This window comes from Lentzea alba, assembly GCF_011067745.1.
Classification (GTDB): Bacteria; Actinomycetota; Actinomycetes; order Mycobacteriales; family Pseudonocardiaceae; genus Lentzea; species Lentzea alba.
This window is the reverse complement of sequence record NZ_JAAMPJ010000004.1, coordinates 57672-287446: the sequence shown is the minus strand read 5'-3', so window position 1 is coordinate 287446 and position 229775 is coordinate 57672. Positions and strand designations below refer to the sequence as shown.

217 protein-coding genes (1 of these 217 only partly in view) are annotated in these 229775 nt (G+C 69.0%); 118 read left to right on the top strand and 99 right to left on the bottom strand.

Features of this window, described 5'->3' with window-relative positions; genetic code table 11:
- Positions 1-137 precede the first annotated feature (137 nt).
- On the top strand, positions 138-1007 hold the full coding sequence (locus G7043_RS17005) for a hypothetical protein (protein WP_166046639.1): 870 nt from the start codon (positions 138-140) through the stop codon (positions 1005-1007).
- The gene (locus tag G7043_RS17000) at positions 986-2314 is read left to right on the top strand and encodes an O-antigen ligase family protein (protein ID WP_166046638.1); all 1329 of its coding nucleotides are present in this window, start codon (positions 986-988) and stop codon (positions 2312-2314) included. The genes G7043_RS17005 and G7043_RS17000 overlap by 22 nt, the downstream gene beginning before the upstream one ends.
- On the opposite strand, the gene G7043_RS16995 is transcribed toward G7043_RS17000, so the two are convergent.
- The gene (locus G7043_RS16995; protein WP_166046637.1) at positions 2298-2474 is read right to left on the bottom strand and encodes a DUF397 domain-containing protein; all 177 of its coding nucleotides are present in this window, start codon (positions 2472-2474) and stop codon (positions 2298-2300) included. The genes G7043_RS17000 and G7043_RS16995 overlap by 17 nt on opposite strands.
- Positions 2449-3300 (bottom strand): helix-turn-helix domain-containing protein, encoded by an 852-nt coding sequence (locus G7043_RS16990; protein ID WP_166046636.1) that lies wholly within the window; start codon positions 3298-3300, stop codon positions 2449-2451. The genes G7043_RS16995 and G7043_RS16990 overlap by 26 nt, the downstream gene beginning before the upstream one ends.
- Before the next feature lie 49 nt (positions 3301-3349).
- Here G7043_RS16990 and G7043_RS16985 point away from each other — a divergent pair, with 49 nt between their 5' ends.
- On the top strand, positions 3350-3664 hold the full coding sequence (locus G7043_RS16985; RefSeq protein ID WP_166046635.1) for a hypothetical protein: 315 nt from the start codon (positions 3350-3352) through the stop codon (positions 3662-3664).
- Between the two features lie 372 nt (positions 3665-4036).
- Here G7043_RS16985 and G7043_RS16980 read toward each other — a convergent pair whose 3' ends face one another.
- Together G7043_RS16980 and G7043_RS16975 are read right to left on the bottom strand one after the other, a co-directional pair.
- Positions 4037-5161, bottom strand: coding sequence for an HAAS signaling domain-containing protein (locus tag G7043_RS16980; protein ID WP_166046634.1), 1125 nt, complete (start codon positions 5159-5161; stop codon positions 4037-4039).
- Entirely contained in the window at positions 5158-5496 is a 339-nt protein-coding gene (locus tag G7043_RS16975; RefSeq protein WP_313887922.1) for a PadR family transcriptional regulator, read from the bottom strand. The genes G7043_RS16980 and G7043_RS16975 overlap by 4 nt, the downstream gene beginning before the upstream one ends.
- Positions 5497-5582: 86 nt before the next feature.
- Between G7043_RS16975 and G7043_RS16970 the strand changes: the two genes are divergently transcribed.
- Together G7043_RS16970 and G7043_RS16965 are read left to right on the top strand one after the other, a co-directional pair.
- Complete coding sequence (locus G7043_RS16970; RefSeq protein ID WP_313887921.1) at positions 5583-6440, top strand: phosphotransferase family protein; 858 nt, start codon at positions 5583-5585, stop codon at positions 6438-6440.
- Positions 6441-6610: 170 nt separating this feature from the next.
- Positions 6611-8932 carry a hypothetical protein gene (locus G7043_RS16965; protein ID WP_166046633.1) on the top strand — a complete coding sequence of 774 codons (2322 nt, stop codon included), beginning with the start codon at positions 6611-6613 and terminating at the stop codon, positions 8930-8932.
- Between the two features lie 28 nt (positions 8933-8960).
- Here the strand turns inward: G7043_RS16965 and G7043_RS16960 are convergent, their stop codons facing one another.
- From G7043_RS16960 to G7043_RS16920, 9 genes are all read right to left on the bottom strand, one after another.
- On the bottom strand, positions 8961-9521 hold the full coding sequence (locus G7043_RS16960; protein ID WP_166046632.1) for an acyltransferase: 561 nt from the start codon (positions 9519-9521) through the stop codon (positions 8961-8963).
- Positions 9518-10600 (bottom strand): DegT/DnrJ/EryC1/StrS family aminotransferase, encoded by a 1083-nt coding sequence (locus G7043_RS16955; protein ID WP_166046631.1) that lies wholly within the window; start codon positions 10598-10600, stop codon positions 9518-9520. Before G7043_RS16955 ends, G7043_RS16960 begins: the two co-directional genes overlap by 4 nt.
- Positions 10597-11244 carry a NeuD/PglB/VioB family sugar acetyltransferase gene (locus G7043_RS16950; RefSeq protein ID WP_166046630.1) on the bottom strand — a complete coding sequence of 216 codons (648 nt, stop codon included), beginning with the start codon at positions 11242-11244 and terminating at the stop codon, positions 10597-10599. The genes G7043_RS16955 and G7043_RS16950 overlap by 4 nt, the downstream gene beginning before the upstream one ends.
- Before the next feature lie 16 nt (positions 11245-11260).
- Complete coding sequence (locus tag G7043_RS16945) at positions 11261-16042, bottom strand: DUF4082 domain-containing protein (protein WP_166046629.1); 4782 nt, start codon at positions 16040-16042, stop codon at positions 11261-11263.
- A 149-nt stretch (positions 16043-16191) separates the two neighbouring features.
- Positions 16192-17334 (bottom strand): DegT/DnrJ/EryC1/StrS family aminotransferase, encoded by a 1143-nt coding sequence (locus G7043_RS16940; RefSeq protein ID WP_313887920.1) that lies wholly within the window; start codon positions 17332-17334, stop codon positions 16192-16194.
- 228 nt (positions 17335-17562) lie between these two features.
- Entirely contained in the window at positions 17563-18561 is a 999-nt protein-coding gene (locus G7043_RS16935; protein ID WP_166046628.1) for an NAD-dependent epimerase/dehydratase family protein, read from the bottom strand.
- The gene (locus G7043_RS16930) at positions 18561-19583 is read right to left on the bottom strand and encodes a Gfo/Idh/MocA family protein (protein WP_313887919.1); all 1023 of its coding nucleotides are present in this window, start codon (positions 19581-19583) and stop codon (positions 18561-18563) included. Before G7043_RS16930 ends, G7043_RS16935 begins: the two co-directional genes overlap by 1 nt.
- Before the next feature lie 14 nt (positions 19584-19597).
- On the bottom strand, positions 19598-21091 hold the full coding sequence (locus tag G7043_RS16925) for a sugar transferase (RefSeq protein ID WP_166046626.1): 1494 nt from the start codon (positions 21089-21091) through the stop codon (positions 19598-19600).
- Positions 21092-21458: 367 nt separating this feature from the next.
- The gene (locus tag G7043_RS16920) at positions 21459-21674 is read right to left on the bottom strand and encodes an RNA-binding S4 domain-containing protein (RefSeq protein WP_086665009.1); all 216 of its coding nucleotides are present in this window, start codon (positions 21672-21674) and stop codon (positions 21459-21461) included.
- A 90-nt stretch (positions 21675-21764) separates the two neighbouring features.
- Here G7043_RS16920 and G7043_RS16915 point away from each other — a divergent pair, with 90 nt between their 5' ends.
- Entirely contained in the window at positions 21765-22448 is a 684-nt protein-coding gene (locus G7043_RS16915; protein ID WP_166046625.1) for a DUF2306 domain-containing protein, read from the top strand.
- A gap of 291 nt (positions 22449-22739) precedes the next feature.
- On the opposite strand, the gene G7043_RS16910 is transcribed toward G7043_RS16915, so the two are convergent.
- From G7043_RS16910 to G7043_RS16895, 4 genes are read right to left on the bottom strand one after another with little or no spacing between them, the layout of a single operon-like run.
- Positions 22740-23237, bottom strand: coding sequence for an SLATT domain-containing protein (locus G7043_RS16910; protein WP_166046624.1), 498 nt, complete (start codon positions 23235-23237; stop codon positions 22740-22742).
- A complete protein-coding gene (locus G7043_RS16905; protein WP_166046623.1) occupies positions 23234-24436 on the bottom strand; it encodes a hypothetical protein in 1203 nt (400 codons plus the stop codon). Before G7043_RS16905 ends, G7043_RS16910 begins: the two co-directional genes overlap by 4 nt.
- A 43-nt stretch (positions 24437-24479) precedes the next feature.
- Positions 24480-24638 (bottom strand): hypothetical protein, encoded by a 159-nt coding sequence (locus G7043_RS16900; RefSeq protein WP_166046622.1) that lies wholly within the window; start codon positions 24636-24638, stop codon positions 24480-24482.
- Positions 24635-25354 (bottom strand): HAD family hydrolase, encoded by a 720-nt coding sequence (locus tag G7043_RS16895; protein ID WP_166046621.1) that lies wholly within the window; start codon positions 25352-25354, stop codon positions 24635-24637. Before G7043_RS16895 ends, G7043_RS16900 begins: the two co-directional genes overlap by 4 nt.
- A 36-nt stretch (positions 25355-25390) precedes the next feature.
- On the opposite strand from G7043_RS16895, the gene G7043_RS16890 reads away from it, so the two are divergent.
- The 4 genes from G7043_RS16890 to G7043_RS16875 all read left to right on the top strand — a co-directional run bounded on the left by G7043_RS16890 (position 25391) and on the right by G7043_RS16875 (position 31268).
- Entirely contained in the window at positions 25391-26776 is a 1386-nt protein-coding gene (locus G7043_RS16890; protein ID WP_166046620.1) for an SDR family oxidoreductase, read from the top strand.
- Positions 26777-26870: 94 nt separating this feature from the next.
- Positions 26871-27533, top strand: coding sequence for a non-homologous end joining protein Ku (gene ku, locus G7043_RS16885; protein ID WP_166046619.1), 663 nt, complete (start codon positions 26871-26873; stop codon positions 27531-27533).
- Positions 27534-27622: 89 nt separating this feature from the next.
- A complete protein-coding gene (locus G7043_RS16880) occupies positions 27623-30490 on the top strand; it encodes a bifunctional RecB family nuclease/DEAD/DEAH box helicase (protein WP_166046618.1) in 2868 nt (955 codons plus the stop codon).
- 133 nt (positions 30491-30623) lie between these two features.
- Entirely contained in the window at positions 30624-31268 is a 645-nt protein-coding gene (locus G7043_RS16875; protein ID WP_166046617.1) for an LPXTG cell wall anchor domain-containing protein, read from the top strand.
- Between the two features lie 65 nt (positions 31269-31333).
- Here G7043_RS16875 and G7043_RS16870 read toward each other — a convergent pair whose 3' ends face one another.
- Complete coding sequence (locus tag G7043_RS16870) at positions 31334-32083, bottom strand: PIG-L family deacetylase (RefSeq protein ID WP_166046616.1); 750 nt, start codon at positions 32081-32083, stop codon at positions 31334-31336.
- 115 nt (positions 32084-32198) lie between these two features.
- Positions 32199-33989 (bottom strand): S8 family peptidase, encoded by a 1791-nt coding sequence (locus G7043_RS16865; RefSeq protein ID WP_207311272.1) that lies wholly within the window; start codon positions 33987-33989, stop codon positions 32199-32201.
- Between the two features lie 183 nt (positions 33990-34172).
- On the opposite strand from G7043_RS16865, the gene G7043_RS16860 reads away from it, so the two are divergent.
- The 3 genes from G7043_RS16860 to G7043_RS16850 all read left to right on the top strand — a co-directional run bounded on the left by G7043_RS16860 (position 34173) and on the right by G7043_RS16850 (position 36390).
- Entirely contained in the window at positions 34173-35099 is a 927-nt protein-coding gene (locus G7043_RS16860) for a LuxR C-terminal-related transcriptional regulator (protein WP_166046615.1), read from the top strand.
- Between the two features lie 80 nt (positions 35100-35179).
- The gene (locus G7043_RS16855; RefSeq protein ID WP_166046614.1) at positions 35180-35737 is read left to right on the top strand and encodes a hypothetical protein; all 558 of its coding nucleotides are present in this window, start codon (positions 35180-35182) and stop codon (positions 35735-35737) included.
- Positions 35738-35814: 77 nt separating this feature from the next.
- Positions 35815-36390: a hypothetical protein gene (locus G7043_RS16850; protein ID WP_166046613.1), complete on the top strand. Its 576-nt coding sequence runs from the start codon at positions 35815-35817 to the stop codon at positions 36388-36390.
- A gap of 58 nt (positions 36391-36448) precedes the next feature.
- Here G7043_RS16850 and G7043_RS16845 read toward each other — a convergent pair whose 3' ends face one another.
- Entirely contained in the window at positions 36449-38323 is a 1875-nt protein-coding gene (locus G7043_RS16845) for a S41 family peptidase (RefSeq protein WP_166046612.1), read from the bottom strand.
- 119 nt (positions 38324-38442) lie between these two features.
- Between G7043_RS16845 and G7043_RS16840 the strand changes: the two genes are divergently transcribed.
- Both G7043_RS16840 and G7043_RS16835 read left to right on the top strand, forming a co-directional pair.
- Positions 38443-40836: a hypothetical protein gene (locus G7043_RS16840; protein ID WP_166046611.1), complete on the top strand. Its 2394-nt coding sequence runs from the start codon at positions 38443-38445 to the stop codon at positions 40834-40836.
- A gap of 13 nt (positions 40837-40849) precedes the next feature.
- Positions 40850-41446, top strand: coding sequence for a superoxide dismutase family protein (locus tag G7043_RS16835; RefSeq protein WP_166046610.1), 597 nt, complete (start codon positions 40850-40852; stop codon positions 41444-41446).
- Positions 41447-41515: 69 nt separating this feature from the next.
- Here G7043_RS16835 and G7043_RS16830 read toward each other — a convergent pair whose 3' ends face one another.
- Positions 41516-42901 carry a helix-turn-helix domain-containing protein gene (locus G7043_RS16830; RefSeq protein ID WP_166046609.1) on the bottom strand — a complete coding sequence of 462 codons (1386 nt, stop codon included), beginning with the start codon at positions 42899-42901 and terminating at the stop codon, positions 41516-41518.
- A gap of 142 nt (positions 42902-43043) precedes the next feature.
- Here G7043_RS16830 and G7043_RS16825 point away from each other — a divergent pair, with 142 nt between their 5' ends.
- From G7043_RS16825 to G7043_RS16815, 3 genes are all read left to right on the top strand, one after another.
- The gene (locus G7043_RS16825) at positions 43044-45686 is read left to right on the top strand and encodes a type 2 lanthipeptide synthetase LanM family protein (protein WP_166046608.1); all 2643 of its coding nucleotides are present in this window, start codon (positions 43044-43046) and stop codon (positions 45684-45686) included.
- Positions 45683-45868 carry a hypothetical protein gene (locus G7043_RS16820; protein WP_166046607.1) on the top strand — a complete coding sequence of 62 codons (186 nt, stop codon included), beginning with the start codon at positions 45683-45685 and terminating at the stop codon, positions 45866-45868. Before G7043_RS16825 ends, G7043_RS16820 begins: the two co-directional genes overlap by 4 nt.
- Positions 45869-45935: 67 nt before the next feature.
- The gene (locus tag G7043_RS16815; RefSeq protein ID WP_166046606.1) at positions 45936-48809 is read left to right on the top strand and encodes a helix-turn-helix transcriptional regulator; all 2874 of its coding nucleotides are present in this window, start codon (positions 45936-45938) and stop codon (positions 48807-48809) included.
- Here the strand turns inward: G7043_RS16815 and G7043_RS16810 are convergent.
- Positions 48758-49156, bottom strand: coding sequence for a hypothetical protein (locus G7043_RS16810; protein ID WP_166046605.1), 399 nt, complete (start codon positions 49154-49156; stop codon positions 48758-48760). The genes G7043_RS16815 and G7043_RS16810 overlap by 52 nt on opposite strands.
- Positions 49157-49262: 106 nt before the next feature.
- Here G7043_RS16810 and G7043_RS16805 point away from each other — a divergent pair, with 106 nt between their 5' ends.
- The 3 genes from G7043_RS16805 to G7043_RS16795 are packed head-to-tail and all read left to right on the top strand — an operon-like array spanning position 49263 to position 51652.
- Positions 49263-49694, top strand: coding sequence for a DUF4383 domain-containing protein (locus G7043_RS16805; RefSeq protein WP_166046604.1), 432 nt, complete (start codon positions 49263-49265; stop codon positions 49692-49694).
- A complete protein-coding gene (locus G7043_RS16800) occupies positions 49678-50655 on the top strand; it encodes a carboxylate-amine ligase (RefSeq protein WP_313887959.1) in 978 nt (325 codons plus the stop codon). Before G7043_RS16805 ends, G7043_RS16800 begins: the two co-directional genes overlap by 17 nt.
- 7 nt (positions 50656-50662) lie before the next feature.
- Positions 50663-51652, top strand: coding sequence for an iron-containing redox enzyme family protein (locus G7043_RS16795; protein WP_242642359.1), 990 nt, complete (start codon positions 50663-50665; stop codon positions 51650-51652).
- Here G7043_RS16795 and G7043_RS16790 read toward each other — a convergent pair.
- Together G7043_RS16790 and G7043_RS16785 are read right to left on the bottom strand one after the other, a co-directional pair.
- A complete protein-coding gene (locus G7043_RS16790; RefSeq protein ID WP_166046601.1) occupies positions 51574-51810 on the bottom strand; it encodes a CDGSH iron-sulfur domain-containing protein in 237 nt (78 codons plus the stop codon). The two genes, G7043_RS16795 and G7043_RS16790, sit on opposite strands and share 79 nt — an antisense overlap.
- Positions 51785-52447 carry a HemK2/MTQ2 family protein methyltransferase gene (locus G7043_RS16785; protein WP_166046600.1) on the bottom strand — a complete coding sequence of 221 codons (663 nt, stop codon included), beginning with the start codon at positions 52445-52447 and terminating at the stop codon, positions 51785-51787. The genes G7043_RS16790 and G7043_RS16785 overlap by 26 nt, the downstream gene beginning before the upstream one ends.
- A gap of 72 nt (positions 52448-52519) precedes the next feature.
- On the opposite strand from G7043_RS16785, the gene G7043_RS16780 reads away from it, so the two are divergent.
- Positions 52520-53104, top strand: a complete 585-nt coding sequence (locus tag G7043_RS16780; protein WP_207311411.1) for a hypothetical protein — start codon at positions 52520-52522, stop codon at positions 53102-53104.
- On the opposite strand, the gene G7043_RS16775 is transcribed toward G7043_RS16780, so the two are convergent.
- Positions 53099-53575 carry a DUF1360 domain-containing protein gene (locus tag G7043_RS16775; protein ID WP_166046598.1) on the bottom strand — a complete coding sequence of 159 codons (477 nt, stop codon included), beginning with the start codon at positions 53573-53575 and terminating at the stop codon, positions 53099-53101. The genes G7043_RS16780 and G7043_RS16775 overlap by 6 nt on opposite strands.
- The gene (locus G7043_RS16770) at positions 53572-54375 is read right to left on the bottom strand and encodes an SDR family NAD(P)-dependent oxidoreductase (RefSeq protein ID WP_313887918.1); all 804 of its coding nucleotides are present in this window, start codon (positions 54373-54375) and stop codon (positions 53572-53574) included. Before G7043_RS16770 ends, G7043_RS16775 begins: the two co-directional genes overlap by 4 nt.
- A 139-nt stretch (positions 54376-54514) precedes the next feature.
- Between G7043_RS16770 and G7043_RS16765 the strand changes: the two genes are divergently transcribed.
- The 3 genes from G7043_RS16765 to G7043_RS16755 are packed head-to-tail and all read left to right on the top strand — an operon-like array spanning position 54515 to position 57551.
- Positions 54515-55516: an efflux RND transporter periplasmic adaptor subunit gene (locus tag G7043_RS16765; RefSeq protein ID WP_166046596.1), complete on the top strand. Its 1002-nt coding sequence runs from the start codon at positions 54515-54517 to the stop codon at positions 55514-55516.
- On the top strand, positions 55516-56223 hold the full coding sequence (locus tag G7043_RS16760) for an ABC transporter ATP-binding protein (RefSeq protein WP_166046595.1): 708 nt from the start codon (positions 55516-55518) through the stop codon (positions 56221-56223). The genes G7043_RS16765 and G7043_RS16760 overlap by 1 nt, the downstream gene beginning before the upstream one ends.
- Positions 56223-57551 (top strand): ABC transporter permease, encoded by a 1329-nt coding sequence (locus tag G7043_RS16755; RefSeq protein WP_166046594.1) that lies wholly within the window; start codon positions 56223-56225, stop codon positions 57549-57551. Before G7043_RS16760 ends, G7043_RS16755 begins: the two co-directional genes overlap by 1 nt.
- A 264-nt stretch (positions 57552-57815) precedes the next feature.
- Here the strand turns inward: G7043_RS16755 and G7043_RS16750 are convergent, their stop codons facing one another.
- Positions 57816-58601, bottom strand: a complete 786-nt coding sequence (locus tag G7043_RS16750) for an aldo/keto reductase (protein ID WP_166047028.1) — start codon at positions 58599-58601, stop codon at positions 57816-57818.
- A 51-nt stretch (positions 58602-58652) separates the two neighbouring features.
- Entirely contained in the window at positions 58653-59417 is a 765-nt protein-coding gene (locus G7043_RS16745) for an SDR family NAD(P)-dependent oxidoreductase (RefSeq protein WP_166046593.1), read from the bottom strand.
- An 83-nt stretch (positions 59418-59500) separates the two neighbouring features.
- Between G7043_RS16745 and G7043_RS16740 the strand changes: the two genes are divergently transcribed.
- Genes G7043_RS16740 through G7043_RS16725 form a run of 4 tightly spaced genes read left to right on the top strand, consistent with a single transcriptional unit; the run spans position 59501 to position 62321 of the window.
- Positions 59501-59938, top strand: a complete 438-nt coding sequence (locus G7043_RS16740; protein WP_166046592.1) for a MarR family winged helix-turn-helix transcriptional regulator — start codon at positions 59501-59503, stop codon at positions 59936-59938.
- Between the two features lie 22 nt (positions 59939-59960).
- Positions 59961-61052, top strand: a complete 1092-nt coding sequence (locus G7043_RS16735) for an acyl-CoA dehydrogenase family protein (RefSeq protein WP_166046591.1) — start codon at positions 59961-59963, stop codon at positions 61050-61052.
- Positions 61053-61071: 19 nt separating this feature from the next.
- On the top strand, positions 61072-61869 hold the full coding sequence (locus G7043_RS16730) for a thymidylate synthase (protein WP_166046590.1): 798 nt from the start codon (positions 61072-61074) through the stop codon (positions 61867-61869).
- Positions 61866-62321 carry a dihydrofolate reductase gene (locus G7043_RS16725; protein WP_166046589.1) on the top strand — a complete coding sequence of 152 codons (456 nt, stop codon included), beginning with the start codon at positions 61866-61868 and terminating at the stop codon, positions 62319-62321. Before G7043_RS16730 ends, G7043_RS16725 begins: the two co-directional genes overlap by 4 nt.
- On the opposite strand, the gene G7043_RS16720 is transcribed toward G7043_RS16725, so the two are convergent.
- Genes G7043_RS16720 through G7043_RS16710 form a run of 3 tightly spaced genes read right to left on the bottom strand, consistent with a single transcriptional unit; the run spans position 62318 to position 64113 of the window.
- A complete protein-coding gene (locus G7043_RS16720) occupies positions 62318-62839 on the bottom strand; it encodes a YciI family protein (RefSeq protein WP_166046588.1) in 522 nt (173 codons plus the stop codon). The genes G7043_RS16725 and G7043_RS16720 overlap by 4 nt on opposite strands.
- On the bottom strand, positions 62839-63198 hold the full coding sequence (locus G7043_RS16715; RefSeq protein ID WP_166046587.1) for an MmcQ/YjbR family DNA-binding protein: 360 nt from the start codon (positions 63196-63198) through the stop codon (positions 62839-62841). Before G7043_RS16715 ends, G7043_RS16720 begins: the two co-directional genes overlap by 1 nt.
- Positions 63199-63207: 9 nt before the next feature.
- Positions 63208-64113 carry a proteasome assembly chaperone family protein gene (locus tag G7043_RS16710; protein WP_166046586.1) on the bottom strand — a complete coding sequence of 302 codons (906 nt, stop codon included), beginning with the start codon at positions 64111-64113 and terminating at the stop codon, positions 63208-63210.
- Between the two features lie 111 nt (positions 64114-64224).
- On the opposite strand from G7043_RS16710, the gene G7043_RS16705 reads away from it, so the two are divergent.
- The 3 genes from G7043_RS16705 to G7043_RS16695 all read left to right on the top strand — a co-directional run bounded on the left by G7043_RS16705 (position 64225) and on the right by G7043_RS16695 (position 67083).
- Positions 64225-64836: a DUF4230 domain-containing protein gene (locus tag G7043_RS16705; protein WP_166046585.1), complete on the top strand. Its 612-nt coding sequence runs from the start codon at positions 64225-64227 to the stop codon at positions 64834-64836.
- Positions 64837-64899: 63 nt separating this feature from the next.
- Positions 64900-66513, top strand: a complete 1614-nt coding sequence (locus G7043_RS16700) for a serine/threonine-protein kinase (RefSeq protein WP_166046584.1) — start codon at positions 64900-64902, stop codon at positions 66511-66513.
- An 81-nt stretch (positions 66514-66594) separates the two neighbouring features.
- Positions 66595-67083: a hypothetical protein gene (locus G7043_RS16695; RefSeq protein WP_166046583.1), complete on the top strand. Its 489-nt coding sequence runs from the start codon at positions 66595-66597 to the stop codon at positions 67081-67083.
- Between the two features lie 15 nt (positions 67084-67098).
- On the opposite strand, the gene G7043_RS16690 is transcribed toward G7043_RS16695, so the two are convergent.
- The 4 genes from G7043_RS16690 to G7043_RS47610 form a co-directional block, all read right to left on the bottom strand.
- The gene (locus tag G7043_RS16690; RefSeq protein WP_166046582.1) at positions 67099-69096 is read right to left on the bottom strand and encodes a transglutaminase domain-containing protein; all 1998 of its coding nucleotides are present in this window, start codon (positions 69094-69096) and stop codon (positions 67099-67101) included.
- A gap of 127 nt (positions 69097-69223) precedes the next feature.
- A complete protein-coding gene (locus G7043_RS16685) occupies positions 69224-70330 on the bottom strand; it encodes a DUF58 domain-containing protein (protein ID WP_242642358.1) in 1107 nt (368 codons plus the stop codon).
- 10 nt (positions 70331-70340) lie between these two features.
- A complete protein-coding gene (locus G7043_RS16680; protein ID WP_166046581.1) occupies positions 70341-71306 on the bottom strand; it encodes an AAA family ATPase in 966 nt (321 codons plus the stop codon).
- Positions 71303-73471 (bottom strand): hypothetical protein, encoded by a 2169-nt coding sequence (locus tag G7043_RS47610; protein ID WP_207311270.1) that lies wholly within the window; start codon positions 73469-73471, stop codon positions 71303-71305. Before G7043_RS47610 ends, G7043_RS16680 begins: the two co-directional genes overlap by 4 nt.
- Before the next feature lie 185 nt (positions 73472-73656).
- Here G7043_RS47610 and G7043_RS16670 point away from each other — a divergent pair, with 185 nt between their 5' ends.
- Positions 73657-74301 (top strand): hypothetical protein, encoded by a 645-nt coding sequence (locus G7043_RS16670; RefSeq protein ID WP_166046580.1) that lies wholly within the window; start codon positions 73657-73659, stop codon positions 74299-74301.
- Between the two features lie 178 nt (positions 74302-74479).
- Here the strand turns inward: G7043_RS16670 and G7043_RS16665 are convergent, their stop codons facing one another.
- Positions 74480-75082: a fibronectin type III domain-containing protein gene (locus G7043_RS16665; RefSeq protein ID WP_166046579.1), complete on the bottom strand. Its 603-nt coding sequence runs from the start codon at positions 75080-75082 to the stop codon at positions 74480-74482.
- A 65-nt stretch (positions 75083-75147) separates the two neighbouring features.
- On the bottom strand, positions 75148-75750 hold the full coding sequence (locus G7043_RS16660) for a polysaccharide lyase family 7 protein (protein ID WP_166046578.1): 603 nt from the start codon (positions 75748-75750) through the stop codon (positions 75148-75150).
- 82 nt (positions 75751-75832) lie between these two features.
- Here G7043_RS16660 and G7043_RS16655 point away from each other — a divergent pair, with 82 nt between their 5' ends.
- Complete coding sequence (locus G7043_RS16655) at positions 75833-76714, top strand: LysR family transcriptional regulator (RefSeq protein ID WP_166046577.1); 882 nt, start codon at positions 75833-75835, stop codon at positions 76712-76714.
- Here the strand turns inward: G7043_RS16655 and G7043_RS16650 are convergent.
- Positions 76617-77480 carry an EamA family transporter gene (locus G7043_RS16650; RefSeq protein WP_166046576.1) on the bottom strand — a complete coding sequence of 288 codons (864 nt, stop codon included), beginning with the start codon at positions 77478-77480 and terminating at the stop codon, positions 76617-76619. The two genes, G7043_RS16655 and G7043_RS16650, sit on opposite strands and share 98 nt — an antisense overlap.
- Before the next feature lie 93 nt (positions 77481-77573).
- Here G7043_RS16650 and G7043_RS16645 point away from each other — a divergent pair, with 93 nt between their 5' ends.
- Positions 77574-78482, top strand: coding sequence for an RluA family pseudouridine synthase (locus G7043_RS16645; RefSeq protein WP_166046575.1), 909 nt, complete (start codon positions 77574-77576; stop codon positions 78480-78482).
- On the opposite strand, the gene G7043_RS16640 is transcribed toward G7043_RS16645, so the two are convergent.
- The gene (locus G7043_RS16640; protein ID WP_166046574.1) at positions 78477-79370 is read right to left on the bottom strand and encodes a phosphotransferase family protein; all 894 of its coding nucleotides are present in this window, start codon (positions 79368-79370) and stop codon (positions 78477-78479) included. The genes G7043_RS16645 and G7043_RS16640 overlap by 6 nt on opposite strands.
- Positions 79370-82564 carry a GH92 family glycosyl hydrolase gene (locus G7043_RS16635; RefSeq protein ID WP_166046573.1) on the bottom strand — a complete coding sequence of 1065 codons (3195 nt, stop codon included), beginning with the start codon at positions 82562-82564 and terminating at the stop codon, positions 79370-79372. Before G7043_RS16635 ends, G7043_RS16640 begins: the two co-directional genes overlap by 1 nt.
- A 102-nt stretch (positions 82565-82666) precedes the next feature.
- On the opposite strand from G7043_RS16635, the gene G7043_RS16630 reads away from it, so the two are divergent.
- The 4 genes from G7043_RS16630 (at position 82667) to G7043_RS16615 (ending at position 85545) form a co-directional block, all read left to right on the top strand.
- Positions 82667-83050 carry a VOC family protein gene (locus G7043_RS16630; RefSeq protein WP_166046572.1) on the top strand — a complete coding sequence of 128 codons (384 nt, stop codon included), beginning with the start codon at positions 82667-82669 and terminating at the stop codon, positions 83048-83050.
- A 112-nt stretch (positions 83051-83162) separates the two neighbouring features.
- The gene (locus G7043_RS16625; protein WP_166046571.1) at positions 83163-83852 is read left to right on the top strand and encodes a chitinase; all 690 of its coding nucleotides are present in this window, start codon (positions 83163-83165) and stop codon (positions 83850-83852) included.
- A gap of 585 nt (positions 83853-84437) precedes the next feature.
- Complete coding sequence (locus G7043_RS50490; protein ID WP_449279969.1) at positions 84438-85016, top strand: chitinase; 579 nt, start codon at positions 84438-84440, stop codon at positions 85014-85016.
- A 40-nt stretch (positions 85017-85056) separates the two neighbouring features.
- Positions 85057-85545 (top strand): DinB family protein, encoded by a 489-nt coding sequence (locus tag G7043_RS16615; RefSeq protein ID WP_166046569.1) that lies wholly within the window; start codon positions 85057-85059, stop codon positions 85543-85545.
- Here G7043_RS16615 and G7043_RS16610 read toward each other — a convergent pair.
- Both G7043_RS16610 and G7043_RS16605 read right to left on the bottom strand, forming a co-directional pair.
- Positions 85538-85783 carry a mycoredoxin gene (locus G7043_RS16610; protein ID WP_166046568.1) on the bottom strand — a complete coding sequence of 82 codons (246 nt, stop codon included), beginning with the start codon at positions 85781-85783 and terminating at the stop codon, positions 85538-85540. The two genes, G7043_RS16615 and G7043_RS16610, sit on opposite strands and share 8 nt — an antisense overlap.
- A gap of 85 nt (positions 85784-85868) precedes the next feature.
- Positions 85869-86984 (bottom strand): DUF2341 domain-containing protein, encoded by a 1116-nt coding sequence (locus G7043_RS16605; protein WP_166046567.1) that lies wholly within the window; start codon positions 86982-86984, stop codon positions 85869-85871.
- A gap of 307 nt (positions 86985-87291) precedes the next feature.
- Here G7043_RS16605 and G7043_RS16600 point away from each other — a divergent pair, with 307 nt between their 5' ends.
- Positions 87292-87915, top strand: a complete 624-nt coding sequence (locus tag G7043_RS16600; protein ID WP_166047024.1) for a DUF4360 domain-containing protein — start codon at positions 87292-87294, stop codon at positions 87913-87915.
- A 57-nt stretch (positions 87916-87972) separates the two neighbouring features.
- The gene (locus G7043_RS16595; protein ID WP_166046566.1) at positions 87973-88614 is read left to right on the top strand and encodes a DUF4360 domain-containing protein; all 642 of its coding nucleotides are present in this window, start codon (positions 87973-87975) and stop codon (positions 88612-88614) included.
- An 80-nt stretch (positions 88615-88694) separates the two neighbouring features.
- On the opposite strand, the gene ilvA is transcribed toward G7043_RS16595, so the two are convergent.
- Positions 88695-89930: a threonine ammonia-lyase IlvA gene (gene ilvA / locus G7043_RS16590; protein ID WP_166046565.1), complete on the bottom strand. Its 1236-nt coding sequence runs from the start codon at positions 89928-89930 to the stop codon at positions 88695-88697.
- Between the two features lie 68 nt (positions 89931-89998).
- Here ilvA and G7043_RS16585 point away from each other — a divergent pair, with 68 nt between their 5' ends.
- Positions 89999-90859, top strand: a complete 861-nt coding sequence (locus tag G7043_RS16585) for a lytic polysaccharide monooxygenase auxiliary activity family 9 protein (protein ID WP_166046564.1) — start codon at positions 89999-90001, stop codon at positions 90857-90859.
- 83 nt (positions 90860-90942) lie between these two features.
- The gene (locus G7043_RS16580; RefSeq protein ID WP_166046563.1) at positions 90943-92166 is read left to right on the top strand and encodes a ThuA domain-containing protein; all 1224 of its coding nucleotides are present in this window, start codon (positions 90943-90945) and stop codon (positions 92164-92166) included.
- Here the strand turns inward: G7043_RS16580 and G7043_RS16575 are convergent.
- Complete coding sequence (locus tag G7043_RS16575) at positions 92145-92525, bottom strand: hypothetical protein (RefSeq protein ID WP_166046562.1); 381 nt, start codon at positions 92523-92525, stop codon at positions 92145-92147. The two genes, G7043_RS16580 and G7043_RS16575, sit on opposite strands and share 22 nt — an antisense overlap.
- 148 nt (positions 92526-92673) lie before the next feature.
- Between G7043_RS16575 and G7043_RS16570 the strand changes: the two genes are divergently transcribed.
- The 4 genes from G7043_RS16570 (at position 92674) to G7043_RS49890 (ending at position 98619) form a co-directional block, all read left to right on the top strand.
- Positions 92674-93111 (top strand): helix-turn-helix domain-containing protein, encoded by a 438-nt coding sequence (locus G7043_RS16570; RefSeq protein WP_166046561.1) that lies wholly within the window; start codon positions 92674-92676, stop codon positions 93109-93111.
- A 54-nt stretch (positions 93112-93165) separates the two neighbouring features.
- Positions 93166-94230, top strand: coding sequence for an ATP-dependent DNA ligase (locus G7043_RS16565; RefSeq protein WP_313887917.1), 1065 nt, complete (start codon positions 93166-93168; stop codon positions 94228-94230).
- Entirely contained in the window at positions 94227-94826 is a 600-nt protein-coding gene (locus G7043_RS16560) for a YigZ family protein (RefSeq protein ID WP_166046560.1), read from the top strand. The genes G7043_RS16565 and G7043_RS16560 overlap by 4 nt, the downstream gene beginning before the upstream one ends.
- Before the next feature lie 196 nt (positions 94827-95022).
- Entirely contained in the window at positions 95023-98619 is a 3597-nt protein-coding gene (locus G7043_RS49890) for an nSTAND1 domain-containing NTPase (RefSeq protein WP_166046559.1), read from the top strand.
- A gap of 15 nt (positions 98620-98634) precedes the next feature.
- Here the strand turns inward: G7043_RS49890 and G7043_RS16550 are convergent, their stop codons facing one another.
- Together G7043_RS16550 and G7043_RS16545 are read right to left on the bottom strand one after the other, a co-directional pair.
- Positions 98635-101238 (bottom strand): glycoside hydrolase family 3 protein, encoded by a 2604-nt coding sequence (locus G7043_RS16550; protein WP_166046558.1) that lies wholly within the window; start codon positions 101236-101238, stop codon positions 98635-98637.
- Positions 101239-101604: 366 nt separating this feature from the next.
- Positions 101605-103251, bottom strand: coding sequence for a glutamate--tRNA ligase (locus G7043_RS16545; RefSeq protein ID WP_166046557.1), 1647 nt, complete (start codon positions 103249-103251; stop codon positions 101605-101607).
- A gap of 75 nt (positions 103252-103326) precedes the next feature.
- Here G7043_RS16545 and G7043_RS16540 point away from each other — a divergent pair, with 75 nt between their 5' ends.
- The 3 genes from G7043_RS16540 to G7043_RS16530 all read left to right on the top strand — a co-directional run bounded on the left by G7043_RS16540 (position 103327) and on the right by G7043_RS16530 (position 106927).
- Positions 103327-104508 carry a zinc-dependent alcohol dehydrogenase gene (locus tag G7043_RS16540; protein ID WP_166046556.1) on the top strand — a complete coding sequence of 394 codons (1182 nt, stop codon included), beginning with the start codon at positions 103327-103329 and terminating at the stop codon, positions 104506-104508.
- Positions 104509-104527: 19 nt separating this feature from the next.
- Positions 104528-105148 carry an L-threonylcarbamoyladenylate synthase gene (locus tag G7043_RS16535; protein ID WP_166046555.1) on the top strand — a complete coding sequence of 207 codons (621 nt, stop codon included), beginning with the start codon at positions 104528-104530 and terminating at the stop codon, positions 105146-105148.
- Positions 105149-105280: 132 nt separating this feature from the next.
- The gene (locus G7043_RS16530; protein ID WP_166046554.1) at positions 105281-106927 is read left to right on the top strand and encodes a S8 family serine peptidase; all 1647 of its coding nucleotides are present in this window, start codon (positions 105281-105283) and stop codon (positions 106925-106927) included.
- Between the two features lie 84 nt (positions 106928-107011).
- On the opposite strand, the gene G7043_RS16525 is transcribed toward G7043_RS16530, so the two are convergent.
- On the bottom strand, positions 107012-108838 hold the full coding sequence (locus tag G7043_RS16525) for a S8 family serine peptidase (RefSeq protein ID WP_313887916.1): 1827 nt from the start codon (positions 108836-108838) through the stop codon (positions 107012-107014).
- A gap of 206 nt (positions 108839-109044) precedes the next feature.
- Between G7043_RS16525 and G7043_RS16520 the strand changes: the two genes are divergently transcribed.
- Positions 109045-110004, top strand: coding sequence for a hypothetical protein (locus G7043_RS16520; RefSeq protein WP_166046553.1), 960 nt, complete (start codon positions 109045-109047; stop codon positions 110002-110004).
- A 326-nt stretch (positions 110005-110330) separates the two neighbouring features.
- Here G7043_RS16520 and G7043_RS16515 read toward each other — a convergent pair whose 3' ends face one another.
- A complete protein-coding gene (locus tag G7043_RS16515; RefSeq protein WP_242642357.1) occupies positions 110331-110912 on the bottom strand; it encodes an NUDIX domain-containing protein in 582 nt (193 codons plus the stop codon).
- Positions 110913-111039: 127 nt separating this feature from the next.
- Between G7043_RS16515 and G7043_RS16510 the strand changes: the two genes are divergently transcribed.
- Positions 111040-112137 (top strand): helix-turn-helix domain-containing protein, encoded by a 1098-nt coding sequence (locus tag G7043_RS16510; RefSeq protein ID WP_166046552.1) that lies wholly within the window; start codon positions 111040-111042, stop codon positions 112135-112137.
- 6 nt (positions 112138-112143) lie between these two features.
- On the opposite strand, the gene G7043_RS16505 is transcribed toward G7043_RS16510, so the two are convergent.
- Positions 112144-113037, bottom strand: coding sequence for a ParB/RepB/Spo0J family partition protein (locus G7043_RS16505; RefSeq protein ID WP_166046551.1), 894 nt, complete (start codon positions 113035-113037; stop codon positions 112144-112146).
- Positions 113038-113119: 82 nt separating this feature from the next.
- Positions 113120-113512 carry a CoA-binding protein gene (locus G7043_RS16500; protein WP_166046550.1) on the bottom strand — a complete coding sequence of 131 codons (393 nt, stop codon included), beginning with the start codon at positions 113510-113512 and terminating at the stop codon, positions 113120-113122.
- A gap of 132 nt (positions 113513-113644) precedes the next feature.
- Between G7043_RS16500 and G7043_RS16495 the strand changes: the two genes are divergently transcribed.
- Positions 113645-114067 carry a YciI family protein gene (locus G7043_RS16495; protein ID WP_166046549.1) on the top strand — a complete coding sequence of 141 codons (423 nt, stop codon included), beginning with the start codon at positions 113645-113647 and terminating at the stop codon, positions 114065-114067.
- Positions 114068-114108: 41 nt separating this feature from the next.
- On the opposite strand, the gene G7043_RS16490 is transcribed toward G7043_RS16495, so the two are convergent.
- The gene (locus G7043_RS16490; RefSeq protein WP_166046548.1) at positions 114109-114816 is read right to left on the bottom strand and encodes a LysR family substrate-binding domain-containing protein; all 708 of its coding nucleotides are present in this window, start codon (positions 114814-114816) and stop codon (positions 114109-114111) included.
- A gap of 56 nt (positions 114817-114872) precedes the next feature.
- Between G7043_RS16490 and G7043_RS16485 the strand changes: the two genes are divergently transcribed.
- A complete protein-coding gene (locus tag G7043_RS16485; RefSeq protein WP_207311323.1) occupies positions 114873-115238 on the top strand; it encodes a DUF5997 family protein in 366 nt (121 codons plus the stop codon).
- A gap of 13 nt (positions 115239-115251) precedes the next feature.
- Here the strand turns inward: G7043_RS16485 and G7043_RS16480 are convergent, their stop codons facing one another.
- The gene (locus tag G7043_RS16480; RefSeq protein WP_166046546.1) at positions 115252-115893 is read right to left on the bottom strand and encodes a maleylpyruvate isomerase N-terminal domain-containing protein; all 642 of its coding nucleotides are present in this window, start codon (positions 115891-115893) and stop codon (positions 115252-115254) included.
- 91 nt (positions 115894-115984) lie between these two features.
- Between G7043_RS16480 and ligD the strand changes: the two genes are divergently transcribed.
- On the top strand, positions 115985-116929 hold the full coding sequence (ligD, locus tag G7043_RS16475; RefSeq protein ID WP_166046545.1) for a non-homologous end-joining DNA ligase: 945 nt from the start codon (positions 115985-115987) through the stop codon (positions 116927-116929).
- 4 nt (positions 116930-116933) lie between these two features.
- Positions 116934-117851: a DNA polymerase domain-containing protein gene (locus G7043_RS16470; RefSeq protein ID WP_390827183.1), complete on the top strand. Its 918-nt coding sequence runs from the start codon at positions 116934-116936 to the stop codon at positions 117849-117851.
- On the opposite strand, the gene G7043_RS16465 is transcribed toward G7043_RS16470, so the two are convergent.
- From G7043_RS16465 to G7043_RS16430, 8 genes are all read right to left on the bottom strand, one after another.
- On the bottom strand, positions 117830-120544 hold the full coding sequence (locus tag G7043_RS16465) for an effector-associated constant component EACC1 (RefSeq protein ID WP_166046543.1): 2715 nt from the start codon (positions 120542-120544) through the stop codon (positions 117830-117832). The two genes, G7043_RS16470 and G7043_RS16465, sit on opposite strands and share 22 nt — an antisense overlap.
- A gap of 43 nt (positions 120545-120587) precedes the next feature.
- Positions 120588-121466 carry a hypothetical protein gene (locus G7043_RS16460; RefSeq protein WP_166046542.1) on the bottom strand — a complete coding sequence of 293 codons (879 nt, stop codon included), beginning with the start codon at positions 121464-121466 and terminating at the stop codon, positions 120588-120590.
- Between the two features lie 70 nt (positions 121467-121536).
- Entirely contained in the window at positions 121537-123225 is a 1689-nt protein-coding gene (locus G7043_RS16455) for an ABC transporter family substrate-binding protein (RefSeq protein ID WP_313887915.1), read from the bottom strand.
- An 88-nt stretch (positions 123226-123313) separates the two neighbouring features.
- Positions 123314-125443, bottom strand: a complete 2130-nt coding sequence (locus tag G7043_RS16450) for an ABC transporter ATP-binding protein (protein ID WP_166046541.1) — start codon at positions 125441-125443, stop codon at positions 123314-123316.
- Positions 125443-126420, bottom strand: coding sequence for an ABC transporter permease (locus G7043_RS16445; protein ID WP_313887914.1), 978 nt, complete (start codon positions 126418-126420; stop codon positions 125443-125445). The genes G7043_RS16450 and G7043_RS16445 overlap by 1 nt, the downstream gene beginning before the upstream one ends.
- Before the next feature lie 16 nt (positions 126421-126436).
- On the bottom strand, positions 126437-127414 hold the full coding sequence (locus G7043_RS16440; protein ID WP_166046540.1) for an ABC transporter permease: 978 nt from the start codon (positions 127412-127414) through the stop codon (positions 126437-126439).
- Positions 127415-127805: 391 nt separating this feature from the next.
- Positions 127806-128918, bottom strand: a complete 1113-nt coding sequence (locus G7043_RS16435) for a cytochrome P450 (RefSeq protein ID WP_166046539.1) — start codon at positions 128916-128918, stop codon at positions 127806-127808.
- 74 nt (positions 128919-128992) lie between these two features.
- Positions 128993-130015, bottom strand: a complete 1023-nt coding sequence (locus G7043_RS16430) for a hypothetical protein (protein WP_166046538.1) — start codon at positions 130013-130015, stop codon at positions 128993-128995.
- Between the two features lie 18 nt (positions 130016-130033).
- On the opposite strand from G7043_RS16430, the gene G7043_RS16425 reads away from it, so the two are divergent.
- Genes G7043_RS16425 through G7043_RS16415 form a run of 3 tightly spaced genes read left to right on the top strand, consistent with a single transcriptional unit; the run spans position 130034 to position 132489 of the window.
- Positions 130034-130585, top strand: a complete 552-nt coding sequence (locus tag G7043_RS16425) for a DUF6886 family protein (RefSeq protein ID WP_166046537.1) — start codon at positions 130034-130036, stop codon at positions 130583-130585.
- Positions 130586-130594: 9 nt separating this feature from the next.
- Positions 130595-131248: a response regulator transcription factor gene (locus G7043_RS16420; protein ID WP_166046536.1), complete on the top strand. Its 654-nt coding sequence runs from the start codon at positions 130595-130597 to the stop codon at positions 131246-131248.
- A complete protein-coding gene (locus G7043_RS16415; RefSeq protein WP_166046535.1) occupies positions 131245-132489 on the top strand; it encodes a sensor histidine kinase in 1245 nt (414 codons plus the stop codon). The genes G7043_RS16420 and G7043_RS16415 overlap by 4 nt, the downstream gene beginning before the upstream one ends.
- Here the strand turns inward: G7043_RS16415 and G7043_RS16410 are convergent.
- Positions 132470-132964 carry an SgcJ/EcaC family oxidoreductase gene (locus G7043_RS16410; RefSeq protein ID WP_166047012.1) on the bottom strand — a complete coding sequence of 165 codons (495 nt, stop codon included), beginning with the start codon at positions 132962-132964 and terminating at the stop codon, positions 132470-132472. The two genes, G7043_RS16415 and G7043_RS16410, sit on opposite strands and share 20 nt — an antisense overlap.
- A 127-nt stretch (positions 132965-133091) precedes the next feature.
- Between G7043_RS16410 and G7043_RS16405 the strand changes: the two genes are divergently transcribed.
- On the top strand, positions 133092-133466 hold the full coding sequence (locus tag G7043_RS16405; protein WP_166046534.1) for a PH domain-containing protein: 375 nt from the start codon (positions 133092-133094) through the stop codon (positions 133464-133466).
- Between the two features lie 311 nt (positions 133467-133777).
- Here the strand turns inward: G7043_RS16405 and G7043_RS16400 are convergent, their stop codons facing one another.
- Both G7043_RS16400 and G7043_RS16395 read right to left on the bottom strand, forming a co-directional pair.
- A complete protein-coding gene (locus tag G7043_RS16400; RefSeq protein ID WP_166046533.1) occupies positions 133778-134215 on the bottom strand; it encodes a DoxX family membrane protein in 438 nt (145 codons plus the stop codon).
- Between the two features lie 99 nt (positions 134216-134314).
- Entirely contained in the window at positions 134315-134977 is a 663-nt protein-coding gene (locus G7043_RS16395; protein WP_207311269.1) for a winged helix-turn-helix transcriptional regulator, read from the bottom strand.
- A 111-nt stretch (positions 134978-135088) separates the two neighbouring features.
- Between G7043_RS16395 and G7043_RS16390 the strand changes: the two genes are divergently transcribed.
- From G7043_RS16390 to G7043_RS16380, 3 genes are all read left to right on the top strand, one after another.
- A complete protein-coding gene (locus tag G7043_RS16390) occupies positions 135089-136234 on the top strand; it encodes an acyl-CoA dehydrogenase family protein (protein ID WP_166046532.1) in 1146 nt (381 codons plus the stop codon).
- A 68-nt stretch (positions 136235-136302) separates the two neighbouring features.
- A complete protein-coding gene (locus G7043_RS16385; protein ID WP_166046531.1) occupies positions 136303-136710 on the top strand; it encodes a VOC family protein in 408 nt (135 codons plus the stop codon).
- Between the two features lie 60 nt (positions 136711-136770).
- The gene (locus tag G7043_RS16380) at positions 136771-137151 is read left to right on the top strand and encodes a class I SAM-dependent methyltransferase (protein WP_158102643.1); all 381 of its coding nucleotides are present in this window, start codon (positions 136771-136773) and stop codon (positions 137149-137151) included.
- On the opposite strand, the gene G7043_RS16375 is transcribed toward G7043_RS16380, so the two are convergent.
- From G7043_RS16375 to G7043_RS49885, 7 genes are read right to left on the bottom strand one after another with little or no spacing between them, the layout of a single operon-like run.
- Positions 137148-137630, bottom strand: a complete 483-nt coding sequence (locus G7043_RS16375; protein WP_166046530.1) for a hypothetical protein — start codon at positions 137628-137630, stop codon at positions 137148-137150. The two genes, G7043_RS16380 and G7043_RS16375, sit on opposite strands and share 4 nt — an antisense overlap.
- Before the next feature lie 40 nt (positions 137631-137670).
- Positions 137671-139386 carry a DUF2264 domain-containing protein gene (locus tag G7043_RS16370; RefSeq protein ID WP_313887913.1) on the bottom strand — a complete coding sequence of 572 codons (1716 nt, stop codon included), beginning with the start codon at positions 139384-139386 and terminating at the stop codon, positions 137671-137673.
- 19 nt (positions 139387-139405) lie between these two features.
- The gene (locus G7043_RS16365) at positions 139406-140368 is read right to left on the bottom strand and encodes a hydroxyacid dehydrogenase (RefSeq protein WP_313887912.1); all 963 of its coding nucleotides are present in this window, start codon (positions 140366-140368) and stop codon (positions 139406-139408) included.
- On the bottom strand, positions 140365-141192 hold the full coding sequence (locus G7043_RS16360; protein ID WP_166046528.1) for a carbohydrate ABC transporter permease: 828 nt from the start codon (positions 141190-141192) through the stop codon (positions 140365-140367). Before G7043_RS16360 ends, G7043_RS16365 begins: the two co-directional genes overlap by 4 nt.
- Positions 141192-142067 (bottom strand): carbohydrate ABC transporter permease, encoded by an 876-nt coding sequence (locus G7043_RS16355; RefSeq protein ID WP_313887911.1) that lies wholly within the window; start codon positions 142065-142067, stop codon positions 141192-141194. Before G7043_RS16355 ends, G7043_RS16360 begins: the two co-directional genes overlap by 1 nt.
- Positions 142064-143362, bottom strand: coding sequence for an ABC transporter substrate-binding protein (locus G7043_RS16350; protein ID WP_207311268.1), 1299 nt, complete (start codon positions 143360-143362; stop codon positions 142064-142066). The genes G7043_RS16355 and G7043_RS16350 overlap by 4 nt, the downstream gene beginning before the upstream one ends.
- 33 nt (positions 143363-143395) lie before the next feature.
- On the bottom strand, positions 143396-145321 hold the full coding sequence (locus tag G7043_RS49885; RefSeq protein ID WP_390827396.1) for an MFS transporter: 1926 nt from the start codon (positions 145319-145321) through the stop codon (positions 143396-143398).
- Between the two features lie 262 nt (positions 145322-145583).
- On the opposite strand from G7043_RS49885, the gene G7043_RS16335 reads away from it, so the two are divergent.
- A complete protein-coding gene (locus tag G7043_RS16335; RefSeq protein ID WP_166046525.1) occupies positions 145584-145985 on the top strand; it encodes a helix-turn-helix domain-containing protein in 402 nt (133 codons plus the stop codon).
- Positions 145986-145991: 6 nt separating this feature from the next.
- On the opposite strand, the gene G7043_RS16330 is transcribed toward G7043_RS16335, so the two are convergent.
- A complete protein-coding gene (locus G7043_RS16330) occupies positions 145992-147122 on the bottom strand; it encodes an HNH endonuclease signature motif containing protein (RefSeq protein ID WP_166046524.1) in 1131 nt (376 codons plus the stop codon).
- Positions 147123-147543: 421 nt separating this feature from the next.
- Here G7043_RS16330 and G7043_RS16325 point away from each other — a divergent pair, with 421 nt between their 5' ends.
- The 5 genes from G7043_RS16325 to G7043_RS16310 all read left to right on the top strand — a co-directional run bounded on the left by G7043_RS16325 (position 147544) and on the right by G7043_RS16310 (position 150694).
- Complete coding sequence (locus G7043_RS16325) at positions 147544-148506, top strand: transposase (RefSeq protein ID WP_207311267.1); 963 nt, start codon at positions 147544-147546, stop codon at positions 148504-148506.
- A 160-nt stretch (positions 148507-148666) separates the two neighbouring features.
- Positions 148667-149599: a TIGR01777 family oxidoreductase gene (locus G7043_RS16320; RefSeq protein ID WP_166046523.1), complete on the top strand. Its 933-nt coding sequence runs from the start codon at positions 148667-148669 to the stop codon at positions 149597-149599.
- Position 149600: 1 nt separating this feature from the next.
- The gene (locus G7043_RS50380) at positions 149601-149852 is read left to right on the top strand and encodes an SH3-like domain-containing protein (RefSeq protein WP_207311266.1); all 252 of its coding nucleotides are present in this window, start codon (positions 149601-149603) and stop codon (positions 149850-149852) included.
- The gene (locus tag G7043_RS50375; RefSeq protein ID WP_207311265.1) at positions 149845-150111 is read left to right on the top strand and encodes an SH3-like domain-containing protein; all 267 of its coding nucleotides are present in this window, start codon (positions 149845-149847) and stop codon (positions 150109-150111) included. The genes G7043_RS50380 and G7043_RS50375 overlap by 8 nt, the downstream gene beginning before the upstream one ends.
- Positions 150104-150694: a nitrile hydratase subunit alpha gene (locus G7043_RS16310; protein ID WP_166046522.1), complete on the top strand. Its 591-nt coding sequence runs from the start codon at positions 150104-150106 to the stop codon at positions 150692-150694. Before G7043_RS50375 ends, G7043_RS16310 begins: the two co-directional genes overlap by 8 nt.
- Before the next feature lie 24 nt (positions 150695-150718).
- On the opposite strand, the gene G7043_RS16305 is transcribed toward G7043_RS16310, so the two are convergent.
- The 4 genes from G7043_RS16305 to G7043_RS16290 form a co-directional block, all read right to left on the bottom strand.
- Positions 150719-152140, bottom strand: a complete 1422-nt coding sequence (locus G7043_RS16305) for a serine hydrolase (RefSeq protein WP_166046521.1) — start codon at positions 152138-152140, stop codon at positions 150719-150721.
- Positions 152141-152196: 56 nt separating this feature from the next.
- Complete coding sequence (locus G7043_RS16300; RefSeq protein WP_166046520.1) at positions 152197-153426, bottom strand: MFS transporter; 1230 nt, start codon at positions 153424-153426, stop codon at positions 152197-152199.
- A 76-nt stretch (positions 153427-153502) separates the two neighbouring features.
- Positions 153503-153862, bottom strand: coding sequence for a hypothetical protein (locus G7043_RS16295; protein ID WP_166046519.1), 360 nt, complete (start codon positions 153860-153862; stop codon positions 153503-153505).
- A 160-nt stretch (positions 153863-154022) separates the two neighbouring features.
- Positions 154023-155687: a peroxidase family protein gene (locus tag G7043_RS16290; RefSeq protein ID WP_313887909.1), complete on the bottom strand. Its 1665-nt coding sequence runs from the start codon at positions 155685-155687 to the stop codon at positions 154023-154025.
- Positions 155688-155951: 264 nt separating this feature from the next.
- Between G7043_RS16290 and G7043_RS16285 the strand changes: the two genes are divergently transcribed.
- Positions 155952-156332, top strand: coding sequence for an STAS domain-containing protein (locus G7043_RS16285; RefSeq protein WP_207311264.1), 381 nt, complete (start codon positions 155952-155954; stop codon positions 156330-156332).
- Here the strand turns inward: G7043_RS16285 and G7043_RS16280 are convergent.
- The gene (locus tag G7043_RS16280) at positions 156319-157278 is read right to left on the bottom strand and encodes an NADP-dependent oxidoreductase (RefSeq protein ID WP_166046517.1); all 960 of its coding nucleotides are present in this window, start codon (positions 157276-157278) and stop codon (positions 156319-156321) included. The two genes, G7043_RS16285 and G7043_RS16280, sit on opposite strands and share 14 nt — an antisense overlap.
- A gap of 85 nt (positions 157279-157363) precedes the next feature.
- Here G7043_RS16280 and G7043_RS16275 point away from each other — a divergent pair, with 85 nt between their 5' ends.
- Positions 157364-157939 (top strand): TetR/AcrR family transcriptional regulator, encoded by a 576-nt coding sequence (locus tag G7043_RS16275; protein ID WP_166046516.1) that lies wholly within the window; start codon positions 157364-157366, stop codon positions 157937-157939.
- Between the two features lie 69 nt (positions 157940-158008).
- On the opposite strand, the gene G7043_RS16270 is transcribed toward G7043_RS16275, so the two are convergent.
- On the bottom strand, positions 158009-158542 hold the full coding sequence (locus G7043_RS16270) for a chorismate mutase (RefSeq protein ID WP_242642356.1): 534 nt from the start codon (positions 158540-158542) through the stop codon (positions 158009-158011).
- Between the two features lie 27 nt (positions 158543-158569).
- On the opposite strand from G7043_RS16270, the gene G7043_RS16265 reads away from it, so the two are divergent.
- Positions 158570-158926, top strand: coding sequence for an RNA-binding S4 domain-containing protein (locus G7043_RS16265; protein ID WP_313887908.1), 357 nt, complete (start codon positions 158570-158572; stop codon positions 158924-158926).
- A 37-nt stretch (positions 158927-158963) separates the two neighbouring features.
- On the opposite strand, the gene G7043_RS16260 is transcribed toward G7043_RS16265, so the two are convergent.
- Genes G7043_RS16260 through G7043_RS16250 form a run of 3 tightly spaced genes read right to left on the bottom strand, consistent with a single transcriptional unit; the run spans position 158964 to position 163065 of the window.
- Complete coding sequence (locus tag G7043_RS16260) at positions 158964-160457, bottom strand: DUF4419 domain-containing protein (RefSeq protein ID WP_166046514.1); 1494 nt, start codon at positions 160455-160457, stop codon at positions 158964-158966.
- Entirely contained in the window at positions 160435-161331 is an 897-nt protein-coding gene (locus tag G7043_RS16255; RefSeq protein WP_166046513.1) for an NAD-dependent protein deacetylase, read from the bottom strand. Before G7043_RS16255 ends, G7043_RS16260 begins: the two co-directional genes overlap by 23 nt.
- 36 nt (positions 161332-161367) lie before the next feature.
- On the bottom strand, positions 161368-163065 hold the full coding sequence (locus tag G7043_RS16250; protein ID WP_166046512.1) for a cellulase family glycosylhydrolase: 1698 nt from the start codon (positions 163063-163065) through the stop codon (positions 161368-161370).
- 122 nt (positions 163066-163187) lie between these two features.
- On the opposite strand from G7043_RS16250, the gene G7043_RS16245 reads away from it, so the two are divergent.
- On the top strand, positions 163188-163574 hold the full coding sequence (locus tag G7043_RS16245) for a GyrI-like domain-containing protein (RefSeq protein ID WP_166046511.1): 387 nt from the start codon (positions 163188-163190) through the stop codon (positions 163572-163574).
- Here the strand turns inward: G7043_RS16245 and bla are convergent.
- On the bottom strand, positions 163567-164427 hold the full coding sequence (gene bla / locus G7043_RS16240) for a class A beta-lactamase (RefSeq protein ID WP_390827393.1): 861 nt from the start codon (positions 164425-164427) through the stop codon (positions 163567-163569). The two genes, G7043_RS16245 and bla, sit on opposite strands and share 8 nt — an antisense overlap.
- A 153-nt stretch (positions 164428-164580) precedes the next feature.
- On the opposite strand from bla, the gene G7043_RS16235 reads away from it, so the two are divergent.
- Positions 164581-164973, top strand: a complete 393-nt coding sequence (locus G7043_RS16235) for a hypothetical protein (RefSeq protein WP_166046509.1) — start codon at positions 164581-164583, stop codon at positions 164971-164973.
- A 35-nt stretch (positions 164974-165008) separates the two neighbouring features.
- On the opposite strand, the gene G7043_RS16230 is transcribed toward G7043_RS16235, so the two are convergent.
- Positions 165009-165461 carry a hypothetical protein gene (locus G7043_RS16230; RefSeq protein WP_166046508.1) on the bottom strand — a complete coding sequence of 151 codons (453 nt, stop codon included), beginning with the start codon at positions 165459-165461 and terminating at the stop codon, positions 165009-165011.
- A gap of 96 nt (positions 165462-165557) precedes the next feature.
- On the opposite strand from G7043_RS16230, the gene G7043_RS16225 reads away from it, so the two are divergent.
- Both G7043_RS16225 and G7043_RS16220 read left to right on the top strand, forming a co-directional pair.
- A complete protein-coding gene (locus G7043_RS16225) occupies positions 165558-166382 on the top strand; it encodes a class II glutamine amidotransferase (RefSeq protein WP_166046507.1) in 825 nt (274 codons plus the stop codon).
- A 108-nt stretch (positions 166383-166490) separates the two neighbouring features.
- The gene (locus G7043_RS16220; RefSeq protein WP_166046506.1) at positions 166491-167078 is read left to right on the top strand and encodes a DUF4360 domain-containing protein; all 588 of its coding nucleotides are present in this window, start codon (positions 166491-166493) and stop codon (positions 167076-167078) included.
- Positions 167079-167137: 59 nt separating this feature from the next.
- Here G7043_RS16220 and G7043_RS16215 read toward each other — a convergent pair whose 3' ends face one another.
- On the bottom strand, positions 167138-168862 hold the full coding sequence (locus G7043_RS16215; protein WP_166046505.1) for an L-aspartate oxidase: 1725 nt from the start codon (positions 168860-168862) through the stop codon (positions 167138-167140).
- Positions 168863-168944: 82 nt separating this feature from the next.
- Here G7043_RS16215 and G7043_RS16210 point away from each other — a divergent pair, with 82 nt between their 5' ends.
- On the top strand, positions 168945-169541 hold the full coding sequence (locus G7043_RS16210) for a phosphoribosylanthranilate isomerase (RefSeq protein WP_166046504.1): 597 nt from the start codon (positions 168945-168947) through the stop codon (positions 169539-169541).
- 17 nt (positions 169542-169558) lie between these two features.
- On the opposite strand, the gene G7043_RS16205 is transcribed toward G7043_RS16210, so the two are convergent.
- The gene (locus G7043_RS16205; protein WP_242642355.1) at positions 169559-169921 is read right to left on the bottom strand and encodes a DUF4406 domain-containing protein; all 363 of its coding nucleotides are present in this window, start codon (positions 169919-169921) and stop codon (positions 169559-169561) included.
- 49 nt (positions 169922-169970) lie between these two features.
- On the opposite strand from G7043_RS16205, the gene G7043_RS16200 reads away from it, so the two are divergent.
- The gene (locus G7043_RS16200) at positions 169971-170711 is read left to right on the top strand and encodes a DeoR/GlpR family DNA-binding transcription regulator (protein WP_166046503.1); all 741 of its coding nucleotides are present in this window, start codon (positions 169971-169973) and stop codon (positions 170709-170711) included.
- 102 nt (positions 170712-170813) lie between these two features.
- On the opposite strand, the gene G7043_RS16195 is transcribed toward G7043_RS16200, so the two are convergent.
- Positions 170814-171950, bottom strand: coding sequence for a HEAT repeat domain-containing protein (locus G7043_RS16195; protein ID WP_166046502.1), 1137 nt, complete (start codon positions 171948-171950; stop codon positions 170814-170816).
- Positions 171951-172049: 99 nt separating this feature from the next.
- Between G7043_RS16195 and G7043_RS16190 the strand changes: the two genes are divergently transcribed.
- From G7043_RS16190 to G7043_RS16160, 7 genes are all read left to right on the top strand, one after another.
- Positions 172050-173357, top strand: coding sequence for a cytochrome P450 (locus G7043_RS16190; RefSeq protein ID WP_166046501.1), 1308 nt, complete (start codon positions 172050-172052; stop codon positions 173355-173357).
- Positions 173358-173531: 174 nt separating this feature from the next.
- Positions 173532-174605: an alpha/beta hydrolase gene (locus G7043_RS16185; RefSeq protein WP_166046500.1), complete on the top strand. Its 1074-nt coding sequence runs from the start codon at positions 173532-173534 to the stop codon at positions 174603-174605.
- 142 nt (positions 174606-174747) lie between these two features.
- Positions 174748-176457 carry a S8 family peptidase gene (locus G7043_RS16180; protein WP_313887907.1) on the top strand — a complete coding sequence of 570 codons (1710 nt, stop codon included), beginning with the start codon at positions 174748-174750 and terminating at the stop codon, positions 176455-176457.
- Between the two features lie 60 nt (positions 176458-176517).
- Positions 176518-177426, top strand: a complete 909-nt coding sequence (locus tag G7043_RS16175) for a LysR family transcriptional regulator (RefSeq protein WP_207311262.1) — start codon at positions 176518-176520, stop codon at positions 177424-177426.
- A gap of 69 nt (positions 177427-177495) precedes the next feature.
- Complete coding sequence (locus G7043_RS16170) at positions 177496-178491, top strand: YeiH family protein (protein ID WP_166046499.1); 996 nt, start codon at positions 177496-177498, stop codon at positions 178489-178491.
- Positions 178492-178506: 15 nt separating this feature from the next.
- Positions 178507-179034, top strand: coding sequence for a cysteine dioxygenase family protein (locus G7043_RS16165; RefSeq protein WP_166046498.1), 528 nt, complete (start codon positions 178507-178509; stop codon positions 179032-179034).
- Positions 179035-179112: 78 nt separating this feature from the next.
- A complete protein-coding gene (locus tag G7043_RS16160; protein WP_166046497.1) occupies positions 179113-179754 on the top strand; it encodes a hypothetical protein in 642 nt (213 codons plus the stop codon).
- On the opposite strand, the gene G7043_RS16155 is transcribed toward G7043_RS16160, so the two are convergent.
- The gene (locus G7043_RS16155) at positions 179741-180370 is read right to left on the bottom strand and encodes a TetR/AcrR family transcriptional regulator (RefSeq protein WP_166046496.1); all 630 of its coding nucleotides are present in this window, start codon (positions 180368-180370) and stop codon (positions 179741-179743) included. The two genes, G7043_RS16160 and G7043_RS16155, sit on opposite strands and share 14 nt — an antisense overlap.
- Before the next feature lie 72 nt (positions 180371-180442).
- Here G7043_RS16155 and G7043_RS16150 point away from each other — a divergent pair, with 72 nt between their 5' ends.
- The 7 genes from G7043_RS16150 to G7043_RS16120 all read left to right on the top strand — a co-directional run bounded on the left by G7043_RS16150 (position 180443) and on the right by G7043_RS16120 (position 187378).
- Positions 180443-181108 (top strand): 3'(2'),5'-bisphosphate nucleotidase CysQ, encoded by a 666-nt coding sequence (locus G7043_RS16150; RefSeq protein ID WP_166046495.1) that lies wholly within the window; start codon positions 180443-180445, stop codon positions 181106-181108.
- A 107-nt stretch (positions 181109-181215) separates the two neighbouring features.
- Positions 181216-182103, top strand: coding sequence for a sulfate adenylyltransferase subunit CysD (gene cysD, locus G7043_RS16145; protein ID WP_166046494.1), 888 nt, complete (start codon positions 181216-181218; stop codon positions 182101-182103).
- Positions 182103-183890 (top strand): adenylyl-sulfate kinase, encoded by a 1788-nt coding sequence (cysC, locus tag G7043_RS16140; protein WP_166046493.1) that lies wholly within the window; start codon positions 182103-182105, stop codon positions 183888-183890. The genes cysD and cysC overlap by 1 nt, the downstream gene beginning before the upstream one ends.
- Before the next feature lie 59 nt (positions 183891-183949).
- The gene (locus G7043_RS16135) at positions 183950-184999 is read left to right on the top strand and encodes a DUF1214 domain-containing protein (protein ID WP_166046492.1); all 1050 of its coding nucleotides are present in this window, start codon (positions 183950-183952) and stop codon (positions 184997-184999) included.
- Entirely contained in the window at positions 184996-186144 is a 1149-nt protein-coding gene (locus tag G7043_RS16130; RefSeq protein ID WP_166046491.1) for a sulfotransferase family protein, read from the top strand. The genes G7043_RS16135 and G7043_RS16130 overlap by 4 nt, the downstream gene beginning before the upstream one ends.
- Positions 186144-186923 (top strand): SDR family oxidoreductase, encoded by a 780-nt coding sequence (locus tag G7043_RS16125; RefSeq protein ID WP_166046490.1) that lies wholly within the window; start codon positions 186144-186146, stop codon positions 186921-186923. Before G7043_RS16130 ends, G7043_RS16125 begins: the two co-directional genes overlap by 1 nt.
- A complete protein-coding gene (locus tag G7043_RS16120) occupies positions 186920-187378 on the top strand; it encodes an SRPBCC domain-containing protein (RefSeq protein WP_166046489.1) in 459 nt (152 codons plus the stop codon). Before G7043_RS16125 ends, G7043_RS16120 begins: the two co-directional genes overlap by 4 nt.
- On the opposite strand, the gene G7043_RS16115 is transcribed toward G7043_RS16120, so the two are convergent.
- Positions 187362-188027: a hypothetical protein gene (locus G7043_RS16115; protein ID WP_166046488.1), complete on the bottom strand. Its 666-nt coding sequence runs from the start codon at positions 188025-188027 to the stop codon at positions 187362-187364. The two genes, G7043_RS16120 and G7043_RS16115, sit on opposite strands and share 17 nt — an antisense overlap.
- A gap of 124 nt (positions 188028-188151) precedes the next feature.
- Between G7043_RS16115 and G7043_RS16110 the strand changes: the two genes are divergently transcribed.
- Positions 188152-188469, top strand: a complete 318-nt coding sequence (locus G7043_RS16110) for a hypothetical protein (protein WP_166046487.1) — start codon at positions 188152-188154, stop codon at positions 188467-188469.
- A gap of 480 nt (positions 188470-188949) precedes the next feature.
- Here G7043_RS16110 and G7043_RS16105 read toward each other — a convergent pair whose 3' ends face one another.
- The gene (locus G7043_RS16105) at positions 188950-189588 is read right to left on the bottom strand and encodes a TetR family transcriptional regulator (protein ID WP_207311260.1); all 639 of its coding nucleotides are present in this window, start codon (positions 189586-189588) and stop codon (positions 188950-188952) included.
- Positions 189589-189661: 73 nt separating this feature from the next.
- Between G7043_RS16105 and G7043_RS16100 the strand changes: the two genes are divergently transcribed.
- Together G7043_RS16100 and G7043_RS16095 are read left to right on the top strand one after the other, a co-directional pair.
- A complete protein-coding gene (locus G7043_RS16100; protein ID WP_166046486.1) occupies positions 189662-190876 on the top strand; it encodes a cytochrome P450 in 1215 nt (404 codons plus the stop codon).
- Positions 190873-191070: a ferredoxin gene (locus G7043_RS16095; RefSeq protein WP_166046485.1), complete on the top strand. Its 198-nt coding sequence runs from the start codon at positions 190873-190875 to the stop codon at positions 191068-191070. The genes G7043_RS16100 and G7043_RS16095 overlap by 4 nt, the downstream gene beginning before the upstream one ends.
- Positions 191071-191077: 7 nt before the next feature.
- Here G7043_RS16095 and G7043_RS16090 read toward each other — a convergent pair whose 3' ends face one another.
- Positions 191078-191548 (bottom strand): cupin domain-containing protein, encoded by a 471-nt coding sequence (locus tag G7043_RS16090; protein ID WP_166046484.1) that lies wholly within the window; start codon positions 191546-191548, stop codon positions 191078-191080.
- Positions 191549-191584: 36 nt separating this feature from the next.
- Positions 191585-193180: a serine/threonine-protein kinase gene (locus G7043_RS16085; protein WP_166046483.1), complete on the bottom strand. Its 1596-nt coding sequence runs from the start codon at positions 193178-193180 to the stop codon at positions 191585-191587.
- Positions 193181-193298: 118 nt separating this feature from the next.
- On the opposite strand from G7043_RS16085, the gene G7043_RS16080 reads away from it, so the two are divergent.
- Positions 193299-194840, top strand: a complete 1542-nt coding sequence (locus G7043_RS16080) for a tannase/feruloyl esterase family alpha/beta hydrolase (protein ID WP_166046482.1) — start codon at positions 193299-193301, stop codon at positions 194838-194840.
- A 19-nt stretch (positions 194841-194859) separates the two neighbouring features.
- On the opposite strand, the gene G7043_RS16075 is transcribed toward G7043_RS16080, so the two are convergent.
- Positions 194860-195414: an EF-hand domain-containing protein gene (locus G7043_RS16075; protein ID WP_166046481.1), complete on the bottom strand. Its 555-nt coding sequence runs from the start codon at positions 195412-195414 to the stop codon at positions 194860-194862.
- A 171-nt stretch (positions 195415-195585) separates the two neighbouring features.
- Between G7043_RS16075 and G7043_RS16070 the strand changes: the two genes are divergently transcribed.
- Both G7043_RS16070 and map read left to right on the top strand, forming a co-directional pair.
- Positions 195586-196974, top strand: a complete 1389-nt coding sequence (locus tag G7043_RS16070; RefSeq protein ID WP_166046480.1) for a hypothetical protein — start codon at positions 195586-195588, stop codon at positions 196972-196974.
- A gap of 72 nt (positions 196975-197046) precedes the next feature.
- Positions 197047-197862, top strand: a complete 816-nt coding sequence (gene map / locus G7043_RS16065) for a type I methionyl aminopeptidase (protein ID WP_166046479.1) — start codon at positions 197047-197049, stop codon at positions 197860-197862.
- Between the two features lies 1 nt (position 197863).
- On the opposite strand, the gene G7043_RS16060 is transcribed toward map, so the two are convergent.
- Positions 197864-199201, bottom strand: a complete 1338-nt coding sequence (locus G7043_RS16060; RefSeq protein WP_166046478.1) for a serine/threonine-protein kinase — start codon at positions 199199-199201, stop codon at positions 197864-197866.
- Positions 199202-199281: 80 nt separating this feature from the next.
- The gene (wecB, locus tag G7043_RS16055; protein ID WP_166046477.1) at positions 199282-200397 is read right to left on the bottom strand and encodes a non-hydrolyzing UDP-N-acetylglucosamine 2-epimerase; all 1116 of its coding nucleotides are present in this window, start codon (positions 200395-200397) and stop codon (positions 199282-199284) included.
- Between the two features lie 93 nt (positions 200398-200490).
- Between wecB and G7043_RS16050 the strand changes: the two genes are divergently transcribed.
- From G7043_RS16050 to G7043_RS16010, 9 genes are all read left to right on the top strand, one after another.
- On the top strand, positions 200491-201312 hold the full coding sequence (locus G7043_RS16050; protein WP_166046476.1) for a hypothetical protein: 822 nt from the start codon (positions 200491-200493) through the stop codon (positions 201310-201312).
- Positions 201309-202253 (top strand): polysaccharide deacetylase family protein, encoded by a 945-nt coding sequence (locus G7043_RS16045; protein ID WP_166046475.1) that lies wholly within the window; start codon positions 201309-201311, stop codon positions 202251-202253. Before G7043_RS16050 ends, G7043_RS16045 begins: the two co-directional genes overlap by 4 nt.
- Positions 202244-203491 (top strand): O-antigen ligase family protein, encoded by a 1248-nt coding sequence (locus G7043_RS16040; RefSeq protein ID WP_166046474.1) that lies wholly within the window; start codon positions 202244-202246, stop codon positions 203489-203491. Before G7043_RS16045 ends, G7043_RS16040 begins: the two co-directional genes overlap by 10 nt.
- On the top strand, positions 203473-204507 hold the full coding sequence (locus tag G7043_RS16035; protein ID WP_166046473.1) for a glycosyltransferase: 1035 nt from the start codon (positions 203473-203475) through the stop codon (positions 204505-204507). The genes G7043_RS16040 and G7043_RS16035 overlap by 19 nt, the downstream gene beginning before the upstream one ends.
- Positions 204504-205358 (top strand): hypothetical protein, encoded by an 855-nt coding sequence (locus G7043_RS16030; protein WP_166046472.1) that lies wholly within the window; start codon positions 204504-204506, stop codon positions 205356-205358. The genes G7043_RS16035 and G7043_RS16030 overlap by 4 nt, the downstream gene beginning before the upstream one ends.
- 67 nt (positions 205359-205425) lie before the next feature.
- Positions 205426-206676: a glycosyltransferase 87 family protein gene (locus G7043_RS16025; RefSeq protein WP_313887906.1), complete on the top strand. Its 1251-nt coding sequence runs from the start codon at positions 205426-205428 to the stop codon at positions 206674-206676.
- Positions 206673-208073: an oligosaccharide flippase family protein gene (locus G7043_RS16020; protein ID WP_166046471.1), complete on the top strand. Its 1401-nt coding sequence runs from the start codon at positions 206673-206675 to the stop codon at positions 208071-208073. The genes G7043_RS16025 and G7043_RS16020 overlap by 4 nt, the downstream gene beginning before the upstream one ends.
- Entirely contained in the window at positions 208070-209134 is a 1065-nt protein-coding gene (locus G7043_RS16015) for a glycosyltransferase (protein ID WP_166046470.1), read from the top strand. The genes G7043_RS16020 and G7043_RS16015 overlap by 4 nt, the downstream gene beginning before the upstream one ends.
- Positions 209131-210228 (top strand): glycosyltransferase family 4 protein, encoded by a 1098-nt coding sequence (locus G7043_RS16010; protein ID WP_166046469.1) that lies wholly within the window; start codon positions 209131-209133, stop codon positions 210226-210228. Before G7043_RS16015 ends, G7043_RS16010 begins: the two co-directional genes overlap by 4 nt.
- Here G7043_RS16010 and G7043_RS16005 read toward each other — a convergent pair.
- Positions 210209-211444, bottom strand: a complete 1236-nt coding sequence (locus G7043_RS16005; RefSeq protein ID WP_166046468.1) for a putative glycoside hydrolase family 15 protein — start codon at positions 211442-211444, stop codon at positions 210209-210211. The genes G7043_RS16010 and G7043_RS16005 overlap by 20 nt on opposite strands.
- Positions 211426-212874 (bottom strand): sugar transferase, encoded by a 1449-nt coding sequence (locus G7043_RS16000; RefSeq protein ID WP_166046467.1) that lies wholly within the window; start codon positions 212872-212874, stop codon positions 211426-211428. Before G7043_RS16000 ends, G7043_RS16005 begins: the two co-directional genes overlap by 19 nt.
- A gap of 237 nt (positions 212875-213111) precedes the next feature.
- Here G7043_RS16000 and G7043_RS15995 point away from each other — a divergent pair, with 237 nt between their 5' ends.
- The 5 genes from G7043_RS15995 to G7043_RS15975 all read left to right on the top strand — a co-directional run bounded on the left by G7043_RS15995 (position 213112) and on the right by G7043_RS15975 (position 219020).
- The gene (locus G7043_RS15995) at positions 213112-213936 is read left to right on the top strand and encodes a glycosyltransferase (RefSeq protein WP_166046466.1); all 825 of its coding nucleotides are present in this window, start codon (positions 213112-213114) and stop codon (positions 213934-213936) included.
- Positions 213936-215270: an NAD(P)/FAD-dependent oxidoreductase gene (locus G7043_RS15990; protein WP_166046465.1), complete on the top strand. Its 1335-nt coding sequence runs from the start codon at positions 213936-213938 to the stop codon at positions 215268-215270. Before G7043_RS15995 ends, G7043_RS15990 begins: the two co-directional genes overlap by 1 nt.
- The gene (locus G7043_RS15985; protein ID WP_166046464.1) at positions 215246-216202 is read left to right on the top strand and encodes a lysyl oxidase family protein; all 957 of its coding nucleotides are present in this window, start codon (positions 215246-215248) and stop codon (positions 216200-216202) included. The genes G7043_RS15990 and G7043_RS15985 overlap by 25 nt, the downstream gene beginning before the upstream one ends.
- Positions 216203-216555: 353 nt before the next feature.
- Positions 216556-217650, top strand: a complete 1095-nt coding sequence (locus tag G7043_RS15980) for a tryptophan dimethylallyltransferase family protein (RefSeq protein ID WP_313887905.1) — start codon at positions 216556-216558, stop codon at positions 217648-217650.
- 11 nt (positions 217651-217661) lie between these two features.
- Entirely contained in the window at positions 217662-219020 is a 1359-nt protein-coding gene (locus G7043_RS15975; RefSeq protein WP_166046462.1) for a tryptophanase, read from the top strand.
- Here G7043_RS15975 and G7043_RS15970 read toward each other — a convergent pair whose 3' ends face one another.
- The 4 genes from G7043_RS15970 to G7043_RS15955 are packed head-to-tail and all read right to left on the bottom strand — an operon-like array spanning position 219021 to position 222813.
- The gene (locus tag G7043_RS15970; protein WP_166046461.1) at positions 219021-219632 is read right to left on the bottom strand and encodes a GTP-binding protein; all 612 of its coding nucleotides are present in this window, start codon (positions 219630-219632) and stop codon (positions 219021-219023) included.
- Positions 219613-219987, bottom strand: a complete 375-nt coding sequence (locus tag G7043_RS15965; protein ID WP_166046460.1) for a DUF742 domain-containing protein — start codon at positions 219985-219987, stop codon at positions 219613-219615. The genes G7043_RS15970 and G7043_RS15965 overlap by 20 nt, the downstream gene beginning before the upstream one ends.
- Positions 219984-220424 (bottom strand): roadblock/LC7 domain-containing protein, encoded by a 441-nt coding sequence (locus G7043_RS15960; protein WP_313887904.1) that lies wholly within the window; start codon positions 220422-220424, stop codon positions 219984-219986. The genes G7043_RS15965 and G7043_RS15960 overlap by 4 nt, the downstream gene beginning before the upstream one ends.
- Before the next feature lie 28 nt (positions 220425-220452).
- Positions 220453-222813, bottom strand: a complete 2361-nt coding sequence (locus tag G7043_RS15955; protein ID WP_313887903.1) for a sensor histidine kinase — start codon at positions 222811-222813, stop codon at positions 220453-220455.
- 437 nt (positions 222814-223250) lie between these two features.
- On the opposite strand from G7043_RS15955, the gene G7043_RS15950 reads away from it, so the two are divergent.
- The 6 genes from G7043_RS15950 to G7043_RS15925 form a co-directional block, all read left to right on the top strand.
- Entirely contained in the window at positions 223251-224156 is a 906-nt protein-coding gene (locus G7043_RS15950; protein ID WP_207311258.1) for a helix-turn-helix transcriptional regulator, read from the top strand.
- A 70-nt stretch (positions 224157-224226) separates the two neighbouring features.
- Positions 224227-226029: an FAD-dependent oxidoreductase gene (locus tag G7043_RS15945; protein ID WP_166046459.1), complete on the top strand. Its 1803-nt coding sequence runs from the start codon at positions 224227-224229 to the stop codon at positions 226027-226029.
- Entirely contained in the window at positions 226026-227057 is a 1032-nt protein-coding gene (locus G7043_RS15940; protein ID WP_166046458.1) for a maleylacetate reductase, read from the top strand. The genes G7043_RS15945 and G7043_RS15940 overlap by 4 nt, the downstream gene beginning before the upstream one ends.
- Positions 227054-227953, top strand: a complete 900-nt coding sequence (locus G7043_RS15935; protein WP_166046457.1) for a dioxygenase family protein — start codon at positions 227054-227056, stop codon at positions 227951-227953. Before G7043_RS15940 ends, G7043_RS15935 begins: the two co-directional genes overlap by 4 nt.
- A gap of 379 nt (positions 227954-228332) precedes the next feature.
- Entirely contained in the window at positions 228333-229634 is a 1302-nt protein-coding gene (locus G7043_RS15930; protein ID WP_166046456.1) for a helix-turn-helix domain-containing protein, read from the top strand.
- A gap of 73 nt (positions 229635-229707) precedes the next feature.
- Positions 229708-229775, top strand: partial view of an AAA family ATPase gene (locus tag G7043_RS15925; RefSeq protein ID WP_313887902.1) — the 5' portion only. The gene runs 889 nt beyond the window's last position; only the first 68 of its 957 coding nucleotides appear in the window; it begins with the start codon at positions 229708-229710; the stop codon falls past the right edge of the window.

Below are 229775 nucleotides of genomic sequence, written 5' to 3'. Positions count from 1 at the left end.
GCTGCCTCCTGGATTCCTTTCCTTCATCGCTCGTCAGCTACGGCCTGTAACAGTTGGCAGCTCACCCCGATTTTCCAGGCAGGCGATACCCTACGAACATCGCGCCCGCAAGACCGAGCCGCGGATCGGGGATTTTGATGGACTTCTGGGGAACCGTACGAGTGCTGCGGCGGCGGTGGTACATCGCCGTGCCCGCAGTGCTGCTCACGGGCATCCTCGCGCTGTACGTCTACATCACCGTGCCCACGCGGTACGAGTCGAGCGGCGTGCTGGTCCTCACCTCCCCCGCGGCCGGCGGGCGGTACTCGGCGAACACCAAGCCCGAGGACGTGGTCAAGGTCAACCCGCTGCTGCAGTTCGACGGCAGCCTCACGACCACCGCGCAGATCCTGACCCAGGTCCTGGGCGACCCGAAGACCGCTGAAGAACTGGCGGGCAAGGGCTCGACCGCGACCTACACCGCGAACACCGGCCCCGTCGGCGGTCCGCTGCTGTTCGTCTCGTCCGAGGCGGACTCGGCCGAGTCGGCCGAGGGACTCGTCGGCAAGGTCCTCGAGAAGACCGTGAACGAGCTCGCGGCGCAGCAGAAGGCGTTGAACGCCCCCGAGCAGACGTTCATCACGGCGCAGATCCTGGTGAAGCCCACGACGGCCTCGGCCAAGATCGGCGGCAAGGTCCGGTACGTCGGCGCGGCCACCGTGGTGTTGCTGCTGCTGACGATCGCCTCGACGTTCGCCGCCGACTCGATCATGCTCAAGGCCAAGCGCCGCAAGGACAAGGAGTCCGGCGCGACACCGTCCGAGAAGGACACCACACCGGCGCCGCTGCCCCCGGTCCGGCCGCACCCGCAGGGACCGCCGCTGCCACCGCCTCAGCCGCACGGCAACGGCAACGGCGGGCAGCCGCTGCGGCCCGCGCCCCAGGGCATGCCGAACGCGCACCAGAAGACCGTGATCATCCCCGCACCCAAGCCACCTGACCCGGCATGGCCGACCAAGGACGACTGACCCAGCAGCGTGCCGACGGTGCCACGCTGCTGATCTTCTACCTGCTGGCGCTGCTCGCCGTCCCGGCCAGGTTCACCATCGCGTTCGTCCCGATCACGCTGCCGCCGGCGTTGTTCGTGGCGCTGTGCCTCGCGATCCTGTGGTTCGCCGCGCACCTCGTCGACCACCTGGGCCTCGCGAAGGGCCGCAACACCGTCCGCACGCTGCTCGGCGTCTACGTCTCGCTGCACCTGATGACGTACGCGCTGGCCACCCGCCGCTACCTGCCGGCCGACGAGCTGTCGGTGTCCGACTCGGCGCTGATCCGGATCGTGGCGATGTCAGCTTTGGCCGTGTTCGTGATCGACGCGGTGCGCAGCGGCGAACGCCTGAGCCGCGCGCTCAAGGTCATGGTGGGCTGCCTGACGTTCGGCGCGTTCATCGGCCTGATCCAGTTCGGCCTGGGCCTCGACCTCGCGTCGTACGTGACGCTGCCGGGCCTGCGCGTGCAGGACAACGGCTACTCGGCGCTCGAGTCCCGGTCGATCTTCTTCCGCCCGGCCGGCACCGTGAACCACCCGATCGAGTTCGGCCTGGTCTGCGTGCTGGGCGTGCCGTTCGCCGCGCATTTCGTGTTCCAGGCGAAGGACCGCGGCGAACCGGTGGGTCGCTGGTGGACGGCGCTGTCGCTGCTCAGCCTGATGGCGATCCTGTCGCTCTCGCGCACCGCGATCATCGGCCTGGTGGTGACGGGCATCGTGCTGGGCGTGCTGCTGCCTCGTAAGCGCGGCCTGCCGCTGTTGGGCGTCGGCGCGGTGTTCCTGGGAGGCGCCTCGGCCGTGGTGCCGGGCCTGTTCGGCACGGTGACGTCGATGTTCTCCAACATCGAGGACGACCCGTCGTTCCAGGGCCGCACCAAGGACTACGACGGCGCGTGGCTGGAGATCGCCAAACACCCGTGGCTCGGCCGCGGGTTCGGCACCTTCCTGCCGTCCAAGTACACGATCCTCGACAACCAGTACCTGCTCACGATGATCGAGAACGGCTACCTGGGCCTGCTGGCGTACGTGCTGCTGTTCCTCGGCGGCATCTACGCGGCGCTGCGGGCACGGTCGCTGTCGAAGGACGAGAACATCCGCGGGATCGCCGTGTGCCTGGTGGGCGCGATGCTGACGTCCGCGCTGGGCGCCGCGACGTTCGACCAACTCAGCTTCAGCGTGGCGACCGGGATGGCGTTCCTGCTGATCGGCGTGTCCGGGGCGTTGCTGCGGATAGCCAAACAGGAGGCCGCGGCGGCCAAGGGCGCCGTGGTCAGTCCAGCCAGCTGAGCAGGCTCTGCCAGGCCGGGGCGGAGAACGCGAGGACGTCGCCGCTCGCGTTCTTCGAGTCCCGCACCAACGCGTCGTGAGCCAGCGAGACCTCCACACAGTCGCTGTCGATGTCGCCTTCGCTGTAAGAGCTCTTACGCCAGGTCCGTTCGCGGGTCATGAGGGTCCTCTCGAAGTCCGCTGACGTACTCCGCCAGCCTGTTCTTCGATTGTTCCTCATCCAACGCGACCGCATCCAACCGCTCGAAAAGGCTCCGACTCCACGCGATGGCCGGACCGTCCTGCGCCCAGACCTTGGCGAGGCCCGCCTCCGTGTAGGCCACAGGTGGTGCTTTGGCGAACTCGAACTGCGTGCACTTCGAGTGGAACGCGATGCCCCTGACGTTCGCCGGTACGACTCGCAGGATGTGCGCGTTGAAGAGGAGACGCAGGTACTGGTCTTCCATGACCTTGTCGTCGCCGACTCGCATCTGCAACGCGAGTTCGTGCACGTAGAACACGCATTCGGGGCGATATGGCCGCTGCCAGATGCACTGCCGCTGCATGCGGCGCTTGACGCCTTCCTCGACGTCCTCCAACGGCACATTGCCGGACTCCACGAACAGAGCGCGCACATAAGCTTCGGTCTGCAGAAGGCCCGGAATGGCCAAGATCTCATAGGCGAAGATCTTCTTGGCCATCGACTCGACCATGGCGAGCGTGCGCAGGTTGGTCGGTGCCTGAGCGAAGTACAGGTCGAAGGCGTGGCGGTACCGGTTGCCGAACTCCTGAAGGAAGTCGAGATCCTTCCCGCAGAGAGACAGGTACTGGGCGAGGTCGATGTCGCTGGCGCGGGCCTTGCCGGTCTCGATGTTCGACACCTTGCTGGGATCCCACCCGAGCTGGGCGGCCATCGAACGGCCGCCCAGCGTCGTGCAGGTCTCTCGCAGGTGCCGCAGTTCGTCGCCCAGATCCCGGCTGTAGGCGGTGGAAATGATCGCGGTCATGCCCTTGGACCGTAGGCGTTGAAGTAACTCCAAAGTACGGCTCGTTCGGGTGAAAACGCAGCACCACGTTCATCCCATCGTGGAATGGAATTCGAACACGTGTTCATGCCACGATGAACGCATGACATCCCTCAGACTCTTCTTCCGTGCGCTGCAACAGCTTCTGCTCCAGATCGTGGCGATCGTCGGCGCCCTGCAGCAGCAGGGCGCGCCGAAGTCGTTGGGACACAAGGATCTCGCCGCGGCCTTCAAACACTTCCTGCGCTGTGATCCGAAGACCACGCGCCGCAAACTGGCGCAGACACACCTTGATGTGGTCCGCGGTCCACCGGGCGCCTCCCGGAACAGTCCTCAATGGACTTGAACGTCGCTCAACTGCGCCAACTCGCAAGGACGGCGAAGATGCCGGTCCACAAGCCGAAAAGAAGATGGTCGCCTGCCGGACGACCTGTCGGCGCTGTGGCGACAGCAGTGGCGACATCCCGGCGCCTACCACTGGACTTCCGTGCGCACCTACGAGGACGAAACGGATCCTGACTTCATCGCCTGCACCTACCTGCACGTGAGCCCCGCACCGTGACCGACGACGTCGCCAAAGGAGTGATGATCACCAGCCTGTCCTTCGACCGGATCCACCACACCGACTGGCTCTCCAGCCATCCCCTCGGCTCCTGAACGCCCCGACGTCCCGCTCATACCGCTGACCGCATGGGCCTCGAACCGTGTGGTCGCCAGGTCACCGCACGCGGCCGCCGACCCGCCAGGCTGCCGCCAGCGGCAGCGCAACCACGAACAGCAAGCCCAGACCCCGGCGGGTGCCCTGATCGGCGGGAACCCACGCCGGGGCGGGGGCGAGCACGGAGCCAGGAACAGCCTCAGCGCGCGTCATGTCGGCTGCAGCATTCCGCGGCGGCTCGGTTCCCGCGTCCCACACCACCCCGGCGAACCGGGTCTCGTGCTGGGCGAGCAGCACCACGCCGACCGGCGCGGCCAGTACCGCGGCCGCGATGAGAACCTTGGTGAGCAGGACCAGTCCGGGCCGGATGAGCAGTAGTCCGCCGGCGGCCAGCAGCACTGCGGCGCACACCAGGGCGGTGACCAGCAGCGGGACTTCGAGCATGGTCCCGACCGAGGTGCCCAGGCGAGAGCCGGACAACAGCAGCGCGGTGGCCAGGCCCACGGCAGGCGTCAGCAGCAGGGCGAGCGTGCCAAGGGCTGGACGGGTGTCCCCCGGCGTTTCCGGGCGGCGCAGGCGCAGGCCGGCGAGCGCGGGGAGGCCGAGGCCCAGCAGCAGCATCGCCAGCTGGCCGAGCACCGCCACCCAGGAGTCGCTCTCCCAGACATACTGGAGTTCGCGGCCAGGCCCGGCCGGTTCGTTCGTCCACAGGTGCCCGGCTTGGAACACCTTGTCCAGGATGCCGCCCAGCCCGGCCAGCGGCGGGGCGAGCGCGCCCAGCACGCCCAGCGCCAGGGTGCCGGCCGTGGCCTGCGCACGCAGCACCAGGACCAGCACGACCAAGGACGCCAGTACGATCAGCGCCATGCTGGGCAGGCCGGGCGGCAGCGCCGGGGTCAGGTAGAGCAAGCCGGTCAGCGGTAACAGCAGCAGGCCCAGGCCGGCACGGGCGCGGGCCGGGGACACCGGCGGAAGACCCTCTGCCGCAACGATGTCAGCCGGGTCACCCAGCCGGGCCACCGCCGCGGCGAGTTCCTCCTCGGACGTGCCTTCGGCGGTCAGCGCGTCCAGATGTTCGACCAGTTCCTGCCGCAGTTCTCCCCGACGGGGCTGCGGCAGGACGGAAGCGACGCGGTCGAAGCGCGCCAGCCACTCCGCGGCAGCGGAATGCTTCACGGCGTTCATTTGTCTCCCTCAAGAACTTCGTCCACCGCGGCACGGAAGCTGCGCCAGTGGCGGTGGAACACGTCCAGTGCGGTTCGGCCCTGCGCGGTGAGCTCGTAGTAGCGGCGCGGAGGCCCCTGGTCCGATGGCTGCCAGCTCGTCTCCAGCAACCCGTCTTTCCGCAGCCGCGACAGCAGCGGATAGATCGTGCCCTCGCTGGTGCCCAGACCTTCGACCGCGGCGAGCGCACGGACCAGGTCGAAGCCATAACGGGGGCCACGGTCCAGCAAGGCCAGCACGCAGTGCTCGATCACGCCGCGCCGAAGCTGGGCGAGCAACTGGGCATCTGTTGTCACGGACACAAGGTACCTTGCATAGCAAGGTAGCAGTCAAGTCCCCAGCGAGACGGAGCCGATGGGCGAGCACGTGCGAGGATCACGCCGTGGAGGCCGAGATCGTTTCGCGTGCGATGGCCGCGGCGACAGCGCTGGCCCGAGAGCTGCGTCTGCGGGTCGATGACGCTGTCGTGATCTGCAATTCGAACAAGCTCGCTCTGCATCTGTTGCCGTGTGGCGTCTTCGCCCGAGTAGCAGTGGCGGGACAGGAGGTAGCCGCGCTTGAGGTCGAACTCGCTCTGCGACTATCCGCGACCTCGAGCCCCGTCGCGGCGCTGGAGCCCCGGGTCGAGCCGCGGGTCTACGAACGCGACGGCTTCGCCGTGACCTTGTGGACTCACTACGACGTGGTGACTCCTGATCTGGACTGCCCAGGCGCATACGCAGACGCGCTCCACCGCCTGCACACCGGCATGCGAAGCGTCGAGATCACCACCCCGCACTTCCTGGACCGGGTCGCGGAGGCTGAACAGCTGGTCACGCACCGCGACGAATCCCCCGCGCTCACCGAGGCCGACCGGCACCTCCTCGTCAGCACACTGCAGAGCGCTCGTGAACGGATCCGAAACCGCGATGCTCCCGAGCAGCTACTGCACGGCGAACCGCATCCCGGCAACCTCCTCAGCACCCGTGACGGCCTGCTCTTCATCGACTTCGAAACGTGCTGCCGTGGCCCCGTCGAGTTCGATGTGGCCCACGTGCCGGAGGAGGTCAGCGCGCGTTATCCGGACATCGATCAAGTTCTGCTCGTGGAGTGCCGGCGGCTCGTGCTCGCGATGGTCGCCGCCTGGCGTTGGGACATCCGCGATGAATTCCCGGATGGGCGTCGGCACGGCCGAAACATCCTGTCCTTGCTCCGCGAGGGTCCCCCGTGGCCCACACTCGGTGCTCTCGTCGCCGAGTAGAGCGACGCACTCGCAGGCCGCCGAGCTGATGCTGCGCCGATCGGGCGATGTGAGACTCGTGCTGTCGGGCGCAGACACAGACGCGCGGCAGGATCGTCGGCATGGAGGGCGACTCGGTATCGGACTTGTCCGCCGACATCACGGACTGCTCAGCAGACACCGTCAACCAGGTGCGGGATGTCCACAGCGGTGGCGTGGCCCTCCAGTCGGGCCGAATCGACACGGTGACGATCAACCACTACGTCGCCCTCCGCGCCTCCGAGCATGACGAGGTGACCGACCAACTGGCGATGGCGACCCGCCACCAGTGGGAAGATGCCGCCAACGATCGCCGGCTGCTTCGGCCTCATTCGCTGCCGATCCGCTGGCGCCGCTGTACCGAGCCTGTCGCAGGACCGGTCGCTGCGGCAGGGGTGTCAGATGACGGTGACGCGTCGTTCGCCGCCCTGGACAGGCTCGACCACACGGCTGCCCTCGCTCTGGCCGAGGGCGGTCGACGGGATCTGTATCGCGTGTACGGCGGGCTGCCCTCCGGCCGGCTGGTCATCGTCGGCGGCCCCGGTGCCGGCAAGAGCTCGGCCGCGATCATGCTGCTGCTCGACGCGCTGCGCCACCGCGAGCAGGCTCCTGACGCTGACCGGTACCGCATCCCGGTGCCGGTCATGTTCAACCTCGCCGGCTGGGATCCCGAGACCATCCCGGTGCGAGACTGGCTGATCACCGAGCTTGCCGCTGACTTTCGCATGTTCCGCGGCCGCAAAGGCAGGAACCGTGCGGCCGAGTTGTTCCGGGCCGGGCGGCTCGCGGTGTTCCTGGACGGTCTCGACGAGATCCCCGAACCGCTACGGCCCCGAGCGCTGCAGGCACTCAGTGAACAGGCCGCTTTCCGGCTGGTGCTGCTCACCCGCACCCGCGAGCTCGCCGCGGCCGCCACCCAGCACGTCCTCGTCGGCGCCGTCGCCCTCGAACTCCTGCCGCTGCGGCCCGGCGACGCCGCCGAATACCTGCTGCGCCCCCTGAGAGAACCAGCGTCTTCAGCCTGGCAATCCGTGGCCACCGCACTCACCGGCACGGCCGACAGCCCTCTCAGCCAGGCATTGACCACGCCCCTGGTGGTCGGGCTGCTGCGCGATGTCTATCCCTCGACCGGGCAGGTCGACGAACTGCTCGACACCGCCCGGTTTCCCGAGCCGGACGCCATCATCGACCACCTGCTCGACCACGCCATCACCGCGGCCTACACCCCACGCCTTGGCCAGCCACTACCTCGCTACGCCCCCGGCACCGCCCACCGCACACTCACCCTCATCGCCCAGCACCTCCGCCAGAACACAGAACGCCCCAGCGCGCAGGACGGTAACCGGGACATCTCCTGGTGGACCATCGCGGCGTGGATACCCGGCCTGCTTCGCACGATCATCAGCGTGCTCGGGGCGATGGTCCTCAGCGGGCTCACCTTCGGTCTGGCCGGCCTCGCGGTCAGCGGGTTCCGCACCTGGCCGATCGCCTGGCTCTCCAGCGTGTTCTGGTATTCGCTGAATCTCGGCCTGCCGAGCGGCCTCGCGATCGCGCTCGCCTTCAACCTCACGATCGCGCGCGCCGGCACACCGCCGCCCGCCGGCCCCAGCGCCCGGCTGCGCAGGCTCGTTCAGGTCAGCGCGGTGGTGGCGTTCGGTATCGGGCTGTCGGTGGCGATCGGGATCGCCATCGGCGGCTGGAGCCTGAGCGTGTCCACCTTCGGATTGAACTTCGCGATCGCCTTCGGAATCACCGCCAGAACACGAGGCAGGGCCAGCCTGAGGTCACTGAATTTCAGCCGCAACCTGAGATCGGCCCGCAGGGCGAGCTCCGCGCTCCTGTTCAGCCTCATGTTCGGTGTCGGCATCGGCTTGTTCGGCACTGTCGCCTTCCTGATCCAGGGCGCGGGCGACTTGACCGCGGCCCTCATGTTCGGGCTCAAGGGCGTGCTCGCCAGTGTGGTGATCATTGCTCCGCCGATCTGGCTGACCGGAGCGTTCACCGATGTGTCCGCCGTGGAGAGCACGGAGTCGACCGGCCCGGTCGAGGCGTGGCGCGGTGACTTCCGGCTGTGGTTCGTGATGGGCATGCTGACCGGGCTCGCCAGCGGGATCAACAGCTGGCTCTCCTACCAGGAGCCCGTGTACGGGATCGGCGACGAGCAGGTGAGCCCGCTGGCGGACTGCTTGGCCGGTGGCGTGGCCATGGGCCTGGCCAGCGGCGTGATCCTCAGCCACACCTGGATGACGACCATGACCCAGATCTGGTTCGCAGCGAGGTATCGCACACCGCTACGCCTGATCAGGTTCCTCGATGACAGCCACAAGCGACACCTGTTGCGCACGGTCGGGCCGATCTTCCAGTTCCGGCACGCGATCTTCCAGGACCACCTCGCACGTTCGATGCCTGCCGCGATCAAGGCTCAGCAGCGGCTGCCGGCTCGGCACTCCGGGGAGCGCACGCCACCAGCCTGATCCTCGTGCCACTACGACGGGACCGAGTTCAGAGGGCCTTCAGACCGTCCGACGTCTCCTCGTGCCGGGCACCGCACTCGACGCACGACAGATCACCTGAGAGCCGCGCGCCGCACGCGCAGACCCAGCCCTTCACCACGGCCGGGTTGCCCGCCACGAAGGCGTGCGCGGGCACCGAGCGGGTGATCACCGAGCCGGCGGCGGCGAACGCGTGCTCGCCGATCTCGGTGCCGCACACCACGATCGTGCCGGCGCCCAGCGTGGCGCCGCGGCGGACGAGGGTGGTTTCGAGGGCGTCGCCGGTCTTCTTGACGTGCGCGCGGGGGCGCAGGTCGTTGGTGAACAGGACGTTCGGGCCGAGGAACACGTCGTCCTCGCACGTCACGCCGTCGAAGACCAACGTGCCGTTCTTGACCGTCACGTTGTTGCCCAGCACCGCGCGCGACTCGATGAACGCGCCGTCGCAGATGTTGCAGTCACGGCCGATGCGGGCGCCCGGCAGCACGTGCGCGAACGCCCACACGCGCGTGCCGTCGCCTACGTCGTCGGACTCGCACAGGCCGTGCGGGTGCACGCGAACGCCAGTCATCGCAGCGCCTCCGTCAGCGCCTCGACGACGCGGGCCTGCTGCGCCTCGGTGATCTCCGGGAACAGCGGCAGCGAGAGCAGTTCCGCGGCCGACGACTCGGCTACCGGGTACGAGCCGTCGAGGTGTGCGAACGCGCCGGTCTTGTGCAGCGGCGTCGGGTAGTGGATGCCGGCACCGATGCCCGCGGCGTGCAACGAAGACAACACGCGGTCGCGGTCCGGCACGCGCACGACGTAGAGGTGCCACACGGGCAGGTTGCCGTCCAAAACCACCGGCACCCGCACGCGTTCGACGTCGGCGAGCATCTCGGAGTAACGCGACGCGGCGGCGCGGCGGGCCTGGTTCCAGCCCTCCAGCTGGCGCAGCTTCGCGGACAGCACCACGGCCTGCAGCGTGTCGAGGCGGCTGTTGAAGCCCAGCACCGGGTGCTCGTACTTGCGCGGCGAACCGTGCTCGCGCAGCAGCCGAAGCGACTCGGCGATCGAGTCGGACGTCGTCAGCACCGCGCCGCCGTCGCCGTACGCGCCAAGGTTCTTGCCGGGGTAGAACGAGGTCGCGGCGGCCACGCCGAGGCCACCGACCGCGACGCCGTTGCGGCGTGCGCCCTGGGCCTGGGCGGCGTCCTCGACGACCGGCAGGCCGAGAGGCAGCAGCTCGACCGGCGCGGCCTGGCCGTACAAATGAACCGGCACCACGGCCTTGGTGCGCGAAGTGACCACAGAGGACACCGCAGAGACGTCGATCAGCAGCGTGTCGTCCACGCAGTCGACCAACACCGGCGTCGCGCCGCACCGGGCGACGGCCTCGGCGGTGGCGATGAAGGTGTTGGCGGGCAGGACGACCTCGTCGCCGTGGCCGACGCCCAGTGCACGCAGCGCCAGTTCGATGGCGTCGGTGCCGTTGGCGACCCCGATGGCGTGCGGAACTTCTTGGTAGGCAGCGAATTCCGACTCGAACCGGGCGACCTGGGGGCCGTTGATGAAGGCTGTCGTCTTGAGCACCTCTGCCCAGCCGTCGGCCACCTCTTCGGCCACCTGCTCGTGCTGGGCACGCAGGTCCACCAGCGGAATCTCGATCACGCGCTCTCCCCACGCAACGGGCGGGCCGGCACGCCGGCCCACGTCTCTCCTGCCGGAACGTCCTGCAGGACAACGGCTCCCATGCCGACCACGGCACCGGCGCCGATCTTGCACCCCTCGCGCACCGACGAGCCTTGGCCCAGGTACGCGCTCTCCCCGACGTGCACCGAACCCCCGAGCGAGGCGCGGCCGGCGAACGTGACGCCGTCCGACACCTCGTCGTCGTGGGTGATCAGCACGTGCGGCATGGCCACCACGTGCTTTCCAACGGACAGCGGGGTCGTGATCACGACACCCGCGAGCAGAACCGTGCCGGCGCCAACAGTTGCGCCGGACGTAACAGCCGCCGGATGAATGATGGTCGCCCATCGCTCGTCCGGCAGGTCCAACCGCCGAGCCAAGGCCAGCCGGGACAACGGCCGTCGTGCGTTCGCGATGCACATCACGACGGCCGCTTCCGGGTGATCAGCCAGAGTGGCGAGCCCGCCCAGCACGGGCACCCCGTCGATCAGGGTGCCGTGCAGGGCGGTGGAGTCGTCGAGCGCCCCGAGAGGCTTCCACGTCTCCGGGAGGAGGCGGACCGCCGCGAGAGTCTCGCGGGCGAGTCCACCTGCTCCGACGAACAGCAGTGGCCGAGGGGTCACTGGCACATCACCAACGTCACTGGAACACCACATCCACCCAGTAGTTGCCACCGTTGTAGGTCGAGGTCGGGAACCCGGACCCGGCGGTGAACACACCGGCCGACGCCGTGGCGCCCAGCGGCGGCGAGGTCACCGAGCCGAAGTAGCCGGCGTTCACCGCGTAATGACCCGTGGTGGTCGTGTACGAGGCCACGTACGTGGTCCCGGCCGTGATCGACACCGGCGAGGAGAACGTCAACGTCTGCCAGCCCGACTCCGTCTCACCGGAGAACGTGCCGGTCGCAAGGCGCTGACCGTCCGCCGACCAGAGCGATCCAGTGTGGGTGCCGGTGTTGCCGGCGCCCTTGTAGAACTTCACACCGGTGATCTGGCCGTTGGCCGTGGACGTGAACTTCACGCCCAGCTCGTACGCACCGTTGTCATCAGCCGAAGTTACCGTCGGAACGGTCGCCGCGCTGAACAACGAACACGGACAGGTTTGCGTCGTCGCCGAGGTGAACGACCAGGTGACGGGGTTCGCCATCATGTTGCCGAACGTGTCGGACATCTTGACGCTCACCGAGTACGCGGTGGACGCGGCGAACCTGGCGGCCGGCGTGAACGTGACCATCCTGCTGTCCGGCGAGAGCGCCAGCGTGCCGGCGATCTTCGCGCCACCGGGGTCGGTGACGGTGAACTGGGCGCCGTTCAGGTCAACGGCCTCGTCGAACGACGCGGTGACCGCGGACGTCAGGTCCACTTCGGACGCTCCGGACAGCGGGGTGTGCGACTGCAGCACCGGTGCCACGTTGTCGGCGTTGGGCTGGTAGACCACGTCGACCCAGTAGTTGCCGGAGCCGTAGGTCATCGTCGGGAACCCGGAGCCCGGCTGGAACACGCCGTTCTGCTCCTGCGGTGCCGTCAGCGGACCCGAGTTCACCGCACCGGTCGAGAAGTACCCGCCGTTCACCGCGTAATGGCCGGTGGTGGTCGTGTACGACGCGGTGTAGGTCTGCCCGGCGCTGACGATCAGCGGTTGCGCGAACGTCAGCGTCTGCCAGCCGCTCGCGGTCTCACCGGAGAACGTGCCAGTCGCGAGCCGCTGACCGGAGGCGTTCCACACCGAACCCGTGTGCGTGCCGGTGTTGCCCGTGCCCTTGTAGAAGCGGACACCGGTGATCTGGCCGGACTGGGTCGGGCTGAACCGGACCCCGAGCTCGTACGCGCCGGTGTCGTCGGACGACGTCACCGCGGGCACGGTCGCGGTGCTGAACAGCGAACACGGACAGGTCGCCGTGGTCGTGGTGGTGAAGCCCCACTCCGCGGGCGTCGGCATCGCGATGCCGTTGACGTCCGCGATGCCCACGCGCGCCTGGTAGCGCGTGCCGGGCACGAGCTTGCCGGACGGCGTCCACGTGACCGTCTTCTGATCACCGGACAACGACACCGAGCCGGAGAGCTTGCCGCCCTTCGGGTCCGTCAGCCAGATCTGCGCCGACGCGGGGTCGACCGGTTCGCTGAACGTTGCCGTCAGCGTGCTCTGCAGACCCACGTTCGTCGCGTCCACGGCCGGCGTGCGGTTCGTGATCGACGGCGGCGTGGTGTCACCGTTCAGGCCGTTGCGGTAGATGACGTCGACCCAGTAGTTCGTCGCGTTGTACGACGAGGTCGGGAACCCGCCGCCACTGCCGTAGCGGTAGACGCCGTTGCCGCCGTCCACACCGTTCTGCAACGCGTGCAGCGACTGGTAGTCCGCGCCCTGGCCGTTGAAGTAGCCGGAACTCACGGAGTAACGACCGTTCGGGGCGTAGTACGACACGACGTAGGTCGTGTTCGCCTGCACCTGGACCGGCGAGGCGAACATCAGCTTCTGCCAGCCGGACGTGGTTTCAGCGGTGAACGTGCCCTGGGCCAGCAGCTGGCCCGTGGAGGTCCACAGCGAGCCGGTGTGCGTGCCGGTGTTGCCGCTGCCCTTGTAGAAGCGGACGCCGAGCACCTCGCCCTTGCCGTCGAAGCGGACCTTGGTGCCGAGCTCGACCTGGGTGGTGTCACCCGCGTCGATCACGGCGGGGGCCGCGAAGTCGTCCCAGATCGTGCACGGGCAGGTCGCCGGTCGCGGCGAGCCGGTCGTGAACGTCCAGTTCGCCTGCGACGACATGTTGTTCGACGCGTCGGCCGCCTTCATCGTCACCGTGTAGGCCGTCGCGGCCGCGAGCGGTGTGGACGGCGTGAAGGTGATCGTGCGGGCGTCGTTCGAGATCGTCTTCGTGCCGGTGACCGCGCCGGAGGGGCCGGTGACCGTCACCTGCGCCGAGCTCAGCGTGACGTTCTCGTCGAACGTGCCGGACACCGTGGTGTTCAGCGCGACCGAGCCGGCGTTGGACACCGGGGACATCGCGGTCTGGATCGGCGCGCGGGTGTCGGGACCGGGGTCCGTCGCCCACACCACGTCGACCCAGTAGTTGGTGTTGTCGAAGCTGTTGTTCGGGAAGCCGGCGCCGAAGCGGAACACGCCGTTCGGTCCGTCCACACCGGACTTCAGGCCGGTGACCGGTTCCATGTACGCCTGCTGGTTGAAGAACCCGCCGGTGTCGTACGCGAAGTGGCCGGTCGGCGTGAAGTACGACACCACGTAGGTGGTGTTCGCGTTCACCGCGATCGGTGACGGGAAGAGCAGCGTCTGCCAGCCCGTCGGCGACTCGTTGGTGAACGTGCCGGTGGCGAGCAGGTCGCCGTTGGCCGCCCACAGCGAACCGGTGTGGGTGCCGGTGTTGCCGGTGCCCTTGTAGAACTTCACGCCGCGGACGTACCCGTTGCTCGCGGCCCTCCACTTCACGCCGAGCTCGAGCTGCGAGCTGTCGTCGGCGGAGGCGACCTTCGGGACCTCCTGGCCGGAGAACATGCCGCACGGGCAGGTGCGGGCGGCCACGTTCGGCGCGGCCTGCACGGGCGTGGACAGGTTCAGCGAGTCGTCGACCGCGCGGACCCGCAGTGCCGCGGCCCCGGACTGCGACGGCGTGTAGGTGTAGCTCCACGTCGTCTGACCGGCCTGCCAGTTGGCGTAGTGCCAGCGGGTGCCGCCGTCGGTGGAGACCTCGACGCCCGCCACGCGGCCGGACGCGTCGATCGCCGTGCCGCTGAAGGTGTAGGGCTGGCCGACCGTGGACTGCGCCGGCAGGGTCGTGATCTGCACGCCGGGCGCCGCGTTGTCGTTGATGGCGCCGGAGATCACGAGCTGGTCGGCCGCCCACAGCTGGTAGGGCTGCACGCCCATGTCCGCGAGGAAGTTGACGGTCGCCTGCTTGATCCGCTTGTCCGAGGTCGGGGTGTTGGTGAGGAACGCGTGTTCGTCGTCCACGCCCCACGCCCACTGCACTGTTCCCGCGCCGAACACCAACGCACCGGAAGGCGCGCGGTAGTAGGTGATCGCGTGGGTCTCGGGCCCGCTGCCGTACTCGTCGCCGTAGTTCTTCAGTCCGTAGTAACCGTCGAGGTTGACCGTGGTGCGCGACATCTGCGCGACGCCGGCGGGCTGGAAGCCGTTGTCGTACACGGTGTTCCACTCGTAGCCCAGGGTGCCGGGCTGGAAGGTGTACGTGCTGCCGGACGCCAGGTTCGGCAGGTCGGTGTTGCGCCAGAGCCGCATCTTGCCGTACGCGGCCGGCACCTGCAGCGAGTCGTCACGGCGTCCGTTGACGGTGAACATGTTGCCCAGCAACGCGTTCTCCGGCCTGCCGCCGTCCTGCGGCGGGCTGTAGCGCGGGTCGCGCCAGGTGCCGGTCCAGTCGCTCAGGCCGTCGTTCTGGGTTCCCTTGGTCTCCTTGAAGCAGGCGATGGTGCGCCAGTCCGTCTGCGAGGAGTCGATGCTCTTCTCGTAGCGGGTCTTCCAGAAGATCTCGTTGCCGGTCAGGAACGCCATGTGCACGCCCGCGTCCCGGGCCGCCAGCACGTTCGCCATCTGCTCGTTCGACCAGTACTCGTCGTGGCCGACGGCCATGAAGACCTTGTGGTTCTTGATCAGGTGGCCGCGCCGCGCGGAGTCCACATCGGTCGTGTAGCTCAGGTCGTACCCGTTGCGTTCCAGGAACCTCAACATCGGGTACTCGGCGTTGAAGATGAAGTTCTCGTCGCCGTCGCCACCGGTGTAGGGGCGGTTGTAGCTGACCTTGTACGAGCTGCCGCCCTGGCCGGGACCGTCACCGAAGTAGAGGCTGTTGCCGCCGTAACGGTTGTAGGCGACCCAGGTGGCGTCGGAGGTCTGGAAGAACACCTTCGACTGCGAGCTGTCGTCGCGGACGACGAACGCCATCTCGTTCTCGGCACCGGTGTCGTTGCGCGTCATGCGCACGTAGTAGATGCCGGAGACCGCGGTGGACGGGATGTTCCAGGTGACCGACACGGCCCAGTTGCCGCAGTCGATGAGCGCGGTCGGCGCGTCCCGCAGACATGGTGGCTGGTTCTGCGGTGTGTTCCGGTTGACCGTGCCCATGTACCGGGCGCCCTTGCCGTTGTACCAACCCATCCGGTAGATGTCGAGCTTGTACGAGGAGGCGGACGTCAGCATCTTGAAGCTGACGGTCTGTCCCACGTTGTAGCTGATGTCCGTTGTGTACCCGAGGATCGCGTCGTCGCGGTACTGGGCCTGCCAGTTGTCCGCGCCGGGCTGCGTGTTCTCGCAGGCGACCTTGTTGGTGACCGGGAAGTCACACGGAGCGGCGTTGGCGTTGGGGGCGTTGAAGACCCCCAGCACGAACAATGTGGATGCGACTAATGCCGTGATCACAAGCACCCGCACGAGACGCGACTGCTGAGCCACCATTGGGTTTCACCTCTCGAACGGAAGTTACCGTGTGTGATCCGAGCACTACGCTGGACAGCACAGGGCTGCTACTCCGAACGTCGGCGATCTCGGGAAAACTGTTACGTGTCAACACAAAAATGTTCCGGTGCAACCTGAATCTTTACTTTTCAACCACGGACGGTCAGATGGGATGTGTGGAGAGTTTCCGACAACGCTGACACGACGGTGTCCTGTTCGGACTCGGTCATGTCGTGGAACAGCGGGAGAATCAGCGTCCGGGCCGTGAAGGCCTCCGTCACCGGCAGCGGGGAGCTGGGGTGACCCTCGTAGGCGGGTTCGAGGTGTGACGCCATGATTCCGCGCCGTGCCGACACTCCGCGTTCGGCAAGGCCCGCAAGGATTTCCTGGCGGTCCGGCGCACCTTCGGGCAGCCAGACCCAGAACGACTGGTAGTTAGTCGTGCCGTACTCCGGGTCACGAACCGCGGTGACGCCGGAGCCGTCGAGCAACTCGTGGTAGCGCGCGGCCAACTCCCGGCGACGAGCGATGATCGCGTCCAATTTGGACAACTGCACCAAACCGACCGCGGCCTGGATGTCGGTCATCCGATAATTGAATGCCGTCTCCAGGTACTGCTCGATGACGGCCGAACCACCGTTGTGGCGATCCGCCGCGGAGACGCTCATCCCGTGCTCTCGCAACCGCTTGAGCCGAACGGCCCAGTCGGCGTCGTCCGTTGTGACCATGCCGCCCTCACCGGTGGTGAGGAGCTTGCGCGGGTGGAACGACCAGGCGGCCAGCAGTGCGTTGGTGCCGACCGGCTTGCCCCGGTAGGTGGAGCCGGCGGCGCAGGCCGCGTCCTCGATCACGACGATGCCGCGCGGTTCGCACAACGCCTTGAGCGCGTCGACGTCCGCGGGCACGCCGGCCTGGTGCACCACCATGACCGCGCGAGTTCGTTCGGTGAGAACCGGTTCCACTGTGGACGCGCTGAGGTTGCCGGTCTCCGCCTCGACGTCGGCGAACACGGGGGTCGCGCCGGTGTAGCGGACGGCGTTGGCGGTCGCGATGAACGACAGCGACGGCACCACGACCTCGTCACCGGGCCCGATGCCGAGCAGGTGCACCGCGAGATGCAGCCCCGTGGTGCAGGACGACACGGCGACACCGTGCCCGGCTCCGACGGACGCCGCGAACTTCTCCTCGAACTCGCGGACCCGCGGGCCCTGCGCGACCCAGCCGGACCGGACGGCCTCGGCGGCGGCGAGCGCTTCTTCCTCACCGAGCAACGGCCGCATAACCGGAATCACAGCTCTACCTCTTCACTGGCGGTCTCGGCGTCTGCAAGTACCACCAACCCATGATCAAACCGCCGCTACCTACTACCAACCTGTTCGACGGCGGACGAACAGGTTGGTAGTAGGAAAGTGCTTGTTGATGTTGGGTTGGTGGTACTTGCAGACGCTTTTACTGGGTGCGGCTGGGGGCGCGGCCGACCTGGGGGTGTCGGCGGCGGCCGCAGCCGCGGTCTGGCGATGTCAGGCGGACTCCGCGGCGGCCTTCTCGGCACGCCACCACGCGACGAGGTCGCGCAGTCCGCCGTCCATCCCGATCTCGGGCTTCCACCCGAGCTCGGTGGCCGCGAGGCTGATGTCGGCGAGCCGGCGCGTCACGCCGTTCACCTTGCGCTCGGGGCCGTGCTCCAGCGGCAGGTCGGAGTCCATCGCGGCGAGGAGCGCGAGGGCGAGCTCCTTGAGCGAGGTCTCCTTGGAAGACGCGATGTTGTACACCGTGTCCGTGACCGGCGCCTTCGCGGCGAGGATGTTCGCGCGGGCGATGTCGTGCACGTGCACGAAGTCCATCGTCTGGGCACCGTCACCGAAGATGAGCGGCGACTTGCCGTCGACGATGCGCTCCATCCAGCGGATGAGCACCTCGGTGTACAGGCCGTGCACGTCCATCCGCGGGCCGTACACGTTGAAGTAGCGCAGCGCCACGTAGTCGAGGTCGTACATGGCCTTGAAGCTGCGCAGCATGCCCTCGTTGAACGCCTTCGCGGCGCCGTAGAAGGTGTCGTTGTTGTACGGGTGGTGCCGTTCGTTGGTGGGGAACGACTCCGCGAGCCCGTAGATCGACGCCGACGACGACGCGATGACCTTCTTCACCCCGGCGGCCGCGGCGGCCTCCAGGATCGTGAACGTGCCGTCGACCAGGCACTCCAGCGCGAGGCGCGGTTCCTCGGCGCACTGCGTGATGCGAATCGCGGCGAGGTGGAAGACGAGGTCCTTGCCCTCGGTCAGCTCCCGCACGAGCGCCTTGTCGTTGATGTCGCCTTCGACGATGCGAACGACACCGGACTCCAGGGCGCCGGCCAGGTTCTCCCGGCGGCCGCGCACGAAGTTGTCCAGCACGACGACCTCGGCCGCGCCGGCCTCGACGAGCTGGTCCACCACCGAGGAGCCGATCGTGCCCGCACCACCGGTGACGAGCGCGCGCTGGCCGGTGATCGGCTGGGCCAATTCCTTCTGGGCCGACATCAAGAAACCTTGCCTTCAACTTGTTGAACAGGAACGAAAACCCCACCGGTGCGCAACGACTCCGAGGCCGCCTCCAGCACCGCCAGCACGCGCAGACCCGCGCGGCCGTCGGTCAGGGGCGGGCGCTTCTCGGTGATGGACGCCGCGAACTCGGCCATCATCGTGCGCAGCGCCTCGCGCTCCAGCAACGCCGGCGCGACCATGTCGCCCGTGCGGTAGGAGATCGTGCGCTGTTCCTTGGAGTGGTCGACGCCCCGGTCGTAGATGGACAGCCGCTGGGACGGGTTGTTGTCGTCCCACACCACCGTGCGCTGCGAACCGCCGATGACCATCGTGCGGATCTTGGTCGGCGACAGCCAGTTGACGTGCACGTGCGTGATCGCCCCGTTGGACAGCCGGACCGTGAGGTGACCGACGCACGCGACGCCCGCGCCGATCGGGTCGGAGCCGTGCGCCGCGACCTCGACCGGGTACACGTCATCGGGCAGGATCGCCTCGAAGATCGACAGGTCGTGCGGGGCGAGGTCCCACAGCACGTCCACGTCCGGCTGCACCAGACCCAGGTTGATCCGCACCGAGTCGATGTACTGGATGTCGCCGAGCTCACCACCGCGGATGATCTTGCGCAGGTGCTGCACGGACGAGGTGTACGCGAACGTGTGGTCCAGCATCAGGGTGAGGCCGCGCTGTTCGGCGGTCTCGACGAGCTTGCGGCCGTCCTCGAAGTTGGCCGCGAGCGGCTTCTCCACCAGGACGTGCTTGCCGGCCTCCAGTGCCGCCAGGGCGACGGGCAGGTGGGTGGCGGCGGGGGTGGCGATCGCGACGGCGTGCACCTCGGGGTCGGCGAGGACCTCGTCCAGCGATGCGGTCGCGCGGACGGTCGAGTACTCGCCGAGCACGCGCTGAGCACGTGAAACGTCGAGGTCGCACAGGTATCTGAGTCTGAGTTCGGGCGTGGCCTGGGCGTTGCGAACCAGGTTCGGCCCCCAGTAGCCCGCACCGATGACGGCAATGCCAATCACAGGAGTCTTCTCCATCAGTAGGCCCCCTGGCCGCCGAAGACGGCCCGGAAGGTCTTCCACATGATCACGAGGTCGAGGGCGAGCGACCAGTCCTCGACATAGCGCAGGTCGAGGCGGATCGACTCCTCCCACGAGAGATCGCTCCGGCCGCTCACCTGCCACAAACCGGTCAGACCGGGCTTCACCAGCAGGCGGCGCCGCACGTCCGAGGAGTACTTCGCGGTCTCCTCCGGCAGCGGCGGGCGCGGGCCCACGAGCGACATGCTGCCCGCGAGGACGTTGAACAGCTGGGGCAGCTCGTCGATCGAGTACCGGCGCAGGAACGTGCCGACCTTGGTGATGCGGGGGTCCTTCTTCATCTTGAACAGCAGGCCGTGGCCTTCGTTGGCGCCTGCCAGCCTGGCGCGCAACGCGTCGGCGTTGGTGACCATCGTGCGGAACTTGATGATCGTGAACGGCGCGCCGCCCTTGCCGACCCGCTTCTGGCGGTAGAAGACGGGACCGCGGCTGTCGATCATCACGAAGGCCGCGACGGCGAACATCAGTGGTGCGAGCAGGAGCAGGAGGACGAACGCGCCGACGCGGTCGACGACCTCCTTGACCAGGCGGCGGAAGCCGCTCAGAGCAGGTTCGCTCACCCGCAGCAACGGCATGCCGAGCACGGCGCTCATGTGCAGACGGGGGCCGGCGACCTCCATGAGGCCGGGCGACACGACCATCTCGGCACCGGAGCCCTCCAACGCCCACGCGAGCTGCTGGAGACGGCGAGGTGTCCAGTAGGCGTCGGGCGTGACGGCGACGATGCGGTAGCCACCGCGGCGGACGTGCTCGGCGAGCTCGCGGAGCTGGCCGACGACGGGCACGCCGTCGACCTCGGTACCGGAGCGGCCGCGGCCGTCGATCGTGCAGATCGCGTCCACGCGCCAGCCCAGGTGGGCGACGCGGCGCGTGCGGCTGATGAGGTCCTCGACGGTGTCCAGGTTGCCGGCGGCGAGGACGGAGAGCAGGAAACGGCCTTCACTGCGGCCGCGGTGCAGCGGGCGGCGCAGGAGGTAACGCATGGGGAACGCGACCAGGGCGATCGCGGGGACTACGACGAAGATCCACAGGCGGGCGCCGGGGATGTCGACGGCGAGCGCTCCGAGGCCGAGCGCCACGACGGCACCGAACAAACCCCGGCCGAGTCTTCGGAACTCCTCGGCACCTTGACCGAGAACCGTCGGCGTCCACACGCGGTTGATCGCGAGCGAACCGACGACGACAACTACTGTGAGTATGTCGAGCAGGGCAAGGGAAAGCGGGCCGAAAGCGGCATGTCGCATGCTCATGACGGCACCGATGGCGATGACGACCAGGACAATGGTCAGCACATCGGCGGTGATCACGGCATAGCGGTAGCGGCTCTCCCAGCGGGCAACAGGTGGGTGCGTCTGTCTGTGTTCCGACAGAGGATTGAGCGTGGAGCGCAGCCCGTTGACGTCACGGGCAGCGCGGACCTGCTCACTCATCGTTCTGATCTCCCCGGCTCAGCGGCGATTCCGGACGTGCACGTACGCAGGTCACCCCGAGGACCTTGAATCTTCGATCTCCGGCAAGGCCCACATTCAGGCTCGGCCGCCGAAGCTCGCAACCGGTGATTCGCCCCGTCCGGCATCCGCGTTACAGGCTCTGGAAAAAAGTTTCCCCGAAGCGCGAATACCGGACGTGATCCAGGTCTCACCGTCTTGAAACCGTGGCGACGCAAGACGATTCCGCGTGTCCACAAGGGACATAAAGGTTACGTATGGCGCGGCGGAATCGTTCAGAAGAGGTCTTCAGGCCCTAGACCGATCGACTGCGATTGTGCATGTACTTACCGCTGAACGGAGTAATGAGCTACGGCCGAACGGAAATGCGAACCTCGTCACCGTTGACAACCACAACGTCCCCTGCGCGCAACTGTGCGCCGCGCCGCACCTCGACAGCGCCGTTGACGTGGACTTCCCCGTCCTCGATGAGCTCCTTCGCGTGCCCGCCGTCCTCCGCGAGCTGAGCCAGCTTGAGGAACTGTCCTAGCCTGATCGGCTCTTCGGAGATCTCGACCGTCCGCATGAGCCACATCATCCCAGTAGGGCGCGCCCCACCGCTCGCTCGGGGGCACACACCAGCGCGTACGGGTGAAGTCGTTGACAGGCTTGAAGCATGAAAACTTCGAGGGGGTACGTCGCCTGGTTGGCGGTGTCCGGGATGGTCTGCATCGCGATAACGATCTTCGCGGCGAGCGCCTACGTGACTTTGGACATGAGTCAGGCGCGGCCGGAGTTACGTGGTTCGGTCCATTACGGCCTGCTTGTCGCGCACATCTTCACCGGAACGGTCGCGGTCCTGGCGGGTGTCTCGCAGTTCTGGCCGGGACTGCGCAGAAGGCATCCGCGGGTCCACCGGATCATGGGTCGCGTGTACTTCGCCGCCGTGTTGCCGTCGTCGTTGCTCGGCATCATCTGCGCCCAGCTGTCGCTGTACGGACTGGCCACGTCGGGGCCGCTGACGGTGCTGTCCGTGCTGTGGTTCGTCAGCGCGGTCTACGGGCTGAAAACCGCACGGCGGCGCCAGTTCGGCGAACACCGCATCTGGATGATCCGCGGTTTCGCACTCACCGGCGCCGCCGTGACGGGTCGCCTTTGGGGCTTGCTGCTCGGCGCACTCGTGCCCGACGGGGACGGGCTGCTCATCTTCGCCACCGCGAACTGGCTGTCGTTCGTGGTGAACCTGCTGGTGGCCGAGTGGTGGATCCAGTCGCGGGGTTACACCCGGACCTTGCCCTCCGCAGCGTTGAGTCCCAGCATCTCGAGCAGGTCAGCGCAGTCGAGCGCGTTCGTGGCGTGACAGGCCACGGTGCGTGCCGCCTTGCTGTTCTGAATCGTGCTGTGCTCCTTTTCCAGAGCCTTGGCCTCGGCGAAGGTGCCGGTTTCAGGCTCGGCGATCGCGGGACGCGCCCAAGTCATGTCTTGCCTGCTTCCGCATCGGGGGATGTGGTCATCATGACAAGTGGGTGCCCGAAACGCCAGATCTAGTGCTTTCTGTAATCATCCACCCACGGAGAGTGCAACAGCCTCCGCAATGCAGAAAGCGTTTTCCAGACAAGATCTTGATCGAATTGTCACCGGAATTTCGGCTTCACCGGCCGTATCGCAGCACCGACTCCACTTCGGTCACAAATGCAACCAGCCTTTCACCGTCCACATCGTCCGGCGTGGGACCGTCCACCGCGAGCCGTTGCAGCGCAACGGAAGTAGTGGCACTTTCCCGCGCCAGGCGGCGGAATCCGAACGTGGCCTCGTAAAGCGACACCGCGGTGGCCAGCGCGGCCAAAGTCGTTGCGGCGAAACCCCACATGGCCCGGCGCGGCCCGTCCGCCATGCCCACGGCCGCGGCGGCAGCGGCGGCGATGAAGAGGGCCGCGGCGATCGCGACCGTCCACGTGCGCGCCGCGGAATACCGCTTGCGGCCGCGTTCGAAGTGGTCGAGCCGGTCCTGGAAGCGGTGGCGCAGATAGGCTTCCACGAACTGGCCCTCGCGCTGCTTCACCGGCACCGGCGCGGGTGCGGGTGCCGGTGCGGCCGGCTTTTCCGCGACCTCGTTCACGACGGCTTCCTTCTCGGTCGACGTGCTCATGTCCGCACCACCTCGTGCTTGCGGTCGCTCACCGCGGCCTCCAGATCCGCCACCCGGTCCAGCCGCGCCTCCTCGGAGGCCGGTGCCGGGGCGGCGAGGTGGGCGAAGTACAGCGCCCGCAGGCGTTCCGCGCGGGAGCGGGCGGTCAGGTACTTGTCGAGCGACTCGCGCTTGCGGGCCACGATCGTGATGGCCGCGGCGAACGCGCCACCGGCCACGACGAGCACCCCCGGCCACGGCGTGTCCTTGAGCCAGATCTGCAGCGCGGCGCACACCGTGGTGGTCAGCCCGCCCGCGATCGCCAGCACCGCGGTGAGCCGGTAGCGGTTCTGCTCGACCTCGGCCTGCGCGTCGAGTTCCTGGAACGCCGGTGCGACGACCTGGTTGGCGTCGTGGATGGCGTCGGCGAGCGCCGGGTACGCGACGACGAAGCCGGGGTCGACGAGCGGCCGCGCTTCCGGCGCGCGGTACCGGACCTTGGGCCAGATCCGCGGCGGCTTGACGGGCTTCTCCTTGCCCAGCAACCGTTCCAGCGCGGTGACGGCTTTGCCGGCGCCCTCGTCGACGTGGACGATGAAGATCTTGCCGCTGCGCACCAGCACCGCGAGGTCGCCGGTGAGGTCACCGGTCGCGATGCGGTCCGCGAGGCCTCCGGTGCCGGCGAGCACCAGCAACGGGTTGTCGCCGCTGAGGTGGTCGACGACCTCCCTCTCGCTCTCGCCTCCGACGACGAGCGCGATCACCGGCTTCTTGTGCCGGACGGCGTCGATCGTGCGGAACAGCACCGGTGTCGCGTCCGTCCACTCCGAACCGGGGACGATGACGGCGACGCTGTGGTTGGGTTCCAGCGCGATCTGACCGTTGGTGGAGGTTTCGGTGAGGTCGTGCACCTTGCTGCTGGGGGCGACACCGATGACGACGGGCCAGCGTTGCTCGCACGCCTGCAAAGCCATGCCCAGCAAGTGGACAACGCCTCTGTCGGTGCCTTCGGTGACGAACACCGCGCCGTTGCGGGCCGCGGTCACCACGACGGATCTGAGCACCGGCAACAACTTCGCGGCGAGATCCGTCTCGATGTCTTCCGTGGAGCCGAAGACCGAGATCACCGCGCGACCTCGGGGCAAGCCGAGGGCCTTCGGTTTGATGTCGGCGTCCGGCTGGGACAGCCGTTTGACTGTCGGGCCGCCTGCTGTGGGCATGCCGCGCACCATAACGCCGTGATCGATGGAGGACCAGAGCCCGTTAGACCTCATCCTCTTCGTCGAGCGGGACTTCCTGGCGTTGTTCGAAGGCGTCCGCCTCGTTCGCCTCCAACGGCGTCTCCGCCGTCTCGACAGGCTCGTGCGGAACGACCTCCTGCTGCTGCTCCTGCACGTCCGCTTCAGGTGCTTCGGGGTTCATGGCGTGCGGTTTCCCTGCGCGACGCCCTTCCACACCTGCCTGGTCAGCTCGTCGAGGTCGCTCAGGCCCGGCAGGACGATCTCGGCCCCGGCGTCGCGGAGGTCCTGCTCGCTGCTTCGCCCGGTGGCGACGGCCACGAGCCGCACACCCGCCGTGGTGGCCGCGTAGACGTCGTGCGGGGTGTCGCCGACGAGCACGACCTCGTCCGGTGTGAAGAGCCGGAGGTGTCGCGCGCGGTCGCGGGCGAACGTCACGAGCGCGGCGCGGTCCGCGTGGTCGTCGCCGAACGCGCTCACCTCCCAGTCGACGAGGTGGGCGAGCCCGAACGCCTCCAGCTTGATCCGCGCGACGCTCTTCAGGTTCGCGGTCAGCACGCCCTGGTGGACGCGCGGGTCGGCGGCGAAGTGTTCGAGCGCCTTCAGGGCTCCTGGCAGCACCTCGGCGTGGCCGGGCAGGTCCGCGCGGCGCGTCTCGAAGGAGTTCGCGAGGGCGTTGGCCAGCAGCTGGGACGCCTCCTGCGTGTGTTCGATGTCGTGCTGACGGAGGATCTCCGCGATGACGTCCAGTTCGGTGCGTCCGCCGAGGTCGACCGGGCCGTTCAGGTCCCTCCCGAACGCGTCCAGGAACGCCTGCCGGTACATCAGCTTGCCGAAGCCGCGCGCCGAGATCAGCGTGTTGTCGATGTCCCACAGCACCAGCAGTTCGGGCCCGGTCATCGGACCACCACCCCTCAACCCGTAAAATGCCTGCTCATGACCTCGATCGACCCCGCAGAGCTGGAAGTCTGCCTGCGCGTGCTTGCCCAGGTCGAGGACCTGCCCGCCGAGCACGACGACGCGGTGCGCGTCCGCCGGGCCACCGCGAAGATCTTCAAGGCCGCGAAGAAGTTCCGGAAGTCCGAGCGCAAGGCCGCCATCGTGGCCAACGACCGGGCCGTCACCGCGCTGACCGCCACCGGGTCGCCGGACCGCATCGACGACGAGACGCAGGGCCTTCCGCTGGTCTCGACCGCCACCGGCGCCACGGCGGGCACGCTGCTGCGCGCGCGGTCCTGCTACACGTGCCGCAAGCGGTTCGTCGAGGTGGACGCCTTCTACCACAACCTGTGTCCCTCGTGTGCCGCGTTCAACCACGGCAAGCGCGACGCCCGCACGGACCTGACCGGCCGCAACGCCCTGCTGACCGGTGGCCGCGCGAAGATCGGCATGTACATCGCGCTGCGGCTGCTGCGTGACGGTGCGCACACCACGATCACCACCCGGTTCCCCAAGGACGCCGCGCGCCGGTTCGCCTCGATGCCCGACGCCGCCGACTGGATCGACCGGCTCAAGATCGTGGGCATCGACCTGCGCGACCCGGCCCAGGTGCTCGCGCTGGCGGACGAGGTGGCCGCGCACGGCCCGTTGGACGTGCTGATCAACAACGCCGCCCAGACCGTCCGCCGCTCCGCCGGTGCGTACGCGCCGCTGGCCGTCGCCGAGCACGAGGCGCTGACCGGTGACGCGCGCCGGCCCGAGCTGATCTCGTTCGGCGGCCACGGCCAGCTGGCGTTGCCCGGCACCGCGGTCCCCGAGGCGCACTCGGTGACGACGCTGGCGCTGATGGCGGGGTCCAAGGACATCGACGCGGGCGGCCTGGTGCCGGACACCACGGCGACCAACTCGTGGATCCAGAACGTCGACGAGGTCGACCCGGTGGAGCTGCTGGAAGTGCAGCTGTGCAACTCCACGGCGCCGTTCCTGCTGATCTCGCGGCTGCGCGCCTCGATGGCGAAGAGCGCGTTCCGGCGCAAGTACGTGGTGAACGTGTCCGCGATGGAAGGCCAGTTCTCCCGCGCCTACAAGGGTTCCGGGCACCCGCACACGAACATGGCCAAGGCCGCGCTGAACATGTTGACGCGCACGAGCGCCGAGGAGATGCTGCAGTCCGACGGCATCCTGATGACCGCCGTCGACACCGGCTGGATCACCGACGAGCGCCCGCACCCGATGAAGATGCGGCTCGCCGACGAGGGCTTCCACGCCCCGCTGGACCTGGTCGACGGCGCCGCGCGGGTGTACGACCCGATCGTGCGCGGTGAGGCCGGCGAGGACCTGTACGGGTGCTTCCTGAAGGACTACGCGCCTTCCAATTGGTGAAACACGCGTCCGAGGTACCCGTCGGACGCGCCCGAACGAGCCCTTTCGTCACCGGACAGGTCTATTCGACCACGTGTTCGAGTACCCATTTGTCATGAGGACTGTGTGGCGGGGAGCACTTCGGTTCGGCATGACGACGATGACGGTGCGGCTGGTGTCCGCGTCGACCGAACATCGCAGCAGGGTGCACCTGGTGCACCGCGAGGACAGCGGGCGCGTGCGGCACCAACAGGTGTGCGGCGAGTGCTCGTTACGGCTGACACCGGACGACATAGGCCGCGGCTACGAGCTCGAGGACGGCCGCATCGTGCAGATCGACCCGCACTCGTTGCCCGCGCCCGAGGACGGCGTGATCGACGTGCAGCAGTTCGCGCCGGTCAGCGATCTGGACCCGATCGCGTTGCACCGCAGCTACTACGTCGAGCCGGACGACCTGGCGGTGCGGTCGTACGTGCTGCTGCGGGAGACCCTGGAGCGCACCAAGACGGCAGCGATCGTGAAGTTCGCGTTGCGCGGCAGGGAGACCTTGGCCGCCATGCGGGCGCAGCACGGTGTGATCGTGCTGCACACGTTGCTGTGGCCTGACGAGGTGCGCGAGCCGCACTTCGCGTTCCTGCACCGGGACACCGAGGTGCGGACCGGCGAACTGGCGGCCGCGGCGGCGTTGGTGCGGGCGCAGACGCGTCCGTTCAAGCCGCACGACTACCCGAACACGCACCACGAGGCACTGCTGTCGTTGGTGGAGGCGAACGTCTGAGACCTGGTGGTGCGGGCGGACGACGCGCGTACCGGGGATGAACGCGGGTCGTCCGCCCGTGCCGCCAGGGACAGCTAACATCGGCAGCCATGCTCGCCAGCCCGTCCGATCTCGTCGACCTGCTCGAATGCGAGCACCGGAGCCACCTGGCACGTGACGAACGGCGTGGCGACCCCGATGAGCTGCACCGCGAGGCCGCTCGGACGGCCGCGGAGACGCACTCCGGCGCGGACCTGGTCGAGAACGCCGTGTTCTTCGACGGCGTGTTCCACTGCTCGGCCCAGACCCTCGTTCGCACGCCCGAGGGTTATGAGCCGTGCGAAGAGGTCCAGGAGGCCACGCCGCTGGCCGTGTTGTCACTGACCGCGGCGGCGCAGGCGCTGGGTGCCGAGCGCGCGCACCTGATCATCGACGGCCGGCGCACGTCGTTCCGGATCGCCGACTTCGCCCCGTTGCTGGAGCGGCTCAAGGCGCGGCTCGCGAAGCCCTCACCTGCGCCGCAGCGGTCGTGGGGCGATGTGCGGGCCGCGTGCAACGGGTGCCGGTTCGCCCGCCACTGCGCGTCCGGTCGGGAGGAGGCGCGGGACCTGTCGCTCGTGGCCGGGCTCCGGGCGGACCAGCGGCGGAAGCTGGTTTCCGCCGGCATCGACACGATCGACGCGCTCGCGAAGACCGACGAACGGCCCGCCACCCTCTCCCCCGCGAGCTTCACCGCGCTGGCCGCGCAGGCGCGGTTGCAGGTGGAGCAGGAACGCACCGGGGTGATGAGCTACGAGGTCGTGGCGCCGGAAGCGCTGCAGAACCTGCCGGAGCCGGCCGAGGACGACGTGTTCCTCGAGGTGGACGGCGACAGGTTCCGCACGCCCGGCTGGGAGGGCACGTTCGCGGAGTTCGTCGAGCGCACGCCGACCGGCACGGTGTACCACTTCACGCCGCACGACCTGGCGGGACGGGCGGCGCGCACGGCGACGCTGGAGTCCGAAGTGGACGAACTCGTGCGGCGGTGCGTGGATCTGGGTGCGCTGACCCGGCGGGTGATCAGGGTGTCCACTCGGGAGTACACGCTGCAGGCGCTGAAACCGTTGCTGGACGACGAGATCCCCACTCGGGGTGTCCGTGATCTGCTGGAGGGGATCAAGCGCGAGCACGGCGTCGAGACCGCGGTGCGCGAGGAGCGGGACGAGGCCGCGCTGGAGAAGGCGGCGGAGCGGGCGCGCCGGATGGCCGCGTTGACCGAGCCGTTGCTCGCCGAGGGGCACGCGTTGTTCGCGGCGACAGTCGGGTACCACCGGCGGGAGGCGAGTCCCGCGTGGGGTGACTTCTTCCGGCAGGCCAGCGCGCCGATCTCGGACCTGGAGACGGACTCCAACTGCGCGGTGCCGATCACGCTGCGGGCGGAGGACTGGGTGCCGCCGAGCGGACGGGTCCGCACGCACAAGCGGCAGGTGCACGCCCGGATCGACCCCGAGCGGCCGCACCCGTTCGGCAAGGACGAGCAGGTCAGGCTGCTCTACCCCGGCAACGTCACGCGCAACGCCGTCGTGTCGGACGACAACCCGTACGAGCTGGTGCTGACCGAGAGCAACGCGCAGGAGCACGGCGAACTGCCCGTCGCGGTGCTGCCCGGCAGCCCGGTGCCGGCGTCGCCGAAGGACGAAGCCGTCGCGGAGCTCGCCGAACAGGCCGTGCACCTGCTGCCACTGCTCCCCCGCAACCCCGGCATCGACCTGTTGTTGCGCACGCCGCCCGCGCAACCGTTGCCGCAGCACCCGGACGTCGTGCAAGCCGTGATCAAGGCGGTCGACCAGCTCGACGGCGGCACGCTCGCCGTGCAGGGACCACCCGGCGCGGGCAAGACGTACCTGGCGACCAAGCTCGTGAAGCACCTGATCGACCAGGGCAAGACCGTCGCGGTGACGTCCACGTCGCACAAGGCCGTGGAGAACGTCCTCTCCAGCGTCGACCCGGACATCCCGATGGCCAAGCGTCCCAAGGGAAAGCCCGAAGAGGACCTGCCGTGGGACCAGCCGAAGGACAACGGCGCGCTGGCCCGCTGGCGGGAGGAACACCCGCAGGGGCACCTGGTCGGCGGCACGGCCTGGACGTTCTCCAACGCCGTGATCAAGGCGCAGCCGTTCGACGTGATGATCATCGATGAGGCCGGCCAGTTCGCGCTGGCCGACGCCGTGGCGGTGGCGACGGCGGCCAGGAACCTCGTGCTGCTGGGAGATCCGCAGCAGCTGCCGCAGGTCGTGCAGGGCGTGCACCCGCCGGGGTCGGACGCGTCCGCGCTGGGGCACCTGCTCGGTGACGCGGACGTCATCCCTGACCATTTGGGCTATTTCCTGGCCGAGACCCGGCGGATGCACCCGGCGGTCTGCAGGCCGGTGTCGGAACTGTCCTACGCCGGACTGCTCCATTCGCACGAAACCGCCCACAACAGGCGAATCGAAGGCATCGAACCCGGCATCTACCTCCGGGAGATCGACCACCGGCACAACATCACGTCGTCGGTCGAGGAGGCCGACGCCGTGGTGGACACCGTCCGACGAATCGTCGGCCGGACTTGGACGGACAACGGCAAAACGCGCGAACTGACCGATGCGGACGTCTTGGTGGTGGCGCCCTACAACCTGCAGGTCCGGGTGATCCGGCGCCGGTTGGCCGATGCGGGGTTCGACGAAACCCGAGTGGGCACTGTGGACCGCTTCCAGGGGCAGGAAGCACCCGCGGTCATCATGTCGATGACGTCCTCGTCCACCGTGGACCTACCCCGTGGCCTGGACTTTCTTTTGTCACGCAACAGATTGAACGTGGCACTCTCCCGCGCTCAGGCACTCGCCGTGATGATCTGTTCGCCGAGGCTGCTGGACGCGGATGTCCGTGGCGTGGAACAGATGCGTCTGGTGGCCGGGATGCTCGGCCTGCTCGAGAGGGTGACGAAATTCCCTGTGTGACGATGCAAGTGTTGCCGGACAGTGACCTTTCGACCGCCCTGTGTTGCTAGCGTGGCCCGGTTCACCCGGTCGGGTGATCAAGAAACCAAATGTGCTCGATCCGCCATGCACAAAGCAGAGCAGGAGAATTCAGTTGGCAAGTAGAGTTCTTGGCGCGTTCGTGGTGACGGCCACCGCGACCCTGGTCTCATTGGCACTGGCGACCCCGGCCAGCGCCCACACCCCCAAGGTGGAGGCCTACTGCGACCAGAACGCGAAAGTGACCACGCTGAAGGTGTCACTCACCCAGTACGCGGGTGGCAACAAGAACACCGTGATCGTCAAGGACGGCAACACGGAGCTCCAGCCGCTGAGGAACTTCAGCGAGAGCTGGTCGAGGACGTGGGACAAGCTCGACGCCTCGGCGGACCACAACTTCAGCGTGGAGGTGGTCGCGTCCGACACCACCTCGAGGAAGAACTACAACTTCAGCTGGGCCAAGCTGGTCACGAAGTGCGTCCAGGCGCCGCCGAAGCCCGAGCAGCCCAAGCCGGAACAGCCGAAGCCGGAGCAGCCCAAGCCGGAGGAGCCGAAGCCGGAGCAGCCGCCCGTGGTGACCACGACGGAGGCGCCCTCGTCCTCCGTGACGCCGCCCGCCCCGGCTCCCGGTGGCAGCACGCCGGAACCGCCGCTCGCGGCGACCGGTGCGTCCCCGCTGTGGCTGCTGCTCTCGGGTCTGGGGCTCGTGGGCGCCGGTGCCGGCACCCTGCTGTTCCTGCGCCGCCGCCGCAGCGCGTGAACTAGCGTGAAATAACCGCACGAGAACGGGGACGGCTCCAGCAGGAGCCGTCCCCGCTTCGTGTGCTACAGGTCCAAAGTGGTCTCCGGAGCGTGTCCTTCGCGGATGAACCACTCGGTGCCGAACGCGAAGGCGAACATCTCGTCGTCCATCGACAGGAAGAACGACTGCTCGGCGATCTGTGAGGCGTGGGCCCGCATCGCGGCCCGCTTCACGTCGAGGTACTTCGTCACGTCGACGCGCGCGGTGATCTCCGCTTCCGGCGTTCCCGCCTGCTCCGGTGCGTCGAGATCCACCTCACCGAAGCGCCGGAACGCCTCCGTCATGTTCTCGCGGCTCATCGTCGCCTGGTAGACGGCCTGCGTACCGGCGATCTCCGCCGCGCGCTTGCCCACCCGGTGCACCTGGATGTGGTCCGGGTGGCCGTAGCCGCCGAAGCTGTCGTAGATCGTGAGCGCCCGCGCGTCCTCTTCCTGCAGGATCGCGGCGAGTTTCTGGGCCGCTTCCTCGACATCGGCCGTCCAGAACGATCCCGGCCGGTCGTTGAGCTCGTCCCCCATCATCCCGGAGTCCAGGTACCCCAGGAACTCCACCCGCGCGACGCCCAGCAGGTCCGCCGCCGCGTGCGTCTCGAGGACCCGGCGCTGCCAGAGTTCCTCGCCGTCGGCCAGGAAGTCCGGGATCTCACCGACCTCCCCGCGGGTCGCGACGACGAGCACGACCCGATGTCCCTCCTCGAACGCCTTCCGCATCACGCCGCCCGTGACGATGCACTCGTCGTCGGGATGCGCGTGGAACGTCACCAGTGTCGCCATGTCCCCGACGTTACCCGCGGGTGGCGCTTCCCCGTTGCACAAGCCCTGGTGCGCATGTGAAAGGGCGGCGCCCCCAGCAGGATGGGAGGCGCCGCCCCTCGGCGAACTCGTGGAGCTATCGCAGGGTCAGGTTCCAGGAGTTGATGTACCCGGTGTCACCGGAGTACGCGTCCTGGACCCGCAGCTTCCACGTGCCCGCCGCGACCTCGGACGAGGCGTTGACCGTGTAGGTCGCCACCACGTTGTCGGCACTGTCCGAAGAGGACGAGTTCTTCAGCCGGTAGGCGGTGCCGTCCGGCGCGATCAGGTCGATCACCAGGTCACCGCGGTAGGTGTGGACGATGTCCACGCCGACCTTGGTGGTGGAGGAGGCGTTGCCCGTCACCGTGGAGGTGATCGAGGACGTGACCGTGCCGAGGTCCGTGATCTGGACGTCGGTCGTGTTCTCCAGACCACCGCTGGGAGGCGGCGTGGTGTCCAGAGCGTTCACGGCCTTGGTCGCGTCGGCCAGGCCGGCGCCGCAACCACCGGAGCAGGTGCCCGGCAGGGGGCGGGCGTTGGTCTTGATCAGGTCCTTGACCTGGGCCGGGGTCAGCGACGGCTTCTTCGCCACCAGCAGTGCCGCGAGGCCCGCGATGTGCGGGGCGGCCATCGACGTGCCCTGGTAGGGCTTGTAGTTCTCGGCACCGGGGGTGGTCGTGCCGGCGTTCAGCGTCGACCAGATGCCGTTCTCCGGCGTGGTGATGGTGCCGGGGGTGTCGGTGCCGCGACGGGTCTCGCCGCCGGGCGCCGCGATGTCGATGCGGGTGCCGAAGTTCGAGTAGAACGCCTTGTTGCCCTCACGGCCGGTCGCCGCCACGGTGATGACGCCGGAGCAGTTGGCGGGGGTGAAGTTCGCGACGTTCATGTTCGAGTTGCCGGCCGCGACGACGACCGTGGTGCCGCGGTTGATGGCACCGGTGATCGCGTTCTGGTAGGTCGTCGAGCAGGACGACTGACCGCCCAGCGACATGTTGATGACCTTGGCGGGCGTGGCGTTCGCGGGCACACCGCTCACCGTGCCACCGGACGCCCAGGTGATCGCGTCGGCGATGTCGGAGGTGGCGCCACCGCACTTGGCGAGCACGCGCAACGGCTGGATCTTGGCGTCGTAGGCGATGCCCGCGATGCCCTTGCTGTTGTTCGTGGCGGCGGCGATCGTGCCGGCCACGTGCGTGCCGTGCCAGGACGAGCCCTGGTCGGCGGCGGGAACCGGGTTGCCGGAGGCGTCGGTGCCGCACTCGCCGCGCGCCGTCCAGTCGCCTTCGTCGGCCGGGTTCGAGTCGCGGCCGTTGTTGTCACGGGCGCGGGCCGAGTCGGAGACGAAGTCGTATCCCGCGACGACCTTGCTCGCCAGGTCGCTGTGCGCGACGTAGCCGGTGTCGATCACGGCGACGGTCACGCCGGCGCCGGTGGTGCTGGACCACGCGCCGGGCACGTTCATGCCCGCGGTGGCCTCGAACAGGTCCCACTGCCGGGAGTACTCGGTGTCGTTCGGGTCGGCGAACGGCTGCATCAGCAGGTCCGGCTCGACGTAGGCGACATCGGGGTCGGCCTTGAAGGCCTGGATCGTCGACTCGGCGTTCGTGGTCTTCGAGCCGAGGTCGACGACGACCGCGCCACTCGCCATGCGGCGGTGCACGGACTTGCCCTTGTTCTTCACGTCGTCCGAGGCAGCGGTGTCGGACGAGGCTTCGGCGGTGCCCGGCTTGTAGCCGACGATCAGCCGTTCGAACGGGCGGTTCACCTGGGTCGAGTCCGGCTGGGACTGGACCGGCGAAGGAGCAGCGCTGACAGGTGAGACAACGCTGAGCACGGCGGCGGAAACTGCCGCGGCGCACACACTCGTGCGTCGCAATCCGTTCACGTGAGGTCCTTCCACGCATGACCTTCGCGTGCCGTTGAGGGCGTCAGGGTTCTGAACCGGCTGCGGAGGTGACGAGGACCGTAAGTCGGGTCACACCTGCGAAAACAGGTCTAGTGGCGTCCGAATAACGACACTGGCGTGTTCACGACAGGGGCACTGCGCTGAATGGCGCACAATATGGCCGTGTTCGGACACTTGGGCGTCTCATCGGAGCTATCCGCCGTTTACGAGCTCCTGGTAACGGGAGGCAGCCGCACCACCGACGAGATCGGCGTCGCGGCGTCGGTGCTGGAGGAGATGCGGGAGCTCGGGATGGTCCGGCACCTGCCCGGCGACGTCTGGCAGGCGGTCGCGCCGGATCTCGCCGTCGAGGCGCTGATCGCCACCCGCGAGGAGCAGAACCGCAAGGCGCGCGCGGACGTCGGCCCGTTGATGGAGCTCTACCTGCGCAACCGCGACGAGGAACTGGCGGACAACGCGTTCGTCGAGGTGATCTCCGGGGTGAGCGCGGTCCGCGAGCTGTGGCACACCCTGCTGCGCGGCGCCCGCGACGAGGTCTGCGTGCTCGACCAGCCGCCGTACATCACGCCGCTGGGCCAGCACGTCGTGCTGGAGGACGAAACCCGCGAACGGGACGTGCAGTGGCGGGTCGTCTACGACCGGTCCGCTGTGGACCTCCCCGGCCGGGTCGCGGAGATCATCGACCTGGTCGCGGCCGGCGAACGGGCTCGCGTCACGCCGACGCTGCCGTTCAAGCTCGCGGTGATCGACAAGCACGCGGCGGTGCTGCCCGTGGTGAACGCCGACGTGGTCGACAAGGTGCTGCTGATCAGGCCGTCGGCGTTGCTGGACGTGCTGCGTTCGACGTTCGAGCTGTACTGGGACAAGGGAATCCCGTTCAGTCCGGGTGGGATCTACGCGGCGGCGGCCGATGTGGACCCGAACCTGCTGGGGCTGCTCGCGGCCGGGCTGACCGACGAGTCGATCGCGCGGCAGCTCGGACTGGCGCCGCGGACGGTGCAGCGGCGGGTGCGGCAGCTGATGGACCGGTGCGGCGCGCAGACCCGGTTCCAGGCCGGGGTGCAGGCGATGCGGCGAGGTTGGTTGTAACCGAACGAGCGTGCAACCTTCTGGTGTTCCAACCGCGTGTCTTTCCATGGCAAGGTCAACAACCTCATCATGGGGGATACATGCGCAAGGTAATGGCGGCTGCCCTGAGCGGTTTCGCGCTCATCGGACTCGTGGGCACGGCGTCCGCCCAGCAGGACGTCACGCCGATCCACAAGACCAAGGCGGAACTGCAGCAGCAGGCCGACGAGTTCACCGCGCACCAGCTGCAGAGCTACCCGGAGATCTTCCCCGGCGCCCGGTTCGTCACGCCGCGCCCGTGGGGCGGTCTGCGCGACGGAGTGTTGGAAGACGGCCAGCAATACATGGCCAACGAGGTCCGGTTCAAGAAGCCTGGCGCGGAGCAGTGGGAGTGGACCAGTCTGATCACGCAGGTCAACGCCCCCGGTTTCTTCGGCAGCTCGCCGGAGGAGTTCTGCGAGGAGAGGACGTGCACCGGCACGGTCAGCGACGACCAAGGTGGCGTGACCGTCTTTTCCGAGGACGACCGGTACAACGACAGGGTGGCGCACAACTTCCGCCCGAACGGCGAGGTGGTCTTCGTCCAGGGCTCCCGGGAGGAAGACCCGGCCGAGCTGGCGGCGATCGCCTCCGACCGCGCCTACACGTTCACGCGCTAGCGAGAAAATCCGTGTGCAACCTCCGGTGATCTTGCGGCGTCTTCTCACTGCAAGCCAAACGATCACCAGGGGGATTCATGCGCATGCGCAACGTGATGACGGCTGCCCTGACGGGCCTCGCTCTCCTCGGTCTCGCGAGCACGGCGTCGGCGTCGGCTTCCGCGGACCTCGCGTGGCCGCCGAAGGACGTCACGCCGGTCCACAAGACCAAGGCGGAGCTGCAGAAGCAGGCTGACGGGTTCTCCGCCCGTCAGGAGCGGACGTTCCCGCGGGTCTTCCGCGGCGCGACCAACGTCGAGCCCGGCAAGTGGGGCGGCGAGGCCGAAGGCGTGTTCGACGACATGCAGTACATGGGCAACTGGACCACGTTCGACTACCAGGGCCAGAACGTCCAGACGTACATGCAGGTCAACGCGCCCGGTCAGTTCAAGGAGTCGCCGAAGCAGCTCTGCGAGCGGGACAAGTGCACCGGCCAGGTGCGCGACCACAAGGGCGGCGTGACCGTCTTCACGGTCGACGACCGGTTCGGCATCCACGCGGCGTGGAACTTCCGCCCGAACGGCGAGGTCGTCTGGGCGCAGAGCTGGCAGGCCGACACCGAGAAGCAGCTGGCGGCGGTCGCGTCTGACCGCGCCTACACGTTCACCAAGTAGTAGCACGAACAGGAGCGGGCGCTTCCGGTCATGGAGTCACCGGAAGCGCCCGCCCTTTTCAACTGGCGACCTTGCGCGCGGCCACCAGCTGTCCGTCCGCGAACCCCTCGACACGCACCTCGTTCCCGGCCGCGGCCAGCGTCACGATGTGCGCGCCGTCGGTCACGTCCAGGGAGGTGGCGGGGCGGCCGTCGAGGTAGACGTCCACCCGGTCGAGGTTCACGGTGTCCAGTGAGACGGTCGTCCCGTCGACCGCCACGCCGAGCCGCCGCACCGGTTGCGCGGCGAGCAGCTCGCCCGCGCGGGCGAGCAGGTCCACGTTGCCCTGCAACAGATCCGCCCGCGTCACCTTGTGCTGGTGCGTCGGGCGCACGCCCAGGTCCTCCACCGGCGTGCCGGAGAGCTTGCCGACCCGCAACGTGCGGCGGATCGAGACGCGCATGTTCGCCTTGCCCGGCAACGTCTTGTACGGCGACTCGGCGTCGCCCGGTGCCGGGATCTTCAGCAGCGTCATCAACAGCCCGTGCGTCCACACGTTCGCGCCGCCGGCACCGGTGTTGTCGTCCACGCCGAGGATCGGGCCCAGTTCGTGGTCGGCCCAGCCCGCGGCGAAGATGTCGGTGGCGGAGTAGCAGCGCGCGTCGGTGATCAGCACGACGGGGCCGTGGTAGGTCTGGCCCACCGCGTTCGCGCCGTCGACCGGCGTGATGGTGTGGGCGCAGGAGAACGCCTGACCGGTCTCGGTCGAGGAGTCGAGCGACGGGAACCACGGGCCGAGGTCGATCTGCCCGGTCGGGTCCTCCGCGTGCCGGCGGCAGATCCGCAGGTTCAGCGGCGTGCTCAGGAACTGCACGGGTTCCGGGGCGATCCGCCGCGGCGTCATCGTCTGCAGCAGGAACTCCGAGGCGAAGATGTGGCCGCCGCCGTTGTCCCGGACGTCGACGATGAGTCCGTTCTGCGGCAACAGGGCCGCGAGCCGGACGAACTCGGCGAGGAACGCCTCGGGGTCGTCGACGCTGAACGTGAAGATCCGCAGGTGGCCGAACGTGCCGGACGGCGTGATCACCGGACGGGCGCGGAACACGCCGGGCATGGTGGTCGGGACGTCCTGCTCGGCCATCGCGACGGCGCCGCCGGACGCCTCGGCCTGCACGACCTTGGGGGCGTGCAACAACTTCTTGGCCCGGGCCTTCTCGTCGGAGTCCAGGTCCACGCCCTGCGCGGCCGCGGCGGGCGACAGCGAGTCGACGTCGGTCATCGGCGGCAGGTTGTCGGTGACCTGCCAGTCGACCCGGATCTCCTCGGAACCCGCCGCGCCCCGGTACGTGACGACGACCCAGTCCTCGTCGGGCGGGAGCTGGATCACCAAGGGGCGCAACGTGAGCGACTCCAGGCCGCGGGCGAGGTTCGCGGCGGTGTTGCTGCCCGCGAAGATCGCGCCGTTCAACGCGACGGCGCGGGTGATCGGCATGCCGTTCCAGTGCGTCACCTCGGTGCCGGCCGCGAGGCCGTCGAAGCCCGCGACCGTGCGGGCGACGAGGTACTGCTCGGTGCCGTCCTCGGCGAAGCAGCGTTCCAGCTGGAACGGCAGGAAGGCGATCTTGCCCGCGAACGGCGCGGGCAGCAGGTAGTTCGTGTGCAGGTCGCGCACCGAGTGGAAGGTCGACGACAGCTCGCGGTGGAACTGCCACTCGGGCTCGGCCGTGGCGTCGGTCTGCCGTTCGAGTCTTGCTCGTAGGACCCTGAGTCTTTGCACGGGGTTCACCGCGTGCATGGCGACTTTCAACGGTAGGTGCGCGTAGTTCTGTTCCAGCAGGATCAGCGCCTGGTCGACGATGAGCTTGCGCTGCGCCAGGGTGAGCGTGCCCGCCGTCGCGAGGAACTCGGCGAGTCCGACGGAGTTTGCGACGTTCGGGTGAGCGGTTGCGGTCATGGTGGTGCCTCCTTGCCAAGTAGAGGCTTTCCAGGGCGGCTGGATACACCTTTTTCACCCGTTCGGCCGCTAACTGGAGCAGTTTTCGGGACGACAACTGGAGTAAAGGGAGGCCGGCGATGAGTCCTCGGACCCTGGAACTGCGCATCCACGGGGTCAACAACACGCCCCCGGACGCGATGCTGGCGCTCCCCGGTCACTCGGTCGAACAGTTCCGCGGCGACCGGTTCGGCAGCTTCTGGCGGCCCAAACCGGACAAGCTCGCCGAGCTGCCCGCCGACCACCCCGGGCAGGTGCCGGCCGACGTGCGGCGCGAGGCGTACTCGTGGGGCGGCATGGCCCGCAGCAGCCCCGGTGTGCCGGGCAGCGGGGTGCCGTCGGTGCTCGCGAACGTGCTGGGGCGCGTCGGGTGGGCGTTGCTGCTGCCGTTCGGGCTGGCGAACGTCGCCTACTGGTCGCGCAAACTCCCCGACGACTCGATTCCGACGACTCGCCGCATGGTCTGGTGGAACGCCGGGCGCGGCGCGGCCTCGACGCGGTTGTTCGGGCTGGGGCTGACGGTGTTGCTGGTGCTCGCGGTGTGCGAGGTGGCGATCGACCTCTACGCGATCCAGTGCTCGTTGCCGGGTACGACCTGCAAGCGGCTGCCGGAGTTCATGGACCTGCTCGGTGATCCGCCGCGGCACGTCCGGGTGCTGGCCGCGTCCGCCGTGCCGGTGCTGCTGTTGCTCGGGCTGCTGGCGCTCACCTCGTTGTCCCGCAGCAGGTACGAGATGACGACGATGCGCCGCCTGCCGGTGCGGCGGGCCGGGGTGATGCTCAGCCGGTCGTCGATGTGGGAGGGCAGCCCGCGGATCCGCCGGCTCACCCGGCTGCACATCGCGGCGGGGTGCTGCGTCGTGGTGCTGGCGACGAGCGCGCAACAGTTGCAGCACGTGTTCTTCTTCGTGCTCACCGTGCTCGCGGGCGGTCTGCTGGCGACGGTCCTGGGCCGGGTCGTGGTGACCGCGACGGACTGCCCGGACGTGCCGTCGTCCGAGAAGGGCGGCCTGTGGTCGTGGCTGCTGATGATCTCGGCCGTGCTCGTGCTGGTGACGCACGGGTTCGGGCTCTACGCGATCGCGCCGGCGTTCGACGGCCCGCTGTGGCTGACCTCGTGGGGGCCGCCGGTCGTCACGGTGGCGCTGCTCGGATCGGTGCTGGCGGCGTGGTCGTGGCGGCGCAACGACGCCAAGGGGCCTTTGGTGCTGTTGGTTCTGTTCGTGGCGTTCATGGTTGGCACGTATTGGTTTTCGCTGGCGTGGGTGGGCGCTCTCGCGGTCGGCGGGGTGCTCGGGTGGCGGGCACGGCCGCGTCGCGGTGACGAGTGGCAGGCTTGGCGCGGGGCAGGACCCGGTGTGCTGCTGGGGTTGTCGCTGACGGCGTCGGTGATGTTGTCGACGGTGCTGGTGCTGACGTTCCGGGGCTGGGTCGGGACGGGTTTGCGGGCGCCGTCGTTCTACTCGTGGTTCAGCGCGGCCTTCGCTGTCGCACTGATTCCGTTGGTGCTGCTGGTGATCGTGCAGGCGTTGGTGTTGTTGTGGCGGCTGTTCGGGCCCGCGGTGCTCGACGGCGAGGCCGAGGTGCTCGTCGTGCGGGTGCGGCACGTGGTCGCCGTGACGCACCGGGCGGAGAACGTCATCGGGGTGCTGTCTTCGGGTGGTGTGCTGGCGCTGGTGCTGACCTGTTACCTGACTTTCGACGCGCCTTCGTGGTCGCAGTGGCAGGGCGTGACGTGGGTGGTGGGCAAGGGCGACTGGGTCGTCGGACTCGCCGGGGTCGCGGTGATCGGGTCGTTCGTCGGCGCCGGGATGCTGACGAACCGCCGGCCGCTCGGGTTGTTGTGGGACCTGATGTGCTTCCTGCCGCGCACGGCGCACCCGTTCGCGCCGCCCTGCTATGCCGAGCGCGCGGTGCCGGAGATCGCCGACCGTTCCCGCGAGTTCCTGGATTCCTCGCCTGAGCATCGCGTGGTGCTGTCGGCGCACAGCCTGGGCGCGGTCCTGGCCGTCGCGGCGCTTTTCGCTTTGCCGGAAGGGTATTTGCAACGGGTTCAGCTGCTGACGTACGGCGTGCAGCTGCGGCCGTACTTCGGGCGGGTCTTCCCCGAACTGCTGGGTCCCGCGGTGCTGGGCACGCCGCCGGTGCGGGCGGGTGCGTTGTTCGCGTGCGATCCGTGGCGGCGTGGTGCCGGCTCGGCACCGGAACGCGGGCTGACGGTGTTGCTGGGTCCGAGCTGGATCAACCTGTGGCGCCGCACGGATTATCTGGGTTTCCCGGTGCACGGCTGGGAGGACAACCCGCTTGATCGCCGGGCCGGCGAGACGGACGGCTCACCGGACAAAGTGGAGACTCACGGCGGATATCACCTGTGCGCGGCCTACCGGCAGGCGTTCACCGACCTCGTCTCAATTGATCTGAACCAGTCACCCGATCGTGGCCGTGGAGGGGATGGGAACATGGAACGCAGTTGACACAAGGAGAACCATGCGCACGACTGTCGCGGCCCTCGTGGGTGCCGTCCTGCTCACCGGTGGACTGACCGCCTGCTCGACCCCGGCTCCCGCGCCGGCTCCGACTCCGGCACCGGCACCGGCCATCAAGCCGGTGGCCGAGGCGTCGGTGGCGGCCCCGGCGGCGTCCGGCGATCAGCCGAAGGGCATCACGTACGACGTTGCGCGGGTTCCGTTGGACGCCAAGCTCTCCACCGGCACCTCCGTCTCAGATGGACGGACGACGGTCGAGCTGAAGGTGTTCGGCCTGCTGCCGGACACGAAGTACGGCTCGCACGTGCACACCAAGCCTTGCGGCGCCAAGCCCGCCGACTCGGGCCCGCACTACCAGAACGAGAAGGACCCGGTCACGCCGAGCGTCGACCCCAAGTACGCCAACGCCCAGAACGAGATCTGGCTCGACTTCACCACCGACTCGACCGGTGCCGCCACCGCGACCGCGACCGTGACGTGGGCGTTCCGCAAGGGCGAGGCGAACGCGGTCGTCGTGCACGCCTCGCACACCAGCACCGAGCACGGCAAGGCGGGCACCGCCGGCGACCGCCTCGCGTGCCTCACTGCCCAGTTCTGATTGATGAGGGGAGCTTTCATCAACCCCAGGTTTATGAAAGCTCCCCTCATCAACCACCCGGACGGGTGACTAGCAGGGCCAGGTCAGGGCCACACCCCCGGTGAGGTGTGGTCCTGACACCGGTTCCAGCACCGCCGCGCGCACGAGGTTGAGCACCTCGTATCGGGGTCCGGCGCGACGGACCAGTCCTCGCACGCTCAGGGCGTGCGCCTCGGGCGCGGTGTCCCAGTCGACCCCCTCGGCCATCCGCGTGAGCAGCGCCCGCTCGTCCTCGTCCAGTGTGGACAGCGAGAGGCGCAGAGAGTCGCGCAAGTGGGCCGAGGTCGGGTCCACCGGGTTGGTGCGCAACCGTTCCAGCAGGTGCTGCGGTGAGTAGACCATGAACCACCCGGCCGCGAACTCCAGCGCCGACGGCAACCCGTCCAGCTCGCGCACGAGGCCGACCAGCGCGGCCTCGTTGGTGGGTTCGGGCCGGAAACCGGGTCGCACCCGATGCACGTGCGTCAGGAGCAGCCGCACCGCCGCATCCTCGCCCAGCGCCGCCAACGGGAACACGTGCTCGCCCGGCAGCCCGGTCGGCGCCAGCGCGGTGACGATGACGCGCAACCGCGGGTGCGCGGCCAGCAGGCAGAGGTCCGGCAGCCGGTCGGTGACGAGCACGGTGTCGAGGTCGTCGTCGATCACCGGTGTCCGCGCCGGGTGCCACAGCACCGACCAGCCGAGCCGGAAGTGCAGCTCCCCCGCCACCTCCAGGGCGAGCCGCGTCTTGCCGACCCCGCTGACGCCGGTGATGGTGACGAGCCGCCGAGGCGCCGGGACGTGCCCGGTGACGCACCCCTCGTCCGCCACCGCACCACCGCCCGCGATCGTGCCCAGCCCTCGTCCCGCCCCCGACCCGTCCTCGACCGCGCCACCGTCCGCGGCCAACCCCCGGCTCGTCCGCGGCCCGTATCCGGCGACGTACGCGCCGTCCGTGACCGCACCATCGCCGGTGATCGTGACCGGACCCCGCCCCGCCGCGCGCCCGGCGACGTACGCGGCCGCACCACCGCCGGCAACCGTCGCCGACTCCCGCCTGAGTGCCGCCGAGCCGTGCCCAGCGGCTCTCAGGCCCTCGCCCAGGCCCTCACGCGTGCCCTCGCCCGCGGTCAGCAGCTCCGTCAGCGCGGCGACCTCCATCTCCCGGCCCTGCACCGCCGCGGTCGGCGCGGGCGGGGCCACCGGCACCGGGCCGGTCGGGCGACCGGCGGCCTGTTGCAGGTTCAGGCGGCTGCCCTCGTCCAGGCGCAGGCCGTCCGCGAGCAGGCGCACCGTCTCGGCGCGCGGGGATCTTGTGCGGCCGCATTCCAGGTCGCGGATGGCTCGTACGCTCACCATCGCGAAATCTGCCAGCTGCTGCTGGGTGAGGCCCGCGTGGATGCGGTGCGTGCGCAGTAGTTCGCCGAACTCCCTCATGCCGTTCCCTCCTCGGACCTTGAGTCTCGGGCCGTGGGAGCGGCGAAACATGGGGTGCGGTCCCCCATATTCACGTCCGCGCGCAAATCTGGGGGATGGCTCCCCATGTGCCGCGGCGCCGGCGCGTGCGAAGTTCTTCGCCGTGACCTCAGCGGCCGAGACCAGCACCGGCGAGAGCTGGACAGCGGCGTTCGCGCGCGCGTTGCGGCCGCTGATCGACGCTGCTCGCGCTGAGGTCGCGCCGCCGTTCGACGTGCCGTTCGCCGAGCAGCTCGGGCGGCGGCTGGTCGCCATCGCGGCCCGTGCGCTGGTGCTGGAGTTGCACAAAGCGCGCGGAACCCTGCACGGAGCCACCGGTGCGGAGCGGTTCGACGACTTCACCCGGACGCTCGACCTGGCCGCGGTCTTGGGGCGATATCCGGTGCTGGCGCGGTTGCTCGCGCAGGCCTGTGAGCAGGCCGTTTCGGTGCACCACGAGCTGAGTTCGCGGTTCGCCAGGGACCGCGCGGCGATCGTGGACAGGATTTTCCACCGGCAGGATCCGGGCGCGCTCATCTCGATCGAGACGGGGCAGGGCGATCCGCACCAGCAGGGGCGGACGGTCGCGATCCTGACCTTCGAGAACCACGCCCGGCTGGTCTACCGGCCACGACCGGTCGAGCTGCACCTCCGGTTCGTCGCGCAGCTCGAGTGGCTGTCCACGCGGACCGGCATCGAGTTCCGGTCGCCGCGGCTGCTGGCGCGCGACGGGTACGGGTGGCTCGAACACATCGGCCACGAGCCGTGCGCGGACGTGGCCGGGGTCGCCGAGTTCTACCGCAGGCTCGGCGCGTTGCTGGCGCTGCTCTACGCGGTCGACGGCACGGACATGCACTTCGAGAACCTGATCGCGTGCGGCGACCAGCCGGTGCTCGTGGACGTCGAGACGCTGTTCCACCCGACGCCGGCCACGTCGGACGACCCGGCGGCGCTGGCGCTGGCGCGGTCGGTGTACCGCACGGCGCTGCTCCCCCACATGGTGCTGGGCGACAACGGGATCGTGGACGTGGGCGGCGTCGGCGGGGATCAGGGCGTGTTGTCGCCGGTGGACCTCGTCGACTGGGCCGACGCCGGCACGGACCGGATGCGGCTCGTGCGGCGGCCTCGCGAGTCGCCGGGGGCGTTCAACCGGCCGTTGCTGCACGGCACGCCCGCCGAGGCCGGCGACTACCAGGACTCGCTGCTCGCGGGGTTCCGCGCCGGCTACGACGCGATCGTGGCGCATCGGGACGAACTGCTGCGGCTGGTGAAGGCCTGCGCGGACGACGAGGTGCGGTTCGTGGCGCGCGCGACGCGTCACTACGCGAGGCTGCTCGACGAGTCCACGCATCCGTCCGTGCTGGCCGACGCGCTGGACCGCGATCTGGCGTTCGGCGTGCTGGTGGTCGGCGATCCGCTGCTCGACCGGCTGGTGCCGTTCGAGGTCGCCGACCTGTGGCGAGGTGACGTGCCGCTGTTCACCTGCCGGCCGGGTTCGCGCGATCTGTGGACCGGGGCCGGGCTCCGGCTGCCGGAGGTGCTGCCGGAGCCCGGGCTGGCGGCCGTGGAACGCAAGATCGCCGCGATGAGCGAGGTCGACCGGCACGACCAGCAGTGGGTGATCACGGCGGCGCTGGCGTCCCGGCCGCGTCCGGTCTCGCACCACTCCGGCACGTCGTCGCCCGGCCACGTCGCCGCGGTCGACCCGGATCCGGCGCGGCTGCTGGTCGCCGCCTGCGGGATCGCGGACCAGATCCTGGCGCACGCGGTCACCGGCGAGGACCGGGTGAACTGGCTCGGGCTCGAACTGGTCGACGACCGGCATTGGGCGGTACAGCCGCTCGGCGCCGGTTTGTCCAACGGCTACACGGGTGTCGCCCTGTTCCTGGCCGAACTGGGCGCGCTGACCGGCGCGGCGCGGTACGTCGACTTCGCGGTGGATGCCATGCGGCCGCTGCCGTCGCTGCTGGAACTGTTCGCCTCGACGCCGGAACTGGTCGCGTCAGCGGGTGGCGGGCTGCACGGCCTGGGCGGCATCTGTTACGGGCTGGCGCGGCTGACCCCGTTGCTCGGCCTTGATCCGCAACTGTTGTCGACGGCCGTGTCACTGATGCCGCTGGAAGATTCGTCGATGAGTGTCGTGGACGGCGTCGCGGGGTCGCTGGCCGCGATGCTCGCCGTGGGTACGCCTAACTCGCTCGCGCTCGCAGATCACTACGCGGCGATCCTACGAGGTGCCATTTGTTCCACTAATGGGTTCGCCCGTGGCCATGCGGGAATCGGATGGGTGCTGCGGCGTTACGCGGCAACGGTTTCGAACGAGTCATCTGATGTGGCCGAGTCGTCAGAAGTGGCAGGGAGAGCGTTCCTGGAGAGCGACGCCATCGACCCGACCGACGCCGGTTGGTGCGGAGGTCTCGCGGGCGCTGCCCTGGCACGCGACGACGAACGTCTCGCCGGCCTGCTGGCCGCCCGGGAACCGTTGCGGGACATGAGTCTCTGCCACGGCGAACTGGGCGTCGTCGAAGCTCTGGCCGCGCACCACCCCAGCGCCGCGACCCGTCGCACGGCGCTTCTGCTGGGAGCACTGGACGAACACGGCGCCCGGTGCGCCACCCCGGGTGGCGTGCCGTCGCCAGGGCTGTTCACCGGCCTCGCCGGCATCGGCCACGGCCTGCTGCGCCAAGGGTTCCCGGTGCCGTCCGTCCTGCTGCTGGAATCACCGTCACCGTCATTTCGGCACACAACCGAGGAGTGCACCCGATGAACGAGTCCCTGCCCCGACCCGCCGCGACCGACCCGGTCGAGGACGCGATCGGCGAGATGGAGCTCACCCCGAAGACCTTCGCGGGTGCACGGGCCCGCGCCCTGGTGGGCCTGACGCTGGCGATGGGCGCCTTCGCGTCGATCACGCCCACGCTGTCGGACACGAGCGTCAGCGTCCAGTAGAAACTTTCACGGCGAATACGCCTGGCAGCCGATACGGAACAGGTCTTCCGGCCGCTAGGGTCCAGCCATGCAGACCCGAGCTTCCCACGTGGTCGGCCGTGATCGAGAGGTCACGGCCATCACGGAGGCACTCGGGCACACCCGTGAATCCCGTGGTGGCGCGGTCTTCCTCACCGGGGAGGCCGGCATCGGCAAGTCCCGGCTGGCGCGCTACGCCGCGGGCCAGGCGTTCGAGCAGGGCATGCGGGTGCTGAAAGGACGCGGCACGACCATCGGTCCCATGGTGCCGTTTCGTCCAATCGCGGAGGCGCTCCTGGGCCTGTTCCGAGGTGAGCCGCCGGACGACTCCGCGCTCGGGCCGTACAAACCCGTGCTGGGCACCCTGATCCCGGAGTGGCACGACCACCGGGCCACGACGGAGTCCGTCGTCGTGCTGGCGGAAGCGGTGCTCAGACTGCTCGCGTCCGTCGCACGGAAGACGCCGTGCCTGCTCGTGCTCGAAGACCTGCACGAGGCCGACGCCGAGACGCTCGCGGTCGTCGAGTACCTCGCGGACAACCTGGAGGAGCAACCGGTTCTGCTGCTCGCCACGATCCGCACCGAGCCGGGCCACGCGCTGGAACTGGTCCACCGGATGGTGCAGCGCGGTTCCGGCAGCCTGATGGAGCTGCGCAGGCTGACGCAGGACGAGGTCGCGCAGATGACGGCCGCCTGCCTGGAGAGCGAGCGGGTGCCGGCCGAGCTCACCGATCGCTTGTGGACGGACAGCGCCGGAAACCCGTTCGTCATCGAGGAACTGCTGCACGGCATGGTGAGCGGCGGGTTGCTCGTCGCCGGTGCCGAGGGCTGGCAGGTGCTGGGCGAGCTCAAGCTGCCGGTGCCGGCGGCGTTCGTGCGCAGCGTCGCGCACCGCACGGACCGGCTGGGGCCGCAGGGCCGGGAGGTGCTGTCCATCGCGGCGGTGCTGGGCCACCGGTTCCCGCTCTCCGTGGTGCAGCGGGTGAGCGGCACCGACGACCGCGCGTTGCTGAGCCATCTGCACGCCGGGGTCGCCGCGCAGCTCGTGACGCCCGACGAACCCGCCCCCGACTGGTACGCGTTCCGGCATCCCCTGACCGCCGACGCGTTGCTCGCGCAGCTGACCCCGGCCGAACGCACGGACCTGTCCCAGCGCACCGCCGACGCGATCGAGGACCTGCACCCCGGGCTGCCCGGCGACTGGTGCCCGCTCGTCGCGAAACTGCGGTTCGACGCCGGCTCCACCACGCGGGCCGGTCTCCTGTTCGCCGAGGCGGGCAGGCGAGCGCTGGCGGGTGGTGGAGCGGAGTCGGCCGTCGCGTTGCTCGATCGCGCACAACACCTGCTGGACAACGACGTCACCGCCCGCGCCGACGTGCTCGACGCCCTGCTGCCCGCGCTGGCCGTGCAGGGCGACTTCGACCGCGCCTTCGCCCTGGACATCACCCTGCTCGGCCTGGACGCCCCGCGCCGCGCGAAGCTCCACACGCGACTCGCCCGCGTCGCCCACACCGCCGGGTTGTTCACCGAAGGCGTGGAACAGGTGCGCATCGCCCGCACGCTGCTCGGCCCCGACGCACCCGACGAGCTGACCGCGCAGCTGGACGTGAACTCGGCCTACCTCACGCTGAACATCCCGAGCCCGGACCGGATCTCCTCGGCTGCGACGCTGGCCAGGCAGGCCGCTCACGCCGCCGCACGGGCACAGCTGCCGGCGGTGGCGTGCGAGGCGTGGCAACTGCTCGGGACCATCGCGCGTGATCAGGACATGGCCGAGGCCAACGCGTGCTTCGGGAAGGCGCTCGCACTCGCGGACGCGCATCAGATGCCGATCCAGCACGCCACCGCGCTGGTGCGGCGAGCGGGCAACGACTGGCTCGAACACGGCAGCATCGAGGCACTCGTCCGGTCGCGCGCGGAGGCGTTCCGAGCGGGCGCGATCACGGTGGCGCACAACGTGGACGCCATCCTGACGCTGCAGTCCGTGCTCGTCGGCGACTACGCGGCGGCGGCGGAGGAGATCGAGAGGTGCCTGGAGGTCACCGCGCGCCTGCGGTTCCCCGCGCTGACCCGGTATCTGTTGATGTCGAAGGCGACGCTCGCCGCGCACCGCGCCGACCGCGCCGGAACCGACGACGCCGTCGCGAAGTTCGAGTCCGTCGGGAAGAGCGGCGCCCAGGAGTACCCGCACTGCATCGGGCTCGCGCGCGCGTTCTGCGCCCTGCTCGAAGAAAACCACGCGCTGGCAACGCAGGAGCTCGACCGGGCGCTCGAGCTGGAGTCGCAGAACCCCACGACGTTCCACCTGTCCGGCACGCGGGGCATGCGCGTGCTGCTCGGCGTGCTCGACGGCCGGTTCGGCTGGTCCGACTACCGCACGCTGACGGACGCGAGCGCCGCCCGAATGCGGTGGAACCGGCAGTTCGCCGAACTCGCGCACGCCGTTCTGCTCGGCCGCGACGGCAGGTGCGGCGAGGCGGCGGAGGCCTTCCAGCGCGCCCAGGAGGCCGCGGCGTTGTACCCGATGGCCCGCCACCTGGGTCTGCGGCTGGTCGCGCCGGAAGCTTCGACGTGGGGCGATCCGGTGGCCTGGCTCCGGTCGGCCGAGGAGTACTTCCACCAGGCCTCGATCCCCGCGGTCGCGTCGGCGTGCCGCGGCCTGCTGAGGCAGGCCGGTGCACCGGTGCAGCAACGCCGCACCGGTACCGAACAGGTGCCGCGCCAGTTGCGCGGGCACGGCGTGACGGTGCGCGAGTTCGAGGTGTTCGTGCTGCTCGCCGACCGCATGGGCAACAAGGCGATCGGGACCCGGCTGCACATCTCGCCGCGCACCGTGGAGAAGCACGTGGCGTCGCTGATCGCGAAGACCGGTCAGCCGGACCGGGAGTCCCTGTCGGCGTACGCGGCGGCGCTGAGCCGCTGACGCTCGCGCTTGAGGCGTGCCTCGTGCTCGTGCCGCCGGCTGCCGCCCAGGTCGTCGCGGGCGGAGCGTTCCACGTCCCGGAACACGTCGTAGTAGGTGTCGTCGTACTGCTCCACGATCTCGAACGTCCACTTCCCCGGCAGCACGTTGCGGCCGACCAGCTCACGCAGCACCCTGCCCGCGTGCTCGTGGTGGCCCGCCTCGCGCAGGGCGGCGATCGCGTCGTCGAGCAGGAAATCGGCCGTTCCGGTGAGCTGGTGGAACGCGTAGAGGTGGCCGCGCGCCTGTTCGACGGTCTCCAGGGCCTTGCTCAGCTTGCCGAGCGCTTCGCTCGTCTGGTCGTCCATGCCACACCGAATACCCCACCCGCGTTTGTGCCTACCGCCGCCGGGTAGCCGATCACCGACCGTGTCCACCCAGATCGAGGTCCACCACAGAGCGAGGTGACCATTCATGGTCGACGTCAGAACACGCACTCCCGTCCAGCAGGCCGCGCTCGCCGTGGCGGCCGTGTTCGCGCTGGTCGGCGTACTCGGCTTCATCCCGGGCATCACCGCGAACTACGACCAGATGACCTTCGCGGGTCACCACTCCGGCGCGATGCTGCTCGGGATCTTCATGGTGTCGATCCTGCACAACATCGTGCACCTGCTCTTCGGCGTCGCGGGCTTCCTGGCCGCGCGCACCACGGGCGGCGCACGGGCGTTCCTGATCGGCGGCGGCGCGGTGTACCTCGTGCTGTGGCTGTACGGACTGGTGATCGACAAGACGAGCGAAGCCAACTTCGTGCCGTTCAACAGCGCGGACGACTGGCTGCACTTCGTCCTCGGCATCGGCATGATCGGACTGGGAGTCGCGCTTGGCCGGCGTGCCGCACGGCGCTGACACCGTTGGCGTAGAAGAAGAGTTCCTGCTCGTCGACATGGCGTCCGGGCGCACCGCGGTGCGCGCGGACGCCGTGCTGGCGGGCGTTCAGGACACGGTGCTGACGAAGTTCCACGGGGAGCTCGCGAGCACGCAGGTGGAGGCCGCGACCGGCCCGTGCACCTCGGTCGCCGATCTCGGTGAGGCGCTCCGGGAGGCTCGCCGGACACTCGCGAAAGTGGCCGGGGAACTCGGACTCGAGCTGATTTCCCGCGGCACACCGATGAAACCGTCGTTGCAACCAATCGTGTCGCACGACCATCCCCGCTTCCGCCGCGTTCTCGACACCTATGCGGGCGTGGTCGAGCATTACGAGGCGTGCGGTTGTCACGTCCACGTGGGCGTGCCGGACCGCGAAACCGGTGTCCGCGTGCTGAACCACGTGCGGCCGTGGTTGCCGACGTTGCTCGCGTTGTCGGCGAACTCGCCCGACAACGGCTACGCGAGCTGGCGGATGGTGCAGCAGTCGCGGTTCCCCGGTTCCGGGGTGCCGCCGGTGTTCACCAGTGCCGCCGAGTACGACGCCTGCGTCGCGCGGATGGTCGCGTGCGGCACGCTGGTCGACCGCGCGCAGTCGTTCTGGCTCGCCCGCCTGTCGCCGAAACTGCCGACCGTGGAGTTCCGGGTGGCCGACGCGGCACGAACCGTGGACGACGCCGTGCTGCAAGCCGCCCTGTCGCGCGCTCTGGTGCACACAGCGTGCCTTGGTGACGAATCACCCCCGGTGCGGGACGACGTGTGCGCAGCGGCCGTCTGGACGGCGTCCAGGTACGGCCTGGACGGTGCCGCGGTCGATCCGTGGCGGGAGTGCCGGGTGCCCGCGACGGCGCTGCTCGAGGCGCTGCTGGAGCACGTGACGCCGGCGCTGAAGGCGCGGGGCGAGCTCTCGCTCGTGCATGACCTCGTCGACCAGCGGGTATGAGACCGGCATGAAGCTTCCCTCGCCGCGCGGTCCGTTGTCCGAGACCGTCATCGGCACCCTGAACGGAGAGCCGGACGGCCGGCCGCTCCCGTTCACCGACGCCGATCCGTACGGCGAGGACCTCACCATCGCGCTGCACGTGTTGTACGAGCTGCACTACGGCGGGTTCGACGGCGTGCACGAGGCCTGGGAGTGGGATCCGGAACTGCTCAAGCTCCGCGCCCAGGCCGAGATCGTCTTCCTCGCCGCGTTGCGGTCCGATGTGGACGGCGGCGACGACCTGGAGGCGGCGCTGGCCGACCTGCTGGTCGAGCACGTCCCCGGCAACGGCGTGTCGCACCACCTGCGGGGCAACGGGACCTGGGACGAGATGCGCGAGTACTTCGCGCACAGGTCGGTGTACCACCACAAGGAAGCGGACCCGCACGCGTGGGTCATCCCACGCCTGCGCGGCCGGGCCAAGGCGGCGCTGGTCGCGGTGGAGTTCGACGAGTTCGGCGGCGGGCGGGCCGACCGGATGCACTCGCGGCTCTACGCGGATCTGCTCGAAGGCGCCGGAATGTGCCCGGACTACCTGCACTACCTGGACGACGTGCCCGCACCAGCCATCGCGATCGTCAACATGATGTCGTTGTTCGGGCTGCACCGGTCGTTGCGGGGCGCGCTGGTCGGCCACTTCGCCGCCGCGGAGATCACCACGGCGCCGAGTGCCCACCGCATGGCCCAGGCACTGCAACGCCTCGACGCCGATCCGCGGTGCGTGGAGTTCTTCACCGAGCACATCGAGGCCGACGCCGTGCACGAGCAGATCATGCGGCGGGACGTCATCGGCTCACTGCTGGAGCAGGAACCAGGGCTGCGGGCGGACGTGACGTTCGGCATCCAGGCCACGGAACTGCTCGAGGCCCGGCTCGCCGATCACCTGCTGTCGTCGTGGGAAGCCGGTGAGTCGTCGCTGCGCACGCGCTTGCGGTGGCTGGTGTCGCAGAACGGGTAACGCTTGCTGCGGCGGCAGGCGCACACCGCGACCACGAACCGGTCGCTGGTGTGCGTCACGCCGTCGTCGGTGACGATCTCGACCGGTCCCTCGACGAGCACCGGCCCGTTCGGCACCACGGTCACCCTGCGCTCATTCGGCGCGTTCTGGCCGGTCACCGCGGATCACCACCAGTTCCTCGAGGCGCTGGCCGGGCTCGATGAGGCCGTGCCGTTCCAGGAACTCGACCCTGCCGTGCATGACCGGCCCGAACGGCACCCAGCGCCGCTGCACGATCGCGGCTTTCAAACCGTTGTCCCGCAGCTGCCGCAACGTGGTGTCCACTCCGCACAGTGCCGAATGGACCATCAACAGCACACCGCCCGGCACCAGCAGGTCGAACATCCTGGCGCACAACGGGTCGAGCAGCTGCCGTCCGTCCCGTCCCGCGTCCCACGCGCGTGCTGGTCCACGAGCCGCGCAGGGACTGGCCGCGGGCACGTACGGCGGATTCGAGAGCACGAGGTCGAAGCTCTCGCCCGCCACGACCTCCAGTGCGTTGCCGAGCCTGACCCGCAACGGCAACCGTTGCAGGGCCGCGTTGACCCGCGCGGTCCACACCGCACGCCGGGAGACGTCCACACCGGTCACCTCGGCCGCGCCGGCGCGAATCGCCGCGATGGCCAGCGCTCCCGTGCCGGTGCCGATGTCCAGCACCCGCGCACCCGGCGCGATCGCCGCCGCGTGCAGCGCCTCGACGAGAAGCGCGGTGTCGTCCTGCGGCGTGTACACGCCTGGTGCCCTGAGCAGCCTCACAATCGGAGAATCCCCCTGCCGAACGCCTTGAAACACCGTGTTTTCGTGCGGTTTCGGCGGGTACACGAGGATGTGCTGACCACTGTGTTCCAGCTGCTCGCCCGCGTGCGCAAAGCCAGGGCGCTGCATCCGCGAGGCGTCCAGATGACCGGCGAGCTGAACGGAACGGCGCCGTTCCCCGACAAGGCAGCGGTGACCGTCCGTCTGTCCAAAGGCGCCGGGACCGGCCGCGGCTGGCCGGACGTGCTCGGCCTGGCCGTGCGGATCCCCACTGAGTCAGGCGACTGGGACGTGCTGTTGTCGAGCACCGGCACGGGCCGGTTGACGCGGTTGCTGCCGAAGTTCGTGCGCCACTGGCGAGATGCGCGCCTGGGCACGCTGGCGCCCTACCGGTACCGCGGCGAACTGCTGTGGTTCATGGCCGTCCCGGGCGAGGGCGAGCCACCGACGCGGTTCAGGATTCACGCCTCAGGTGCGGACGCCGACTGGCACGAGGTCGCCTCTGTGACGCTGCGTCCCGAGCACCCGACGACGGATCCGGTGGCGTTCGACCCGGTGCTCAACCGGCCGCCGGAGCTGGAACTGGCGCCGCGCTGGCTCGCCGCGCTGCGTGAGCAGGCTTATGCGGGGAGCCGGCGCGGCCGCCAGGGGTCATGACTTCAGCTTGTCGTACACCAGGTTCAGCGCGTCGGACGCCGCGACCGCGGCGAGCGCCGTCGACACCAGGCGGGTGAGCCGCGGCGCGAACACCAGCCCCGCGGTGAGCCCGCTCGCGATCCACACGCCCGCGCAGAACGGACACGTGACGAGCTCACCGATCGCGTGCTGAGCCGGGTGGTCGTCGCGGGGTGACTCCTTGAGCTCCGCGTGCCCCGCCGGTTCTTCGTAGCGGGTGAACGGAGCCCTCAGCGGGCTCGTCACCGCCTCCTTGGTGAGCAACCGGCTCGCCTTGTGCGTCGCCACGCCGACGAGCGTGGTGTCACCGAGCGAGAACCGTTCGGGCAACCGGGCACCGGTGAGGCGCCCCGCCACCGCGACGACGCCCGCCAGAGTCGTGTAGCTGCCGATGGCGAGGAGGTAGCCGGGCAGCGGCCTGCCCTCGCCGTACGACTTCCAGATCCGCTTCACTCGTCGGAACCTCCGGCCGAACCGGGCTCGGTCATCGTTCGCATCATCTTGGCCTTCACCGGGTCCGGCGCGACCTTGCCGGCGATGGCCTGCACCTTGTTCTTGAGCGAGCCCGCGACGACGTGGTCGTCGCCCTTCATCAACGCCTCGAAACCCTGCTGCGCGACCTGTGCCGGGTCGTCCTTGTCCCCCGTGGCCACCTTGGTGTCCTGCATGCCGGCGCGGTCGAAGAACTCGGTGTCGGTCGGCCCCGGCATCAGCGTGGTCACGGTGACGCCCGTGTCGCGCAGCTCTTCCCTGATCCCCTGCGCGAACGAGGCCAGGAACGCCTTCGAGGCCGCGTAGACCGAGTGGAACGGCCCCGGCGCGGTCGCCGCGACGGACGACGTGAAGAGCACCTTGCCCTCCTTGCGGTCCACCATGTCGCTGAGCAGCCGGTGGGAGAGGTGCACGGCGGAGCGCACGTTCAGGTCCACGATCTCCAGGTTGTCGTCGACCGACGTGTCGCGCACGAAGTCACCGCCGACGCCGACGCCCGCGTTCACGGCGAGCACGTCGACGGGCCGTTCCATCGCGCGCACGTGCGAGACGAGCGCCTCGACACCGTCGTAGCCGCTCAGGTCCACGCGCACCGGATCCACCCGCACGCCGCCGCTGCGCAGCTTCAGCTGTGCGGCCGCTTCGTCAATCCTTTCGTCCTCGGCCACAACGACGAGGTCGAAGCCGTTGTCCGCGAGTACTTTCGCGAGTTCGTAACCTATTCCGCTCGAAGCACCGGTTACCACGGCAAGCGCATTCACAGGTCTTCTCCTTCCGGTCAACGACCGGATACCCGTGGCCACCAGGTCGATGCGACATCGGCCGAAAGTCCGATGCAACCTCCTGGGCCCGTGCGGTGTCCTTATCGGTAGGTTGGTCGAAACGACATGGGGGACATTCGTGCGCAAAATTCTTCTCGCGCCGCTGTGCGCGCTGGTCACGGTCACCGTGGCGGCGTGCAGTCCGTCAGGTCCGGAACAGGCCAACCCGGAACTGGCACCGCGCGGCACCACGATGACCAAGGTCAAGCCGACCAAGCAGGACCTCACCACCAAGCTCAGCATCTCCGGCAAGGTCGAGATGAACCCGACGTTCGGGCTGGTCGCGCCAGTCGACGGCCAGGTGCGGTTCTTCGAGATCCCGGCACCCAACGGCACGCCGACCAAGCCCATCCGGGTCGCGAACGTGTGGAAGGACGGGGCGCCGAACTACGTCGAGATCCCGGCCGGTGCCACGTTCGGCGGCCGGCTGGTCGACGACAAGGCGACGGTGACGGCGGGCATGCCGCTCGCGTCGGCCAAGCACGTGGGCTACGCGCTGGTCGGTGACATCGACGGCCAGCAGGCGTACAAGATCAGCGGTGCGCTCACCGACGTGACCGCGCAGATCAAGAACGGGCCCGGCCCGTTCCCGTGTGCCGTGCTCGGCACGATCGCCGCGCTGCCGCAGGCCACCATCCCGGAGAAGCCCCAGCAGACGCCGGAGAACAAGGACGCGTCCAAGGACCAGCCGAAGCAGCCCGAACAGCCCAAGCAGCCGGACCAGCAGCAGCAGCAGCCCAGCGGGTCGACCGGCCTGCGCATCGTGTGCACCGCGCCCGCCGACGTGAAGATGATCAACGGCGCCGCCGCGTCGATCGAGGTCACCACGGGCAAGTCCGCGCAGGCGCTGGTGGTTCCGGTCGAGGCCGTGGCCGGTCAGCAGGGCAAGGGCAAGGTCGACGTGATCCAGCCGGACGGTTCGCGCCGCACGACGGACGTGACGCTCGGCCTCACCGACGGCAAGGTCGTCGAGGTCAAGTCCGGTCTCACCGGTGACGAGGAGCTCGCGGTGCCCGGCCCGAACCTGCCGGAAGGCCAGCAGCAGGGCGGCGACCAGCAGCAGAAGCCGACGGGACCGTGATGACCGCGCCCCAGGTTCCGGTCGCTCCCGTGCAGCCCCCGCTGCTCCAGCTCAACGGCATCACGAAGGTTCTGAAGGGACAAGGGGAACCGCGCACGATCCTGTCCGGTGTGGACTTCACCGTCCAACCCGGACAGAGCGTGGCGATCCTCGGCCGTTCCGGCTCCGGCAAGTCGACGCTGCTGTCGCTGATCGGGCTCTTCGACCGCGCCGACGAGGGTCAGTACTTCCTGCACGGCAACGACATCACGAAGCTCCCCGAACGCAAGGCAGCGGCGTTGCGCAGCGCGGAGTTCGGGTTCGTGTTCCAGCGCTTCTTCCTGCTCAAGCACCTCAGCGCGGCGCAGAACGTGGCGATGGCGCTGGTGAACGGCCAGGGCTGGTCGGCGCGGCGCAAGCGCAAGCAGCAGGTGATGGAGGCGCTGGAGCAGGTCGGCATCGCGCACCTCGCGAAGTCCAAGCCCAGCAGGCTTTCCGGCGGTGAGCAGCAGCGCGTGGCGATCGCCCGTGCGCTCGTCCGGCAGCCGCGCATCATCCTCGCCGACGAACCGACCGGCGCGCTCGACACCGAGACCGGCAACCTCGTCGTCGAGGTGCTGCTCAACACGACCAGGCAGGGCTGCGGCCTCGTGCTGGTCACGCACGACCACGACCACGCGCGCAAGATGGGCCGCGTGATGGAGCTGCGCGACGGGCGGTTCAACTGATGCTTTCCGGCAAGTTCCGGTCCGCCCTCGTCATCGGCGGACAGGGCATCCGTGCCCGAAAACTGCGCACGTTCCTCTCGATGGTCTCGCTGTTCCTCGGTGTGCTCGCGGTCGTCACGGTGCAGGCGGGTGCGGAGATCGCCGAACGCGCGATGCTCACCGACGTCGAGCTCCAGGCCGGCAAGGACGGCACGATCATGGGCTACGTGCCCGGCGAGAAGGGCGCGCCGGGCATCGTCGAGACCACGCTGAAGGGCCGTTCCGACGCGGTCGCGATGATCGGCTCGCAGGCGATCATCGGCGAGCCGGGTGTGCGGCCGATCAACGAGGGCGGCATGCCGTTCGAGTACGCGAACCAGGGCGGCAACTACGGCGGCCCCTCGATGATCTGCGACGCCAGCGGCGTGTGTCACGAGCAGAAGCAGCCGGAGAAGAAGCCGGACGGCCAGGCGATCGAGGTCAGCATGATCGCGCTGACCGGCGACATCCGGCCGTTCAAGCCGTTCCGCCCGGTCTCCGGCACCTGGCTCGACTTCACCTCGGCCCCGTCGCTCGCGCCGCGGATCGTGCTGAACGAGGAAGCCGCCAAGGGGCTCAAGCAGTACCGCATCCCGGGCGAGATGATGATCGAGGGCGCCACCCACCACGTGACTCCGCAGATCGCCGGCGTCGTGCAGGACGGCTACATGCAGCCGCGGATCTACCTGCGCCTCGACGAGCTCCGCACGTGGATGCCGACGGCCGCCGAGACCAACGACGGCAACAGGTTCCGCGGCGGCGGCCCCGGTCTCGAAATCTACCTGGAGCCGGGTTCCGACGACCTGCAGCAGCTGCTGCGGTCCAAGCTCATCGGCGCCGGGATCGACCAGCAGAACCTGCACTTCCAGCCGGTGAACTCCAAGGAGCGCATGGAGTCCGAGCTGAGGATCATGCGGCTGATCTTCCTCGGCATGGCGTTCCTGGTGCTGCTGATCGGTGTCGCGGGCATCCTGAACGTCGGCCTCGCCACGGTCGGCGAGCGCGTCGAGGAGTTCGCCCTGCGCCGGGCGGTGGGCATGTCCCGCATGCTCCTGGCGGGCATCGTGCTCGCCGAGACGTTGCTGACCGGCCTGCTGACCGCCGCGCTGGCGATCGGCGCGGGCGCGGCGGGCCTGCAGGTCGCGCTGATGATGTTCGGCCACCGCTTCCCGTCGTTGCAGGGCACCACCTTCCCGTGGGAGGCCGGGGTCGCCGGCGTGATCGCGGGTCTGGTCGCCGGTGTGCTGGGCGGGCTCATCCCGGCCATCCGGGCGGCGCGGATCCCGATCGCCACAGTCATGCGAGCCTAGAGAGGCGAGGCTCGTCGCCAGCGAAGCCCCGGACCGCATCAAGCGGGCCGGGGCTTCGTATTTGCCCGCCCAGAGCGCGCATCGACGTCAACCTCGTTCGAGTGAAGCAGCGCCACAGCCGCCACGCTCCGCAACCCCACCCGCCCTGCCGACGGGCACGCGGGGCCCTTTCGTACTGTCAGAGCGAACGAAAGGGCCCCGCGTGTCGAAAAGTGGGGCTGGTGAGGTTGGTGTGGGTGAACGAGCGCCGCTTCGACACACGTCCTAGTTGAGCTGGTCCGGGTCCGGGCCGATGCGGCCGCCGCGGTCCAGAGTGGACAGCAGCTCCAGCTCGGCGTCCGGCAGCTCGAAGTCGAACACGTCGATGTTCTCCCGGATCCGGGACGGCGTCACGGACTTCGGGATCACGACGTTGCCGAGCTGCAGGTGCCAGCGCAGCACGACCTGGGCCGGGGACTTGCCGTGGGCCAAGGCGATCTTCGTGACCACCGGGTCGGCGAGCAGTTCGCCGCCCTGGCCGAGCGGGGACCAGGCCTCGGTCTGGATGCCGTGCTCGGCGTGGAAGGCGCGGGCCTCGTTCTGCTGCAGGTACGGGTGCAGCTCGATCTGGTTGACCGCCGGCACGACACCGGTCTCGTCGATCAGCCGCCGCAGGTGCGCGGGCTGGAAGTTGGAGACGCCGATCGCGCGGACGCGGCCCTCCTTCTGCAGCTCGACGAACGCCTTCCAGGTGTCGACGTAGGTGTCGCGGGCGGGCGTCGGCCAGTGGATCAGGTACAGGTCGAGCACGTCGAGGCCGAGCTTGCGCAGCGACTGGTCGAACGCGCGCAGCGTGTTGTCGTAGCCGTGGTCGTCGTTCCACAGCTTGGTGGTGACGAAGACGTCGGCACGGTCCACACCGGACTGCGCGATGGCCGCACCGGTGCCGGCCTCGTTGCCGTAGGCCGCTGCGGTGTCGATGCTGCGGTAGCCCGCCTTCAGCGCCTCCGCGACGGCGGTCGTGGCGTCGGCGTCGGGCACCTGCCAGACGCCGAAACCGAGCTGGGGCATGATGACGCCGTTGTTGAGCTTCACGTTGTTCAAAGCAAAATCCTTACCTGGTTACGGAATGAGCGTCGGAGCGGTGCCGCCGTCGACGCGCAACGCGGCTCCGGTCGTCGCGGACGACAGGTCCGACGCGACGTAGGTGATGAGGTTCGCGACCTCGTGGGGACGGATCAGCCGGCCCAGCAGCAACGTGGGGCGTTCGGTGCGGACGAACTCCGCCTCGCCGCCGTCGCCGACGCGGTCGCGGATGAACTCCTCCACGCCCGGCGTGAGCGTCGGGCCGGGCAGCACGGAGTTCACCGTGACGCCGGTGCCCTTCACCGACTGCGCCATGCCGCGCGCGATGGCGAGCTGGGCGGTCTTCGTCATGCCGTAATGGACCATCTCGGTGGGCGTGAAGACGGACGACTCGCTGCTCACGAAGATCACCCGGCCCCAGCCGCGTTCGACCATGCGCGGCGTGTAGTACCGCGAGAGCCGTACGCCGGACATGACGTTGGTGTCGAAGTAGCGCTGCCACTCGGCGTCGTCGATCTCGAACACCGGCTGCGCGCCGTAGATGCCCAGGTTGTTGACGAGCACGTCCACGTCGGGCACCTGGCTGATCAGCTCCTGGACGCCTTTCGCGGTCGAGATGTCCGCAGCGACTCCGCGCACGTTCCCGTACCCGCTGAGCTTGCCGACCGCCTCGGCCACCCGCTCCTCGCCGCGACCGCTGACCACGACCGCGGCGCCCGCCCTGAGCAGGCCTTCCGCCGTCGCGAAGCCGATGCCGGCGGTCGAGCCCGTCACCAGCGCCGTGCGTCCCGACAGATCCATGTCTCTCCCCGGTAGACTTGTTGAAGACGATTACAAGCGTACGCAATAGTTGCAGACGCTGTCTATTCGAGAGGGATTGACCTATGTCACTGGACGACGACGCCGTCCAGGCGCGCGCGCAGGGCTGGCGCACGCTCGCGGCGTTGCACGCGCGTATCGAGGACCGCCTCGAGAGAGCGCTGCAGAAGGCGCACGAACTCTCCGTCAGCGAGTACACCGTTCTGGACGTGCTCAACCGTCAGGACGGCTTCCACCTCCGGATGAACCAGCTGTCCAACGCCGTGGTGCTCAGCCAGTCGGCCACAACGCGCCTGGTCACGCGGCTGGAGGACCGCGACCTGCTCGCGCGTTACCTGTGCCCCACCGACCGTCGCGGGATTTACACCGAGGTCACCGAGAAGGGGCACGAACTGCTCGCACTCGCCCGGCCGACCCACGACGAGGTGCTCTCGGAGTCGCTTGCGGAAGCCGGGAACGTTCCCGAGCTCAAGCCACTCGTTGAGGTGCTCGCCAAGCTGTAGGGCGTCCAGCAAGATCGCTCGCATGGATCTCCACGCCCTGATCCGCGCCGAAGCGCCGTTGGCCGAGCAACAGCGCGCTCTCACCGAACCGGTGCTGACCGCGCTCGTCGACCACGGCGTGCACCGGCTGATCGCCCCGAAGCGCTACGGCGGCGCCGAGGTCGGCCTGCCGGAGTGGAGCCGCGAGATCCAGGAACTCTCACGGTCCGACGCCTCGACGGGCTGGACCGCGATGACGACCACCATCTCGTCGTCGCTGGCCTGGTACCTGCCGCAGGAGGCCGCCGACGAGGTCTTCAACGACCCACGCGCGTTGATCGCGGGCACCGCCGCGCCGCTCGGGAAAGCCGTGGAGGCTGACGGCGGTTACCGCGTGACCGGCCGTTGGGGCTGGGGCAGCGCTGTCGCTTATTCCTCGTGGGTCATCGGTGGCACGCTCACGCCCGTGGGCCCACGTCTGGCCGTGTATCCGCGCTCGGACGTCACCATCCACGACACCTGGCACGCCGCCGGCCTGTGCGCGACCAGTTCGCACGAGTTCTCTCTCGAGGACGCCTTCTTGCCGTTGCGACGCGCGGTGTGGCCGATCGGCATCACGCCCGGCATCGAAGGCCCCATCACGGTGTTCCCGTACTTCAGCTTCCTGGCCGTCGGCGTCGCGTCGGTGTGCCTGGGCGTGGCCCGCCGCGCGATCGACGAGATCGAGGCGCTGGCCGTCGACAAGGTCCCGCAGTACGCGACGTCCCGGCTCGCCGAGCAGACCGGCGTGCAGATCGAGGTCGCGACGATGGAGGCGAGGCTGTCGTCGGCGGCGGCGTTCCTGCACGAGACGCTGAGCACGGCCTGGGATCACGCGGTCAACTCCGAGCCGACGCCCGACCCGGTGAAGGCGCGGCTGCGGCTGGCCTGCTCGTTCGCCTCGGGTGAGGCCACCGACGTGACGCAGAAGGCGTTCGCGGCGGGTGGCGGCAGCTCGGTGTTCGAGTCATCGGCTTTGCAACGGTGTCTGCGCGACGGGCACGTGGCCGCTCAACACACGGTGGTGTCGCGACGGCTGTTCGAGACCTACGCCATGCTGCGACTCGGCCTTCAGCCGGACATGAGTCGGTTCTAAGTCATCTAAGCTCGCCCATATGGCCGACACGCAGTACGAAGACCTGCTCCGCCACGTCCTGAAGGAGGGCGTGCACAAGGAGGACCGCACCGGCACCGGCACGCGGTCGATCTTCGGCCACCAGCTGCGCTACCCGCTCGCGGCGGGCTTTCCGCTGATCACGACGAAGAAGGTGCACTTCAAGTCGATCGCGTACGAGCTGCTGTGGTTCCTGCGCGGCGACAGCAACGTCCGGTGGCTGCAGGAGCACGGCGTGTCCATCTGGGACGAGTGGGCGTCGCCCGAGGGTGAGCTCGGCCCGATCTACGGCGTGCAGTGGCGCTCGTGGCCGACTCCGGACGGCGGTCACGTCGACCAGATCGCCGAGGTGCTGCGCACGCTGAAGGAGAACCCCGACTCGCGGCGGATCATCGTGTCCGCCTGGAACGTCGGCGAGATCCCGCAGATGGCGCTGCCGCCGTGCCACGCGTTCTTCCAGTTCTACGTGGCCGACGGCAAGCTCTCCTGCCAGCTCTACCAGCGCAGCGCGGACCTGTTCCTCGGCGTGCCGTTCAACATCGCCTCCTACGCCCTGCTGACGCACATGATCGCCGCCCAGAGCGGCCTCGGCGTCGGCGACTTCATCTGGACCGGCGGCGACTGCCACATCTACGACAACCACGTCGAGCAGGTCGAACTGCAGCTCAGCCGTGACGCACGCGAGTTCCCGGCGCTGCGGATAGCAGACGTGCCGTCGCTGTTCGACTACCGCTACGAGGACTTCGAGATCGTCGGTTACGACCCGCACCCCGGCATCAAGGCACCGGTGGCGGTGTGATCGGCCTGATCTGGGCCCAGGCCCCGGACGGCGTGATCGGCCGCGACGGCACCATGCCGTGGCACATCCCGGAGGACATGAAGCACTTCCGGGAGATCACCGCGGGCTCGGCCGTGCTGATGGGCCGCCGCACCTGGGAGTCGCTGCCGCCACGCTTCCGTCCCCTGCCGGGCCGCCGCAACCTGGTGCTGTCCCGCACGCCCCAGGAGGGCGCCGAGACGTTCTCCTCGCTGGAGAAGGCGCTCGCGGACGTCACCGGTGACCTGTGGGTGATGGGCGGGTCGGCGGTCTACGCGGCGACGCTGCCGTTCGCGGACCGCGTCGAGGTGACCGAGATCCGCGAGGTCTTCGAGGGCGACACGTACGCCCCGGTGCTCGACCGCGAGCCGCTCAGCGTGGGCGAGTGGCAGGAGTCCCGCTCAGGTCTGCACTACCGGTTCGTGAGCTACTAGCGGCGTCCGCCGAACTCCCACTCGTGGACCTCGACGGCGTCGTACCGGTCCGCGGTCAGCACCGATCGCGGATCGGCGGACCTGACCAGCGCGGCCGTTCCGAGCCAGGTGGCGCCGTCGTCGGACAGCAGCGGCCCGTACGCGATCAGCTCGTCTGGGCGTCCGGGAACGAGATCCGCGGGCTCGCCGGAACCGAACCCGAGCACGAGGTGGCCGCCGCCGTCGCGGCCGCCGGGGAAGTCCCACATCGTGCGCCCGAGCACGTTGCGCCACCTGCGCAGCAACACGTCCCGATAGGCGCCTGCCTGGTAGTTCGGCTCGTCGAACACGAACGCCCGTGCGGCCGCCACGTCCGGAAGCTCGACGACGTGCACGCTGCCGGTGACCACGTCACCGGAGAACGTCGGACCGCGGGCGATCAGCTCGAACCGGTCCATGTAGGCCCAGTGCTCCTCGCCGAGCCGCTCGCGCAGCGGCAGTGAGCCGGGCCGATCCCGGTGATAGCAGAAGAACTCCACTAACGCCGCCGCGCTCGTGCGTGCCAGGCCTCCACGATCAACTCCTCCAGCTCCCCCACCTCGATGTGCTCCAGCCGCACCAGTATCGCGGGATACCCGTTGAAGTGCGGCGTGGTGAAGTAGACCGACTCGTCGGAGGCCAGCAACGCCTCCTTGGCCCCCAGGTCCGGCACCCGCGCCGCCAGGATCGGCCCGGACGGCGCGGCGGCCCCCAGCGCCGACAGGTCGGTCCCCCGCAGCGGCCGTTCCCAGACGAAGAGCTTCTCCTTGACCCTCCAGTCGACGACGCCCTCCCGCACCCCTTCCGTCACGTCGGGCATGGAGGTGGCGATCCTGCGCACGTCGTCCCAGGTGGCCATCACACGCTCCTACAGGTGGTCCGGCGGACGCTGCTGCTCGGCGAGGAACCGTTCGAACTCGGCGCCCAGTTCGTCCGCGCTGGGGAGGTCGGTGTTGCCGACAGTCTGGATGAAGGCGTCGTACTGCCGCTCGAGCGCTTCCACCACCTGGGCGACCTCCTCGGACTCCGCGACCTGCCGGTGGATCTCGGCGTCGGCGGCCTGAGCGGCGTCGACGAGAGAACCGATGGGCAGCGCCAGGCCGGTCGACCGCGCGACGGCGTCGAGCAGCGTGACCGCGGCGGTCGGGTACGTGGACTGCGCGAGGTAGTGCGGCACCTGGGCGGCGAAGCCCATCGCGTCGTGACCTGCCTGGCCGAGGCGGAACTCCAGCAGCCCGGACACGTTGCCCGGCACCTGCACGCGGTTGAAGAACGGCTGGTACTCCGACACCAGCTCGGGGCGCGTGGCGTGGCCGATGACGTTCAACGGCCGTGTGTGCGGCACGCCCATCGGGATGCCGTGGAAGCCGACGGTCAGGCGCACGCCCCAACGGTCGATCAACGAACGCACGGCGAGCACGAACGCCTCCCAGCCGCGGTCCGGTTCGAGGCCGGTGAGCAGCAGGAACGGGTGGCCCGCGCTGTCCCACAGCAGGTGCACGACCAGTTGCGGGGCGGCGTAGTCCTCCCAGTGGTCGGTCGCGTAGGTCATCAGCGGGCGGCGCGAGCGGTAGTCGATCAGGCCGTCGATGTCGAACCGCGCGATGACACGGCTCTCGAGGGTCTCCAGCAGGTGCTCGGCGAGCAGCCGTCCCGCGGCGCCGGCGTCCATGAAGCCCTCGAAGTGGTGCAGCAGCACCGCACCTGTCAGGTCCGGCACCTCCGAGTCCACCTCGTACAGGTTCTCCGGGTCCACCGCACTCCTCCTGAACATCGATTCCCGTCTCGTCCAAAGCCAACCACGTGGACACGGGACTGATTCCGCACGGGTCGATTAGCCCATACGGACCGTGTGTGCGCATCACCTCACGGGTACTCCAACACGGTGGACAAGCGCTGGTTGACGCGTGGAGCTCTGGTCGCGGCCGTGCTCATCATCCTCGGTGCGGCGGTGTTCGTCTTCGGGCAGTTCAAGCCCTTCGGTGACGAATCGATCGACCGCAGTCAGCCCGCGATGCTCAAGTCGGTGCGGGACCTGAGCCAGTACCACGCCGCCGCCGGCGAGTTCCAGGTCGTGCTGGACATCGAGAACGACGTGAAGTGGGTGCCGGCGGCGCTGGCCGGGGAACGCACGTTGTTCGTCGCGGCCGGGTCCGTCAACGCCTACGTCGACCTGGGGTCGATGAAGGACGACGGTCTGGTCCTGTCACCGGACCGCAAGACGGTCGAGCTCCGGTTGCCGAAGCCACAGCTGGACAAGCCGAACCTGCACCACGACCGTTCGTACGTCTTCAGCCAGGAGCGCGGTCTGATCAACGATCTGCAGGCCCTGGCGGGACCCCCTGACCAGCAACGGTTCTACGTCGCCGCCGAGGCCAAGCTGACGGAGGCGGCGAAGCAGTCGGAGATCCTGAAGCGGGCCGAGGACAACACCCGCGTGATGCTCACCGGAATGCTGCAGTCACTGGGGTTCCAGGTGAAGGTGGCCGGGGACTGAACCGCGCGGGCAGCTGCCCCGAACGTCTCAGGTGAGCCGACTCTGCCGGGATAGGATCCGTTGGTGGAAGACGATCTGATGGCGTGGGCGCCCGCTGCCGGTGCCGCTTCGGCACCGGGGATCGCGTTACCCGGCTACAGCGGTTTCCGCGTGATCGCGCAGGGCGGCGAGGGCACGATCTACCGCGCCCGCCAGGACGGTCTGGGCCGGGACGTCGCGGTCAAGGTGCTGCAGGTGACGGACCCGGCGACGCTGACCCGTTTCCGGCGCGAGCTGGCGATCACGGTCGAGCTCGGCCGCCAGCACCCGCACATCGTCACGGTGCTGGACACGGGAACGCTCCCGGACGGCCGCCCGTGCATCGTCATGGAGTTCTACGAACGTGGTTCGCTGCACGACCGTTTGCGCGCCATGGGCCCGTTGGCCGTGCCGGACGTGGTGGCGGCGGGCATCGCGGTGGCGGACGCGCTGGCGTTCGCGCACGGCCAGAGCATCCTGCATCGGGACGTGAAGCCGCAGAACGTGCTCGTGCTGCCCACTTCCTATGTGCTGGCCGACTTCGGCATCGCCCGCGGCGCCGACGCGGGTCACTCGGCGTCGTTGCAGATGGTCAGTTACCGGCACGCGGCCCCGCAGATGCTGGAGGGCGCGGCGCCGTCGTTCGCCGACGACATCTGGTCGCTCGGTTCGACGCTGTTCACGTTGCTGGAGGGCAAGCCGCCGTTCGCGTCGGACAACCCGGACGAGGACACGCTGCTCTCCTACGTCGGCCGTGTCAGCACCGGCGACCCCCGTCCGCTCACCCGGTTCGACGTGCCGGCGCCACTGGTCGCGGTGATCAACCGCTGTCTGCGCAAGGACCGCGCGGAACGCTTCGGCTCGGCGCTGGAGTTGCGAGATGCGTTGCTGGCAGCGAACTCTCCGGCCGCGGTGTCCGTTGTGGACCCGGACGCGACGGCGATGCTGGGCGAACGCACCTGGGTCATCCCGGACGGTCCCACGGAGGCGCCCGGTTTCGGGCCGCGCGGGTTCGTTCCCGAACCGGAACCGGAGCCGGAACCCGTTGAGGAGCCGGACGACTCGTGGCGCGGCCAGCTCGCGGACCTGACCTACCGGCAGCACGACCTCGTGCCGCCACCGCCTGTTCGCCCGCAGCCGGTGGCCGTGCTGCCGACCGTCGACCTGCCGCCCGCCGAACCGATGACCGCCCCGGTCCGCAAGAGCAAGCGCGGTGCCGTGCTCGCGTTGCTGGCCGTGGTCGCGGTAACGGGCGGCATCGTCGCGGGCATGCTCCTCAACCGCCCGGACGGCAAGCAGCAGGGCCAGCCGCCGGTGACGCAGGAGACGACGACCACACCGCCGGTGCCGACCTCGGAGTCCGGCGACGCGGGAGCGCTCCCGAACACCGACCCGAAGTTCGTCCCGGTCCTCAAACGCGCCGAGTACCAGGGCAAGGCGATCGAGCTGGAGTGGAGCGACCCGAGCGACGGCCGGGCCGACTTCGTGGTGATCGACGTGACCGGTGCGAAACCGGTCGCCGTGACCAAGGTGACCGGTGGCGCCACCACGTACGTCGTCGAGGACGCGGGCGGCCAGCGGCGTTGCTTCCAGATCGCGGCGTTCGGCTACAACGGCGAACGCGGTAGCTCGGCGAAGGTGTGCGCCAACAAGAACTAAACGTAATTCGGCGCATTGTTGTGTGCGTATCAATTGGCGTACGGTCCCCCGGTGCAAAGCGCTCGTTATGCAGGTCCACCGTTGTTCGCTCGTGGACGGACGCGCCGCACACTCGTGGCGTGGGTGGCGATCGCGCTCGTCATCGGGATCGGGATCGGGGTGCTGATCGGCGGCGGTTTCCGGCCGTCGTCGCCCGCCGGTTCCGGCAGCACCGCACCTTCGAACGAGCCCGTTCAGCTCGAATACACCGACATGCCGTGCGATCCGGGTTCGTCCGTCCTCGTCCTGCACTCGCTGGAGGGCGCGATGCAGGCGAAGGACGTCAAAGTGTTGCTGGACTACGAAACGATGTGGGTGAAGCACCGTGAGAGCGCGAACCCGGCGCTGCGGGGCCAAACCGCACTGCTGACCAGGCGGGACGACGTCTGCGACGCCATCGTGCCCGAGGACACGAGGTTCACCCAGTTCGTGTGGATCGGCCCGTTCCCGTCGGACGTGGCGCCCGCGCTGTGCGAGGCGTTGCTCAAGGTCACCTGGGGGAACTGCATTCCCGCGCAGGTGGTGCGCTGAACGTCAACTGTTCCGTCAACGGCGGAACAACGGCCGCGGGTCGATCGCCCACACCACCTTGCGCCACCAGGAAGCCTTGCGCCGCACCGCTTTCTTCACCTGCCGGGCCAGCCGCCAGCTGTTCTCGGTTCTTCCCGGCTGTGGTGCGAAAGCGGCGTGGTCCACCAGCACGGCCAGTCGTGCGGCCGCCTCACCCCACTCGCTCGCGACGTCCGGCACGGTACGACTCGGCTTCGGCCGCATCCCGGCCAGTTGCAACGAGTCCAGCACCTCGTTCCACGCTCCCACCGGCCCGGCCGCCCTCAGCCGCACCCGGCGCGACGTCCGCGCCACGTACAACGCGACGAGCAGCACTACTGGGATGAACGCCCAGAGCGGGAGCCCCTTCTGTTGCTGCGGCGCGGCAACGCTGTCGGGTTGCACCGCGGTCGGCTGCACCAACGGCGGCACAGAGGCCAACGAGGTGGGCGTCGGCTTCGCGGTGGTCGACGCGAGCCGGTTCAGCACCTCGCGCTTCGACGCCGCGCTGGGCCCGCTTCCGTTGCCGGACACCGGATCGAACGCCACCCAGCCCCACCCGGTGAAGTACACCTCCGGCCAGGCCGTGGCATCGGCGGCGCGGACGATCCGTTCGCCGTTCTGCTCCGGCACCGGCTGGAATCCCACGACCACCCGCGTGGGCAATCCGACCGCCCGCGCCAGCACCGCGTAAGCCGACGCGAACTGCTCGGCGGTTCCCGCTCCGGCACCGGCCTCGCCGGGCTGCCCGAACAGGAACGTCTCCAGCCGCGCGTACGACGACCCGACCGGCGCCTCGGCGTCCGGCCGCCGGTTGAGCCGCACAACCTGTTCCAGCGCAACGGCCTTCTCGTACGGCGTGCGCGCGTTCGCGGTCGCCTGCCGCGCGTAGTCCGCCAACGTGTACGGCAGCCGCGGCAACGCCGTGTACCTCGTCGCCTCCGCGGGCACCTGCGCCTCGACCAGATCCGTGTCGGCCGGCGTCTCCAAGGTGCCTCTGACCGTGTAGCTCAGCCCGGTCCGGAGCCCGTCGGCCACCACCAGCGACCCTGTGTCCGGATCCACCATGGCGTTGCTCAACGACACCGCCTGCGGCTTCCCCACCCCGGGCAGCCACTCGCCCTGCAACCCGGTGATCCGCAGATCGACGCTGGCGTCCTGGAACTTCCCGCCGATCGGCAGGTCCGGCGCGTCCACCACACCGAGCGGCCCGTAGGTGGAGGCCGCCTCCCACGACGCCCCCGAGTACCGGCTGAGCGTCACCAGCCGCACCGGCACCTCGGGCCCGCGCATCCGGAACAACTCGGCGTCCCCCTGCACGGCCCACGCCGCGAGCTGCGGCAACGGGTTCGCGATGGCCACCGCGGTGACCGGCGGTGTGACCAGCTTGCGCGGCTCGAACCCGTTGGTGGGCAACACGAACGTCAGCAACGTCAACGCGGCCAGCGCCGTCGCCAGGATCGCGGGCGGCACCACGGGCCCACGGCGGTCGATGATCAGCCACCCCAGCGCCAGCAACACCACCAGCGTGAGCGCCACGAGCCCATAGCGGTCCGCGCGCCCCGTGGTGAGCAGCGCCGCCGACACGTACAGCGCGGCCGCACCGAGTGCCGGCACGAACAACGCCGTCCCGCGCTTGGTCACCGACAACACCGTCACCGTCGACACACCGACGATCAGCAACAACCCCGGCACGAGCAGCTCGGGCGTGGCCGGCGCGGGCCGCGCCGCGGTGAGCAGGCGCGGCACGGTGTCGAGCAGCACCCACGCCGGATCCCGATCCGGCTCCGCCCCGCGCGCCGCGAAGAACCCGCCCACCATCGCGAGCACCATGACGGCCAGCGCCGCCAGCCCCGCCGGGACGATGCGTTTCAGCTGCAGTGCCAGGAAACCCGCGAACGCCGCCAGTCCGAAGTAGACGTACGCGCCGTCCCAGGCCTGCGCGAGTTGGAGCGAGCCGACGAGGAGGACAGCGGCAACCCAGGCGAACTTCATCGCGCCACCACCGCATCGCGGTCCAGGAGGTTGATGAGGGGAGCTTTCATAAACACCAGGTTTATGAAAGCTCCCCTCATCAACGTCCTGCGGGCGCCGGACACCGGCCCGGCCATCCGTCCGCGCTTCATCGGGCCACCACCGCGTTCCACGAGTCGATCAGGTCCTCCGCCTTCGCGCCGGTGATCACGAGCACCGACCCGGCAGCTCCCACGGGCCGTTTCTCGTCCACCACGAGCACGGTGCCGAACGCGGCGCGGCCGGCCTCCAGCACCAGGGCGGGCACGGTCGTTCCGCTGATCACCGCCACCACGTCCAGGTCGCGCACGGGCACGGTCGGGCGGCCGTCGGAGTCCTGCAGTTCCAGGTCCGCCAAGGCCGACAGGATCGGGGCCGGGTCCTGGGTCTCCTCCAGGGAGGTGCCGCCGGACGACGTCAGCAGGCGCACCGGGTGGCCCTGTTCCAGGGCGGAGGTGATCAGTGACGCGGCCACCTCGACGGCTTCCTCGAAGCGTTGCGGGTCCGGGTACGACGACACGTTGTCGTCCAGCAGGACGGCCAGGTGCGGGCGGGCCGGGTCGGCGTCCTCGCGGATCATCAGGGTGCCGGTGCGGGCGGACGTCGCCCAGTGCAGGCGGCGCAGGTCGTCGCCGGGCACGTACTCGCGCAGGCCCACCAGGTCGGTGCCCCCGCGCTCCACTCGTTCGTCGGCGCCCACCTGGCCGCGGCGGGCACCCGACGGCAGGCCGCGCACGGGCAGGACGCGGGGCACCACTCGCACCTGGATCACCTCGCCCAGGACCGTGCGAGCCTGGGCCAGGCCGGCCAAGCCCTTGCGCTGCAAGGTCAACGGGCCCACGTCGAACACGCCGCGGCGTTCGGTCGGGATCGCGTAGTCGACGGCCTCGACCACGCCGGGTTTGAGCAGCGGCACGTCGACCGCGGCCGGTGAGCCCGCCACGACGTCCACGGCGTCCAGGGCCACCGGCCAGCGGCCGGAGACCGAGAGCTCCAGGCGGCCGGTGCAGCGGGCCAGGCGTGGCACGGTGCGAGGGCGGACGGTGCGCGACACCGACAAAGGCGACGCGATCAGCACCGAGATCGCGGAAGCGATCACCAGGGCCACCAGGGCCAGGCCGAACGCCGTCATGCCCGCGTAGCGCCACCACAGGCCGACGCCGAGCATCAGCAGGCCCAGCACCGCCGTTCCGGTGCCGCGCGTGGTGAGTCTCATCGCGCCCCGATCATTGCGAGGCTGGCTTGGGCACCGGCACCCGCGAGAGCACGTCGGCCAGCACCTCGGACGTCGTCACGCCCGCCAGCACGCTCTCCCGCGTCAGCACCAGGCGGTGGGCCAGCACCGGGTCCGCGATGTCCTGAACGTCCTGCGGCACCACGAAATGCCGCCCCTTCGACGCCGCGTACACCTGCGCGCAGCGGACCAGGGTGCGCAGGCCGCGCGTGGAGGTGCCGAGCCGCAGCCGTTCGTCGGTACGCGTGCCCGCGCCCAGGCCCGAGATGTAGTGCAGGATCGGGTCGGCCACGTGCAGCAGCTGCAGGCGGCCGCTGAACGCGCTCACCTCGCGCGGCGACGTCACCGTGCGCACGTCGGCGATCCGGCCCGCGCCGCTGCCCGGACGCAGCACGTCCAGCTCGTCCTCCACCGACGGATAGCCGATCGACGTGCGCAGCATGAACCGGTCGAGCTGCGCCTCGGGCAGCCGGTACGTGCCGTCGAGGTCGATCGGGTTCTGCGTCGCCACCACGAGGAACGGGTCGGGCACCGCGTGCCCGACACCGTCGATCGTGACGGTCCGCTCCTCCATGACCTCCAGCAACGCGGACTGCGTCTTGGCCGCCGCGCGGTTGATCTCGTCGGCCAGCACGATGTTCGCGAACACCGGACCCGGCCGGAACCGGATCTGGCCCGTCTGCGGGTCGTAGACCGACGTGCCCGTGACGTCGGACGGCAGCAGGTCCGGCGTGAACTGCACACGCCGCGACAGGCCGCCCAACGCGCCCGCCACGGCCCGTGCCAGCGTCGTCTTGCCGGTACCGGGCACGTCTTCCAGCAGCACGTGGCCGCCCGCGAACATCGCCACCAGCACCAGGTCGATCACGTCGCGCTTGCCGCGCACCGCGCTCTCGACCGCGTCGCCGAGGCGCGTGTGCAGGTCGCGGAAGGCGGAAACCTCACCGGTGTCGATCACTTTTCCTCTTCTCTGCGAACACCGATGCGCAGCAGGAACGCGCACGCCAGCAAGCCCAGCGCGCCCGCACCCATCGGCGCGATCTCCGCACCGGCGGGCGCCATCCGCGGCACGCACGTCGGCTTGCCCGCGCACTCGTCCGGGAGGTACATCGCGTTCTTCCCCGCCGAATCGACCTGGCCGGCACCGGACGCCGCGTACGCGCGCACCACGATGAAGTTGCCGCCCTCTTCCAGGTCGATCGCCGCCGAGGTGGCGTTGCAGGGGATGCCGACGGCGTAGCCCTGCGTCGTGTTCACGACCTCGCAGCGCCCGTTGTGGCTCGCCCAGTCCGCGGGCGGAGCCATGTTCACCGTGCGCCTCGACGCGAACTTCCCGCCGGTGATCGACGAGATCACCACGGCGCCCGCGGTCGGCAACGACGGTGGTGGCGGTGGTGGCGGCGGTGGTGGCGGCGGTGGTGGCGGCGGGTCGTTCGGCGGTGGGTTGGGAGGCGGCGGGTTGGGTGGTGGTGGGTTGGGCGGCGGGTCGTTCGGGGGCGGGTTGTTGGGCGGCGGGTTGTTCGGCGCCGTCACCGTGAACGCCGCCATGCCCGCGGCACCCGCCGTGGACGCCGTCGACGCGCGCACCGACACGTCCAGCCTGCCGCTCGTGCAGAACGTGGAACCCGTGCAGGGCAACGACAGTTCGGCTGACGTACCGGCCGACTGGGCCGACACCGAACCACCGCTGAACGAGCCGGAACCCGTCACCGTGTAGCCGACGATCGGATCGGTCGACGACACCGCGCTCCAGCTCACCGTCACGACGACCGCCGACGCGCTGCGCGACTTCTCCCGCACCGTCACCCCGGCGGGCGCGGCCGGGGCCGCACCGACCGAACTGGAAGGTGGAGTGGAGGACGGCGGCGGCGACACCTCGGGCGGCGTGCCGTTGTTGCCGTTGTTGCCGGGGTTGCGCGGCGGCTTCACCGGCTCGTTCGGGTTCGGCGGCGGAGGCGGCGGCACCGACGGCGGCGGCGAGCGGTCCGGGTCCTTCACCGGCAGCTCGGGACTGCGGATCGTCAGCGACCGCGTCGCGCCGTCCGTGTCGACCAGCACGCCCGTGGAGGAGCCCGGCACGTTCACGAACAACCGGCCGTCGTCGAACACCAGCTCGGGGTCGGCACCACCGGACGTGCGGACGTCGTCACCACCGCGACGACCAGCGCGGTCCAGGATGATGACCTTGCTGGATCCCATGCACGGCACGTAGACCTTGTCGCGGTAGACCGCGGGACGGCCGGGCTTCGGACAGCCCATCGCACCGACGTCCACGCGCAGCACCTGCCCGTCGACGACGAGCACGACCACGGACGAGTCCGGCACCGACGCGGGCACCAGATCAGTCGGCGCGGTCTGCGCCGCGATCACCTCGGCATCGGTGCGATCAGTCGACCTCGACACGTCCTCACCCGTGCCGTCACGAACCACGACACCGCCGTCGAGACCGATCAGCGTGACGCCCTGGTCGTGCGGCACCAGCACCGTGCGCGGCCCGGCACCCGAGACCTGGCGCTGCGACCGCTCCTGGAACCGCTCCTCGTCGTCGGACCAGTCGAGCGACCGCAACGTGCCGCCGTGATCGACCAGCCACAACAGGCCGCGCTCGTCCACGACGGCGTCGGCCAGGGGCTGACCGGCCTCCCACGTCTGCCCGACGTCGGCCAGCGTCAACGGGTCCGCGGTGTGCACCGTGCCGGCCGCGCGGTCGACGACGAACACCATCCCGTTCGCCACCAGCACCTTGCTCGACGCTCCGGGAGGCGCCTGCCGGCGACCGGACGCGAGCAGCGTCGCGAGGTCGATGACGGTGATCTCGCCGGTGCGCCGGTTCAGGACGATCAGCCGACCGTCCTCCTGCGCGATCTCCAGCTGCGAGTCCGGCCCGCTGATCTGCAGACGCGTCTGCGGCTTGCCCGACACCGGGTTCACCTGCACGACCTCACCGCGCTGGTCATCACCGAGCCAGGTGAGCCCGTCGGACACGTCGACCGACGTCCGCGAGATGCCCTGCCCGAGCGCGGCGCCCGCGAGCATCAGAACACCCAGCAGTGCCGCGACGAAACTCGCCGATTCCCGCCCTCCACCGGAGATAATGCGTTTGATCCGGTGCCACCAAGCCATGCGCGCCTCCCTCGCCCGCCGGGGATGCTAACCCCCTGCTCTGACAACTTCGGACGGTGCACGGTTCCCGGATCGCCCGGTCAGCCGACTGGCAGACATCAGTGAATGCAATGACGAGGTCTGACAGTTTTGAAAACCGAATGGCGCTACGCCGAAACGATCAACGCATAAGGCAGAGTGGACGCATGGAGATCCCCGGCATGGGACTTGCCAAGCAGGCACTCGGTGCCGCCCTCGACACGACGGCGGCCGTCGCCGCGGTGCCAGGGCGTGTGCTCGACTTGATCACCGAGGTCGAACAGCTGGTCCGCAAGGTCAACGGCACGATCGACGCCGTCGACGGCATCGTGGCGAAGGCGGACGACCTGGTCGACCGCACGGCGAACGTCGTCGCGGACGCCGAAAAGGCCGTGGACGAGGTCCGCACGATCACGGCGAGCGCGAGTGACGTCGCCGAACGGGCCGCACAGGTCGTCGCGACGGCAGGCCACACCGCGCACACGGCGAACGAGCTGATCGGCCTGTACGAGCCGCTCGCGAAGCAGGCCCAGCCGCTCGCGAAGCGGTTCGTGGAGGAGCTCTCGCCGCACGAGGTCGAGGCCGCGATCAAGCTGGTCGACGAGCTGCCGGTGCTCACCGAGCACCTGATCAGCGACATCCTGCCGATCCTGGCGACCCTGGACAGGGTCGGCCCGGAGGTCCACCAGCTGCTCGAAGTCACCAGCGACATGCGCCAGGCGATCCTCGGCATCCCCGGTTTCGGGTTCATGCGCCGCCGCGGCGAGAAAAAAGAAGAGGAAGAAGGTGTGAAACCCGTCGAGAACGGGTAGCCCACCCGCATGACCGCTGACGCCCGTGTGGATCAACTGACCTGGTGGCTGCTCACCAGCGTGTTCGGACTGCTTTCCGCGATCAACATCGCGCTGGCCGTCACCGAACGCACGCCCTGGCCCTACGCGCTCGCGGCCTTGCTTCTCGCCGCGAGCGCGTGGAGTGCCAGACAGGCGTTCAAGCCTTCCCCGTCGTCTGATGAGTCAGGTTCGACGGTGATCCGAAGCGGAACGCCCGTACCCGATACGTCGCGGTCTTCTCGTCTGGGAGTGTGATCACTCCGTACGACGTGCTGTCCGGGTCGAGCTGCACGGCGACGCGGTAGTCCGCCGCGCCCGCGGGTTTGACCTCGATCAGGTACCCGTCCTCGTCGGCGGCGTGGTCCTCCCAGGTGAACAGGATTCCGTTGGCGTGCTTCACCTCCGCCTTCAGGTTTCCCGGCGCGGCCTCGGGTGAGGACACCGGACGGGTGCCCCCGCCACCTTTGCGCGCCGCGGTCCAGTCCGGTCCCTCGATCTCCGGTACCTCGTCGCCCGGTGGCAGCGCGACGTCCACGGTGGCCGAAGCGGGCCCGGTGAACGGCCGGACCCGGTAGTAGAACCGGGTTTCCGGGATCAGATCCGGATGCCGGTAGGAGTCACGGCCCGGCGGAGCGAACTCCAGGACCACGTAGTCGCCGTCGGCCGCGTTCGCGTACTCGACGACCTGCCCGGCCGCTCCCGCCTCCGGACGCCAGTGCAGCGTCACGTCGGTCGGCGAGGTCAGCTCGGACGTCAGCACGGGGTCCTGCTGTTCCTGACCGCAGGCAGCCAGGAACAGCAGGGGTACTAGTAGAGAGCGCTTGATCACTTGCGCCAGAACCGGATATTGCTCCACACGACCGTGGCAGGTCCTTGGCCGCTGGACGTCCGGTACGCGCCGAACTTGTCGTAGAAGCTCGTACCCGAACTCGCGTAGGTGTGCTTGCGCGAGCCGTTGATGTACGTGCGGTGTTCGTTGCCCACGTTGTGCACGGTGTTGACGCGCACAGTCGTGCCCACAGTGGCTCCGGTGGCGATGGTGGTGCCACCGTGCACGGCGTAAAGCCGGCCGCCGCGTTCCACGGCGAGCATCCAGAACGGTCCCGCGGTGGGCGCGTCCCGGAACGTCTGCTTGAGACTGATGCGGGTGCCGCCGAGACTCGTGATCCGGAAGCTCCCTTCGAACTGCCGCGTGCCGCCGGTGTACGTGGCGTACCGGCGCTCGGCACGCTGATCGCCGCTCGCGGTGGAACAGGTGAGGGTGAACGTGAGGCCGCTGACCGTGCCGCAGCCGCGTTGCTGAACGTTGAACGACGGCGATTCGCTGGTCCACGGCCCGGTTTCCACCTGCGCCAGGGCGGGAGAGCCCGCCGCGAGCAGCCCGGTCGCCAGAGCGAGCCCCGCGACGATGCGGAGTCGTTTGGACATACCGATACCTCCTCAAGACGTGCTGAGGACAGCACGTTTCTTCTCAGGGGGCGGTGACGGCAGCGTAGCCGATAATGATCGGATGTTCGACCTTCATCGGTTGCGGCTGCTGCGTGAACTCTCCCAACGGGGCACGCTCGCGGCCGTCGCACAGGCGCTGAACTACAGCCCGTCCTCGGTGTCGCAGCAGCTGTCGTTGCTGGAGACCGAGGTCGGCGTGCCGTTGCTGGAACCTGTCGGAAGGCGGGTGAAGCTCACCCCGCAGGCCGAAATTCTGGTGCGGCACACCGAAGAGGTGCTGACCCGGCTGGAACGGGCCGAGTCGGAGGTCGCCGCCTCGCTGCACGAGATCACCGGGACGCTGCGGGTCGCGACGTTCCAGACCGCGGCGCTGGCGTTGATCCCGGCGACGCTGGCGCGGATGAGGGACGAGCACCCGTCGCTGCGGATCGAGTTCCAGGTGCTCGACCCCGCGGAAGCGCTTTCCGCCTTGCACGCCCGGGACTTCGACCTCGTGTTCGGAGAGGAGTGGCCGGACCAGCCGGAGCCGCGGTTCCCCGGCCTCGAGTACCGGGAGCTGTGCCGGGACCCGATCAGGCTGGCCGTCCCACGTGGACTACCGGTGGCCGAGGCCGCCACGTTCCCGTGGATCATGGAGACGACCGGCATGCCGCAGCGGATGTTCAACACGAACTGGTGCCGCCGCCAGGGCTACGAGCCGGACGTGCGGTTCTCCTCGATCGACGTCCTGGTGAAGCTGCGGTTCGTGGAACAGGGACTCGCGGTCGCGCTGCTGCCCGATCTGGTCTGGTACGACCGCGAGATCACCGTCGACCTGCACGAGCTGCCGATGTCCCGGCTGCTGTTCACTGCGGCACGGGCAGGACGAGGTCAGCATCCCGCGGTGCGGGCGTTTCGCGAGGCGCTGGCGCTTTCCGTAGCGCCGCGCCAACCCCGGCCGTGATCACCAAGGCGATGGCGCCCAACGAGACCACGCTCAGGTGCTGCCCCAGCAGCACCGCGCCGGCCAGCGCGGCCGCGGCCGGTTCGAGTGCGAGCACGACGCCGAACGTGCTGGCCTGCAACGTCTTCAGCGCCTTGATCTCCAGCGTGTACGGGATCGCGGACGCCATCAGCGCGACCACCGTGCCCAGCAGCAGCATCTTGGGCTCGAACAACGCCGCGCCGGCCGTCGACAGCCCGTACGGCAGCGTCAACGCGGCCGCGATCAGGCTCGCACCCGCGAGGCCACCGGTGCCGAGCCCGGCCGTCGCGAGCTTGCGGCCCGCCAGCACGTAACAGGCCCAGAACACCGCCGCGAACAACGCGAGCGCCACCCCGACCAGGTCGAGCTTCGCGCCGGTGTACTCGCGCACCCCGAGGATCACGACGCCGGCCAGCGCCAGCCCGACCCACACGAAGTCCCGCGGCCTCCTGCTCAGCACCGCCGCGAGCCCCAACGGCCCGAGGAACTCGATCGTCACCGCCACCCCGAGCGGGATCCGTTCGAGCGCGAGGTAGAACGTGCCGTTCATCCCGGCCATGGTCATCCCGAGCACGACGGTCTCCTGGCGGAACTTCGGCCGCACGACGACCGCGAGCAGCAACGCCGCGATGCCGAGCCGCAGCGCGGTCGCGCCCGGCGCGCCGATCTGCCCGAAGAGCTGACTGGCGAAGGCCGCGCCGAACTGCAGTGAGATGACCGAACCGAGGACCAGGAAGACCGCCATGCTCCCAGCCTCGTTGACCAGGTCTCTTCGGTACAGCGAATGTTTTCGAGCGATGTCGTTCGGTTTTTCCGAACGTTTAGACTGACCGATGCGATGAGACGCAAACCCTCCTCCCCACTCCCCCAGCGCAACGGCCTGGACGCGGCGCGGCTGAAGCTGCCGCCAGAAGGTCACTGGGCGCTGTTGCGCGACCACCTCGTGGAACGCCTGCCGCGGGTCGCCGCCGAGCGCATCGATGAGATGCTGCGCGAGGAACGGATCTGGGGTGTGACCGGCCCGCTGGGCATCGACACACCGTTCGTCCCGGACAGCTACATCTGGTTCCACCGCGACCTGCCCGTCGAGGTGCCCGTGCCGTTCGAGGTGGGCGTGGTGTACCGGGACGAGAACATCGTGATCGCCGACAAGCCGCACTTCCTGGCGACGATCCCGCGCGGTCGGCACATCATGCAGACCGCGCTGGTGAAGCTGCGCGACTCGCTGGGCCTGCCCGACCTCTCCCCCGCGCACCGGCTGGACCGGGTCACGGCCGGGCTGGTGCTGTTCGTCGTGCGTCGCGAACTGCGCGGCAAGTACCAGACGATGTTCCGCGATCGGGCGGTGCGCAAGGAATACGAGGCGATCGCCGGCTACGACCCCGCCCTGGAGCTGCCTCGGGTGGTGCGGTCGCGGATCATCAAGGAGCGCGGCATCATCACCGCGTTCGAAGTGGACGGCGAGCCGAACGCCGAGACGCACGTGTCCCTCGTGGAGCATCGCAACGGCCTGGGCCGCTACCACTTGAAGCCGCTGACCGGCCGCACCCACCAGCTGCGCCTGCACATGTCCGGCCTGGGCGTGCCGATCGTGAACGACGACTTCTACCCCGTGCTGCACGAACGCCCGCTGGACGACTTCTCGTCACCCCTGCAGCTCCTCGCCCGCACTTTGTCCTTTGTGGACCCCGTCACGGGCGAGGAGCGTTGTTTCACCTCAGGGCTGAAGCTGTCCGCGTGGTCATGAGATGTGCGTGCGCCGGGTCTCGATCGGCTGCGGCTCCCAGATCCGGTTCATCCGCTCGAGCAACCGCCGGGCGAGCGCGCTCATCGCGGGATGGGTCTCGGTGAACCCCGCCACCACCCGCGCCCGGAACATCAACCGGCCGCGGGCGGTCGTGCTGTACCAGAACCAGTCCTCGTCGACGACCCTGGCGAGGTGGTCGGTGCCGTCCCGCTCGGCCCGCTGCACCAGCGCGTCACCCTGCACCAGCCAGCGCACGCAGGCGTCCTCCAGCGGCTCGACTCGGCCGCGTTCGGAGAAATAGGCCTGCTCGGCGGCCTCCCGCAGTTCCTTCGGTGTCTCGGACACGGTCGCGCAGGTCGGAAAACCCATCCGCAGGTACACCAGCTCGGTGAGCCCGTCGCCGAGCATCGCACCTTCGAGATCGACGAACCGGGCTCCGCGTTCGGTGTACATGTCGTTGCCAGGACACGGGTCGCCGTGCAGGAGGTCGAACCTGCCGGTGTCGGTGAAGGCGAGCTCGGTTTCCGCGTCCCCGATCTCGACCTCCAGCGCGCGCACGAACCGCAGGAACGGCTCCGGGTCAGGAACCTCCTGCCGCGGCAGGACTCCGGCGTGCTCGGGACCCGTGGCCTGGTGCAGCCGGGCGAGGCCGCGCGCGTAGTCGGCCACCCAGTCCTCGTCGAACGGATGGGACGGCAGCCGCTCCAGCACGACCGTCCGCGTGTCCTCGTCGACGTCGAGGACACGCGGCACCATGCCGGTGTGTTCGGCCAGCCGCAGCGCGGTGACCTCACGGGTGAAGGCGGCCGCATCGCCGATGACCTGCTTGACGATGCGGTCGCCGTCGGCCCACACGCGGGACCGCACTCCGCTTTTCAGTCGTTCCATCAGGCCAGTGTGAGCGCGTACAGCTCCACTCGCGGGTCGTTCGGCAACGTCACCGAACGGACCGTCTTGCCGGCGTCGAGCCGCAACGACTGCCCGAACAGCCGGACCGGCGGCCCGTCGACGCCCTGGCCCGCCTTGATCCGGTGCGGCATCTCCAGCACCACCGGGCCACCTGCTGCCCAGTCCGGGACCGTGGCCGCGACCTCGGCCGAGGTGCCGTCGGTGTACCAGACGGTGAACGCCGTGGACACCGGGCCGTTGTGCGACGCGCCCACCACGTGCAGCCAGGAGAACTGGCCGGTGGGCAGCAGCAGGCCCTGGCCCCGCGCCTCGACGAAGTTCGGTGCGGTGCCCGACGGATCCGGTGCCTGGTAGGTGATGCCGCCCCACGTCACCGGCCCGGCGGGCGGCAACAGGGCGGCGTCGTAGCTCCAGCCGCCGCCGTCGAAGTTGCCGGAAGCCGAGTCGGCGACCGTCGCCGTGCCGTCGTGGTTGCGTTCCGGGCCGACGTCCACCGAACACGTCGAGAACGCGCACAACGCGGCCGGCTTCACCTCGATCGTGGCCTTGACCGTCACGGAGTCGACGACGACCGAGACCTCGTAGGAGCCCACCGGGGTCCCCGCGGGCACCGACACCGTCACCGGCACGGTCTTCTGGGTCGGCAGATGCCGCGACACGATGACGAACGGCTTGACACCGCTCACCTTCCAGCCCGCGGGAGCCTTCACTTCAGGCCTCACGGACATCCCGGACGGCGACTGCGCCAGCACGTCGAGCTGCAGGGTCAGCGACTGCGCGGAGTCCGAGGTCGGCATGACGATCTCGGAGTTGCGCAGCGACGCCGACAGGGCCCGCCGCGAGTCGACGTTGCCGTCGTTCAACGAGGGCGGCTCGTCGCCACGCGAGGTTCCCCACGACGACGGCTTCGACGACACCTGGTGTGCCAGCTTTCCGCCGCGCTGCAACGTCGACCAGGAGAGCCAGGTCTTGCGCACGTCACGGCCGCCGAACGACACGCTCTTGACGTACCGGTTGGTGTCGGACACCCCCGGCGCCGTCACGGTCAGCGTCCCGCCCTGTGAGCCGTGCTGTCCGATTCGGACGGTGGCGGACTCGAACTGCGGTGAGGACAACGCGAGGAAGTCCGCGCCGTTGAACGTCGGGTAGAGGCCCAGCGACGAGAAGACGTACCAGGCCGACATCGTGCCCAGGTCGTCGTTGCCGGTCATGCCGTCCGGGCCGGTCGTGAACAACGTCATCGCCGCCCGCACGACCGTCGCGGTCTTCGACGGCGTGCCCGCCCAGAGGTACATGTACGGCGCGAGCAGGTCCGGTTCGTTGTTCGGGTTGTAGGTGGGTTTGCCGTAGTAGTCGTACGGCTCGGTGATCCAGTCGTGCCGTGCGGTCCCGGCGGGATCCACCAGCAGCTTCTCGTAAGCGAAGAACGAGTCGAGGCGCTTCTCGGTCTCGCGCCGCCCGCCCATCAGCGACACCAGTCCGGCCGGGTCCTGCGGCACGAGCCACTGGTACTGGTAGGCGCCGCCTTCGTGGAACTGGTGCGACGCGTCCACCGGGTTGTACGGCGCCAGCCAGGTGCCGGCGGTGGTCCGCGGCCGGAACTGACCGATCGACGAGTCCCACAGGTTGCGGTACCACTGGCCGCGATCGGCGAACAGGCGCGCGTCGGCCCGCTTGCCCAGTCCCTTCGCCATCAATGCCAGTGACGCGTCCGCGGCCGAGTACTCCAGGGTGGCCGAAGCCGGGTGCACGCAGTCGTTGTCGCCGCCCTTGTGGGCGCAGTCCGTGCCGAGCTTCAGGCCGGACGGGATGTACCCGCGATCCGAGTAGTAGGTGACACCGGACCGCCCGTTGTACGGCGAGTCCGCAGGAGGCAGCGACAAGGCGTTGGCGCGCAACAGCTTGTACGTCTCCTCCTCGTACCCCTTCAACAGCCCCTTCGACCACGCCTCGACCAGGAACGGTGTCACCGGGTCACCGGTCATGATGTTGGTCTCGGACGACGCCAAAGCCCAGCGCGGCAACCATCCGCCGTCCCGGCCACTGGCGACGACGGACAGCGCGACGTCCCGCGCCACGCGAGGTTCCAGGATCTGCAACAGCTGGTTCTGCGGCCGGTACGTGTCCCACAACGAGAAGTTCTGGTACGGCGTGTATCCCGAAGCCGTCCGCACCTTCCCGTCGAAGCCCATGTACCTGCCGTCGACGTCACCGGCGAGGTTCGGGTGCAGCACCGAGTGGTACAGCGCGGTGTAGAAGGCCACCTGCCGTTCCCTCGGACCACCGGACACCCGCACGGCGTCCAGCTGCTTCTTCCACACGTCCTTGGCCCCGGCGACGACGCCGTCGAAGTCGTGCGAAGGAGCCTCCGCCGCGAGGTTCTTCCGCGCGCCCTCGATCCCCGTGTAGGACAGGCCGACCTTCAGCACGACATCGCGGTCGGCCGTGGCGTCGAACGTGACCCACGCGCCGTTCCCACCGGTCCCGGCCGCGTCGCGCACTCCCGCCGTGGGAACGCTCCCTCGCCACGCGCCAAAGGAAGCGAACGGGCGGTCGAACGACGCGGTGAAGTAGACGGTGTGCTCGTCCTTGCCCGCGCAGAACCGGCCGTTGCGCACCCGGCCCTCGATGGTCCGGTCACCGACGACGTGGATCTCCGAGTCGAGCACCGTCTGGTTGGACCGCCCCGTGTTGAACAGAACGTTGGCCGCCCCGCTGGAGGGGAACGTGTAGCGCTGCCAACCGGTCCGCGCGGTGGCGGTGACCTCGGCGTTCACCCCGTATCGGGACAGCCCGACCCGGTAGTAGCCGGGCTGCGCGGCCTCGTCCGAATGGCTGAAGGCCGACTTGTAGGCGTTGATGTCAACGTTGTCAACGGGCCCGACCGTCGGCATCACCGGCAGCTCGCCCATCACCCCGCAGCCCACACCCGACAGATGTGTCTGCGAGAAGCCGTAGATGGAGGTGGCCTTGTAGTCGTATCCGCCCTGCCCTCCCGTGTCAGGGCTGACCTGCACCATCCCGAACGGCACCGAGGCGCCGGGAAAGGTGTTGCCGAAGTTTTGCGTACCCACGAAAGGGTTGACCAGAGACGAGGGGTCTTCGTCCGCCTGAGCGGCTTGCGCAGGAACTGTTAGACCCAGTAACAGCCCGGCTACAACCAGTGTCCGCATGGCAGGCAGTATTGCCGGATCGTCGCCGCCCCGATACCCATCAGAGGTCGGCGATGCACGTATTGGCCTGACAACTCCCCTGCGGCGGAGTAAGCAGAACACATGCCCGTACAGCTCAACCACACCATCGTCCACGTGACCGACCAGGAGCGTTCGGCGCGCTTCCTCACCGAGATCCTCGGCCTGCCGGAGCCGGTGCGCTTCGGCCCGTTCCTCGTCGTCGAGGTCGCGAACGGCGTCTCGCTCGACTACCTGACCAGCGCGGCACCGATCACCGACCAGCACTACGCGTTCCTGGTGACCGAGGACGAGTTCGACCAGATCTTCGGCCGGATCCAGGAACGCGGTCTCGACTACTGGGCCGACCCGTTCCACTCGAAGCCCGGCGAGATCAACCGCAACGACGGCGGTCGTGGCGTCTACTGGAACGACCCGGACGGCCACGCACTGGAGATCATCACCAGGCCGTACGGCTCCGGCGCGTAGGTTCACGTATCTAAAAGGTTTAGACCACCTCTTGCACTCGGAGCACCGGGGCTGCCACCGTGAGAGCGGTAACACACCGTGGGCGCGCTGATGCTCTGAGGAGTTGGTCCCCATGTTCGGAACACGCGCCGCCGCCCTGATCGTCGCGCTGCTGGGCGTTTTCACGTTCGTGCAGCCGGCGACGGCGGCGGCGTTCATCGTCACCGAAGCGCAGTTCAACCGCATGTTCCCGTCCCGCAACAGCTTCTACACCTACAGCGGCCTGAAGTCCGCGATGGCCACGTTCGGCTCGTTCGCGAACCAGGGCAGTGACACGGTGAAGAAGCAGGAAGCGGCGGCGTTCCTCGCCAACGTCTCGCACGAGACCGGCGGCCTCGTCCACATCCGCGAGATCAACCGGGACGGCGACTACTGCGACGAGACCAGGCCCTACGGCTGCCCGCGCGGCCCGAAGGAGTACTACGGCCGCGGCCCGATCCAGCTGTCGTGGAACTTCAACTACAAGGCGGCGGGCGACTACCTCGGCGTCAACCTGTTGAACAACCCGGACCGGGTGGCCACCGACGCGACGATCTCGTGGCGAACCGCGATCTGGTACTGGATGACGCAGAACGGTCCCGGCACCATGACCCCGCACAACGCCATGGTCAACTCGCGCGGCTTCGGTCAGACCATCCGCAGCATCAACGGATCCCTGGAGTGCGACGGCAAGAACCCGGGAACGGTCGAGAGCCGCGTGTCGAAGTACCGCCAGTTCACCGGAATCATCGGTGTGGCGACGGGCGGCAACCTGTACTGCTGATCAAGAGAACAGGTCTAGACCCTTGACTGGTCTGGACCACCGGTGCCAATCTCAGCGTAGTTCACATCCTTGATTCCTCGGGCGCGCAGACTCCAGGAGTGGGTGACCTTGCTGAGAAAACGCATCTTGGCGTCTATCGCGGCTGGTGTGATGGCGGCGGCATTGGCCGTCATCACACCAGCCGCGTCCGCACAGGCGGAAGTGTCCGCACAGGCCTGCACGTACACCAACTGGGTGCAGGGTCAGTGGTACACGGCCGGCTCGATCGTGAAGTTCGAAGGCGCGTACTACATCGCCGAGCACGACAATCCTGGTTACAGCCCAACGGTTTCCACCTGGTACTGGGAACCCACGAGCTGTGACGGTGGTGGAGGTGGTGGCGGCACCTGCACGTTCACCGACTGGGTGCAGGGCCAGTGGTACGTCACCGGCAGCATCGTCCGGTTCGAAGGCAACTACTACATCGCCGAGCACGACAATCCCGGTTACAGCCCAACGGTTTCCACCTGGTACTGGGAGCCGTACAACTGCGGCGGCGGCGGTGGTGGCGGTGACTTCGTCGTCAGCGAAGCCCAGTTCAACCAGATGTTCCCCGGCCGCAACGGCTTCTACACCTACAGCGGTCTCGTGGCCGCGATGAGCTCGTTCCCCGGCTTCGCGAAGACGGGCAGCGACACGGTGAAGAAGCAGGAAGCGGCGGCGTTCCTCGCCAACGCCTCGCACGAGACCGGCGGCCTCGTGTACATCGAGGAGATCAACAAGAACAACGACCTCTGCGACGAGAGCAGGCCCTACGGCTGCCCGCGCGGGACGTACGCCTACTACGGCCGCGGCCCGATCCAGCTGTCGTGGAACTTCAACTACTACTCGGCCGGCCAGTACCTCGGCCTCGACCTGCTGAACAACCCGGGCTGGGTGGCGAGCGACGCCGCGATCTCGTGGAAGACGGCGCTCTGGTACTGGAACACGCAGACCGGGCCGGGCACCATGACCGGGCACAACGCCATGGTCAACGGGGCCGGGTTCGGCGAGACGATCCGCAGCATCAACGGATCGCTGGAGTGCAACGGCGGCAACCCCGCGCAGGTGCAGAGCCGCGTGTCGAAGTACCAGCAGTTCGTCGGAATCCTCGGCGTGCCGGCCGGCGCGAACCTGTACTGCTAGTAGGACCCGAGCTGTCCTAGTTCGGCCATAGCTTGGCCGCATGACCAACGAGCACGACGAGCTGCTGGACATGCTGGACGATCAGCGCAGGGTGTTCCGCATCGCGATGCGGGGACTCTCCGAGGCCGACGCCCGCAAGCGCACGACCGTCAGCGAGCTCACGCTGGGCGGATTGCTCAAGCACCTCGTCCAGTGTGAGCGCGGGTACACGCACATCCTGACCGAACGGCCGGGAGTTCCCGACGGGATGCTCGACACCGGCCAGTACACGTGGGAAGGCGGCTCGTTCGAGGAACTGCTCTCGTCCTACGCCGAGGCGGCGCGCGCGACCAACGAGGCCGTGCGCGCCGCCTCTCTCGACAAGCTGGTCCAGCTGCCGCCGGCGCCGTGGGACCCGAACCCCGAACCGTGGTCGGTCCGGCGGATCGTGCTGCACGTGCTGCGGGAGACCGCTCAGCACGCCGGGCACGCGGACATCATCCGCGAGGCGCTGGACGGCGCTTCGACGACCGATCAGCTGTTCAGCTGACGAGCTGTTCCTTCACCTGCGCCAGCGACGGGTTCGTGAGCGCCTTGCCGTTCGGGAAGTGGACGGTCGGCACCGTGCGGTTGCCGCCGTTCACGCTCATCACGAAGTCGGCCGCGCCCGGCGTCTCCTCGATGTTGATCTCGACGTACTCGATGCCCTCGCGGTCGAGCGAGGTCTTCAGGATCCGGCAGTAGCCGCACCACGAGGTCGAGTACACGGTGAGCTGGTCAGGAGCCATCAGAGGGCACTCCTCATCGAGGTTGGTCAATGTCATGAGTATCAACGCTCGACGGGGAGTGGTTCATCCCAGGGTGCGGCTCACGTCACTTCGCGTGCCTGAGCAGCTTGGAACCGGGCTTCTGGGACTCGAAGTCGAGCTTCGCCCAGTTCTTGTCCTTCGGCACGGACAGGATCCGCGCCTCGTCCAGCAGGCCGTCGAACGAGCGCTTGCGGCTGTTGCCGCCGGGCGTCTTCTCGTTGTTGCCGATGGTCACGGGCTCGGTGCCGGTGGTCTTCCACGCGTTGGTGTCGGTCTTGCCGACTTCGAGCTTGCCGTTGATGTAGTAGTAGGCGTTCGGCTTGTCGATGACGAAGACGAAGTGGTACCAGGTGTTGTTCTTGACCTTCGTGTAGGCGCCGGAGGGCAGCGGGCACCAGTCGTAGTTCGCGACGTCGATGCACGGCTCGGTCTGGTCGCCCTCGCCGAAGTAGTGGATGCGGAAGCCTGACTCGCCCTTGGAGAACATCGCGATGTACGCGGCCGGGTGCGTCTTCGCGTTGGACCAGATCGAGAAGGTTCCCTTGGCGGGCAACGGGTTGAACAGCCCGCTGGTCTCACTGCCCGGCAGCAGCACGTACTCGCTCCTGGCCCTGGTCAACGACAGCGCGTTGCCGACCACGCCGGTGCCGGTCGCGTCGCCGGTGATGTTGACGCCCTTGCCGTCGAGGTTGCCGGCGGAGTCGCGGTAGCCGTTCGCGGCGCCCTTCTCCGCGAGGTGGTGGGCGGTGATCCAGCCGTCGGCCTTCGGGAACACCCTGGTGCCGTCGCTTTCCGCCGACGCCTCGGGGTTGCCCCACTTCAGCGTGATGGTCCGGGTGGCGTTGCCCTTGACGTCGGTGCGCACCCAGATCGCCGCCTGTTTGGCCGCCGCGTCCCACTTCTCGATCTCGTACGGCAGCGGCCTGCCCGCCGCGTCGTCGAACCTGACGTCCGCGCCGTCCGGCTTGGCCTGGCCGAAGTCGAAGTTCGACGCGTCGAGCCGCACCGGCACCGGGAAGCCCTTGACGTCGCCGGAGACGTTCGCGCCGGCGGCGGTCGTGTCGATGGTGATCTTGCGTTGGTGCGCCCAGCCCGCTTGGGCCTCGGACGCCACCGCGGGGAGCAGGAGGCCCGCGAGCAACGCGGCGGAAATGGTGAGAGTTCGCCCAGTCCTGTGCATGTGGTCCCTTTTGTCCGGGGCGGCGGACACCCACCGTCTTACTGGAAACTTTCTTTCCTGTCAGCCCCACCTCACCCGATCGGACCAGCGAACGACGATCGTCAGACAATCGTCAGGTCAATCCCGCACACCGTGGGTGAGCATGGTGCGCGCACGGCCGAGAATTTCGGGTGTGCAATTAGTGCTGCTTTTCCACAAGCATTGCCGGGCAATTCGGTCACCCATTCGGCGGCCCTTCACCACTCAGGGTTTCCGATATCGTCTGGATTCCGTCGCCGGTACCACACTTCAGAAAGAAAGGCTGGCCATGCTGAAAACGGTGCTGGCTGCTGCCCTAATAGTGTCCGCCATGGCGACCGCGCCCGCAGCGCAAGCCGCTTCGGACGTTCCTGATTTCGTGACCATCGACGTGGTCACGGTGAACGGCTCCGGCTGCCCGGCCGGCACCGCGGCAGTGGCGTCCGCCGATGACCGCACGGCGTTCACGGTGACCTACAGCGACTACCTCGCCCAGGCCGGACAGGGCTCAGGTCCCACAGACTTCCGCAAGAACTGCCAGCTCAACATCAGAGTGAGCTACCCGCAGGGCTTCACGTTCGGCATCGCCCAGGCCGACTACCGCGGCTTCGCCAACCTGCAGCAGGGGGCGACGGGCGTCGAAAAGGGCAACTACTACTTCCAGGGCATGTCGCAGACCGCGAGCCGCACCCACACCTTCTACGGCCCGAAGTCCGACAACTGGCAGGCGACCGACCGCGCCACGGTGTCGGAAATCATCTACGCACCGTGCGGCGAAGTACGGCACCTGAACATCAACACCGAACTGCGTGTGAACGCCGGGACCGCGTCGAAGGCCAACAGCTTCATGACGATGGACTCCACGGACAGCAGTGTGAGCACGAAGTACCAGTTCTCCTGGAAGCGCTGCTGATCCAGGCACCATTTCCCGCCGCCGTTCTTGGTTGAACTTCAGACGGAAAGGTGCCCCATGCTCAACACACTGGCCGCGGCCGCGCTCGCGATGTCGACGATCATCATCCCGCCCGGCGGCGCCCCCGGAGACACGCCGCCGCCGGACATCATCACCATCGACGTCGTGACCATCAACGGCTCGGGCTGCCGGGCGGGCACGGCCGCGGTCGCCGTGAGCCCGGACAACAAGGCGTTCACCGTCACGTACAGCGAGTTCATGGCGCAGGTCGGCCCGCAGGCGCTGCCGACCGACTTCCGCAAGAACTGCCAGCTGAACCTGCGCGTCAACGTTCCGTCCGGCTTCACCTACGGCATCGCGTCCACGGACTACCGCGGCTTCGCGCACCTCGAGCGCGGCGCCACGGCCCTGGAGAAGGCCAACTACTACTTCCAGGGCATGTCGCAGACGGCGTTCAAGCAGCACAACTACGCCGGCCCGTTCAGCGACGACTGGCAGGCGACCGACACGACCGACGTGGCCGCGATCGTCTACCACCCGTGCGGTGAGAAGCGAAACTTCAACATCAACACCGAACTGCGGGTCATGGCGGGCACGTCGGACAAGACGAAGACCAGCTTCATCGCGATGGACTCCACCGACGGGTCCATCGAGACGACCTACCACTTCGCGTGGAAGACCTGCCCACCGAAGCCGTAACCCCGAAAACCATGGGGGGCACATTCATGGACCTGACGTCCATGAATGTGCCCCCCATGGATCACTCGTGCGGGTGAAGATCAGATCAGGAAGCGGTAGGCGGTCGAGCCCGGCGCCACGTGCTGGATCTTCAGCGGGGACTCCTTCATCCGGCCCCACAGCAGGTCGTAGTCCTCGCGGCGGCCGAGCTCGATGCACACCAGCGCGGCGCCGGTCTCCCGGTTGTCGCGCTTGATGTACTCGAACAGCACGATGTCGTCGTCCTTGCCGAGCACCTCGTCGAGGAACCGCCGCAGCGCGCCCGGCTCCTGCGGGAACTCCACCAGGAAGTAGTGCTTGAGGCCGCGGTGGACCATCGACCGCTCGACGACCTCGGCGTAGCGGGAGACGTCGTTGTTGCCGCCGGAGAGCAGGCACACGACCGTCGAGTCCGGCGCGACGGAGATCTCCTCCAGCAACGCGGCCGAGGCCAGGGCGCCCGCGGGTTCCGCGATGATGCCGTCGATCTGGTACAGCTCCAGCATCTCCGTGCAGACCGCGCCCTCGGACACGCTGAGCAGCTCGGCACCGCTGTCGCGCACCATCGGGAACGTCACGTCGCCGGCGCGGCGGACCGCGGCACCGTCCACGAAGGAGTCCACCTCGGGCAACGTCACGGGGTGGCCCGCCTGCACGGCGGCGATCATGCTCGCCGCGCCCGCCGGTTCCACGCCGATGATGCGGGTGCGCGGGAAGCGCTCCTTGAACCACGTGCCGACGCCGGAGAGCAGGCCGCCACCGCCGACCGGCACCACGACGACGTCGGGGGCGCCGCCGAGCTGCTGGACGATCTCCAGGCCGACGGTGCCCTGACCGGCGACCGTGCGGGGGTCGTCGAAGGCCGGGACCAGGGTCGCGCCGGTGGTCAGCGCGTACTCCTTCGCGAGGGCGGCCGCGTCGTCGTAGGTGTCGCCGTCGACGATCAGCTGCACCATGCCCTGGCCGAGGGCCGAGATGCGGTCGCGTTTCTGGCGCGGGGTGGTGCGGGGCACGTGCACGCGGCCCTCGATACCGAGGCGGCGGCACGCGTAGGCCATGCCCTGGCCGTGGTTGCCGGCCGACGCGCAGACCGCGCCGCCGAACGCGAACTCGGTCTGGCACAGCAGGTTGAAGGCGCCGCGCAGCTTGTACGAACGGCCGACCTGGAGGTCCTCGCGCTTGAACCACACGCGCGCGCCGGTCCGCTCGGACAGCCGCTGGTTCACCTCGAGCGGCGTGGTGCGTGCGACTCCGCCCAGCCGGGCTGCGGCGGCGGACACCTCATCAGCGAAGGACATGACATTACATCTTCCGTGAACGACTCGGGTCTGGCACGCGTACCCCTAGAAAGACAGGGGAGGTGCTCGTGTTTCGCCTTGTGGGCGTTCTGACGCTGCTCATGATGCTCTCCGCGGTTCCCGCGCACGCCCATGGCGCGCCGACCGACCCCGCGAGCAGGGCTTTTCTGTGCTCACCGGGTCAGGCAACAGCATCATCCTCGCCGTGCCGCAGTGCCATTCAGGCGGGGTTGCCGTCCAAGGAGTGGGACAACATCCGGCTGCCGAACGTGGCCGGGCGCGACACCGCGATGGTTCCCGACGGCAAGCTGTGCAGCGCCGGGCTCGCGAAGTACGCCGGGCTCGACCTGCCGAGCGCGCAGTGGCCGGCGACGAAGCTCAAGAGCACCGACTTCACCTATCGGGCGACGATCCCGCACCAGGGTTCGTTCCGGTTCTACGTGACGCGGGGCGGCTACTCGCCGGCCCGGCCGCTGCGGTGGGCAGACCTGGACCAGTTCCTGAACGTGCCCTCTCCCCCGCTGGTCGACGGCTCGTACGAGTTCAAGGTGCGGCTGCCGCAGAACCTGACCGGACGTCACCTCATCTACACGGTCTGGCAGAACACCGACACGCCCGACACCTACTACTCGTGCACCGACGTCGAGATCGCGGCGCCGGCACCTGCCGCTGCACCCGCACCGGTTGTACCGCAACCGAAACCGGTCCCGCCCGCCCAGGCGCAGGCGGCCCCGGCCGCGCCGCCGTCGAGTTCCGCGCCGCCGTCCTCCACGCCGAAGTCGAGCACGCCGCGACCCGTTCCCGTTGCGTCGACCGCCGAACAACCTCCTTCCAGTGCAACGAGGTTCGGCATGTCCGCCGTGGTGGCGGCACTGGGAGGACTCGCGGTGATCGGCGGGATCATGTTGTGGCGCAAAAGAATTCTGTGAACGTCCCGGTCCCCAACAGGTCTGGACCATCCCTACGATGATCTTCGGGCGCGCAACCCTGCAACAGTGAGGTGTGTGCCCGCATGGCAAGAAAACTGTTGGCGTTGCTGGCAATGCTTGCCGCAACGCTCGTCCCGGTCGCAAGCCCGGCACAGGCGGCCCCGTTCAAGGTGCTCGGCTTCTACTACGGCACCAACGACCTGGCGCACATCTCGTTCGTCAAGGAGGCCAACCCCTGGCTCGCCAGGACCGCCCAGGAGAACGGGTTCACCTACGAGGCGACGACCGACTGGAACCGGCTGAACGCCCTGACCCCGGCCCAGGCCCAGGTCGTGGTCTTCCTCGACGACCTGCCGAACGGCACCCAGCGCGCGGGGTTCCAGCGTTACATGGACGCCGGCGGCGCGTGGTTCGGCTTCCACGTCTCGGCGTTCACGCAGAACGCGAACGAGTGGTCCTGGTACCACAACACGTTCCTGGGCAAGGGAAACTTCGTCAACAACACCTGGGGCCCCACCACCGCGACGCTGAAGGTCGAGACCCGCACGCACCCGTCGACCCTGCGGCTGCCGGAGAAGTTCACGTCGTCGGTCAGCGAGTGGTACAGCTGGTCGCGTGATCTGCGCACGAACCCGGACATCCAGGTCTTGGCGAGCGTCGACCCGTCGAGCTTCCCGCTCGGCACCGACCCGAACCAGCAGTGGCGCAGCGGGTACTACCCGATCATGTGGACGAACAAGAACTACAAGATGATCTACGCGAACTTCGGCCACAACGCGATGGACTACGCGGCCAACAGGCCGCTGTCGTCCACCTTCGCCTCCGCCACCCAGAACAACTTCCTCATCGACAGCCTGCTGTGGCTGGGCGGCGGGACGCAGCAGCCGCAACCCGCCTGGAAGACGATCGTCAACTTGGGCAACGGCAAGTGCGTCGACGCGCGGTCGGCCGGTCTCGACAACGGCACCGTCATCCAGCAGTACTCCTGCAACGGGACCACCGCGCAGAACTTCCGCGCGACGGCGACGTCCGACGGCTACTCCCGCCTGGACTACCGCAACGACCCGGCCAAGGTGCTGGACGTGAGCAACGTGTCCAGTGCGGACGGCGCGGGCATCCACCTGTGGACCTACGGCGGCGGCACGAACCAGCAGTGGCGCGTCACCACGGGCGCGGACGGCTACTCGACGATCACGGCCCGGCACTCGGGCAAGTGCCTGTCGGCGCCCGCGAGCACCGCCGACGGGGTGCAGCTGATCCAGGCGACCTGCACCGGGTCGGCGGCTCAGTCGTTCCGGCTGGGGTGATGCTCGGACCCGATCACGGTCACTCGTTCCCCCGGTCTGCTCGACGAGGCCGGGTGGGACGAGCCCAGGAACCCGTACATGTCGTTGAGCTGGTGCAGTGCCGAAACCGCGTCCCGCCACACGGGGCATGGCCACGCACGGTGCCGCCCGTACCAGGCGCGGCACGACTTGCACCGGTGCCGCTCGTTCGGCTCGTGCATCCGCAGCAGTCCCCGCCACCACGGCAGCGCGGCACGCAACTGCTCGCGCAACTCGAAGACCTCGTCAGGTGAATCCGTCTGGGCGAGCTGGTTCATGGTCTTGTAGACGACGTCGATCACGGTTCGGTGAAAGGAACCCTGCCGTTCGGCAAGCGCCATGTCCGAGCTCCTCCTCACCGCAGTTGAGACAGGCTCGCCAGGAGTCTATGTTGGCGATTGGCGGGCTTTCAACTGGCGAAAATCTCGTCACCCAGATAGCCCTTTCCGTGGGTGGAGAGGCCCACTGCGCGCAACGGGGGGAGCCGCGATGGCGGGGGAACGGTGCCTGGCGGACAAGCTCAACCACCTCTTCGCGCGCTACACCGCCCGTTCCGGCCAGGAGTACAGCAACGAGCAGGTCGCGGCGGCCATCGCGGACACCGGCGTCACCATCTCGCAGAGCTACATCTGGCAGCTGCGCAAGGGCAAGAAGGACAACCCGACGTTCAAGCACCTGCAGGCGCTGGCAGGTTTCTTCGGCGTGCCCGTGAGCTACTTCTTCGACGACGAGGTCACCGACCGCGTCGACGAGCAGCTGCGGTCGTTGCGGGAAGAACAGAGCAGGCTCAACGAGATCGCCTCGGGCAGCGACGCGCAGCTCATGGCGATGCGCGCGGGTGAGCTGTCCCCGGACCGGCGCCGCCTCGTCATGGAGCTGCTGGACGTCGTCTACCGACAGGAACAGGCCGAGCGCGGCGAAGGATGACTCGTGGCCGACCGAAAGCTCGCGGTGGCGTTGCGCTGACCTTATGGTCCCGTTGTGGACCTGCCCGTGATGCCGCCGGTGAAGCCGATGCTCGCGAAGTCCGTGCCCGAACTGCCGCGCGGGGACGGCCTGGCGTACGAGCCGAAGTGGGACGGCTTCCGCTGCATCGTGTTCCGCGACGGCGACGAGGTCGAACTGGGCTCGCGCAACGACAAGCCGCTCACCCGGTACTTCCCCGAGGTCGTGGAGCTGCTGAAGCAGGCGCTGCCGCCGCGGTGCGTGGTCGACGGCGAGATCGTGCTGGTCACCCCGGACGGGCTGAGCTTCGACACCCTCCAGCTGCGGCTGCACCCGGCGGCTTCGCGGGTGCGGAAGCTCTCCGTCGAGACGCCGGCTTCGTTCGTGGCGTTCGACCTGCTGGCGTGCGGCGACGCCGACGTCACCGGGCTGACGCTGGGCGAGCGCCGGGAGCAGCTGGAGGAGATCGTCACCGAGGTCCCCGGCGTCTACCTGACACCGTCCACGACGGACCCGGACGTCGCGCAGGACTGGTTCACCCGCTTCGAGGGCGCGGGCTTCGACGGGGTGATGGTCAAGGCGGTGGACGGCGTCTACGAGCCGGACAAGCGGGTGATGTTCAAGGTCAAGCACGAGCGGACGGCCGACTGCGTGGTCGCGGGCTATCGCCTGCACAAGGACGGCGAGACCGTCGGGTCGCTGGTGCTCGGGCTCTACCAGGACGGCGAGCTGCACAACGTGGGCGTCGCGAGCAGCTTCACCGCCGCCCGGCGCCGTGAACTGGTCGAGGAGCTCAAGCCGCTGCTGAACCCCGCCGAACACCCGTGGAGCGCGTGGGCGACGTACGAAGGTCCGGGCATGAACAGCCGTTGGAACCCCGATAAGCAGCTTCAGATCGTGTTGCTCGATCCGTCACGAGTGGCCGAGGTGCGCTACGAGCACGTGCAGGGCGGACGGTTCCGGCACACCTCCCGGCTCGTGCGCTTCCGGGAGGACAAAGATCCGGTCGACTGCACGTACGAGCAGCTCGAGGAGGTGCCACCGGCCGAGCTGGACGCGCTGTTCGGCGAGGCGGAAAGAAGGCGGACAATCGACCGGTGAAGGTGATCAAGCGGGACGGCACGCACGAGATCGAGATCCAGCGGTCGCGGTTCCTGTGCCACGTCGCCCGCGTCACCTCCGACCAGGAAGCCTCCGAGTTCTTCGCGCGGATCCGCAAGGAGCACTGGCAGGCCACGCACAACTGCACGGCGTTCCGCACTCGCGACACCCAGCGTTCGTCCGACGACGGCGAACCCGCTGGCACGGCCGGTGTGCCGATGCTGGAGGTCCTCACACGGCGCGATCTGGTCGACACGGCCGTTGTCGTCACCCGCTACTACGGCGGCATCAAACTCGGCGCCGGTGGCCTGGTCCGGGCGTACGGGCGGGCAGTGTCCGAGGCAATCGACGCGTTGGGCACTCTCACCCGTGAACGACACGAGAGCGTGCTTCTCGCCGTGGACCACGATCAGGCAGGAAAGCTGGAGAACGCGTTGCGCGCGGCCGGGCACCACGTCGCGGACACCGAGTACGGCCACGACGTCACTTTCACCGTGCTGACGAAGGACCCGGAGGCGTTCGAGGTCTGGCTCGCCGCGCAGACCGGCGGTGCGGTCACCGCCATCCGGGGCGAGCCGGTGGACCTCGACAGCTGACGCGGGCGGCGCCCCACCCCGAGAAGGGCGCCGCCCGCGGGACCTACGTCTTCGGGTCCGGCGGCGGGTTGTCGGGTTTGCGGGTCTCGACGAGCAGGTCGCGAATGTCACCGTTCATGGGTTCTTTCTAGAGCGATCGCGTTGTCCGGTTCCGCCGACTGGACGCCGAACAAACAACGAGAGAACAATCCAGCGGGTGCCGAGACCCGAGCGCCCGCTGGATTCCGACGATGACGAGCTGCTCAGGTTCGCCGCGGACTTGAGATTGTTGCGTGAGAAAGCAGGTAAACCGACCTACCGCGAGCTGAGCAAGGCCGCGCACTATTCGGTGACGGTGCTCTCCGAGGCCGCGGGCGGGCGGAAACTGCCCAGCCTGGCCGTGACCACGGCTTATGTGCACGCGTGCGGCGGTGACGTCGAACAATGGCGGCGAAGATGGCACGAGGTGGCCGAGAGCGCGAAGCCCGCCGATCCCGAGCGGGAACCGCCGTACCTCGGGCTGGGCGCCTTCCAGGCCGAGGACGCGAGCCGGTTCTTCGGCCGGGAAAAGCTCGTCGGACAACTGCTGGAAAAGTGCGCCGAACGTTCTTTCGTGGGCGTTTTCGGCGCTTCCGGTTCCGGCAAGTCGTCGCTGCTGCGAGCCGGTCTGGTGGCGTCGCGGCCCGCCGACGTCCTCTCCCCCGGCCCGCACCCGCTCGCGCTCTGGGGCGAGGTCACCGCGGACCTGGTGGTGATCGACCAGTTCGAGGAGCTCTTCACGCTCTGCCGCGACGAGGACGAGCGGGTCGCGTTCATCGACGCGATCACCTCGGTGGCCGGCAAGAAGGTCGTCATCGGCGTCCGGTCGGACTTCTACGGTCATTGCGGCCGCTATCCCGCGCTGGTCGACGCGTTGCACGACGCGCAGATCCTGGTCGGCGCGATGAGCCCGCAGGAGCTGCGGCGCGCGATCACCGAACCGGCGTTGCGCGCCGGCTACACCGTCGAGGGCGCGTTGGTGTCCGTGCTGGAGGCCGAGCACGCGCCGTTGCCGCTGGTCTCGCACGCACTGCTGGAGACGTGGCGTCGTCGTCGTGGCACGCGTCTGACCGTGGCGGGCTACGAGGAGACGGGCGGTGTCCGGCACGCGTTGGCCCAGAGCGCCGAGGCCGCGTACCTGGCCCTGGACGCTTCACAGCAGGCGATCGCGCGCAAGATCTTCCTGCGGCTGACGGCGCTCGGCGAGGGCACTGAGGACACCAAGCGCCGCGTGAACCGCGACTCTCTCGACAACGATGACGACACGTTGTTCGTACTCGACCACCTCGCGCGCGCACGGCTCATCACGCTCGACGACACCGGCATCGACCTCACGCACGAAGCAGTGATTCGGTCGTGGCCGCGGCTCTCGGGCTGGCTGACCGCGAACCGCGACGGCCTGCGCGTCCACCACCAGCTCACCGAGGCGACCGCGACCTGGGAGTCGCTGAACCGCGACTCGGGCGCGCTTTATCGGGGCGTGCGGCTCGCACTGGCCCGCGAGTGGGCAACGGGCGATGACGACGCGATGTCCGCACGCGAACGCCGGTTCCTCAACGCCAGCATCGAGGCCGAGGAAGCCGAGCAGGTCGCCACGCGCCGCCGAACTCGCCGGCTGCGGCAGCTCGTCGGGTTGCTGACGGTGCTGCTCGTGCTCGCGGTGACGGCGGTGGGGTTCGCGATCAGCGCCCAGCGCGAGTCCACGGCACAGCGGAACATGGCCCTCGCCCGCCAGGCCGTCAGCGACGCGAAGACGCTGCAGACGGCCGACTCCGACCGGTCCGCCCAGCTCAGCCTCGCCGCACACGAGCTCACCGACAACGCCGAGACCAGGGACAACCTGGCAAGCGCCCCGTCGGGACCGCACTTCACCAGCTGGATGGCGCACACCACCGACATCCCCGGTGCCGCGCTCCACGGCAGCACGCTCGCGACCACCAGCTGGGACCACTCGGTCAAGCTGTGGGAGATCGCCGACCACCGCGAGCCGGTCCTCCTCGCCGGGACCTCGGTTCACGACCAGCCGCTGGGCATCGAGTTCAGCAAGGACGGCCGTCTCCTCCAGGTCGCCGACGAGCACGCGGTCACGTTGTTCGACACGGTGGACCCGCGGCACCCGCGGCGGCTGGGGGTGATCCTGTCCCCCGTCGAGGCGTTGTCGGCGAGCGCGATGAACCAGGACGGCACGCTCGTCATCACCACGCACAACGACGGCAGCGCACGGTTGTGGAACATCGCCGACCCACCCAATCCGGTGCTCACACACACGTTGCCCGGACACGATCGCACGATGAGAGCCGCCGCCTTCCGTCCGGACGGCCGCGCATTCGCCGTGTCCTCCCGCTCGTCCGTGGTGCTGTACTCCCTCGACGGCCCCCCACAGCGCAGTGGTGAGCTGACGGGGCACTCACAGGCGGTTCAATCACTGACGTTCAGCCCCGACGGCCGGACGATCGCCACCGGGTCGTGGGATCACACGGCCCGGTTGTGGGACGTGACCGATCTGCGGGCGCCGCGATTCCGCACCGAGTTCACCGGCAGCACCGCGATCGTCTGGGGCGTGTCGTTCTCCCCGGACGGCACCACGTTCGCCGCCACCGGCGACGGACGCGTCCGCCTGTGGAGCATGGACGGCGTCGGCCTGACCGGCACTCCCCGGATGCTCGGCTCGCTGCCCGGCGGCAACTACGCCGCGCGGTTCACCTCGGACGGCACCACGGTGGTCATCGTCGAAGGCAGGTTCGTGCGCGTCCAGGAACTGCGCCAGATGCCGCTGTTCGGTCACGAGAACAACGTGTCGTCGGTGTCGTTCCGCCCCGACGGCGAGGTGCTGTCGAGCAGCAGCTGGGACGGCACGGTGCGGCTGTGGAAGATGACCCCGCAACGCACCCGCGAGCCGCTCGCGTGGATCACCGACGCCACCGGGTTCGTCCGTTCCGCGACGTTCAGCCCGGACGGGAAGTGGCTCGCGGCGGCCAGTGACGACTCGTGGGTCCGGATCTACGACGTCACCGACCCGGCGGCGCCGCGGCTGAAGGCGAGTTTCGTCGCGCTGGCGAACCAGCCCTCGGTGTCGGTCGCGTTCAGCCCGGACGGCAGGGCGCTCGCCGTCGGCTCGTACAAGGTGCTGTCGTTGTGGGACATGACGAACGCCGGCCAGCCCCGGGAGCTCTTCCGCACCGAAGCCTGGTACGCCTCGGTGTGGACGGTGACGTGGAGCCCCGACGGCACGCGGATCGTCACGGGCACCGGCAAGCAGGCGCGGCTGTTCGACGCCACGAACCTGAGAGAGCTGAAGGAGATCCCGTTCCCCGGCAACGGCGACAACCCGTTGCGCGGATCGTTCAGCCAGGACGGCAAGTTGCTGCTCACCGGCCAGGGGGACACCGATGTCCGGGTGATCGACACCGCGACGATGCGTGAGGTGGCCGTGCTCACCGGAGCCGGCGGTGTCGCCTACGCGGTGGCGTTCCACGGCACCCGTGCCGCGATCTCGCACTCCGACGGCAAGATCCGGCTCTGGGACTTCACGGACCCGGCCCGGCCGCGGCTGGAGACGACGTACGCCGGTCACACGTGGGACGTGCCGGCGCTCGCGTTCAGCCCGGACGGCTCCTACCTGGCGTCCGGGGGCAACGACACCACCGTCCGCCTGTGGGAGGTCGGGCTCGACCGCGCCACCGCACGGCTGTGCGCGCAACGCCCGGAGCCGCTGACGCGGGAGCAGTGGTCGGCCCAGTTCCCGGACGTGCCCTACCGGCAGTTCTGCCGGTAGGGCACGTGTTTTCGGCTACGTACAGGGAATGACGTCCGGATCGGCGCCCGCCTTGGGCACCCATCGCACGTTCGCGAAGGACGCCTGGAACGCGCCGTCGGTGTAGACCAGGAACGGCGTGTTGACGTTCTCCAGGTCCAACCCCTTGTCGGAGAAGCACGACACCGGGATCTTGACGGTCGCCTTCTGTCCAACGGGGAGGTTGCGGAACGCCTGCGTGGCATCGATCTCGGCCATGCACGGGTACACGCAGTGCGCGCTGACGACCGTGCGGTTGGCCGGGGCCTGGTGCACGATCACGTCGAACTGGATGGCCGCGTTGGCGTTGCCGTAACCGCGCAGGTCGACGCCGGTCGGGCTCTGCAGGTACACCTGGCCCGGGCCTGTGCCGGTCCACGTCGTCTTGAGCGCGTCCTGCTGGACGTTGACGTCGGACTGCACGACGTTGATCTCGGCGTGCGAGGCCTGGCCGTCGGGGCCGACCACGGTGCCGCCCCAGTTCTCCGGGGAGCCGATCATCGCCTGGTACGGAGCGATGTCCGTGCGGTTGAAGATCTCCAGGTCCTCGGTCGCCGTGCCACCGCCACCGCCGGAGCACAGGGCGCCGGGGCTGGTCTCGTCGAGCTTGCCGACGTTGCCGGTCTGCCAGTCGCGCAGGCCGTACCCGAGCTTGAACAGCGGGGTCTTGGCCGGTTCGCCGGGCAGTGCCGGGCAGGCCTCGGCCGGCCACGAGTAGGACAGCTTGCCGCTGAACCCGTTGTGGCGTCCCCGGATCAGCAGGTCCGCGACGCCCTGGCCCTCGGTGCCGGGCAGCCAGGCGGCCACGAACGCGTCGGAGCGGTTGATCTCCTTGTTCATGTACAGCGCGCGGCCGCCGACGTAGACGGTGATGACCGGCTTGCCCTTGCCGGACACCTTGTCCAGCACGGCGATGTCCTGCGGCTGCAGGCGGGCGGCCTCGAACGACCGCTTGCCGAGGTCGCCCACGCCCTCCGCGTACGGCGTCTCACCGATCACGGCGATGACGGCGTCGTAGTTCTTCGGGTCGACGTTGTCCGCGGTCTCGGCGAACGTGACGTTGGCGGCGCCCAGCGTGTCCTGGATGCCCTTGAGGATGCTGGTGGCGTTGGGGAAGTCGGCGTTGGTGTTGCCGGTGCCCTGCCAGGACAGCGTCCAGCCACCCGTCTGGTTGCCGATGTTGTCCGCGCTCTTGCCGACCACGAGAACCTTGCTGCGCTTGGACAACGGCAGCACGCGCTTCTCGTTCTTGAGCAGCACGGCGGACTCCCGCACGGCCTTGCGAGCGAGTTCCTTGTGCAGCAGGGCGTCTTGGTCGTTTGCGTGCTCGCGCTGGGACGGCTTGGGGGCGTCGAAAACGCCGGCGCGCAGCTTGACGCGCAGAATCCGCGTGACGGCGTCGTCGATGCGCGCCATCGGGATCTGACCGGACTCGACCTGGGCGATCGTGTTGGTGATGAACGCCTTCCAGTCGTTGGGCACCATGATGATGTCCATGCCGGCGTTGATCGCCTGCGGGCAGCTGGCGTTGGTGCAGCCGGTGACCTGGCCGATGCCGTTCCAGTCGGAGACGAGCAGGCCGTCGAAGCCCATCTTCTCCTTGAGGATGCCGGTCTGCACGTACTTGCTGCCGTGCACCTTGCCCTCGTTGATGACGTCGTTCGTCCAGCTGTTGAACGAGATCATCACCGTCTGCGCACCCGCGGCCAGTGCCCCGTAGTAGCCCTGCCCGTGAATGTTGATCATGTCTTTCTCGGACGCGGCGTTGACCCCCTGGTCCTTGCCGCCGGTCGTGCCGCCGTCACCGAGGAAGTGCTTGGCGGTGGCGATCACGCCGTCCTCGCCGATGCGCTTCCTCGCGTTGTCCTGCAGGCCCTTGACGGCCTCGAACCCGTACGCGCGGGTGATCCGCGGGTCCTCGGAGAAGCCCTCGTACGTGCGGCCCCACCGGTCGTCCTGCACGACCGCGAGCGTCGGCGCGAACGCCCAGTCCTGACCCGTCGCCCGAATCTGCTCGGCCGTGGCCTCGTTGATGTCGCGGATGAGGCACGGGTCGTGCGCCGCGCCGAGCCCGATGTTGTGCGGGAAGACCGTCGCGCCGTACACGTTGTTGTTGCCGTGCACCGCGTCGATGCCCCAGATGACGGGAATCTTGGTGCGCGTGGCCTTCGAGGCGTCCCAGTAGGCGTCCGCGAGCTTCAGCCAGTCCTGCGGCGTGGCCTTCTTGTTCGCGCCGGGCCAGCTACCGCCACCGTTGAGGACGGACCCGAACCCGTACGTCGTGACGTCCTGCGCCGTGATCGCGGCGATCTCCGGCTGCGTCATCTGGCCGACCTTCTCGGCCAGCGTCATGTTCGCCAGGATCTGCTTGATCCGAGCCTCGTCCTTGCGGTCGCCCTTGAGCTGGCTCTCGACCCTGGGCCAGTCCTTGAGGGTGGGCAGGGACTTCTCGATGCGGGCGCACCCGTGCTCCGTCCGGGGCTGCCCGATGACCGTCTGCTTCGGCCCGTGCTGCTGCGCCTCGGGCGCGGCGACGGCCGACGTAGCGCTGGCGGCGAGCGTCAGCCCCAGCACTGCGGCGAGAGTGCTTCTCCAATGCATGCCGCAGATCCTCAACGGCATGTTACGTCCGCGTCAATGGGAACGCTCTCACGACTTTGTTCCGGAACTCTTCCGGACGAACCTCGCACACCTCTGCAGCCCGCTCGCTGACCCGTTCGCCCGCCCTCGCTCGGCCGTCGCATGGCGGTGGGGGGTGGTCCGGTTGGGTGGCTGGGGGGCGATCGGGTGGCGGCTGGTCGGGTGGTGGCTCTGCCGTGGCCAAGTGGGTGGTTGCGCGGGTCGGCTTGGGTGGGGCCGGAAGTTGACGGGCACCGCCGCGACGGATGCGGCCCGAAAGTGGGCAGCGCACCGGATGCGGAACGGCCCCCGGTTCCCGCAGGAACCAGGGGCCGCCGCACGTACCGTCTAGCCGACCAGGGCGCGCACCCGGCGCAGCACCTCGTCCTTGCCCAGCGTGCGGGCCACGGCGTGCAGGTCCGGGCTGCGGGTCGAGCCGGTGAGGGAGACGCGGATCAGCTGCGCCGCCTCCTTGATGGAGCCGGGGTAGGCGTCCGGGTTCTTCTTGAACTCCTTGGGGTTCGGCGCGAAGCCGTGCTTGCCCGCGAGCTCGCGGATCTGGCCGAACCACTCCTGGCCGTCTTCGAGATCGGCGTAGCCGTCGGCGAAGTCGGCGGCGAAGGCCGAGATCAGGTCCGGGGACAGGCCGCCCAGGCGCTCGTCGGTGCGGTCGGAAACCAGCTCGAACAGCGACGGGAAGAAGAAGCCGTAGGCGGTGCGGAAGTCGGACCACTTGCGGAGGTCCTTGCGCGGGTTGGCGACTTCCGGGCCGCGCTCCACCTGCAGGGCCGCAAGTGCCTCGTCACGCGAATCGGCGAGCACGGTGACCAGGGCCGGGTCGTACGTGGCGGCCCACTTCGAGATGCGCGAGATGATCTCGTCGCCGGACAGCGTGGCCACGTAGTCGGCGGCGATGTCCTCGAGCTTGACCAGGTCGACCAGCGGTCCGGCGACGCCGCACTCGGCCAGCGAGATCGGTGAAGACAAAGCTTCCGCCAGGGGCAGATCGGCGAGGCGGGCGTTCACCAGGCCGCGCAGGTAGTACTGGACCGCCTCGGCCGGGAAGCCCGCCTCGATGAAGAACTCGACGGAGGCCTCGGGGTCCTTGCGCTTCGAGAGCTTGCGCCGGGAGCCGCCCTGCTGCTTCATCAGCGGGGCGATGTGGGCGTACTCGACGCGCTCGAAGCCCAGGGCGTCGAACAGCTGCAGGTGGGTCGGGACGGAGGAGATCCACTCCTCGCCGCGGATCACCAGGTTCACGCGCATCAGGTGGTCGTCGACGGCGTGCGCGAAGTGGTACGTGGGCAGGCGCGGTGACTGGTCGGAGGCCTTGAGGATCACCACGTCGTTGCGGTTGGCCTCGTGCTCCAACTCCCCGCGAATGGCGTCGACGAACCTCGTGCGCTCCCCCGCCTTGCCCGGCGAGCGGAAGCGGACGACGTACGGGCGGCCCTCGTCCAGAGCGGCCTGAACGTCCTCGGCGGTCTTGTCGCGCCAGATCGCCCAGCGGCCGTAGTAGCCGGTGGGGAGCTTGGTGGCCTGCTGGCGCGCGGTGATGTCCGCGAGCTCTTCCTTCGTGGCGAAGCAGAGGTACGCGGCGCCGGAGCGCAGCAGCTCGCGCACGTAGGTCAGGTAGATCTGCTCGCGCTGCGACTGGTGGTACGGGCCGTACGAGCCGACGGAGTCCGCCTCGTCGGGCTCGATCCCGAAGTAGGCGAAGGCGCGGTTGAACTGGTCGACGGCGCCTTCGACCTCGCGCGCCTGGTCGGTGTCCTCGACGCGCACGATGTACGAGCCGCCCGAGTGCGAGGCGAGGTCGCGGTCGATCATGCCGACGTACAGGCCGCCGATGTGCAGGAACCCGGTCGGCGACGGGCCCAGACGGGTGACCTTGGCGTCCGCGCCCAGCCCGCGGGGCGGGTACTGCTCCTCCCAGAAGGACGGCTCGGGCAGGTCCGAGGGGAAGAGGGCGTCGACGACGGCACGGTCGAGCATCGCTGAGGGTCTCCAAACCGGGGAAAGAGAGTCGTCCCAGGTTATCAACGCGCGACCACGGGGAACGCCCTGGGCATGAAGGCAGTCACTTGGCACGGCAAACGCGACGTCCGGGTCGACAGCGTCCCCGATCCGGGTCTCAAGGAACCTGAGGACGTGATCGTGAAGATCACCTCCAGCGGCATCTGCGGGTCGGACCTGCATCTTTACGAGGTGCTCGGGCCGTTCCTGACCGAGGGCGACATCCTCGGGCACGAACCGATGGGTGTCGTCGAGGAGGTCGGCGCCGCGGTCACCGAGCTCAGGCCGGGTGACCGGGTGGTGATCCCGTTCAACGTCTCCTGCAACACCTGCGCGATGTGCGCGCAGGGCCTGCAGAGCCAGTGCGAGACCACCCAGGTGCGAGAGCACGGGTCCGGCGCCGCGCTCTTCGGCTACACCAAGCTCTACGGCCAGGTCCCCGGTGGCCAGGCCGAGTACCTGCGGGTCCCGTTCGGCAACAAGCTCCCGATCAAGGTGCCGGAGGGCCCGCCGGACGACAGGTTCGTCTACCTGAGCGACGTGCTGCCCACCGCCTGGCAGGCCGTCGAGTACGCAGGCGTCCAGCCCGACTCCACGGTCGCCGTCCTCGGTCTGGGCCCGATCGGCGACATGGCCTGCCGGGTCGCACGGCACAAGGGTGCCAGGGCGATCGGCATCGACCTCGTCCCCGAACGGCTCGCGCGCGCCAAGGCACGTGGCATCGAGACCATCGACGTGCGCGGCGCCGGCAAGCGGCTGACCGAGGTCGTCAAGGACCTCACGAACGGCCGGGGCCCGGACGCGGTGATCGACGCGGTCGGCATGGAGGCCCACGGCGCGCCGGTCGGCAAGCTCGCCCAGCAGCTCACCGGTCTGCTGCCGGACCCGATGGCCCAGAAGCTGATGAAGGAAGCGGGCGTCGACCGGCTGAAGGCCCTCTACAGCGCGATCGACATGGTGCGTCGCGGCGGCACGGTCTCGATCGTCGGCGTGTACGGCGGCATGGCGGACCCGTTGCCGATGCTGACCATGTTCGACAAGCAGCTGCAGCTGCGGATGGGTCAGGCCAACGTGTGGCGCTGGGTCCCGGAGATCCTGCCGCTGCTCACCGACGACGACCCGCTGGGCGTGGACGACTTCGCCACGCACCGGCTGCCGCTCGACGAGGCACCGGCGGCGTACGAGACGTTCCAGAAGAAGAACGACGGCATGGTCAAAGTGCTGCTCAAACCTTGATCGGCATATCCTGCCCCGCATGGCCAAGTACCTGGACGTCCACCCGGTCAACCCGCAGAAGCGCGCCATCGACCAGGCGGTGCGGATCCTGCAGGAGGACGGCCTGATCGCGTACCCCACGGACTCCTGCTACGCGCTCGGCTGCCGCCTGGGCAACAAGGACGGCATCGACCGCATCCGCGAGATCCGCAAGCTCGACGACAAGCACCACTTCACGCTGATGTGCGAGAACTTCGCGCAGCTCGGCCAGTTCGTGGTGGTCGACAACGCGGTGTTCCGCGCGATCAAGGCCTCCACGCCGGGCAACTACACGTTCATCCTGCCCGCGACGAAGGAGGTGCCGCGCCGCATGATGCACCCGAAGAAGAAGACGGTGGGCGCGCGCATCCCCGACCACGTCGTCACCCAGGCGCTGCTGGAGGCGATGGGCGAGCCGCTGCTCACGTCCACGCTGCTGCTGCCCGACGAGGCCGAGCCGCTGGTGCAGGGCTGGGAGATCAAGGAGCGGCTCGACCACGTGGTGGACGCGGTGCTCGACTCCGGGGAGTGCGGCACCACGCCCACCACGGTGGTGGACTTCTCCAGCGGTGAGGCCGAGATCATCCGCTACGGCGCGGGCGACGCGGACCGCTTCGAATAGGGGATCGTCCCGTTCTTCACGCGTTGGTTGTTTAAAGGCCCACCCCGACCTCGAACAACCGATGGCCCTGTCTGCTGGACGTGGCCGTGACCGCGCAGGCGGTCGCGGCGCGAGCAGAGGGGGAAACATTCAGTGAGAAAGCATCGAATCATTCCTTTGGCGTTGGTGGTGCCGCTGCTGGTCGCCGGTGTCAACGACGCGGTCGCGACGGCGGAGACGCTGAGCGGCTTCACCGTGCTCGTCGAGACCGGCGCCAGCCGCACCGCGGCGATCGCGGCGATCCGGTCGGCCGGCGGCACCGTGGTCAAGGAGAACACCTCGGTCGGAACCATCAGCGCACGGGCGCCGCAGGCGGGGTTCATCGCCAAGGTGACGGCGTCGGACGCGGTGTACGGCGCGGCCCGCGACATCACCCTCGGCGAACCCACCGAGGCCACCGCCGGCCCGGACAGCACGCCGGTCGCCGCGAGCGCGACGACCGAACCGCTGGAGGAGGACCAGTGGGGCCTGCGGATGGTGCGCGCGGATCTGGCCAGGGACAAGCAGGTCGGTGATCCTCGGGTGTACGTGGGCGTGCTGGACAGCGGCATCGACGGCAGCCACCCCGACCTGGGGCCGCGGCTGAACCGCGCGCTGTCCCGCAACTTCACGCGGGACATCCCGAGCATCGACGGGGCGTGCGAGGTGCCGAGCTGCGTCGACCCGGTGGACGTCGACGACGACGGACACGGCTCGCACGTCGCGGGGATCATCGCCGCCGCCCGCAACGGGTTCGGCACCGCCGGGGTCGCGCCCAACGTCACGCTGGTGAACCTCCGCGCGGCACAGGACAGCCCGTTCGTCTTCCTGCAGCCGGTTCTGGACGGACTGACCTACGGCGCCGACATCGGCCTCGACGTGATCAACATGTCGTTCTTCGTCGACCCGTGGCGGTACAACTGCGCCGCGAGCCCGGACGACAGCCTCGAGGAGCAGATCGAGCAGCGCACGACGGTGGCCGCGTTCCAGCGCGCCCTGAACTACGCGCACAACAAGGGCGTCACGCTGGTCAGCTCGATGGGCAACAACCACGACGACCTCGGCAAGCCGCGCAACGACACCACGAGTCCGGGCTTCCCGGAGGGCACGAACCGCACCCGAGCGACCGACAACGCCACGTGCTTGAAGATGCCGGCCGAGGGCGAGCACGTCCTGGGCGTCACGGCGCTGGGGCCGTCGCAGGCAAAGTCCGACCGCTCGGACTACGGCGTCGAGCAGACCGACCTGTCCGCGCCGGGCGGGTACTTCAAGGACTACTTCGGCACGCCGTGGTACGAGACCGACGAGAACAGGATCCTCTCCACGTATCCGCGCAACGCCGCGCGGGCCAAGGACTACATCGACGACAACGACAACATCACGCCGTCGGGCCACACAGACGGCCACCTCGTCAAGCACTGCAAGGGCGGCACCTGTGCGTTCTACGCCTTCATCGACGGCACCTCGATGGCGTCACCGCACGTCGCCGCCACCGCGGCGCTGACGGTCAGCCAGTACGGCAAGCCCGACCCGGCGCGGCCGGGCACGCTGACGATGCCACCGGCCCAGGTGGAGAGAGTGCTGAAGGGCACGGCCGACAAGGTCCCCTGCCCCACGCCGCGGACGGTGTCGTACGAGCACACCGGTCGTCCGGCGGAGTACAACGCGACGTGTGAAGGCGGCCTGAACTTCAACGGCTTCTACGGCCACGGGGTCGTCGACGCCTTCGCCGCCGTCACCCGCGGCGGTGAGTTCCTCTGATCCTCGCCAGATGACTCCGCCGCGCCCCGGTCGTGCTCACACACGATCGGGGCACGGCGGCTGGAGCATCAGCCGGGCTCGGGGTTACGACACGACCAGCGCGTAGTCGGCGTCGGTCGCGGCCGTTTCGGTGTGGCCGTCCACGTTGACCGCGGTCGCGACCACCTCGACGGTCCAGGTACCCGCCGCCGGGGCCTGGACGAGCACGTTCTCCACGGTGTCGACGGTGTTCGCGACGCCGCCGGGCGTGGACCAGTTGCCGGCCAGCAGGCCGTTGTTGCCCCAGTAGACGGTGCCGTCGGGCGCGGTGACCTTCAGCGTCAGGTCGTTGACGGTCGCCTTGGTCGCGGTCGGCGAACCGGCCGGGTCGGTGTACGCCAGCGTGGCGCGCAGCGGCGTCTGGCCGTTGGACGTCACCGTGTACTTGCGCGTCTGACCGGTCGTGACGAGGTCGGTCTCGTTCACCAGCACGGGCAGCTTCCAGCCACCGGCCTTCGCACGGTCGTACAGGTTGCGGACGGACGCGGTGCCCCAACCCTGGTGCGTGCGCGTCTGGTCGTGCGTGGTGCCGCTGAACGTGTGCTGGTTGGCGGTGTTGATCAGCAGTGCCTTGGCGGTCGCCGCGTGCGGGCGGGACGCGAAGACGTCGCGGGCCTTGCCGGGGGCGCCGTCGAACACGCCGTCGGCCCACATCTGGAACAGCAGACCGGCGTTGCCACAGGTGATCGGCGTGGCGCCGGACGTGCCGCCGAAGTCCGGGCGGTAGGCGGTGTCGCTGTCTTCCGTCGTGGTGTCGATGCGGTCGTAGTAGTTCGAGAGCTCCGGCTTGATGCGGCCGTCCGCGGCGGGGCCGATCGACGCGGTGCGGTTCCACTTGTCGTCGGCGCGGTCGAGGGTGTTGTAGTGGTTGTGACCGCCGACGGACAGCACGTTCTTCGCCCACGCCTCCGGGCGCGACGACCGCGTTCCGGTGTTGCTCTGCGACTGGCAGATCAGGATGTCGTGGTCGAACACGATTCGGTCCAGCTGCTGCGAGACCGTGGTGTAGGACGTGGTGAGCGAGCCGCCCCAGCTGTTCGACTGGAACACGGCCCGGTACCGGCCGGCCGGGTCGACGAGTTGCTTGGTGTGCGCGTACCGGTCGCTGACGTTGTTGTAGGCGGCCGTGATGCCCTGGCCCTCGGGCAGCAGGCCGCGATGCGCGGCCGAGACGCCGGACGCGAAGATCTGGCCGTACGTGGAAGTGCCGTGTTCGGTGCTGGTGCCGTTCGCGGTGTGCTGCACCGGCGGACGGGCGCGGAACTCCTGGTGCGTCAAGCGGAACCCGCTGTCCATCACCTCGCCGCGCACGCCCTGGCCGCGGTACCCGCCCGCGGTCTCGATGTGGTTGGCACCGGACGACTCGCGTGAGATCGCCATGTCGGTCTCCGGCGCGGACACCGGGTCGATGGCGATCACCGCGGGCAGCTTCGCGAGCTGCGCGACCTGGCCCGCGTCGAGCACGGCCATGATGTGCTCGCGGCTAGCGGACATCTCGACCACCTCACCGCCCAAGGACTTCACCTCGTCGGCGACGATCTGCTGGTCCCGCGCGTCCTGCTCGGCCAGCGCGATCAGGTAGGTCGTGGAACCGCCCAGTGCCGCGATCTGCGGCTGGGCCTGGAACGGGCGCACCTCGCGCACGTAGCTCAACCGCGAGACGCGCGAGGTGCTCTTCATGCGGGCCACGTAGGTGCCGTCCTGGACGAACGCGCCGAGCCGCACGCCGAGGCCCTTGAGCTGGTGGCGCTGGGCGTCGGACAGGGTGGTGCGGAACTGCAGCAGGTAAGCGCTCTCAGCCGGGGCCGCGACCGCAGGCACACCGCTGATCAGCGCGAACGCGGATAAGGCAGAGATTATTGTGCGCAGCACGAATCCAACCTCCACATCAGGCAGGGTCGGCGGGGACTGGAGGGAGTCACCGCCCGTGACCAGGACGTTACCGCGAAAGACCTGGTCAGGACATCAGTCGATCGGCGGTGATCATCGCGACCGGCGGTGTAGAAGAATCCATCCGGAGTAACGTCACGGCGGGTACGCCCGACAAGCCCGGCAAAGCATTTCCGCGCGGAGGACGGATGTCTGTCTCACCTGAGCAGCTGATGGAAGAACTGCGCACGTTGTGCCGCGGGCGTGGAGTGCAGACCCCCGGAATCGACTTGCACGTCGGGCCGGCGCTGAGGCAGGTGTGCGGCGTCGTGGAGACCGACGGCGCGGAAGCCGTCAGAACGAAACTGGGCGGCTGGGTGATGAACGCGGCGCGCGGTTTCCCGGTGGAGGTCCGCAACGCGGTTCTGGCCCCTCTCGGACTGCACGAGGAAGCGCAGTTCCGGTTCCTCAACGAACGCATCGAGTGGCTCGCGAAGCAACAGGATCGCGGAGCGCGCACGGTGCGCAGGAGGATGGAAGCCGGGCTGCAGCGCCTGGTGGAGGTGGCACTGCAGCCGGCCCCGTCGACGGCGCACGTGACCCCGTCGGAACTCTGGCACGTCAAGGAGTTCGACGCGCTGCTGAAACTGGACGGGCCGACGCCCGCGTGCACGGAACGCCGGACCGTCGTGGCCGACACCGACGGTGTCAACGAGATCGCGTGGTCCATCACGATCCCCTCCCCCACGCCCGACGGTGCTCCGGGTGACCTGGACGTGGAGGTGTTGCACGGGGTAGAGCTCATCGGCCACGAACGGCCGTCCCCTCGGCGTTTCCTCATGAAGCTGCGCTTGCCCCGACCCCTCAACGCGGGGCAAACACACCAGTTCGCACTCGAGGTGCGGGTTCCGCGGGGACAGTCGATGCGTCCGACCTACGTGTTCTGGCCGGAGCGGATGTGCGAGTCGTTCCGGTTGCGGGTCCGCTTCGACCGGGACGACCTGCCGGGCTCGGTGTGGCGCGTCGAGGAGGCCCTGGCACGCGACACCGACGACCTGACGCCTTGGCCGAGGACGCTGACCGTGGACGAGATCGGCGAGATCGACGTGTCGTTCCCGCATCCTCGTCAGGGCCGCGGCTACGGCGTCCAATGGGCGCCTCGGGTCTGACCGAGCAAGCTCAGATCTGGTCGATGCAGAAATGCGGTTCCACGGCTGACACCTCCCTCTTGAGCTAAGGGAGAACCGCAGTCCGAAGTCGGGTCAGATCACCGATACCGTGAAGAAACTGCCGACCACGAATCCCAGGAACAGGCAGATCGTGGCAACCTTCACAACGGTGGCGAGTGAGCAGATCATTCTCATCGAGAAATTCACCTTCTCATCCTGACTGGCTTTCGGGCTGATGTTCTCGCCGATGCACCAAGAGTGACTTTTCGCCAGTCGAATGAGAACGGGTTTCCTGTTTCCAGCGAAATCAGGAAACCCTGGAAACACTATTTCTGGGTCGTGCGGCGCAGCGCCATCACGAGCAGCGCGTGCGAACTACCTGCGTGCGGGAGCATGCCCCGGCGGACCAGGTCGAGCGCGTGGCAGAACGGCATGGTCCGCACGCGCAGGTCCGCCTCACCAGGCTCGAGGGACGCCTCGCCCTGGGTGAGGCCGGTGGCGAGGAAGATGTGGTCGACGTGGTTGCTCAGGCTGTCCGCGCCGTGGATCTGGCCCAGCGGCTCCCACTTCGCGGCCCGCAGCCCGGTCTCCTCGGCGAGCTCACGGCGTGCGGCGGCGAGCGGATCGTCGTCCGCGTCGTCGACGGCGCCGCCGGGTAACCGCCACTCGGTGCCGCCGTGCGTGTAGATCCACTGTCTGGTCAGCACGACGTGGTCGTCGTCCTGGATCGCCAGCACCGTGACCGATCCCGGTGCCACCACGTGGGTGTAGGTGTCGTGGCCGCCGTCCGGTCTGACGACGTCGTCGGAGCGCACCTCGAACCACGGGGACCGGTGGACCACGTTGGTCGCCAAGCGCTGCCAGACCATCACCACACCAGCCGCCTCGTCGGAGCGCGTCATCACCATGTTCACATGGAACCATCGACGCCCACTTCACTTGTCCCCAGTTGATCGTCAATCTCCGGACAAATCGTGGACATCTGGTATCTGGAGGTTTGAAGGCGGAGACACTACCGGTGAGGGGGTGTAGCCGTTGTCGCCCACGTTCGCACAGGAGGTCCGCCGCCTGCGCAAGGAGCGCGGGTACTCACTCACCCGGATGACCGGTCTCGTGCCGTACAGCAAGGGCTACCTCAGCAAGATCGAGAACGGCCAGGTGCACCCCCACCCCGAGATGGCCAGGGTTCTCGACGACGCGCTGCAGGCCGACGGCCGCCTGATCGAGCTGGCCGACGCCCCGGCCCGCCCGATCCCCAGTGACCACACCACTTTGCTCACCTACGACGCGATGTTCGAGCAGCATCGCGCGCTGGGTCACCGGCTCAGTCCCGACGTGGTGCTGCTCGGCGGGCTGCGTTCTCAGGTCGACCTGCTGAGCTCGATGGCCCGCTCCGCCGACGATCCCGGTCTCGGCCGCGGTCTGTGGTTGCTGGCGGCGCGATACGCCGAGTACGCGGGCTGGATGGAACAGGAGCGCGGCGACGACGCCTCGGCCGTCGAACTGACCAAGCGAGCTGTCCAGTACGCCGCGAAGGGCGGTGACCTGGAACTGGAGGCCTGGGCGTTCGTGCGGGCGGCCGAGTTCGCCCTGTACCGGGGGGATGCCAGGGCGACGGTCCACTACGCCCGGCGCGCGAGCAAGTCCCGCTTCACCGCCGTGCAGGCCGCAGCGGCCCAACGCGAAGCTCACGGCTACGCGTTGGCGGGTGCCGCCGACCTCTGCCTGGGCGCACTGGACCGCGCCGCCGAACTCCAGTACGCGGTCAGTCAATCCCCTTACGGCTCAACGAGCCTGCTCGACCAGGTCGCCGTCGCACGGGCGTGGTCCTACTACGACCTGGGCCGGCACGCCGAAGCCGCCGCCATCCTGGACGCACAGATGCCGCTGATCGCGCCCACCGCGTTACGCGCGCGCACCCGCTTCGGGCTGCGCCGTGCTCTCGCACACGCCGCGGCGGGCGACGTCGACCACGCCTGCAAACTGGTCGAGGATCTGCTGGACGACATCCGCCAGGTGCAGTCCGCGACCGTGCACATCGACCTCACGGCGTTCAGCAAGCTGTTGTCGCAGCTGCGTCCGGCGGCGGGCCGCGAGGTGGCCCGCGAGATCAACGACATCCTGTTCGCCTGAGCCGCGCTACCCGGCCGCGCGGTCCTCCCGTTCCAGCTTCTCCGCCATCTCGAGCCACGCCTCGGCGCACCCGCGGGCCATGTCCGCCACCAGTTCCCGGCAGTGCGACGGCACCCCGGACACCACCGAGGTCCAGTCCCCCTGCGACACGGCGTGCGCCTCCAGCCACCGCAGCACGTGCCGGCCGTGTTCGTTGAACCGCAACGACGGATCCCGCCGCAGGATCGGCAGGGTGGCGTGCGGCGGCCGGACCTCGGCGCGCGGCGCCGGCACCTCGGTCTCGGTCCGTTCCGCGGCGCGCATCCGCTCTGGCACCGGGTCGAGGCCCGCGGACAGCCGCCGCCGGACGTCGCGGACGGTGCCCGGCGACACCCCGGCCGCCCTGGCGATGTCGCGCAACGACGCCTCGGGCCGTTCCGAGATCATCTGCCCGGCCAGCCGGCGTCCGGCGGCGGAGTTGAGCGGGCGGACCTTGCCGTCGCGGCCGACCCGCACCTCGGCGCGGCCGCCGACCGCGCGCCGCAGCACGCCGACGGACTTGGCCGCGAGACCGGTCGAAGCCGCGATGGCGCGGTCCGACCACTGCGGGTGCGAGCGCAGCAGCCGCCGCACCGCCGCCTCGCGGTCGGCGGTCGACAGCGTGGAGATGTTGGCGGACACGGACAGGACGAACACGTCCTCGACCGGCCCGCCGACGTACTCGACCTCGACGGCACGCCTGCCGCGCAACACGGCCGCACGCAGGCGATGCATGCCGTCGACGACCTTCATCGTCGGGCGGTGCACCACGATCGCGGGCAGTGAGGCGTCCGACGACGCCAGTGAACGAACGAACTCCTCGCTGCAGCCACCAAGTCGCGGCGAATCCGCGGGCTGCAGCACGTCGATGTCAACGAGCATGCGAAATCAAGCCCCCCAGGCTGATCGCGTCCCCTCCGACCCCCAGATGGTCAAGGACGACCTGGGCAGGTTATCCAGTTCATCACCGCGAACGCCACTCGATCGCGGGACAAACGTCCATCACCATCCGCAACCCGGCGTCCTTCGCCCGTCGGTACGCCTCGTCGTCGACCACGCCGAGCTGGAACCACACGGCCTTCGCGCCGATCGCGACGGCCTCGTCCACGAACTGGCCGGCGTCCTCCGAACGGCGGAACACGTCCACGACGTCGACGGAGAACGGGATGTCCGCCAGCGTCGCGTACCCCTGCTCACCGTGCACGGTCTCGGCCGACGGGTGCACCGGCACGATCTTCTTGCCGCGCTGCTGCAGGAATCGCGCGACGCCGTGAGCCGCGCGGGACGGGTTGTCCGCGAGCCCCACGACGGCCCAGACCTGGCAGTTCTCGAGGATCCAGTCGACGTCTTCGCGCATGGACCCAGCGTAACCGCGCACCCAATGGTGTGATGGCGGTCACATTCGGCCGACGCTCGTCGAAACGCGGCTCCGCCGATCGACGGCTAGGTAGAAACGCACCGGACAGACACCGGACACGAGGAGATCGAGATGCGGTTCATGGTCATCGTCAAGGCGAACGAGGACACCGAGAACAGCGTCATGCCCACGGCCGAAGAGCTCGCCGCGATGGGGAACTACAACGAGGAGCTGGTGAAGGCCGGCGTGATGCTCGCGGGTGACGGCCTCTACCCGAGCGACAAGGGCGCGCGGGTGGCGTTCGACGCGAAGGGCGGGACGACGGTCATCGACGGGCCGTTCACCGAGGCCAAGGAGCTGATCGCGGGCTTCTGGATCTGGGAGCTGCCGTCCCTGCAGGACGCCGTGGAGTGGCTGAAGAAGGCGCCGTTCCAGGCCGGCGAGGTCGAGATCCGGCAGATCCACGGCCCCGAGGCGTTCGCGGACATCGTCACGCCGGAGATCCAGGCGCAGGAGGACCGCCTCCGCGACCAGATCGCCGCCCAGAACAAGTGAACCGGCACTCGGCCGAACCGTCCTCAGTGGACGAATAGGTGTCAGCGGCCGCGACGGGGTTTCGCGCGCTTGGCGGGCTGCTTCTTCTGCTGGGCCGCGGGTCCCCGTCGCTGTTGCTGCTTGGCCGGCTGTGCCTTCTTCTGCACGGGCTCCGGGCCGCGGGTGCTGTTGACCGTGCGCCCGCGGACGATGCCGATCATGTGCTCGACCAGCTCGGGGTTCTCGTCGCGGATCGGGAACGACAGCGCGACGCGGGACTGCGGCGCGTCGCGCAGCGGCACGTACTTGAGGTCCTTGCGGTGGTGCAGCCGCGCGAGCGACTGCGGCACGACCAGCATGCCGACGCCGGCGGCCACGATCTGAACGGCGTCCGCGGTGGTCTCCGGGCGTTCGACGGGCGGCTGGCCGGGCCGCGCGGCCCAGTCGAGCGTGTCGTCGAGCGGCTGCCACAGGACGTGCGGCGCGAGGTCCTCAAGGGACAGTTCGTCGGCCGCGGCGAACTCGTGGTCCTTGGGGAACACGACCACGCTCGTCTCGGTGTAGAGCGGGATCGCGTGCAGGTCCTCGCGGTCGCCGGGCAGCCTGAGCAGCGCGGCGTCGGCCTCGCCGGACCGCACCATCTGCGCGGCTTCGGCGGCGGTCACCTGCACGAGGGTCAACTCGGTCTCCGGCAGGCGTTCCTGCCAGACCCGTGCCCACTTGCCCGGCGTCACGCCTGGGACGTACGCGAGCGTGAACGATCCGGTCACGTGCTGAGGCTACCGGACGAGCCGGTTACCCTTTTCGCATGAAGTCGCAGCAGACCATGAAGCCCGCCACCGCCGCCAAGAAGCTCGGCGTGTACCTCGAGGCGACGCCCGAGGAGTTCCAGGCGGGTGTCGTCTCGCGCGACGAGCTCAACGACCTGCAGGCCAACCCGCCGCAGTGGCTGGCGGACCTGCGGCGCAACGGCCCGCACCCCAAGCAGCTCATCGCGCAGAAGCTGGGCATCTCGACGTCCGGCCTGGTCCGCGCCGGCATCACCGACGCACTGACCACCGAGCAGATCAACGCGATCAAGGACGAGAACCCGGACTGGCTGGTCCGCGAGCGCGCCACCTACAAGGAGTTCAAGGCCGAGGAGGCGCGGCTCGCGGAGAAGGCGCGCCTCGAAGAGGAAGACGAGTCCTGATCTCCGGCTGAACTCAGCCCAGGACGAAGGGGATCTCCATCCCACCCAGTTCGGCGCGCTCCGCCTCGGTCGGGGCGCGCCTTCCCGTTCCCACCAGCAGCACGTCCGTGGACGACCACGAAACGGGGAACGGGCCGGCGATCTGTTCCAGCATCTCGCGGCACCGGGCCAGGGGTTCCGCGGGCGGGCCGGCCAGGTGCGGCAGGTGCCGAACGAGGTCGAGGTGGTGCAGCGTCCACTCCCAGACGTACGCGCCCAGGTAGCCGGACGTGCACAGCACCATGTCCTGGGTGCCGACCTTGAGCGTCGGATCGGCGAGCCCGGCGGCCCGCAACGCCGCCTGTCCCACGTCGTCGACGTGGTGCTTCAACATCCACGGCTCGCCGTAGGCCGCGGCGAGCCGGACGGTCAGTGCCGCCAGCGGATCGTCAGACGGCTCATGTGAGACCTTCCAGTACGTGACGGCGTCGTGCGTCACGGCGTCCGCGGTCGGCGTCACCAGCGTGATCAGCACGTCCTGCGCGTCGATCACGAAGTGGCACACCAGATCCCGCACCAGCCAGCCCTCACATCCGGACGGCTGGGCGAAGTCCTCGTCCGTCAGCGAGCCGACCGTCGTGAGAAGTGCCCCCAGGGAAAGCGAAAAAAGGTCCACAACCGCAAACTACAGCGGCTGTGAAGGCCGGACCGGGCGTCCGGCACCGTTCGGGCTGAGGAAACGCTTGGGAACGGTTAGGTTGGTCGGCATGGGCAAGTCCCCGGCTGTGGAGCTCGAGGTGGAGGACCGCGTCGTGCGGATCTCCAACCCCGACCGCGTCTACTTTCCCGCGCGCGGCGAGACGAAACTGGATCTCGCGAACTACTACCTGTCCGTCGGTGACGGTATCGTCCGCGCGCTGCGGGAACGGCCGTGCATGCTGCACCGCTTTCCCGAGGGCGTGACCGGCGAGAAGGTGCACCAGAAAAGGCTTCCGCACGGCGCACCGCCGTGGGTGCGGACCGTGCGAGTGCACTTTCCGCGCTACAACCGCCACGCGGACGAACTCTGCGTCACGCACGTCGCCGACGTGATCTGGGCCGTGCAGATGTCCACTGTGGAGTTTCACCCGTGGAACTCGCGCGCGGCCGACACCGAGAAGCCCGACGAGTGGCGCATCGACCTCGATCCCGGCCCCACGTGCACGTTCGACCGGGTCAAAAGGGTGGCGGGCGTGGTGCGGGAGGTGCTCGCGGAACTCGGCGCGGTCGGGTTCCCGAAGACGTCCGGCAGCAAGGGCCTGCACGTCTACGTGCGGATCAAGCCGGACTTCGGCCACCAGGACGTGCGGACGGCGGCGCTGGCGTTCGCCCGCGAGGTCGAACGGCGCGCGCCCGACGACGTCGAGACCACGTGGTGGCGCAAGGACCGCGATCCGGCGCTGGTTTTCGTGGACTACAACCAGAACGCCCGCGACCACACGATCGCCTCGGCCTATTCGGTGCGCGGGTATCCCGAGGCCACGGTGTCGACGCCGATCCGCTGGGACGAGATCCCGGACGTCGACCCGCGCGACTTCACCATCGCCACCGTGCCGAAGCGCTTCGCCGAACTGGGCGACCTGCACGCCGGCATCGACGATGCGGTGTGGTCGATCGAACCTCTGTTGGAATGGGCTGCCCGAGACGAACTCGAGGTTCCTGATGAACAGTGAGGCCATGAAGTTCTCCTCGCTCGACCAGCCGCTGTTCGGTGGCACGATCAAGGGTGACCTGGTCGAGTACCTGGACTTCGTCGCCGATCGGTTCGTGCCGGTGCTCGCCGGGCGGCCGCTGTCGGTGTGGCGGATCCTGCCCAGAAAGGGATCCCAGGGCGGCCAGGACCCGTTCATGCAGAAGAACGTTCCCAAGTACACGCCGGACTACGTCAAGACCGTCGAGGTCTGGGCCGAGGCGTCGCACCGCAAGATCAAGTACGCGCTGTGCGACGACAAGCAGACGCTCATGTGGTTCGCGAACCAGCGCGCGGTCGAGTACCACGTACCTCTATTCCTGGGTGACCACCAGACGCACATGGTGCTCGACATCGACCCGCCGGAGGGCTCCGGTTTCGACGTGGTGGTCGAGTCGGCGTTCCTGATCCGCGAGGCACTGGCCCAGGCCGGTCTGGACGGCGCGATCAAGACCAGCGGCGCCAAGGGCGTGCACATCTTCGTGCCGCTGGAGCAGCACGACCCCGACGACGTGGCCGCGGCGACGCGGGCGGTGGCCGCGCGGGCGGAGAAGCTCAACCCGGAGATCGCCACCACCGCCTACATCCGGGCCGATCGGGAAGGGAAGGTGTTCCTCGACTCGACGCGCGCCTGGGGTGCCACGGTCGTCGCCGCCTACAGCCCGCGCCTGCGCGAGGGCCTGCCGATCTCGTTCCCGGTGCCGTGGGACTCGCTGCGCGACGTGACCCCGGCCGACTTCACCGTCCGGACCAGGTTCGACGGCGACCCGTGGACGTCGCTGATGCCTGCGCCGCAACGCCTGCCGGACGACCTGATCGCGCAGGGCCACACCATCCCGGTCGCGCGGGTGGTCGCGATGCACGAGGGCAAGCGACGCAAGAATCAGCGCGAACGCGAGAAGTAGGCGACGATCGCGGCCGCCAGCGGCAACGTCACGTGGGCGACGGTCGTGAACGACGGTTCGTTGGCGGACACGTACTCGTTGGCGCGCACGAGCAGTCCCGCGGCAACAGCGAGATACCCAGCAAATCTGGCTGTGCCACCGGTCAACGCGGCGATCAACGGGACCACGACCAGTCCGGCCAGGCTCGCTTGGGTGACGAACAGCGGGGCGTCCGTCAGGTGCAGGACCGCGTCCAGGAGCAGCAGGACCGGTGCGATCGCGCTGCCCCACGCCCGTTCGTGCCAGGTCCGGTAGCCCGCGAGCGCGACGAGACCGGCTGCCGCGATCAGGAACACCACGTCCTGTCCGTCACCGCTGATCGTCGCCAGCTCGTCGGCCCCCGACGCGACCACGACGAGGCCGGCCGCACCTAGCGCGCCACCTGCCGCCGCGAGCCACCACGGGCTGGCCTGGAAGGCGACCGCGACGACCACCGCGGCGATCCCGAGCAGGAACCACGCATAGGTCCAGCCGCTGCCGCCGAGCAGACCGGTGAGACCAGCCAGCAGTCCGAGCGCGGCGCCGGGCACCCACGGGTGGTCGCGGCACACGAGCACGAACGTCGCCGCCACCAGCGCCCACGGCCACAACGAGCCGAACAGCCACGTACTCGGTGTGGCGTCGCCCAGGTGGCCGAGCACGCCGCCCGGGACGGACACGAGACCGACCAGCAGCAGCGCCAGCGCGAGGCCCGCGACGACGCGGGGCAGGGCGGCCCTGATGTTCTCCGGCGAGGCGACGAACCCGGCCGAGGCGGCTGACGTCGGCGGTGCCGGCCTGGCGATGGGACCGGACGCGGCCGAGCCGGAGCCGGACGCGGTGCGCACGGTCCGCCGCACGTCCTGGCCGCCGGCCGAACCGGACACAGCGGAGTCGGACACGGCCGAACCGGACAGGGCCGAGCCGGACGCAGCTGAACCAGACCGGACCGAGCCGGACGCAGCCGAACCAGATGTGGCCGATTCAGTCGCAACCTGACGGGAGGCGGCCGAGCCGGTCGCAGCCTGACCGGACGCTGCCGAGCCAGACGCTGCCGAAGCAATCCTGGTCTGCCGGGATCCCCCGCCTCGCCTGACACCGTCTTCATCGCGGCCTTCATCGCGCGAACCACCCACACCGCCGCCGGTCGCCGCACCCGCGCTCGACTTCGCCGGAGTGTCAGACCCGCTGAGTACCGTTGAACGCGGGGGTTCCCGATCGAGGGGGACGCCTGCGCGAGCCTGGCCGCGACCGGCCCCAGCCACAGCACTGGCCCCAGCCGCAGCACCCGGGCTCCCTGCCCGACCCGCCGAGGTAGGCGCCGACCCCGAGTGCCCGCCGAGGTTCGTCCACTCCCCTGTCTCTCCGTGCTCCCCCAACGCCTTGCGGGCCGCGGCCGCCACCATCCGGCTGTCGTCCTCCGCCAGCCGCCCCAACGCGAGCCGCGCCGCCAGCACCCGTCCCTCGTGCGCGACCGAAAGCATCCGGCGCAGCTCCGGAATCGCGCCCGCCCGCACGCCGGGCAGCGAGTGGTCGATGGCGTCCTGCAGTTCCGAGGGCAGCGGCGCGGGCACCGTGACCGGGCGGGCGCGGCGGGCGATGCGCAGGTCGCCGCGCACGTCGAGCATCCACTTGCCCGGGGTTTGGTGCGGTGTCACGCGGCGGACGCGGTCGTAGACGTATTCGTAGAGTTCGTCGAGGCCTACGTGGCCGTCCTGGTCGCGGTCGGCGTCGCCGGATTCCAGGCCCTCGACCAGGGCCGAGGTGAACACGGACGGTTCGCCTTCGGAGGTGTCGGCCACCGAGGCTCCCTCGAAGGCGTATTCCATGGCCGACGAGGCGGTGATGACGGCTCGGCCGCTGCCGCCGAACTGTTCCTCGATGCCCACGGAACCGCCGGCGCGGGCGACCATGCCCCGGCCGAACGCGCCGGAGTAGCAGCAGTCCAGCAGCAGCACGATGCGGCGCGAGCGGGAGCGGTTCATGCGGCGGGCCACGAAGTCGGCGGACACGGCGGTGCCGGCCAGGCGGGACAGTTTGGTGCCCGAGGTCGCGAAGTGGAGTTCGCCCGCCTCGTCTTTCACGCCGTGGCCGGAGAAGTGCAGGACCAGGAGGTCGTCGGGTTCGCGGTCGGCGAAGAAGTCCTCGACGGCCTCGTTCACCTCGGCGGCCGAGGTGTTGATCAGGGTGCGGACGTCGAAGCCGCCGATGCGCGGGTCGGCGAGGACCTCGCCGAGGCGGGCGGCGTCGTGGGCGGGGGCGCGCAGCGAGGACAGGCCGGGGTCGGCGAACTCGTAGCTGGCGATGATCAACGCGTAGCGGTGCAGGTGGCGGCCCAGCCAGGCGGACCGCTGGGCGAGCTCGGCTTGCGAGGGGGCGCCGGTGAGTTCCAGGGTGTCGCCGTCGGCTTCGATGGTCACGGAACGTTCGCGGCGCTGGCCGAGCCACGAGGACACGGCGTTGATCAGGGCGGCCAGGACGGTGGACTGGGACACCGTGGTCAGCAGGGTGCCCAGCTCGTTCAGGTCGAGGGCTTTGGCTCCTTCGGGAGCGGCGACGGGAACTCCGGAGACAGCGGCGAACTCCTGGAGCTCGGACCGCAGGAACGCGGTGAGCTCCTCGATGCGCTCGTCGTCGGCCCCGTCCTCGTGAACGCGCAGTGTGACGTCGGTCATAGCGGCCTCCTACGGAAGGAGGTCGTTCAGCAACCGCAAAGCATTACGACGGGTCTGAGCCTCGGAACGCACCCCACCACAGGCCCAGCACGGCGGCGACCACCGTCGCCGTGATCCAGCCGGTGAACCCGCTGCCGTCGAGGTAGGCCCAGAACATGCCGACGAACGGCGCCGGCACCATGAACACCGCGTCCACCCGCAGCTGGGCGAGCAAACCGCGTGGCGCCCGCGTCTCCGGGTCGGGCTGCGCGGGGTTGTCGAGACGCCGGCCCCGCGGGTGCTTCGTCACCGCCCGGCCGGACGGGTAGATCGTCACGCCGTCCACCACGGCGACCCGGCCGCCGCGCAGCTCGACGTCGACCGGCGACGGCAGCGTCACGAGCACCGGGTCGTAGAAGACGGGCAGCCACCGCTCGACCGGACCGTCGATCTCCAGCCACGACCGCACCATCAGCCCGGACTGCAACCGGATCCGCCGCACGGACACCGTGACCGGCTCGGCCCGCGCGGACCGAACGGCGAACAGCACTCGCACCACACCGGCAAGAACCACCAGCAACGCCACCGCCAGCGAGAACGTCACCCCGCCCAGCGCGCGATCGGTCTCCAGGAACAGGTCCGAGCCGGGAATCACGGCACGGGACGGGTCCGCGGGATCGAACGCCACCTGCGTCTGCCGCCCCACGTACCGTGCGCCGTCCTCGTACGGGACGCGCGCGGAACCCGACGGCCAGCGCACCTCGACGGAACCGTCCGAATAGGACACGACCGAGCCGACCTCGCGGGACGTCAGCGACGCCAGCTCGGCACGTGAGTCCGAATAGGACAGCCACGAGAACAGCCCGACCACGAGGCAGACGAACAGCACGATCGCCGTGGCGAGGACACCATGACGCAGCGCGCGGACCCTGGAACGCAACAAGAGAAGCTCCAAACAGAAAGAAACGGCCCGGCGGGGAAGCCCGCCGGGCCGTTCGACAGCTAACTACACATCACTCGGTGAAGCCCATGTGGATGTAGTCGTACGGACGGTTCGCGAACGCGACGGCACCCATGTTGGCGACGTTGCTCTTGATCGCGACCGCACCCGGCAGCTGGTACAGCGGCAGCTGGTGGCCCAGCTCCCAGATCTTCTTGTCGGCCTCGTTGGCGAGCGCGGCGCGCTTGGTGTCGTCGAGCTCACCGTTCGCCTGCTCGAGCAGCTTGTTGACCTCGTCCGAGCCGATGCGACCGTAGTTCTGGTTGGTCGCGGCCGGGTCGAGCGAGTAGATGCCCTTGCTGTCCGAGATCGGCGTGGCCGAGGACAGCCAGCGGAAGCCGGTCATGTCGAAGTTGCCGACGTTGACGAACTGCTTGAAGAAGTCGGTCGAAGGCACGGCCTGGATGTCGACCTTGGCGCCGATCTCCTTCAGCTGCGACTGCACGAGCTTCGCGATCTGGTCGGAAACGGGGTTCGGCGTCGGGATGACGTACCGGACGACCAGTTCCTTGCCGTCCTTCTTGCGGGTCTCACCCTCGAGCTTCCAGCCCAGCTCGTCGAGCTGCTTCTTCGCGGCTTCCTTGTCGAACGACGCGACGGCCGAGTTGTCCTTGTACTCCTTCGTGCCGAGCAGGAAGAAGTGGTTACCGGTGACCTGCGCGTCGCCCTTGAGCATCTGGCCGAGCAGCGCCTTGGCGACGACCTTGGTGTCGATACCGCGCATCAGCGCGACGCGGAGCTTCGCGTCCTTGAGGATCGAGGAGTCCGCACCGTTGAACGTGATGTGCGAGTAGTCCGGCGTGATCGCCTGACGGATCGTCACACCCTGCATCGACTTGGCCCGCGTGAAGTTGTCGACGCTGGAGCCGATGTCGAAGAAGTCGATCTGGCCGTTGGCGAGCGCGTCCGCGAGCGCGGTGCGGTCGACCTGGCGGAACGTGATCTTCTCCAGCTTCGGCTTCTCACCCCACCACGCGGGGTCGCGCACGACGGTCACGAGCTTGCCGGTGCGGTCGATCGTGCCGATCTTGAACGGACCGGCGGTGATCTTCGGCGCGTCGGCCCAGCCCTTGTTGAACTCCTCGGCCGAGGCGGACATCGCCTTCGGGTAGAGGGGCGAGAAGATGCCCTTCCACTCGGCGAACTTCTTCTTGAACGTCACCTTGACGTCCTGGTCGGTCGCGCCCTTCTCGACCTTCTCGATGTCCTCGTAGCCGGTGCTGCCGGCGACCTCGTAGGCCTTGTCGGTCCCGTTGAGGGACTTCCACATGGCCTCGAAGTCCTCCCAGGACAGCGCCTTGCCGTCCGACCACTTGGCCTTCGAGTTGATCTTGAACTCGAGGACCTGCGGGTCGCTGGACGCGAGCTTGACGTCGTCGAGGTAGTCCTTGTTGACCTCGATCGTCGAGTCGGGCAGCTGCTTGTACAGGTTCGGCATCATCGTGTCGATCATGCGACGACCGTCGGCGTTGGTGCCGTCGAGCTGGTTGTAGTTCCAGTTGTCCGGCAACTGGTCGACGGGCCAGCGGAACTCGCCGCCGTCCTTGACCTTGGACGCGTCCTGCGGGTTGATGTCCGCCTGACCGACCGTGCCCTCAGACCCCTTGAGCCCGGAGTCAGTCTTGCTGGGCCCCCCACACGCGGTAAGCGTGAGGGCGATCGCGGCCAGCGCGGTCACTCCCACCTTGGTACGTCGACTCACTGTCGTGAACCTCCCTCGTGCCCGGACACCAGTTGCCGGGGACACTGTTCCTTCGTGCTCGCAGGTCTCTTCTGAGGCGACGGATGCATCAGAGGACCTGACGGATCTGGGCGAAGTGGCAGGCGGCCTCGTGGTCGGGGGCCTGCACCTCGCGCGGCGGTTCCAGCTCGATGCACGTGCGCTGCTTCTCGGGCGGCAGCGACGCGTGCAGGAAGCACCGGGTGCGGAACCGGCAGCCGGACGGCGGGTTCGCCGGGCTCGGCAGGTCGCCGGTGAGGAGAATCCTCTCCCGCTGGCGTTCCTTGACGGGGTCGGGGATCGGGATCGCCGACAGCAGTGCCTGCGTGTACGGGTGGCGCGGTGCGTCGAACACCGAGTCCACCTCGCCGATCTCGACGATCTTCCCCAGGTACATCACGGCCACCCGGTCCGCGATGTGGCGCACCACCGACAGGTCGTGCGCGACGAACAGGTAAGCCAGGCCCAGCTTGGACTTGAGCTCCTCCAGCAGGTTGATGACACCCGCCTGGATGGACACATCCAGCGCCGACACCGGCTCGTCGAGCACGACGAGCTTCGGTTCGAGCGCGAGGGCCCGCGCGATGCCGATGCGCTGACGCTGACCGCCGGAGAACTCACCGGGGTAGCGCGACAGCTGCTCGGGACGCAGGCCCACGAGCCGCATCAGCTCCGGCACGCGCCGGTTGATCGCGTCCTTGCTATAGCCGTGAACCTGCATCGGCTCGGCGATGACGTCGTTGATCGTGAGGCGAGGGTCGAGCGAGGCCATCGGGTCCTGGAAGACCACCGACATGTCGCGGCGGATCTCGAAGCGGCGCTTCGAGTCCAAAGAGGACACGTTGGTGCCGAGGACCGAGATCTCGCCGCCCATCGGCTTTTCCAGGCCGAGGATCTCCATCAGTGTCGTGGTCTTGCCACAACCGGACTCGCCGACCAGGCCGAGGGTCTCGCCCTCGCGGATGTCGAACGTGATGCCCGCGACCGCGTGCACGGTGCCGACGCGGCGCTTGAACACCACGCCCTTGTTGACCGCGTACTCCTTGACCACGTGGTCGAGCCCCAGCACGATGTCGCGCTGCTCGCGCGGCACCTTGGCGATCTCGGGCTCTTCGACGACCTCGGCACCGAAGATCTCGGCGGCGGCCTCCGCGCCCTCGGCGTCGGTCGCGGCGATCTCGCCGGTCCTGATGCACGCGGCGTGGTGCTCGTCGGAGCCGTCGACCTCGATCAGCGGCGGCTCGGCGGTGTGGCAGGCGTCGACGACCATCGGGCAGCGCGGCGCGAACGGGCACCCCGGGGGGAGGTCCGTGAGCGACGGCGGCTGGCCGGTGATCGGGACGAGAGCCTGCTTCTCGCCGACGTCCAGGCGCGGGATCGAGCCGAGCAGGCCGAGCGTGTACGGCATGCGCGGCTGCTGGTAGATCTCGTCGACCTTGCCCTTTTCGACGGCACGGCCCGCGTACATGACCATCAGCCGGTCCGCGAACCCGGCGACGACGCCGAGGTCGTGGGTGATGATCACGATGCCCGCGCCGGTGACCTCCTGCGCGGTCTCGAGCAGCTGCAGCACCTGGGCCTGCACCGTCACGTCGAGCGCGGTGGTCGGCTCGTCGGCGATGATCAGGTCGGGGTCGTTGGCGATCGCCATGGCGATCACCGCGCGCTGCCGCATGCCGCCGGAGAACTCGTGCGGGAACGCCTTGGCGCGTTCGGCGGCGTTCGGGATGCCGACGAGGTCGAGCAGTTCGACCGCGCGCTTGGCGGCGGCCGCCTTGGACACGGCGCCCTTGCGGTGCACCAGGATCGCCTCGGCGATCTGGTCGCCGACGGTGTAGACCGGCGTGAGCGCGGACAGCGGGTCCTGGAACACCATCGAGATGCGCCGGCCGCGGATCTTCGACAGCTCCGAGTCGCCCCGGCCGATGAGCTCACGGCCCTGGAACTTGATGGAACCGGTGATGCGCGCCGACGAGGGCAGCAGGCCCATGACGGCGAGCGAGGACACGGACTTGCCGGACCCGGACTCGCCGACGATGCCGAGCACCTCGCCGGGCGAGACGTGGTAGCTCAGCCCGCGCACGGCCTGCACGCGGCCGGCCTCGCTCGGGAAGGACACGTGAAGGTCCTCGACCTGCAGAACCGGCCCCTCGACGACCGGGTCGGCCGGCACGTCGAACTGGATCTCCGAGGTGGTCATCAGGCGGCCTTCTCCTTGGTGTCCTTCTTCTCCTTGCGGCGCACGCGCGTGGAGGTGGGGTCGAGCGCGTCGCGCAACCCGTCGCCGACCCAGTTCACCGCCAGCACGAACACGACGAGGAAGCCCGCCGGGAACAGGAACAGCCACGGGAAGGTCGTCGCGGACTCGGCGTTGAGCCCGATCAGGGTGCCGAGCGAGACGTCGGGCGACTGGACGCCGAACCCGAAGTAGCTCAGGCCGGTCTCGGCGAGCACCGCCGAACCGACGTTGATGGTCGCGTCGATGATCAGTAGCGAGGCCATGTTCGGCACGATGTGCTTGGCGATGATGGTGCGCGCGGGCTGGCCCATGAACTTGGCCGCCTTCACGAACTCGCGCTCCTTCAGCGTCAGCGTCATCCCTCGCACGATGCGCGCGGTGATCATCCATTGGAACGCCGCCAGCATGATCACCAGCAGGAACCACGACTTGCCGCGGAACCACGGGCTCAGGATGGCGATGATCAGGAACGACGGCAACACGAGCAGCAGGTCGACCACCCACATGAGCGCCTTGTCGGCGGCACCCAGGAAGTAGCCGGCGGTCGCGCCGACGATCGCGGCCACGGTGGTCGAGATGAGCGCCACCAGCAAGCCGATCAGCAGCGACTTCTGCAGCCCGCGCATCGTCAGCGCGAACATGTCGGTACCGATCTTGTCGGTGCCGAAGATGTGGTCGGCGTACGGCGGTTCGAGGAACGCGCTGTAGTCCTGTGTGTCGTAACTCCACTTGGACAGGAAGGGGCCCACGAACGCCATCAGGTACATGCCCACGATGAGCACCAGGCCGACGAGCGCCAGCTTGTTGCGCATGAAGCGGATGAGCACGAGCCGGCCACGCGTCATCGCCTTGCCCGGTTCGGGCGCCGCGTCGACGGGGCTGCCGGAGGCGGCGCCGGTGGTTCCCGCGGAGTCGCCCTCGTTGAGGATCACGGTCACGTCGTCGTCACCTTGCCTAGTTCACACGGATTCGGGGGTCGAGCGCGGCGTACAGCACATCGGCGAGCCAGCCGGAGAACAGCACGCACACCGCGACGAACAGCGTCACCGTGGCCGTGATGTTCGTGTCCTGGGCCGAGATGCCGGTGACCAGCCAGTCACCCATGCCGAACCAGCCGAAGATCCGTTCGGTGAACGTGCCACCGACGACGAGCAGGCCGAACCCGAACGCGAACAGCGTCGCCATCGGGATCAGCGCGGTGCGCAGACCGTGCTTGAACAGCGCCTTGCGGCGGGTGAGGCCCTTGGCCTGGGCGGTGCGCAGGAAGTCGCTGCCCAGCACGTCGAGCATCGACGAGCGCTGGTAGCGGCTGTAGTAGGCGATCTGGCCGAGCGCGATCGTCAGCGTCGGCACGATCAGGTGCTGCAGCCGGTCGCCGAGGTGCTCGAACCAGTTGCCCTGGAAGCCGGGTGTCTCCTCACCGACGAAGATCAGCACGTTCGAGCCGATCGAGTCGTTGATGCCCTGGGCGCCCATCTTGAGCAGCGTGCCGAGCACGAACACCGGTGTCGAGAGAAGTATGAAGCTGAACAAGGTCGCGAAGTAGTCGCTGAACTTGTACTGCCTGATCGCGCTCACCACGCCGAGCAGCACCCCGAACAGGATGCCGATCGTGATGCCGAGCAGGAACAGCCTCAGACTCACGCCGATCCGGCGGCCCAGTTCGTCCGTGATCGGGCGGTCGGTGATCGTGCGACCGAAGTCACCCTGCACCACACCGCTCATCCACGTCACGAACCGCTGCGGGATCGGCTGGTCGAGGTGGAGGTCTCGTTTCTTCGCCTCGATCGATGCCGCCGGAGGCGGTGGGTTGCGTTGTTGCAACACCCCGATCGGGTCAAAGGTGGCGGAGGCCAACGTGAACGCGAGGAACGTTGCCACTAGGGCAAGCACCACGTAGTTGACCAACCGCCGCAACAGAAATCCGGCCACCCGTGTTCAGTCCTCTCCCCGGTGGTTGCGACGTCGGCACACTGGATTGCAGTGGACGAGTTGCAAGAGATTAACCGCCGATCTGGCGCACCGCCGCCCACCCCCACCGATTCGCGGGGGCCCACTGACCGGGCCATAGTCACCCATGCGTGGCGTTATGCAGGGGCGAACAGGCACATCAACAGTTGACGCTCGGCGATTGTGTGTCCAAGCGTGACCATTGTGCGTCCGGATCGCTGTAATTCACCGTGAAGTTCTGTCACGACCACGGATGGATGTGACGCATCCGGGTGAATGCATTGGCCGGAAGATGTGGGACAAGCAGCGCAATGTGATCGGAATCCGGCATCACGCTGCGGAGCGCCTCAGGTGTGCACGGTCACTGTATCGATCACTGCGCCGTCCAGCGCACCGGGAGCTCCGCCACCCCGCCGACCAGCTGTTCCGTCCTGGGGCGCAGTGCGGTGACCTCGACGGCCAGGCCGAACGTCTCGAACCGTTCGGTGAGGGCGTGGAAGACCTCGGTCAGCTCGACCCTGGCGAGCGGCGCGCCGATGCAGAACCTCGGGCCGTGGCCGAACGTGAGGTGGGGGTTGGTCTCGCGCTGGGTGAAGGTCTCCGGATCCGGGAACCTGACCTCGTCCCGGTTGGCCTGGTCGATGCCGAGCAGGACGAGGTCGCCCTGCGGGATCCGGACGCCTTCGACCTCGATGTCGGCCATCGCGTACCGGGGCAGGCCGGAGTCCTCGCTGCGGATCGACGTGAGCGAGCGGTGGCGCAGGATCTCCTCGACCGCGGCGGGAATGCTCTTGGGGTCTTGCTTGAGCGCGTCCCACTGACCGGGGTTCTCGCTGAGCAGCATGACGCCGCGGTCGATGACGGAGACGGTCGTCTCGTGGCCCGCGAACAGCAGGCCGGCGCTGAGCTGGGCGATCTGCTCGTCCGCCGCGGTGCCGGCGAGGCGGGTGATGACGTCGTCGCCCGGTTCGGCCTTCTTCCGCTGGACCAGCTCGTTCATGTAGGTCCAGAGCTTGGTGGCGCCTTCGATCGACTTCTGCTGGTCGTTGAGCGTGCTCATGGACTCCGACCAGCGGCGGAACTCGGTGCGGTCGGCGTAGGGGACGCCCAGCAGCTCGCAGATCACCAGGACCGGGAGCGGGAACGACACGAGCTCGTGGAAGTTCGCCGGTTGGGGGTGGGTGACGAGGTCGTCCAGCAGGTCGTGGATCAGGTTCCTGATGCGCGGGCGCAGCGCCTCCATGTTCCTGGCGGAGAACTCCGGGTTGAGCATCCTGCGCATCCAGGTGTGGCGCTCGTTCTCCTCCTGCTCGGTGGCCTGGTGCGGCCGGCCGAGCAGCACGGAGTCGGTGAACCTCGGGGCGTTGTCCGGGTCGGCGTGGCCGCGGCCGAGCCTGCGGTCCGCCAGCAGGGTCTTGACCTGGTCGTAGCCGGTGACGAGCCAGGCTTCGTCGCCGGCCGGAGTGGGTACGCGTTTGATCGGCATCGCCGTGCTCCCTCAGTCCCGGCTGCCAGCCTACCGTCGGAAACCGCTGGTCAGGCTGGGCTACCTGGGGGAGATCAAGCAGCCGTACGCCAGAGGCGGCCGCCCGCGATCACGAACACCTGATCGCCCACCTTCTCCGCCGCCACGACCTCGCCGGACAGCCCCTCGGCCGGGCGTTCGTCCTTTTCGGACACGAGCTTCACGCCGTTGTGGTCGACGATCAGGGTCGGGGTGCCGTTGACCGGGACGGGGGCGGCGAGGTTCTGGTCGTCGCCGACCGGGACGTCCGGGGTGGTCAGCTTCTTCCAGTCGGGACCCGTCCACCAGGCGAGCTTGCCCTTGCCGCGGCCGACGACGTGGCAGGTGCCGTCCCAGCAGCGGGCGGCCAGGGCGGCGTCACCGTCCGGGAGCACCGCCGTCGTCCAGGTCGTGCCGTCGAACTGCCAGACGGCCGCGCTCACCGCGCCCTTGGCGATCTGCCAGCCGACGACCAGCGCACCGTCGCCGTTCGGGGTGACGGCCAGCGGGAAGCGGAGGAGTTCCTGCGAGCTCTCGAGGACGGTGCCGGCGGAGGGCTGGCGGGTCCACGTGTCCGCGGCGTAGGTCCACGCCGCGATGTCGAGACCGGCCTTGGCGCTCTGCCAGGTGCCGATGATCAGCGGGCCCTTCGCCGTGCGGACCGGGCCGATCAGCTCGCCCGCCCCGTAGCCGCCGAACGTGCTGAACCCCTGCGGTTTCTCGGCGATCTGACCGGTGTCGCCGGTCCAGGCGCTCCACCGGACGTTGCCGTGCGCGCCGCCGCGTTCGCCGCCGACGCCGGTGATCGTGGTGCCGTCGGAGGTGATCCCGTACCAGTGCGCTTCCCTGCCGTACGGGGTCGCCGGGGTGAGCTTCACGTTGTTCAGCGCGCCGTCCTTGGTGCGCGTGACCAGTTCCGGGTGGTCGGACGGACGGGTGCCGATCACCAGCGTGTCGCCGTGCGTGGCCAGTGCTTCCGGGGTGGCGGTGAGGCCGACGGCCGTGAAGCCGACTCCGCCGTCCACGCCCGAGGAGCAGCCGGTGAGGACGAGCAAAACCGCGAGCATCAGCCTCCGCATGCGGCCAGTATCGACCACATGCGCCCCGAATCCGGTCAGGTGTTGCACTTCTCCGAAGATCCTTCGCTCACCCGGTTCGTGCCGCACCTGGCGGCCACCGCGCGGCAACCCGGCGAGTACGTGTGGGCGGTGGACTGGAGCCGCTCCCCCGACTACTGGTTTCCCCGGCAGTGCCCGCGGGTGATGGCGTGGACGATCTCCGGCACGACGGACGAGGATCGCGAGCGGATCATCGGGCCCGGCTGCGGGGTCAGGGTGCACGCGGTCGAGTACGGGTGGCTGGAGCGGATGCGGACCGTCGAGCTGTACGCGTACCGGTTCGACGCGGGGCCGTTCCAGCAGTTCGGAGAGGACGGGGAAGGACGCGGGATCGCGATGGTGGCGACCGAACCGGTCGTGCCGCTGGGCCCTGCGGAACGGGTGGGCGATTTGTTCGAGTTGCACGAACGGGCGGGGATCGCGTTGCGGGTGCTCCCGAACCTGTGGTCGTTCTGGGACGCGGTGACCACGAGCTCGCTGGAGTGGAGTGGGATCCGGTTGCGGAACGCCCTGAAACGTTCAGTGCAATGATCTGCGCCCATGCGGGTGCTGCTGGTGGAGGACGACGAGCCGATCGCGGAATCGCTCACACGCGGGTTGTCGCGCTACGGGTTCGAGGTCCGTTGGGTGCGCACGGGCGAAGAGGCGCTCGCCGCCGACGACTTCGTGCTGGCGCTCGTCGACCTCGGGTTGCCCGACATGGACGGTCTGGACGTCTGCCGTGAGCTGCGTGCGCGCGGTGACGTGCCGATCATCGTGATCAGCGCACGGTCCGACGAGGTCGATCGGGTCGTGGGGCTGGAGATCGGCGCGGACGACTACATCACCAAACCGTTCGGCGTGCGTGAGGTCGTCGCACGGATACGCGCGGTCATGCGGCGTGCGCAGCCAACGCTGAAAGAGCCGGCGCAGGAGCACGGGCGGTTGACGATCGATCGGCGCGGGCGCCGCGTGCACCTCGACGGCGCCGAGCTGGAGCTGGCGCCGAAGGAGTTCGACCTGCTCGCGTTCCTGGCCGAGGAGCCGGGCGCGGTGTTCACCCGCGAGCAGATCATGGAGGCGGTGTGGGACGAGAACTGGTTCGGTCCCACCAAGACGCTGGACGTGCACGTGGGGGTGCTGCGCCGCAAGCTCGGTGACGCGGCCTCGCTGGAGACCGTGCGCGGCGTGGGCTTCCGGCTGGTGCTCGCGTGATCCGGCAGCTCGTCTGGAGCTACGTGCTCCTGGTCGCGATCGCCATCGCGGCGTTCACCGTGCCGGTGGCGTTCACGCTGAACAACCAGCTCCTCGGCGACGCGGAGAACACCGCGCGGCGCGAGGCCGAGACCGCCGCACTGCTGCTGGCTTCCGGCGACACGCGGTCGTTGAGCGCGTTGATAGACGCCTACGAGCGGCAGACGCTGGGCCAGATCGACGTCCTCGGGCCGCAACCGGAGAACAAGGTCTGGGACTCCGAGGGACTGAAGCTCACCGTGCCGGCCAAGCAACCGGACGGCACCATCGTCGGCGCGATCCGGCTGTCCTATCCGGACGGCCCGATCGTCGACCGGCTGTGGCAGATCTGGGGGTTCCGGGCCGCGCTCGCGGTCGGCGTGCTGATCGTGGCGGCGTTCCTCGGGCTGTGGCTGGCACGACGGGTCACCCGGCCGTTGCGCGAGCTGAACGACATGGCTGCGCGGCTGCGGGATGGTGACCTGACCGCGCGCGCCGAGGAGACCGGGCCGCCCGAGACCCGCACGCTCGCCCGCACGTTGAACACCGCCACCGAGACGATCGACACGCTGGTCGGCTCGCAGCGGGCGTTCATCGGGGACGCCTCGCACCAGCTGCGCACGCCGCTGACGGCGTTGCGACTGTCGCTGGACAACGTGGCCGACGGCGTGGACGACCCGCACGTGCGCGAGGACGTCGAGATGGCGACCGCCGAGGTCGTGCGGATGTCACGGCTGGTCAACGGGTTGCTCGCGCTGGCCCGCGCCGAGGCCGACGTCGCCCACCCCGAACCCGTGCAGGTGCTCGACGTCGTCACCGAACGGTTCACCGCCTGGCGCGCCGCCGCCGACGAGCGGTCGATCTCGCTGGTCAGCGAGGGGTTCGACATCCGGGTGCTGGCGACGCCGGGACACCTCGAGCAGGTGCTGGACAACGTGCTGTCCAACGCGCTGGAGGTGTCCCCCGACGGCGCCACGATCCTGGTCCGCACCACCCGGCCGGGCCTGGTCGAGATCATCGACTCCGGACCCGGGCTGCCCGACGCGGAACGTGCGCGGGCGTTCGACCGGTTCTGGCGTGGTCAGGGCCTGACCGGCAAGGGCGGGTCCGGTCTCGGCCTGGCGATCGTGAAGCAGCTCGTCACCGACGACGGCGGCGCGGTGTCGCTGGAGGCCGCGTCCGGTGGCGGACTGTGCGTGCGGATCAGACTTTCTCCGGCATAGCGGACGAGTGGTGGTTCACGATGAGCCACTTGCCGTCGACCTTCTCGTAGACGAACGTGTAGCGGGCGTCCACAGTGGTCGGCTTGCCGTCCTGGGTGAGCGCGAACCGGTAGGTGCCCGCGTCGATCGCGTCGTCGGCGTTGAGCACGGCGACGTGCGAGTCGAGGATGGTGCCGCTCGGCTTGCTCTGCAGGAACTTCACGAAGTAGTCGACGATCTCGGCGCGGGTGGACCGCACCTGGTTCGACACGGTGGGCAGCAGGACCGCGTTCGGAGCGTAACGGTCGGCCACCTTTTCGGGGTCACCCGTCGCGAGGGCCGCGTTCCAGTCGGTGAACAGCGCCTTGATCTGCTCGTCGCTCGGCTTCGTGTCCGCGTTGGCGGTCGTCTGCGCTGGGGCGCTGGAGCAACCGACGACGAGAGCGGCAACTCCGGCCAGTCCGGCGGCTCCCAGGATGCTCTTACGCAATGTCATCACCCATTCGATCGTGTGGCTGTTGACAACCACTTTCGGGTAACGCACGGAAGCGCTCGGGCAGGAGAAGTGCAGGAGAGTTCCAAGATCAGGCCAAGGTTTCCGCGAGCCTGGTAAACCTGGACGTATGGGACTTCTCAGCGGAATGATGGGGAACGCGTCGAAACTCGACCCGAGGGCGGCCGCGCAGGAGTTCGGCCGGCTGCTGTCGCAGGGGGAACAGATCCACGCGGCGTACCAGCTGGTGCGCGACTCGTTCCTGTTCACCGACCGGCGGTTGATCCTGGTCGACAAACAGGGCATGACGGGCAAGAAGGTCGAGTACCACTCGATTCCCTACAAGGCGATCACGCAGTTCTCCGTCGAGACGGCCGGTCATTTCGACCTCGACGCCGAGCTGAAGATCTGGGTCTCCAGCAGTGACGCGCCGATCTCCAAGCAGTTCGGGAAGGGCGTCGACGTGTACGAGGTGCAGGCGCTGCTGGCCGCCTTCGTGCGGTAGGAACGCCACGGCGACCTCGGCCAGCGCCAGGACGAGCGCGGTGACCAGGTGGCTGGTGTCCAGCAGGACGTTCAGCACGGTCAGGACGGTGGCCGCGACCCGGCTGCGGACCAGCACTCGCATGATGGCGGTGGCGCAGCGGGTGGTGGACATTTCCGTTCCCTTCCAACGTTTCTGCTCTCACAGATACGTCGAACCACACCCGCCGATTTCGACATCACCAGGACGGAAATCCCTGCTGTACAACGAAAAATCCCCCGCCGGCACATGGCCTGCGGGGGACTTTGGTTGCGGGACTTACCAAACAGTGCTCACCGTGCTTGCAGCATCGGGCGGAACTTGTCGCGGTACGCCCACGCCAGACCAATCTCGGCGGCGACCACGACGATCGCGATCCCCAGGCCCGACGGCTCCAGGAACACGTGGATCAGGAAGATGTTCACGACCATCGGCGCCAGGATCGCGAGGGCCAGCGGCACGAACCGGCCGGCGACCAGCAGGACGCCCGCGACGAGCTGGACGCCCGAGGCCAGCTGCAGCATGTAGCCGGTCGCGTAGAGGGCCGCCGTGAACGCGACGCCGGCGGGCGCCATGGTGCTCGGATCCGGGGCGGGCATGAAGTTCAGGAACCCGTTCAAGCCGGTCGTGGCGAACAGCAGACCGATCAGCACGCGGGTGACGATCGTGGCGTAGCGGCCGACGGCGATCTTGCGGGCGGCGGGGGCGGCGATGACGGTCGTGGCGCTCATGTCGGGTTCCTCCTGGGCTGTGGTGTCCTTCCACTGATGCGTCGAACGGCCACCCCACCGGATCGACACATCACCCAGAAAAATCTTGAAAAGTTTCGCTCAGGTGCTGCGAGCTGCGCGAACGTGCTCGGCGACCGGGCTGAGCTTGAGCCAGTCCGGCAGGCCGCGGACCACCCAGCGCGGGCCGGTCAGCTCGATCGTGCCCGCGCGCACGGCGTCGAGCAGTTCGAGCTCGCCCTCCCACATCCGGTAGAGCGTGGCGATGTCGGACGCCAGGACCGCGTCGACCTCCAGGCCCGGATCGGTGTAGCAGACGGAGGCGTCGCCGGGCTCGACGACGAGCCAGAACGTGCGGCGGCGGTCGTTGATGCGGATCTCGATGTTGGCGCGGCGGGTCAGCGTGCCGGTGTCGACCCGGCCGTGCATCCACCACATCAGCACCTCGGGGTCGAGCTCGTCGGCGCGCGGGTCGCCGAACGCGTACCGGGCGCCCCAGTCGGCGAGGCCGAACACCAGAGGGCGCAGCGCCTGTCCGGCCGGCGTCAGCGCGTAGCCGTCACCGCTGCGCGTCACCAGGCCCGCGGTGGCGAGCTGCCGCAGCCGGCGGGACAGCAGGGCACGCGAGAGTCCCGGCAGGCCGCGGGAGAGCTCGTTGAAGCGCGAGGCACCGACGAGCATGTCCCGCACGATCAGCAACGTCCACCGGTCGCCCAGCACCTCGACGGCGCGGACGATCGGGCAGTACTGCGCATACGTCCTCACAGTGCGCACCTCCTCACAGGGAAAGTCTCCGTCGCGTGGCCTGTTTCGTTACCGCCGTCCGGTTCACTTTCAGAACTACCTGCGGGGCTCGGCTGTTCTTACGTTCGTCGCATGACAACTCTTGAGACACTGCGGGTGACCGGCACGTTCCCGACCGTCACCAGAGACGACGACGCCAAGTTCGTGGAGATGGCCGCCCGCATCGGCGCGATCGCGGCAGCCCATGCGTTCGAGCACGATCGCGACGCGACGTTCGTGAGCGAGGCGTACGAGGCCATGCGCGAGGAGGGCTATCTGGCGTTGGCCGTACCCGAGGAACTGGGCGGGCTCGGCGCCACGATGCGCCAGGTCTGCTACGCGCAGGCCGAGCTCGCCCGGCACGACGGCGCCACCGCGCTGGCCGTCACCATGCACCTGTATCTGACGCTGATGCAGGGATATCGCAGACGCAAGGGCGCGCCGGACGCGGAGGGCGTGCTGCGGCGGGTGGCCGCGGAGGGCCTGGTCATCGCGACCAGCGGCGGGTCGGACTGGCTGTGGCCGACGACCACGGCGACGGCGGTCGACGGCGGGTTCCTGGTGTCCGGGCGCAAGACGTTCTGCAGCCAGTCGCCGCGCGCGAACGTCGTGGCCACGTCCGCTGTTCTCGGTGAGGAGGTGCTGCACTTCAGCGCGCCGTTGAACGCCGAGGGCGTGCGCATCGAGGAAACCTGGGACACGCTCGGCATGCGCGGCACGGCCAGCCACGACGTGGTGCTGGAGGACGTGTTCATCCCGGCCGAGAAGATCGCGGCACGGCGGCCGTACGGGGAGTTCGGCGTGCCCCTGTTCGCCGCGATCGTGCACTTCGCGCCGGTGTGCGGGGCGACCTACTTCGGCATCGCGTCGGGTGCGCGGGACGCCGCCGTGCGGTCGACCTCGAAGAACGCCGCGCGGCAGATCGGGTTGATGGACTACAAGCTGCGCACCGCCTGGTGGTCGCTGATGGGATCGATCGAGGAGCTCGGCGACGACTACACGGCCAACGCCGAGTCGACCGTCACGGTGATGCTGGCCAAGCGTCAGGCCGTCGTGGAGGCGATCGACGTCGTGGACACCGCGATGGAGGTCCTGGGTGGACGGTCGTTCTTCAAGCGGTCACCGCTGGAGCGCGCCTACCGCGACGTGCGCGCTGGAACGTTCCACCCGCTCACACCCGAAGCCACCCTCAGGTACGCGGGCAAGGTCGCCCAGGGTGACTCCGGAGTAACCGAATAGGTTCAAGTTGTAGGCCCGCCAAGGGTTTGCGAGGATTCGGGTCCGTCTCTATCCAAGGAGCGATTCCGGTGGCTACTCGCCTCAACCCGTACCTGCGCTTCGACGGTTCCGCGCGTCAGGCGATGGAGTTCTACCAGTCGGTCTTCGGCGGCGAGCTGAAGATGAACACCTTCGGCGAGTTCGGCATGCAGGACTCGCCGCAGGCCGACCAGATCATGCACGCGCAGCTGGAGACCGAGTCCGGCTACACGCTGATGGCCTCCGACACGCCGCCCGGCATGCCCTACAACCCCGGCGACACCATCACGATCTCCCTGTCCGGCGACGAGGAGGTGCTCAAGGAGCACTTCGCCAAGCTCGCCGAGGGCGGCAAGATCGGTACGCCGCTGGAGAAGCAGATGTGGGGCGACGAGTACGGCGACCTGGTCGACAAGTTCGGCGTGAGCTGGATGGTCAACCTGGGCGGACTCGGGTAACGCTGACGGGCGGGGCCGCGGTGGTGGCCCCGCCCGCCGTGCTGACGCATGATGTGGACCATGAGCGAGCGTCTGCGAGGAGTGGTCGACCAACTCGCGATCCGCCCTCACGAGCGGGTGCTGGAGATCGGCTGCGGTCAGGGCGTGGCCGCCACGATGGTGTGCCAGCTGCTGTCCACCGGCACCCTCACCGCGATCGACCGCTCCACCAAGATGGTCGAGGCCGCGACCCGGCGCAACGCCCCGTACGTGGCGTCCGGCAAGGCCGAGTTCCTGATCGCGTCGCTGGAGGACATGAACCTCGGCGACCGCCGGTTCGACCTGGTCTTCGCCGTGCGGGTCGGCCTGTTCCACCGCGATCCGAGCCGCGCGCACGAACTGCTGCGCCCGTGGCTCGCACCGGGAGCGCGCGTGCTCTCGTTCTTCGACGTACCGGTCTAGATTCGGCCGAGCAGTTCGCTGATCAGCTTCTTCGACGGCTCGACGCCCGCGGGTGACACGACCTCGACCTGCGTCTTGCCCTTGCGCGCGGCGACCGTGTGCTGGGTGGTCTCCGAACCGCCGGCCGTGGCCTCGTAGGCCTCGTCGTGGAAACCCTCGATGGGCTTGGCCTTCTCCGGCTTGCCCGCCGCGAACGACTTCGCCGTCGCGTTCGTCGTGAACCGCACCTCGACCGGCATGCCGGACCCCACGTACTTGCACGTCGTGACCGCCTTCTCGACGGTCTCCTGCTGGCCCTGCAGCCGCAGTCCGAGTGCCTTGCCGACGACCGACGAGTTGGCGTTGGCGCAGTTCGGGCCGTTGCCGGCGGGCTGTTCGACGGTGGTCGGGGTCTCCGGTGCCTGCGTCGGGGCGGCTTCCGGGGTGGAGGTGCACGCGGCGAGCAGGAACGCGGCGGCGGCGAGGAGGGCGATGCGCACACCGGTACATCGGCCGTGCGCCGCTTCCGCGTTACCCCGCTCAGAGGCGGTCGAGAGTGTGCCGGAGCACCTCGTCGACGCGGGCGTCCCAGTCGGCCTCCTGGAAGGTTCCGCCGAGGACGGCGACGGCGGCGAGGATCACCGTGCCCTCGATGTCGGCGACGAGCGTGGTCAGATTCGTCGCCGTGGTGAACGCAGTGCCTTGGGGTGCCGGTCGTCGTTCCTGGCCCGACCAGCCTCGGACCGCGACCAGCTCTGCCGGAAGATCAGTCGCCCACCCAGACAGCTCAGCCCTCGTGCCGTGCGGTGCGCCGATCACGCGGTGGATCCGCAGTTCCTGGTCGTCCCACACGGCCGTGACGCTCTCGATCCGCAGTCCCGGCACCATCGGCTGGTGCGCGTCGAACACCGGACGGTGCCACGAGGCCGCCCAGTTGTCCCGCGCGCCAAGCGGGTGGATCCGGCGTCGCACGCTGCGGTCGCCCCTGATGACGAGGCTGATGTGGTTGTCGGCGGGGTTCTTCTGCGCCGTCGGGCCGGTGCTCGTCGAGTAGGCGAAACGGCTGTAGAGCGGGTCGTCTTCGGTCGCGTGCTCGCCTTCGAACGGCCGGACGTGGTCGCTGCCGTGGTTGTGCAGCCTGGTCACGCCGTTGTGCTTCTGGATCAGCAAGCCGGGTCCGGGTAGCGCAAGCGTTTGGTTCGTGTCGTCGCGCTCCTCCGGTTCGGTCCACAGTGGATGATCCGGACCGGCGAGCAGGCAGACGAACGCCTTCGAGGCCCAGTACGGCGAGGCCGGGCCGGAGTAGGGCTGCAGGCTCGCCTCGTGCGGGCCGTGCCAGCCGAGGCTGAGCAGGCCGTCGGTGAGCGAGCCGCGGTCGAGGAAGTACCTGAGGTTGTTGCTGATGAGCTGCCGGGAGTGGCCGGGGCTCAGCGGTGTCTCGCCGGTGACCGCGCCGAGAGCGATCGCACTGGCCGCGGCGAACCGGTAGGTCAGCGAGCGTCCGAAGTAGACCGGGGCGCCGTCCGCACCGAACAGCAGGTGGAAGCTCTTCAGGTGTTCCTTGAGATGCGTGGTGATCGGCCGGCTGCTCAGGTGGGCGTCCAGCGCCGGGTAGAGGTGCAGCGCCCAGCCGTTGTAGTGGTCGAACGCGCGGCCGTCGCCGTCGGAGTACCAGCCGTCACCGCGGTACCAGCCTTCGAGCAACTCCAGCGCGCGCTGTTTCGCCCGGCCGGTCTCCTCGTCACCACGGCCGGCCGCTTCCAGGAAGGACGCCACGGTGTACGGGAAGAAGTACCAGTTGTTGGCGGCGGGCACGTGCCGCAGCGCCTCCCGCAGCCAGGTCTCGGCCCGATCCTGCTGCGATGTCGAGAGCTTGTCCCACAGCCACGGCTTGGTCAGGCGCAGTCCCAGCGCCACGGACGCCGACTCGACCATCGGCTGGCCGACGTCGGTGATCGCGGGCCACTCCCCCGCCGTCCCCGCGACCAGGCCGGCGGCGTAACGCTCCAGCCAGTTGTGCGGGTCTTCACCGTGCGCGGTGCGGAACGCGGCGGCGAGGAACGTCCGGGCATAGCCCTCCAAGCCGTCCGAGCGCACGCCGCTGCGCGAGGGGCGGCCGGGCAGGTCGAGGAACGCGCTGGTGGGGGACGCGTAGCGCCACGCGGCGGCGAGCAGGCCGTCGGCGGCGGCAACCCAATGGGTGCGGGTCAGGCCGGTGTGGGGGCTGAGGGTGCGGTCCTCTTCTGGCAGCTTCACGCGGTGTTCTCCCATCGGGTCACGCGATCCGTTCCCTTCGTTCCGCCAGCACCGGAGTCCTGAACGGCTCCCCTGCCACCCACCGGCGGACCTCACTCACCGCGTGGCGGCCGAGCCTGAGCCACTCGTTGCCCTGCGAGCCCGCCAGGTGCGGCGTGATGAGCACGTTGTCGTGCCTCCACAACGGGTGGTCTGCGGGCAACACCTCCGGGTCGGTCACGTCGAGCACCGCCCGGATCCGTCCCACCTCGTCCACCAACGCCTCCTGGTCGATCACCGCACCGCGGGCGGTGTTGATCAGGACGGCGTCGTCGCGCAGCAGGCCGAGCAGCTCGCGGCTCACCAGTCCCCTGGTCTCCGGCAGCAACGGCGTGTGCACGCTGACCACGTCGCTGCGCTCGAACAACTCGTGGAGGCTCACGGACTCGGCACCGTCCACTTCGGTCACGAACGGGTCGTGCACCAGCACGTGGAAATCGTAGGGCCGCAGCAGTTCGACGACCCGGCGGCCGATCATCGACGCGGACAGGACGCCGACGGTCGTGCCGAAGTTCCCCACGGTGTCCGGGATGTCGTAGCCGGTCATCTGCTTGGCCGACCGGTATTCGCGGGCGCGTTCGAGCACGCGTTTGCCGCTCAGCAGGATCATCGCGACGGTGTACTCGGCCACCGGCAGCGCGTTGGCCTGTGCGGCCGACGACACCACGATCCCGCGGTCCCAGCAGGCGTCCGTGACGAAGCCGCGCACCGAGCCGGCGGTGTGCACGATCGCCTTGAGGCTGGGCAGACGGTCCAGGACGGCGGCGGTGATCGGCGGGCAGCCCCAGCCCGTGACGAGCAGGTCCACGTCCGGAAGGTCGGACAGGTCCTGGGTGATGAGACCGAAGTCGCAGACCTTTCGGAGATCATCGAGCACAGGCGTGAGAACGGCGGCGGCAGCCTCCCCCGACATCGCTGCCGCAGCGGTGTGCACAGTCCTCACTTGACGGCTCCCGCGGTCATCCCGGCTCGCCAGAACCGTTGCAACAGCATGAACGCGAGGATCAGCGGCAGCACCGCGAACAACGAGCCCATGATCACCACCGGGTAGTACTCGGGTGAGACGGTGGCCGAGCTGTTCCACTGGTAGAGGCCGAGGCTGACCGGGTAGAGCAACTGGTCGGAGAGCATGACCATGGGCAGGAAGAAGTTGTTCCAGATGGTGGTGAGCTGGAACAGGAACAGCGTGACCATGCCGGGTCCCAGCATCCGCAGCGCGACCTTGAAGTAGGTGCCGAGGTCTCCGGCGCCGTCGATGCGGGCGGCTTCCAGCACCTCGTCCGGCACGTAGCCCTGGGAGAAGATCCGGCCGAGGTAGACGCCGAACGGGTTGAACAGCGCCGGGATGAACACCGCCCAGAACGTGTTGACCAGGCCCGTGCCGGACGCCATCAGGTACAGCGGCAGCGCGAGCACGGTCTGCGGCACCATCACGGCGGCGAGGACGAGGCCGAAGAGCTTTTCCTTGTGGCGGAACGAGTACTTGTCGAACGCGTAGCCCGCGGCGATCGAGATGAACGCGCTGGTGGCCGCGCCGATCACCGCGTACAGGATGCTGTTGACGTACCAGCGGCCGTAGAGGCCCTTGTCCATCGCGAACAGGTTCTTGACGTTCTCGACGAACGCGAAGTCGCCGAACAGGTCACTGTTGAACAGGGCGTCGACGTCCTTGGTGGCGGCGAGCACCAGCCACAGCACCGGCAGCAGGGTGTAGAGGACCGCGACGCCGACGACGACGTTCACCGTGGTCCGGCCGAGGAGGGTCATCAGGCGGCCTTCCTGTTCGTCCAGCGGGTGACGGCGTAGGACAGCGCGACGGTGAAGGCCAGCAGGATCACCGAGGCCGCGGCGGCGAGGCCGTAGTTGTTGCGGGTGAAGGCGGCGTCGTAGATGTACATGCTCGGCGAGAACCGGGCGCTGATCATCGGGGTGGACTGGCTGAGCAGCACGGGTTCGGTGAATAGCTGCAGCGCCCAGATCAGCGTGAAGATGCCGACCGTGAAGATCGCGCCGCGCACCAGCGGTGTCTTGATCCGCAGCGCCTGTTTGACCGGGCCCGCGCCGTCGACGACCGACGCTTCGAGCACTTCTCGCGGTACCGCTTGGAGTGCGGCGTAGAAGATCACCATGTTGTAGCCGAGGTTGCTCCACAGGGCGATGTTCACGATCGACGGCAGGACGGTGTTGAGGCCGAGGAAGTTGACGTGGATGTCGCCCTTGGCGAACAGGTCGATGATCGGGCTGAGGCCGGGTGTGTAGAGGTAGAGCCAGATCAGGGCGGCGATGATGCCCGGTACGGCGTGCGGCAGGTACAGGCTCATCTGCGCCCAGCTGCGCAGTTTCGCGACGCCGGAGTCCAGCAGCAGCGCGAGGGTCAGCGCGCCTGCCACCATCAGCGGGATGTAGATCAGGCAGTACAGCACCACGGTGAGCAGGCCGCCGCGGAACGTCGGGTCGCTCAGCACGGCGACGTAGCTGCGCAGGCCGACGAACACCGTGCTCTCCGGGCCGAACCCGAGCCCCGGCTGGTCCTGCGCGAAGAAGCTCAGCCAGATCGCGGTGCCGGTCGGGACGAGGAAGACCGTGACGAGCAACAGGAAGAACGGCGCCATGAGGACGGCGCAGGCGAGTTTGCTCTTCACCGTTCGACCTCCTCTGTGGACAGTCCGAGCGCCTTCAGGTCGGGCATGGTGCCGCTCTGCGCTTCTCGCACCGCCTCGATGAGGGTTCCTTCACCCGCACCGGCTTTCGCGAAGCCGTCCTGCATGACCCGCTGGGTGGCGGTCATCCGCGGGCCCCACACCCAGCCGTCGCGGATCTTGTCGGCTTCCTGCTTGAAGAGCCCGTAGATGTCCTGGCCGCCGTAGTACTCGCCGGGGAACGCCTTGGCGCCCGCCGCGACCAGGCCGGGGGCGACCGGGTACTGGCTGCTGGTGCCGCTCTTGAGGCGGGCGGTGAGCGCGTCCGGGTGGGTGGTCTGCCATTCGATGAACTCCATCGCGGCCTCAGGTTCCTTCGAGTCCTTGGTGACCGCGAACGTCGAACCGCCGTGCGTGCCGACCACCGGCCGGTCCCAGACGGGCATGGGGGCGATGCGCCACTTGCCCTTCTGCGCCGGCCGGGCGCGCATCTGGGCGCCCGCGTCCCATGCGCCGCTGAGCCTCGTGAGGATCAGGTTCTGGCCGACCTGGGCGTCGTGTTGCTTGCTGTCGCTCGCGTTGCGGAAGACGAGGTCCTCGTCGATCAGGCCCTGCCAGTACTCGGCGACCTTGCGCGTGGGGGTGTCGGCGAGCGAGACCTGCCACTTGCCGTTGCCCGTGTCGAACCACTGCGCGCCGGCCTGCCAGGCGAAGCAGGCGAACTGCATGGCGCCGTCGGTCGGGAACAGCCCGAGCTTCTTGTCCGGGAACTTCGCCTTCACCTGCCGCGCGAGGTCCCGGTAGTCGTCCCAGGTCTCGGGGATCTGGAAACCGTTGGCCTCGAACAGGTCCGCGCGGTAGTGCAGCACCATCGGCTCGATGTCGAGCGGGACGCTGAAGACGCGGTGGTCGAACGTGGTCAGCTTGAGCGCCTGCGGCAGCAGTTTCTGCTTGATCCGATCGGTGACGAGGTCGGTGATGTCGCGGGCGACACCGTCGATCGCGTAGCCGGGCACCTGCGGGTACTCGATGGTGGCGACGTCCGGGGCGTTGCCCGCCCTGGCCGCGTTGCTGAGCTTGGCGTAGCCGCCCTGCCCGCCGGAGGGGATCTGCTGGAAGATCACCCTGATGCGGTTCTGCGTGGAGTTGAAGGCGTCGACGACCTGCTGGCTACCGCGCAGGGCCGACCAGAACGTGATCTCTACCGGACCTCCGGCACCGCGGCGTTGCGGAGTTGAACAGGCCGCCAGTGGTGCCGTGAGGCCCGCCGCGAGGAGCGTGCGACGACTCAGGCGCATGGCTCGCATCCTGATCGCCTGATCGGTTTATCGTCAAGAAACGGTCAAACGCTCAGTCGATGAGCGGACCTTCAACTCGGGCAGCAACTCGACGCGTTCGGCACTCCGACCTGGGCTTTGCAACTGTCGCAGGAGCACCTGGGCCGCCGCTCTCCCGACCTCGGTCTTCGGCGGCGCGATGGCCGTGAGCGGGATGCTGCCGAGCGCGGCGACCACGTCGTCATAAGCCACCACCGAGCACCTGCGCGGCACCCTGATGCCCGCGTCCGTCAGTTGCTGGACCAGCATCAACGCATCAACATCGCCGTGCAGGATCGTGGCGGTCGCCCGATGTGCCCTGAGAATGCCGACGAGTCCGGTGTCCGGTGAGCTGCCGACCGTGATGGCGTCGTCGAGGTCTGCTGAGATCTCCTTGAACGCTTTCCTGAGCGCTCGCGCGGTCGGGCTGTCGTCCCGTGCGGCGAGCACGATCCGGCGGTGACCGAGGTCGGTCAGGTGCTTCACGGCCATGTACATGCCGTACCAGTGGTCCGAGCACACGGAGTTCATCGCGCGCAGCGGGCCGGCCGGTCGGCGTTCCATCAGCACGGTCGGCACGCCGGTGTCGGCGAGCCAGTCGTCTTTGAGCTCTTCTTCGTGGGTGCGCCAGCGCGGGGCGATGAGCAGACCTTGGACCGGCTCGGCGAGCGCACGTTCGACGATCGGTTTCTCGGCACCTTTGACCTGCGGCGCGATGTGCAGGACGACCCGCATGCCGGCTTCTTCGAGTGCTTGGCGGGCACCGTTCATCGTCTCGTACAGGTAGGCGTGCCGTTCCGGCACGACGAGCGCCACCGCGCCGTTCGTTTCCCGCTTCGACGACGGCTGTTCCACCGGCGTGAGCGACCGCGCGACCCCATGCCCTCTGCGCAGTTTCCCGAGCTTTGCGAGCTCCTCGACGTCGCGGCGGATCGTGACGATCGAAACGTCCAGTTCGCTCGCCAGGTCGCTCACCTTCACCGTGCCCCGCGACGCGATGACGGCCAGGATTCGCTGCCGTCGCTGTTCGCTGGGTTCACGCATGACCGGCCGCCTGTTCGTTTGAGCGTTTGCGGCGAGCATAACCGGAGGAACGGTCACCACGCCGACCAACGCTCCCAGCCCGGTCACCGTGGCCGCCGCCATCGCCGCGAACCGCAGTGACACGCTCTCCGCGAGCCACGGCCCCGCAACAGCTCCGACGAGCGTCGCCAACGCCGCCACCGCCAGGAAGACCGCGGCGATCCGGCCCAGCACCTCGTTCGGCGCCACCCGCTGCAACGCGGTCTGCGGCGCGATCAGCGTGACCGATCCGAACGTCCCAACCACCACCGCGGCAGCCATCGCAACCCCGAGCCCCTCTGCGCTGAACAGCACCACGAATCCGGCAGCGGTCATCAACTGCGCGCTCGCGAGCGTCACGCGCAACTCGATCCGGTCGAGCCACCGGACGAGTACCGCGCCGCCCAGAAATCCCACGCCGAGCGCGGACAACACCGTCGCGACCTGCGTGATCCCTCCGAGCCGCTGCACGCCGAACGGCACCAGCAACGCGCTCAGCGATGCGTTCGCCATCAGGAACACTCCACTCAACGGCAGCAACACCCGAGCCAATCTAAACTCCCCCAACGCTTTCAGCCCGTCCCTCAATCCCGGCCGGGCATCACGGGACCTGGACCTCTTGCGAGTGCAGGCGATCGCGACGGCCGAGACGAGATAACTCAGGACGTCCAACGCCACCAGCACTTCAAACCCGGCCCACGCAAGCAGAACTCCCCCGAGCAGTGGTCCGACCAAGCGCACCACGCCGTCCGTGGCGGCGTTCCAAGAATTGGCACTGCTCAACGCCGCCCCAGTACCCACCACCGCCGGCACGTGCGCCTGGGCGGCCGGCCGAAACGCCACCGCCCCAACACTTTCCGCGAACACGGCAACGTAGATCGCGGTCCCACCGATCGACCAGCACTCCGGCGAACGGCCCGAGCAGCAACGCCGGCAGGTACTCCGCCGCGAGCGTCAGCCCGGTCGCGAACACCGACCCGGTCAACGCGTAGACGTGTGCCGGCACCGCCACCACCAGCAACCACGACCCGAGCATGCTGATCGCACGCCCGCTCCACAGGAACCGGAAGTCCCTCATCCCCCAGACGCTCATACTCACAAGATAGAGATACCGCGAAAGTGTTCTGTCAAGATAGCTTCCGTGGACTCCCTGGGACCAGCGCTGCGCTCTCTCCGTCAGGCCAGTGGCCGCACTGTCGCGTCGGTCGCGGCCGATGCGGGCCTGTCCGTGCCGTACATCGCGAATCTCGAGAACGGGCGTGGCAATCCGACCACCGGCGCACTCACCCGGCTGGCCGGTGCGCTAGGCACCGAGCTGCACATCTCGTTCGGGGAGGCCGCGGAGGCGCCTGCACCGCTGCCCCAGACACTTGTGCGGTTGCGGCGCAGCGAACGGTTTCGGGGCGCGGTAGCTGACATCGGTGCGGATCCGGCTGAGGTGATCGCCGCACTGGCCGCGGTGGGGCGCGTGGTCGAGGCGGGCGAGCAGGACTGGTGGCGCCTGCTGGACGCGATGGTGTTGATCGCGCGCCATCCAGCTTGACCCGAATCAAAACGGCGGCAGGTCACCCAGCACTGGTTCCGGGTCTCGTTGGTAGGTCTTTCCGGCCGGGCTGCGGAAGCAGAACCGGCCCGGCTTCGGCTGACTGACCTGCCAGGCCGAGCGGTGCTTCACGCGGTGATGCCTGCGGCAGAACGCACCCAGGTTGTCGGCCGAGGTCGACCCCAGCGGAAACGGCACCGTGTGGTCGAGGTCCGACTGGTGCGACGGCCGCGTGCAGCCGGGAAACCGGCAGGTCCGATCCCGCATCCACACGAACCTGCGCAAAGCGGCAGGCGGCCGGTACGTGCTGGCACCGAACTCCAGCGCCTCCCCCGTCACCGGATCGGTGAGCAGACGGCGCCAAGTGGAGTCCCCGGCCAACTCGCGAGCCAGGTCAGCGGTGATCGGCCCGTACCCGGCGAGCTCTCCAGGCTGCTCCGACAGCCCCATCAACGTGGCCGCGGACACCGCGACATACAGCTCCACCTTCACTGCACTCGTCTTGTCCGGCGTGGCGAGGATCAGGTCGGCGACCACATCGGCACGCACCTGATCCAGGGTCCGCGGATCGGTCGGGGTCTTGCTCTGGCGGGCGATGGCATCGACACGGGCATAGCAGGCGGTCGCGAGGTGCGCGGGCAGATAAGCCCAGAACCGCGCCATGTCCTCCTCCAGGACGTCGATCCCGGTGCACCGCTGCTTCTTGCGCTCCTCAGCCCGCTCCTTGTGCCCCTCGGGATCCACCCGCATCACCACCCGGTTGGTGAACTGCCGCATCTGCGCACCGGTCTGCTCCGACGCCCTGCCCAGCACCCGCTCCTCCACCTCGGCGGCGAGATCGGCCGACAGCGGCACCGTCTTGTCGTGCAGAACCCGGGCCTTGTACAGATCAATCTCGCCCTTCTCCAAGGCGTCCAGAGTCCGGGGCAACTTGGAGGCGAGGTCGAGAGCCAGGGCGACCTGGTCGGTGGTCCACCGGGACGTCCACCGCATGGCGGCCGCGATCTCGGTGTCGAAGAACTCCTCTCCTTCACACGCAATCGCATAGTCAGCGAGCACACGCAACGACCGCGCCTGATGATAGGCAATTTCTCTCTCGTGATAAGCCAGAGCATCGAGAACCTCGACCGCTTCCATGCCCACAATTCTATTCTTGATCAAAAACCAAAACGACCAAAACCCACCACTCGATAAGGTGAACCCGCAGCTCAGGCATGCCGCCGTATAGCTCGTACGTCTTTTCTCTCTCTACGACACGCAACCATTAGCAACCACCTCCGCACCCGCACGCGTAAACGCAAATGAACCAAGCCCCGCAACAGAGAGGATGTTGTGGCGGGATCGCCCGAGTTGGTCTGGCCCTCAACGCAACTGACCGCGGTGTCCTTCGGTGGATCTGTCGTCCGGCCTGGGCGGTCTCGCATGCATGTCACAGGCGGGCGGAAGTGACCTGATAGGAGCCTGTCGCCACAGGACCCATCTCTGTTCTGTCCGCCCCGCCCAGCCCGGTGCGTGCCGTCCCGACACGTTCCAGCGAGCAAGGACGGCGGTCTTCAGGATGCCCGATCCACACACCCCTGCCCACGGTGAGGTGTTCGGCGGAGTCGACACCCACACCGACACCCACCACGCCGCCGCACTCGACCACCTCGGCCGGCTCCTGGGCGACGCCCAATTCCCCGCCACTCCCGACGGCTGCACGCGACTGGGGCACTGGCTGCCCGACTTCGGCCCGGTCAAAGGTCGGCGTCGAAGGCACCGGCTCTTACGGCAAACAACTAGCGGTATCGCTGCGCCAGCACGGCATCCAGGTCCGCGAAGTCTCCCGCCCCGACCGGCGAACCCGCCGCAGCCACGGCAAATCCGACGTCATCGACGCCATCAACGCAGCCCGCGCCGTCATCCCCGACGACAAAACCGCCACACCAAAACCGCCGACGGGCCGATCGAGTCCGTCCGCGTCCTGCACATCGCCCGCTCCGGCGCGATCAAAGCTCGCACCGCCGCCCGCAACGAACTCACCAACCTCATCACCAACCCCATCCACGGCACCATGCTCGCCCTGCGCGCCATCGCCGAACGGATCACCAGCCTCACCCAGCACATCAACCAGCTCGACCGGCACCTCGAGCCGCTGGTCGCCACCACCGCACCGACTCTGGTCGGCCTGCTCGGCATTGGCACCGACATCGCCGGCCAGCTGCTCGTCACAGCCGGCGACAACCCCGACCGGCTCCACAGCGAAGCCTCCTTCGCCAAACTCTGCGGCGTCGCCCCACTACCCGCCTCATCCGGACGCACCGACAAACACCGGCTCAACCGAGGCGGCGAACGACAAGCCAACCGAGCCCTGCACACCACCGTCGTCGTCCGCCTGCGCTACTGCCCACGCACCCAGGCCTACCTGCAACGACGCACTACAGAAGGCCTCACCAAACGCGACATCATCCGCTGCCTCAAACGCTACGTCCTCCGCGAAGCCCACACAGCGATCATGAAAGACCTCGCTCGCAGCGCTTGACATCTATAGGAGCGTCCACCGACACAACGCGCCCACAGAATTCGTTCCGGCACACGCCCGACGAAGGAGGGCATGTGTCGGGTCGCCGCAGGCGTGCCCTAGAAGCCTGAAACAACTCTCAGCTCCCCACCACTAGCGTCAGCCACCGAGGGGGCAACACATGAAGATCGTGATTCCAGGCGGCACCGGCCAGATCGGCACAGTGCTGACCAGGGCACTGACAGCAGCCGGCCACGAGGTAGTGATCATCAGCCGAACCAGCGGCGTGCGCTGGGACGGCAGCACGCTGGGCGACTGGGCGGCAGAGATCGACGGCGCGGACGTCGTGATCAACCTGGCGGGCCGGAGCGTGAGCTGCCGCTACACGGCCGAAAACCTCCAGCAGATGATGCGATCGCGAGTGGATTCGGCGCGGGTCGTCGGACAGGCGATCGCCAAGGCCGCAAGCCCGCCCCGAGTGTGGTTGCAGATGAGCACGGCGACGATCTACGCCCACAGGTTCGACGCACCGAACGACGAGGAAACCGGCATCATCGGTGGCCGTGAGCAGGGCGTGCCGGGCTACTGGGCGTACAGCGTCGAGATCGCCAAGCGGTGGGAGGCGGAGCTGAACGAGGCCGACACGCCGCACACCCGCAAGGTCGCGCTCAGAGCGGCGATGGTGATGAGCCCGGACAAAGCCGGTGTGTTCGACTACCTTTCGTGGATGGCACGGCTCGGCCTCGGCGGACCGATCGCGGGCGGGCGGCAGTACGTGTCGTGGATCCACGACGACGACTTCGTGCGGGCGGTCGCGTTGCTGATCAGGGAACCGATCGAGGGCGCGGTGAACCTCGCGGCACCGGAACCGTTGCCGCAAAAAGACTTCATGCGCGAGCTGCGCAAGGCCTGGCACAGCCCGGTCGGGCTGCCCGCGACGAGCTGGATGGCCGAGATCGGGGCGTTCGTGCTCAGGAGCGACACCGAACTGCTGCTCAAGAGCCGCCGGGTCGTTCCGCAGCGACTCACCCAGGCCGGATTCGAGTTCCACTTCCCGAACTGGCGGGAGGCAGCGCAGAATCTGGCCCAGAGGTCGACCCAGCGCAGGAGGTGAGATGCCGAGGATCAACGACGTCGGCGGGCAGGACGGGTTCGGGCCGGTCGTGGAGGAGCTCGACGAGCCGCCCTTCCACGCCGACTGGGAAGCGCACGTGCTCGCGATGAACCGAGCGCTGATCGGGCGCGACATCTACAACCTGGACGAGTTCCGGGACGCCGTCGAACGGACGATGTCGCACGAGTCGTCCTACTACGAGAACTGGTTCCGGGCGATCCGGACGCTGCTCGAGGAGAAGGGCGTTGTCTGAGCGCTACCACCCAGGCGATCGGGTTCGGACGTCCACTGTGGACCCGGATCATCACACGCGGCTGCCGCACTACGCTCGCGGAAAGTCCGGCACGGTGATCGGCAGCGACGGCGTGCATCCGCTGGCGGACCTGAGCGCGCAGGGAATCGAGCAGCCGCAACAGGTGTACCTGGTGCGGTTCTCCGCACAGGAACTGTTCGGGCAGGGCGACCACACGGTGACCCTGTCCCTCTGGGAGGACTACCTCGGCGATGAGTGACGACCACGACGACTCCCCGATCGCCGCGCGCGTCCGGGAACTGGAAGCGATCCTCGAGGAGAAGGGGCTGCTGGACGCGCGGGAACTGGACCAGGTGCTGGAGGCGTTCGCGCACAAGGCCTCACCGGCCAACGGTTTCCGGGTGGTCGCGCGGGCCTGGGTGGACGACGGCTTCAAGGCGCGGCTGCTGGAGAACGCGAACGAGGCGTTGCCCGAGCTCGGACTGTCGATGGGTGGCGGGCTGCAGGTGCAACGGCTGCACGTCGTCGAGAACACCGCGCAGGTGCACAACGTGATCGTGTGCACGCTCTGCAGCTGTTACCCGCTCTCGCTGCTCGGTCCGTCGCCCACCTGGTACAAGAGCCCGGCCTACCGGTCCAAAGTGGTCAGCCATCCGCGTGAGGTGCTGGCACAGTTCGGGCTCACCCTGCCCGAGAGCACCGAGATCCAGGTGTGGGACGCGAACGCCGAGTCGCGGTACATGGTCCTGCCACGCCGGCCCGCGAACACCGAGGACCTGACCGAAGCAGAACTGGCCGCAAAGGTGACGCGCAACGGACTGATCGGCACCGCGGCCGTGTGAAGACCGCGGTGCCGATCGACCGGACTACAGGTTCTTCATGATGTTGTCGATCGCCTTGCCGAGCTGCGCGTACTTCTGCGTGTACAGCACGGGGAACACGCCGGGCGGGTCCGCCGGGCGGTTCGCGTCGACGTAGTCGGTGCCCAGGTTGCAGAACACGACCACGATGTAGTTGCGGTTGTTCTTGCCGCGGAACGACTTCACGATGCCCGCGTCGGAACCGGTGGTGTCGACCCAGCCGGTCTTGTGCGCGAAGGTCACCTCGGCGGCGTCGTTGCACGGGCGGACGTCACGGTCGTAGACGGCGTCGCCGACGGTCACCGTGCCGTCCGGCTTGATCCAGCGCGACGGCACCTGCTGCGGGATGCCCTGCACCGGGTAGTCGCGACCGCACCAGTTCGGCGTGGACAGCATCTCGTTGTGGCCCTGGCCGGCCAGGGTCTCCTGGAAGAACTTCCGCGACGAGGCCGACAGCTCGTTACGGGTGATCGCCTTGCCCTGGTCGGTCGTCCACAGGTCGCCCAAGCCGCCGTTGATCAGCAGCAGGAGCTTCGCGGTGTCGAGGCCGCTCATGTTCGCGCCGATCCACCGGCCGCCGTTGCCCGGGATGGTCCCGGTGACCATCAGCGTCGGCATGCCGAGGTCGACGAACGACTGGTTGATCTGGTCCCACGCGTTCAGGTCGTGGATCATCTTGATCAACGCGCAGGTGGACTCGTTCTGCGACTTCGTGATCATCTCGTCGAAGTGCTGGCGGATCTTCTTGACCGACGGCCCGCCGCACGCCTCGCGCACCGGGTTCGGGTCGTAGACGTAGTCGGCGTCCAGGTCGACCTTGCCCTGGTCCGCGAGCCGCAGCACGCCGAAGCCCACCATCAGCTTCAGCACCGAAGCGGGGTACGGCGACGAGAAGTCGATCGCCGCGTTCTCCCGGCCGGCCAGCACGTCCCGCGTGCCCTTGCCGCCGTTGACGTCCCACTCGGTGTCGTCCCACCAGCGGTACCGGACCTGGTCGGTGGACAGGCCCTTGCGCTTGACCGGCACGACCACGCCGTTCGGGTACTGCGGGCTGAGCAGGACGTTCGCCACCGTCGCGGGACGGCCCAGCGGGTCGAGCTCGATGATCGCCGCGTCCATGTTCGGCGTCTGGTGCAAGGGCTTTCCAGCCGCAGCCGCGTCCACAGCCGCGGTCGTCCGCGCCTGGGCCTTCCGCATCAGCTCGGCCGGGCTCGGGTCGTACTTCTCCCGCTGACCGGCCGACCGCGCGGCGAAGCCGGCTTCCGGTGGGGTCAGGTCGATGACGTCCTTGAAGTTCTGCGCGACGATCGCTTCGCGCAGCCGCTCCGCCAACTTCAGGTGGCTCTCTTCAGAGGCTGCCGCAGGTGCCAGGGAGGCACCCGTCAGCGCGAGCGCGGTGCACAGCACGGTGAACCGTTTGAGCTTCATTCACTTCCCCAGTTTGAAGTGGATCTCGAACGAGCGTACCGAGTGCCCTCACCCGCTCAACGAACCGGTTGCACCGAAGGAAGGTTCTCGACCGACCGCACGGACCGCGAGGTGACCATGAACAGCGTCGCGGCCACCTGGATCGCCGCGCAGCCCAGCAGGGTCGCGGTGATCCCGGCGGCCCCCGACACCGGACCGATCACCAGCTGCGCGAGCGGAACCGCCGCCATCGACCCGAGCATGTCGTAGGAGTAGACCCGCGCGAGCCGGTCCTGCGGCACGTGGTGCTGCAGCGACGTCTCCCACGCCACCCCGAACTGCTCCATGCACAGCCCGCACACGAAGGCGGCGAGCATCAGCAGCCACGGTTGCGGGTGCAGGGCGAGCGCCACGGGCAGCATCGCGAACGCCGCGATGCACGCACAGCCGAACAGCAACAACCGGCGCATCTTGAGCCGCAGCGTCAGAAAAGCTCCGGCGAGCATGCCCGCCGTCTGCGCGGCCAGCACGAAGCCCCAGGTCTCACGGCCGATCACGGTGTCCGCGAGGACCGGGCCGAGCACCATCGTGCCGCCGGCGTAGGCCGCGTTGACCAGGAAGAAGGCCACGACCACGATCCACACCCAGGGCCGCGACACGAACTCCGTCCAGCCGATCCGCAGCTCGGAGAGCACACCTGGTTTGTGCTCGGCGGCGACGCGGGCCGCGGGCACCCGCACGAACGAGAAGCACAGGCCCGCCAGCGCGAACGACAACGCGTCGACCGCGAGACCCCAGCCCGGGCCCGCGAAAGCGATCAACAGGCCGCCCAGCGAGGCACCCGCGATCATCGACGAGTTCAACCCGAGGCGCAGCAGCGCGTTGGCGCTCTGCCGCAGCTCGGTGGGCACGGTCTGCGGGACGAGGGCCGCGGAGGCGGGGAACGAGAACGCGCTCGACATGCCGTTCACCACCGCCAGCACCACGAACGCCGCGATGGACACCGATCCGGTCAGCACCAGGACGGCGAGCAGCCCCTGGCTCAGCGCCGACACCGTGGACGACCCGACGAGCACGAACTGGCGGGGCAGGCGGTCCGCCAAGACCCCGCCCCACAGCAGGAACACCAGGTTCGCGATCGAGCGCGCCGCCACGACGACGCCGAGCGTGGTGACCGACTCCGTCACGTCCCGCACGGCGAACACCAGCGCTATCTGCGCCATCGCGCTGCCGGCCATCGTCGTCACGCGAGCACCGAGCAGCCAACGGAAAGCCGGATGCGCCAACGGCGCGAGTGATCCCCCCATGAATCGCACCGTACCGCCGTGCCCAACCGAAAAATGCCGGGAGCCGCCCGATCCTCGGGGATCGAGCGGCTCCCGGTCACCGCACCCTCGGGTGCGATGAGGCGATGACCACCGCGGCGGCGACGGTCACCAGGTTCTTCAGGATGTACTGGGCTTCGAACGACGCCTGCAGCGGACCGGCCCACATCTCGCCGGGGAACAACACCAGAGGTGTCGACACCAGCACGACGTGACCGATCAGCAGGACCGCGCACAATCGTGGTGCGCGGAAGCTCAGCAGAACCACTGCGATCCCGATTTCGGTGATCGCGGCACTCAGTCTGGCCAAATCCCCGTGGATGATCCCGAACGTCAGCGCGGACACCGTGCGTTCGACGAGATCCTGTGCAGGGCTGCCACCGGGAAAGAGCTTCAGCACGCCGAACCAGAGGTACACGACCCCCAGTCCAAGACGCAGCAGCGGAATTCCGGACTCTCGCGCAAAACGAGTCAGGCGTTCTTCCGTGCTCTCGCGGCGTGTGGTTTCCGGACGCGACATTGATCTCCCTCTCCTGTCTGGCTGCCACCACCCAGCCAGACAGGAGGAGCGAGGAAGATCAGTTGCTCGGCGGCGGCGGGTCGCCGAGCGGGTTCAGCAGGTCGGCCTTGCCCTCGAAGGCGAACAGCAGCAGGTCGACCATGCGGAACGTGCTGGAGTCCGGGCCGAGCGTGGGCCGCCAGTACGGCGAGCGCACGATCGAGATCCGGCTGCCCTCGATGGCCCGGTGGAACACCTCGGCGGTGAGCCGGCCACCCACGGGACCCATCAGACCGTTGCCGACCTCCGCCTCGCGCAGGACGTAGAACCACAACGGCGTGGCCTCGGCCAGCTGCGCCTTCTGTTCCTCGGTGAGCGAGTCCAGGTTCGCGCCACCGTTGCCGACCAGGATCTGCTCGGCGGTGAGCGGTTCGACCCCGAACAGCTCCGCCATCTGCTGACCGGTGGCGAGCTCCATCATGTTCGCCCTGGTCAGGTTGCGGAACGCGAGGTTGCGCTGGATTTCCGGGAACTGCGTGCCACGGCCACCGAACGTGCCGGCCGGCAGCTGCCGCAGCGGGTCCACCAGCAGCGAGTCGATCCGCTTGGTGATGTTGCCGCCGCCGAACTCCGCCGGGGGCACCAGGTCGTCCCGGTCCGCCTCGGTGAAGTCGTAGAGGCGGCGGAAGTCCGCGATCCAGTTGCTGGGCAACGTGAAGACGTCACCCCTGTTCACGTCGTCCAGGTCGGGCACGCTGGAGCTGGGGTCGAAGTTGCCGGCGGTACCGGTGAACACGAACAGCAGGAACAGCGTGCCCGGCACGAGGCCGATGCCGGGAACCGAGTTGAACACCCGGTTCCACTCGTACTGCTCGCGGATCATGCTGTGGCCGAGCCGGTAGGACGCGACCGAGAACTCGATCGGCATCGTCGGCGTGTTGCCGTGGCCGTAGTGCTTGCCGGGCACCTCGAAGAACTTGCGGCCGTTGGTGAAGACGTCGTCCACGATCGCCGGGTCGACGATGCGCGGCAGGAAGTCCGTCCTCAGCATCCACTGGTAGTGCCGCACCACGAGTTCCTTGGCGGCGCGGAACAGCCGGTCACCCGTGAGGCCGGTGAGCGCGAGCTCGTCGACCACGCGGTTGTGGAACCGGATGAACGCCAGGTGGGTCTGCGCGATCACCAGGTTCTCGTCGTTGCGCGCGTCCGGGATCAGCGGCGCGCGCCGATCCGCGGCGGTGCCCGCGGTCCCACCGCGGCGCGGCAGGTCGAAGCCCTCCATCGGCGGGAACCCCGGCCCTGCCTCCGAGGTGGTGCCCATCTTGAGCTTCACGCCGTCCTCGGCGTAGAAGACCTGGTCGTCCTTGTCGCGCGGGCCGCGGCCGTAGACCGAGTCGAGGTCCAGCGCCGGCGAGCGGCCCTGCATCAGCTCGTCCACGTTGACGTCCTGGCCGAGCTGCGACTCGGTGCGGTCCATCGTCAGGTCGTGGTCGACGAACTGCCCGAGGTAGGTGAACCCCGCCGGCACGGCCGGGTTCTCCGAGTCGGGCTGGGTGCCGGTCGGCGTCATCGCGTTCGCGAGCGCCTCGCGCAAACCCTCGTCCGTCCGCGGGCCCTTGGGCCCGAGTCGTGAGAACCGGAACCTGCGCAACTCCTCCGCCGTGGAGGGCTGACGCGTGGTGGCCTCACCGCTGCCGTCGAATTCCAGCACTCCTTCGCCCACGACGAAGAAACTGTCGCGCACGTGCCTCTTCATACTTCCCCCTGTATTTCCCCTGTGTTCAGGCGACATGTTCTCCCCAACAAGCACCTGCCCCACCGCCAAGTCTCCAGACGGCGGAAAATACCGTCGAAGCTTTTGGCCAAAACCAAAACATCGTCACACAGCGGATACGAGATGGTCCGGAAGATTCATGAAAACCGGCAGCTCGGCCATCTCGCCTGAGAAATTCTCAGCTGTGCCACAGGAACTCTTCAAGATCTTATTTCGAACCGATGAGCGGACCGCGTGCCGCAGCCGGGTTTCCGGGCGGCGGCGACTGGGTACTACCGCGAAATGCTCGAAGTCACGGTGACCGAGTCGTCACCTGCCTGCACCCTCCTCACCGTCACCGGTGAACTCGCCGGAACCGGCTCGGAACGCCTGCTCACCCGGCTCGACCGCCTCCTCGACAAAGGCCACCGCTCCCTCGTGCTCGACCTCACCGGTGTCACGTTCTGCGACTCCAGCGGGATCAGCGCCCTGGTGCGCGGGCACGCCCGCGCCTCGGCCGCGGCGGGCCGGCTGCGGTTGTCCGCCGCGTCGCCTCAGGTGGCGCGGGTGCTCGAACTGTCCGGGCTCGCGCGGATGCTCGGCCTTCAGTCCACAGTGGACCTCACCACGTCGTGACGACCAGCTTGCCGGTGGTGTGCTCGCGGAGGAAGTCGACACAGGCCCGCGGCCCGTCGTCGAGCGGGTAGCGGCGGCTGATCGTGGCGGGCAACGTGCCGTCCGCCGCGAGTTCGGCGACCTCGCGCATGCCGCCCAGCTCGCCGTCGAGGTCGAGCACGAAGCTCAGGTCGACGTCGTCGCGGTCGCGCTCCGGCGGCGGGTAGGTGATCGTGAGCAGGTGACCTCCCGTGCGGAGAGTCGCGGCCACGTCCGCCAGCCGGTTGCCGGGCAGTGCGAGGTTGAACGCCGCGTCCACCCCGGCCGGGTAGTCGTCCGCGTAGCCGATGGTGACGTGGGCGCCGAGACCGCGCAGGATCTCGGCGTCGGCGGCCGTGGCGGTGGCAATCACCTGGGCACCGGCGGCGGCGAGCAGCGGCACGAGCGCGGTGCCGACTCCGCCGGTCGCGCCGACGACCAGCACGGTCTCCCCCGGCTTCGTCCGCGCGGTCGCAAGGAGCGCCCGCGCGGTCAGTCCGGCGGTCGCGAGTGCCGCCGCGTCAGGTGCGGACAACCCGCGCGGCCGATGCGCGAGCAACGGGGTGTCCGCCTCGAAGACCGCGTACTCGGCCAGCGAACCGGTGCTCAGCGAGGGCCGGTTCGCCCCGGCCATCGCCCGCAGCGCCCGCGGCACGGCCTGGCCGAAGATCTCGTCACCCTCGGCGAACGCCGTCACCCCTTCCCCGACCTCGGTGACCGTGCCGGCGAAGTCGTTGCCGGGCACGTGCGGGAACTCGAGCGGGGTCGTGTCCCGGTAGGCGCCGGACGGCAGGACGACGTCGGCCGGGTTGATCGAGGCGGCGGCGATCCGGACCTGGAGCTGTCCCGGTCCTGGCCTGGGCACCGGCACGTCCGCCACCAGGTACTGCTCCGGCGGACCGTAGTCCGGCGCGATGACTGCTTTCATCTCTGACTCACCCCCATAAACGGACCGACTGGTCACCTTATGGTGCGCGAAACGGACCGCGCGGTCAACTTGTTAGGCTGGTGCCGTGCCGTTGCGTGCTGACGCCGCCAGAAACCGCGAGTCGTTGCTGGCGGCCGCGATCACCGAGTTCGCCGAACAGGGGATGGACGCGCCGATCGCCGCCATCGCGCGCCGCGCGGGCCTCGGCAAGGGCACCGTGTTCCGGCACTTCCCCACCAAGGACGACCTGGTCGGCGCGATCGTGCTGGACCGGATCGCCCGGCTCACCGCCGCGGGCGAACGGCTGAGCACGGCTGCCGACGCGGGCGCGGCGCTGCTGGAGTTCATGACCACCGCCGCGCAGGAACGGGAACGGCTCGACCTGTCAGTCCTGCAAGGAGATCTGGGGGCGGAGGTCGCGGCGGCGCAGACGCGGATGAGCGCGGTGATCGACGCCCTCGTCGACCGCGCGCGAGAACAGGGCGCGGTGCGGGCGGACATCACCGGCGCCGACGTGATGTTGCTGATGTGCGTGCCGAACGACGTGGTCAAACACCTGCCGTCCGGCGCGCCCGATCTGTGGCGGCGCTACCTGGCGATCCTGTTCGACGGGTTGCGACCCGAAGGCGCCCACCCGTTGCCGGTACCGCCACCATCCTGAGTGCACTGTGCTCAATTGCGCTGTTCTGAAGTGCGCCGTTCTAAGTGCACAGTCCTAAGTGAACCCTTCTTAGGCGCAAACCGTGCTCATCGCCTCGGCCAGCGCGTCCTCGTGCAGGCGGTCGAGGCGGTTCAGCACGACGGCCGACCGTTCCGCGATCGTCGCGTGGATCTCGCACTTCAGCGTGGGGCGCCGGAGCTGTTCGGTGTCCTTGAGCTCGGCGAGGATGTCCGTGGTCAGCCGGTCGAGAATCGGCCGGACCTCGGTGCCGAGGTCGGGGCGCCGCGACGGGACCTCCTCTGGGTGCTCGGTCCAGCGCACGTAGAGGCCGCGCTGCACGAGCTTGTTCGCCTCGATCTGGGCGCGGAAGAACCTCGCCGCGTTCTCGGGATCGAGACCGAGCTGGGTCGCCTTGGTGCGCACGCCGTCGAGCACCTGCTGTTCGCGCGCGGGGTCGTCGATCGGCTGGGTCGTGCCGAACTTGGCCGCTGCCACGAGGTCGGCCACCTGGACGCGCTGCACGGCGAGACCGGTGAGCTCACCGAGCGGGCCGACGGGCGTGAGCGAGGCCGCGAGGGTCAGAGCGACCGCCAGAATCTTCATGATCCCCGAGAGTGCCATGATGGCGGGGTGGAGTCCACGCGCATCGACCGCTGGCTGTGGGCGGTCCGGCTGACGAAGACCCGCCCGGACGCCGCCGCGGCGTGCCGGGGCGGCCACGTGCGCATCAACGACAAACCCGCGAAGGCTTCCGCCACCGTGGTGCCCGGCGACCAGGTCCGCGCCCGCGTGAACGACAAGACGTGGATCGTCGAGGTGGTCCGCGTGATCCAGAAACGGGTCGGCGCGGCGGACGCGGCCACGTGCTTCATCGACCGCACTCCCCCGCCACCGCCGGACGTCCCGATCGCACGGCGCGATCGTGGTGCGGGACGTCCGACGAAGCGGGAACGACGCATGCTGGACCAGTTCAGGTCGCAGTCCTAGCCCCCCAGTTCTGGGCGTAGCTCAACTCCAGGCGGTTCTAGTCGTCGTAGCTCATTTCCAGGCGGTCCAGGCGCATCGTCTCCAGGTGAGTGACGTCGTTGTGGTCGAGCACCGACTCGAGCAGCATCGCGAGGGACGTGCCGAGCACCGGGACGTCCTGCGGGAGGTCGCCGTCGCGGAAGATCACCCAGTGGCTCAGCCCGGTGCGGAAGTCGCCGACCTCGCCGACCAGTCGTCCGTCCGCGAGGTCGAACACGACGTCCACGTGGAAGCGGCCGATCGACGCGGAGTTGCCGCCGCTCGCCTGCAGCCGCCACGCACCGCCGTGCAGCGAGGCGGTGCCGATGCGCTGGCGGAGCGCGATCAGCTCGCCGCTGCCCTGCGGAGCGTCCAGGAAAGAGATCTCCCCGTTCTCCAGGTCCTCGAGCTCTTCCGGGTCCAGGTCCGCGAACCTCGCCCGCGCCTTCTCCAGCGGCGACAGGGGAGGCGTCCACTCGTGCTCCGCGACGACGCAGTCCAGCACCGACTCGATGCTCGGCGGCGCGGGCACCACCGCCCAGCCCGCCACCGGTTCCAGTGCGCCGTCCTGGTGCTGCGTGACGCCGGCCAGTCCGGCGTCCACCGCGACCCTGCTGATGTCCCGCCGGTCGTTGACGTTGATCACGGCCCGGCACAGCGTGGCGGGCACGGTGTCGGTGGTGATGGCCGGGCCCGAGTACCAGCCGTCGTGGGTCAGGTCGCGCGGTTCGTCGATCGGCAGGTCGAGCATGTGGTTGGGTTTCGTGCCCTCGCTGCCGAGCTCGAGGTACGGGTACAGCCGGGTGATCCACCCGGTGACGCGATCACCGCCGTACGCGTCGATCGGGTTGTAGATCCGTTGCCAGAAGGCGGTGTCGGGATTGCCCTCCGCCGCCAGCACGAGGTGGTCGGTGATCGGGACGAGCGAGCGACACCAGTGCTCCAGCCCGAACCGGGGCAGGTCGTCGATCCGGGTGCGGATCTCGCGCCAGTCGGCGGGCGTGCCGGTCAGGGTGATCGACGGGATGCCGCAGATGCCGATCATCCAGTACCCGAAGTACGGCGAGTAGGCGTCGAGCATCGCGACGCGCCCGGCCAGCCGTTCGACGTCCGTGCTGGTGCTGAAGTCGCACTCGAAGAAGGTGTCGCCGACCTGCTTCGCGAGGTGCTCGACCACCTCGGCCCACGAATGGGAGCCAGGGAACACCTGGACCTCGAGCAGGTCCTTGCCCTGGTGGCGCACCAGGACCGAACGCAGTTCCTCGGCGTGCAGGCGCACGTGCTGGGCGACTCCGCGCGTGATCGTCAGCCACACCGCGTCCGGCGACAGGACCAGCGGCCGGTGTTCGGCGAACGCCTTGCCGACCGCGTGCAGCAGTGGATGCACGCCGTTCGGCTTCAGCACCCGCGCGTCACCACCCGCGGCGAGTGCGCCGGGAAACAGGTCGCTCATGGGCCGGGTGGGGAGCACGTCCGTCACCGGCGTGACGTCATCGACCGGGAAGGTCACCATTTCCGGACTGTAGAACAACGTCCGCGAGTTCCGTGAGCGATTTGCCCAGCGGCAGATCGACCCTGAGCGACGCGTACGGGTCGCCGCGCGTCACGCCGCGGTTGATGATCACGACCGGGATGCCCGAATCAGCCGCGCGCCGCACGAACCTCAGGCCGGACATGACCGTCAACGACGAGCCGAGGACGAGGAGCGAACGGGCGTTGTCGACGAGCGAGTAGCACTGTTCGACGCGTGGGCGCGGCACGTTCTCGCCGAAGAACACGACGTCGGGCTTGAGCACACCACCGCACTCGACGCACCCGACGACCTCGAAGCCGCGCACCTGTTCCTCCGGCAGGAACACGTCGCCGTCCGGGTTGATCTCGGTGGTCGTGGCGGCGAAGTCCGGGTTGGCCTCGCGCAGGCGCCGGTCGAGGTCGACGCGCGGCGACAACAACCCGCAGCCCAGGCAGATCACCCGGTCCAGGCCGCCGTGCAACTCCACGACGTCGGACGTGCCGGCGGCCTGGTGCAGGCCGTCGACGTTCTGCGTGATGACACCGGACAGCTTGCCCGAGAGGCGGGTGACGGCGTGGTGGCCCGCGTTCGGGTGCGCGCGGGCGATGGTCCGCCAGCCGACGTGACTGCGGGCCCAGTAGCGCTGCCGGCTGGCAGCGCTACTGGTGAACTCCTCGTAGGTCATCGGGGTGTGCTTGCGCAGGGAGCCGCCCTCGCCGCGGTAGTCCGGGATGCCGGACTCCGTGGACAGGCCCGCGCCGCTGAGCACCAGCACATCGCCGCCGACGACGATCGGGACGACGTCGGTCAGGGTGGAGGTGCGCGGCAGCGACGGGCCCGAAGGCGACCAGCTTAGGGTGGGCCTAGTTCGCACTTCACCAGATTACGTGGCAATGGCGAACCGACACCGTCACCAGCTCTGGTACCACTGGCGAAGTTCGGCCTCCGCCGCGGCCACGTTGCCGCCCGACGCGGCGGTGACCAGCGCGAACTGCCGTCCGGAGCCACCTCGCAGCAGCAGCTTGTCGCCGTTCACCTGCGCCGGCGCCGAACTGACGACCAGCGGTGACCGCAGCGACTCCGGCAGGTGCAGCTCGGTCGGCGCGGAGCCCCCGTTCGAGTCCCAGACGAGCACGGCGAACGGCGCGGAGCCGACCAGCGTGCGGACGTTCTGCAGCGGGATCTGCTGCCACGTCTGGTAAGCGCGGTCCTCGTAGGTGAAGGCGAGCGTGGTGCCGCCGACGGCCTGCGGGTAGACGCGGTCGACGAGCGCGCGATCCATGGTGAGAACCGGGGCGCCGGCGTTGTCGAGCTTGACCGCCGAGAAGTGCTCCTCGTTCATCGCGTCGCCGTCGGTCATGACCTTGCCCGGGTTGTCGTTCATCAGCTCGCGGTGACGGCCGTAGTTGGTGTCCCAGTGCCACTGGCTGCCCGAGACCACCGTGCCGCGCGGCGCCGACCACCAGCGGGCGCCGTTCGCGTTCGAGTCGAGGCCCTGGTAGATCGCCTTGAGCACCGACGGGGTCTTGTCGGACGTGTTGCCGGAGACCGGGTGCCCGAACTCGGACACGATCGCGGCGGTGCCGAGTGCGGCGGCGCGCTGGCGGATCGTGGCGAACGCCTGGGTGTACTGGCCGTCACCCGCCTTGCCGGGCATCAGGAGGCCCGACTGCGCCTTGCCGTCGTAGAAGTGCGCGTTGAACACGTACCGCTCGCCGAGGTTCGGCACCAGCGTGAGGCCGCCGGGTTCGGCGAAGAAGTCCACGTTCTGGTTCCAGAACACCAGCGGCTCGACGAACGCGGGCTTCGAGTTCCAGCCCGCCTCGTCCATCTCGGTGCGGAAGCGCTGGTAGAACGGCATCAGGAGGTCGCGCTCCCACGCTTGCGAGTTCTGGCCGCTGTCGTACTTGCCGGCGTAGGGCTCGTTGAGCGGGTCGACGCCGACGACGAGCTTGAACTCGTTGGCGGGCAAGGCTTGCTTGACGTGCTTGAGCGCCTCGCCGGCCGCGTTGACGAACGAGTCCTGCACACCGTTGCGGTTGTGCCAGAAGTCGTAGGTGGCCGCGGTGACGGCGTTGTTGTTCTTCATGTTCTGGCCCCAGTGGAAGCAGAGGCCGCACGACTCCTTCGGGTACCCGCTCGCCGCCCACGCCGGGGCGCCGTCGCCGGTGTACCAGCTGTCCTTGTTGAACAGGTACCGCGAGTACAGGTCCTGGTGGAAGTCGAGGTAGACGCGGATGCCCTGGTCGGTGAACGCCCGCAGCTGCGCGGTCACCCCGTCGAGGTAGGTGTGGTCGATCTGGCCGCGCTGCGGTTCGATCCACGCCCACGTCAGCAGGAACCGCACGGCGTTCGCGCCGGTCAGCTGCTTCATCGCGGTCGCGGACTTGCGCGCGTCCGCGACGTTCGCGAACGGAAGACCGCGGTACTCGGCGAGTTTCGCCGTGCCGGAGACGTTGAAGCCCCGCAACACGACCTCCCGGCCGTGCTCGTCGCGGAACACCCCACCGGACACCCGGAGCTCGGAGCCGTCGAACGACTCCGCCCGCGCCGGGCTGATCACCGTGGAGAAGAGGAACAGGACCGCCAGGAGCACCGCTCGCCGCATCGCCGCCACCCCGTCATCATCGTCGGGAACGTGAACAAGATTCGCGTTGGACGCTAGCTGATGAATCGGGCATTCGACTAGCGTTCGACTGGGGCGTTCGACTGAGAAGGGGGAATCGAGTCGTGGACGTGATCAACCGGGCTGACGTCGAGGTGCTGGAGCACACCGTCGCGGACGAGCTCACCGCGATGAGCGAGGCGTGGGACTGGTTCGAGAACCTGGTGGGCCTCAAAGGGCGCAAGATGTTCGCCCGCGTGGACGAGACGGCCGGCACCTACACGGTCTGCACGCCGCGCAAGCCCGCCGACTCGTTCGACCTGACCGTTGGCGTGCTGCCGGGCGGGCGGTACCGGCGCACGGTGCTGGAGGGCGACCCGCCCGAGCTGTACGGACGGATCGGCCCTGCCATGGAGGACCTCAAGGCCGCCGGCCCCTGGAACTCCGCTCGGCCGCTCGTCGAGTTCTACCGGCGGCGCACTGTCATCGAGCTGTGGCTGCCGATCAGCTGAAGGACGCCGCCACCAGTTCGGCGGTCTTGGCCACCAGCGGTTCGTCGGCGCCGCCCTCCGGTGAGTCCTTCTTCGTCGACAGCACGGCGATCACGATCGGCGCGCGGCCGGGCGGGAACGCGATGCCGACGTCGTTGGTGGTGCTGTACTTGCCGGAGCCGGTCTTGTCGCCCCAGCGCCACGCGGCGGGCAGCCCGGCACGGATGCGGTGGTCGCCGGTCGTGTTGGCCAGCAACCAGTTCGTCAGCTGGCCGGCGTCGGCGCGGTTGAGGGCGTGGCCCAGGGTGAGGCGCGCATAGCTCTGGCCGATGGCGCGCGGCGACGTCGTGTCGGTGATGCGGCCGGGTTCCGCCGAGTTGAGCTCGGGTTCCCAGCGGTCGAGGCGTGTGACCGGGTCGCCGATCGAGCGGCTGAAGCGGGTGATCGCGGTGGGGCCGCCGAGTTCCTTCAGCAACAGGTTGGCCGCGCAGTTGTCGCTGTAGGTGATGGTGGCCTCGCACAGGGCCGAGACCGTCATGCCGTTCGCGAGGTTCTCCGGCTTTTCGGTGATCTTGGCGTAGCCGGACTTCTCGCAGTCGTCCTTGGTGTAGCGAATCACCTTGCCCAGCAATGTTCCGTCGTGGTCGCGGCGCAGGATCGCGGCGGCGACGATGGTCTTGAAGGTCGAACACATCGGAAAGAGCTCGTCCGCCCGGTGCAGCACCGTGCGACCGGTGCCGGTGTCGGTCGCGAACACGCCGAGTCGCGCGTTGTGCAGCCGTTCGAGTTCGCGCAGCTTGCCGGTGAGCGGTACGGCCTGTGCCGTGGCGGGCACGGCGACGGCCAGCGCTGCTCCGGCGCCCAGAGCCAGCACCGCACGTCGGTTGACACTCAACGTCCTGTCCCCTCTTTCGGAAACCTCTCCACAAGTCAGGACGCGCGAGAGATCAACTGGTTGTCACGCGATCCGGCGCCAGCACGCGAGGGCCAGCGCGCCGCTCGAAGATCACCCGGCATGCTGTCCACCATGGACCTTCGCGACAAGTTCGCGGCACTGGGCGCCGACGACCCCGACGGCTGGGCTTCGTCGGAGCTGACCGAGAACATCCCGCAGCTGGCCAGGTTCCGCTTCCTGCGCGGGATGTGGTCGATCGTCGACCAGCACGGACCCGGACCGACCTACCGCAACGGCGAGGCCGCCCGCGAGCGTCTCGAAACCCTCGGCGCGTCACCCGACGACCTGCGGGCGTTCGCACGAATGATCGCCTTCGAGGCGCTGAGCTCGGCGCTCTACTTCCTCGACGACCCCGGCGACGACGATCCGGACCTGCCGGGCTGGGCGTTGATCGAGACGTCCGGCGGTGAACTCACCGGCCGGCTCGTCCAGGGCCTCTACGAGGACATGGACCCCGACCGCTGACGTTCGATCCGGTCCAGCACCACGCCGCCGACTTTCTACGGCCGGCGCTGGTCGGTGGTCTTCCAGTGGGAGCCGATCCGCACCGTGCCGTCCCGATCGGGAGCAGGGCCCCTGCCCGGAGCGATGCGCACGGTGCCGTCCCGGTCCGGCGCCTCGCCGTCGATGGCGTGCCTGGCCACGTGCCGGCCGGCCTGCGGGCGCCTGCCCATCAGCATCAGGACCACGGCCACGACCAGCCCGACCGTGGCCAGACCGGCGGCGACGGCACGTGCGGCGGGGTGGTCCAGGATCAGCGTGCTGATCGTCAGGGCGAGCACGAGCGCGGCGATCGGGCCGATGACGGCGATGTCCGCGCGTTCCTCACGCGCTGCCGGCTGCTCCAGCGGCTCGGGTGGCTGGACCGTCTGGACCGGCGCGTACACCTCGATCGTCTCGAAGTTGCCGCGCTGCTCGTAAGGCGGCTGCCGCAGGCCGGGAGGGACGGTCACACCATGCATGCTGCCTGAGACAGGCGCACCGCCGCAAACCTCGCGTTCGGGTCCGCGACATGTTCCCATGTAGCGCTGGGTATAGGGAGGTTCGTCATGTGCCGGTGGCTCGCGTATTCCGGTTCGCCGGTGTTGTTGGAAGAACTGCTCTACGCGCCGGAGAACTCGCTCGTCATGCAGTCCAAACACGCCCGGCTCGGTGCGACCGCGGTGAACGGCGACGGGTTCGGCATCGGCTGGTACGGCAGCACGAGCACTCCCGGCCTGTTCCTGAGCACCGAACCGGCGTGGAACGACCGCAACCTGCGGGAGTTGTCCGCGCAGATCACCGTCGACCGGGTGTTCGCGCACGTGCGGGCGTCGACCGGCGGCGCGGTGCAGCGGTCGAACTGCCACCCGTTCCGCTGGAACAATTGGTTGTGGATGCACAACGGGCTGATCCCTAAGTTCTCGCTGGTGCGGCGCGAACTGATGCTGGCGATCGACCCGCTGCTGTTCCCGCTGATCGAGGGCTCGACGGACTCCGAGATCATGTTCTACCTCGCGGTCAGCTTCGGACTGGAGCAGGACCCGCTCGCCGCGGTGGCGCGGATGGTCGAGTTCGTCGAGGACGTCGGCCGGCGCGCGGGCGTCGAGTACCCGGTCCAGATGACCGTCGCGACCACGGACGGCTCCACGACCTGGGCGTTCCGCTACTCGAGCCGCGGCAAGTCGCGAACCCTGTTCCACAGCACCGACGTGACGACGCTGCGCCGCCAGTACCCGGACAACCCGGCGCTGCACGACCTCGACGACGACTCGCGGCTCATCGTGTCCGAACCGCTGGGCGACCTGGTCGGGGCGTGGCAGGAGGTGCCGGAGTCGACGTGCGTGATCGTCCGGCCCGGCGTCGAAGAGGAACTGGTGCAGTTCAAGCCGTGAAACCGTGAACCCGAGCCGGGAATCGTCAGGCAACCGTCAGGTCGGGACAGGCTTTCGTCACTAGCGTCTGGTGCTGCCGCCGCCACGGACCCCCCGGAGAGGTTCCTCATGCTCACCACGGCAGCGGCCGCACTCATCGCCCTATCCGCCCTGACCCCCGCCGAAGACGCGGCGGAACCCGCGCCCGTCCTCGAGATCGTGACCGTCAACGGCTCGGGATGCCGGGCCGGCGACGCCGAAGTCACGACGGACGGCAGAACGTTCACAGTCGGCTATCACGAGTTCCTGGCTCGCGCGGGCGGCGGCTCGTCGCCCGTCGACCTGCGGAAGAACTGCCAGATCAACATCCGGGTCAACGTGCCGCAGGGCTACACCTACGGCCTCGCGCGGACCACCTACGAGGGCTACGCGCATCTGCAGGAGGGCGCGACCGGCCTGAGCCGGATCAGCACCTACCTGCAGGGCAACTCGGCCACCGCGACGGTGAGCCAGTCGTTCACCGGGCCGTTCAGCGACAGCTGGGAGACCCACTACCGGCCGAACTCGACCGACATCCAGTGGTCGCCGTGCGGCTCGCCGCGCAACATCAACATCAACGCCGAGGTGCGCGTGTCCCTCGGTTCCGCTGATCCGGACCGGCTCAACTTCGCGATCGTGGAGTCGAGCCGCGGTGCGGTGCGAGTCCGGCGCTGCTGACGCATTGGTGACGAGGGGCGGGCGCCCATCCCCGGTGCGCCCGCCCCTGGCTTTCCCGCTCACTCGACCAGCTTGCCCGCCGTGTCGACGTCCCTCATCAGCGACGCGATCTCGTCCGGCACCGGAGGGATCTCCTCCCGGTCGATCCGGCCGGGACCCGCCCAGACCAGGTTCACCTGCTGAGCGGGATCGGTGTCCGGGAAGTCCGACCGGTTGTGACAGCCGCGGGTCTCGCGACGTTCCAGGGCACATTCGAGGGTCGCGCGGGCGGCGAGCGCCGACGACTTGAGGTCGAAGGCGTGAGCGAGGTCCTGGTAGCCGGCCAGATCCGGGTGCACACCGACGTTGCGGATGCGGTCCTCCAGCTCGTCGAGCTCGGCGAGTCCCTTGCGCAGCCCCGTTTCGTCTCGGACAACACCCGCGTGCTCGGTCATCGTGTTGCGCAGTGAGCGTTGCAGGGCGCGGACGTTCTCCGGTCCGTCGGCGTCCAGCAGTTCGTCCACCTCGGCGCGTGCCTCGCCGAGCACGGTCCGCGAACGTCGTTGCGCGCTCAGGGAAGCGGAGTACTCCGCAGCCGCCTCGCCGACGATTCGCCCGTACACCAGCAGTTCGATGAGCGAGTTGCCGCCGAGCCGGTTCGCGCCGTGCAGGCCGCTGGACGCCTCGCCGATCGCGTAGAGACCGTCCACGCCCGTCGAGTGGTCGGCGGGTGAGACCCACACACCGCCCATCGAGTAGTGCGCGGTCGGCGCGATCTCCATCGCCTCGCGGGTGATGTCCTTCATCTGCAGTTCGAGCAGCGTCTGGTACACCCTGGGCAGCCGCCGCATGATCTGCTCGCGCGGCAGGTGCGAGACGTCCAGCCACACGCCGCCATTCGGGGTGCCGCGGCCTTCCTTGATCTCGGTGTACGCGGCCAGCGCCACTCTGTCCCGAGTGGACAGTTCCAGGCGCTTGGCGTCGTAGCGGGCCATGAACCGCTCGCCCAGCGCGTTGGTGAGGATGCCACCCTCGCCGCGGGCGGCCTCCGACACCAGGGTTCCGGCGGCGTTCTCCGGTTCGAGCAGGCCCGACGGGTGGAACTGGACGAGCTCGGGGTCGCGGATCCGTCCGCCCGCTCGCACGGCCAGGCGGAGCGAGTCACCGGTGTTCTCGTCGCGGCGGCTCGACGTGCGGCGCCAGATCCGGGTGTGCCCGCCCGCGGCGAGGATCACCACGTCCGCGTGGAACACGTACCGGGTGCCGGTGTTGAGGTCGAACCCGTACGCGCCGAAAACGACGTTGTCCCGCACCAGGATGTGCGTGATGTAGCAGGTGTCGTGGATCGGGATGTCGAGCTGCGTGGCCCGGTTCACGAGCGTGCGCTGGATCTCCAGCCCGGTGTAGTCGCCCGCGAAGGACGTGCGGCGGAAGGTGTGCGCGCCGAAGAACCGTTGCGAGATGCGGCCGTCGGCCTCGCGCGCGAACGGCATGCCCCAGCGTTCGAGGTCCTCGATGCCGCGCGGCCCCTGCTCGGCGACGATGCGGACGATGTCCGGGTTGGCGAGCAGGTAGCTCTCCTTGATGGTGTCGGCCGCGTGCTGCTGCCACGTGTCCTCGGCGTCCATCGTGCCCAGGGCCGCGTTGATGCCACCGGCGGCGAGCGCGGTGTGCGCGTCGGCCTTCGGGCGCTTGCCCACGACCAGCACGTCGACCCCGCGCTCGGCGAGCTCGATGGCGGCGCGCAGTCCCGCACCGCCGCTGCCGATCACCAGCACCGAAGTAGCAATCTGATGTTCCGTCATCGCGGCCTCCACGTGGTCTCTACAGGTAGGACCACGCAGCGCCGGGATGTGTGACTGTTAGCCGCGCCACTAGGATCGGGTTGTGTTCGTGAAGCTCTGCGGTCTGCGCACCGAGTCCGACGTCGCCGTCGCGGTCGAAACCGGCGCCGACGCCGTCGGTTTCGTGCTGACCACCAGCCCCCGTCAGATCGACGTCGACCTGGCCGGCCGGCTCGTCGCCGACGTGCCGGACGACGTGCTCACCGTCGCCGTCGTGCGCGGCATCACCGCCGCCGAGGCCGGTGAGATGGCGCTGAAGACGGGCGTGAAGGCGTTGCAGCTGCACGGCGACTACCCGAAGGAAGCGTTCGACGAGCTGGCGGACCTGCCGTTCCAGCTCGTCCGGGCGACCGCGCTCGGGCCGGACACCGACGTGCGCACCGGCGCGTTCGGCGAAGAGCTGTTGCTGATCGACTCGCCCGTCGCCGGGTCCGGTGAGCAGTGGGACATCACGCGGCTCCGCGAGAAGCAGCCGGAAGGCAAGTGGGTGCTGGCGGGCGGGCTGGATCCGGAGACGGTCGCGACGGCGATCGGCGTGGCCCGGCCGTGGGGCGTGGACGTGTCCAGCGGCATCGAGTCGAGCCGTGGCGTCAAGGACCACGGCCGGATGCGCGCGTTCGTCGCCGCCGCCCGCGGATAGACCACGCACCTCCCCCGTCAGGCGGCGGAACAGCCAGGAATGTCCTCAACTCGTTCGTAAACCGGCAGACCGCGTTCCCGCGCGATCCGCACGTCCTCGTCCGCCCCGGTCGACTCCCCCGGCAGCCGCAGCACGGCGTCGCAGTGCCGCAGCAGGCGTTCCGCGGTCGGATACATGATCTCGGCTGCGATCGGGTCGGTCGGCGAATTGCCGCCGGCGCCGCGCAGCACCGGCAACGCCACCCACTCGCCGATCATGGGCACGTGCCCGCCGCGGAAGATCGGCCACGCGGCCTCCTCCAGGCGTTCGAGGTTGCGCGCCATCAGGGCGGGGTCGTCCCCGGTGCCCGAGCGGTAGGGGCCTGCGATCAGAATCAGCATGCGATCGACCATAATGTGCAAGACTCGGCAAAAACAAGGAGAAACGTGCATGCTGGCCGCCCAGCGTCGTGACCTGCTGCTCGAACGTCTGCGCGTCGACGGCCGGATCGTCGCCAAGGACCTCGCCACCGAAGTGGGCATCTCGGAGGACACCATCCGGCGTGACCTGCGCGAACTCGCGGCGGCGGGCCTCTGCCAACGCGTGTATGGCGGCGCTTTGCCCGTGTCGCCGGCCATCGCCGACTACACAACGCGCCAAAACGTGCAGATCGACGGCAAGCAGCGGGTCGCGCGAGCAGCAGCCGCGCTCATCGAGCCGCACGCGACGGTGATCCTCGACGGCGGCACGACCACCCTCGCCGTCGTGCGCGCGCTACCGCTCGACCTCGAAGCCACGGTCGTCACGCACAGTCCGACGATCGCGAGCGCGTTGGAGGAGCACGAGCACGTGGATGTCTATGTGATCGGCGGACGCCTCTTCAAGCACTCGATGGTCGCGTGCGGTGCCGCAGCCGTGGAGGCCGCACGGGGCGTGCACGCCGATGTGTTCCTGCTCGGCGTCACGGGCGTGCACCCCGAGGCGGGCCTCACGACCGGAGACGCCGACGAGGCCGCGATGAAGCGCGCGCTGGCGCATCAGGCAGCCGACACGTACGTGCTGGCCAGTTCGGAGAAGATCGGCACGGCGTCCCGGTTCGGCGTGTTGCCGTTCAGCGAGGTCGCCGGGGTGATCACGGACGCGGACAACGACGTCGTGCGAGCACTGGAGGTGCCGGTGATCCGCGCCTAGTGGCGTGGCCCGGATCCTTGGCGAGGTAATCCACGCTCAGCAGGGCGCCTCGCGGCACCCGTCTGACCGCGAATTCCCCCGGCAACGTTCCGGGCCACACCACTAGATCTCCAGGAAACCCTTGGGAGAGCCGTAAGTCCGGCCGCACTGCGTCAGCGCGAGCACGCCGTGGCCCTCGATGTCGCCCTCGAAGTACGTGGGGTTGACCGACAACTCCTCGGCGACGTCGGTGGCCCAGATGTCCTCGAGGTCCTCGTTCTCGTCGCTCCAGTCGTGCGGCAGTCCCCAGCCGTCCTCGACGTCGAGTTCGCCGATCTGCTCCTCCGCCTTGAAAGCGTCGTAGTAGCGGACGATCTCGCCGCCTTTCGCGATGCACCACGCCGTCCAGCCGTCGCCGCAACTCATGCCGTAGTAGTGCGCTTCGCCGAACGCGGCACTCAGTACCGCGCAGATCTCCGTCACCGGCCGGTCGGCGTGCTCGAACGGTTCGCCGAACACGAGCGTCCAGCCGTCCCACGAGCCCGTGACGTAGACCCTGGCGCACCGCACGTGTTCCTCGTCCTTGGCCCACGCGTGGTGGTCGTTGTTCCAGGCCGCGCCACCGAGGACCTTGGTGACCGGTGTCGGGTCCTGCAGACCGCAGACCTGCAGCACGGCGTTCTGGTCCTCGGTCCTGATCGCGAACCAGCCGCCGCAGAGGTGCATCTCCTCGGTGCCGTACATCTCTTCTTCGATCTTGAACCGGATGTACCGCTCGATCACCCCGCGGTCCTGGGCGGACAGCGCGTCCGGGCCGGCGACCTCGACGATCCCCGCCAGCGCTCCCCTGCGCACCGCGCCCTTGGCCGTCCGGCGGGTCTCCTGCAGCAGCGGCAACACGTCCGGTCCCATGGTTCCGAACGCCCACAACGCTTCCCGCCGCACGTAGTGGTCCTCGTCGGCCAGCACGGGCAGCAGCTCATGGGCATGGCGCAGAGCCTGCTCGCCGCGGAACATGCTCGCGGCCATCCGGCGCACCGTCGGGTGCGGGTGCCGGGTCGCGGCGAGGTAGACCTCGTCCCCGGCGTGCAGCATGGTGAACGCCCGGCACGCCGACCGGACGACCTCGCTGTCGTCGGAGCCGGCGATCACGTCGGCTATTTCGTCGAACGACGTGATTCCGTGCCCGGCCACGAAATCCCCGACCTCGCGCCGGTTGTCCTCGTGCGTCATGCGGTCGAGCAACGCCCGGATTTCCATGGCGCGGCAGCGTACTCGTTGGTCCGAAGTGGACTTTCAGCTCCGCCGGACGGCCTATCCTTGACGCGCCACCAGTACTCGGCTTAGCTGCGGAAGGAGATGAGTACCTCAAACCTGGCTGAGGAGCACGTCAAACCGGCAGTGCGGTGGGGCATCGGCCACGCGCTGCCACGGACGGTGCTGCGCCTCGCGGCCCGCCGCGGCGACCTGCAGGGCCGCATCACCGTCGAAGCCTCCACCGGCGCCGATCTCACCGGCCTGTTCGACGAGATCCGCGCACGCGGTCCGCTCGCCCTCACCAAGGTCGGCCACACCACCGCGCGGCACGCCGTCGTCAAAGAGGTCCTGACCAACGACGCCCTGGTCACGACGCGTCCGAGGTACGGCGCCGGCATCCTCGGCAAGCTCGCCGCGTGGTCCGCCACGGAGGTGATGCATCCCGTGCAGCCACCGTCGTTGCTGGTCACCGAACCGCCGGCGCACACCCGCTACCGCAAGCTCGTCACCCGCGTCTTCACCGCCCGCGCGGTAGAACAGCTGCGCACCCGCACCCAGGCGATCGCCGACGAACTGCTCGACGGCCTCGATCCCGCGAACCCGGTCGACCTGATCGAGACCTACTGCGGCCTGCTGCCGGTCACCGTCATCAGCGAGATCCTCGGCGTCCCACCCCAGGAACGCGCCACCGTCCTGGCCCTCGGCGCGGCCGCCGCCCCGAGCCTCGACCTGGGCCTGTCCTGGCGGGTCTTCCGCACCGTCGAGACGACGCTCAACTCGTTCGACGCCTGGCTCACCCGCCACCTCGACGCCCTGCGCGCCAACCCCGGCGACAACCTGCTCAGCCGCCTGATCACCGCCCGCGAGGACGGCGTCGGCCTCACCGAACGCGAGCTCAAGGCCACCGCCGGCCTCGTGCTGGCAGCCGGTTTCGAGACCACCGTCAACCTCCTCGGCAACGGCATCGCGTTGCTCACCGGCAACCCCGCGCAGCTCGAAACCCTGCGCCGCCAACCAGAACTGTGGAACAACGCCGTCGACGAGGTGCTCCGCTTCGACCCGCCGGTCCTGCTGACCGGCCGCATGTGCGTCGACGACACCACGATCGCCGGCGTCCCGGTGCGCCGCGGCCGGCTCGTCACGACCGTGCTCGCGGCCGCCAACCGCGACCCGTCCGTCTTCGACAACCCCCTGGCGTTCGACGTGACCCGCCCGAACGCGCGCGACCACGTGTCGTTCGGCGCCGGCCGCCACTACTGCCTGGGCGCCCAGCTCGCCCGCATGGAGGGCGAGATCGGCCTGCGCACGATCTTCGACCGCTTCCCCGATCTCCAACTGCTGTCCGGAGCGCGCCGCCGCCCGACCCGCATCCTGCGCGGCTTCGAACGGCTGCCGGCCAGGCTCAGCTGACCGACGCCCCCGAGCGCATCCATGCGCGTGGTGGCGGGAGGTCGGCGTCGCGCTCGGCCTCAGGCGCGTGTTGCCTGGTGAAACCACCCGGCCACCAATGGCCGGTCGGGTGGCCTGTCCCCCTTTCCCGGCCGGACACCATGATCCGGGTACCGCAACCAAGGGGGAGTTTCCATGACCAGCCGCTTCCGGACCGCGCGACAACGCGGAGCCTGCCTGATCGCCGCACTGACCGCCGCGACGGCCTTGTCCAGCCCGCAGGCGAAAGCCGAGACGACGCCACCGCGGTTCTCCGACGGGTTCGGTCTCACCGTGACGAGCCAGCCGAGGTGGGTCGACGAAAACCACCGCACGTTCGTCTTCAGCGTGGCCACGGACCAGGTGCCCACGCCGACGCTGCTGCCCGGTCAGGAACCCGGCAGGCACGCCGTCGTCGTCACCCTGCCCGAGCACTACGACCAGACGGCCCGCTACCCCGTGCAGTACTACCTGCACGGCCACCCCGACCGGCCCGACGCGCCGTGGAACCAGCGCGTCGTCGAGAACGCCACGCGCGGCGTCCCGTTGATCACCGTGCAGCCCAACGGCAGTGGGCGCGGCTGGTACTCGAACTGGGTCAACCCCGGCGCGGCGGGCCCGCAGAACTGGGAGACCTTCCACCTGGAGCAGGTGATCCCGTTCGTGGACGCGAACCTGCGCACCATCGCGACCAGGGAAGGCCGCGCGATCGTCGGGCACTCGATGGGCGGCTTCGGAGCATTGCACTACGCCGAGCACCGGCCCGACCTGTTCAGCTACGCCGGCAGCTTCTCCGGCGGCCTCGACCTGCGCAACTCCGAGGTGCGCGCCGCCGTCGTGGCCAGCGAGATGAATCCCGGCTCCGGCAGCCCGACGGTCGGCGCCGAAGCGATCTTCGGGCCGCCGGTCTGGCCGTTCGACGGCGTCTGGAACGCGCAGAGCCCGGCGCAGCACGTCGCGTCGCTGCGCGGGATGGGTGTCGCGCTGTACACCGGCAACGGCGGCGACCTGACCGTCAACCCGATCCAGGCGGTGCTCGAGAACCGGGCCAGGGAGACGGCGCTGGTCACCGCCGCCCACCTCACCGCGGCGGGCATCCCGTTCCACTTCTCGGACTACGGCGACGGCAGCGGGTGGGCTCCCGGCTGCACCGGCAAGCACGCGGACGAGGCGTGCGTGCAGGCGGACATGAACCACTTCGTCGGGCTGATCACCCGGCACCACGCCTGACGTGCGACGTTCGGCGTGAACCGAACGGAGCATTTCTGAAACCGCGCGTCCCGAATCCGTCCTGACCTCCTCTAATGCCGTGACGGGCCCCTGCACCCGCGCGACGTGCGCGGGCATCGCCCGCTAGGGAGTTGGAGGAATCGTGTTCCTGGGATCACGATCGCGCCTGCGCGCCGCGGTCATCGCCGCGGCCGTGGGTGCCGGTGTGCTGACGGCGGCGACCCCCGCCGCGGCCGCGGGTACGCGCGCTTACCTGGTCATCACCGCGCCGGGCGCCACCGCGAGTGCCAAGACGGCCGTGGCCGGCAACAGCGGGACGGTGTTCAGCAGTTACGACGCGATCGGCGTCATCGTCGCCCACTCGAGCGCCACGGACTTCGCGAGCCGGATGCGCACCGTCAGCGGTGTGCAGAAGGTCGGCGCCACCCGCACGTCTGACGTCCCGGCCGCGGCCGCCAACCCGGCGATCCCGGACGCGAAGACCCAGCAGGCGCCCACCACGACGGAGCCGGTGCAGCCGGACATGAGCCAGATCGGCGCCGACAAGGCGTGGGCGGTCAACCCGGGCTCGCCGACCGTGACCGTCGGTGTCCTGGACACCGGCGTTGACGACCTGCACGACGACATCAAGCCGAACTTCGTCGCAGCCGACTCCGCGTCCTGCGCCTACGGCAAGCTCGACACGCGTACCGGGGCGTGGCGGGACGTGGACAAGCACGGCACGCACGTCGCGGGCACGATCGCGGCGGCCAAGAACGGGCGGGGCGTGGTCGGTGTGGCGCCGGGCGTGAAGATCGCCGCGGTGCGCATCGCGGAGCCGACGACGAACCTGTTCTTCGCCGAGAACACCATCTGTGCCATGGTCTTCGCCGGTGACCGCGGGTTCGCGGTGACCAACAACAGCTACTACACCGACCCGTGGCTGTTCAACTGCCCGGACAACGCCGACCAGGACGCGATCCTGGAGGGTGTGAAGCGGGCCGTGGCCTACGCCGAGGGCAAGGGTGTGCTGAACGTCGCCGCGGCGGGCAACGAGAACTACAACCTCGCGAACAAGACCCGCGACACCACGAGCCCCAACGACTCCACCGCCGTGCAGCGCAACATCACCAACGCGTGCCTGAGCGTGCCGACCGAGGTGTCCGGTGTCGTCACCGTCTCGGCGATCGGCTCGACGAACCGCAAGGCGGCGTTCTCCAACTACGGCACCGACAAGATCCACGTCGCGGCGCCGGGTGAGCGTGTTCTCTCGACCGTCCCCGGCGGCGGGTACTCCCAGTTCGACGGTACGTCGATGGCGTCCCCGCACGTCGCGGGCGTGGCCGCGCTGCTGAAGTCGGCCAACCCGACGGCCACCCCGGCCCAGCTGCGTCAGCTGCTCGCCACCCAGGCCGACGACCTGAGCTGCACCGACAGCCGGTGCGTCGGCACCACGGCCAAGAACAACTTCTTCGGTGAGGGCCGCGTCGACGCGTTCGCCGCCGTCGACACCGGCACGCCCCCTCCCGGCAAGACGTTCGAGAACACCACCCGCGTGGACATCCCGGACAACGCCCCGGCCGTGACCAGCTCGATCACGGTCACCGGTGTCACGGGCAACGCCCCGGCGACGTTGAAGGTCGGCGTGGACATCCAGCACCCCTACCGCGGTGACCTGGTCGTCGACCTGATCGCCCCGGACGGCACGGCGTACTCGCTGAGCAACCGCTCGGGTGGCAGCGCGGACAACATCGTGCAGACCTTCACGGTCAACGCCTCCAGCGAGGTCGCGAACGGCGTCTGGAAGCTGCAGGTGCGCGACGCGGCTTCCTCCGACATCGGCTACCTCAAGTCCTGGAAGCTGACCTTCTAGGAAGTCGATCACCGGATCGGCCGTCCTTCCGCGGCGGCCGATCCGGCATACAGTGCGAAAGTGATCGATACCCGCCAGCTAGAGGTGTTCGCGACCGTCGCCAGGACGGGGTCGTTCAGCGCCGCCGCGCGGGAGTTGCACTGCACGCAGCCAGCGATCAGCCAGCAGATGCGGGCGCTGGAACGCCAGGTGGGCGGCCCGTTGTTCGTGCGCACCGGCCGCGGCCTGAACCTGACCGAGGCCGGTCGCATCCTCGCCGAACGGGGCGCCGCGTTGCTGGACGAACTCGCGGCGACGCACCAGCAGATCAGCGCGATCGCCACGCACGACATCGGCACGATCCGCATCTGCGCGTTCCCCAGCGCGACCGTCTCGCTCGTGCCGGCGGCGGCCGCGATCCTGGCCGAAGAACGTCCCCACCTGCGGCTCGAACTGGTCGAGGAGGAGCCGCCCGACTCGTTCGCCCTGCTCCGGCGCGGTGCGGCCGACCTGTTGATCAGCTTCAGCTACGAGGGTGAGCCGCAGGACGAGGCCGCCGTCGCGGGCATGCTGCGGGTGCCGCTGTTGCGCGAACCGATGGCGTTGCTCGTGCCCGTCGGTCACCGGCTCGCCGGGCGCGGCAGCGTGTCGCTGGCCGAGACCGAGACCGAACGCTGGATCGCGGGCTGTCCCCGGTGCCGGCACGCACTCGACCAGGCGTGCGCCGAGGCCGGGTTCACCCCGGACATCACCTGTTCCACCGACGACAACCTGGCGATCCAGAGCCTCGTCAGCGCCGGGCTGGGCGTCGCGCTCGTGCCGCGGCTGGTGCTGTCGTTCCTGCGGCACCCCGGCCTGACCACGGTCGACGTGGAGGCCTGCGCGCACCGGCAGACCGCCCTCTACACCTGGCCCGACCTGATCCGCCTGCCGATCGTGCGCGCCACCGTGGACGCGTTGATCACCGCGTCCCAACGGCCCGACGTATAACGGCGGCTTATGACCCACCAAGCAATGGCCATCTTCTGCGCATAGGTCATTGCGGTCATGGTGGCTGTTATGGGCAGCATCAGGACAACTGCGCGCGCGACCGACTCACCGGTACCCGGCCTGACCGTGGTCGCCGGCGGTGTCGTCGTCGCGATGATCGTCTCCTGGCTGCTGCCCTCGGTCAGCGCGCTGACCGCCGCGGTGCTGCTCGGCGCGGTCGTGGCCAACGTCGTCACGCTCCCGCCGTCGCTCGCCCCCGGCATCAAGCTCGCCGGACGCCGCCTGCTGCGGATCGGCATCGTGCTGCTCGGGCTGAAACTGGTGATCCGGGACGTGCTGGCGCTCGGCTACGGCGTGCTGGCGGTGGCCGTCGCCGCGGTGGTGGTGACGTTCGCCGTGACCCGCTGGCTCGGCCGGGTGCTCGGCGTGAGCGACGGGCTGTCGTTGCTGATCGCCACCGGGTTCTCGATCTGCGGCGCGTCGGCCGTGGCGGCGATGAACGGCGTGCGCGAGCAGGACGAGGAGGACGTCGCCAAGGCGCTCGGCCTGGTCACTCTCTTCGGCACTGTCGCGATGTTCAGCCTGCCGGCGTTGTTCCCGCTCACCGGCCTGTCTCCGGCCGGCTACGGCGTGTGGGCCGGCGGCAGCGTGCACGAGGTGGCCCAGGTGGTCGCCGCCGCCGGACCGGTCACCGGCGCGCTCGCCATCGCCGTGGCGGTGAAGCTGACCAGGGTGGTGCTGCTGGCCCCGATGCTCGCCGCGGTGAGCATCGCCGAACGCCGCAGGTTCCCGGACGCGGGCAAGCGTCCGCCGCTCGTGCCGTTGTTCGTCGTCGGATTCCTCGTCATGGCGGCTGTGCGCGCCACCGATCTCCTGCCGGACGTCGTGCTGTCGGCCGCGACGTTCGTGGACAACCTGTTGCTCGCCGCCGGCATGTTCGCGCTCGGCACGGCCGTGCGCCTGCGTTCTCTCGTCCGTTCCGGTCTGCCCGCGTTGACGCTCGGCCTGCTTTCCACGGTGCTGATCGCCGCGGTCGCACTCTCCGGAGCCTTGTTGATCATGTGAGCGAAGGAGTGACCCATGCCTCGTCTGCTCTCACCCACCGCAGCGCTTCTGGTCGGCGACATCCGCACCGCGGTGACCGCCGGCGGTACCGACCACGCCGTCGCCGCACGGGTGGCCAAAGCCCTGACCAGGCACCTCTCCGATCCGCGGCTGCTCGACCCCGAACACCGCGAGCCCGACCCGAACCACTACCGCCAGCACGTGCTGCACGTGGAACCCGACGGCAGCTTCTCGGTCGTTGCCCTCGTGTGGCTGCCGGGTCAGGAAACGTGCATCCACGACCACGTGTCGTGGTGCGTCGTCGGCACGTACGTCGGCGAAGAAGAAGAGACCACCTATCGGCTCGCCGGCGACCGCCTGATTCAACTGCGCACGAACCGGACTCCGCAGGGCGTGGCGTCGTACCTGGTGCCGCCCGGAGACATCCACAAGGTGTGCAACAGCTCTGACTCGGCCTCGATCTCGATCCACGTCTACGGCGCCGACATCGGTTTGCTCGGCACCAGCATCCGGCGCCGGTACGACCTCCCGGTCCAGCGTTAGGCAACAGTTCAGAGCCAAAGGGACGAACATCGGTTCCGGTTGCTAACCAACGTCCGGGGATGCAGCGATAGCAGGGACGTGGAACCCGATCTGTGGTCGACGGCCGCCCAGGCTCTCGACGAGCGCGAACGCGACCAGGTGCTGGCACGGCTGGCGGGCACCGTCGTGCAGCCGGGCCAGACCGAGCGGCTCGCCCGCGGCGAGCGCGACGTGGTGTTCCTGCTGGCCGACCGGCTGGTCCTGGTACGGCCGGAGCCGTTCTGGACGGGTTCGTTCGCACGCAAGGAGGTCGTGCGCATCCTGATCGCCGCAGGTCACGTCCAGTTCGACGTGACCGGGAGCGACAACTTCGAGTTCTGGGTCGACACCGAGCTCAGTCCGGTCGATCCGTTCGTGGAGCAGGCTGAGGCGTGGCTCGCCCCGCGCAAGACGTCGTCCAGCGGTGCCATCATCGCGGGCGGTCTCGCGATCATCGTCGCGCTGCTGTTCGTGCTCGGTCCGGTGGACCTGATGCCGCAGGACGACCGGTTGACCGTCCGTTCGACGTGCAGCGACTTCCTGCGGGTCGGCCTGGACGAACAGGTCGAGCTGCTGAAGCGGCTGTTCGGCCAGGTGGGCAGACCGGACGAAGCGAGCAAACCGGCCACACTCGACGCGTCGCGGCGGCACTGCGGCGAGCACGGCAACGCCACGCTCGACTCGCTCGTCAGCGGGAAATGATCCCGCGCTCGATCGCCCCGGTCGCGAACTCGATCAGCTGAGCGGGTTTGACCCGGTTGCTCCGCGCGCCCTGCAACAGCAGGTCGTCGGCCAGCCCGATCAGCGAGTCCCACACCCAGTGCGGCAGCGCCGGATCGTCGATCAGCGCCTGCTCACTCACTTCCGCCGTCTCGTGCAACGCCCTGCCGAGCGCCTTGATCGTCTTGCGGTAGTCCTGCGCGGACCCGGCGACCTCCTTGCCGCGGCGGCCACCGGAGAGCACCTTCGCCTCCCACTGCGCGGCCGACCGGCCGAACCGCCGCCACAGGTCGGTGACCTGGGGCTCGATCTCGCGCAGCACACCGGCGATGCCGAGGCCGCGGTCGACCGTCGCGAGCGTGCGCTGCAGCTCGTCCAGCCGGCGTTCCATCAACGCCGCGAACACGTCCTCCTTGCCGGAGAAGTACTGGTACACGGTGCCGGAGCTGACGCCCGCCCCCACCGCGATCGCGCGCATGGTCAGGCCCGCGTAGCCCTGTTCCTCGAGGATCAGCTCGGCGGACGACAGGATGTCGCGCCGCCTGCCTTCCGCGTCTCCCCAGGCTGTGTTGTTCAGATTGGCATGTTCGGAACTCACGCCCCGACTCTACTTTGAACAACGTTCAGAAGTATATTGAACGTTGTTCGGTTTGGCCCTACAGTCGATCGCATGGCGGAGACCGACGGTGAGTTGGCGAGACGCTTGGCGAGTGAGACGGGCCGGTTGCTGATCAGCGTGCGGCCGGGTGATGGCGACCGCATCGCGCAGGACTTCCTTGCGGCCCAACTGGAAGAGCACCGGCCGGGGGACGCGGTGCTGTCCGAGGAGGCGCCCGACGATCCCCGCAGGCTGACCGCCGACCGGGTGTGGATCATCGACCCGCTAGACGGCAGCCGCGAGTACGCCGAACCCGGCCGCACCGACTGGGCGGTGCACGTGGCCCTCTGGGAACGGGGTGAGCTCGTCGCCGGAGCGGTCGCGGTGCCCGCGTTGCGGCAGAGCCAACGGGTTGCGCACCGGCAGCCCAGGATCGTGGTCAGCCGCACCCGCCCGCCCGAGTTCGCCCAGCGGGTCGCCGAGGCGATCGACGGGGTGCTGGTGCCGATGGGCAGCGCGGGCGCCAAGACGATGGCCGTGGTGCGCGGCGAGGCCGACGTCTACCTGCACGCGGGCGGGATGTACGAGTGGGATTCGGCCGCACCGGTCTACGTGGCCCGCGCGGCCGGGTTGCACACCTCGCGCGTCGACGGGCGGCCGCTCGCCTACAACCAGCCCGATCCGTGGCTGCCCGACCTGCTGATCTGCCGGCCGGAACTCGCGGGGGTGCTCACGTGAACGACCTGGACCAGCTCGAAGCCGACAGCGCCGCTCATCTACCACCAGCCCAACCCACGACCGCCCGACCTGCTGATCCGCCGCCCGGAACTCGCGGGGGTGCTCACGTGAACCACCTCGACCAACTCGAAGCCGACAGCATCGACATCTTCCGCGAGGCCGTGGCGGAGAGCGAGCGCCCGGTGCTGCTGTACTCGATCGGCAAGGACAGCTCGGTGCTGCTCCATTTGGCGCGCAAGGCTTTCTACCCGTCGAAGCCGCCGTTCCCGTTGCTGCACGTCGACACCACGTGGAAGTTCCGCGAGATGATCGAGTTCCGCGACCGGACCGCCGCGGAGCTCGGGCTGGAGCTGATCGTGCACCGCAACCCGGAGTGCGTCGCGCTGGGCATCAACCCGTTCGACCACGGCTCCGCGCGGCACACCGACCTGTGGAAGACCCAGGGACTGCGGCAGGCGCTCGACGAGCACCGGTTCGACGTCGCGTTCGGCGGCGCGCGCCGGGACGAGGAAGCCTCCCGCGCCAAGGAAAGGGTGTTCTCGTTCCGGACCGCGCAGCACCAGTGGGATCCGAAGAACCAGCGGCCCGAGCTGTGGCGGCTCTACAACACGCGGGTCGCGCCCGGCGAGAGCATCAGGGTGTTCCCGCTGTCGAACTGGACCGAGCTGGACGTGTGGCGCTACGTCGAGCGCGAGCGGATTCCCGTGGTGCCGCTGTACTTCGCGGCCCGACGACCGGTCGTCGACCGCGACGGCATGCTGATCATGGTCGACGACGACCGCATGCCGTTGTCCGAGAAACCACGCGAGGAACTGGTCCGGTTCCGCACGCTGGGCTGCTATCCGCTGACCGGTGCCGTGCGCAGTGAGGCCCGCACGGTGACGGAGATCGTCGAGGAGATGCGGACCGCGACCACGTCCGAACGACAGGGTCGGCTGATCGACCACGACCAGAGCGGGTCGATGGAGCGCAAGAAGCGGGAGGGGTACTTCTGATGGAGCTCCAGAGATCATTGCTGCGGTTCATCACCTGCGGCAGCGTCGACGACGGCAAGAGCACGCTGATCGGCCGGCTGCTGTACGAGTCGAAACTGCTGTACGCGGACCACCTGGCCGCGCTGGAGGCAGATTCCAGGCGGGTCGGCACCCGCGGCGGTGAGCTGGACTTCGCGCTGCTGGTGGACGGGCTCGCGGCAGAACGCGAGCAGGGCATCACGATCGACGTGGCGTACCGGTTCTTCGCCACGGAGGCGCGGCGGTTCATCGTCGCGGACACACCGGGCCACGAGCAGTACACCCGCAACATGGTCACCGGCGCGTCCACCGCCGACGCCGCGGTGATTCTCCTGGACGCACGCAAGGGCGTGCTCAGCCAGACCCGGCGGCACGCGCGGATCGTCTCCCTGCTGGGCATTCGGCACGTTGCACTGGCCGTGAACAAGCTCGACCTCCTCGACTACTCGCGGGAATTGTTCGACGAGGTCTGCGCCGCCTTCGCGGAGTTCGCCGCGGACCTGGGCTTCGCCGAGATCACCTGCGTGCCGATGTCGGCGACCGAGGGCGTCAACGTGGTCGGCCGCAGCGAGCTGACTCCGTGGTACGACGGGCCAACCCTGTTGCAGTGGCTCGAAACGGTCGACGCGGGCTCGGCACCGGACGGCCCGTCCCGGTTCCTCGTGCAGTGGGTCAACCGGCCGGACGCGTCGTTCCGCGGCTTCTCCGGACGGGTGCTGCGCGGCACGCTGCGTGCGGGTGACGCGGTCTGCACCGGCGGCCGAACCTCCACTGTGGACCGGATCGTCACCATGGACGGTGACCTGGCCGCGGCGCCGACCGGGTCGTCGGTCACCGTCGTGCTGGCGGACGACGTGGACGCGAGCCGCGGTGACGTGCTGGCCGCGGCCGCGGACCCGCCGGGCGTCGCCGACACGTTCCAGGCGCACCTGGTGTGGTTGAACGAGAACGGTCTGCTGCCCGGCCGGCAGTACCTGGCCAAGATCGGCGCCCGCACGGTCGGGTTCACCGCGACCAAGTCGTTGGAGCTCAACGAGATCGGCGTCGACAAGGTGCACCTCGACGCACCCGTGCCGTTCGAGAGCTACCGGACGAACCGCGACCTCGGCTCGTTCGTCGTCCTCGACCGGCTGACCAACGCCACGGTCGGCGCCGGGATGATCGACTTCGCGCTGAGCCCGACGAACGTGCGCTGGCAGAACCTGACCGTGGACAAAGAGGCACGGGTCGCGCGCAACGGTCACCGGCCGTGCGTGGTGTGGCTGACCGGACTGTCCGGCGCGGGCAAGTCGACCATCGCCGACCTGGTCGAGAAGGCGCTGCACGCGGAGGGCAGGCACACGTTCCTGCTCGACGGCGACAACGTGCGGCACGGGCTGAACTCCGACCTCGGGTTCACCGACGCCGACCGGGTCGAGAACATCCGGCGCATCGCCGAGGTCGCCGCGCTGATGGTCGACGCGGGCCTGATCGTGCTCGTCTCGTTCATCTCGCCGTTCCGCGCCGAGCGGGCGCTCGCCCGGGAGCTCGTCGGCGAGAACGAGTTCTGCGAGGTCTTCGTCGACACACCCCTGGAGGTCGCAGAGCAACGTGACCCCAAGGGCCTGTACCGCAAAGCCCGCAGAGGCGAGCTGCCGAACTTCACCGGCATCGACTCACCTTACGAACCACCGGAGAACCCCGAGGTCAGGCTCGACACGACGGCACTCAGCCCCGAGGCGGCGGCCGAGGTCGTGGTGGCCGGACTTCGCACGCTCGGCGTCTGTTGAACGTTGTCCAGAATCGTGTACGTTCCACTAGAACACGTTCTAAATTCGGGAGGGTTGTCGTGCCGGATCAGGCGTGGTCGAGGTTCTGCCAGGCGTTGGAGAAAGCCGGTGAGGTGGTCCTCTCCGGCCCGGACACCCCGCTGGACCGCGCGGAGGGCTACCGGTATCTCGCCCGGCTGACCCGCGAGATGCTCTACTCCTGCCTGGACAACGCCGATCCCGACTTCCCGCGCTTCCACGAGCTCGACCTGGTGAAGATCGGCGCGGACAACCCGGACAACGTCTACCTGTCCGCGAACATCCGCGGCGACCGCACCTACCGGATCACCGGCACCCGCGGCACGATCGCGTACTTCAGCATCGGCTCCAAGGCCAACCGGTACGCCAAGGACGGCACCATGGCGTCCACCGGCGAGCTGTCCGACGCCGACCTGACCATCGCGCCGGACGGCACGGTGGAGATCATCGCGAGCGCGGCCGAGCAGAGCGGGAACTGGTTGCCGTTGGCGCCGGACTCGACCGGACTCGTGGTGCGCCAGACGTATCTGGACCGGGCCAGCGAAGTGCCCGGCTCGTGGCACATCGAGCAGATCGACGGCCCGGCGGAACCGGCCGGGCTCACCCCGGAATTCTTGAGCAAAGCACTGGGGCGGGCGGCCTTGTCCGTGCACGGCACCGCGGCCACGTTCGCGCACTGGACGCGTACGTTCATGGCGCGCCCCAACGAGCTCCCCGACTTCGGCCAGGAGATGTTCCAGCGCGCGGGCGGCGATCCGGAGATCTTCTACCTGCACGGCTACTGGACGTTGCGGCCAGGTGAGGCGTGGGTGATCGAGACCGAGGTGCCGGACTGCCCGTACTGGAACTTCCAGCTGGACAACTGGTGGATGGAGTCGCTCGACCACCGCCGGAAGATCACCGTCAACAAGCACACCGCCAGGCTCGACGACGGCCGGCTGACGATCGTGGTGGCGGAACGCGATCCGGGCGCCGGGAACTGGATCGACACCTGCGGGCACAGCTCCGGCACCGCGTTGCTGCGCTGGCTCGGTGCCACCGACCACCCGATCCCGAAGTGCCGCGTGGTGCCCCTGGAGGAGATTCGATGACGGTGACGACCGCGTTGAACGTCGAGGAGCTGCTGGCGAAGGCGTCGGCCAAGACCGGGCTTTCGGACTTCGGCGACGACTGGTTCCGCGAACCGCTGGACGTGCTCGTGACCAGCCTCAACACCGAGGCCGCGCTGTCACCGCTGGGCTTCGAGCTCACGAAGCACCGGCTGACCGCGCTGCTGGCCGATCGCCTGCGGCTGCGCGAGTTGCAACGTCAGAACCCGTCGGTCCTCGATGTCGAAGTGCGGGTGGCCGCCGAGATCTGCGGCCTGCCGCGCACCGGATCGACGCTGCTGCACCGGCTGCTGGCCGCGTCACCCCAGCTCACCTCCACGCTGTCGTGGGAGGTCGCGTACCCCCTGCCGTTCCCCGGCGAGGGACCGGACGCCGAAGTGCGCAAACGCCGTGCGCAGGAACGCATGCAGATGTTCTCCCAGCTCTCCCCCGACTTCGGCGACCTGCACACGGTCGTGTGGGACGGGCCGGAGGAGGACGTGATCCTGCTCGACCGGACGTTCGTGTCGATGAGCTTCGACTCGTTCTACTGGGTGCCCACGTACGGCGACTGGCTGCGGTCGGCCGACCAACGCCCGGCGTACCGCGAGCTGCACGAGTGGCTGCAGGTGTTGCAGTGGCAGAGCCCTGGGCGCGACCGCCCCTGGATTCTCAAGTCACCGCACCATCTCACCGCGGTCGACACGGTGCTCAGCGAGTTCACCGACTGCAAGATCGTCATGACGCACCGCTCGCCGGTCAACGCCGTGCCGTCGTACGCCTCGATGGTGCGCGCGATGTCGTCGCAGTACAGCGAGAACGCCGATCCGGTCCGAATTGGACAGTACTGGTCCCGTCGGTTCGCGCGGACTTTGCAGGACTTCGCCGCGGCCCGCGCGGAACGTCCCGACCGGTTCGTGGACGTGCGGTTCGCCGACACCGTCAGCAAACCCCTGGAGGTCGCCCGCCAGGTGCTCGACGCGCTGGGCCTGCCCGCCGGGCCCGCCGACGACGCCGCGTTCGAGGCCTACCTGGAGCAGAACCGCACCGAACGGCACGGCTCGCACTCCTACGCGCCACCGGACTTCGGGCTCTCCGAGGACCAGCTGCAGCGTGACTTCGCCTTCTACTCGGAGGTTTACCTGTGATGCTCCAAGACGAGGTCGTGGTGATCACCGGCGTCGGCCCCGGCCTGGGCTCGAAACTGGCCGTCCGCGCCGCCGCCGAGGGCGCGAAGGTCGTCATGGCCGCGCGGTCCGCCGACGTGATGAAGCAGGTGGAGAAGGACGTCACGGCTGCCGGTGGCGAGGCCGTCGGCGTGCAGTGCGACGTGCGCAAGCCCGAGGACGTGGCGAACCTGGTGCGGACCGCCGTCGACCGGTTCGGCACGATCACCGGCCTGGTGAACTCGGCGTTCGGGCACCCCGGTTTCTTCGACCTGCTGGAGACGCCGGAGAAGGCGATCCGCCGGTCGATGGACATCATCCTGCACGGCGCGCTGAACGTGACCCGCGAGGTGGTGCCGCACATGAAGGCGGCCGGGCGCGGTTCGATCGTCAACATCGGCACCATGGCCACGCGCAAGCCATTGCGCGGCGAGGCCGGTTACGCGGTGGCGAAAGCGGCGATGGCGACCGCGACCAAGTTCCTGGCGCTGGAACTGGGCGAGCACGGCATCCGCGCGAACCAGGCCGTCCTGGGCTGGCTGGACGGCCCCGGCGTGCGCTTCTACCTGCAGCTCACCGCGAACGCGCGCGGGGTGAGCGAGCAGGACGTCTACGACGAGATCGCCGCGCGCAACCCGCTCGGCCGCATCCCGACCGACGACGCCTGCGCCGGTGCGGTGTTGTTCCTGTTGTCCCGCGCGGCTTCCGAGATCACGGGTGCCGTCCTGGACGTCAACGGTGGGGAGTACATGCCGGCATGAGCGCACTGGTGATCGAATCCGTGACCGTGGAGATCGACGCGCCCGCTTCGTTCGTCTGGAGCGTGCTGCTCGACTACCCGAACTATCCACAGTGGAATCCGTACACCCGGGCCGTGGACACGACTTTGGCCGTCGACTCGCCGATCGACCTCACCCTGCCCAAGCCCGACGGCAGCGAGGGCACGTGGGTCAGCCGTGAGTACATCCGCGTCGTCGACCCGCCGCGGCTGTTGCGCTACGACACCGGTGACACGTTCCCGGGCCTGCTCGGCGTGCGCGACCAGCTGATCACACCGCTCGGGGCGGAGAGGTGCAGCTACCACACGTTCGAGACGTTCACCGGCAAGTACGCGGAGGCCGTCTTCGCCGCGCAGGGCGCGTACGTCAAGAACGGCTTCGACTCCGTCGCCCACGCGCTGCGCGACCGGGTCGCCGCGCTCACACTGACACCGTGACCGGGTTCCTCGAACGCCGAACCGCCCACCAGCCGAACAGCACCACCGCCGCTACTCCCCCGAACAGCACACCGGCCAGCGTGGCCTCCTTCAGCACCCCCATGAACACCCACCCGAACGACAGCAACAGCGCACACCGCACCACTCCCAAGCGGCCGGCACGCCACCCCGCGACCGCCAGCAGCACCGCGCCGACGATCGACCCGGCCGACGCCGTCACCGGTATGCGCCACAACCCGTACGACAGGTCCACATAGGACTCCATCGTGAGCGAGGTGGCCTGTTCCAGCCCGAGTCGATCCACGAGCTCGAACGCGGTGAGGTCTACCCCGGAGAAGTACAACCGCGCGAACAGCGCCGCGACCAGCAACGCGCCGCCGACGAGCGCCAGCCGGCCGCCGATCTCCCGCGCGAACACGATCACCGTGCCGCACAACAGAATCGAGGCCAACGCGAACAGCGCGTACCCGGCCGTGACCAGTTCCGGCAGTCGCGCGTACGCGGCCAGTTGCTCAGGTGCCGCGAACGGCTCGGCGTCGAACCGAGCGCGTTCGGCGGCGGTGAACCCGGCCGTCTCCACCCCGAGATGCCGCACGAGCAATGCCGCCAGCCACACCAGCGGACCTGCCAACAACGCGAGAACCCTCATACCTGGCAACCGTAGGAAGCGACCCGGCGACGGACATCGGACCGTGGTCCGAGATCACGCTGTTTCTCTGCGCTGAGTAGTTGTACTGATGGCGTGCACTCGGACGTTCGCGCACGCTCTACGCGTGACCAAACTCGACCGCCGGCGGGGCGCCATTCTGGCCGGTTTCCTCTTCCCCTTCGCCCTGCTCGCGCTGATCGCGTTCGCCTACCGGTACGACTCCTTCGCATCGATCGGCTGGCACGGCGGTGAGTACGCGAACGCGTTCGTCTGGACCGCGATCGGCTCCATCGTCGTCGGTGCCCTGGTCAGGTTCACCGCCGAGGCTCCGTGGCGATCCATCGGCTCCGGAATGATGCTGCTGGGATCGATCGGCATGCTGGTCGTCCTCGCGCTGGGCCTGCTGTTCCTCATGGCGTTCGCGAACCTCGACGCGCCCTAAGCACCTGGCCAGAACTCTTGTCCGAAACCTAGGGTCTCGTTGGCGCCAAGTGGCGTCTGCAAGTACCGAGCCTTTTCCATCCTGTTTCAGCTGGTCATGCCGTCGGAACGGGAGTGTCGGGCTGGTCGCGCTCTCATGGTGTTGGTGAGGGAAGTTGGTAGTAGCTGACGTGATCAGCAAACGCTTGCGTCGGCAGTTTGCTACTACCAACTCGCCATCTGCTGGTGAGGGAACATCGCGGACCAGCACGAACAAGTCGGAAAAAGCTCACCACCAACTCTTGATCGAATCGCCGTGGACTACACCCAACCGTCCGTGACCCGTCGAAGCGTCGCCGCGCCCTGCGTCCAGAACAGGCATGTTGGTAGTAGAAAAGTGCCTGTCGATGGTGAGTTGGCGGTACTTGCAGACGCCATCACGGCCCGGCGCAGGTCCGCCGAGCGAGTAACGGACACAACTTCTGGCGGCCTGCCGCGTCCGCTACAGCATCTGCGACAGACCGCGCAGCGCCGTGGCGATCTGCTCGCGGTGCCCGTCCAGGGTGCTCCTCGTGATGCCCGCGACCGAGGCGCGGGCGACGTCGTCGGTGGCGACCTTGAGCACGGCGCTCATGGCCGCGGCCTGCACCCGGACGTCGATGGTGTCCCGCGGCTTGCCCATGCGTTCGGCGAGCACCTCCGCCAGCGCGTCCTCCGCCCGTTCGCGCAGCATGAGGTAGGCGGCGCGCAACGCCCGTTCGCCGTGCGTCAGCCGGACGACGGCGAGCACTGCCTCGATGTCCTCGTCGGTCGCGGAGTCCAGCAGCGGACTGTAGGTCTCGCGCAGGTGGTCGATCAGTTCGAGTTCGGGCGGCCAGGCGAGCAGGACGACGCAGAAGGCGTCGACCATCTTCGTGAGCAGCGGCTCGACGCAGCTCTCCTTGTGCGGGAAGTAGCGCCAGAACGTGCGTTCGGAGACGCCCGCGGCCTGCGCGATCTGCTCCCCCGAGGTGGCGGCCACACCCTGCTCGGTGAACAACCGCACCGCGTGCCGCGAGATGTCCATGCGCTGCCGCTGACGTTGCTCGTCGCTCACCGGCGGCCGGCCCCGGCGAGGCTTTTCTGCCACAACGTCCGTCATGGGGCGATTCAAGCATGTCACCGTGCAGAATCAATTAGTGGCAGAGAGTGCCAACAAACGCTACGGTCGAGTCATGAGCACCACCACCGAACGTCTTCAGCTGCCGTTCACCAGGCCGAACGTCCTCGAGCTCGCCCCGCTCTACGAGGTCCTGCGCCGCGAAGCGCCGATCGCTCCCGTCACCACGCCCGCCGGTGATCCCGCCTGGCTCGTGACCCGGTTCGAGGAGGTCCGCCTCCTGCTGGGCGACAAGCGGTTCGGCCGTTCCCACCCGGAACCGGAGAAGGCCTCGCGCATCTCGACCGCCGCCGTGCAGGACGGCCCGACCGGCGAGTACGCGACCGAGGAAGCCGACCACGTCCGCATGCGCCGCCTGCTGACGCCCGCGTTCTCCGCCAAGCGAATGCGGATGCTGGGCGACAACATGGAGGAGCTGGTCGACGGTTACCTGGACCGGCTCGTCGCCGAACACGAGTCCACCGGCGTGGTCGACCTGCACCGCGGGCTCGCGTTCCCGTTGCCGGTGGCCATGATCTGCCGGCTGCTCGGGGTGCCGGAGGAGGACAACGAGAAGTTCGCGTCGCTGTCCGAACGCATGGCCGGCACCCAGATCGGCGAGGACGCGCACAAGGCGCGCGAGGAGTTCTTCCGCTACATGGTCGGGCTCGTCGAGGGCAAACGCGGACAGCTCGGCGAGGACGTGATCTCCGACCTCGTCCGCGCCCAGGCCGAGGATCCGTCGTTCAACTACGAGGAGATGGTCCGGCTCTGCGTCGGCCTGCTGTTCGCGGGCCACGAGACCACCGTCAACCGCATCGGCCTCGGCGTGCTCTTCCTGCTCACCGACCGTTCGCGCTGGGAAGCCCTGGTCGCCGACCCGGACGGCCGGGTGGACGCGGTGGTGGAGGAGGTCATGCGCCTGGGCGCGCCCGGCGACCTCGGTCTGCTGCGGTACGCGCGTGAGGACGTCGACATCGCGGGTGTGACGATCCAGGCCGGTGACGCGGTCGTGCTTTCGATCAACGCCGCCAACCGCGACGTGGAGGTGTACAGCGAGGCCGAGGAGTTCAACCCCGACCGTCCGGAAAGGACACACCTCGGCTTCGGCCACGGCGCGCACTTCTGCATCGGCGCCTCGCTGGCCCGCACCGAGCTGCGCGTCGTGTTCGCCGCCCTGGCCCGCCGCCTGCCTTCGATGCGGCTGGCCAAGGACCTCGACCAGCTGGAGGTCCGCGCGACGCTCACCGGTGGCGTCTCCGAGCTGCCCGTCACCTGGAGGTCGGCGTGAAGGTCGTGGTGGACCAGGGAAAGTGCGTCGGCGCCGGGCAGTGCGTGCTGGCGGCGGACGACGTGTTCGACCAGAACGACGACGACGGTCTGGTGGCCCTGCTGGACGCCAGCCCGCCGCCGGAACGGCTGGCTGACGTTCAGCACGCGGCGGCCGTCTGCCCGGCCTCGGCCATCGTCGTCGAGGACTCCTAGTCCGCCTCTAGTCCACGAAGTACGAGTCGTGCTTGTCGCGGAAGGCGTCCAGGTCGCCTTCCGCGACCTTGGCGACCATCTCGAAGTACTCCTCGCGTGGGGCGCCGGGCGTGAACAGCAGCAACATGTCGACCGGTGCGTCGGAGTCGTTGCGGAACGCGTGCAACCCGCCCTGCGGCACGTGCAGGAAGTCGCCCGCCTTCGCATCGACCCACTTGTCGCCGTTGAACAGGCTCAAGGTGCCGTCGAGGACGAAGAACGACTCCGAGATGGTGCGGTGGAAGTGCGTGCTCGGGCCGCCCGCCCTGGGTTTCATCATGACCCGGTACAGCCCGAACTCGCCGCGCGTGGTCTCGGTCGTGGCCAGGTAGTGGATGCCGTTGCCGGGCTCGCCGGTGTCGATCGGCGTGCTCGCGGGGCGGAAAGTGGCGCTGACCTCGCCGCCTTCACCGTGGTAGACCTTCTCTGGATAGGACATACCCCGTAGACACGGTGGCGCGCGGATTTGTGACAGCTACTTCTTCATCAGCGGTTCGACCAGCTTGGAGCCGTCCGCCTTGCCCACGAAGCAGTAGATGCTCCGGTCCGAGGTGCGGTACCCGCTGTCGGTGGTCTTCATCTTCCACGCCTCCGCGGTCGGGATGATCACCCAGTACCGCAGCGTCTTCTCCTTGTCCTGGCCGTTCACCTCGGACGACAGGAACGTGCGCGTGCAGCCCTTGCCGCCGATCTTCGTCAGCTCCTCGACGCCGGGGTACGGCACGTCCTTCTCCAGCTCGGAGTTGGCGAGGACGGTGTCCATCAGCTCGACGTCGTGTTCCTTGTAGCAGCCGACCCGGTCCTTGCTCTCGATCTTCGGGGCGTCCTTCACGGGCATCCAGGTCAGGCAGGAGTTGGGCATCCCCAGGAACGCGGTGTGCTTCAGGTCGCCGTCCGGGCCCGCGGTCAGCACCGGCTGCATCGCGGGGGTGCTGGCGGGGGTGTTGTCGGGGACGTCGGTCAGGCCGATGGTGTTGAACAGCGGCTTGAACACGGTGAAGTACAACAGGACCATCGCGCCGACCAGGACCAGTGGAGGCAGGGTGGCCGAGAGGATCAGGCCGATCGACCGCTTCCGGCGGGGCGGCACGGGAACGGGCGGGGCGCTGATGAACTGGCCGACCTTGATCGGCCCGGACGAGACGTGCCCACTGCCCTGCGACGGCCCGCTGCCCTGCGGCGGCGTGCTCTGAAACCCCACCCCGAGAATCGGCTTGGCCACAGTCGGCCGTCCGTCCAGCACCGGCCCGGTCAGCTGCTGTTCGCCGCCGGCCAGCGCCCGTTCGATCAACCGGTGCGCCTGCGCCACACCCAGCCGCCGCGCCGGATCGGGCTCCAGCAGACCGGTGATCAGCTCACCCAACGGCCCGGTCACGCGCGGCACCGGCCGTTCGCTCATCACCGCGAGAATCGTCGCGGAGGTGGTAGGCCGGTCGAACGCCCCACGCCCCTCCACGGCGAAGAACAGCGTGGCCCCCAACGCCCACAGGTCCCAGGCGGGCATGGCGGGCCCGCCCGCGAGCCGTTCCGGCGACATGTACGCGGGCGAGCCGATCAACGTGCCGGTCGCGGTCAGCCGGGGATCGTCCAGCGACTGGGCGATGCCGAAGTCGGTGAGCTTCGCGGTTCCCCTGCCCGGCACCATCACGTTGCCCGGCTTGACGTCCCGGTGCACGACGCCCGACGAGTGCGCCGCCTCCAGCGCGCCCAGCAGCTGCGCCGCCAGCACCGCCGCCTCGCGCACGCGGAGCGGGCCGTCCAGCTCGACGCACTCCTCCAGGGTGGGGGCGTTGATCAGCTCCATCACGATGAACGTCTCGTCGTGCTCGGAGATGAGGTCGAACACGGTGACCACCGCGGGATCGGCGAGCTGGCTGGCGATCCGCGCCTCGCGCAGCACCCGTTCCTGGTACACGGCCCGTTCGTCCGCCGGAACGTTGCCGGGCAGCAGCAGTTCCTTGACCGCCACGTCACGGCCGAGCACGGCGTCCTTGCCGAGCCACACGACTCCCATGCCGCCCCGGCCCAGCTCGCGGATCAACTGGTAGCGCCCGTTGCCCACCTCACGCATGGGCGGAAGTCTCGCAGCCGATCACCCGCCACCGTCACCCGGTCCGGTGAGATGACGTACACCGGTGGCGTCGCGTGACGGGCGCGAGCGGGAAACCCGGAAACCTAACGTCGCCCGCGTGAGACGACTGACAAAGCTGTTGGCCACAACGCTGCTCCTGACCGGCCTGGCGCCACTCGCGCCGGCGTCCGCGAGCACCCCGACCTGCGCTCCCCTGACGATCTCGGCCCCGGCCGGCGCCAAGATCGAGTCCGTCGACGCCGTCCGGCGCCCCGGCGGCACCGTCGAGTTCCCGCAGACCCCGCTCTCGGCGCCACCGCCGATCCACGACGTCCCGGCGTACTGCGAGATCACCGTGACGCTCACACACGCGGACGATCACGTCGAGGTCGTCGTCGCGCTCCCCGAGACGGGCTGGTCCGGCCGGTTGCAGGGCGTGGGCGGCAGCGCGTACGCCGCGGGCGACACCGGTGCCCCGCTGGTCCAGGCCGTCAAGGACGGCTACACCGCCGTCACCACCGACGCCGGTGTGCTGACCGGACTCGACACCAGCTGGGCGGTCAAGAACGGTGAGCTGGACCAGACGCTGCTGACCAACTTCGCGACCCGCTCGGTGCACGAGGCGGCCGTCGTCGCGAAGTCCGTGGTGCGCAAGCACTATCAGCGTTCGGTCAACTACTCGTACTGGAACGGCTGCTCGACCGGCGGCCGCCAGGGTTACGCCGAGGCGCAGCGGTTCCCCGACGACTACGACGGCATCCTCGCCAACGCGCCCGCCGTGAAGTGGACCCAGTTCGCCGTCGCGACCCTGTGGCCGCAGATCGTGCAGAACCAGGACGGGCACATCGTCGGCAACTGCGTGCTCGACGCGTTCCGCAAGGCCGCGATCGAGGCCTGCGACAAGAACGACGGCGTCACCAACAACATCGTCGACCGTCCGGACCGCTGCAGCTACGACCCGAGGCAGCTCATCGGCGCGAAGATCCTGTGTGAGGGCACCGAAATCGTCGTCACGAAGGCCGACGCCGACGTCATGCGCAAGATCTGGGACGGCCCCACCGACGAACGCGGTCGCACCCTCTGGCCCGGTCTGCCGAAGGGCGCCGACCCGCTGTGGCTCGCGGGCACGCTGCCCGGTTCCCCCGGCCCCGGCTTCCCGGTCGCGGCCCAGTGGGTGCAGAACTTCCTGCTGAAGCAGCCCGGTTTCGACACCTCGAAGCTCACCTACCAGCAGTACCGGGACCTGTTCCGCCAGTCGGTGCGCGAGTTCGACGACGTCATCGGCACCTCGAACCCCGACCTGTCCGCGTTCCGGCGCTCGGGCGGCAAGCTGATCACGTTCGTGGGCACCAACGACCAGCTGATCCCGCCCGGCGGCACGCTCGGCTACCGCGACCAGGTCGAGCGGCGCATGGGGTACGTCAACGACTTCTACCGCCTGTTCACGGCTCCCGGCGTCGACCACTGCTTCGGCGGCGACGGCCCGCAGCCCACGAACCCGCTCGGCGCACTCGTCGACTGGGTCGAGAAGGGCAAGGCGCCCACCACTCTCGCGGCGGCGACGGCCGACACCCAGCGCAACCTGTGCCCGTACCCGCAGTTCTCCCGCTACACCCACGGCGACCCGAAGGCGGCGTCGAGCTACCGCTGCGTCCGCTAGAGCCCGCTGGACACGCCCGTCAGATGTGCTGCAACGCCTTCGGGTACAGCCAGCTGCCGGGCGTGTCCTCGTCCGGGTTCGTGTAGTAATCCCGCACGGCCGCAACGTATTCCTGCACGCTGATCGCACCGTCGCCGTCGGTGTCGAGGTGCGCGAACGCCATCCCGCACTCCTCCTCACCAAGCCCGCGCGCCCGCAACAACACCCCGAACTCGGCAGCGTCGACCCGGCCGTCACCGTTGGTGTCCGCGATGTCCAGCAACGACTGCACGACCTCGAGGAAGTCCGCGTCGAACGGCCCGTGGTCGACGAACGCCTCGATCATGGCCTCGCGGTACTCCCCCGGCCCGATCTTCCCGTCGCGGTCGGCGTCGCAGTGGTCGACCAGCACCTCCCAGAACCGGTCGTACGCCTCCACCAGATCACGGCCGCGCTCCGAGGCCGCCGGCTCGCCGAACGCCCGCAGCAGGCGATTGGCCAACGCGTAAATGTCCGCGAGCTCGATGACGCCGTTGCCGTTGACGTCGTAGTGGGCGAACGTGGAGTCGATCCTGTGCCGCAACACCTGCTTCATGACCAGGCACTGTGCTGATCCCGCCTGGAGAGCGCAAACCACGTCGCCTACTCGGGTGACGTCGCGCAACGATTTCGTCACGGCCATAACAGGGCTTGAAACGCCCGCGAATGCACGGTCAAGCGCAGTCGACGAGGACGTGCGCCGGCCGTGCGACAGGAGGCCGCAGACATGAAAGCGAAAATAGTTCGGGCTTTGCCCCTCGGTGTTCTTATTGCCCTGACCATCGCGACCGGCATCTGGGTCAGTTCCGCCGCGGAGGCGGTGATCGAGACAAAGATCGCCTTCGACCGGGCCGAGGCCCTGAAAACCCTGGGAAACTTCACGCCTGAGCAGCGTGAGGCCTATCGGACGTTCCAGCAGCGCGACTTCTTGTTCCTGGTCGTCTACGGGATCACCCTGCTGATCGCGAACATCAAGGCGTTGACCTGGAAGGGCGCCTCGAGAAAACGGTTCCTCTGGCAGTCCGTCCTGCTGGTGGTACCTGTCGCCGCCGCTGCCTGCGACCTCGTGGAAGACCTCACGATCCTGGCCTGGCTCAACGACACCAAGCCGCTGGAAACAGCGCTGGACGCGGCGTGGTGGTGGGGCCTCGGCAAATTCACGTTCTTCGCCATCGCGATTCTCGTGCCGGTACTGCTGACCGCCCACCGGTTCTTGAAGAAGCGAACGGCCGACCACGAGAAGTACCAGAACAAGGACAGCATCGACCGCACCTACTACACGCTGCGGGCAGCTCTGGCGGCACTCGTCATCCTGCTCCTCGGAGCACTGCTGGTGAGGACCATCTCGCTGTGCTGGTGCATACGCGGATCCATCAGCGCCTATTACTACACTGCCCTGCAACCGATGTTCGTGGGCACGTTGATCGCGGTCGGCATCTGCCTCATCGTCTATCAGGGCACGACCTACATCGAGAACATCCTTCTCGACACCGCCGGCTTCCTGGCCTTCATCGTCGCTTTCGTGCCAACCGCGCCCGGCGACCCCAGGTGTCCGGAAAGCCTCATCAAGTCGGGAATCAGCAAGTCCGACGACATCCGCCTGGAAGTCGTGCAGTACAACGTATTTCCGCTATTGGTCGTGGCACTCGCCGCCACCCTCTGGGCCCTCTTGGCGCGGTACGGAGCCAAGCCCCCGGACGGTGACGACAAGGCTCGGACCGCCTGGCGGCACGAGTTGATCCGGCTCAGAACAGGCCTGTGCGCGGAGGTCGTCGCGATCTTCTGGTTCGCGTGCTTCCACGAGAACTCCAGGGACATGGCCCACGGAGTCGCGGCGTTCGGGCTGTTCGCCTGCATCATCGGAGTCGTCTGGAGCAACCACCTGAGCAGGAGGGGCAACCCCGGCTACAACCAGATGTACCTGGTCGTGGCCGTCATCATGGCGGGCACCCTGCTCAGCACCGCGGTGCTCCACTTCATCTACAAGTGGCCGGTCGCGATCTTCTACGTCGAGGTCGGCCTGATCGTGGAGTTCGCTCTGTTCTGGATCCTCCAGACCAAGGATCTCAAGGGCAAGCCGAACCCCGCGACGACGACCGGCGGCGCGGGCGGCTGAACGACGCCGACTCGGCGTTCCGACGGTGTGCCGGTATAGTTATACCGGCACACCGTCGTACGGAGGATCACGTTGATCGAACTCAAGTCCCCAGCCGAGATCGAGCGCATGCACGTCACCGGCCAGTTCATCGCCGAGGTGCTCGACGAGCTCTCCTCGGTGGCCGCGGTCGGCGTCAACCTGCTCGACCTCGAACTGCACGCGCGCCGCATGCTCGAGGAGCGCGGCGCCGAGTCCTGCTACTGGGACTACTCGCCGTCGTTCGGCCGGGGGCCGTTCCGCAACGTCATCTGCCTGTCGGTCAACGACGCGGTGCTGCACGGCCTGCCGAAGAGCTACGTCCTGCAGGACAGCGACCTGCTGTCCATGGACATCGCCGTCAGCATCGACGGCTGGGTGGCGGACTCCGCGGTGTCGATCGTCGTCGGCACCGCCCGCGAGGAGGATCTGCGCCTCATCCGGGCCACCGAGGAGGCGTTGGCAGCGGCGATCGAGGTCGCGCAGGTCGGCAACAAGCTCGGCGACATCTCCGCGGCGATCGGTGAGGTGTCCACCCGGTACGGCTACACGCCCAACCTCGAGTTCGGCGGGCACGGGCTCGGGCGCACCATGCACGAGGCACCGCACGTGTCGAACAACGGCAGGCGCGGGCACGGCATGAAGCTCAAGCCCGGCTTGACCATCGCGATCGAGCCGTGGCTCGCCGCCACCACCGACCAGATCATCTTCGACGAGGACGGGTGGACGCTGCGGTCCGCCGACGGCTCGCGCACCGCCCACTCCGAACACTCGGTCGCGATCACCGAGAACGGCCCGCTGGTGCTGACCCGCCGCAAGTCCGAACTCGCCAAACAGACGCCCGGTGAGCGGGCCGCGTCGGAGCGGTAGCTCAGCTCCGCGCGGCGAACTTCTCCGCCGCGGACCTCACGATGTCGAGCACGGCGGCCGCGTCGAGCGGCTGCCGGTCGATCTCGAGCGGGTCCGGCCAGGTGAAGGTCCATCCCATCCGGCCTTCCTCCACCCGCCCGTAGCTCAGGTGCGCGTACACGGTGGCCTGCGCCCGTTGTGCCGCGTCCCGTCGAACCACGCCGAGCAGCACCGCTTTGCGCCCGTCGTCGTGCTCGGACAGGTGCAGGGGCTCGCGGGTCTCGAAGACGATCCGCAGACCGCCCATCACCACCGTCCGCGTCTCCTGGTCGATCCGCAGATCGGGAAGCGCCGCCAGCAGGTCGTCGTAGGCGTCCGCGAGCACGTCATCCAGATCCGCCACGGCTTGGCGGCGCAGATCGGCCCTCCGCTCCTCGGTCGCCGCCGCGACCGACCCCGCCGCCTGATCCTCCAGCAGCCGCCGCTCGACCGCGTAGGCCGCGTCCGCCAGCGGGTCCTGCTCGCGCCGGGTGCTTTCGAGGTACCGGTCGAGCACCTCCACCACGGCCCTGGCGTTCTGGTGCCGATGTGCCGGGTCCTTCTGCAGGAGGCGGACGACGAGCCTGCCGATCTTCGACGGGACACCGGTGAGAGCGGGCGGCGCCTCGTGCAGGTGCTGACGCTTCAGGTCGCGTTCCAGGGGCCCGTTGAACGGAAGGCGGCCCGTGAAGACCTCGAAGGCCAGCACTCCCAAGGCGTACAGATCCGTCTTCGGACTCCACGACATCGGGCTGTCCCACAGCTCAGGAGCCATGTAGGGCAGCGTTCCCCCGCCGGCGAGCGTGTAGGTCGCGGTCGACTCCGCCAGGTCCCTGGACAACCCGAAATCGGTGATCTTCCAGGTCGTGCCGAACCTGAGCACGTTGCCGGGTTTGAGATCGCGGTGGGAGATCTTCAGCGTTTCGAGCTGCACCAGACCCAGCGCGATCTGCCGCACCACGTCGACTCCCGCGTCGATGCCGAACGGACCTCGCGTCAACGTCTTGGCCAGCGACTCGTCCGCGAGCGGCATCACGATCAGCAGATCGTCGTCCAGGAAACGGTAACCGAGGGGCAGCACCAGATTGGTCGTGTCGCCGCCGGACCGCATCAGCCGTTCGACGATCTCCGCTTCCCGGCCGCGCTGCCTCTCGTGCTTCTCGGCTCGGTGCAGCAGCCGCACGCGCTTGACGGCCACGGCGGTGCCGTCCTCACCGGTGCCGGTGAACACCTGTCCCATGCCACCGCCACCGATCTCGGCACGCTCGTCGAAACTCCACTCCGCACCGGCGTCATCGGTGAAGCTGAACTCGGAACGCATCCGCGACATGATTCCGCACCGAGCTGCCTTCGCCTCAGGCGATCACCTGAATGTCGCAACACGCCTACGAAAGCCGATGCTCACCGGTCGCCGAGCAGCGCGTGCACCGCGTCCGCGATCAACGCGGAAGGCGAGCCCGTGCCGTAGGGCGAGGCGATCTCCCGCAACGCCGCCCGGTGACCCTCCACGTCGTCCAGCCACGGCAACACCGCGTCGCCCACACCCGGACCAGGCGGAACCAACGTCCCGAACGTGCCCTCGATCTCCGGGCGTTCGGTGCTGCGCCGCACCACGACCACGGGCCGCTTCAGCACGCTCACCTCCTCCTGGATCCCGCCGGAATCCGACACGACCACGGCCGAACCGTGCGCCAGGGCCAGGAACGTCCGGTACGGCTGGGGTTCGATCACCTGCAGGCCGTGCAGCAGGCCGTCGAGCCCGAACGCGGCGACCCGGCCGGCGGTGCGCGGGTGCAGCGGCAGCACGACCGGGAGCGGCAACTCGCCGAGTTCGCGCAGGATCGTCGAGAGGTTGTGCGCGTCGTCGACGTTCTCCGGCCGGTGGATGGTCGCCAGCACGTAGCGGTCGCGCTTCAGGCCCAGGTCGGCCAGTGCGGTGTCTTCTTCTTTCGCGGTGGGCAACGCGTGGGCCAGCGCCTCGACGACGGTGTTGCCGGTGACCGCGACCCGGTCGTCCGCGACGCCTTCGGCGAGAAGGTTGTGGCGGTTCAACGACGTCGGCGCGCAGCACAGGTCGGAGAGGTGGTCGATGAGCACGCGGTTGTGCTCCTCCGGCATCGCGCGGTCGTAGCTGCGCAGACCCGCTTCCACGTGCACCAGCGGCACGTCGCAGGCGTTGGCCGCCAACGCTCCGGCGAGCGCGGAGGTCGTGTCGCCCTGGACGATCACGGCGGCCGGACGGTCCGCGGCGAACACCTCGTCGACCGCCGCGATCGCGCGGCCGAGCTGGTCGCCGCGGCGCAGGCCGCCGAGCGCCAGTTCGTGGAAAGCGCCTGGTTCCGGCACCTCACGGCGGATCAGCGAGTACATCGAGCGGTCGTAGTGCTGACCGGTGTAGATCATGGTGCACGCGCTGCCGAAGTGGTCGACCAGGGGTGCCAGCTTGATCAGCTCGGGTCTGGTGCCGCACACGATCGTCACGGTGGTGGTTTCCCGCACCGCGGCAAGGTACTTCATCGATCCCGTTGTGCCGCCGTCATTCACTCGAAAGCGTTGCTTGGGCTATCGCTCGAAAGTGTTGCGGCAGAGGCGTGTCGTACTGTCCCGCCCATGTCCGGTCATCTGGCTCTTGCGGTGTCGACTGTCCTTTACGGGCTGGGGATAGTCGCCCAGACCGTCGCCGCGCGCAGGGCCGACGAACGTCCGGGCACCGGCGTGGGACTGCTCGCGCGCCTGGCCTCGGATCGGTTGTACCTGCTGGGTTTCAGCGGTCAGGTCGGCGGATTCCTGTTCGCGTTCCTCGCCCGCGAGTCGCTGCCGCTCTACCTGGTGCAGGCCGGGTCGTCGTGCGCGGTCGGCGTGGCGGCGGTGATCGGCGTGCTGCTGCTGGGCTGGCGGATCCGGCGCGTCGAGATCGCGGTCCTGGTCGTGATGGCGTGCGGGCTGCTGTTGCTGACGGGTGCCGCGGCGCCGTCCACGGCGCACGAACTTCCTTTGCTGCCAGCGGTGATCGTGCTCGGCCTGCTGACGCTGGCGGTGCTGCCGCTGGCCCGCGTGTTCAGGGGCGCGGTCCCGCTGCTGGCCGGCATCGCCTATGCCGTGGTGGCCGTGGCCGCGCGGACGGTGTCCGGAAAGCCGTTGCTGGAACTGGTGCTGCACCCGCTGACCTGGGTGATGGTGATCGCGGCGTTCGTCGGGCAGGCCTGTCTGGCCACGGCGTTGCAGCGGGGTTCGGCCACGTCCGCGGTGGCGTCGATGGACGCGACGACCGTGGTGATCAGCTCGGTCGCGGGTCTCGCGCTGATGGGTGACCGGATCGCGCCGGGCCGCGAGTGGTGGGTCGGGCTGGGCGTGCTGCTGGTGGTGAGCGGCGTGCTGGTGCTCGGCCGCGTGTCCAAGCCCGCACCTGAGCTCGTGACGGCGGACCGGTGAAGCCCGTCGCCAGCGTGTCGCTGGACCTCGACAACCTCTGGGCGTACCTGAAGACGCACGGCGACCCGCGTTGGGAGCACCGGCCGAGCTTCCTGCCGTCCGCCGTGCCCCGGTTGCTGGACGTCTTCGGCGAACAGCGGTTGACCACAACGGTTTTCGTCGTCGGCGCGGACGCGGAACGCGACGACGGCGCCGCGGCCGTCGCGGCGATCACCGCCGCCGGGCACGAGGTGGCAAACCACTCGTTCCGGCACGAGCCGTGGCTGCACAGGTACTCCGACACCGAGCTCGAAGCCGAGATCGTGCGCGCGGAAGAAGCGATCGTCGCCGCCGGCGCACCGCGACCCGTCGGGTTCCGCGGTCCTGGTTACAGCGTCACGCCGCAGCTGCTCGACCTGTTGGGCCGGCGCGGATACCGCTACGACGCGAGCGTGCTGCCGACGTGGATCGGACCGCTCGCCCGCGCGTACCACAACCGGACGGCAGGCTCGACCGACGGCGGCGAGGACCTGTTCGGCGGGTTCGGCCGGGTGCGCGCGCCGAACAAGGCGTATCGCTGGCGTGCCAACGGTTTGGTCGAGTTGCCGGTGACCACCATGCCATTGCTCAGAGTGCCGATCCACGGCGCGTACCTGTTGCAACTCCACCAGATCTCGCCACGGCTGGCGCGCGGGTACTTCCGCGCGGCATTGCGGTTGTGCCTGCTCAGGAACGTGTCCCCGTCACTGCTGCTGCACCCGACCGACGTGCTGACGGCCGCCGAGGCGCCCGGCATGGAGTTCTTCCCCGGCATGGCGGTGCCCGGCGCCGAGAAGATCGCGCTGCTGGAGTGGGTGTTGTCCCTGCTGCGCAAGCACTTCGACGTGGTCGGCACCGGCGAGCACGTCGCGCGCGTGGCGGTTTCCGGTCTGCGCGAACGGGATCCCGTCGCATGTGGCTGACCTCCCTGCTGCGCGTGCTCGCCTGCGCGACGGTGGCGCTGGCCCCGCTGGAGGGTTATCTGCTGCAGGTGCACGGTCAGCTGGCCAAGGCCGTGCCCGCCGCGTTGATCGCCGTGTGGCTGATTTCGCTGGTGCGCCACCGGAGATTGCCCGCGCCGCACCCGTTGCACCTGCTGCTGGCGTTGCTGGCGGTGGTGCTGCTCACCACGTCCGCGATCCACGTGGCCGAGCCGTTCACGCTCGAATACCTGGTGCGCTGGCTGCCGTTCCTGGTGATCACGGTGGTGCTCGCCGACGTGGCCGCGCGCGAGGTCCCGGTACGAGCCTTGCTAGCGGCGTGCGTCGCCGGCGCGGTCGTGGCGGCGGCCGGCGGGTTGATCAGCCTGTTCGGTGGCGAGCTGCGCGCGACCGGTCCGCTGGAGGATCCCAACGACCTGGCGTTCTTCCTGGTCGGGGCGCTGCCGTTGCTGGTGGCGCTGCCGGGCCGATCGCGGATCGTGTTGTTGCTGCTGGGCGCGGTGCTGGTGGCGGGGACGGCGGCGACGTTCTCCCGCGGCGGTGGCATCGCGCTGGCCTGTGCCCTGGCGTGGTTGATCGCGCGGCGGGCACTGCCGGTGCGCGCGGTGGTCGTCACCGCCGCCGTCGCGGGCGTGGCGGCGCTGGTGTTCGCCGGGGTGGCCCAGGCCGAGCTGGCGCGGGCGTTCCAGGAGAAGAGCCACATCGCCGGCACCAACGCCGACACCAGAATGCTGCGCTGGCAGGCGGCCGCGCGCATGCTGGCCGACTCGCCGGTGGTCGGCGTCGGGCCCGGCGGGTTTCGCCAGGAGTACGCGGCGGCGTCGCACAACGCGGAGCTCGACGAGCAGACCCCGGTGGCGCACAACCTCTTCCTGGAGGTGGCCGCGGAACTGGGGTTGCCGGGGTTCGCGGTGCTGATCGGGTTGGTCGCGATCGGGTTCGTGGCGAGCGAACGGGCCTTGCGCGCCACGACCGGCCGACATGAGGCGGTGCCGCTCGCCTTGCCGGTCACGACCGTGTCCGTCGCAGGCGAGCGAGCGTCGCGGTCCGTTCCTGGTCGACGTGAGGCAGTGGCGGTGCAGGCGGCCCTGATCGCCGTGCTGGTCGCGTCGATCTTCCTGTCCGAGCAGTACTACCTGCCCCTGTGGCAGCTCGTCGCGATCGCCGTCGCGATCGAGGTGCGGGCACGGAAGGAGGGTCGATGCGCGTTCTCCACGTGATCAGCGAGATGGGGGCGGGCGGTGCGGAGGCGCTCGTGGCCGGCATGGCGCCCGCGGGTTCCGACGTCGGCTGGGAGTCGGCGGTGGCGAGCGGTGGTGGCTTCCGCGCCGACGCCGTGGCGGCCGCCGGTGTGCCCACGTTCGAGGTGCCCGTTGCTCGCAGGTCCGCAACGGGCGTGCTGCGTGCGGCGTGGGCGACGCGCAGAGCGGTGCGCCGGTTCCGGCCCGATGTCGTTTTGGCGCACAACGTGTCCGCGAGTCTGGTCGCCCGGATCGCGGCTCCCCGGCGGCCTCTGGTGACGGTGTTCCACGGGGTTGCCGAGGCCGACGTCGCCGGTGCCGTTCGGGTGTTGCGTCGTGTGTCGGACGCTGTTGTCGCCGTCGCGTCGGCTTCGGGCTCGCGGTTGCTGGACGCCGGACTGGGCTCGGTGGTGGTGATCCCCAACGCGGTCTTCCCCTCACTTCCCCAGACCGACCGCGCGACCGTGCGGAAGGCGCTCGGAACCGGTCCGGACGTGCCCGTCGCGCTGTGCCCGGCCCGGCTGGAACCGCAGAAGCGTCACGACGTGCTCCTCGACGCGTGGGCGCAGGTTCCCGGCGACGCCGAGCTGTGGCTGGCCGGCGACGGCGGCCTGCGGGCGGAGCTGGAAGCCCGCAAGCCTGCCAGGGTCCGGTTCCTGGGGACCCGCACCGACGTTCGCGATCTCCTGGAGGCGGCGGACGTCACCGTGCTCACCAGCGACTGGGAGGGCATGCCGATCGCGCTGCTCGAGTCGCTGGCCGCGGAACGCCCGATCGTCGCGACCGACGTGGACGGCGTGCGGGAGGTGCTGTCCGGTGGCGGCGGCGTCCTGGTTCCGCGCCGCGACCCCGCTTCGGCGGCAAAAGCATTGCGCGGCTTGCTCTATTCGCCGGTCGCCCGCGCGGTAGCCACCTCGCACGACGGCTCGGCTGACGCGCACGCGTTGATGAAGTCCTACGACGAACTCCTCCGTACCGTCCTGGAGGGACGATGAAGGTTTCCAGAGCCGTTCTGGAAGGCGTGCTGGCCGCCATCGCGGTCGGTGCGCTCGTGCTGCTGGCGGTGTCGCTGCGCGGCGCCGAGAGCGAAGGCAGGCTGGCCCTGCTGGCCACACCGTCCACACCGGACAGTGCCCAGTTCGGCGAGGTCACCTCCCTGGCCGCGCCGGCCGTGGTGCAACTGGTCCGCAGCCCCTCGGTTCTGGACGCGGCCGCCGAAGCAGCCGGCACCACACCGGACCGCCTGGCCGACGCCATCGCCGTCGAACTGGTCCCCGCGTCCGGCGTGGCCCGCATCTCCGTGCGCGCCGACTCGGCCGACCACGCCGCCGCGGCGGTCACCGCGGTCGCCAGGGCCGTGATCGACGCCGACCTGCTCGCCCCCGCCGCACGCTTCCGCCTGGTCGACCCCCGCCCCGAGACCACGTCGGTGAAGCCGGACTGGCGTCTGGCCTCCGGTCTCGCGCTGGTCGCCGCGGTGATCGCGGGAGTGGCCATGTTCGCCCTGCGACGCCTGCGCGGCAACCCGGTCCGCGCCGCCCTCGCGACCGCGGGCATCGGTCACCCCGTCGTCGTCGCACATGACGACGACCCCGCGTTGATGGAACGGCTCACGGCGTTGTGCGCGGCGGCGGCACGTCCGGTGCGGGTGCTGCCGGTCAGCCCGGAACTGGCTGAGCGCGCGGAGGAACTGGCGCGGACGTTGCCCGACAAGGCTTCCGAGCCCGCGGACGGCACGGCGGTGATCGCGGTGGCGGCGAACGACCGCGAGCGGCGCAACGACCTCGCGACGGCTCTCGCGGTGCTGCCGGCGTCTTCTGTGGTGGTGGCGGTGGTGCTTGCATGATCACCGCGGTGCTTTCCGATCTCGCAACGCCTCCAACCGTCGCGTCGAACCCGGTGGAGGTGGCGGCGTGATCACCACGACCAACCGCGCGGGTCTCGTCAAGACCGGCCTCGTCGCCCTGACCGCCCTCGCCGGCACCATCAGTGCCGTCCGCGCCCTGAAGCCGTCGTGGGAGACCCCGCTCCCCACCGAGGCGAACCTGCCAGAAGAGCGCATGCAGGACTTCCGCGACGCGCTCTACGTCCCCATCCGCGAGTTTCTCAACGGTGGCAACCCGTACGACCCGGCCGTGATGTTCGCGCACTGGCCGGTGCGCCAGAACTTCAACCTCTACCAGCCCTACCACCTGGTGCTGCACCTGCCGTTCGCGCTGCCGGACTACCGGGTCGGCGCGGTGGCGTTCGCGCTGGCCTGCCTGGTGCTGCTGATCGCCCTCGCCGTCATGGCCTCGACCAGGGCACGACTGCCGCTCGTCGCCGGAACCGTCGTGATCAGCACGCTGCTGGTGACCAGTCAGGTCGGCAAGGCACAGCTGTACGTCGGGCAGGTCAACCCGCTGATCGCGGTCGGCGCGGCCGGGGCGTTGCTGTTGCGCACGAAGAACCCCGGCTGGGCGTCGGCCGCACTGGCACTGGCCTGGCTGAAGCCGCAGTTCGGACTTCCGCTGGCACTGCTGATGTTCGTCCGGGGTGACCGGAAGGTCGCGCTCCTGGGCACCGGGATCGCGGCCGCGGCCAGCCTGCCCGTGGCGGCGCTCCTGGTCGTGCGCGGCGGCGGAGCAGGCCCGTTCCTCGACGTGATCTCCCGCAACCTCGAATGGGCCAGCCACACCGGTTACGGCGCGGTCGACTCGATGACCGCACAACGCGTCGACCTGCCGGCGGTGTTCTTCCGCACCACGGGATGGCTGCCGCCCGCGGCGGAACTCCTGGCGCTGTGCGGCGTTCTCACCGCGACCGCGCTGCTGGCACGCAGGCTCGACCGGCACGAGCAGGGATCCGCGGCGGCGGACGTGTTGACATGCCTCGGCATCGTGGTCGCGCTGGTGCACCAGCCGGGTGACGTGCTGATCGCCGTGCCGGCTCTCACGGCGCTCGCTGTCAAAACCTACCGCCGGCGCAACGAGAAGCACTGGCGGTGGGCAGGCGCGGCGACCCTGCTGCTCCTGGTTCCGTTCGCGCACCTGTACTTCGTCGACACAGCGGTCAAAACCCTCCTGAGCGCGCGAGCCGCGGTCACACTGGACGGAGTGGCTGTCGTCGCGGCCTGGCTGGTGCTCGCGGTGTTCGCGGCGAAGCTCACCCGGCGCACCGCATGACGGACGTGGCGGTGCGGGGCTCGTTGTGGCTCTTCGCGGTCAACCTGGTCAGCAAGAGCAGCCAGATCGTCGTGACGCTGGCGCTCGCCCTGTTCCTCACCGAGGCCGACCTCGGCGCGGTGGCGCTGGTCGTGTCGGTGGTCAACATCGGCCAGGTCGTCCAGGCGATGGGCGTCTACGACATCGTCAGCCGCACCGCCCTGGACCCGGCCAAAACGGCGGGAACCGTGCTCACCATGAGCATCGCGGCGGGAACGCTGCTCGCCGCCACGCTCATCGCCACCGCTGGCCCGATCACCGAGGCTCTCGGCGCGCCTGACGCAGATCAGATGTTGCGGCTCGCCGCGCTCACCCTGCCGTTCACGGCGGCGGGCGGGGTGCAGATGGCGTTGATGCACCGCAACCTCGATTTCCGCCGGCGCATGCTCCCCGACGCGGGCGGCATGCTGCTCGGTGCCATCACCACCGTGTCGCTCGCGGCCACCGGAACGGGCCCCACGGCGCTCGTCCTCGGTCTGCTGTGCACGGCCGTGGCACAACCGATCCTCGCCGCCGTGGCCGGTGCGCGGATCCGCCCCACCTGGGACGAGGAAGCCGCGACCGAAGCGGCTCGATGGATCGCGGTGGTGGGGCCCGGCGCGTTGATCGCCGTGCTGCTGATCAACGTCGACTACCTCGCCATCGGGCACGTGCTCGGGCCGGAAGCCGTCGGCGGGTACTCGCTCGCGTTCAGGATCGCCTGGGTCCCGTACATCATGGTCGCGGTCGTGCTGGGTGGCGTGCTGTTCCCGGTCTGCGCCGACCTCATCCGCAACGGCCGCCGCGACGAGCTCCCGTTGTACCGCTTCACCGTGGCGACCATGGTGATCACCGGCGGCCTGTACGTCACCGTCGCGCTGCTGTCGCAAGGCATTGTCGTCCTCGGCGAGCAATGGGCGTCGGCCACGAAAACCCTCGTCCTGCTGTGCGGCTACGGACTCGGGCTGAGCCTGCTGCACGTCTGGTACCAGGTGATCAGGGCCGCCGGCCACGCCCGCCAGTACCTCGCTCTCGAAGCCGCCCACCTCGTCACGCTGCTGACCGCGCTGGCGTTCACCACCCGGCACGGCGTCGAAGCCGTCGCCGTCACCCAGCTGACGGTCGTGTGGCTGCTGGTCCCGGCGACCTGGCTGGTGCTGGCCCGCAACGGCCTCGCGTTCCCCCTCCCCCGGCTCGCCCGCACGGCGGCGAGCGTGGTGGCCGGCGGGCTCCTCAGCCTGGGCTTGAGCGAACTCCTGCCGGACACGACCACCGTCGCCGGTCTCGCCGCCACCGGCCTGCTGCTGCTGGCCGCCTACTGCGCCATCGCACTACCTGCGAACCGCACCGTCCTCATCGGACTCAAGGAGCGCGCGTGAAGGTCGTCCACGTGACGCAACCGGTCGAGGCCGGAGTCGCTGTCGTGGTGCTGGCACTGGCCAAAGCCCAGCAACAACGGGGATGGGAGGTCACCATCGCCTGTCCACCGGGCTGGCTGGCTGACGAAGCCCGCACCAGCGGAATCCCGGTCCACCTCTGGCACGCGACCCGCTCCCCCGGTCCTCGCACCGCACGAGAACTCCTGGATCTGCGCAAGGCCCTCCGCAAGCTGCAACCGGACCTCGTGCACCTGCACAGCTCCAAAGCCGGGCTCGGCAGGCTCGTCACCAGGGGCAAGACCCCCACCGTCTTCCAGCCGCACCTGTGGTCGTTCCGCATCGCCGAAGGACTGCTGAGCCGCGTTTGCCGACGTTGGGAAGCGCTGGCCTCCCGCTGGACCCACCTGCTCGTGTGCGTCAGCGACGACGAGCTCAAAGCCGGTCGCGGCGCAGGCGTGACAGCACCAGCCGCGGTCGTCTGCAACGGCGTCGACACCCAACAGTTGCACCCCGAACCCAAAGAAGACGACACACCCACGGCGGTGTGCGTCGGCCGGGTAGCCCGCCAAAAGGGCCAGGACCTGCTGCTCCAAGCCTGGCCGCAGGTGCTGGCAGCCGTGCCGGACGCCCAACTCCTGATCGTCGGTGACGGCCCGATGGCCGCAACGCTCCAAGCCACCAAGCATCCACAGGTGCACTGGCTCGGACACAGCGACACCGTGGCCGACTTCTACGCCAAAGCAGACGTCGTCGTCCTGCCCTCACGCGCCGAAGGCATGGCGTTGGTGCCGCTGGAAGCAATGGCCTGCGGACGATCGGTGATCGCGTTCGAGGTGGAAGGCGTGCGGCAAAGCCTCGGCGACGCCGGCGAAGTAGTGCCCAAGAACGACACGAAAGCCCTGGCGCAAGCGATTGCGCTCAGGCTGGCGGACCCCGAGCTCGCAGGCGCGGAAGGCAAACGCGGGCGGCTCAGGGCCGAGACCCTCTTCGACCGCGACCGCATGACCGACCAGCTCGTGGCTCTCAGCCGGAACCTGGTCTCCACGGAAGGACGACGATGACACGGATCGCCTACCTGCTCACCCAGGACAGCGGCGGGCCGGTGGACGTCACGGTGCGCCTGGCCGCCGCGCTCGCCAAGTCCGGCGACGCCGACGTGCGCGTGTTCGGCCCACGGCCCCGGCGCGGCGCCGAGCTCGTCGACCCGTACCTGGAGGAGATCCTCGTCCCCCGCAAGGGCGACCTGCGGGCGGCGCGGCAGGCGCGCGCCGCGATCAGGGCGTGGCGGCCGGACGTGGTGCACGCCCAGGACCGGAGAGCCGGACTGGTCTGCGCGCCCCTCGCGACCACCGGCACCAAGATCGCGCACACCTATCACGGCGTGCCGGACGACGTGGGTGAGCAGTGGTTCCGCAACGTGCGAGGCGCGGAACCACCACCGGCCTACACACGGGCCGTGCTCGCCGCCGACGCCGCCGTCGCCCGTGTCGTGCACCGGACCGTTGTGCCCGCCAGGGAGATGGGACGGTTCCTGCGCGAACGGCTGTACGTGCCGCCCCACCGCATGACGCACATCGACAACTGCGTCGACGTCGGCGCCGCGAACCCACCAGAAGGTCCGATCCGCAAACTGGTGTTCGTGGGCCTGCTCGTCGAGCGCAAAGGTTTGCTGACCCTGTTGGACGCGCTGGAAACCACGATGCCGGAGGACGCGACGCTCACGGTCGTCGGCGACGGTCCACTGAGGACGCAGGCCGAGGGCAGGGCGGTCCGCCGGGGAATCGCGAACCGGGTGCGGTTCCTGGGCTTCCGCACCGACGTCCCCGAGCTGCTGCTGGAGCACGACGCACTGGTGTTGCCGTCCACAATGGAACAGCAACCGCTCGTGGTCGCGGAGGCCATGGCGGCGGGCAAACCCGTGGTCGCGACGGACACCGGCGGTGTGGCGGACATGCTGGGCATTCCCGGCTCCGACTGCCCGCGTCCCGGCGACGTGGCCGCCCTCGCCGCGAAGCTCAGCGGCCTGTTCCACGACCCCGACCCCGCCGAGACAGGCGAGAAGCTGGCGATCAGGGCACGCGAGCGGTTCACGGCGGAGGTGTGCGCGCGGCGTCACCTCGACCTGTACCGCAAGCTCACCGCCTCAGGGAGCTGACTAGCACGGCGGCATCGGCGGCGGGCAGGTCCAGCTCCGGCGGGGCCGGCTCGCCCCGCATCGTGAACAGGCCCGCTGGCGGGGTCAGCCGCACGGCGGCCTTCGTCGGGTTCACAGCCACCCAGCCGCCGGTGAAGAGCCGTGTCCACACCCCGGACGGCATGCGGTTGGCCGTCTCCCTGGCCTCACCGAGCCGCGCGTCCTGGTACAGCGACCAGTACGGGCTCTTGTAGTCGGGGTTCGCCCTGGTCCAGCACGTGTGCGGGCTCGCGAGCAGCGCGGCGGACGCGTACCCGACGCGTTCCTCCTGCTCCGTCTTCGTGTGCGTGATCAGCAGCAGCCACGACTCGCCGAGCGCGGCCTGGGCGCGCTGCTCCTTGAACTGGTTGCCCTGGAACGTGATCAGCTCGCCGGTGCCGTCGTCGCCGCGCAGACCGAAGTTCTCCTCCATCGCGCCCGCGTACCGCGAGTGCGCCGACCACCGGCCCGGCGTCAGCTGCGACTCGGACACGTTGGGCACCAGCATCTTCCCGGACTTCTCCAGGGCGTCGCCCGCGAGCGCGAGCAGGCCGTCGAGGCCGTCGCGCAGCAGCCGGTCGGTCGCCGCGGCGTCGGCGGTGCCCTTCAGCACGGCCGGCGAGTAGTACTTGAGCGAGGTGAAGTCGTTGTCCGCCAGCACCCCGTCCCAGCCCTCGCGGAGCACCTCACCGACCACGGCGTCCGTCCACGCCTGCTGGTAGGCCTTGTCCCACACGGCCATCTGCCAGTGCTTCGGGTAGCCGGTCCACTCGATGCGCTTCCCGGCCGTGTCCAGGGCGAACCACTCGGGATGCTGCTGTTCCGCCGCGACGAACCCGACCCCGGTGGGCAGGTACTTGGCGTCCCGGCCGCTCTCGACAGCTCCCGAGTAGTTGCGGGAGCTGGAGAAGTCCTTGTACACCAGGACCTTCACTTTGCGGTTCAGCTCGTGGATCTTGCGCATGGCCGCCGTCTCCCACGCGTTGAGCACCACGACGTCGTAGTGCTCGGCGGCGGCCCTGATCTCCCACTGCGCCGGCGAGTCGCCGATCCCGTACCACCACGCGCAGGGCGCGAGGGGCCGCGGCGCCGGGCCGGTGATGATGGGCTCGGACGCCGCGCCGACCGAACAGGCGGCGGTCGTGCACAACACCAGAACGACACCGGTGAATCGTCGGATCAGCGATTTCTGCGGCAACACAACTCACCCGCTGTCATCAGTAGAATCCTCAGGTCCAGCCACAACGACCAATTCGCGATGTAGTAGTTGTCGTATCGAGACCTGTCTGCGATTGAGGTGTCACCGCGCAACCCGTGGACCTGAGCGAGCCCCGTCAGGCCGGTCGGAACGCGATGGCGAGCCCAATATAGCTCGTGAATTGCCGAAAACTCGCGAACGAAACCGGGACGCTCCGGCCGAGGTCCCACCACGCACATGTCCCCGCGCAGGACGTTCCACAACTGGGGCAGCTCGTCCAGCGACGTCCGGCGCAGGAACCGCCCGACCGGACCGACCCGGGAATCGCCCTCGACCGACCACTTGACCTGCGAGTCGTCCTCGCCGGACTGGCGGACGCTGCGGATCTTGTAGAGGACGAACGTGCGGTCGTCCATGCCGACGCGGACCTGGCGGAAGAACAGCGGCCGGCCGCTCTCGACCAGCACCGCGAGCGCGCACAGGCCGATGACCGGCGCGAGCACGACCAGGGCGACCGCCGCGAGCAGCAGGTCGGCCGCGCGCTTGATCCACCAGGTGGGCCTGCTGGTCGGCGCGGTGCCGAGGCGCATCAGCGGGTAGCTGCGCAGCCGTTCGATGCCCGGACCGTCCGGGTGCAGCTCGTACATCCGGGGCACGACGAGCGTCGAGCAGCCCAGTCGGTGAGCCGTGATGGCCGCCTCGACCAGCGGTGAGTCGCGGGTGTGCGAGAACGCGAGCACCACGGTGCCCGCCCGCAGCCTGATGATCGCGTCGGCCAGGTCGCCGTCCACGACCTCCAGGCCGGGGTGGTGGCGGTCCGGATCAGGGCCGGAGTCGGCGAACGCGACCGGTCGCAGCCCGAACTGGGGGTGCTCCAGCATCGTCTTGGCGAGGTTCACGCCGACCTCGCCCGCGCCGACGATGATCGTGCGGTCGCAGCGGTCGAACCGCCGGCGGCACCACCGGCCGAACGCGAACACGCACCACCTGGTCGGCTCGATGACCAGCGCGAACGTGATCATCGCCCACTGCACCGCGACGACCTCGTCAGCGGGTGCGGAGCTGATCAGGCCGATGCCGGTGAGCAGCGCGAACGCCAGCGCGGTGCTCGCCGCGGACCGGGGCAGGTCCTGCAGCCACGACAGCCACAGCCGCCGGCGGTAGACCCGCCAGGTCGCCCTGATCGTGAGCACGGTCGCCGCGATCGCCCCGCTCCAGGTCCACCCGATCCCGCGGTCCAGGCACACCGCCGCGAGCGTGGCGCTGTCGACCAGGACGAGCAGCACCGCGACCGCGTTGACCCGGCTGAGCAGGTCCCGGGCCCGGCGCGGCCGGCCGTGGGGCAGCGGCGGTCGTCGGTGGCCGACCTCCGGCACGTCGTCCGCCTGCAGTGGTGCGGTCTGAACGGCCACCGCCGAGAATCGCCTCATTGAAGATCATCCGATCGAAGGAGTTTTTACAGCGGAACTGCGCGAAAGAGTGAACTTGAGCAATGAAATCATCATTTCGGGTGTCAACATTCCCCCTTTGGTGTTCCAGACGAACGCGGTTGGTGAGGTTTCGACGTAATTCCTGCCCTGAACTTGCCAGGGCCGCCTCAAAGCTTTATCACGCCGTGTCAATAATTCCCTCCACCAACCGTGGACCACCGAAGTGGGGGGTATTGAGTGAGAGTCGACGAACACGGCGTCCGGCATTCTGCCGGGGGCCCGGCAGCGGCCGTGCAGCACGACGTCCGCACGTGCGGCGACATCCACGTCGTCCTCCCCGCCTACAACGAGGCGGCGGCGCTCCCGCCGTTGCTGCGGCGCATCGCCGAGGTCGAGCTCGCCGACCGGATCACGGTCTGGGTGGTCGACGACGGCTCGTCCGACGGCACCGGTGACTGCGCGGCCGGGGTGCGCGGGCTCGACGTCCGGCTGGTGCGCCACCCGGTGAACCTCGGGCTCGGCCAGGCCGTCCAATCAGGACTGCGGGCGGTGCTCGCGCAGGCCGCGCCCGACGACGTCGCGATCGTCATGGACGCCGACGACACCCACGACCCGGACGTGATTCCCGCGCTGCTCAAGGAGATCTCCAACGGCGCGGACGTCGTGATCTGCTCCCGGTTCGTCGAGGGCGGCGACGACTCGACGGCGCCGCGGTGGCGCCGGGTGCTCTCCCGCGGCGCGACCGCCGTCTTCAGCCGCGTGGTGCGGTTCGAGGGCGTCCAGGACTTCACCAGCGGGTTCCGCGCCTACCGGGTGAGCCTGCTCAACCGGGCCGCCGCGCACTGGGGCGAACGGCTGGTCGAGGAACGCGGCTTCGCCTGCATGGTCGAGCTCCTGATGAAGCTCCGGCACTGCGCGCCGGTGGTCACCGAGATCCCGCTGAAGCTGCGCTACGACCGCAAGCCCAGCCCCAGCAAGCTCAAGCTCGGCCGCACGCTGATGCAGTACCTGCGCCTGCTCACGCGTGATCGGCTCACGCCCGTTCCCTACCGGAAGCTCTGATGACACCCCGAGTTGTCGTAATCGGCGGGGGCATCTGCGGCCTCGCCACCGCACACCGGCTCGTCCGCGCCGGCGTGGCCGTCACGCTGCTCGAGGCGAGCGACCAGCTCGGCGGCCTCGGCACGTTCTTCTCCTCGCGCGGCCGCTCGGTCGAGCGCTTCTACCACTGCGTGATGCCGACCGACTCGGCCCTGCTCGCGCTGCTGGACGAGGTCGGCGCGCGCGAGAGCGTCGGCTGGCGGCCCACCCGGATGGGCATGATCGTCGACGGCGTGCACCGCCCGTTCAACTCCGCGCTGGACCTGCTGCGGTTCCGGCCGCTGAGTCTGGTGAACCGGATCCGGTTCGGCGTGATCTCGGTGCTGCTGCGCAGGCTCGGCAAGGGCAAGGACCTCGACCTGATGCGCACCGAGGACTGGTTGCGCGGCCTGTACGGGGACGAGGTCTGGAGCCTGCTGCTCGCCCCGATGTTCGGCGCCAAGTTCGGCTCGGCGTTCGGCGACGTGCCCGCCCTGTACCTCTGGGAGCGGCTCGGCCGGGAGAGCAACAAGTCCGTCCGGGGCTATCCGAGCGGCGGCTACAAGAGCGTGATCGACGCCCTGCGCGCGGCCATCGAGGCGGGCGGCGGCGAGGTCCGCACCAACGCCGCCGTGCGCCTGCTGGAAGCCGGACCGGACCGCGCCCTGGTCACGTTGTCCGACGGCGAGACGATCGAGGCGGACCACGTGGTCTCCACGGTCCCGCTGCCGGCGTTGCGGGCCATCGCGGACGCCGACCTGGCACCGCGGCTGCCCGACGTGCGACTGCCCTACCAGGGTGTCGTCAACACGTTGTTCTTCCTCCGCAAGCCGTTGTCTGGCCACTACTGGGCGCCGGTGCTGCGGTCGGGCACGGAGTTCGACGGCGTGATCGAGATGTCCGCCCTCACCGACACCGAGCTCTACGGCGGACGGCATCTGGTGTACGTCATGCACTACACCGATCGCGAGTCCGCGCTGTACCGCGAGGACGACAGCGCGATCGCCGCCAGGTGGACCGACCAGCTGCTGAGCCTCCACAAAGGACTCAGCCGCGACGACGTCGACGAGGTCCACGTCTTCAAGGCGCCGTTCGTCGAACCGGTCTACCCGCTCGGCTACCTCACCGCGCGACCGGCCGTCGAGGTGCCCGGCACCCGGCTGCTGCTCGCCACCACGGCCCACGTCTACCCGAACGTCACGAGCTGGAACTCGAGCGTCGAGCTCGCCGACTCGGTGGCGGACCGCCTCCTGCACGACATCAGGAGACCATCGACCCAGGAGCACACCGCATGGTCAGCAGAATCGGCGCGGTGATCGCGGCACTCACGATCACCGCGGGCACCCTCGTTTCCTCCCAAGCCGTCCAGGCCGACCCGGCACCGCTGCTGCCCGATCTCCGGCAGGCGCCCGTCGGCTGCCCCGGCGGCTTCCCCGGCAACCCGCTCACGTGCCGCGCCTGGGACGTCTGCATGGTGCGCGACAGCGCGCAGCCCCGCGGCGGGTGCGTGCACTCCGGCGGCCCGATCAGCTCGGTCCGCCTCCGGTTCACCACCTCGATCGACAACATCGGCGACGGCCCGTTGTTGTTGCACGCCCGTCGGTCGAGCGTCAACGAGCCGACGATGAAGGTCCGGCAGGCCATCCAGTCCGGTGTGGACGGATCGGTCCCGCGCTCGTTCGACGAGGCGCAGCGCGACACCCCGGCCGGCGCCTACTACGAACCGGCGGAGACCCACGAACACTGGCACCTGCTCGGCTTCGAGCACTTCCAGCTGCGCAAGCCCGACGGTGAAACCGTGGTGACGGACCGGAAGAACGGCTTCTGCCTCGGCGACCGCTACGAGTTGGACGACGAGCTCGACCACCGGCCCGGTGACCCGGCGAGTCCGACCGGTCTCCTCGCACAGAGCCTGAACGGTCACATGTGCGAGCACCACAACCCGGCGGCGCTGAACGTGATGTTCGGGATCTCCGTCGGGTCCGGTGACGACTACAAGCACGAGGTCGACTTCCAGTGGCTGGAGCTGACCCACGTACCGTCCGGTGTGTACGACGTGGTCAACATCGTGAACTCGGACCGGATGCTGCTCGAGAAGAGCTACGACAACAACGCGTCGTCGATCGCGATCCACCTGCAGTGGCCGCGGGGCGCGACCGCGGCGCCGTCTCCGATCGAGGCCGCGCCGACCGTGCGCCTCATCCGCAGCTGTCCCGGCAAGGTCCGCTGCGCGGAGTCGCTGGGTTAGCGCAATTCACCGCACGAACAACAGGGGTGCCCGCCGCGCGGGCACCCCTGTTGTTCGTTTCGGGACCCCCTATCACGCAGGTCACTAAAAACACAATCCTAACTCTGCGAAACCGAAAGCGATCACGCATAGCACGCGTGCAGGCAGTCGCGCAATTCCATCCGACAAACATCAAACTTTCAACCAAGTCAATAGGCCGAGCGGTGCAATATTGATCACAGCGCGAGAGTGCACGCGCTACCCCACTGGCTCTTGACCAGGCCAGGTACCGGGTTGAGAGAATTCACGTCGCGATTCCACCCCAACAGGACAGGGATCAACCTGTTTCCCCGGCCAAACAGGAGCACCCCATCTTGAGTGCGGCAAACGTCTCACTACGCGATTTCGCCGTCGGCCAACTACACAACCTATTACGCGCCGTTGGATTGGCAAAGTCCGCGGACCGATCCACAAAACTGCTGGGTGAGGCATTAGGGCCGGGCTGTTTGCGACCGCTTTCGGCAGCCCCCTATTGGCCGTCGAACGTGGCCGACGATCACACGCCTGTCGAGTTCTCGGTGGCATTGGCCCAGAACGAACCCCCGGCGGTGCGCATGATCGTCGAGTCGATCGCGGAGCAGCCGGGCCGGCGGGCGAACCTCGCCGCGGCGCTGAGCGTCCTCGACCGGCTGTCCACACAGCACCAGCTGGACCTGCGGCGGCTCGACGTGGTGCGCGACCTGTTCCTGCCCGCGGATCCCCAGGGGGACTTCGCGTTCTGGTACGCGCTGATCGTCCAGCAGAACGCGGCGCCCGCGATCAAGGTCTACCTCAACCCCGAGGTGCGCGGCCGTGCCCACGCGAACACTCTGGTCAGCACGGCACTCGACCGCCTCGGACTCGGCGCGGCCTACCCCACCGTGGTCCAGCACGCGTTGCGGCGCGAGGGGCTCGACCGGTTCTCCTTCTTCGCCCTCGACCTCATGGACGAACAGCGGGCGCGCGTGAAGACCTACGTGTCGCACGACGACGCCGAGACCGAGGACGTGGTGCGCGCGGCCTCCGCCGCACCCGACGTGGACCTGGGTCTGCTGGCGGACGTGGTCAAGCTGGCGTGCGGCGGCACGGGACCGTTCACCCGGCGCCCGCTCATGTCCAGCTACAACTTCCTGGCCGGCGACACCGACCGGCCGAGCGGCTATTCCCTCTACATCCCCGTGCGGGACTACGTGCAGGACGACCTGGAAGCGTGTGAGAGGGTTCTCACGATCATGACCAGGTGCGGGCTCGACACGACTCCTTTCGTGCTGGCGCTGGCGAGCATCGTGCGCCGGCCGCTGGGCGAGGGGGTCGGTCTGATCGCCCACGTGTCGCTGCGCCTGGGCAAACCTCGACCTGGAGTGACGGTGTACCTGTCGTCGGAGGCGTACGACGTCACACCACCACGAACAACAGCCATGTCGAGCTAGGAAGGCGTGCCGTGGAGCCCTACCGGATCAAGGTCGTCGAGCCCATCCCCATCACCACCCGCGACTACCGGGAACGCAGGTACGCCGAAGGCGGGTACAACCAGTTCAACCTCACCGCCGACGACGTCACGATCGACCTGCTGAGCGACTCCGGCACGGGCGCCCTCTCGGCGGAGCAGCAGGCGGCCGGCATGCGCGGTGACGAGACCTACGCCGGTGCGCGGTCGTGGTTCCGGTTCCGCGAGGTGGTCGAGGAGCTCACCGGCTTCGACCACATCTTCCCGGTGCACCAAGGCCGTGCCGCGGAACGGATCCTGTTCACCGCGTTGCTCAAGCCCGGCCAGATCTCCATCAGCAACACGCACTTCGACACGACCCGCGCGAACGTGGAGATCGCCGGCGGCGTGGTGCGCGACCTCCCCTGCCCCGAGGCGAAGGACCTCGACAGCGACGAGCCGTTCAAGGGCAACATCGACCTCGTCGCTCTCGAAGAAGCGCTGAGCGGACCGGACGACGTCGGCCTGGTGCTCATGACGATCACCAACAACGGCGGTGGCGGTCAACCCGTCTCGATGGCGAACCTCAAGAAGGCGAGCAAGTTGTGCCGCAAGCACGGGGTGCCGTTCATCCTCGACGCGGCCCGGTTCGCCGAGAACGCCTGGCTCGTCACGCAACGCGAAGAGAAGTACCGCGGCCACAGCCCGCGTGAGGTCGCGAAGAAGGCGTTCCGGCTGGCCGACGGCTGCGTGGTCAGCCTGAAGAAGGACGGCATCGTCCACATCGGAGGGATGCTCGCCCTCAACGACACCGAGCTGGCCAAGCGGTGCGAGCTCCTGCTGATCGCCACCGAGGGTTTCCGCACCTACGGCGGACTTTCCGGCCGCGACCTCGACATGTGCGCGCAGGGCCTGATGGAGGTCACCGACCCGCTGTACCTGCGTGAGCGCGCGGAGGCCACCGAGTACCTCGCCGAGTGCGCGCGCCAGGCCGGAGTGGACAGTGTGCGGCCGACTGGCGTACACGCCGTGTACCTCAACGCGGGCAAGCTGTTGCCGCACATCCCGCCGCACCGGTTCACCGGCCACGCGCTGGCCTCGGAGCTGTACCTCGCGGGCGGAATCCGTTGTGCCGAACTGGGTTCGCTCTACCTCGGAGAGATTACCGAAGACGGCGAGCTGATCACGCCCGCACCGTTCGAGCTGGTGCGCCTGGCGATCCCGCGCCGCGTCTACACCCGCAGCCACCTGGAGTACGTGGCCGAGACGCTCGCGGGGATCGCCAAGAACCCCGAGCGGGTCCCCGGTTACCGGCTCACCGAGGCACCCGCCATGCTGCGACCGTTCCGCTGCCGGTTGGAACAGGTGAAGTAACTAGGCGACCGCGTGGTCGAGTTTGCTCATCGCATGCTCGATCACGCGGGCCAGCACCGTCTTGCACGACTCGCGGTCACGGGCGTCGCACAGCACCAGCGGCACGTTGTCCCCGACGTCGAGCGCGTGCCGCACCTCGTCCTCGCTGTAGGAGTGGCCGCCCTCGAAGCAGTTCACCGCCACCACGAACGGGATCCCGCGGCGTTCGAAGAAGTCGATCGCGCCGAACCCGCCGTCGAGCCTGCGGGTGTCCACCAGGACCACGGCGCCGATCGCCCCGTACGACAGCTCGTCCCACATGAACCAGAAGCGGTCCTGGCCCGGCGTGCCGAACAGGTACAGCACGACCTCGGGGTTGATCGTGATGCGGCCGAAGTCCAACGCGACCGTGGTGGTGTTCTTGCCCTCGACGCCGGCGAGGTCGTCGATCTGCGTGCCGGCTTCGGTGAGCAGCTCCTCGGTCCGCAGCGGCGTGATCTCGCTGACCGCACCGACCATCGTCGTCTTGCCCACACCGAAGCCACCCGCCACGACGATCTTCACCGAGGACGGGACGAGCAGCTCTTCTCTGGGCTGCCCAGAATCAAGACGGTCAGATTGCACGGACACCATCTAGCACCTTCTGAAGTAGGTTCAGGTCCGGCGCGGTCGCCATGCGCGACGGATCGCTGGTGATGACGTCGCCGCGTTGGATCAGGTCACTCAGCAACACCTTCGCCACGACGAGCGGCGCGTGCAGGTACGCGGCGACTTCGGCCACGGACAACGGTTTCCGGCACAGTTTGATGATCTCGAGGTGCTCGACGGACAGCGAGCCGGTCTCGGTCGACGTGCGGATCGACCGCACCTGGGTGGCGAGGTTCAGCCTGCCCCACGTCGGCCTGGTGCGGCCGCTCACCAACGCGTAGGGGCGGACCAGCGGGCCCGCCGCCTCGTCGTACCACCAGTCCGAGGAACGCGGGCTCATGACAACCCGAGGGGGTTGGGCATCCGCGGCGACGCCATCGTGCGCGGCGCGGACGACAGGTAGCTGCCCACGCGCTTCACGAGCATGTTCATCTCGTAGGCGATCATGCCCATGTCGGCGTCCTCCTCACCGACGACGGCGAGGCAGGCGCCCTGCCCGGCGGCGGTGACGAACAGGTGCGCGCGTTCCATCTCGACGATGGTCTGGCGGACCTGGCCGCCGCCGAAGTGCCGGCCGGTGCCGCGGGCGAGCGACTGGAACGCCGACGCCATCGCCGAGAGGTGGTCGGAGTCGTCCTTGGACAGTTCGGGTGAGCGGGCGAGCAGCAGTCCGTCCGCGGAGAGCACCACCGCGTGCCTGGCGCCGATGACTCTGGCGACGAGGTCGTCCAGCAACCAGTTGAGCTCGGGGTGCCCGCCGGTCAGGTCGTCGTCCACGAAAGCAGCCTTTCAGTCGTCGGTGTGATCACGGTTCGACGGCGTCGTCGGCCTGGCGGGCAGTACGGGTGCCCTGCTGGAAGGCCGACATGCCGTCGCGGGTTCGTTCCGCCCGTTCCTCGGTGTTGGTCTCGGTGAAGTCGGGCTCGAGCCGGTGGTCGTCGTTCGCGAGCTGCGGCACCAGGTGCTGCTGCCGCCGGCGGCGAGGCAGCTCGGGCCGCGTGTCCTGACGCGTCGCTTCACCTTCCCGGGGGCCTTCGGCGGGCCACGGTTCGGGCTTGCGGTCGGGCTGGCGGTCGGGCACCGGCAACACGCCGACGATGCTCCCGCTGTCGTGGTCCTCGGCCCGGCGGGAGTCCGGGACGTTTCCCACTCCTCCCCCTGCCCAGAACTCGTTCAGTCCCGGCGTGGACCTGGCGTCGAGCACGACGTCCTCGGCCTGCGGGAGGGCGGTCTGCGCGAGCGTCTGCTGCCGGAACGTCGGCTTGGGCATCTGCACGGGTTCCACGGGGTCGGCCACGCCCGCGTCGCCGACGATCAGGTCGGACGGGACCAGCACCAGCGCGATCGTGCCGCCGGTCGGGCACTCGCGCAGCTCGACGTGGATGCCGCGGCGGGCGGCCAGCCGGGCGACGACGAACAGGCCGAGGCGGGACTCGCCGCGCAGTCGCATCGCCTCGAAGTCGGGCGGTGCGGCCAGCATCTTGTTGTGCTGCTCGCGGTCGTCGGGCTTGATGCCGAGACCGTGGTCCTCGATCTCCAGGACGAGACCCTGCGGCACCTCGCTGCTGTGCACCTCGACCTGCGACCGCGGTGAGGAGAACGAGGTCGCGTTGTCGACCAGCTCGGCGATCAGGTGGATCGTGTCCGCGACGGCGGCGCCGACCAGCGCCACCTCCGGCACCGGGTTCACCTTCACGCGGGCGTACTGCTCGGTCTCCGCGACCGCGGCGCGCACGACGTCGAGCATGCGCACGGGCTTGCGCCACTGCCGTCCCGGCTGCTCGCCGGTCAGGATGATCAGGTTCTCGGCGTTGCGCCGCGCGCGGGTGGCGAGGTGGTCGAGCTGGAAGAACGCGTCGAGGTGGTCGGGGTTCTCCTCCTCGCGCTCGAGCTTGTCGAGGATCTTCAGCTGGCGGTGCACCAGACCCTGGTTGCGGCGCGCGATGTCGAGGAAGACCCGGTTCACGCCTTCACGGGTCTGGCTCTCCTTCACCGCCGCGGCGACGGCGGTGTACTGCGCGGCGTTGAACGCGTCGGCCACCTGACCGATCTCGTCGTTGCCGTAGTCCAGCGCGGGCACCTCGGCGGCGACGTCGACGTGCTTGCCCTCGCGCAACCGCTCGACGATGTCCGGCAGCCGTTCGTGCGCGAGCTTGAGCGAGTCGCTCTTCAGGCTGGTGAGCCGGACGATCAACGCCTTGTTGACGAGGCGGCTGGACACCCGGACGGCGACGAAGATGCCCAAGATCACCGCGATCAGCGCGATCAGACTGCCGATCATCACCGTGGTGAACTTGTTCTTGCCGTTGGCCATGGCCACGTTCACGGCACCGTCGGACTGCTCCTGCACCAGCTTGGTCAGCTCGGCGGACACCGCGCGGTCGGCGTTCTCCCAGTCGGTCGCGTTGACCGACTGCCCGATGGGCCGTTCCGCGTTCTGCAGCAGGCGGTTCTCGAGGGTCACCAGCTGCTGCCACTGGGCGCTGGCGACGATCGACTTGAAGTGCTCACGCACGTTCGGCAGGGCGTAGGGCTCGATCGAGTTGAGCGACGACCGGTACGCGCCGACGAGGTAGACGAACTCGCGGTGCTCCTCCGGCGTGAACTTGCCCGCCGCCAGCGCGCCCGCCGCGACCGAACCTGCCCGCGACATCGAGTCGGCGGCCTGGAAGTACTGCACCGCGGCCAGCGCGCCCTGCACCGTCTCCGCGTCCGGCACGATGCGGGCCTGCGTGTTGAACAGTGCGGCACCGGCGTCGAGCACGCTGTTGTAGTAGCGGTAGATCTCGGGCTTGGACGCGGTGCCGGCCTCGAGCGCGGCCCGCTGCTGCGGAAGCTGGTCCAGCAGCCCGTTGAGCTTGCCGATCCCGTCGACGACCTCCTGCGGCGCCTGGGAGGCGAGCTCGGTGAACGCGGCCTTCATCCTGCCGAGGTCCGCGTCGGTGTCCTGCTGCTGCTTGACCAGCGCCGCGGCGTTGGAGCCGGGCTTGCTCAGGCTGGTCATGCTGAGCTCGCGTTCCTTCTGCAGCGACGCGAACGACTGGACGGCCGGGATCGACGCGTCCCGCACACCGGAGGCGACCAGCTGCAGGTAGAGCCCCTCGAACACGGTGTACGACGAGAACAGCGCCCACATGGCCAGAAGGACGATGCTGGGAACGACCACGACACCAGTGAGCCGTGAACGAATTGTCTTGTAATTCGTATCAGGCGCAGTCTTCAGCTTCACAACGCTCCACGACCACCCGAATTGGCGACGGAAAGATAGCACTGCAAGATCAACTCGATCAACAGGCGATGATCTTGGGGTTGCGTAGAGACTACTCAGTCGGATGACCACCGCAACACCCCCTGATGTCGGTTCCGGTCTCATCCCGTGACCTGCGCTTGTCCTGTGTGGGCACGCTCTCGCAGGTAGAACGGTCACCGATGCTTGTTCGGGCACGGACGATGCCCAGCTGGGCTTTCTCCCATCGAACTCGACAAACGCGGAGTTAATCGCGGCCAACTTGACATAGCGCACGAAATCTTCTATTAGAACAACGCATTGCAACCAGGCGTCGCGTTCTGTCACCAGCGGCTTTCAGGGGTTACCGTGACGAAATGGCATCCGTGCACCCGCCCGGCCTGACGAGGTTCCGGACGCACGACCTCCCGGGCCCGCACCGGCTCACCGGGTGGGAGGCGCACAACGCCCGCGCGCTGGTCGGCCTGCGGGCGCTCCCGTTCGGTGACCGGCCGTTCGACGGAACGGAGATCAACCTCACCCTGCCCCGGCTGCGGCTGGCGCGGGTCACCGGATCGCCGCACGCCGTCGAACGGGACGTCCGGCAGATCGCCGAACACCCGGCCGACGGCGTGGTCGTCTACTTCGCCCTGGCCGGTGCGGGGCACTTCGAGCACCGCGGTGGCCGTGAGCTCGTCGTGCCGGGGCAGGGACTCGTGGTGGACGGCGACCAGCCGTTCCAGCGGACGTTCTCGCACGGCCTCACCGAGCTCGTGCTGAAGGCGCCGCGCACCCTCGTGCGCAGGACCAGGCCCGTTCGGCCGCAGGTGTTCAGCGTCCAGGGCGACGCGCACGCCCAGGCGCTCGTGACCGCGCTGTCCGGAGCCCTGCGCGGCGGCCCCGCGGACTGGGAGGGTCTCGAACACGTCGCGACGAGCCTGCTCGCGACGTTGCTCGGTGGTGAACGCTCCGACACCGGCGATCTGGCGGCGGCGCACGCGTACATCGCGGCTCATCTGGCCGACCAAGACCTGTCCGCGAGCCGGATCGCCGCCGCCATCGGGTACTCCGAACGTCACCTCTCGCGGTTGTTCGCGAGGTCCGGGCAAAGCGTCCCGCAGGCGGTGCTGACCGCCCGGCTCGACGCCGCCCGGCGCCTGCTCACCGAACCGATCTCGCTGGCCGAGGTCGCGGCCAGGAGCGGTTTCGCCTCACAGGCGCACTTCTCGCGGACCTACCGGGCACGGTTCGGCACCACGCCGTGCAAGGACCGCCGCATCTGAACTTTTGCCTGTTTCCGCCACGTCCGGCGCGAGGTCACCGCGACGTCGCCGAACTTGTCACGGTGTGCGCATGGTGACTTTCCACGACGGTCTCGCCGACACGTCCCCGCCGACGCACACCGCGGTCGAGACCGAGGTGCTGATCGTGGGATCGGGCCCCGCCGGGGCCTCCGCGGCGCTCTTCCTGTCGACGCTCGGCGTCCCGAACATCATGATCACGAAGTACCGGTGGACGGCCAACACCCCTCGCGCGCACATCACCAACCAGCGCACGATGGAGATCTTCCGCGACGTGGGCATCGAGGCCCAGGTGCTCGCGGACGCCACGCCACACCACCTGATCGGCGACACGGTGTTCTGCACGTCGATCACCGGCGAGGAGATCGGCCGCATCCTGACGTGGGGCAACCACCCCGCGCGGCACGCCGACCACGCGCTCGCCTCGCCGTCGCTCAACTGCGACATCCCGCAGACCTACCTGGAGCCGATCCTCGTCCGCAACGCGACGGCGCGCGGCACGCAGACCCAGTTCAGCACCGAGTACCTGGGCCACACGCAGGACGCCGACGGCGTGACCGTGCGGGTGCTGAACCGGCTCACCGGCACCGAGTACACGATCCGCGCCAAGTACCTCATCGGCGCGGACGGCGCCCGGTCCGCGGTGGCCGCCGACCTGGACCTGCCCTACGAGGGGCGGATGGACGTCGCCGGGTCCATGAACATCACGTTCAAAGCGGACCTCGCCGACCTCTGCCGGCACCGCCCCTCGGTGCTGTACTGGGTGATCCAGCCCGGCGCGAACGTCGGCGGCATCGGCGCGGGTCTCGTCCGGATGGTGCGGCCGTGGAACGAATGGCTCATCGTCTGGGGCTTCGATCTCGCGCACGGCGTGCCCGAGGTGACCGAGGACGACGCGCTGCAGATCGTGCGCAACCTCGTCGGTGATCCCGCCCTCGACGCGGAGATCACCGGAATCTCGTTGTGGGGCAACAACGAGCAGTACGCCACCCGGCTGCAGCGGGGCCGGGTGTTCTGCGCCGGCGACGCGGTGCACAAGCACCCGCCGAGCAACGGGCTCGGCTCCAACACCTCGATCCAGGACTCCTACAACCTGGCGTGGAAGCTGGCGGCGGTCCTCACCGGGCAGGCGGGACCGTCGTTGCTGGACACCTACACCGCCGAACGCGCTCCCGTGGCGCAGCAGATCGTCTTGCGCGCCAACAAGTCCGCCCGCGAGTTCGGCGCGTTGTTCGAAGCCCTCGGTCTCGACGCAGCCCAGTCGGCCGAACAGATGCACGCACAGATCGAGGAGCGCAAGGACGTCAGCCCGGCGGGTGCGGCCAAACGCGCCGCCGTGCGGGAAGCCATGGAGCTCAAGAACTACGAGTTCAACGCCCACGGCGTGGAGATGGGCCAGACGTACCAGTCCAGCGCCGTCGTTCCCGACGGCACCGCCCGCCCGGAGCCGGCCCGCGATCCGGAGCTCTACTACGAACCGTCGACGTGGCCGGGAGCACGGTTGCCGCACGCGTGGGTCGGGGACAGCACGCACAAGCGCTCCACCCACGACCTCGTGCCGTACGGCGAGTTCACGCTGCTGACCGGGATCACCGGCGAGGCGTGGGCGGACGCGGCGCAGAAGGCCGCCGACCGGCTCGGTGTGCCGGTGCGGACCGTGGTCATCGGTCCCGGACGCGACGTGACGGACCTCTACTTCGACTGGTCTCGACTGTCCGGTGTGGACGAAGACGGGGCCGTGCTGGTGCGTCCGGACAAGCACGTCGCCTGGCGGAGCCACTGTCTGCCCGCCGATCCCGAGGCCGAGCTCATGTCCGTCCTGACCGTCGTCCTGGGCCGGGAGGAGAGCGCATGACCTGGCAGTTCGAACACGTCACGCTCGGCCAGCGGGTCCGGTTCGGCACCGGTGAGGCAGCCGCGAACCTGGCTCTGGAGGTCGAACGGCTGGGCGCCCGGCGCGTCCTGCTGATCGCCGAGGAGACCAGCGCGGCGGAGGTCGTCGTCTCGAAGATCGACGTGACGGCGCGCTGCACGGACGTGGCGCCGCACGTGCCCGTCGCCAACGCCGAACGCGCCCGGACGCAGGCTTCGGAGGTGGGAGCGGACCTGCTGGTGAGCGTCGGCGGCGGTTCCACGACCGGACTGGCCAAGGCCGTCGCGCTGACCACCGGCCTGCCGATCGTCGCCGTGCCCACGACGTATGCGGGTTCGGAGGCGACCAACGTGTGGGGCCTGACCGAGGCCGCGCGCAAGACCACCGGCAGCGACGACCGCGTCCTGCCGGTCACCGTGATCTACGACGCGGCGCTCACCGCGTCACTGCCCGACGAACTGGCGGTCGCCTCCGGGTGCAACGCGCTCGCGCACTGCGTCGACTCGATGTGGGCCCCGCGTACCGACCCGATCAACCAAGCCCTTGCCGTGGAAGGGATCCGCGCGTTGCGCGGCGGGCTGCGGGAGATCACCACCCTCGACGGCCGCGAACAGATGCTCTACGGCGCCCATCTGTCCGCCGTGGCGTTCGCCTCCGCCGGATCCGGGCTGCACCACAAGATCTGCCACGTGCTGGGTGGCGCCTACGACCTCCCGCACGCCCAGACCCACACGGCGATCCTCCCGTACGTGCTGGCGTTCAACGCTCCTGCCGCACCCCAGGCCGCAGCCAGGATCACCGAAGCACTGGGCACGGACCTGATCACCCTCTACGACGAGGTGGGCGCTTCTCACGTGCTGCGCGGCGTGCCCGATGTCTCGGAAGCAGCCCGGCTGATCCTGCCGTCCGTGCCGCCGTCGAACCCTCGCCCGGTCACCGAGGACGACCTCGCCGCACTGCTCAACGCCGCTCAGGCGGGCCAGAACCCGACCGAGTGGAGCCGAGCATGACTGTCTCTGCCGAAAATCAAGCGCAGCAGGACATCGAGGAACGCCTCACCGCCGAGGTCGTCGCGTCGTTCGCGAACACACCGGACCCGCGGCTGAAGGAACTGCTGGAGTCGCTCACCCGGCACCTGCACTCGTTCATCCGCGAGGTGCGCCTGACCGAGCGGGAATGGGCGCGGGCCATCGAGTTCCTGACCGCCGCCGGCCACCTCACCGACGACGAACGGCAGGAGTTCATCCTGCTCTCCGACGTCCTCGGCGCCTCGATGCAGACCATCGCCGTGAACAACGAGGCCCGCGGCGACGCCACGGAAGCCACCGTCTTCGGCCCGTTCTTCGTCGAGGAGTCTCCGCTGGTCGGCAACGGCGGCGACATCGCCGCGGGCGCCCCCGGCGTCCCGTGCTGGGTGGAGGGATCGGTCCGCGACACCGACGGCAACCCGATCGCGGGCGCCCGGATCGAGGCGTGGGAAGCCGACGAGGACGGCTTCTACGACGTGCAGTACGCCGACGACCGCGTGTCCGGCCGCGGCCACCTGTTCTCCGAGCCCGACGGCACCTTCGCGTTCTGGGGCGTGACCCCGACGCCGTACCCGATCCCGGACGACGGCCCGGTCGGCACCTTGCTGGAGGCGACGCGCCGGTCCCCGATGCGCGCCGCCCACCTGCACTTCATGGTCACCGCGAACGGCTTCCGCACCCTCGTCACGCACATCTTCGTCGAGGGCGATCCACAGCTGGAGATCGGCGACTCCGTGTTCGGCGTCAAGGAGTCCCTCGTCAAGCGGTTCGCCGAACAGCCGCCCGGAACCCCCGCTCCCGATGGCAGGGCCCTCGCCTGCCTGCCGTGGACCCGCACCCGCTTCGACGTCGTGCTGGCACCACAAAACCCCCGCTGACTCAGGAGGGCGCGCCCGTCCAGTCCCTGTTCACTTCGCATTCCCCCTTCACCACTTGTCCGTGGCGGCAGGACCAGGCCCCCAGCCCCGTCCTGCCGCCACAACCCCCAGAACCCGACGGCGACCGACCAAGTCCCCGTCGAGAACCAGCATCACCGCACCCGGCCCGCGACGGCAGGGGTCTCCCGTCTCCCGATCAGGCAGGCGACGGGAGACGCCTGGGAATCGGCCGGGCGGCCCCGCAGACTTCGAACTGTGCAGCCAGACGTCTGCCCGCATCGACGCCCCAGGGACTGGGCCTGCGACAACCGGCTCAGTAGTCTGCAACGACCGCCACTGGTGGTCAGGCGGGTGCTGAGGGGTGTGGGGGCGGGAACTCATGGCTGAGCAGTCGGATGTCTTTGGTGTGGAACTGCGGCGCCTGCGCACCGCGGCGGGCTTGTCGCTGGCGACGCTGGCGCAGCAGGTCCACTACAGCAAGGGCTATCTGGGCAAGATCGAGACTGGACTGAAGCAACCAGGTGTTGATCTGGCCCGGCGCTGTGACGCGGTTCTCGGAGCCGGTGGACGGCTGGCCGCCCTGGTGGACCAGCCCGCACCCGCGAGCCCGCCGGCAGCCGTCGCGGCCGAGGGCGACGGCGAAGTGTGGGTGATGAGCATGGCTCCGGATGGTTCGAGCTGGATGGTTCCGATGCCTCGGCGCGAGGCGATCGCGACGGGCGCGGCTTCGTTGCTCGGGCTGACCCTGGGCGCTCCCCGCAGCGCTTCGGCGTCAGCGGCGCACGACGGCACGCTCGCAGCGTTCCGATCACTGTTCGCCCAGGTCAGGCAACTGGGCCAGACCACAAGTCCCAGCGTCGTGCTGCCGATGGTCACCGTGCACACCCACACCCTGCGCGGGATGGCGAACGGCGCGCCCACCCCGGTGCGCGAGCAACTGCTCGGGCTGGCCGCCCGCTACAGCGAGTACGCGGGGTGGATGGCCCAGGAGGCGGGCGACGACCGGGCCGCGATGTGGTGGACCCGCAACGCCGTCGAGATGGGCGCCGCGGCCGGCGACACCGAACTGGCCACGTACTCGCTGATCAGGCAGGCGTTGATCACCCTCTACCGCGACGACGCCGCGGGCACCGTCGACCTGGCCCAGCAGGCGCAGGCCGCGCCCGGCACGTCACCGCGGGTCCAGGGGCTCGCCGCGTTGCGCGAGGCGCAGGGACACGCGTTGGCCTGCGACTACGACAACTGCCAGCGCGCACTCGACCGCGCGGCCGCCCTGCTCGACCAGGCCGACACCGCGAGCGGCATGACGATCGGCTCGGCCTCGGTGAGCGGCGCCGACCTGAACAGCCTGGTCGCGGCCTGGTGCATGCACGACCTGGGCCGCTCCCGCGAGGCGGCGGACGTCTTCGACCGGCAGCTGTCCCTGGCCCCCGACACCGCCCACCGGACCCACGCGCGCTTCGGCGCACGCCGCGCCCTCGCCTACGCCGCCGCCGGCGACATCGACCACGCGAGCGCACTGGCCTCGAAGGTCCTCGACGCCGCCGACCTGGTCGACTCGGCCACCGTCCGGCAGGACCTGAAACGCCTGGCCCGCCTGCTCGGCCGCGAACGCGACCACGCCGCCGTGCGCGACGTGTACCCCCGGCTCAACGCCGCCCTGCGCAGCCCGATTCACTGACCTGGTTCACTCTGGCCTGGTTCACTCCGGCGGGGCGAGAATCCGCTGACGCACGCACGATGGGGGCTCTGAAGTGTCCGATGCGGCCATTTTCCAGCGTCGGTTCGAGGCGCTGGCCGCGAACGTCGAGGACTTCATCCG

Excerpts from the sequence above, each read along its gene's own strand:
- G7043_RS16605 (WP_166046567.1), bottom strand. The coding sequence starts at position 86,984 with ATGCACAGGACTGGGCGAACTCTCACCATTTCCGCCGCGTTGCTCGCG.
- G7043_RS16910 (WP_166046624.1), bottom strand. The coding sequence starts at position 23,237 with ATGAGCACGTCGACCGAGAAGGAAGCCGTCGTGAACGAGGTCGCGGAA.
- G7043_RS16545 (WP_166046557.1), bottom strand. The coding sequence starts at position 103,251 with ATGCTCGACCGTGCCGTCGTCGACGCCCTCTTCCCCTCGGACCTGCCC.
- G7043_RS16690 (WP_166046582.1), bottom strand. The coding sequence starts at position 69,096 with ATGAAGTTCGCCTGGGTTGCCGCTGTCCTCCTCGTCGGCTCGCTCCAA.
- G7043_RS16300 (WP_166046520.1), bottom strand. The coding sequence starts at position 153,426 with ATGGGGGGATCACTCGCGCCGTTGGCGCATCCGGCTTTCCGTTGGCTG.
- G7043_RS16220 (WP_166046506.1), top strand. The coding sequence starts at position 166,491 with ATGCTCACCACGGCAGCGGCCGCACTCATCGCCCTATCCGCCCTGACC.
- G7043_RS16855 (WP_166046614.1), top strand. The coding sequence starts at position 35,180 with ATGCGCAAGGTAATGGCGGCTGCCCTGAGCGGTTTCGCGCTCATCGGA.
- G7043_RS16360 (WP_166046528.1), bottom strand. The coding sequence starts at position 141,192 with ATGACCCTCCTCGGCCGGACCACGGTGAACGTCGTCGTCGGCGTCGCG.
- G7043_RS16830 (WP_166046609.1), bottom strand. The coding sequence starts at position 42,901 with ATGAGGGAGTTCGGCGAACTACTGCGCACGCACCGCATCCACGCGGGC.
- G7043_RS16150 (WP_166046495.1), top strand. The coding sequence starts at position 180,443 with ATGGCGGAGACCGACGGTGAGTTGGCGAGACGCTTGGCGAGTGAGACG.
- wecB (WP_166046477.1), bottom strand. The coding sequence starts at position 200,397 with ATGAAGTACCTTGCCGCGGTGCGGGAAACCACCACCGTGACGATCGTG.
- G7043_RS16470 (WP_390827183.1), top strand. The coding sequence starts at position 116,934 with ATGAAGTTCTCCTCGCTCGACCAGCCGCTGTTCGGTGGCACGATCAAG.
- G7043_RS16120 (WP_166046489.1), top strand. The coding sequence starts at position 186,920 with ATGAGCGCACTGGTGATCGAATCCGTGACCGTGGAGATCGACGCGCCC.
- G7043_RS15940 (WP_166046458.1), top strand. The coding sequence starts at position 226,026 with ATGACCTGGCAGTTCGAACACGTCACGCTCGGCCAGCGGGTCCGGTTC.
- G7043_RS16595 (WP_166046566.1), top strand. The coding sequence starts at position 87,973 with ATGCTCAACACACTGGCCGCGGCCGCGCTCGCGATGTCGACGATCATC.
- G7043_RS16325 (WP_207311267.1), top strand. The coding sequence starts at position 147,544 with ATGCCCGATCCACACACCCCTGCCCACGGTGAGGTGTTCGGCGGAGTC.
- G7043_RS15985 (WP_166046464.1), top strand. The coding sequence starts at position 215,246 with ATGGTCAGCAGAATCGGCGCGGTGATCGCGGCACTCACGATCACCGCG.
- G7043_RS16795 (WP_242642359.1), top strand. The coding sequence starts at position 50,663 with ATGAAGCTTCCCTCGCCGCGCGGTCCGTTGTCCGAGACCGTCATCGGC.
- G7043_RS16435 (WP_166046539.1), bottom strand. The coding sequence starts at position 128,918 with ATGCCGATCAAACGCGTACCCACTCCGGCCGGCGACGAAGCCTGGCTC.
- G7043_RS16205 (WP_242642355.1), bottom strand. The coding sequence starts at position 169,921 with ATGCTGATTCTGATCGCAGGCCCCTACCGCTCGGGCACCGGGGACGAC.
- G7043_RS16250 (WP_166046512.1), bottom strand. The coding sequence starts at position 163,065 with ATGCGGCGAGCGGTGCTCCTGGCGGTCCTGTTCCTCTTCTCCACGGTG.
- G7043_RS16310 (WP_166046522.1), top strand. The coding sequence starts at position 150,104 with ATGAGTGACGACCACGACGACTCCCCGATCGCCGCGCGCGTCCGGGAA.
- G7043_RS16960 (WP_166046632.1), bottom strand. The coding sequence starts at position 9,521 with ATGACTGGCGTTCGCGTGCACCCGCACGGCCTGTGCGAGTCCGACGAC.
- G7043_RS16130 (WP_166046491.1), top strand. The coding sequence starts at position 184,996 with ATGACGGTGACGACCGCGTTGAACGTCGAGGAGCTGCTGGCGAAGGCG.
- G7043_RS16040 (WP_166046474.1), top strand. The coding sequence starts at position 202,244 with ATGTGGCTGACCTCCCTGCTGCGCGTGCTCGCCTGCGCGACGGTGGCG.
- G7043_RS16655 (WP_166046577.1), top strand. The coding sequence starts at position 75,833 with ATGTTCGACCTTCATCGGTTGCGGCTGCTGCGTGAACTCTCCCAACGG.
- G7043_RS16745 (WP_166046593.1), bottom strand. The coding sequence starts at position 59,417 with ATGGATCTGTCGGGACGCACGGCGCTGGTGACGGGCTCGACCGCCGGC.
- G7043_RS16450 (WP_166046541.1), bottom strand. The coding sequence starts at position 125,443 with ATGACCACCTCGGAGATCCAGTTCGACGTGCCGGCCGACCCGGTCGTC.
- G7043_RS15965 (WP_166046460.1), bottom strand. The coding sequence starts at position 219,987 with ATGAGCCCGCGTTCCTCGGACTGGTGGTACGACGAGGCGGCGGGCCCG.
- G7043_RS16895 (WP_166046621.1), bottom strand. The coding sequence starts at position 25,354 with ATGACCGGGCCCGAACTGCTGGTGCTGTGGGACATCGACAACACGCTG.
- G7043_RS16760 (WP_166046595.1), top strand. The coding sequence starts at position 55,516 with ATGACCGCGCCCCAGGTTCCGGTCGCTCCCGTGCAGCCCCCGCTGCTC.
- G7043_RS16920 (WP_086665009.1), bottom strand. The coding sequence starts at position 21,674 with ATGCGGACGGTCGAGATCTCCGAAGAGCCGATCAGGCTAGGACAGTTC.
- G7043_RS16165 (WP_166046498.1), top strand. The coding sequence starts at position 178,507 with ATGCCTCGTCTGCTCTCACCCACCGCAGCGCTTCTGGTCGGCGACATC.
- G7043_RS16945 (WP_166046629.1), bottom strand. The coding sequence starts at position 16,042 with ATGGTGGCTCAGCAGTCGCGTCTCGTGCGGGTGCTTGTGATCACGGCA.
- G7043_RS16500 (WP_166046550.1), bottom strand. The coding sequence starts at position 113,512 with ATGCGCGAAGACGTCGACTGGATCCTCGAGAACTGCCAGGTCTGGGCC.
- G7043_RS16890 (WP_166046620.1), top strand. The coding sequence starts at position 25,391 with ATGACCTCGATCGACCCCGCAGAGCTGGAAGTCTGCCTGCGCGTGCTT.
- G7043_RS16390 (WP_166046532.1), top strand. The coding sequence starts at position 135,089 with ATGACAACTCTTGAGACACTGCGGGTGACCGGCACGTTCCCGACCGTC.
- G7043_RS16810 (WP_166046605.1), bottom strand. The coding sequence starts at position 49,156 with ATGGACGACCAGACGAGCGAAGCGCTCGGCAAGCTGAGCAAGGCCCTG.
- G7043_RS16410 (WP_166047012.1), bottom strand. The coding sequence starts at position 132,964 with ATGACATTGCGTAAGAGCATCCTGGGAGCCGCCGGACTGGCCGGAGTT.
- G7043_RS16030 (WP_166046472.1), top strand. The coding sequence starts at position 204,504 with ATGAAGGTTTCCAGAGCCGTTCTGGAAGGCGTGCTGGCCGCCATCGCG.
- G7043_RS15945 (WP_166046459.1), top strand. The coding sequence starts at position 224,227 with ATGGTGACTTTCCACGACGGTCTCGCCGACACGTCCCCGCCGACGCAC.
- G7043_RS16380 (WP_158102643.1), top strand. The coding sequence starts at position 136,771 with ATGAGCGAGCGTCTGCGAGGAGTGGTCGACCAACTCGCGATCCGCCCT.
- G7043_RS16535 (WP_166046555.1), top strand. The coding sequence starts at position 104,528 with ATGGCCAAGTACCTGGACGTCCACCCGGTCAACCCGCAGAAGCGCGCC.
- G7043_RS16235 (WP_166046509.1), top strand. The coding sequence starts at position 164,581 with ATGGACCTTCGCGACAAGTTCGCGGCACTGGGCGCCGACGACCCCGAC.
- G7043_RS16225 (WP_166046507.1), top strand. The coding sequence starts at position 165,558 with ATGTGCCGGTGGCTCGCGTATTCCGGTTCGCCGGTGTTGTTGGAAGAA.
- G7043_RS16750 (WP_166047028.1), bottom strand. The coding sequence starts at position 58,601 with ATGCCCCAGCTCGGTTTCGGCGTCTGGCAGGTGCCCGACGCCGACGCC.
- G7043_RS15970 (WP_166046461.1), bottom strand. The coding sequence starts at position 219,632 with ATGGTGTCCGTGCAATCTGACCGTCTTGATTCTGGGCAGCCCAGAGAA.
- G7043_RS16835 (WP_166046610.1), top strand. The coding sequence starts at position 40,850 with ATGCGCACGACTGTCGCGGCCCTCGTGGGTGCCGTCCTGCTCACCGGT.
- G7043_RS16195 (WP_166046502.1), bottom strand. The coding sequence starts at position 171,950 with ATGGAAATCCGGGCGTTGCTCGACCGCATGACGCACGAGGACAACCGG.
- G7043_RS16685 (WP_242642358.1), bottom strand. The coding sequence starts at position 70,330 with ATGAGACTCACCACGCGCGGCACCGGAACGGCGGTGCTGGGCCTGCTG.
- G7043_RS16115 (WP_166046488.1), bottom strand. The coding sequence starts at position 188,027 with ATGAGGGTTCTCGCGTTGTTGGCAGGTCCGCTGGTGTGGCTGGCGGCA.
- G7043_RS16715 (WP_166046587.1), bottom strand. The coding sequence starts at position 63,198 with ATGGCCACCTGGGACGACGTGCGCAGGATCGCCACCTCCATGCCCGAC.
- G7043_RS16730 (WP_166046590.1), top strand. The coding sequence starts at position 61,072 with ATGGCCGACACGCAGTACGAAGACCTGCTCCGCCACGTCCTGAAGGAG.
- G7043_RS47610 (WP_207311270.1), bottom strand. The coding sequence starts at position 73,471 with ATGGCTTGGTGGCACCGGATCAAACGCATTATCTCCGGTGGAGGGCGG.
- G7043_RS16000 (WP_166046467.1), bottom strand. The coding sequence starts at position 212,874 with ATGAGGCGATTCTCGGCGGTGGCCGTTCAGACCGCACCACTGCAGGCG.
- G7043_RS16845 (WP_166046612.1), bottom strand. The coding sequence starts at position 38,323 with ATGACCGCAACCGCTCACCCGAACGTCGCAAACTCCGTCGGACTCGCC.
- G7043_RS16330 (WP_166046524.1), bottom strand. The coding sequence starts at position 147,122 with ATGGAAGCGGTCGAGGTTCTCGATGCTCTGGCTTATCACGAGAGAGAA.
- G7043_RS16540 (WP_166046556.1), top strand. The coding sequence starts at position 103,327 with ATGAAGGCAGTCACTTGGCACGGCAAACGCGACGTCCGGGTCGACAGC.
- G7043_RS16575 (WP_166046562.1), bottom strand. The coding sequence starts at position 92,525 with ATGGCGCTTGCCGAACGGCAGGGTTCCTTTCACCGAACCGTGATCGAC.
- G7043_RS16610 (WP_166046568.1), bottom strand. The coding sequence starts at position 85,783 with ATGGCTCCTGACCAGCTCACCGTGTACTCGACCTCGTGGTGCGGCTAC.
- G7043_RS16625 (WP_166046571.1), top strand. The coding sequence starts at position 83,163 with ATGTTCGGAACACGCGCCGCCGCCCTGATCGTCGCGCTGCTGGGCGTT.
- G7043_RS16020 (WP_166046471.1), top strand. The coding sequence starts at position 206,673 with ATGACGGACGTGGCGGTGCGGGGCTCGTTGTGGCTCTTCGCGGTCAAC.
- G7043_RS15930 (WP_166046456.1), top strand. The coding sequence starts at position 228,333 with ATGGCTGAGCAGTCGGATGTCTTTGGTGTGGAACTGCGGCGCCTGCGC.
- G7043_RS16075 (WP_166046481.1), bottom strand. The coding sequence starts at position 195,414 with ATGAAGCAGGTGTTGCGGCACAGGATCGACTCCACGTTCGCCCACTAC.
- G7043_RS16260 (WP_166046514.1), bottom strand. The coding sequence starts at position 160,457 with ATGGTGACCTTCCCGGTCGATGACGTCACGCCGGTGACGGACGTGCTC.
- G7043_RS16320 (WP_166046523.1), top strand. The coding sequence starts at position 148,667 with ATGAAGATCGTGATTCCAGGCGGCACCGGCCAGATCGGCACAGTGCTG.
- G7043_RS16840 (WP_166046611.1), top strand. The coding sequence starts at position 38,443 with ATGAGTCCTCGGACCCTGGAACTGCGCATCCACGGGGTCAACAACACG.
- G7043_RS16820 (WP_166046607.1), top strand. The coding sequence starts at position 45,683 with ATGAACGAGTCCCTGCCCCGACCCGCCGCGACCGACCCGGTCGAGGAC.
- G7043_RS16815 (WP_166046606.1), top strand. The coding sequence starts at position 45,936 with ATGCAGACCCGAGCTTCCCACGTGGTCGGCCGTGATCGAGAGGTCACG.
- G7043_RS16570 (WP_166046561.1), top strand. The coding sequence starts at position 92,674 with ATGGCGGGGGAACGGTGCCTGGCGGACAAGCTCAACCACCTCTTCGCG.
- G7043_RS16735 (WP_166046591.1), top strand. The coding sequence starts at position 59,961 with ATGGATCTCCACGCCCTGATCCGCGCCGAAGCGCCGTTGGCCGAGCAA.
- G7043_RS16925 (WP_166046626.1), bottom strand. The coding sequence starts at position 21,091 with ATGAGTGAGCAGGTCCGCGCTGCCCGTGACGTCAACGGGCTGCGCTCC.
- G7043_RS16755 (WP_166046594.1), top strand. The coding sequence starts at position 56,223 with ATGCTTTCCGGCAAGTTCCGGTCCGCCCTCGTCATCGGCGGACAGGGC.
- G7043_RS16070 (WP_166046480.1), top strand. The coding sequence starts at position 195,586 with ATGAAAGCGAAAATAGTTCGGGCTTTGCCCCTCGGTGTTCTTATTGCC.
- G7043_RS16660 (WP_166046578.1), bottom strand. The coding sequence starts at position 75,750 with ATGTCCAAACGACTCCGCATCGTCGCGGGGCTCGCTCTGGCGACCGGG.
- G7043_RS16880 (WP_166046618.1), top strand. The coding sequence starts at position 27,623 with ATGCTCGCCAGCCCGTCCGATCTCGTCGACCTGCTCGAATGCGAGCAC.
- G7043_RS16485 (WP_207311323.1), top strand. The coding sequence starts at position 114,873 with ATGAAGCCCGCCACCGCCGCCAAGAAGCTCGGCGTGTACCTCGAGGCG.
- G7043_RS16990 (WP_166046636.1), bottom strand. The coding sequence starts at position 3,300 with ATGACCGCGATCATTTCCACCGCCTACAGCCGGGATCTGGGCGACGAA.
- G7043_RS16215 (WP_166046505.1), bottom strand. The coding sequence starts at position 168,862 with ATGACGGAACATCAGATTGCTACTTCGGTGCTGGTGATCGGCAGCGGC.
- G7043_RS16640 (WP_166046574.1), bottom strand. The coding sequence starts at position 79,370 with ATGGAACGACTGAAAAGCGGAGTGCGGTCCCGCGTGTGGGCCGACGGC.
- G7043_RS16580 (WP_166046563.1), top strand. The coding sequence starts at position 90,943 with ATGGCAAGAAAACTGTTGGCGTTGCTGGCAATGCTTGCCGCAACGCTC.
- G7043_RS16645 (WP_166046575.1), top strand. The coding sequence starts at position 77,574 with ATGAGACGCAAACCCTCCTCCCCACTCCCCCAGCGCAACGGCCTGGAC.
- G7043_RS16190 (WP_166046501.1), top strand. The coding sequence starts at position 172,050 with ATGAGTACCTCAAACCTGGCTGAGGAGCACGTCAAACCGGCAGTGCGG.
- G7043_RS16350 (WP_207311268.1), bottom strand. The coding sequence starts at position 143,362 with ATGCGCCTGAGTCGTCGCACGCTCCTCGCGGCGGGCCTCACGGCACCA.
- G7043_RS16505 (WP_166046551.1), bottom strand. The coding sequence starts at position 113,037 with ATGCTCGTTGACATCGACGTGCTGCAGCCCGCGGATTCGCCGCGACTT.
- G7043_RS16740 (WP_166046592.1), top strand. The coding sequence starts at position 59,501 with ATGTCACTGGACGACGACGCCGTCCAGGCGCGCGCGCAGGGCTGGCGC.
- ilvA (WP_166046565.1), bottom strand. The coding sequence starts at position 89,930 with ATGTCCTTCGCTGATGAGGTGTCCGCCGCCGCAGCCCGGCTGGGCGGA.
- ligD (WP_166046545.1), top strand. The coding sequence starts at position 115,985 with ATGGGCAAGTCCCCGGCTGTGGAGCTCGAGGTGGAGGACCGCGTCGTG.
- G7043_RS16495 (WP_166046549.1), top strand. The coding sequence starts at position 113,645 with ATGCGGTTCATGGTCATCGTCAAGGCGAACGAGGACACCGAGAACAGC.
- G7043_RS15950 (WP_207311258.1), top strand. The coding sequence starts at position 223,251 with ATGGCATCCGTGCACCCGCCCGGCCTGACGAGGTTCCGGACGCACGAC.
- G7043_RS16305 (WP_166046521.1), bottom strand. The coding sequence starts at position 152,140 with ATGAAGCTCAAACGGTTCACCGTGCTGTGCACCGCGCTCGCGCTGACG.
- G7043_RS16200 (WP_166046503.1), top strand. The coding sequence starts at position 169,971 with ATGCTGGCCGCCCAGCGTCGTGACCTGCTGCTCGAACGTCTGCGCGTC.
- G7043_RS15990 (WP_166046465.1), top strand. The coding sequence starts at position 213,936 with ATGACACCCCGAGTTGTCGTAATCGGCGGGGGCATCTGCGGCCTCGCC.
- G7043_RS16035 (WP_166046473.1), top strand. The coding sequence starts at position 203,473 with ATGCGCGTTCTCCACGTGATCAGCGAGATGGGGGCGGGCGGTGCGGAG.
- G7043_RS16465 (WP_166046543.1), bottom strand. The coding sequence starts at position 120,544 with ATGACCGACGTCACACTGCGCGTTCACGAGGACGGGGCCGACGACGAG.
- G7043_RS16650 (WP_166046576.1), bottom strand. The coding sequence starts at position 77,480 with ATGGCGGTCTTCCTGGTCCTCGGTTCGGTCATCTCACTGCAGTTCGGC.
- G7043_RS16400 (WP_166046533.1), bottom strand. The coding sequence starts at position 134,215 with ATGAGCGCCACGACCGTCATCGCCGCCCCCGCCGCCCGCAAGATCGCC.
- G7043_RS16170 (WP_166046499.1), top strand. The coding sequence starts at position 177,496 with ATGGGCAGCATCAGGACAACTGCGCGCGCGACCGACTCACCGGTACCC.
- G7043_RS16550 (WP_166046558.1), bottom strand. The coding sequence starts at position 101,238 with ATGCATTGGAGAAGCACTCTCGCCGCAGTGCTGGGGCTGACGCTCGCC.
- G7043_RS16900 (WP_166046622.1), bottom strand. The coding sequence starts at position 24,638 with ATGAACCCCGAAGCACCTGAAGCGGACGTGCAGGAGCAGCAGCAGGAG.
- G7043_RS16710 (WP_166046586.1), bottom strand. The coding sequence starts at position 64,113 with ATGTTCAGGAGGAGTGCGGTGGACCCGGAGAACCTGTACGAGGTGGAC.
- G7043_RS16630 (WP_166046572.1), top strand. The coding sequence starts at position 82,667 with ATGCCCGTACAGCTCAACCACACCATCGTCCACGTGACCGACCAGGAG.
- G7043_RS16980 (WP_166046634.1), bottom strand. The coding sequence starts at position 5,161 with ATGAACGCCGTGAAGCATTCCGCTGCCGCGGAGTGGCTGGCGCGCTTC.
- G7043_RS17000 (WP_166046638.1), top strand. The coding sequence starts at position 986 with ATGGCCGACCAAGGACGACTGACCCAGCAGCGTGCCGACGGTGCCACG.
- G7043_RS16090 (WP_166046484.1), bottom strand. The coding sequence starts at position 191,548 with ATGTCCTATCCAGAGAAGGTCTACCACGGTGAAGGCGGCGAGGTCAGC.
- G7043_RS16805 (WP_166046604.1), top strand. The coding sequence starts at position 49,263 with ATGGTCGACGTCAGAACACGCACTCCCGTCCAGCAGGCCGCGCTCGCC.
- G7043_RS16935 (WP_166046628.1), bottom strand. The coding sequence starts at position 18,561 with ATGTCGGCCCAGAAGGAATTGGCCCAGCCGATCACCGGCCAGCGCGCG.
- G7043_RS15935 (WP_166046457.1), top strand. The coding sequence starts at position 227,054 with ATGACTGTCTCTGCCGAAAATCAAGCGCAGCAGGACATCGAGGAACGC.
- G7043_RS16520 (WP_166046553.1), top strand. The coding sequence starts at position 109,045 with ATGTCTGTCTCACCTGAGCAGCTGATGGAAGAACTGCGCACGTTGTGC.
- G7043_RS16010 (WP_166046469.1), top strand. The coding sequence starts at position 209,131 with ATGACACGGATCGCCTACCTGCTCACCCAGGACAGCGGCGGGCCGGTG.
- G7043_RS16670 (WP_166046580.1), top strand. The coding sequence starts at position 73,657 with ATGGAGATCCCCGGCATGGGACTTGCCAAGCAGGCACTCGGTGCCGCC.
- G7043_RS16420 (WP_166046536.1), top strand. The coding sequence starts at position 130,595 with ATGCGGGTGCTGCTGGTGGAGGACGACGAGCCGATCGCGGAATCGCTC.
- cysC (WP_166046493.1), top strand. The coding sequence starts at position 182,103 with ATGGAGCTCCAGAGATCATTGCTGCGGTTCATCACCTGCGGCAGCGTC.
- G7043_RS16995 (WP_166046637.1), bottom strand. The coding sequence starts at position 2,474 with ATGACCCGCGAACGGACCTGGCGTAAGAGCTCTTACAGCGAAGGCGAC.
- G7043_RS16185 (WP_166046500.1), top strand. The coding sequence starts at position 173,532 with ATGACCAGCCGCTTCCGGACCGCGCGACAACGCGGAGCCTGCCTGATC.
- G7043_RS16425 (WP_166046537.1), top strand. The coding sequence starts at position 130,034 with ATGCGCCCCGAATCCGGTCAGGTGTTGCACTTCTCCGAAGATCCTTCG.
- G7043_RS16050 (WP_166046476.1), top strand. The coding sequence starts at position 200,491 with ATGTCCGGTCATCTGGCTCTTGCGGTGTCGACTGTCCTTTACGGGCTG.
- G7043_RS16270 (WP_242642356.1), bottom strand. The coding sequence starts at position 158,542 with ATGAAGATTCTGGCGGTCGCTCTGACCCTCGCGGCCTCGCTCACGCCC.
- G7043_RS16105 (WP_207311260.1), bottom strand. The coding sequence starts at position 189,588 with ATGACGGACGTTGTGGCAGAAAAGCCTCGCCGGGGCCGGCCGCCGGTG.
- G7043_RS16600 (WP_166047024.1), top strand. The coding sequence starts at position 87,292 with ATGCTGAAAACGGTGCTGGCTGCTGCCCTAATAGTGTCCGCCATGGCG.
- ku (WP_166046619.1), top strand. The coding sequence starts at position 26,871 with ATGAGGACTGTGTGGCGGGGAGCACTTCGGTTCGGCATGACGACGATG.
- G7043_RS17005 (WP_166046639.1), top strand. The coding sequence starts at position 138 with ATGGACTTCTGGGGAACCGTACGAGTGCTGCGGCGGCGGTGGTACATC.
- G7043_RS16085 (WP_166046483.1), bottom strand. The coding sequence starts at position 193,180 with ATGCGTGAGGTGGGCAACGGGCGCTACCAGTTGATCCGCGAGCTGGGC.
- G7043_RS50490 (WP_449279969.1), top strand. The coding sequence starts at position 84,438 with ATGTTCCCCGGCCGCAACGGCTTCTACACCTACAGCGGTCTCGTGGCC.
- G7043_RS16870 (WP_166046616.1), bottom strand. The coding sequence starts at position 32,083 with ATGGCGACACTGGTGACGTTCCACGCGCATCCCGACGACGAGTGCATC.
- G7043_RS16515 (WP_242642357.1), bottom strand. The coding sequence starts at position 110,912 with ATGGTGATGACGCGCTCCGACGAGGCGGCTGGTGTGGTGATGGTCTGG.
- G7043_RS16915 (WP_166046625.1), top strand. The coding sequence starts at position 21,765 with ATGAAAACTTCGAGGGGGTACGTCGCCTGGTTGGCGGTGTCCGGGATG.
- G7043_RS16125 (WP_166046490.1), top strand. The coding sequence starts at position 186,144 with ATGCTCCAAGACGAGGTCGTGGTGATCACCGGCGTCGGCCCCGGCCTG.
- G7043_RS16280 (WP_166046517.1), bottom strand. The coding sequence starts at position 157,278 with ATGAAAGCAGTCATCGCGCCGGACTACGGTCCGCCGGAGCAGTACCTG.
- G7043_RS16430 (WP_166046538.1), bottom strand. The coding sequence starts at position 130,015 with ATGCGGAGGCTGATGCTCGCGGTTTTGCTCGTCCTCACCGGCTGCTCC.
- G7043_RS16635 (WP_166046573.1), bottom strand. The coding sequence starts at position 82,564 with ATGCGGACACTGGTTGTAGCCGGGCTGTTACTGGGTCTAACAGTTCCT.
- G7043_RS16615 (WP_166046569.1), top strand. The coding sequence starts at position 85,057 with ATGACCAACGAGCACGACGAGCTGCTGGACATGCTGGACGATCAGCGC.
- G7043_RS16100 (WP_166046486.1), top strand. The coding sequence starts at position 189,662 with ATGAGCACCACCACCGAACGTCTTCAGCTGCCGTTCACCAGGCCGAAC.
- G7043_RS16850 (WP_166046613.1), top strand. The coding sequence starts at position 35,815 with ATGCGCATGCGCAACGTGATGACGGCTGCCCTGACGGGCCTCGCTCTC.
- G7043_RS16905 (WP_166046623.1), bottom strand. The coding sequence starts at position 24,436 with ATGCCCACAGCAGGCGGCCCGACAGTCAAACGGCTGTCCCAGCCGGAC.
- G7043_RS16060 (WP_166046478.1), bottom strand. The coding sequence starts at position 199,201 with ATGCGTTCCGAGTTCAGCTTCACCGATGACGCCGGTGCGGAGTGGAGT.
- G7043_RS50380 (WP_207311266.1), top strand. The coding sequence starts at position 149,601 with ATGCCGAGGATCAACGACGTCGGCGGGCAGGACGGGTTCGGGCCGGTC.
- G7043_RS16405 (WP_166046534.1), top strand. The coding sequence starts at position 133,092 with ATGGGACTTCTCAGCGGAATGATGGGGAACGCGTCGAAACTCGACCCG.